General features: G+C 72.5%; 211 protein-coding genes and 6 tRNA genes (1 of these 217 cut by a window edge). 138 read left to right on the top strand and 79 right to left on the bottom strand.

Annotated elements, in window-relative coordinates; all coding sequences use genetic code 11:
* The 3 genes from treZ to AOM05_RS06930 form a co-directional block, all read right to left on the bottom strand.
* Nucleotides 1-193 carry the beginning of a malto-oligosyltrehalose trehalohydrolase gene (gene treZ / locus AOM05_RS06940; protein WP_062520633.1) on the bottom strand. It extends 1556 nt beyond the left edge of the window, so the window shows 193 of its 1749 coding nt (coding positions 1-193); its start codon is at nt 191-193; the stop codon falls past the left edge of the window.
* On the bottom strand, nt 190-2712 hold the full coding sequence (gene treY, locus AOM05_RS06935) for a malto-oligosyltrehalose synthase (RefSeq protein ID WP_062520631.1): 2523 nt from the start codon (nt 2710-2712) through the stop codon (nt 190-192). Before treY ends, treZ begins: the two co-directional genes overlap by 4 nt.
* 79 nt (nt 2713-2791) lie before the next feature.
* Complete coding sequence (locus AOM05_RS06930) at nt 2792-3292, bottom strand: organic hydroperoxide resistance protein (protein ID WP_082097339.1); 501 nt, start codon at nt 3290-3292, stop codon at nt 2792-2794.
* Nucleotides 3293-3432: 140 nt separating this feature from the next.
* On the opposite strand from AOM05_RS06930, the gene AOM05_RS06925 reads away from it, so the two are divergent.
* Both AOM05_RS06925 and AOM05_RS06920 read left to right on the top strand, forming a co-directional pair.
* The gene (locus AOM05_RS06925; protein ID WP_062520629.1) at nt 3433-4014 is read left to right on the top strand and encodes a TetR/AcrR family transcriptional regulator; all 582 of its coding nucleotides are present in this window, start codon (nt 3433-3435) and stop codon (nt 4012-4014) included.
* Nucleotides 4011-4607, top strand: coding sequence for a DUF1684 domain-containing protein (locus AOM05_RS06920; RefSeq protein WP_062520628.1), 597 nt, complete (start codon nt 4011-4013; stop codon nt 4605-4607). Before AOM05_RS06925 ends, AOM05_RS06920 begins: the two co-directional genes overlap by 4 nt.
* Here AOM05_RS06920 and AOM05_RS06915 read toward each other — a convergent pair whose 3' ends face one another.
* Nucleotides 4608-5153 (bottom strand): hypothetical protein, encoded by a 546-nt coding sequence (locus AOM05_RS06915; RefSeq protein ID WP_062520627.1) that lies wholly within the window; start codon nt 5151-5153, stop codon nt 4608-4610. It lies immediately after the preceding gene.
* Between the two features lie 102 nt (nt 5154-5255).
* Between AOM05_RS06915 and AOM05_RS06910 the strand changes: the two genes are divergently transcribed.
* Nucleotides 5256-9107 carry a Pls/PosA family non-ribosomal peptide synthetase gene (locus AOM05_RS06910; RefSeq protein WP_062520626.1) on the top strand — a complete coding sequence of 1284 codons (3852 nt, stop codon included), beginning with the start codon at nt 5256-5258 and terminating at the stop codon, nt 9105-9107.
* Nucleotides 9104-10450, top strand: a complete 1347-nt coding sequence (locus tag AOM05_RS06905) for a M1 family metallopeptidase (RefSeq protein ID WP_062520625.1) — start codon at nt 9104-9106, stop codon at nt 10448-10450. Before AOM05_RS06910 ends, AOM05_RS06905 begins: the two co-directional genes overlap by 4 nt.
* Here AOM05_RS06905 and AOM05_RS06900 read toward each other — a convergent pair.
* The 6 genes from AOM05_RS06900 to AOM05_RS06875 form a co-directional block, all read right to left on the bottom strand.
* Nucleotides 10365-11015 carry a 4'-phosphopantetheinyl transferase superfamily protein gene (locus AOM05_RS06900; RefSeq protein ID WP_062520624.1) on the bottom strand — a complete coding sequence of 217 codons (651 nt, stop codon included), beginning with the start codon at nt 11013-11015 and terminating at the stop codon, nt 10365-10367. The genes AOM05_RS06905 and AOM05_RS06900 overlap by 86 nt on opposite strands.
* A gap of 68 nt (nt 11016-11083) precedes the next feature.
* Nucleotides 11084-11158, bottom strand: a tRNA-Val gene (locus tag AOM05_RS06895).
* Nucleotides 11159-11211: 53 nt separating this feature from the next.
* Nucleotides 11212-11287: transfer RNA gene (locus tag AOM05_RS06890), tRNA-Gly, on the bottom strand.
* Between the two features lie 50 nt (nt 11288-11337).
* Nucleotides 11338-11412: transfer RNA gene (locus tag AOM05_RS06885), tRNA-Val, on the bottom strand.
* Between the two features lies 1 nt (nt 11413).
* A tRNA-Cys gene (locus AOM05_RS06880) sits at nt 11414-11484 on the bottom strand.
* Between the two features lie 32 nt (nt 11485-11516).
* Nucleotides 11517-11589, bottom strand: a tRNA-Gly gene (locus tag AOM05_RS06875).
* Nucleotides 11590-11727: 138 nt separating this feature from the next.
* Here AOM05_RS06875 and AOM05_RS06870 point away from each other — a divergent pair.
* The 3 genes from AOM05_RS06870 to AOM05_RS06860 all read left to right on the top strand — a co-directional run bounded on the left by AOM05_RS06870 (nt 11728) and on the right by AOM05_RS06860 (nt 14245).
* A complete protein-coding gene (locus AOM05_RS06870) occupies nt 11728-12837 on the top strand; it encodes a chorismate-binding protein (protein WP_062520623.1) in 1110 nt (369 codons plus the stop codon).
* A complete protein-coding gene (locus tag AOM05_RS06865) occupies nt 12834-13700 on the top strand; it encodes an aminotransferase class IV (protein WP_062520622.1) in 867 nt (288 codons plus the stop codon). The genes AOM05_RS06870 and AOM05_RS06865 overlap by 4 nt, the downstream gene beginning before the upstream one ends.
* Before the next feature lie 122 nt (nt 13701-13822).
* The gene (locus tag AOM05_RS06860) at nt 13823-14245 is read left to right on the top strand and encodes a hypothetical protein (RefSeq protein ID WP_062520621.1); all 423 of its coding nucleotides are present in this window, start codon (nt 13823-13825) and stop codon (nt 14243-14245) included.
* Nucleotides 14246-14248: 3 nt separating this feature from the next.
* On the opposite strand, the gene AOM05_RS06855 is transcribed toward AOM05_RS06860, so the two are convergent.
* Nucleotides 14249-14929, bottom strand: a complete 681-nt coding sequence (locus AOM05_RS06855; protein WP_062520619.1) for a response regulator transcription factor — start codon at nt 14927-14929, stop codon at nt 14249-14251.
* Nucleotides 14926-16452 (bottom strand): sensor histidine kinase, encoded by a 1527-nt coding sequence (locus AOM05_RS06850; RefSeq protein WP_156165082.1) that lies wholly within the window; start codon nt 16450-16452, stop codon nt 14926-14928. The genes AOM05_RS06855 and AOM05_RS06850 overlap by 4 nt, the downstream gene beginning before the upstream one ends.
* Nucleotides 16453-16591: 139 nt before the next feature.
* Between AOM05_RS06850 and AOM05_RS06845 the strand changes: the two genes are divergently transcribed.
* Both AOM05_RS06845 and AOM05_RS06840 read left to right on the top strand, forming a co-directional pair.
* Nucleotides 16592-16666, top strand: a tRNA-Val gene (locus AOM05_RS06845).
* Nucleotides 16667-16734: 68 nt separating this feature from the next.
* Nucleotides 16735-17940 (top strand): phosphotransferase, encoded by a 1206-nt coding sequence (locus AOM05_RS06840; protein WP_062520617.1) that lies wholly within the window; start codon nt 16735-16737, stop codon nt 17938-17940.
* A gap of 30 nt (nt 17941-17970) precedes the next feature.
* Here the strand turns inward: AOM05_RS06840 and AOM05_RS06835 are convergent, their stop codons facing one another.
* Genes AOM05_RS06835 through AOM05_RS06825 form a run of 3 tightly spaced genes read right to left on the bottom strand, consistent with a single transcriptional unit; the run spans nt 17971 to nt 19830 of the window.
* The gene (locus tag AOM05_RS06835) at nt 17971-18591 is read right to left on the bottom strand and encodes a hypothetical protein (RefSeq protein ID WP_062520616.1); all 621 of its coding nucleotides are present in this window, start codon (nt 18589-18591) and stop codon (nt 17971-17973) included.
* A gap of 10 nt (nt 18592-18601) precedes the next feature.
* Nucleotides 18602-19216 carry a WS/DGAT domain-containing protein gene (locus AOM05_RS06830; protein WP_169746730.1) on the bottom strand — a complete coding sequence of 205 codons (615 nt, stop codon included), beginning with the start codon at nt 19214-19216 and terminating at the stop codon, nt 18602-18604.
* Nucleotides 19213-19830, bottom strand: a complete 618-nt coding sequence (locus AOM05_RS06825) for a wax ester/triacylglycerol synthase domain-containing protein (protein WP_062520610.1) — start codon at nt 19828-19830, stop codon at nt 19213-19215. Before AOM05_RS06825 ends, AOM05_RS06830 begins: the two co-directional genes overlap by 4 nt.
* Before the next feature lie 51 nt (nt 19831-19881).
* On the opposite strand from AOM05_RS06825, the gene AOM05_RS06820 reads away from it, so the two are divergent.
* From AOM05_RS06820 to AOM05_RS06735, 18 genes are all read left to right on the top strand, one after another.
* A complete protein-coding gene (locus AOM05_RS06820; protein WP_062520608.1) occupies nt 19882-20418 on the top strand; it encodes a 2'-5' RNA ligase family protein in 537 nt (178 codons plus the stop codon).
* Between the two features lie 77 nt (nt 20419-20495).
* Nucleotides 20496-22070 (top strand): deoxyguanosinetriphosphate triphosphohydrolase family protein, encoded by a 1575-nt coding sequence (locus tag AOM05_RS06815; RefSeq protein WP_082097336.1) that lies wholly within the window; start codon nt 20496-20498, stop codon nt 22068-22070.
* Between the two features lie 92 nt (nt 22071-22162).
* On the top strand, nt 22163-24154 hold the full coding sequence (gene thrS, locus AOM05_RS06810; protein ID WP_062520606.1) for a threonine--tRNA ligase: 1992 nt from the start codon (nt 22163-22165) through the stop codon (nt 24152-24154).
* A 31-nt stretch (nt 24155-24185) separates the two neighbouring features.
* Nucleotides 24186-24701 (top strand): HIT family protein, encoded by a 516-nt coding sequence (locus tag AOM05_RS06805; protein WP_156165101.1) that lies wholly within the window; start codon nt 24186-24188, stop codon nt 24699-24701.
* A complete protein-coding gene (gene pgsA / locus AOM05_RS06800) occupies nt 24702-25361 on the top strand; it encodes a phosphatidylinositol phosphate synthase (protein WP_062520601.1) in 660 nt (219 codons plus the stop codon). It begins immediately after the preceding gene.
* 5 nt (nt 25362-25366) lie between these two features.
* Nucleotides 25367-26254, top strand: coding sequence for a phosphatidylinositol mannoside acyltransferase (locus tag AOM05_RS06795; protein ID WP_169746729.1), 888 nt, complete (start codon nt 25367-25369; stop codon nt 26252-26254).
* Entirely contained in the window at nt 26251-27405 is a 1155-nt protein-coding gene (locus AOM05_RS06790) for a glycosyltransferase family 4 protein (RefSeq protein ID WP_187327461.1), read from the top strand. Before AOM05_RS06795 ends, AOM05_RS06790 begins: the two co-directional genes overlap by 4 nt.
* Entirely contained in the window at nt 27402-28310 is a 909-nt protein-coding gene (pdxS, locus tag AOM05_RS06785) for a pyridoxal 5'-phosphate synthase lyase subunit PdxS (protein WP_062520595.1), read from the top strand. The genes AOM05_RS06790 and pdxS overlap by 4 nt, the downstream gene beginning before the upstream one ends.
* Nucleotides 28311-28330: 20 nt before the next feature.
* Nucleotides 28331-28852, top strand: a complete 522-nt coding sequence (locus tag AOM05_RS06780) for an NUDIX hydrolase (RefSeq protein WP_062520593.1) — start codon at nt 28331-28333, stop codon at nt 28850-28852.
* Nucleotides 28849-29451 (top strand): pyridoxal 5'-phosphate synthase glutaminase subunit PdxT, encoded by a 603-nt coding sequence (gene pdxT, locus AOM05_RS06775; RefSeq protein ID WP_062520591.1) that lies wholly within the window; start codon nt 28849-28851, stop codon nt 29449-29451. The genes AOM05_RS06780 and pdxT overlap by 4 nt, the downstream gene beginning before the upstream one ends.
* Before the next feature lie 43 nt (nt 29452-29494).
* Nucleotides 29495-29824, top strand: a complete 330-nt coding sequence (locus AOM05_RS06770) for a YnfA family protein (protein WP_062520589.1) — start codon at nt 29495-29497, stop codon at nt 29822-29824.
* Nucleotides 29825-29888: 64 nt separating this feature from the next.
* Nucleotides 29889-30644 (top strand): YebC/PmpR family DNA-binding transcriptional regulator, encoded by a 756-nt coding sequence (locus AOM05_RS06765; RefSeq protein WP_062520587.1) that lies wholly within the window; start codon nt 29889-29891, stop codon nt 30642-30644.
* Nucleotides 30645-30663: 19 nt separating this feature from the next.
* Nucleotides 30664-31218, top strand: a complete 555-nt coding sequence (gene ruvC / locus AOM05_RS06760) for a crossover junction endodeoxyribonuclease RuvC (RefSeq protein ID WP_062520586.1) — start codon at nt 30664-30666, stop codon at nt 31216-31218.
* A 60-nt stretch (nt 31219-31278) separates the two neighbouring features.
* Complete coding sequence (gene ruvA, locus AOM05_RS06755; RefSeq protein ID WP_062520584.1) at nt 31279-31869, top strand: Holliday junction branch migration protein RuvA; 591 nt, start codon at nt 31279-31281, stop codon at nt 31867-31869.
* A complete protein-coding gene (ruvB, locus tag AOM05_RS06750; protein WP_062520582.1) occupies nt 31862-32905 on the top strand; it encodes a Holliday junction branch migration DNA helicase RuvB in 1044 nt (347 codons plus the stop codon). Before ruvA ends, ruvB begins: the two co-directional genes overlap by 8 nt.
* Nucleotides 32906-32987: 82 nt before the next feature.
* Nucleotides 32988-34787 (top strand): protein translocase subunit SecD, encoded by a 1800-nt coding sequence (gene secD / locus AOM05_RS06745; protein WP_228373230.1) that lies wholly within the window; start codon nt 32988-32990, stop codon nt 34785-34787.
* Nucleotides 34784-35872, top strand: a complete 1089-nt coding sequence (secF, locus tag AOM05_RS06740) for a protein translocase subunit SecF (protein WP_062520579.1) — start codon at nt 34784-34786, stop codon at nt 35870-35872. The genes secD and secF overlap by 4 nt, the downstream gene beginning before the upstream one ends.
* Before the next feature lie 139 nt (nt 35873-36011).
* Complete coding sequence (locus AOM05_RS06735) at nt 36012-38261, top strand: RelA/SpoT family protein (RefSeq protein ID WP_228373229.1); 2250 nt, start codon at nt 36012-36014, stop codon at nt 38259-38261.
* Here AOM05_RS06735 and AOM05_RS06730 read toward each other — a convergent pair.
* The 3 genes from AOM05_RS06730 to AOM05_RS06720 all read right to left on the bottom strand — a co-directional run bounded on the left by AOM05_RS06730 (nt 38239) and on the right by AOM05_RS06720 (nt 41438).
* Nucleotides 38239-38778 carry a hypothetical protein gene (locus AOM05_RS06730; protein ID WP_062520575.1) on the bottom strand — a complete coding sequence of 180 codons (540 nt, stop codon included), beginning with the start codon at nt 38776-38778 and terminating at the stop codon, nt 38239-38241. The genes AOM05_RS06735 and AOM05_RS06730 overlap by 23 nt on opposite strands.
* A gap of 261 nt (nt 38779-39039) precedes the next feature.
* Entirely contained in the window at nt 39040-40650 is a 1611-nt protein-coding gene (locus AOM05_RS06725) for a DUF349 domain-containing protein (protein ID WP_062520573.1), read from the bottom strand.
* On the bottom strand, nt 40647-41438 hold the full coding sequence (locus tag AOM05_RS06720) for a peptidylprolyl isomerase (protein ID WP_062520571.1): 792 nt from the start codon (nt 41436-41438) through the stop codon (nt 40647-40649). Before AOM05_RS06720 ends, AOM05_RS06725 begins: the two co-directional genes overlap by 4 nt.
* A gap of 68 nt (nt 41439-41506) precedes the next feature.
* Here AOM05_RS06720 and hisS point away from each other — a divergent pair, with 68 nt between their 5' ends.
* The 3 genes from hisS to AOM05_RS06705 all read left to right on the top strand — a co-directional run bounded on the left by hisS (nt 41507) and on the right by AOM05_RS06705 (nt 45333).
* On the top strand, nt 41507-42868 hold the full coding sequence (gene hisS, locus AOM05_RS06715; RefSeq protein WP_062520570.1) for a histidine--tRNA ligase: 1362 nt from the start codon (nt 41507-41509) through the stop codon (nt 42866-42868).
* Nucleotides 42869-42925: 57 nt separating this feature from the next.
* Nucleotides 42926-44707, top strand: coding sequence for an aspartate--tRNA ligase (gene aspS, locus AOM05_RS06710; RefSeq protein WP_062520567.1), 1782 nt, complete (start codon nt 42926-42928; stop codon nt 44705-44707).
* Between the two features lie 155 nt (nt 44708-44862).
* Entirely contained in the window at nt 44863-45333 is a 471-nt protein-coding gene (locus tag AOM05_RS06705; protein WP_062520565.1) for a DUF4231 domain-containing protein, read from the top strand.
* Here the strand turns inward: AOM05_RS06705 and AOM05_RS06700 are convergent.
* The gene (locus AOM05_RS06700; protein ID WP_062520563.1) at nt 45256-46209 is read right to left on the bottom strand and encodes an EamA family transporter; all 954 of its coding nucleotides are present in this window, start codon (nt 46207-46209) and stop codon (nt 45256-45258) included. The genes AOM05_RS06705 and AOM05_RS06700 overlap by 78 nt on opposite strands.
* A 72-nt stretch (nt 46210-46281) precedes the next feature.
* On the opposite strand from AOM05_RS06700, the gene AOM05_RS06695 reads away from it, so the two are divergent.
* A complete protein-coding gene (locus AOM05_RS06695; protein WP_062520562.1) occupies nt 46282-47190 on the top strand; it encodes a LysR family transcriptional regulator in 909 nt (302 codons plus the stop codon).
* On the opposite strand, the gene AOM05_RS06690 is transcribed toward AOM05_RS06695, so the two are convergent.
* Both AOM05_RS06690 and AOM05_RS06685 read right to left on the bottom strand, forming a co-directional pair.
* A complete protein-coding gene (locus AOM05_RS06690; RefSeq protein WP_062520560.1) occupies nt 47168-48373 on the bottom strand; it encodes an MFS transporter in 1206 nt (401 codons plus the stop codon). The genes AOM05_RS06695 and AOM05_RS06690 overlap by 23 nt on opposite strands.
* Nucleotides 48374-48404: 31 nt before the next feature.
* Entirely contained in the window at nt 48405-50657 is a 2253-nt protein-coding gene (locus tag AOM05_RS06685) for an MMPL family transporter (protein ID WP_082097334.1), read from the bottom strand.
* A gap of 194 nt (nt 50658-50851) precedes the next feature.
* Here AOM05_RS06685 and AOM05_RS06680 point away from each other — a divergent pair, with 194 nt between their 5' ends.
* On the top strand, nt 50852-51862 hold the full coding sequence (locus AOM05_RS06680) for a CHAP domain-containing protein (RefSeq protein ID WP_062520557.1): 1011 nt from the start codon (nt 50852-50854) through the stop codon (nt 51860-51862).
* Nucleotides 51863-51985: 123 nt separating this feature from the next.
* Nucleotides 51986-53314: a replication-associated recombination protein A gene (locus AOM05_RS06675; RefSeq protein ID WP_062520556.1), complete on the top strand. Its 1329-nt coding sequence runs from the start codon at nt 51986-51988 to the stop codon at nt 53312-53314.
* On the opposite strand, the gene AOM05_RS06670 is transcribed toward AOM05_RS06675, so the two are convergent.
* Complete coding sequence (locus tag AOM05_RS06670; RefSeq protein WP_062520554.1) at nt 53308-53601, bottom strand: DUF4287 domain-containing protein; 294 nt, start codon at nt 53599-53601, stop codon at nt 53308-53310. The two genes, AOM05_RS06675 and AOM05_RS06670, sit on opposite strands and share 7 nt — an antisense overlap.
* A 208-nt stretch (nt 53602-53809) precedes the next feature.
* Here AOM05_RS06670 and rpsD point away from each other — a divergent pair, with 208 nt between their 5' ends.
* The 37 genes from rpsD to AOM05_RS06485 all read left to right on the top strand — a co-directional run bounded on the left by rpsD (nt 53810) and on the right by AOM05_RS06485 (nt 96128).
* Nucleotides 53810-54436: a 30S ribosomal protein S4 gene (rpsD, locus tag AOM05_RS06665; RefSeq protein WP_062293406.1), complete on the top strand. Its 627-nt coding sequence runs from the start codon at nt 53810-53812 to the stop codon at nt 54434-54436.
* A gap of 140 nt (nt 54437-54576) precedes the next feature.
* Nucleotides 54577-57249, top strand: a complete 2673-nt coding sequence (gene alaS / locus AOM05_RS06660; protein WP_062520552.1) for an alanine--tRNA ligase — start codon at nt 54577-54579, stop codon at nt 57247-57249.
* 43 nt (nt 57250-57292) lie between these two features.
* Nucleotides 57293-57709: a Holliday junction resolvase RuvX gene (gene ruvX / locus AOM05_RS06655; RefSeq protein WP_439644558.1), complete on the top strand. Its 417-nt coding sequence runs from the start codon at nt 57293-57295 to the stop codon at nt 57707-57709.
* A complete protein-coding gene (gene mltG / locus AOM05_RS06650; RefSeq protein WP_062520548.1) occupies nt 57702-58823 on the top strand; it encodes an endolytic transglycosylase MltG in 1122 nt (373 codons plus the stop codon). Before ruvX ends, mltG begins: the two co-directional genes overlap by 8 nt.
* Nucleotides 58823-59659, top strand: a complete 837-nt coding sequence (locus AOM05_RS06645) for a shikimate dehydrogenase (RefSeq protein ID WP_062520546.1) — start codon at nt 58823-58825, stop codon at nt 59657-59659. The genes mltG and AOM05_RS06645 overlap by 1 nt, the downstream gene beginning before the upstream one ends.
* Nucleotides 59660-59733: 74 nt before the next feature.
* Entirely contained in the window at nt 59734-61398 is a 1665-nt protein-coding gene (locus tag AOM05_RS06640) for a GspE/PulE family protein (RefSeq protein ID WP_062520544.1), read from the top strand.
* Between the two features lie 384 nt (nt 61399-61782).
* On the top strand, nt 61783-63162 hold the full coding sequence (locus tag AOM05_RS06635) for a type IV pilus twitching motility protein PilT (RefSeq protein ID WP_228373228.1): 1380 nt from the start codon (nt 61783-61785) through the stop codon (nt 63160-63162).
* 11 nt (nt 63163-63173) lie between these two features.
* The gene (locus AOM05_RS06630; RefSeq protein WP_062520542.1) at nt 63174-64415 is read left to right on the top strand and encodes a type II secretion system F family protein; all 1242 of its coding nucleotides are present in this window, start codon (nt 63174-63176) and stop codon (nt 64413-64415) included.
* Between the two features lie 103 nt (nt 64416-64518).
* Nucleotides 64519-64929, top strand: coding sequence for a prepilin-type N-terminal cleavage/methylation domain-containing protein (locus AOM05_RS14725; RefSeq protein ID WP_062520540.1), 411 nt, complete (start codon nt 64519-64521; stop codon nt 64927-64929).
* A gap of 93 nt (nt 64930-65022) precedes the next feature.
* Nucleotides 65023-65472 carry a type IV pilus modification PilV family protein gene (locus AOM05_RS06620; RefSeq protein ID WP_062520538.1) on the top strand — a complete coding sequence of 150 codons (450 nt, stop codon included), beginning with the start codon at nt 65023-65025 and terminating at the stop codon, nt 65470-65472.
* Nucleotides 65469-66074 (top strand): PulJ/GspJ family protein, encoded by a 606-nt coding sequence (locus tag AOM05_RS06615; protein WP_062520536.1) that lies wholly within the window; start codon nt 65469-65471, stop codon nt 66072-66074. The genes AOM05_RS06620 and AOM05_RS06615 overlap by 4 nt, the downstream gene beginning before the upstream one ends.
* Nucleotides 66075-66084: 10 nt before the next feature.
* Nucleotides 66085-67944, top strand: a complete 1860-nt coding sequence (locus AOM05_RS06610) for a hypothetical protein (protein ID WP_062520534.1) — start codon at nt 66085-66087, stop codon at nt 67942-67944.
* A 14-nt stretch (nt 67945-67958) separates the two neighbouring features.
* Nucleotides 67959-68744 carry a prepilin peptidase gene (locus AOM05_RS06605; RefSeq protein ID WP_062520532.1) on the top strand — a complete coding sequence of 262 codons (786 nt, stop codon included), beginning with the start codon at nt 67959-67961 and terminating at the stop codon, nt 68742-68744.
* A 58-nt stretch (nt 68745-68802) separates the two neighbouring features.
* Nucleotides 68803-69861, top strand: coding sequence for a type IV pilus assembly protein PilM (gene pilM / locus AOM05_RS06600; RefSeq protein ID WP_062520530.1), 1059 nt, complete (start codon nt 68803-68805; stop codon nt 69859-69861).
* Nucleotides 69858-70640, top strand: a complete 783-nt coding sequence (locus tag AOM05_RS06595) for a hypothetical protein (protein WP_062520527.1) — start codon at nt 69858-69860, stop codon at nt 70638-70640. The genes pilM and AOM05_RS06595 overlap by 4 nt, the downstream gene beginning before the upstream one ends.
* Nucleotide 70641: 1 nt before the next feature.
* Complete coding sequence (locus AOM05_RS06590; RefSeq protein ID WP_062520524.1) at nt 70642-71520, top strand: hypothetical protein; 879 nt, start codon at nt 70642-70644, stop codon at nt 71518-71520.
* A 108-nt stretch (nt 71521-71628) separates the two neighbouring features.
* Complete coding sequence (gene aroC, locus AOM05_RS06585) at nt 71629-72813, top strand: chorismate synthase (protein ID WP_062520522.1); 1185 nt, start codon at nt 71629-71631, stop codon at nt 72811-72813.
* Nucleotides 72813-73337: a shikimate kinase gene (locus tag AOM05_RS06580; RefSeq protein WP_062520520.1), complete on the top strand. Its 525-nt coding sequence runs from the start codon at nt 72813-72815 to the stop codon at nt 73335-73337. Before aroC ends, AOM05_RS06580 begins: the two co-directional genes overlap by 1 nt.
* On the top strand, nt 73334-74425 hold the full coding sequence (gene aroB, locus AOM05_RS06575; protein WP_062520518.1) for a 3-dehydroquinate synthase: 1092 nt from the start codon (nt 73334-73336) through the stop codon (nt 74423-74425). Before AOM05_RS06580 ends, aroB begins: the two co-directional genes overlap by 4 nt.
* A 66-nt stretch (nt 74426-74491) precedes the next feature.
* A complete protein-coding gene (gene aroQ / locus AOM05_RS06570) occupies nt 74492-74932 on the top strand; it encodes a type II 3-dehydroquinate dehydratase (RefSeq protein WP_062520517.1) in 441 nt (146 codons plus the stop codon).
* Between the two features lie 45 nt (nt 74933-74977).
* Nucleotides 74978-75541, top strand: coding sequence for an elongation factor P (efp, locus tag AOM05_RS06565; protein ID WP_062520515.1), 564 nt, complete (start codon nt 74978-74980; stop codon nt 75539-75541).
* 9 nt (nt 75542-75550) lie between these two features.
* Nucleotides 75551-75973 (top strand): transcription antitermination factor NusB, encoded by a 423-nt coding sequence (gene nusB / locus AOM05_RS06560; RefSeq protein ID WP_062520514.1) that lies wholly within the window; start codon nt 75551-75553, stop codon nt 75971-75973.
* Nucleotides 75974-76309: 336 nt separating this feature from the next.
* Nucleotides 76310-80095 carry a fibronectin type III domain-containing protein gene (locus tag AOM05_RS06555; protein ID WP_062520513.1) on the top strand — a complete coding sequence of 1262 codons (3786 nt, stop codon included), beginning with the start codon at nt 76310-76312 and terminating at the stop codon, nt 80093-80095.
* A 118-nt stretch (nt 80096-80213) separates the two neighbouring features.
* On the top strand, nt 80214-80741 hold the full coding sequence (gene pyrR, locus AOM05_RS06550; protein WP_062520866.1) for a bifunctional pyr operon transcriptional regulator/uracil phosphoribosyltransferase PyrR: 528 nt from the start codon (nt 80214-80216) through the stop codon (nt 80739-80741).
* A gap of 2 nt (nt 80742-80743) precedes the next feature.
* Complete coding sequence (locus AOM05_RS06545) at nt 80744-81688, top strand: aspartate carbamoyltransferase catalytic subunit (protein WP_062520511.1); 945 nt, start codon at nt 80744-80746, stop codon at nt 81686-81688.
* Nucleotides 81685-82992, top strand: a complete 1308-nt coding sequence (locus AOM05_RS06540; protein ID WP_062520509.1) for a dihydroorotase — start codon at nt 81685-81687, stop codon at nt 82990-82992. The genes AOM05_RS06545 and AOM05_RS06540 overlap by 4 nt, the downstream gene beginning before the upstream one ends.
* Entirely contained in the window at nt 82989-84113 is a 1125-nt protein-coding gene (gene carA / locus AOM05_RS06535) for a glutamine-hydrolyzing carbamoyl-phosphate synthase small subunit (protein WP_062520507.1), read from the top strand. Before AOM05_RS06540 ends, carA begins: the two co-directional genes overlap by 4 nt.
* Entirely contained in the window at nt 84106-87399 is a 3294-nt protein-coding gene (gene carB, locus AOM05_RS06530) for a carbamoyl-phosphate synthase large subunit (RefSeq protein WP_062520505.1), read from the top strand. The genes carA and carB overlap by 8 nt, the downstream gene beginning before the upstream one ends.
* A gap of 62 nt (nt 87400-87461) precedes the next feature.
* Nucleotides 87462-88301 carry an orotidine-5'-phosphate decarboxylase gene (pyrF, locus tag AOM05_RS06525; protein WP_062520504.1) on the top strand — a complete coding sequence of 280 codons (840 nt, stop codon included), beginning with the start codon at nt 87462-87464 and terminating at the stop codon, nt 88299-88301.
* A gap of 22 nt (nt 88302-88323) precedes the next feature.
* Nucleotides 88324-88638, top strand: a complete 315-nt coding sequence (mihF, locus tag AOM05_RS06520) for an integration host factor, actinobacterial type (protein WP_062293320.1) — start codon at nt 88324-88326, stop codon at nt 88636-88638.
* Nucleotides 88635-89183, top strand: coding sequence for a guanylate kinase (gene gmk, locus AOM05_RS06515; RefSeq protein ID WP_062520503.1), 549 nt, complete (start codon nt 88635-88637; stop codon nt 89181-89183). Before mihF ends, gmk begins: the two co-directional genes overlap by 4 nt.
* Before the next feature lie 38 nt (nt 89184-89221).
* Entirely contained in the window at nt 89222-89497 is a 276-nt protein-coding gene (rpoZ, locus tag AOM05_RS06510) for a DNA-directed RNA polymerase subunit omega (RefSeq protein ID WP_062293314.1), read from the top strand.
* A 5-nt stretch (nt 89498-89502) separates the two neighbouring features.
* Nucleotides 89503-90714 (top strand): bifunctional phosphopantothenoylcysteine decarboxylase/phosphopantothenate--cysteine ligase CoaBC, encoded by a 1212-nt coding sequence (gene coaBC / locus AOM05_RS06505; RefSeq protein WP_062520501.1) that lies wholly within the window; start codon nt 89503-89505, stop codon nt 90712-90714.
* 10 nt (nt 90715-90724) lie between these two features.
* Nucleotides 90725-91888 (top strand): methionine adenosyltransferase, encoded by a 1164-nt coding sequence (gene metK, locus AOM05_RS06500; protein WP_062520499.1) that lies wholly within the window; start codon nt 90725-90727, stop codon nt 91886-91888.
* 2 nt (nt 91889-91890) lie between these two features.
* Nucleotides 91891-93849: a primosomal protein N' family DNA-binding protein gene (locus AOM05_RS06495; RefSeq protein ID WP_062520497.1), complete on the top strand. Its 1959-nt coding sequence runs from the start codon at nt 91891-91893 to the stop codon at nt 93847-93849.
* A gap of 15 nt (nt 93850-93864) precedes the next feature.
* Complete coding sequence (fmt, locus tag AOM05_RS06490; RefSeq protein ID WP_062520495.1) at nt 93865-94800, top strand: methionyl-tRNA formyltransferase; 936 nt, start codon at nt 93865-93867, stop codon at nt 94798-94800.
* Complete coding sequence (locus tag AOM05_RS06485; RefSeq protein WP_062520493.1) at nt 94797-96128, top strand: RsmB/NOP family class I SAM-dependent RNA methyltransferase; 1332 nt, start codon at nt 94797-94799, stop codon at nt 96126-96128. Before fmt ends, AOM05_RS06485 begins: the two co-directional genes overlap by 4 nt.
* Nucleotides 96129-96143: 15 nt before the next feature.
* Here the strand turns inward: AOM05_RS06485 and AOM05_RS06480 are convergent, their stop codons facing one another.
* From AOM05_RS06480 to AOM05_RS06470, 3 genes are read right to left on the bottom strand one after another with little or no spacing between them, the layout of a single operon-like run.
* Entirely contained in the window at nt 96144-96572 is a 429-nt protein-coding gene (locus AOM05_RS06480) for a hypothetical protein (RefSeq protein ID WP_062520491.1), read from the bottom strand.
* The gene (locus tag AOM05_RS06475; RefSeq protein WP_062520489.1) at nt 96565-96981 is read right to left on the bottom strand and encodes a VOC family protein; all 417 of its coding nucleotides are present in this window, start codon (nt 96979-96981) and stop codon (nt 96565-96567) included. Before AOM05_RS06475 ends, AOM05_RS06480 begins: the two co-directional genes overlap by 8 nt.
* Nucleotides 96982-96991: 10 nt before the next feature.
* Entirely contained in the window at nt 96992-97387 is a 396-nt protein-coding gene (locus AOM05_RS06470) for a helix-turn-helix transcriptional regulator (protein ID WP_228373235.1), read from the bottom strand.
* Between the two features lie 98 nt (nt 97388-97485).
* Here AOM05_RS06470 and AOM05_RS06465 point away from each other — a divergent pair, with 98 nt between their 5' ends.
* The 20 genes from AOM05_RS06465 (at nt 97486) to AOM05_RS06370 (ending at nt 119193) form a co-directional block, all read left to right on the top strand.
* Entirely contained in the window at nt 97486-98463 is a 978-nt protein-coding gene (locus AOM05_RS06465; RefSeq protein WP_062520485.1) for an acetylxylan esterase, read from the top strand.
* Between the two features lies 1 nt (nt 98464).
* Nucleotides 98465-99697, top strand: coding sequence for an AGE family epimerase/isomerase (locus AOM05_RS06460; protein WP_062520482.1), 1233 nt, complete (start codon nt 98465-98467; stop codon nt 99695-99697).
* A 9-nt stretch (nt 99698-99706) separates the two neighbouring features.
* On the top strand, nt 99707-100372 hold the full coding sequence (gene rpe, locus AOM05_RS06455) for a ribulose-phosphate 3-epimerase (protein WP_062520480.1): 666 nt from the start codon (nt 99707-99709) through the stop codon (nt 100370-100372).
* A 4-nt stretch (nt 100373-100376) separates the two neighbouring features.
* Nucleotides 100377-101372 carry a bifunctional diaminohydroxyphosphoribosylaminopyrimidine deaminase/5-amino-6-(5-phosphoribosylamino)uracil reductase RibD gene (gene ribD, locus AOM05_RS06450; RefSeq protein WP_062520478.1) on the top strand — a complete coding sequence of 332 codons (996 nt, stop codon included), beginning with the start codon at nt 100377-100379 and terminating at the stop codon, nt 101370-101372.
* Entirely contained in the window at nt 101373-101963 is a 591-nt protein-coding gene (locus AOM05_RS06445; RefSeq protein ID WP_062520476.1) for a riboflavin synthase, read from the top strand.
* Nucleotides 101960-103201: a GTP cyclohydrolase II gene (gene ribA, locus AOM05_RS06440; RefSeq protein ID WP_174442358.1), complete on the top strand. Its 1242-nt coding sequence runs from the start codon at nt 101960-101962 to the stop codon at nt 103199-103201. Before AOM05_RS06445 ends, ribA begins: the two co-directional genes overlap by 4 nt.
* On the top strand, nt 103198-103662 hold the full coding sequence (gene ribH / locus AOM05_RS06435) for a 6,7-dimethyl-8-ribityllumazine synthase (RefSeq protein WP_062520474.1): 465 nt from the start codon (nt 103198-103200) through the stop codon (nt 103660-103662). The genes ribA and ribH overlap by 4 nt, the downstream gene beginning before the upstream one ends.
* A 19-nt stretch (nt 103663-103681) precedes the next feature.
* Nucleotides 103682-105832, top strand: a complete 2151-nt coding sequence (locus tag AOM05_RS06430) for an alpha-galactosidase (protein ID WP_062520472.1) — start codon at nt 103682-103684, stop codon at nt 105830-105832.
* A 23-nt stretch (nt 105833-105855) separates the two neighbouring features.
* Nucleotides 105856-106119, top strand: a complete 264-nt coding sequence (locus AOM05_RS06425) for a phosphoribosyl-ATP diphosphatase (protein WP_062293272.1) — start codon at nt 105856-105858, stop codon at nt 106117-106119.
* 9 nt (nt 106120-106128) lie between these two features.
* The gene (gene hisG / locus AOM05_RS06420; RefSeq protein WP_062520470.1) at nt 106129-106971 is read left to right on the top strand and encodes an ATP phosphoribosyltransferase; all 843 of its coding nucleotides are present in this window, start codon (nt 106129-106131) and stop codon (nt 106969-106971) included.
* Nucleotides 106971-107942: a helix-turn-helix transcriptional regulator gene (locus AOM05_RS06415; RefSeq protein WP_062520468.1), complete on the top strand. Its 972-nt coding sequence runs from the start codon at nt 106971-106973 to the stop codon at nt 107940-107942. The genes hisG and AOM05_RS06415 overlap by 1 nt, the downstream gene beginning before the upstream one ends.
* Nucleotides 107935-108843: a helix-turn-helix transcriptional regulator gene (locus tag AOM05_RS06410; protein WP_062520466.1), complete on the top strand. Its 909-nt coding sequence runs from the start codon at nt 107935-107937 to the stop codon at nt 108841-108843. The genes AOM05_RS06415 and AOM05_RS06410 overlap by 8 nt, the downstream gene beginning before the upstream one ends.
* 33 nt (nt 108844-108876) lie before the next feature.
* Complete coding sequence (gene tatA / locus AOM05_RS06405) at nt 108877-109080, top strand: twin-arginine translocase TatA/TatE family subunit (RefSeq protein WP_062520464.1); 204 nt, start codon at nt 108877-108879, stop codon at nt 109078-109080.
* On the top strand, nt 109064-109843 hold the full coding sequence (tatC, locus tag AOM05_RS06400; RefSeq protein ID WP_228373227.1) for a twin-arginine translocase subunit TatC: 780 nt from the start codon (nt 109064-109066) through the stop codon (nt 109841-109843). Before tatA ends, tatC begins: the two co-directional genes overlap by 17 nt.
* Nucleotides 109840-110772 carry a diacylglycerol/lipid kinase family protein gene (locus AOM05_RS06395; protein ID WP_062520459.1) on the top strand — a complete coding sequence of 311 codons (933 nt, stop codon included), beginning with the start codon at nt 109840-109842 and terminating at the stop codon, nt 110770-110772. The genes tatC and AOM05_RS06395 overlap by 4 nt, the downstream gene beginning before the upstream one ends.
* A gap of 9 nt (nt 110773-110781) precedes the next feature.
* Entirely contained in the window at nt 110782-113514 is a 2733-nt protein-coding gene (locus AOM05_RS06390; RefSeq protein ID WP_062520457.1) for a DEAD/DEAH box helicase, read from the top strand.
* A 220-nt stretch (nt 113515-113734) separates the two neighbouring features.
* Nucleotides 113735-114424 (top strand): TetR/AcrR family transcriptional regulator, encoded by a 690-nt coding sequence (locus AOM05_RS06385; protein ID WP_062520455.1) that lies wholly within the window; start codon nt 113735-113737, stop codon nt 114422-114424.
* A 32-nt stretch (nt 114425-114456) separates the two neighbouring features.
* Nucleotides 114457-116868: a glycoside hydrolase family 2 TIM barrel-domain containing protein gene (locus tag AOM05_RS06380; RefSeq protein ID WP_062520452.1), complete on the top strand. Its 2412-nt coding sequence runs from the start codon at nt 114457-114459 to the stop codon at nt 116866-116868.
* A 49-nt stretch (nt 116869-116917) separates the two neighbouring features.
* On the top strand, nt 116918-118450 hold the full coding sequence (gene lnt / locus AOM05_RS06375) for an apolipoprotein N-acyltransferase (protein ID WP_062520451.1): 1533 nt from the start codon (nt 116918-116920) through the stop codon (nt 118448-118450).
* Nucleotides 118447-119193 (top strand): polyprenol monophosphomannose synthase, encoded by a 747-nt coding sequence (locus tag AOM05_RS06370; RefSeq protein WP_439644557.1) that lies wholly within the window; start codon nt 118447-118449, stop codon nt 119191-119193. The genes lnt and AOM05_RS06370 overlap by 4 nt, the downstream gene beginning before the upstream one ends.
* A 46-nt stretch (nt 119194-119239) precedes the next feature.
* On the opposite strand, the gene AOM05_RS06365 is transcribed toward AOM05_RS06370, so the two are convergent.
* Nucleotides 119240-119572 carry an RNA polymerase-binding protein RbpA gene (locus AOM05_RS06365; RefSeq protein WP_062293240.1) on the bottom strand — a complete coding sequence of 111 codons (333 nt, stop codon included), beginning with the start codon at nt 119570-119572 and terminating at the stop codon, nt 119240-119242.
* 84 nt (nt 119573-119656) lie between these two features.
* Nucleotides 119657-120565: an EamA family transporter gene (locus tag AOM05_RS06360; RefSeq protein ID WP_082097356.1), complete on the bottom strand. Its 909-nt coding sequence runs from the start codon at nt 120563-120565 to the stop codon at nt 119657-119659.
* A gap of 78 nt (nt 120566-120643) precedes the next feature.
* On the opposite strand from AOM05_RS06360, the gene AOM05_RS06355 reads away from it, so the two are divergent.
* On the top strand, nt 120644-121141 hold the full coding sequence (locus tag AOM05_RS06355) for a MarR family winged helix-turn-helix transcriptional regulator (protein WP_062520449.1): 498 nt from the start codon (nt 120644-120646) through the stop codon (nt 121139-121141).
* Nucleotides 121142-121147: 6 nt separating this feature from the next.
* On the opposite strand, the gene AOM05_RS06350 is transcribed toward AOM05_RS06355, so the two are convergent.
* Nucleotides 121148-121474 carry a hypothetical protein gene (locus AOM05_RS06350; protein ID WP_062520447.1) on the bottom strand — a complete coding sequence of 109 codons (327 nt, stop codon included), beginning with the start codon at nt 121472-121474 and terminating at the stop codon, nt 121148-121150.
* A gap of 212 nt (nt 121475-121686) precedes the next feature.
* Between AOM05_RS06350 and AOM05_RS06345 the strand changes: the two genes are divergently transcribed.
* On the top strand, nt 121687-121920 hold the full coding sequence (locus AOM05_RS06345) for a type II toxin-antitoxin system prevent-host-death family antitoxin (protein WP_062520444.1): 234 nt from the start codon (nt 121687-121689) through the stop codon (nt 121918-121920).
* A gap of 12 nt (nt 121921-121932) precedes the next feature.
* On the opposite strand, the gene AOM05_RS14210 is transcribed toward AOM05_RS06345, so the two are convergent.
* The 3 genes from AOM05_RS14210 to AOM05_RS06330 form a co-directional block, all read right to left on the bottom strand.
* Complete coding sequence (locus AOM05_RS14210; protein ID WP_156165079.1) at nt 121933-122076, bottom strand: hypothetical protein; 144 nt, start codon at nt 122074-122076, stop codon at nt 121933-121935.
* Nucleotides 122077-122459: 383 nt separating this feature from the next.
* Complete coding sequence (locus tag AOM05_RS06335) at nt 122460-122789, bottom strand: type II toxin-antitoxin system PemK/MazF family toxin (protein WP_062520440.1); 330 nt, start codon at nt 122787-122789, stop codon at nt 122460-122462.
* Entirely contained in the window at nt 122786-123025 is a 240-nt protein-coding gene (locus AOM05_RS06330; RefSeq protein WP_062520438.1) for a hypothetical protein, read from the bottom strand. The genes AOM05_RS06335 and AOM05_RS06330 overlap by 4 nt, the downstream gene beginning before the upstream one ends.
* Before the next feature lie 128 nt (nt 123026-123153).
* On the opposite strand from AOM05_RS06330, the gene AOM05_RS06325 reads away from it, so the two are divergent.
* Nucleotides 123154-123531, top strand: a complete 378-nt coding sequence (locus AOM05_RS06325; RefSeq protein ID WP_062520436.1) for a DUF1304 family protein — start codon at nt 123154-123156, stop codon at nt 123529-123531.
* On the opposite strand, the gene AOM05_RS06320 is transcribed toward AOM05_RS06325, so the two are convergent.
* Nucleotides 123494-123745, bottom strand: coding sequence for a hypothetical protein (locus tag AOM05_RS06320; protein ID WP_062520434.1), 252 nt, complete (start codon nt 123743-123745; stop codon nt 123494-123496). The genes AOM05_RS06325 and AOM05_RS06320 overlap by 38 nt on opposite strands.
* Before the next feature lie 119 nt (nt 123746-123864).
* Here AOM05_RS06320 and AOM05_RS06315 point away from each other — a divergent pair, with 119 nt between their 5' ends.
* The 4 genes from AOM05_RS06315 to AOM05_RS06300 all read left to right on the top strand — a co-directional run bounded on the left by AOM05_RS06315 (nt 123865) and on the right by AOM05_RS06300 (nt 127008).
* Complete coding sequence (locus tag AOM05_RS06315) at nt 123865-124572, top strand: N-formylglutamate amidohydrolase (protein ID WP_062520432.1); 708 nt, start codon at nt 123865-123867, stop codon at nt 124570-124572.
* A 22-nt stretch (nt 124573-124594) separates the two neighbouring features.
* On the top strand, nt 124595-125248 hold the full coding sequence (locus tag AOM05_RS06310; protein ID WP_062520430.1) for an IMPACT family protein: 654 nt from the start codon (nt 124595-124597) through the stop codon (nt 125246-125248).
* Nucleotides 125249-125258: 10 nt separating this feature from the next.
* On the top strand, nt 125259-125834 hold the full coding sequence (locus AOM05_RS06305) for a hypothetical protein (protein ID WP_062520428.1): 576 nt from the start codon (nt 125259-125261) through the stop codon (nt 125832-125834).
* 79 nt (nt 125835-125913) lie between these two features.
* A complete protein-coding gene (locus AOM05_RS06300) occupies nt 125914-127008 on the top strand; it encodes a DUF8462 domain-containing protein (protein WP_062520426.1) in 1095 nt (364 codons plus the stop codon).
* A 25-nt stretch (nt 127009-127033) separates the two neighbouring features.
* On the opposite strand, the gene AOM05_RS06295 is transcribed toward AOM05_RS06300, so the two are convergent.
* Together AOM05_RS06295 and AOM05_RS06290 are read right to left on the bottom strand one after the other, a co-directional pair.
* Complete coding sequence (locus AOM05_RS06295) at nt 127034-127765, bottom strand: aquaporin (protein ID WP_062520424.1); 732 nt, start codon at nt 127763-127765, stop codon at nt 127034-127036.
* A complete protein-coding gene (locus tag AOM05_RS06290; protein WP_062520423.1) occupies nt 127762-128115 on the bottom strand; it encodes an ArsR/SmtB family transcription factor in 354 nt (117 codons plus the stop codon). The genes AOM05_RS06295 and AOM05_RS06290 overlap by 4 nt, the downstream gene beginning before the upstream one ends.
* 63 nt (nt 128116-128178) lie before the next feature.
* Between AOM05_RS06290 and AOM05_RS06285 the strand changes: the two genes are divergently transcribed.
* The gene (locus tag AOM05_RS06285; RefSeq protein ID WP_062520422.1) at nt 128179-129483 is read left to right on the top strand and encodes an FAD-dependent oxidoreductase; all 1305 of its coding nucleotides are present in this window, start codon (nt 128179-128181) and stop codon (nt 129481-129483) included.
* Here the strand turns inward: AOM05_RS06285 and AOM05_RS14205 are convergent, their stop codons facing one another.
* The 8 genes from AOM05_RS14205 to AOM05_RS14200 all read right to left on the bottom strand — a co-directional run bounded on the left by AOM05_RS14205 (nt 129484) and on the right by AOM05_RS14200 (nt 136764).
* Nucleotides 129484-129648, bottom strand: coding sequence for a hypothetical protein (locus tag AOM05_RS14205; protein ID WP_156165078.1), 165 nt, complete (start codon nt 129646-129648; stop codon nt 129484-129486). It lies immediately after the preceding gene.
* 145 nt (nt 129649-129793) lie between these two features.
* Nucleotides 129794-130369: a flavodoxin domain-containing protein gene (locus AOM05_RS06280; protein WP_082097329.1), complete on the bottom strand. Its 576-nt coding sequence runs from the start codon at nt 130367-130369 to the stop codon at nt 129794-129796.
* Between the two features lie 4 nt (nt 130370-130373).
* Nucleotides 130374-133781 (bottom strand): pyruvate carboxylase, encoded by a 3408-nt coding sequence (locus AOM05_RS06275; protein ID WP_062520418.1) that lies wholly within the window; start codon nt 133779-133781, stop codon nt 130374-130376.
* A 273-nt stretch (nt 133782-134054) separates the two neighbouring features.
* Nucleotides 134055-134624 (bottom strand): MerR family transcriptional regulator, encoded by a 570-nt coding sequence (locus AOM05_RS06270; RefSeq protein WP_062520416.1) that lies wholly within the window; start codon nt 134622-134624, stop codon nt 134055-134057.
* Between the two features lie 92 nt (nt 134625-134716).
* A complete protein-coding gene (gene ftsR, locus AOM05_RS06265; protein WP_062520413.1) occupies nt 134717-135463 on the bottom strand; it encodes a transcriptional regulator FtsR in 747 nt (248 codons plus the stop codon).
* A 3-nt stretch (nt 135464-135466) separates the two neighbouring features.
* Complete coding sequence (locus AOM05_RS06260) at nt 135467-135889, bottom strand: FHA domain-containing protein (RefSeq protein ID WP_062520411.1); 423 nt, start codon at nt 135887-135889, stop codon at nt 135467-135469.
* Nucleotides 135890-135919: 30 nt separating this feature from the next.
* Nucleotides 135920-136564: a CDP-alcohol phosphatidyltransferase family protein gene (locus tag AOM05_RS06255; RefSeq protein WP_062520409.1), complete on the bottom strand. Its 645-nt coding sequence runs from the start codon at nt 136562-136564 to the stop codon at nt 135920-135922.
* Nucleotides 136565-136614: 50 nt separating this feature from the next.
* A complete protein-coding gene (locus AOM05_RS14200) occupies nt 136615-136764 on the bottom strand; it encodes a hypothetical protein (protein ID WP_156165077.1) in 150 nt (49 codons plus the stop codon).
* Between the two features lie 116 nt (nt 136765-136880).
* On the opposite strand from AOM05_RS14200, the gene AOM05_RS06250 reads away from it, so the two are divergent.
* Nucleotides 136881-137411 (top strand): MarR family winged helix-turn-helix transcriptional regulator, encoded by a 531-nt coding sequence (locus tag AOM05_RS06250; RefSeq protein ID WP_062520407.1) that lies wholly within the window; start codon nt 136881-136883, stop codon nt 137409-137411.
* A 48-nt stretch (nt 137412-137459) separates the two neighbouring features.
* The gene (locus AOM05_RS06245; RefSeq protein WP_062520404.1) at nt 137460-138557 is read left to right on the top strand and encodes an FAD-dependent oxidoreductase; all 1098 of its coding nucleotides are present in this window, start codon (nt 137460-137462) and stop codon (nt 138555-138557) included.
* 6 nt (nt 138558-138563) lie between these two features.
* Here AOM05_RS06245 and AOM05_RS06240 read toward each other — a convergent pair whose 3' ends face one another.
* Nucleotides 138564-141929, bottom strand: coding sequence for a bifunctional proline dehydrogenase/L-glutamate gamma-semialdehyde dehydrogenase (locus AOM05_RS06240; RefSeq protein ID WP_062520402.1), 3366 nt, complete (start codon nt 141927-141929; stop codon nt 138564-138566).
* 100 nt (nt 141930-142029) lie between these two features.
* Between AOM05_RS06240 and AOM05_RS06235 the strand changes: the two genes are divergently transcribed.
* Entirely contained in the window at nt 142030-142923 is an 894-nt protein-coding gene (locus AOM05_RS06235) for a LysR family transcriptional regulator (protein ID WP_062520399.1), read from the top strand.
* A gap of 80 nt (nt 142924-143003) precedes the next feature.
* On the opposite strand, the gene AOM05_RS06230 is transcribed toward AOM05_RS06235, so the two are convergent.
* The gene (locus tag AOM05_RS06230) at nt 143004-143780 is read right to left on the bottom strand and encodes an EI24 domain-containing protein (RefSeq protein ID WP_062520397.1); all 777 of its coding nucleotides are present in this window, start codon (nt 143778-143780) and stop codon (nt 143004-143006) included.
* Between the two features lie 67 nt (nt 143781-143847).
* Between AOM05_RS06230 and AOM05_RS06225 the strand changes: the two genes are divergently transcribed.
* Nucleotides 143848-145254: an amidohydrolase gene (locus AOM05_RS06225; RefSeq protein WP_062520395.1), complete on the top strand. Its 1407-nt coding sequence runs from the start codon at nt 143848-143850 to the stop codon at nt 145252-145254.
* On the opposite strand, the gene AOM05_RS06220 is transcribed toward AOM05_RS06225, so the two are convergent.
* Nucleotides 145255-145683, bottom strand: a complete 429-nt coding sequence (locus AOM05_RS06220) for an OsmC family peroxiredoxin (protein ID WP_062520393.1) — start codon at nt 145681-145683, stop codon at nt 145255-145257.
* Nucleotides 145684-145835: 152 nt separating this feature from the next.
* Here AOM05_RS06220 and AOM05_RS06215 point away from each other — a divergent pair, with 152 nt between their 5' ends.
* From AOM05_RS06215 to AOM05_RS06200, 4 genes are read left to right on the top strand one after another with little or no spacing between them, the layout of a single operon-like run.
* Nucleotides 145836-146432, top strand: a complete 597-nt coding sequence (locus tag AOM05_RS06215; RefSeq protein WP_062520390.1) for a TetR/AcrR family transcriptional regulator — start codon at nt 145836-145838, stop codon at nt 146430-146432.
* On the top strand, nt 146432-147211 hold the full coding sequence (locus AOM05_RS06210) for a hypothetical protein (protein ID WP_062520387.1): 780 nt from the start codon (nt 146432-146434) through the stop codon (nt 147209-147211). Before AOM05_RS06215 ends, AOM05_RS06210 begins: the two co-directional genes overlap by 1 nt.
* Nucleotides 147208-148464: an aminotransferase class III-fold pyridoxal phosphate-dependent enzyme gene (locus tag AOM05_RS06205; protein WP_062520385.1), complete on the top strand. Its 1257-nt coding sequence runs from the start codon at nt 147208-147210 to the stop codon at nt 148462-148464. Before AOM05_RS06210 ends, AOM05_RS06205 begins: the two co-directional genes overlap by 4 nt.
* A gap of 7 nt (nt 148465-148471) precedes the next feature.
* On the top strand, nt 148472-149653 hold the full coding sequence (locus tag AOM05_RS06200; RefSeq protein ID WP_062520383.1) for an MFS transporter: 1182 nt from the start codon (nt 148472-148474) through the stop codon (nt 149651-149653).
* Here AOM05_RS06200 and AOM05_RS06195 read toward each other — a convergent pair.
* Nucleotides 149650-150501, bottom strand: coding sequence for an HAD family hydrolase (locus AOM05_RS06195; protein WP_062520381.1), 852 nt, complete (start codon nt 150499-150501; stop codon nt 149650-149652). The two genes, AOM05_RS06200 and AOM05_RS06195, sit on opposite strands and share 4 nt — an antisense overlap.
* A 167-nt stretch (nt 150502-150668) precedes the next feature.
* Between AOM05_RS06195 and AOM05_RS06190 the strand changes: the two genes are divergently transcribed.
* Complete coding sequence (locus AOM05_RS06190) at nt 150669-151379, top strand: gamma-glutamyl-gamma-aminobutyrate hydrolase family protein (protein WP_062520379.1); 711 nt, start codon at nt 150669-150671, stop codon at nt 151377-151379.
* Nucleotides 151380-151383: 4 nt separating this feature from the next.
* On the opposite strand, the gene deoD is transcribed toward AOM05_RS06190, so the two are convergent.
* From deoD to AOM05_RS14405, 3 genes are read right to left on the bottom strand one after another with little or no spacing between them, the layout of a single operon-like run.
* The gene (gene deoD / locus AOM05_RS06185) at nt 151384-152088 is read right to left on the bottom strand and encodes a purine-nucleoside phosphorylase (RefSeq protein ID WP_062520378.1); all 705 of its coding nucleotides are present in this window, start codon (nt 152086-152088) and stop codon (nt 151384-151386) included.
* 38 nt (nt 152089-152126) lie between these two features.
* Complete coding sequence (locus AOM05_RS06180; RefSeq protein WP_062520376.1) at nt 152127-153038, bottom strand: PfkB family carbohydrate kinase; 912 nt, start codon at nt 153036-153038, stop codon at nt 152127-152129.
* Between the two features lie 49 nt (nt 153039-153087).
* Complete coding sequence (locus AOM05_RS14405) at nt 153088-153300, bottom strand: hypothetical protein (RefSeq protein WP_062520374.1); 213 nt, start codon at nt 153298-153300, stop codon at nt 153088-153090.
* Between the two features lie 58 nt (nt 153301-153358).
* On the opposite strand from AOM05_RS14405, the gene AOM05_RS06170 reads away from it, so the two are divergent.
* Nucleotides 153359-153985 (top strand): alpha/beta hydrolase, encoded by a 627-nt coding sequence (locus AOM05_RS06170; protein ID WP_169746727.1) that lies wholly within the window; start codon nt 153359-153361, stop codon nt 153983-153985.
* 70 nt (nt 153986-154055) lie between these two features.
* Nucleotides 154056-155132, top strand: coding sequence for a class I SAM-dependent methyltransferase (locus tag AOM05_RS06165; protein ID WP_062520370.1), 1077 nt, complete (start codon nt 154056-154058; stop codon nt 155130-155132).
* On the opposite strand, the gene AOM05_RS06160 is transcribed toward AOM05_RS06165, so the two are convergent.
* Complete coding sequence (locus AOM05_RS06160; protein WP_156165076.1) at nt 155120-156019, bottom strand: NUDIX domain-containing protein; 900 nt, start codon at nt 156017-156019, stop codon at nt 155120-155122. The two genes, AOM05_RS06165 and AOM05_RS06160, sit on opposite strands and share 13 nt — an antisense overlap.
* A gap of 48 nt (nt 156020-156067) precedes the next feature.
* Between AOM05_RS06160 and AOM05_RS06155 the strand changes: the two genes are divergently transcribed.
* Nucleotides 156068-156568, top strand: coding sequence for a glutathione peroxidase (locus tag AOM05_RS06155; RefSeq protein ID WP_062520367.1), 501 nt, complete (start codon nt 156068-156070; stop codon nt 156566-156568).
* Here the strand turns inward: AOM05_RS06155 and AOM05_RS06150 are convergent.
* The 4 genes from AOM05_RS06150 to AOM05_RS06135 form a co-directional block, all read right to left on the bottom strand.
* Nucleotides 156556-157173 (bottom strand): YitT family protein, encoded by a 618-nt coding sequence (locus AOM05_RS06150; RefSeq protein ID WP_228373226.1) that lies wholly within the window; start codon nt 157171-157173, stop codon nt 156556-156558. The two genes, AOM05_RS06155 and AOM05_RS06150, sit on opposite strands and share 13 nt — an antisense overlap.
* A gap of 58 nt (nt 157174-157231) precedes the next feature.
* Nucleotides 157232-158491, bottom strand: a complete 1260-nt coding sequence (locus tag AOM05_RS06145) for an MFS transporter (protein WP_062520365.1) — start codon at nt 158489-158491, stop codon at nt 157232-157234.
* 109 nt (nt 158492-158600) lie between these two features.
* Nucleotides 158601-160550 carry an acyl-CoA dehydrogenase family protein gene (locus AOM05_RS06140; RefSeq protein WP_062520363.1) on the bottom strand — a complete coding sequence of 650 codons (1950 nt, stop codon included), beginning with the start codon at nt 160548-160550 and terminating at the stop codon, nt 158601-158603.
* Between the two features lie 25 nt (nt 160551-160575).
* On the bottom strand, nt 160576-161199 hold the full coding sequence (locus AOM05_RS06135) for a TetR family transcriptional regulator (RefSeq protein ID WP_062520361.1): 624 nt from the start codon (nt 161197-161199) through the stop codon (nt 160576-160578).
* A gap of 74 nt (nt 161200-161273) precedes the next feature.
* On the opposite strand from AOM05_RS06135, the gene AOM05_RS06130 reads away from it, so the two are divergent.
* The 5 genes from AOM05_RS06130 (at nt 161274) to AOM05_RS06110 (ending at nt 167500) form a co-directional block, all read left to right on the top strand.
* Nucleotides 161274-162542, top strand: coding sequence for an acetyl-CoA C-acetyltransferase (locus AOM05_RS06130; protein WP_062520358.1), 1269 nt, complete (start codon nt 161274-161276; stop codon nt 162540-162542).
* A complete protein-coding gene (locus AOM05_RS06125) occupies nt 162542-163891 on the top strand; it encodes a 3-oxoacyl-ACP reductase (RefSeq protein WP_062520356.1) in 1350 nt (449 codons plus the stop codon). Before AOM05_RS06130 ends, AOM05_RS06125 begins: the two co-directional genes overlap by 1 nt.
* Nucleotides 163891-164751, top strand: coding sequence for a MaoC/PaaZ C-terminal domain-containing protein (locus AOM05_RS06120; protein ID WP_062520355.1), 861 nt, complete (start codon nt 163891-163893; stop codon nt 164749-164751). Before AOM05_RS06125 ends, AOM05_RS06120 begins: the two co-directional genes overlap by 1 nt.
* A 72-nt stretch (nt 164752-164823) precedes the next feature.
* A complete protein-coding gene (locus AOM05_RS06115; protein ID WP_062520354.1) occupies nt 164824-166563 on the top strand; it encodes an AMP-binding protein in 1740 nt (579 codons plus the stop codon).
* A 28-nt stretch (nt 166564-166591) separates the two neighbouring features.
* Entirely contained in the window at nt 166592-167500 is a 909-nt protein-coding gene (locus AOM05_RS06110) for a glutaminase (RefSeq protein ID WP_169746726.1), read from the top strand.
* Here the strand turns inward: AOM05_RS06110 and AOM05_RS06105 are convergent.
* Nucleotides 167493-168071, bottom strand: a complete 579-nt coding sequence (locus tag AOM05_RS06105; protein WP_062520350.1) for a TetR/AcrR family transcriptional regulator — start codon at nt 168069-168071, stop codon at nt 167493-167495. The genes AOM05_RS06110 and AOM05_RS06105 overlap by 8 nt on opposite strands.
* A 71-nt stretch (nt 168072-168142) precedes the next feature.
* Here AOM05_RS06105 and AOM05_RS06100 point away from each other — a divergent pair, with 71 nt between their 5' ends.
* Both AOM05_RS06100 and AOM05_RS06095 read left to right on the top strand, forming a co-directional pair.
* The gene (locus AOM05_RS06100; RefSeq protein ID WP_062520348.1) at nt 168143-169867 is read left to right on the top strand and encodes an amidase; all 1725 of its coding nucleotides are present in this window, start codon (nt 168143-168145) and stop codon (nt 169865-169867) included.
* Complete coding sequence (locus AOM05_RS06095; RefSeq protein WP_062520347.1) at nt 169864-170880, top strand: agmatine deiminase family protein; 1017 nt, start codon at nt 169864-169866, stop codon at nt 170878-170880. The genes AOM05_RS06100 and AOM05_RS06095 overlap by 4 nt, the downstream gene beginning before the upstream one ends.
* A gap of 281 nt (nt 170881-171161) precedes the next feature.
* On the opposite strand, the gene nrdG is transcribed toward AOM05_RS06095, so the two are convergent.
* Both nrdG and nrdD read right to left on the bottom strand, forming a co-directional pair.
* Complete coding sequence (gene nrdG, locus AOM05_RS06090; RefSeq protein WP_062520345.1) at nt 171162-171710, bottom strand: anaerobic ribonucleoside-triphosphate reductase activating protein; 549 nt, start codon at nt 171708-171710, stop codon at nt 171162-171164.
* A 2-nt stretch (nt 171711-171712) separates the two neighbouring features.
* Nucleotides 171713-173944 (bottom strand): anaerobic ribonucleoside-triphosphate reductase, encoded by a 2232-nt coding sequence (nrdD, locus tag AOM05_RS06085; protein WP_062520342.1) that lies wholly within the window; start codon nt 173942-173944, stop codon nt 171713-171715.
* A 538-nt stretch (nt 173945-174482) separates the two neighbouring features.
* On the opposite strand from nrdD, the gene AOM05_RS06080 reads away from it, so the two are divergent.
* A complete protein-coding gene (locus tag AOM05_RS06080; protein ID WP_062520339.1) occupies nt 174483-176219 on the top strand; it encodes a M15 family metallopeptidase in 1737 nt (578 codons plus the stop codon).
* Here the strand turns inward: AOM05_RS06080 and AOM05_RS06075 are convergent.
* Nucleotides 176209-177285: a beta/alpha barrel domain-containing protein gene (locus AOM05_RS06075; RefSeq protein ID WP_062520337.1), complete on the bottom strand. Its 1077-nt coding sequence runs from the start codon at nt 177283-177285 to the stop codon at nt 176209-176211. The genes AOM05_RS06080 and AOM05_RS06075 overlap by 11 nt on opposite strands.
* A gap of 92 nt (nt 177286-177377) precedes the next feature.
* Between AOM05_RS06075 and AOM05_RS06070 the strand changes: the two genes are divergently transcribed.
* The 4 genes from AOM05_RS06070 (at nt 177378) to AOM05_RS06055 (ending at nt 182282) form a co-directional block, all read left to right on the top strand.
* Nucleotides 177378-178745: an NAD(P)-binding protein gene (locus tag AOM05_RS06070; RefSeq protein WP_062520335.1), complete on the top strand. Its 1368-nt coding sequence runs from the start codon at nt 177378-177380 to the stop codon at nt 178743-178745.
* A gap of 65 nt (nt 178746-178810) precedes the next feature.
* Complete coding sequence (locus AOM05_RS06065) at nt 178811-179725, top strand: phosphodiester glycosidase family protein (RefSeq protein WP_062520333.1); 915 nt, start codon at nt 178811-178813, stop codon at nt 179723-179725.
* A gap of 1 nt (nt 179726) precedes the next feature.
* Nucleotides 179727-180842 carry a glycosyltransferase gene (locus AOM05_RS06060; protein ID WP_062520331.1) on the top strand — a complete coding sequence of 372 codons (1116 nt, stop codon included), beginning with the start codon at nt 179727-179729 and terminating at the stop codon, nt 180840-180842.
* Nucleotides 180843-180923: 81 nt separating this feature from the next.
* On the top strand, nt 180924-182282 hold the full coding sequence (locus tag AOM05_RS06055; protein WP_062520855.1) for a pyridoxal phosphate-dependent decarboxylase family protein: 1359 nt from the start codon (nt 180924-180926) through the stop codon (nt 182280-182282).
* Between the two features lie 94 nt (nt 182283-182376).
* On the opposite strand, the gene AOM05_RS06050 is transcribed toward AOM05_RS06055, so the two are convergent.
* On the bottom strand, nt 182377-183594 hold the full coding sequence (locus AOM05_RS06050; protein WP_228373225.1) for a cobalamin-independent methionine synthase II family protein: 1218 nt from the start codon (nt 183592-183594) through the stop codon (nt 182377-182379).
* Nucleotides 183595-183754: 160 nt separating this feature from the next.
* Complete coding sequence (locus tag AOM05_RS06045; RefSeq protein WP_062520329.1) at nt 183755-184930, bottom strand: aminotransferase class I/II-fold pyridoxal phosphate-dependent enzyme; 1176 nt, start codon at nt 184928-184930, stop codon at nt 183755-183757.
* A 154-nt stretch (nt 184931-185084) separates the two neighbouring features.
* On the opposite strand from AOM05_RS06045, the gene AOM05_RS06040 reads away from it, so the two are divergent.
* Both AOM05_RS06040 and gad read left to right on the top strand, forming a co-directional pair.
* On the top strand, nt 185085-185723 hold the full coding sequence (locus AOM05_RS06040) for a Pr6Pr family membrane protein (RefSeq protein ID WP_156165075.1): 639 nt from the start codon (nt 185085-185087) through the stop codon (nt 185721-185723).
* A gap of 100 nt (nt 185724-185823) precedes the next feature.
* A complete protein-coding gene (gene gad / locus AOM05_RS06035; RefSeq protein ID WP_082097325.1) occupies nt 185824-187209 on the top strand; it encodes a glutamate decarboxylase in 1386 nt (461 codons plus the stop codon).
* On the opposite strand, the gene AOM05_RS06030 is transcribed toward gad, so the two are convergent.
* On the bottom strand, nt 187210-187887 hold the full coding sequence (locus AOM05_RS06030; RefSeq protein WP_062520324.1) for a hypothetical protein: 678 nt from the start codon (nt 187885-187887) through the stop codon (nt 187210-187212).
* Between the two features lie 165 nt (nt 187888-188052).
* On the opposite strand from AOM05_RS06030, the gene AOM05_RS06025 reads away from it, so the two are divergent.
* Nucleotides 188053-188940: a C40 family peptidase gene (locus AOM05_RS06025; protein WP_062520322.1), complete on the top strand. Its 888-nt coding sequence runs from the start codon at nt 188053-188055 to the stop codon at nt 188938-188940.
* Here AOM05_RS06025 and AOM05_RS06020 read toward each other — a convergent pair.
* A complete protein-coding gene (locus tag AOM05_RS06020) occupies nt 188937-189557 on the bottom strand; it encodes a GyrI-like domain-containing protein (protein ID WP_062520320.1) in 621 nt (206 codons plus the stop codon). The two genes, AOM05_RS06025 and AOM05_RS06020, sit on opposite strands and share 4 nt — an antisense overlap.
* A 61-nt stretch (nt 189558-189618) precedes the next feature.
* Between AOM05_RS06020 and AOM05_RS06015 the strand changes: the two genes are divergently transcribed.
* Nucleotides 189619-190521, top strand: coding sequence for an aldose 1-epimerase family protein (locus AOM05_RS06015; protein WP_062520318.1), 903 nt, complete (start codon nt 189619-189621; stop codon nt 190519-190521).
* Nucleotides 190522-190537: 16 nt separating this feature from the next.
* Here AOM05_RS06015 and AOM05_RS06010 read toward each other — a convergent pair whose 3' ends face one another.
* From AOM05_RS06010 to AOM05_RS05995, 4 genes are all read right to left on the bottom strand, one after another.
* The gene (locus tag AOM05_RS06010; protein WP_062520316.1) at nt 190538-192418 is read right to left on the bottom strand and encodes a hypothetical protein; all 1881 of its coding nucleotides are present in this window, start codon (nt 192416-192418) and stop codon (nt 190538-190540) included.
* Nucleotides 192415-195276: an MMPL family transporter gene (locus AOM05_RS06005; protein WP_228373233.1), complete on the bottom strand. Its 2862-nt coding sequence runs from the start codon at nt 195274-195276 to the stop codon at nt 192415-192417. The genes AOM05_RS06010 and AOM05_RS06005 overlap by 4 nt, the downstream gene beginning before the upstream one ends.
* A 143-nt stretch (nt 195277-195419) precedes the next feature.
* On the bottom strand, nt 195420-195701 hold the full coding sequence (locus AOM05_RS06000) for a hypothetical protein (protein WP_062520311.1): 282 nt from the start codon (nt 195699-195701) through the stop codon (nt 195420-195422).
* A gap of 3 nt (nt 195702-195704) precedes the next feature.
* Complete coding sequence (locus AOM05_RS05995) at nt 195705-196217, bottom strand: LURP-one-related/scramblase family protein (protein WP_062520309.1); 513 nt, start codon at nt 196215-196217, stop codon at nt 195705-195707.
* A 149-nt stretch (nt 196218-196366) separates the two neighbouring features.
* On the opposite strand from AOM05_RS05995, the gene helR reads away from it, so the two are divergent.
* Complete coding sequence (helR, locus tag AOM05_RS05990; RefSeq protein ID WP_082097323.1) at nt 196367-198550, top strand: RNA polymerase recycling motor ATPase HelR; 2184 nt, start codon at nt 196367-196369, stop codon at nt 198548-198550.
* Nucleotides 198551-198561: 11 nt separating this feature from the next.
* Here the strand turns inward: helR and AOM05_RS05985 are convergent, their stop codons facing one another.
* Nucleotides 198562-199230, bottom strand: coding sequence for an SDR family NAD(P)-dependent oxidoreductase (locus tag AOM05_RS05985; RefSeq protein WP_062520305.1), 669 nt, complete (start codon nt 199228-199230; stop codon nt 198562-198564).
* Nucleotides 199231-199270: 40 nt separating this feature from the next.
* A complete protein-coding gene (locus tag AOM05_RS05980; RefSeq protein ID WP_082097322.1) occupies nt 199271-200893 on the bottom strand; it encodes an alcohol dehydrogenase catalytic domain-containing protein in 1623 nt (540 codons plus the stop codon).
* A 160-nt stretch (nt 200894-201053) separates the two neighbouring features.
* Here AOM05_RS05980 and AOM05_RS05975 point away from each other — a divergent pair, with 160 nt between their 5' ends.
* Nucleotides 201054-202382 carry a flavin monoamine oxidase family protein gene (locus AOM05_RS05975; RefSeq protein WP_062520304.1) on the top strand — a complete coding sequence of 443 codons (1329 nt, stop codon included), beginning with the start codon at nt 201054-201056 and terminating at the stop codon, nt 202380-202382.
* A gap of 10 nt (nt 202383-202392) precedes the next feature.
* Here AOM05_RS05975 and AOM05_RS05970 read toward each other — a convergent pair whose 3' ends face one another.
* From AOM05_RS05970 to AOM05_RS05960, 3 genes are all read right to left on the bottom strand, one after another.
* Nucleotides 202393-203235: a phosphatase PAP2 family protein gene (locus tag AOM05_RS05970; RefSeq protein WP_062520303.1), complete on the bottom strand. Its 843-nt coding sequence runs from the start codon at nt 203233-203235 to the stop codon at nt 202393-202395.
* An 86-nt stretch (nt 203236-203321) separates the two neighbouring features.
* Complete coding sequence (locus AOM05_RS05965; protein WP_062520302.1) at nt 203322-203816, bottom strand: hypothetical protein; 495 nt, start codon at nt 203814-203816, stop codon at nt 203322-203324.
* A 130-nt stretch (nt 203817-203946) separates the two neighbouring features.
* Entirely contained in the window at nt 203947-205620 is a 1674-nt protein-coding gene (locus tag AOM05_RS05960; protein ID WP_062520300.1) for an alpha/beta-hydrolase family protein, read from the bottom strand.
* A 148-nt stretch (nt 205621-205768) separates the two neighbouring features.
* Here AOM05_RS05960 and AOM05_RS05955 point away from each other — a divergent pair, with 148 nt between their 5' ends.
* Nucleotides 205769-207343: an SDR family oxidoreductase gene (locus tag AOM05_RS05955; protein WP_082097321.1), complete on the top strand. Its 1575-nt coding sequence runs from the start codon at nt 205769-205771 to the stop codon at nt 207341-207343.
* On the opposite strand, the gene AOM05_RS05950 is transcribed toward AOM05_RS05955, so the two are convergent.
* Together AOM05_RS05950 and AOM05_RS05945 are read right to left on the bottom strand one after the other, a co-directional pair.
* The gene (locus AOM05_RS05950) at nt 207334-208161 is read right to left on the bottom strand and encodes a DUF6544 family protein (protein ID WP_062520299.1); all 828 of its coding nucleotides are present in this window, start codon (nt 208159-208161) and stop codon (nt 207334-207336) included. The two genes, AOM05_RS05955 and AOM05_RS05950, sit on opposite strands and share 10 nt — an antisense overlap.
* An 8-nt stretch (nt 208162-208169) precedes the next feature.
* Nucleotides 208170-209084: a CE1 family esterase gene (locus tag AOM05_RS05945; protein WP_062520297.1), complete on the bottom strand. Its 915-nt coding sequence runs from the start codon at nt 209082-209084 to the stop codon at nt 208170-208172.
* Between the two features lie 114 nt (nt 209085-209198).
* On the opposite strand from AOM05_RS05945, the gene AOM05_RS05940 reads away from it, so the two are divergent.
* The 4 genes from AOM05_RS05940 to AOM05_RS14195 all read left to right on the top strand — a co-directional run bounded on the left by AOM05_RS05940 (nt 209199) and on the right by AOM05_RS14195 (nt 214271).
* On the top strand, nt 209199-211064 hold the full coding sequence (locus AOM05_RS05940; protein ID WP_062520294.1) for a DEAD/DEAH box helicase: 1866 nt from the start codon (nt 209199-209201) through the stop codon (nt 211062-211064).
* Nucleotides 211065-211495: 431 nt separating this feature from the next.
* Nucleotides 211496-212113 carry a hypothetical protein gene (locus tag AOM05_RS05935; RefSeq protein WP_156165073.1) on the top strand — a complete coding sequence of 206 codons (618 nt, stop codon included), beginning with the start codon at nt 211496-211498 and terminating at the stop codon, nt 212111-212113.
* 414 nt (nt 212114-212527) lie between these two features.
* The gene (locus tag AOM05_RS05930) at nt 212528-214060 is read left to right on the top strand and encodes an SDR family NAD(P)-dependent oxidoreductase (RefSeq protein WP_062520290.1); all 1533 of its coding nucleotides are present in this window, start codon (nt 212528-212530) and stop codon (nt 214058-214060) included.
* 4 nt (nt 214061-214064) lie between these two features.
* Nucleotides 214065-214271, top strand: coding sequence for a putative acetyltransferase (locus AOM05_RS14195; RefSeq protein WP_156165072.1), 207 nt, complete (start codon nt 214065-214067; stop codon nt 214269-214271).
* A 9-nt stretch (nt 214272-214280) separates the two neighbouring features.
* Here AOM05_RS14195 and AOM05_RS05925 read toward each other — a convergent pair whose 3' ends face one another.
* The gene (locus tag AOM05_RS05925; RefSeq protein WP_082097319.1) at nt 214281-214706 is read right to left on the bottom strand and encodes an SRPBCC family protein; all 426 of its coding nucleotides are present in this window, start codon (nt 214704-214706) and stop codon (nt 214281-214283) included.
* Between the two features lie 53 nt (nt 214707-214759).
* Nucleotides 214760-215197 carry a hypothetical protein gene (locus tag AOM05_RS13945; RefSeq protein ID WP_082097318.1) on the bottom strand — a complete coding sequence of 146 codons (438 nt, stop codon included), beginning with the start codon at nt 215195-215197 and terminating at the stop codon, nt 214760-214762.
* Between the two features lie 150 nt (nt 215198-215347).
* Between AOM05_RS13945 and AOM05_RS05920 the strand changes: the two genes are divergently transcribed.
* Nucleotides 215348-217741 carry an ATP-binding protein gene (locus tag AOM05_RS05920; RefSeq protein ID WP_062520288.1) on the top strand — a complete coding sequence of 798 codons (2394 nt, stop codon included), beginning with the start codon at nt 215348-215350 and terminating at the stop codon, nt 217739-217741.
* Here the strand turns inward: AOM05_RS05920 and AOM05_RS05915 are convergent.
* From AOM05_RS05915 to AOM05_RS05905, 3 genes are all read right to left on the bottom strand, one after another.
* Nucleotides 217707-218372: a hemerythrin domain-containing protein gene (locus AOM05_RS05915; protein ID WP_062520286.1), complete on the bottom strand. Its 666-nt coding sequence runs from the start codon at nt 218370-218372 to the stop codon at nt 217707-217709. The two genes, AOM05_RS05920 and AOM05_RS05915, sit on opposite strands and share 35 nt — an antisense overlap.
* Nucleotides 218373-218490: 118 nt before the next feature.
* On the bottom strand, nt 218491-219015 hold the full coding sequence (locus AOM05_RS05910) for a hypothetical protein (protein ID WP_156165071.1): 525 nt from the start codon (nt 219013-219015) through the stop codon (nt 218491-218493).
* A 121-nt stretch (nt 219016-219136) separates the two neighbouring features.
* The gene (locus AOM05_RS05905) at nt 219137-220006 is read right to left on the bottom strand and encodes a helix-turn-helix transcriptional regulator (protein ID WP_062520282.1); all 870 of its coding nucleotides are present in this window, start codon (nt 220004-220006) and stop codon (nt 219137-219139) included.
* A 131-nt stretch (nt 220007-220137) separates the two neighbouring features.
* On the opposite strand from AOM05_RS05905, the gene AOM05_RS05900 reads away from it, so the two are divergent.
* From AOM05_RS05900 to AOM05_RS05890, 3 genes are all read left to right on the top strand, one after another.
* The gene (locus AOM05_RS05900) at nt 220138-220980 is read left to right on the top strand and encodes an aldo/keto reductase (RefSeq protein WP_062520281.1); all 843 of its coding nucleotides are present in this window, start codon (nt 220138-220140) and stop codon (nt 220978-220980) included.
* A 137-nt stretch (nt 220981-221117) separates the two neighbouring features.
* On the top strand, nt 221118-221990 hold the full coding sequence (locus tag AOM05_RS05895) for a Sir2 family NAD-dependent protein deacetylase (RefSeq protein ID WP_082097317.1): 873 nt from the start codon (nt 221118-221120) through the stop codon (nt 221988-221990).
* A gap of 144 nt (nt 221991-222134) precedes the next feature.
* A complete protein-coding gene (locus AOM05_RS05890) occupies nt 222135-223253 on the top strand; it encodes a class I SAM-dependent methyltransferase (RefSeq protein WP_062520277.1) in 1119 nt (372 codons plus the stop codon).
* Between the two features lie 65 nt (nt 223254-223318).
* Here the strand turns inward: AOM05_RS05890 and AOM05_RS05885 are convergent, their stop codons facing one another.
* Entirely contained in the window at nt 223319-224218 is a 900-nt protein-coding gene (locus AOM05_RS05885) for a dihydrodipicolinate synthase family protein (RefSeq protein ID WP_062520847.1), read from the bottom strand.
* Between the two features lie 33 nt (nt 224219-224251).
* On the opposite strand from AOM05_RS05885, the gene AOM05_RS05875 reads away from it, so the two are divergent.
* Nucleotides 224252-225537, top strand: a protein-coding gene (locus tag AOM05_RS05875) for an IS3 family transposase (protein WP_156165070.1) whose coding sequence is annotated in 2 segments (ribosomal slippage) — nt 224252-224525 and nt 224525-225537 — 1287 coding nt in all. Because the reading frame shifts where the segments join, the coding sequence is not laid out codon by codon here.
* Nucleotides 225538-225565 lie beyond the last annotated feature (28 nt).

Raw genomic sequence — 225565 nt, 5'->3', positions numbered from 1 at the left:
GGCTGCGGGGGTCGGGGAACGGACCCTCGCCGTCGATCATGAATGCGTAGTCGGTGCGCGCGGGCAGCCGCGGTCCCTCCCACCACCCGTCCTGGGTGGGCCGCATCGCGGCAGTGACCGGCGCATCGGCCGGGCCTATCCGGCACTCGACCTTGGCCGCGTCGGGCGCCCACACCCGCACCGCGGCGCTCACGCCCGCTCCAGCAGCGCGACGGGGTGGGAGCGCAGCAGCTGCGCTAGCGGCACGGGGCCGCCCTCGACCGTGTGGCGGCCGATCACGTCGCGCCACCGCCCGGCGGGCAGCTGCACGGTGTGCTCCGCCCACCCGCCCAGGTGCTCGAGCTCGAGCGCCGCGCGGGTCGCCACCGTGATCGCGACCGGACGGTCGCCCACGGTGCGGGCGAACACCACGGCATGTCCCGAGGACGATGCGAGGGGCACGTAGCCTGCGTCCTCGCCGATGAACGCGTCCGGGTGGGCGCGGCGGAGCCTGAGCGCGGCGGAGGTCACCAGCAGCTTCTCCTCGGCGAGGCCTCGCGGCTTGGCGCGCCGGTCGAGGCGGCGCAGGGTGTCGAGCCGGAGGTCGAAGTCCACGGGGCGGCGGTTGTCGGGGTCCACGAGGCTAGGGGCGAGCAGCTCGGTGCCCTGGTAGACGTCGGGCACGCCGGGGACGGTCAGCTGGAGAAGCTTCTGACCTAGGATCGCGGCGCGGACGCCGGTGTGGGTCGTGCGGTGCCACCCCGCGACCGCGTCCTTGACGGCCGGGTCGGCGTGGGTGGTCTGCGCGAACCACAGGACCTGGGACTCGTAGGTCTCGTTGACCGAGGTCCACGTGGTGTGGGACTTCGCCTCACGCATCGCCTTGACGAGGTAGCCCTCGAGACGGTCCCACTCCATGAGCCCGTCCTCGTCCGACGTGCCCACCAGGGTCTGCCACCACAGGTTCTCCGTGCGACCGTCGAGCTCGGCGGGGCGCAGCTCCTCGGTGATGGCGCGCAGATGCTGCGCCAGCTGGTCCCACTCGTCGGCGGACTCGGACAGCACGCCCAGGCGGGCGCGCACGTCCTCGGAGCGCTTGGTGTCGTGGGTGGACAGGCACGTCATGGCGTGCGGGTAGAGCTGCTGCTGCTCATGCGCCCAGGCGTGGAAGGCGGCGGGCGGCATCGCGAAGCGACCGGCGGGGGAGCCGACCTCGCACAGCGGGAGCAGGTGCGTCCACCGGTAGTACGCGGTGTCCTCGACACCCTTCGCCATGACGGCCCCGCACGCCTGCTGGAAGCGCGTGATGAGCTCGCGGCGGTTGGTGTCGGTGGTGCGGCCCGCGGATCCGACCTCCGCGCCCTTGAGCAGGTCGACCACCACCTCGAGGGTCTCATGGCGCTCGGGATCGAGCAGGCGTCGCGCGCGCTCGGCCGCATGGTCGATGGTCTCGAGCGAGCTGGGCCGGGGCTTCTCGTCCGCGACGATGTAGGCGCGGTAGCGGTCGAACGTCACCAGCATGGTCCGCAGGCAGTCGTACAGCGCCCGCCACGTGTGGTCCCGCAGTCGCACGTCGGTGGTGCAGATGGTGTGGGCGATGGTCGCGAGGCGATGGACCTCGCTCGACAGGGACTCCCGCACGATCTCCCACTTGGCCGCGTCGATCATGTCCGGCAGCTCGCCCATAGCGTCGCCCGCCACCCGGTGAAGGGTTCCGGCGAGCGGGGCCGCTCCGGCGGGATCGCGCAGCAGCGCGCCCACGCGCCACGACGCGTCGTAGCCGGTGGTGCCGGCGCATCGCCACGACGTGGGCAGCCGCTCCTCGTCCTCGAGGATCTTCTCGACCACCACCCAGGCGCCGTCGGTCGCCTCGGACAGCCGTGCGATGTACCCCTCCGGATCCGCCAGGCCGTCGGGGTGGTCGATGCGCAGGCCCTGCAGGGTGCCGTCCTTCACGAGCGAAACGATGCGCTCGTGGGTGGCGTCGAAGACGTCCTCGTCCTCGACCCGCACCGCTACCAGCGACCCGACGTCGAAGAACCGCCGGTAGTTGAGCTCCTCGTTGGCGACCCGCCAGTACGCGAGGCGGTAGTGCTGCTGCTCCACGAGGGACGCGAGGGGGAGGTTCTCGGTGCCCGCGCGGATGGGGAACACGTGGTCCCAATAGCGCAGGACCGGCACCTCGCCGGCCTCCTCGCGGCCCGGCACCACCATGTGGTCCACGGCGAGCTCGCCGGCCGCCAGCACCGTGCCGATCCGCTGGCCGAGCACCGGCATGAGCACCGGCTCGCCCGACTCCCAGTCGACGTCGAACCAATGCGAGAAGGGGGAGTCGTGCCCGTGCTCGAGCACGGACCACAGCGCGCTGTTGTGATAGACGGGCGTGGGGACGGCCATGTGGTTGGGCACCACGTCCGCGATCAGCCCGATGCCGCGCTCGCCCGCCTGCCACGACAGGTTGCGCAGGCCCTGCTCGCCGCCGAGCACCTCGGCGATCCGCGCGTGGTCCACCACGTCGTAGAAATGCGTCGATCCGGGAGCGGCCGTCAGGATGGGGGACAGGTAGAGGTGCGTCACGCCAAGAGAGGCGAAGTAGTCGAGCCGGGAGGCGGCGTCCGCGAACGTGAAGCCCGCGCTCAGCTGCAGCCGGTATGTCGACACCGGGACGGGCGCGTCGGCGCGGTGCCCCAGCCTCTTCGTGCTCCTCGAACGGTCGTGCGTGACGTCGGTCATGTAGAGAACCAGCCTCCTCGAGTCGTGTCCATCATGGCAGAAGCGACCCGAGGGGGCTGGTATTCCCTTTGGCGAGGCTTTACTTGACCCTGACCTCGATCTCGACGGGGATGTTGCCGCGGGTGGCGTTGGAGTACGGGCACATCAGCTCGGCCTTCTCGGCGACCCGGTCCGCCGTCTCCTGGTCGATCCCGACCGCGGTCACGGTGAGCCGCACGCCGAGCCCGAAGCGGTTGAGCGCCACCGGGCCGATCCCGACGCGGGCCGTGACCTCCGACTCCGCCAGCTTGACCTTGAGCAGCTTTGCGGCGCCCTGGAACGCGGAGTTGAAGCACGCGGCGAAGCCCGACGCGAAGAGCTGCTCGGGGTTGGTCTTCTTGGGCTTGGTGATGGGGTTCGGGATCACCAGGTCGAGGTCCAGCAGGCCGTCGCTGGTCGCGACCCTTCCGTTGCGGCCGTCGCCCGTGGCGCGCGCCTCGGCGGTGTAGAAGGCCTTCGGGTGCTTGGGCGCGCCGCTGTGCTCGGCGCCCTCGCCCGGGGTGATGTCGACGTCGGTCGCGGTCTGGGTCTGCTCGCTCATGCTCTCTCCTGGAATCGCGGGTGGGGTTGTAGAGTTACTAGTACGTCTACTTGAGCGAGAACGCAAGTCGGGCAGGATGGATTCCCGACGCACCAGCCACGCGCCAGCCACGCAGGAAGCCACCCAGGAGAGGAGCCGCCATGACCGTCACCCACGACCACCCGCGGCCGGCCCGCGGCCCCGCGGTGCGCGACGCGATCGTCGACGCCGCCGCCGCACAGTTCGCCGAGCACGGCATCCGCGCCGTCAGCGCGGACCGGATCCTCGCCGAGGCCGGGTTCTCCAAGGTCACCTTCTACCGCCACTTCCCGACCAAGGACGATGTGGTGGTCGCCTACCTCAGCCGTGAGCTCGACCGCGTGCGGGCCGCGATCGGAACGGCAGCGGGGGAGGAGTGGGACCGCGACGCGCTCGCGGCGGCCCTCACCCAGGAGATGTGCCGCCCCCACTACCGCGGCTGCCCGTTCATCAACGCGGCCGCCGAGTACCCCGACCCCGACCACCCGGTGCGGCACGTGGTCGCGGACTTCCGGACGCTGATGCTCACGGCCATCTCGGCCTGGCTCGAGCGGCGCGGGGTGGATCGCCGGCACGAGATCGCGGAGCAGATCATGATGCTGCGCGACGGCGCGCTGGTCGCCGGTTACCTCGACCACGACGTCGACGGCGTCGCCCGCGCACTCGCGGACGCGATCGGCACGCTGGTGGGGGAGCCGGCGTGACGGCCGCGTGGGAGATCCGCGACTGGCGCATCCGTGTGGCGGACCTCTACTCCGAGGTCCGTGCCGAACCCGACCCCGAGGTGGCCCACCGCATCTGGGCACACGGGCGCGCCGCCCTGCTGCGCGAGCACCCGGCGACGCCCGTGCCCGGCCCGGCCCGCGCATCGTTCACCCCCGAGGTGGTGCCCTACCGTCCCGAGATGAGGTTCGTGGTGCCCGTCGCGCCGGCGGAGCCGGAGCGGCGCGAGGTGCCCACCGCCACGGACGGCGTGGTGCCGTTCGAGCGGGTCGGTCGCGTGGAGCTGTCCGGCGTCGGGTCGCTCGACGTGTGGTGGCTCGACAGCTACGGCGGCGGGATCTTCGTGCCGCTGCGCGACGCCTCCCCGCGCACCTACGGGGGTGGGAGGTACGTGCTCGACACCGTCAAGGGCGCGGACCTGGGCGGCACCAGTGACGCCCTCGTGGTGGACCTCAACTTCGCGTACCAGCCTTCGTGCGCGTACTCGTCGGACTGGGTGTGCCCGCTGCCCGGGCCCGGCAACACGCTCGACGCGGCCGTCGAGGCGGGCGAGCTCTACGTCCCGACGGCGTAGCTAGTCCTGCGGCTGGTCCGCCGCCGGATCGTCCGCGACGTCGCGCGCGCCGCCGCGGTGCGCGGCGGTGAGGCGCAGCAGCTCGATCACGGTCCGCGGGTGATATGCGGACAGGCGGTCCGCCACCAGGGTCATCTGGGCGCCCGAGCCCGTGTCGGTGAGCCGCATCACGATGTCGGTGAGGCGTCCCGTGACCGCGACCTCGAGGGCGTCCCGGCGGAAGGACCCCATGAGGTACGCCTGCTCCAGGTGGGCGCCGAAGAACCCGTGCGGCAGCCCGAGCACGTGCACCTGCGCGGGCGTGACCGCGAGGCACACGTGGGGCGGCAGCGCGGCGCGGTGGGCCGCGAGGTCCTCGCCCAGGTGGGCGCCCGCGGCGACGGTCTCGAGGTGGCCCGCCTCGTCCCGGGCCACGCGGCTGTCGGCCCTGCCGTTCCAGATCGGGTCGTCGAGCGCCGCCTGCGGCATGAACTCCGCGACGTCCGTGACGGACTCGTCGCCCGTGACCGCACGGGCAGCCGCCCTGAGACGTTCCTCCCGCGACATGGCGCCCTCCTCCGGGGCGCCCAGGCCACGTCGCCCTGGTGTTAACCGTACGCTTACCTGAACGGCCCGGCCACGGCGACGGCGCCGTGGAAGGATGGCGCCGTGATCGCCACCGACGCTTTCGTGCGGTCCGGCCGCGCGACCCCTCCCCGCACGCTCGTCGACATCCTCGACGCGACCGTCGCGGCCCACCCCGACAGCCCCGCGCTCGACGACGGCCGTGCCGTCCTCACCTACGCCGAGCTGGCCGAGGCGGTGCGCGCGGGCGCCGCCGGGCTCGCGCGCGCCGGGATCCGCCCGGGCGACCGCGTGGGCGTCCGCATCCCCTCCGGGACCAACGAGCTCTACACCGCGATCCTCGCCGTGCTCGCGGCCGGCGCCGCGTACGTCCCCGTGGACGTCGACGATCCGGACGAGCGCGCGCGCACCGTCTTCGAGGAGGCCGGCGTGCGGCTCATCCTCACCGAGAACGACCTCGAGTCCGCGCCCGCCCCGGCCACCGGCCAGGCGCGTCCCGCCGGGGACCACGACGCCTGGATCATCTTCACGTCGGGCTCCACCGGCACCCCCAAGGGGGTCGCGGTCACCCATCGCAACGCGGCCGCGTTCGTCGACGCCGAGGCCAGGCTGTTCCTCCAGGACGCGCCGCTCGGCCCCGGGGACCGCGTCCTCGCCGGGCTCTCGGTCGCGTTCGACGCCAGCTGCGAGGAGATGTGGCTCGCGTGGCGCCACGGCGCCTGCCTGGTGCCCGCACCGCGCGCGCTGGTCCGCACCGGCATGGACCTGGGCCCGTGGCTGGTCGCGCAGGGGATCACGGTGATCTCGACCGTGCCGACACTGGCCGGCCTGTGGGCCGCCGAGACCCTCGCGGGCGTGCGCATGCTGATCTTCGGCGGCGAGGCCTGCCCGCCCGAGCTCGCCGCGCGCCTCGCCACGGACGGACGTGAGGTGTGGAACACCTACGGCCCCACGGAGGCCACAGTGGTCGCGTGCGCCGCGATCCTCGACGGCAGCGACCCCGTGCGGATCGGGCTGCCGCTCGACGGCTGGGACCTCGCCGTCGTCGGGCCGGACGGCGAGCACGTGGCCGAGGGCGAGCAGGGCGAGCTCATCATCGGCGGCGTCGGGCTGGCCCGCTACCTCGACCCCGCCAAGGACGCCGAGAAGTACGCGGCCGCCCCCGCGCTGGGCTGGGACCGCGCGTACCGCACCGGCGACATCGTCCGCTACGAGACCGAGGGGCTCGTGTTCATCGGGCGCGCCGACGACCAGGTGAAGATCGGCGGCCGTCGCATCGAGCTGGGCGAGATCGACTCGGCGCTCGCCGCGCTGCCCGGCGTCGCATCGTCCGCCGCGGCCGTGCGCAGGAGCGCCGGCGGCGCGACCGTCCTGGTCGGCTACCTGGCCCCGCACCCCGGCGGCGAGATCGACGTCGCGGCCGCGCGCGGGATCCTCGCCGGGCAGCTGCCCGCCGCCCTTGTGCCGCTGCTCGCGATGGTCGAGGAGATCCCCACGCGCGGCTCGGGCAAGGCCGACCGCGACGCGCTACCGTGGCCGCTTCCCAGCGCCGGGGGCGGGGACGATGCGCCTGGCGGGCTCTCCCCGACGGAGGAGTGGGTCGCGCAGCGGTGGACGCAGGTGCTCGGCTCGAAGGTGGCGGGACCGGACGAGGACTTCTTCGCCGCAGGCGGAGGCAGCCTGCTCGCCGCCCAGCTGGTCGCCGCCTTCCGCGAGCGCTACCCGACCGTCACCGTCGCGGACGTCTACGACGCCCCTCGCCTGGGCGACCTCGCGGCGCGCCTCGACGAGCTCGAGCCCGCCGCCGCGCGCACCGACGACCAGGCCGAGCCCGTGCCGCTGCGCTCGCGCGCGATCCAGCTCGCGCTCCAGGTGCCGCTCGCGGCGCTCGTGGGTCTGCGCTGGCTCACGTGGCTGCTGCTCGCCGGCGCCGCCTCGGACGCCCTGGGCCTCGCGCCGTGGCTGCCCGCGCTCGACGGCGCGTGGGGGTGGGGCCTGCTCGGGTGGGCCGTGCTCATCAGCCCGTGGGGCCGCATGGCGACCACGGTCGCGGTCGCCCGCACGCTGCTGCGCGGCATCAGGCCGGGCCGCTACCCGCGCGGGGGCCGCGTGCATCTGCGCCTGTGGTTCGCGGAGAGCTGGGCCGACGCCGCCGGCGCGGGCAACCTCTCGTGCGCGCCGTGGAACGCCACCTTCGCGCGGGCGCTGGGCGCCAAGGTCAGCGGCAAGGTGGACCTGCAGACCATGCCGCCGCTCACCGGCCTCCTCACGCTCGGCACGGGCTGCGCGATCGAGCCCGAGGTGGACCTCGCGGGCCACTGGCTCGAGCGGGACACGCTCGTGGTGGGCCGCGTGCGCGTCGACAAGTGGGCGTCCGTGGGCACCCGCAGCACGCTCGGTCCCGGCAGCCGCGTGGGCGAGGGCGCGGAGGTCGCGCCCGGCTCGGTGGTCGCGGGCGACGTGCCGCCGGGCGAGCTGTGGGCCGGATCGCCCGCATCCTTCGAGGGTCCGGCGCGCGAGCGCTGGCCCAAGCGCAAGGCCGTCCGCGGGCGCCGCTGGGTGGGGGTCTACTGGATCAGCGCCTCCGCGATCGCCGCGCTCCGCCCCGTGACCATCGCCGCCGGGCTCGCGGTGACCCTCGCCGCGGTCCGCGACGCGACCTCCGAGGCCGCCGGGGCGTGGGGCGCGCTCGCCTGGTCGACGGTGGGTGCGCTAGTCGCGTACCTGTCCCTCATGGCGCTCATCTGGGTCGCGGTGCGGTTGTGCTCGATCGGGATCGTCGAGGGCTTCCACCCGGTGCGCTCGCGCCAGGGCTGGCAGGCGTGGGCCGTGACGCGCCTCATGGACGAGGCCCGCGCGCATCTGTTCCCGCTCTACGCGTCGACCCTCACGCCCGCGTGGCTGCGCTCGCTCGGCGCGGAGGTGGGCCGCGACGTCGAGGCCTCCACGGTGCTGATGATGCCCGCGCTCGCCACCATCGAGGACGGCGCGTTCCTCGCCGACGACACCCTGGTGGGCCCGTACGAACTGGGTCGCGGTTGGATGCGCGTGGACCGCGCCAAGGTGGGCAAGCGCGCGTTCCTGGGCAACTCCGGCATGATCGCCCCGGGCCGCGAGGTCCCCAAGCGCGGCCTGGTGGCCGTGCTCTCCGCGACGCCGCGCAAGGCCAAGAAGGGGCAGTCGTTCCTCGGGTCGCCGCCGCAGAAGCTGCGGCGCACGGAGACGGAGGCCGATGCGGCGGTCACCTTCGCGCCGCCGTTCCGCCTGCGGGCCGCGAGGGCCGCCATCGAGGCGCTGCGGCTGCTCGCCGTCATCGCCGCCTTCACGCTCGGCGTGGGCGTGGTGCTGGCGCTCCAGGAGGTGGGGGAGGCGGCGGGTGTCGCGGCGGCCGCGCTGGTCTCGCCGCTCGTGGTGATCGCCGCCGGCGTGGCGGCGGCGTTGCTCGCGGTGGCCGCCAAGTGGGTCCTGGTGGGCCGGTTCCGCGCGGACGAGCATCCGCTGTGGAGCTCCTTCGTGTGGCGGGCCGAGCTGGCCGACGCGTTCGTCGAGGTGCTCGCGGTGCCCTGGCTGGTCCCCGGCTCCGCCGGTTCTCCCGCGCTCCCGGCGTGGCTGCGTGCCATGGGTGCCCGCATCGGCGAGGGTGCCTGGGTGGAGACCTACTGGCTGCCCGAGTCCGACCTGGTGACCATCGGCACGGGGGCCTCGGTGGGGCGCGGCTGCGTGCTCCAGACCCACCTGTTCCACGACCGCATCATGAGCACCGACACCGTCGAGATCGGCGCCGGCGCGTCGATCGGGCCGCACGGCGTGGTGCTGCCCGCCGCGAGCCTCGGATCCGGGTCGAGCGTGGGCGCCGGCTCGCTGGTGCTGCGGGGCGACGCGATCCCCGCGGGCACCCGGTGGACGGGCAACCCCGTGGAGCCGGTGGGCGCATGAGCGTGATCCCCGGACGCGAGCCCGATCTGGACCCTTACCTGCGGGGACGGCCCGACCCGGGCTTCGCCGTTCGGCTGTACGACCTCGAGCTCGACTACAGGGTGGCGCGCAACCGCCTCGACGCCCGCGCGACGCTCACGCTGCTGCCCGAGCGTGACCTCGACCGCATCCAGCTGCGCCTCGAGGGGCTGCGCGTCTCGCAGGTCGCGATCGCGGGGCAGCGCGGCGCCAAGTGGGTCCAGCGCGCGGGCGCCCTGGTGATCCGGCCTCGCGGCACGCTGCCCGCTGGCGCGCACGTCGACGTCGAGATCCGCTACGCGGGCAACCCGCGCCCCCACCGGGGCACGTGGGGCGAGGTGGGCTGGGAGGAGCTCGAGGACGGCGTGATCGTCGCCGGCCAGCCCGACGGCGCCCCGTCGTGGTTCCCGTGCCACGATTCCCCGGCGGACAAGACGCCGTACCGCATCGCCGTCACGGCGGAGGCGCCGTACACGGTGGTGTGCAACGGCGTGCTGACCGCGCGCAGCGAGCGCTCGGGACGCTCCACCTGGGTGTACGAGCAGCGCGAGCCCATGGCGGCGTACCTCGCCACGGTGCAGGTGGGCCGCTATGAGCGGCGCGAGGTCGCGGACGCGCCCGTGCCCATGACCGTGTACGCGCCGCCCCGCCTCCGCGGCGCCGTCGCGCACGACCTCGAGCGTCAGCCGCGCATGATGGAGACGTTCCAGCGGTTGTTCGGCCCGTACCCGTTCACCGAGTACTCCGTGGTGGTCACGCACGACGACCTGGAGATCCCGCTCGAGGCCCAGGGACTCGCGACCTTCGGCGCCAACCACATGGACGGCGAGCGGGGGAGCGAGCGCCTGGTCGCTCACGAGCTCGCCCACCAGTGGTTCGGCAACGCGCTCACCGTGGGCCGCTGGCGTGACATCTGGCTGCACGAGGGCTTCGCCTGCTACGCCGAGTGGCTGTGGTCGGACGCGTCGGGCGGCCCGTCCGCCGACGCCCTCGCGCGCGCGGCGCATGCCCGGCTCGCGGACCTGCCGCAGGACCTGGTGATCGGGGATCCCGGGCCCGACCTCATGTTCGACGACCGCCTCTACAAGCGCGGGGCGCTCACCCTCCACGCCCTCCGGCTCACGCTCGGCGACGAGGTGTTCTTCGACGGCATCCGCGCGTGGGTCGCCGCGCACCGGTACGGCACCGTCGAGACCGAGGACCTGCTGGCCTCCCTCGAGGACCACGCGGTCGCGGACGTCAGGTCGCTCGTCTCGGCGTGGCTGGATGAGCCTGGGCTGCCGCCGCTGCCGCCGCTGCCGCCGCCGCCTCCGTCGCGTCCCTGAGCTCCACCCGCGCGCCCGAGGAACCGCGGACCGCCACCGCCGCGACCCAGGCCGCGCCGAGCCCGACGTCCGCGAGGAACCACGGACCCGCCGGGCCCGCAGCCACGTGGCACGCCTCGAGCCGCACCGTGCGCGGGTCCGTCGCCAGGCCCGTGCCGGCGGCCTTGAGCACCGCCTCCTTGCGGACCCACGTGCGCAACAGCCCGTCCCGCCCCGGGTCGGGCGACTCGCCGGGCGCCAGCGCCACATCCGCGAGCCCGGCCGCGAGGACGGTGCCCGACGCCTCGACATCGACGCCCACCCCGGCGACGCCGCGCGCGGCAGCCGCGACCACCAGTCCGTCCGTGCGCGACAGCGACACCGCCACGTCGAGGACGGGGGAGCGCACCACCGGCGCGCCGTGGTCGACGGAACCGCAGCGCGGGCAGCGCCTCCCGAGCACCACCGACGAGCCGACCACCCGGGCGGCCCGCCCCACGCACAGCCGCGCGACCGTGTCCGACGCGACCCGCGCATCGTCCCCCTGCGACACGGACGCCCACGCGAGGTGCACGGTCACGGTCATGGGGACCAGTGTGCCGGGCCTGCCTGGGAAAGCGGAACGGCCCCGGGGATCCCCGGGGCCGTGCGTGATGGTGGGCGATACTGGGATCGAACCAGTGACCTCTTCCGTGTCAGGGAAGCGCGCTACCGCTGCGCCAATCGCCCGTCTCTCCAGACGGAGAGACCGCCGGCTCCCTCGAGGGGAGACCGGCGGTCCTTGGAGCGGACGACGGGACTCGAACCCGCGACCCTCACCTTGGCAAGGTGATGCTCTACCAACTGAGCCACGTCCGCGTTGCCGGGGCAGAAGCCTCGGACTTCATGAGGATCCCGAAGGAACCTCGTGGTGGGCGATACTGGGATCGAACCAGTGACCTCTTCCGTGTCAGGGAAGCGCGCTACCGCTGCGCCAATCGCCCGAGGTGGAGATGGGATTCGAACCCACGTATACGGCTTTGCAGGCCGCTGCCTCGCCTCTCGGCCACTCCACCGTAGTGCCGTAGCCTAGGGCTACGACGCTCCGAGCGGACGACGGGACTCGAACCCGCGACCCTCACCTTGGCAAGGTGATGCTCTACCAACTGAGCCACGTCCGCATGTCTGGGCTGTTGCCCTGACGAGAGATAGACCTTAGCGGATTTCCGGCCGCGAAACCAAATCGGCCCTTGGTCCCGCGTGTCGCCCCGTTCAGCGCCGCACGGCTCCCGTCCACCGGCGCCACTACCGTGGTGGCCATGACGTGGCAGGAGGACCCGCGACGCGCCGGGAGCGCGGCTTTCCGGGGCGTACGCGCGTCGCGACCGGTCGAGTGCGTGGACCTGGTGCGCGACGGCGCCCGCGTCGCCGAGGGCGGCTTCTGGGTGGTGGTCGCGACCTTCGAGGGCGCGCTGCGGGCGTGGCGCATGGCGGACGCCCAGCGGGACGATGCGGGGGCCGGGTTCGCGCGCGAGGAGCCGCCGGGACGGGCGTGGGAGGGCCCGTCGCCGGACGCGTGGAGCACGTCGCTGGATCGCGACGCCTACATGGCCGGGGTGGAGGCGATCCGCGCGGACATCGGCGAGGGCGACGTCTACCAGGTCAACCTCTGCCGCATGCTCGAGGCGCCCCTGCCCGCGCCTGAGCCGGGGCCGGACGCGGTGGCCCTCGCGCATCGTCTCGCGACGGGCAACCCGGCTCGCTTCGCGTCGCGGATCGTGATCCCACGCACCGACGCGTGGCCCGGGGTGTGGGTGGTCTCCGCGTCCCCGGAGCTGTACCTGCGTCTCGACGGGGACCGCGTGGCCTCGAGCCCCATCAAGGGCACCGCGGCGCCGGGGGAGGCGATGCTGCCCAAGGACGAGGCGGAGAACGTGATGATCACGGACCTCATCCGCAACGACGTCTCGCACGTGGCCGCGCCCGGGTCCGTCGCGGTGCCCGAGCTGCTGGGGCTGCACGAGCTGCCTGGGCTCGTGCACCTGCAGTCCACGGTCGAGGCGCGGCTGGCGCCCGCCTACGACTGGACGCCGGAGCTGTGGCTGGCGCTGCTCGACGGGACGTTCCCGCCCGGCTCCGTGTCGGGCGCGCCCAAGTCCTCGGCGCTGCGGATCATCGAGCGCGAGGAGCCCACGCCGCGAGGCGCGTACTGCGGCGGGATCGGGTGGATCGACGCGGACTCGCGCACCGCCGAGCTGGCGGTCGGTATCCGCACCTTCGAGTGGGTCCCGGACCAGGGGGGACGGCTCAGGTTCGGTACCGGGGCGGGTATTACGTGGGGGTCTGACCCTTATGGGGAGTGGGAGGAGACCGAGCTCAAGGCGCGTCGGTTGATCGCCCTGGCATCGGGCGCCACAATGACGCCATGACAACGCTGGTGTGGGCTGGGGGGCTCCTGCGTGCCGAGGACGAGCCGATCGTCCGGGCCGGGGACCATGGGTGGACCGTCGGTGATGGCGTGTTCGAGACCATCGAGGTGGTGGACGGGCGCGCGTTCGCGCTGCGGCGCCACCTGCGGCGCCTGGCGTACTCCGCGGCGCGCATGGGCATGCCGGAGATCGACCAGGAGACCGTCCGCGAGGCCGTGGGCGAGGTGCTGGGCGCCGCGACCGGGCTTACGCGGCTGCGGATCACCGTGTCCTCCGGGCTAGGGCCGATGTCCTCCGCGCGGGGCGGCGGGCCGCACACCATCGTGGTGACCGCCAACGACGCGCCGCCGCTCACCGAGTGCCGCGCCGTGCGCGTGCCGTGGCGACGCAACGAGCGCTCGCCGCTCGCCGGCGTCAAGAGCACGTCGTACGCGGAGAACGCCGTGATGATGGACTTCGCGCGCTCCCGCGGGGCGGACGAGGCGCTCCTCGCCAACACCCACGGCCACCTGTGCGAGGGCACCGCGAGCAACGTGCTCATCGAGCGCGGCGGCGAGATCGTCACCCCGCCGCTCGCGTCGGGCTGCCTGCCGGGCATCATCCGCGGGCTCGCGCTCGAATGGGGCGCGGAGGCGGGCATCCCGATCCGTGCCGCCGCCGCCGGCGAGCTCGAGATGAGCGTGCTCGACGAGGTGGTGCGCGGCGAGGCGTTCGCCGCGGTGACCTCCTCGACGCGCCGCGTGCAGCCGCTCGCGACGCTCGACGGGACGGCGGTCGAGACGGGCCCCCTGCTCGCGGAGCTGCGGCGCGTGTTCGAGTCCTGCGCCGCGCTGGACCTGGATCCGGCGCCCCGCCGCGCCTGACGGATCCCGGCGGGCATCAACGCGCCTGATGAGAATTCTCTCATCCACGTCTCCCCGACGTCTCACCGCGTCGCACCAGGCTCGGCGAGAGGCGGCCATCGTGGTCGCCCGAGGGGAGCGTCATGGCGCGGCAGTCGAGGTGGATCGTGACCGGGGCGCTCGGCATCGTCGGCGTCGGTGCCGGGGTCGCGCTGGCGGCTTCGGGTGCGTCCGAGGCCTCCTCGCCCGGCGTGGTGATGCAGGTGTCGGGTGACGCCGTGAGCACCGCCGTCCAGCCCGCCTCGGGGCCGGTCGCGGTCACCCCGATCACCGCCATCTCCGCCGCCTCGCATCTGTCCCCGCCGAGCGCGGCCACGCCACCCGCGGTGGTGTCCGCCCCGACGCCGAGCGCACCCACGCCTGCCGCGCCGGCGCGCACCACGGCGCCCGCGAGCGCCGTCTCCGCGCCGTCCGCCGCGTCGCCCGTGGCACCTGCGGCGCCCGCCGCCCCGCAGGGGAGCGCGGCAAGCGCCGCCTCGGCGCCGTCCGCCGCGTCGGGCGACTGAACCTCAGGCTCCCGACGCGGGTCCGCGGTCGGTGAGGCGGTAGCCCACCCCGCGCACGGTCTCGATGCGCTCCGCGCCCAGCTTGCCGCGGAGGTACCGGACGTACACGTCGACCACGTTGGAGCCGGGGTCGAAGTCGTAGCCCCACACTCGCGACAGCAGCTGCTCCCGGCTCAGCGCCTGACCGGGGTTGCGGAGGAACGTCTCCGCCAGCGCGAACTCCCGCGCGGAGAGCTCCACCTCGCGTCCGCCCACGGTGGCCCTGCGCGTGCGCAGGTCGAGCGAGAGCGAGCCGTGGGACACCGCGGTGGATTCGCCCTGCGGCTCGGCGCGCAGCCTCAGCCGGATGCGGGCGAGGAGCTCGTCGAAGCCGAAAGGCTTGCCCATGTAGTCGTCGGCGCCGCCCTCGAGGCCCGCGACCGTCGCGTCGAGCGAGCGGCGCGCCGTGAGGATGATCACCGGCACGGTCACCCCCGACGCGCGCATGCGTGCGAGCAGGTCCAGCCCGTCCGCATCAGGCAGGCCCAGGTCCAGCACGATCAGGTCGGGGTCGCCCGTGATCGCCGTGTCGAAGCCCTCCGCCGCCGTGGCGGCGCGGGTGGTGGCGAACCCCGCGGCCTTGAGCCCCTTGGCCACGAACGTCGCGATGCGGTCCTCGTCCTCGATCACCAGGATGTGGGTCACGGTGCTGCCTCCTCGGGCGCGTCTGTGGGGGCCGGGGCGTGGTGCCCGGCGGGGAGCTCGATGGTGAAGCGGGAGCCGGTGGCGTGCGGGGCGTCGCAGCGGGCCTCGCCGCCGTGCGCCCGCGCGATGGCGCTGACGATCGCGAGGCCCAGGCCCGAGCCGGGCGCGGAGCGGTCGCCCGCGCGGACGAACCGCTCGAAGATGCGCTCCCGGTCCTCGGGCGGTACGCCGATGCCCTCGTCCTCGACCCAGACCGCGGCGGCGCCGTGCGCGACGCGGCTGCCGATCGCGATCGCGCTGCCCGGCGCCGAGTACTTCACCGCGTTCGCGGCGAGCTGGAGCCAGGCCTGGGTCATGCGGTGCCGGTCGGCGTCCACGGTCGCCTCGGCCCGCGCGTCGATGCGCCAGCGGCGGTCGCCCAGCGCCACCGCCTTGTCGAACACCTCGTCCGTGAGCGTGCCGAGGTCGAGCGGCTCGAGCCGCACGAAGTCGGGGCGGTCCGCCGTCGCGAGCGTGGTGAGGTCGTCGATGACGCGGTTCATGCGGTCGACCTCGTCGAGAGCGAGGGCGCGCACCTCGCGCGCCTCCTCGCCGTCGTCGGGGTCCATGAGCTCCAGGTGGCCTCGCACCACGGTGAGGGGGGTCCTCAGCTCGTGGCTGACGTCGTCGATGAGGCGGCGCTGCGCGGCGAAAGACTCGTCGAGGCGCTCGAGCATCTCGTTCACCGATCGGGTCATGTCCGCGAGGTCGTCGTTGCCGACCACGGGGATGCGCTCCGACAGGTCCTCGCGGCCGATCCGCCGCGCGGAGGCGGCGAGCACCCGCACCGGCCGCAGCAGCCTGCCGGCGACGATCCATCCGACCACCGCGACCACCGCCAGGGAGGCGATCGCGACCAGGGCGTAGGTGCGGAACACCTCGCGGAAGGCGGCCCGTTCGGCCTCGAGGTCGTAGGCGAGGACCAGGGCCGCGACGTCGTCGCCGGGAGGGAACGCGTCGTCCGGTTCCTCGGTGAGGCTCCCGTCCGTGGCCGTGCGCACGGGCACCACGGCGACGCGGTATGTCGTGGCGGGAGTGCTCAGCGTGGTGAAGGTGGCGCGCGAGTCGGTGACCAGCGGCGCGAGCGCGTCGACCAGGTCCTGGTCCTCCTCGAGCGCGACCGGCGCTCCGCGTGACGTGTAGGAGACCTCGCTCCCCACCACGCCGAGCACGCCCTCGTTGCGCGCCGGGATGATGCGCTCCATCGCGGTCCGCACCAGGTCCTGCGGCGAGGTGAACGGCTCGCCCGTCTCGGGGTCGACGCCCACGGAGGCCAGCACCCGGAACTCCTCGGCGGACGCGCGCAGGTCCTCGTCGATGCGGATCTCGACGCCGGCCTCCTGGAGGCGCATCGCGGTCAGGCCGGCGCTGCCGAGCGCGAGGGCGCTGAGCCCGACCACCGCGGCGAGGATCCAGGTGCGCACCGACAGGCCGCGGCGCGCGGCGACGGCATCGTCGCTGGCAGGGCCGGGGTCGGAGGTCACTCCGTCAGTCTTCCATCGCGTGCGCGCCGCACGGGGGCCTGCGCCATGAGAGTTCTCTCATCGACGGCGTCTCACGAGACGCGGCGTCCGAGTGGTCATCCGACCCCTCCCGGAGGCGCTACTATGGTGTCCGCTCGAGGGGCGATTGGCGCAGGGGTAGCGCGCTTCCTTCACACGGAAGAGGTCACTGGTTCGATCCCAGTATCGCCCACCAACGGGATCCCCCGGTCGGAGACGACCGGGGGATTTCTGCGTTCCGGGGCGGCGTGATGGGATGGCGCCATGACCCTCGGCAGGGAGCAGGAGCTCGCGCAGGCCATGCGCGACCAGGCGGGCGAGATCCTCGACGGCGTGATGAGCGCGTCCGGCGCGCGGCTCGAGCGCTGGGCGGTGGACGCGGTTCACGCGCGCCCCGGCGCGGAGGTGAGCGTCGCGTACGACGTCCAGGCGTCGGGGGAGCGCCTCTACCTGGTGGCGACCACCGCGCGGATCGACGATGCGGTGCGCGCCCGGATCGGCGCCGTCACCGCCGCGTCGGGTGCGGGCACTCTCACGCTGTGGCGCCATCCGGCGGACCCGCGGCTGCCGGGCCTCGCGACTTCGTGCGTGCCGGCGCTGCTGGGCGAGCGCATGGCTGCCGCGCTCGGCCGGCCCGTCGAGGTCGGCGATCTCGAGATGCTGGTGCTCAGGCCCATGCGGCGCGCGGTGCTGCGCGCCCGCGTCACGGGTTCCGCGCACGACGAACCGTCGCCCTGGTACGTCAAGGTGGTGCGCCCGTCGCGCGTCGGGGCGCTGCTGGCGAGGCACCGCTCCTTCCCGCTCGCGCCGGAGGCGTGGGACCTGGGCGACGGGATCGTGCTCATCGCCGCCGCGGACGGGATGCCGATGACCGAGCACCTCTACCGTCCCACCGCGCCCGCCGGTCGCACCCCTCTGGCGCCGCATGCGCTGGTCGAGGTCCTCGACGCGCTTCCCGAAGCCGCCCTGACGTTCGAGCGCCGCGCGACGCCGACGGAGCAGGCGGCCCGCTACGGTCGCGGCGCCGTCGCCGCGGGCCTCGACCGGCGCCGCGTCGAGGCGCTCGTCGCGCGCATCGAGAATGGCACGGCGGACCAGCCGGGCCCGCTGGTGCCCACCCACGGGGACTTCCATGCGGCGAACCTCTTCGTGACCGCGGAGGCGGTGCCGGAGGTGACGGCGCTCATCGACGTCGACACGCTGGGCCCCGGCTACCGGGTCGACGACCTCGCGTGCATGCTCGCGCACCTCGCCACGCTGCCGGACTTCGGCGCCGACGAGTACGCCGACGTGCCGGCATGGGCGGCGCGGGTGCGCGAGCGCTTCGCGCACGATGTGCCCGCGGAGGAGCTGGGGCTCCGGACCGCCGCGGTGCTGCTGTCGCTCGCCGCGGGGATCGAGGACCCCCGGCTCGCGGAGAGCTGGCTCGCGCGCGCCGAGCGGGAGGCCGGTATCCCCACCGCCGCATGAGACCACTCTCACCGTGCTCTCCCAGGAGGCTCATGCGCCGTCGCGAGCCTTGAGGCATCGAGGACGGCCACCGGGGCGGTCCCGAGAGCGGGAGGAGCACATCATGTCCATCGGTCGCAGGGGTGCGTGGATCATCGCCGGGTCGCTCGGCGTCATCGGGCTGGGCGTGGGAAGCGCCACTGCCCTCGGCGGGGACGACGGGCCCCGCACGGTGCCTACCGAGGGCACCATCACCGAGCAGCCGCGCACCGCGCAGTCGAGCATCGTGCCGCTGCCGCTGAGCACGGCGTCGGTCCCGTCGGTGGTGTCCGTGAGGTCTCCGGTGTCGGTGAAGAGCGTGGCGTCCCCGGTGTCGGCCAAGTCGCCCGTGTCGGCGAAGTCGCCCGTCTCCGTGAAGTCTCCGGTGTCGGTGAAGAGCGTGGCGTCCCCGGTCTCCGCGAAGTCTCCGGTGTCGCCGGTGTCGCCGCGCAGCGTGGCCTCACCGGTCTCGCCCGTCTCGGCCAAGTCGCCGGTGTCGGTGCAGTCGCCCGCCTCGCCGCGGTCGGCGGCCTCGGGCGGATCGGCGCCGAGCGCCGCGTCGTCGTGAGCCGGTTCGCGACTCGCGAGGCCGCCCGGGACGACCGGGCGGCCTCGCCGTCTCTCGGCGCGCACGTGCCCGCGGTCAGGCGTGCGCGAGGAGCGAGGCGAACGCCGCCTCGGCCGTGTCAGCCATGCGCTCCCCGGCCTCGGCGAGCTCGTCCGCCCACAGCAGGCACACGTTCAGCGCGCCCGCATATGACACCGCCGCCACCCCCACCCGCACGGTGCCCGCGAGCACGGGTAGCGCCCACACCCTCTCCACGGGGGCGCCGCAGAGAAGCCGGGATTCGGCGGGCCCGCGCACGTTGGTCGAGAGCAGGCCGATCACGCGCTGCCGCGCCACGTACCGGCGCATGAGGCGCGCGCCCGCGGGCGTGCGCACGAACCAAGGGAGCGGCCGGCCGCGCGCGTCGGCGGCACGGACCCGGGTCATGGGCGCGAGCATCCGGGCGCGGCGCGCGGGTCCCACATCCGCCAGCGGGATGCGGGCCGTGAAGGCGGCGACCTGGTTGGTGCGCCCGTCGCCTGCGGGCAGGAGCACCGGCACCGAGGCGGGCAGCACTGCGGGCACCGCCGCGCCCAGCGCGGCGAAGGCCGCCCGCGCGCCCTCGCCGACCGAGGCCAGCACCACGTCGTTGATGCTCACGCCGAGCGCGTGCGCGGCGCGGGAGGCCGCCGCCAGCTCCAGCTCGATCACCCGGAGCCGCCGTCCCGGCCCGCTCCGGCCCACGAAGGCCGTGCGGCGCATCGGCCGCACGAGCGTGGCGAGCTGGCGCCACGCGGGCCCTCGCCGGCGACGCGCCGGGCTCGGGGCGGGACGGGGCGCGCCGCCTTTGCCGGGACGCGGGTCGAACAGCCCGTCGAGCAGGCGCGCGGCGGCCCGGCCGTCCGCGATCGCGTGATGGATGCGGACACCCACGCGATGCCGTCGGGGTTGGCGCCCGGAACGACGAGCAGCTCCCACAGCGGCTTGTCGCGGGGCAGCGGTGTCGACGCCAGCGTGCCGCACAGCGCGTCGAGCCCGGCCATGCCGTCGACCCGGTCGACCACCCGCACGTGGTCCTCGATGCGCAGCGCGGCGTCGACCAGCCGGTAGCCGCCCTCCGTGCCCGCCACCGTGCGGCGCAGGCGAGGCTCCCGCGCCGACCGCTGGTCGATGGTCGCGCGCAGCGAGTCGAGGTCCACCCGATCGGGGCCCGCCACCGCGCCGCCGACGCCCGCGAGCCCCACGACGGTGAGGACGTACACCCCGACGCCCTCGAGCATGAGGTTGACCTGGTCCGACGGCGAGAGCGCGTCAGGATCGCCCATGCCGCCAGCCTACGAGCCGCGATGCCCGTGGCGCGGTGCCACAGTGGGGGGATGAGGCTGTTCCTCGGCGTGATGACGCCGGACGCGGTGGACGACGCGCTCGACGCGGTCCTCGACGCCGCGGTGCAGTTCCGGGCGCGCGAGGCGGGCGCCGACCGCTGGACGCCGCGCTCCGAGCGTCACGTCACCGTGCGCTTCCTCGGCGAGACGCAGGACCGCGCCGCCGTCGAGCGTGGCGCCGCACTCGCGGCGGCCCGCTCCCGTGCTCCGCGGCTGCTCATCGGGCCTCACGCGGTCGCGCTGACCGCGCGGGTGGTCGCGCTGCCCGTCGACGGCGCGCAGCACCTCGCGGACGCCGTCGACGAGTCTCTCGCCGAGGAGGGCCTGCCCGCGCGCGACCGGCCGTTCACCGGGCACCTCACCATCGCCCGCTCCCGGCACCGTCTCCACGGCGCCGCCGCGCACGAGGCCCTCGCGCACGGACCACTCGCCGTCCCGTGGCAGCCGGACGCGCTCCACGTCATCGCGAGCGATCCGGACTCCGCCGCGCGCTACCGGGTGCTGTCGACCCACCCGTTCGCGGCGTAGGCGACGTCCCGCGCGGGGCCTTGCCCGCATCGTGCCTCATCGCTACCGTCCCGGTAGGGGCGGACGGGGAGGCACGCATGGCGGGGACGGACGAGGCCGCGGACACCGAGGCCACGCCCGTGGCGACGGACCCGCGGGTCGCCCGCACGGTCCAGGAGACGCTCGACGAGTTCCAGCTGGTCGAGTACCGGCCCGAGTACCGCGTCGACCTCGAGCGGATCCGCTTCTCGCCGTACTTCTCGCGGCTGTCCGCCGTCACGCAGGTGATCTCCCAGTCGGGCGCCGGGCTGGCGGTCCACAACCGGCTCACGCACTCGGTCAAGGTGACGGCCGTCGCGCGCGCGATCGCCGTGTCGCTCGCGGGCGACTGGGGCGAGCGCGGCGCGCTGGTGCGCGACCTGGGCGGCTGCGACGCCGTGGTGGTGCAGGCGGCGGCGAGCGCGCATGACCTGGGCCACCCGCCGTTCGGCCACCTGGGGGAGCAGACGCTCGACCGGCTCGCGCGAGAGCGGTTCGGGCTCGAGGAGGGCTTCGAGGGCAACGCGCAGACGTTCCGCATCCTCACCCGCCTCGACGAGTACGACCGCGCCGGCTCCGGCCTCAACCTGACCGCCGCCGTCCGCGCGGCCGTCCTCAAGTACCCGTGGGCCCGCGCCCAGGGCGAGGGCTGGACGCCCGGCGCCGGCTCCCCGCGCGGCATCGCGCCACGCCGGCCGGGGGAGGGCTCGCGCAAGTTCTCGGTCTACACGCTCGACCTCGACCACATGCAGGCCGCGCGCGCCGCGTTCCCCGCGATCGCGGAGCTCCAGCAGACCGTCGAGTGCTCCGTCATGGACATCGCCGACGACATCGCCTACTCGCTGCACGACCTCGACGACTTCTACCGCGCCGACCTCCTGAACCAGGCCGCCGTGTCCGCGGAGTTCCGCACGTGGATCCGCGACCGCGCCGCGCTCGCGGCCATCCCGCGCGAGGACCTGCTGCGCGCTCGCCGGACGCCCGGCCACGGCCTCGAGCTGCTGCGCCGGCGGCTGGTGAGCCACGACCCGTGGATCGCGGGGGACGATGCGTTCGGCGAGTCGGTCGCCCGGGTCGCCGATGAGGTGGTGGACGGCCTGCTGTCGGTGCCGTACGACGGCTCGCTGGCGGCGGACCGCACCCTCGCGGTCTTCATGGCCGGCTGGATCGCGCGCCTGCAGCACTCGATCACCGTGGCGCGCGACCCGCACATACGCTCGGGCCACGTGAGCCTCGACGCGGCGGCCTTCCACGACGTGGCGGTGCTGAAGTTCCTGCAGGAGAGGTTCGTGCTGCACCGCCCGGACCTCGCGCTGTACCAGCGCGGCCAGGCGAGCGTGATCGAGCGGCTGGTGACCAGCTTCGCCGCGTGGCTCGACGACGACGACGAGGTGCGCCGCGCGCCGCGCCGCCTGCTCGACCTGGTGGAGCTCGCCGCGGAGGACTACCTCAAGGTCCGCGACCGCCGGCCCGAGTCGCTGCCCACCACAGACGCGGGCGCGCTGCGCCGCTACGCGACCGGCCGCGGCATCATCGACTACGTCGCGTCGCTCACCGACGCGCAGGCGATGTCCGTCGCGAACCTCGTCTCCGGCGCCTCGGAGCGTCTGTGGGACGGGGGACAGGGGCTGTAGGCCCCCACCCTCGCGACGCCGCCCGTGACGATGCGGGGCGCCCGGGCTCGGTAGCATCGTCCCGTACCACCGAACCTTCTAGGGAGTGACCTGTGCCCAGCGTGAATGCGACCATCGACGGCGTCGAGCGAGAGCTCGAAGCGGGCACCACGGGCACCGACCTGTTCGCGGACCGCAGGGACGTGGTGGTGATGCGCGTCGACGGCGCCCTGTGGGACCTCGCGCGTGAGGTTCCGGCCGGCGCGACCGTCGAGGCCGTGACCGTCGCCGACCCGGACGGGCTCATGGTGCTGCGTCACTCGACCGCGCACGTGCTCGCGCAGGCCGTGCAGCAGGTCAACCCCGACGCGAAGCTCGGCGTGGGCCCGCCCATCGAGAACGGCTTCTACTACGACTTCGACGTCGAGACCCCCTTCACCCCCGAGGACCTCAAGGCGCTCGAGAAGGCGATGCAGCGCATCGTCAAGGATGGCCAGGCGTTCGTGCGCCGCGAGGTGACCCGCGAGGAGGCCCTGGCCGAGCTCGCCCACGAGCCCTTCAAGTGCGAGCTGCTCACGCACGACGCTGACGGCGCCGAGGGCGCCTCCGTCGAGATCGGCGAGGGCGACATCACCATCTACGACAACGTCCGCCGCGGCGGCGAGGTCGCCTGGAAGGACCTGTGCCGCGGCCCCCACGTGCCGTCCACCCGGGTGCTGCAGAACGGCTGGTCGCTCATGCGCTCCGCCGCCGCGTACTGGAAGGGCTCCGAGAAGAACCCGCAGCTCCAGCGCGTGTACGGCACCGCGTGGCCGTCCAAGGAGGAGCTGGTCGCGTACAAGGAGCGCCTGGCCGAGGCCGAGCGCCGCGACCACCGCAAGCTCGGCGCGGAGATGGACCTCTTCAGCTTCCCCGACGAGATCGGCTCCGGCCTCGCGGTCTTCCACCCCAAGGGCGGCGTGATCCGCATGGAGATGGAGGAGTACTCGCGCAAGCGTCACGTGGAGGAGGGCTACGAGTTCGTCTACACGCCCCACGCGACCAAGGGCCTCCTGTTCGAGGTCTCGGGTCACCTCGACTGGTACAAGGACGGCATGTACCCGGCGATGCACCTCGACGAGGAGCGCGACGCCGAGGGCAACGTCACCAAGCAGGGCCAGGACTACTACCTCAAGCCCATGAACTGCCCCATGCACAACCTGGTGTTCGACTCGCGCGGCCGCTCGTACCGCGAGCTGCCGCTCCGCCTGTTCGAGTTCGGCACCGTGTACCGCTACGAGAAGTCCGGCGTGGTCCACGGCATGACCCGCGCCCGCGGCTTCACGCAGGACGACGCCCACATCTACTGCACCCGCGAGCAGATGAAGGACGAGCTCACCAAGACCCTCGAGTTCGTGCTCGGGCTGCTCAAGGACTACGGCCTCGAGGACTTCTACCTCGAGCTCTCCACCAAGAACCCCGAGAAGTTCGTGGGCTCCGACGAGGTGTGGGAGGAGGCCACCGAGACGCTGCGCGAGGTCGCCGTCGCCTCCGGCCTCGAGCTGGTCCCGGACCCGGGCGGCGCCGCGTTCTACGGCCCCAAGATCTCGGTGCAGACCCGCGACGCGATCGGGCGCACCTGGCAGATGTCGACCATCCAGCTCGACTTCAACCTGCCCGAGCGCTTCGAGCTCGAGTACACGGCCTCGGACGGCTCGCGCCAGCGTCCCGTCATGATCCACCGCGCGCTGTTCGGCTCGATCGAGCGGTTCTTCGCGATCCTCACCGAGCACTACGCGGGCGCGTTCCCGGTGTGGCTCGCGCCGGTCCAGGTGCGCGCCATCCCCGTCGCCGAGCCGTTCAACGACTACCTGGGCGAGGTGGTCGCGCAGCTGCGCGCGGCGGGCATCCGTGCGGAGCTCGACGCGTCCGACGAGCGCTTCCCCAAGAAGATCCGCACCGCGTCCAAGGAGAAGATCCCCTTCACGCTCATCGCCGGCGGCGACGACGCGGACGCGAACGCGGTGTCCTTCCGCTACCGCGACGGCAGCCAGGACAACCAGGTGCCGGTCGAGGAGGCCGTCCGGCGCATCGTCGAGGCCGTGCGCTCGAAGGCGCAGGTCTGACGACGTGACGGAGGCCTTCGACGCGGAGACGATGGGAGGGGTCCCGGACGGTTTCGAGCGCCTGTGGACCCCCCACCGTCTCGCGTACGTCGAGGGCGAGCGGCCCGACGACGGCCCCACCGGCTGCCCGCTGTGCCGCAAGGCCGAGGAGGGCGACCGCGAGTCGCTCGTGGTGCACCGCGGCGAGCACTGCTACGTGGTGCTCAACCTCTACCCGTACAACCCGGGGCACCTCATGGTGTGCCCGTACCGCCATATCGCCTGGTACACGGACTGCACCGAGTCCGAGCGGGACGAGATGAGCGCCCTCACGCAGGACGCCATGCGCGTCCTGCGCCACGTGAGCGGCCCGCAGGGCTTCAACATCGGCATGAACCAGGGCAGCGTGGGCGGCGCCGGCATCTCGGGCCACCTGCACCAGCACGTGGTGCCGCGCTGGGAGGGGGACACCAACTTCCTGCCGATCATCGCGCAGACCAAGGCCGTGCCCCAGCTGCTGGACGACACGTGGCGTCGCGTGAGCGACGCGTGGAGAGAGGACCACTAGATGCTCGGCAGGCTCCGGCCCTACATGGCCGCCCTGTGGCAGGCCCCCGCGCGCTTCCTGCTCGCCCGGGGCATCCACCCGAACGTCATGACCGTGATCGGCACGGTCGGCGTGGTGCTGGGCGCCGTGCTGTTCTTCCCGCACGGCGGCATCTGGCTCTTCTGGGGCACGCTGTTCATCACGTTCTTCGTGGTGACCGACATGCTCGACGGGACCATGGCGCGCCTGGGCGGCAAGAGCTCGCGGCTGGGGGCGTTCCTCGACTCCACGCTCGACCGGGTCGCGGACGCCGCCATCTTCGGCACCCTCACCTGGGTGTTCATCGACATCTCCCGGATCACGGCGCTCGGCGCGCTGCTGTGCCTCGCGATCGGCTCGCTGGTGCCGTACGCGCGCGCCAAGGCGGAGGGCATGGGCGTCGCGGCGAACTTCGGGCTCGCGGAGCGCTCCGACCGCCTGGTGATCTCGCTGGTCGCGGTGGGCTTCTACGGCCTCGGGCTGTTCCCCCTGTGGGTGCTCACCGGAGCGCTGTGGATCCTCACCATCCTCGCCGCCATCACGGTGGGCCAGCGCATCTGGGCGGTGGTGCGACAGGCGCGGCTCCACCCCGAGTGGAACGCCCGCCTCGACGGACAGCCGCAGCCGTACCCGCACGAATGAACGGCATGCTCCTCGCGTTCCGCGCCTCGCGGTACGCGCCCCGTTCGCTCACGCGCGTCCTGCTGTGGGCGGGCTTCGACGCGCAGTGGCGCCGCCGCGCGAAGCCTGCGCGCCGCCTCGAGGACAACCTCCACCGGGTCACCGGCCTCGAGGGCGCGGAGCTGCGCGCGCTGAGCCGCGCCGGCATGGCGTCCGCCGCGCGCTACTACGCCGAGACGTTCGAGCTGGGCCGCATGACGGACCGCGTGGTCGACGCCCGCGTCCGCGTCGAGGACCCGCACGGCGCCCGCGCCCGGGTCGCCGCGGACGGCACCGCGGTGCTCGCGCTGTCGCACTCCGGCAACTGGGACCTGGTGGGCGCGTACGCGTGCCGCCACATCGCGCCCGTCACCTCGGTCGCGGAGATCCTCAAGCCCCGCGAGGTGTTCGACGAGTTCGTCGCGCTGCGCGAGAAGGTCGGCATGACCATCCTGGGCCACGAGGGCGGCTCGACGTTCCGTGAACTCATTCGTCTAGGCAAGCGCCAGGGCGGTCTCATGTGCCTCCTCGCCGACCGCGACCTGTCCGGCTCGGGCATCGAGGTGGACATGTGGGGCCACGGCGTCAAGGTCGCCCCCGGCCCCGCCGCGCTCGCCGTCGCGATCGGCGCGCCGCTCATCCCCGTGCACGTCTACTACGAGCGTCTCCACGGCCGCCGCCGGCTCGCGGCCCGGTCGCGGTGGGGGGTGGTCCTTCACTTCGGGCCGGCCTCGCTGCCGGACGATGCGCCGGCCGAGGACCGCGTGGGGCACCTCACCCGGGCGTGGGTACAGTTCCTGGCAGCGGAGATCGCGCGGCATCCTCAGGACTGGCACATGCTGCAGCGGTTCGGATGGACGGGGTCGGAGCGATGAGGATCGGGATCGTGTGCCCGTACTCGCTCGACAGGCCGGGCGGCGTCCAGCTGCACGTGCTCGACCTGGCGAAGGCGCTGATGGAGCGCGGCCACGACGTGTCCGTGCTCGCCCCCGCCGCCGAGGACACCCCGGTGCCGGCCTACGTGTCGAGCGCGGGACGGTCGCTGCCCATCCGCTACAACGGGTCGACCGCGCGCCTCACCTTCGGGCTGGTCGCCGCGAGCCGCGTGCGGGAATGGCTGAAGCTGGGCCACTTCGACGTGGTGCACCTGCACGAGCCGGGCGCGCCCTCGCTGAGCCTCATCGCGATGTGGGCGCGCATCGGGCCCACGGTGGCCACGTTCCATTCGTCGCAGTCCGAGTCGGTCGCGATGCGCCTCGCGAAGCCGTGGATCAAGCCCGGCTACGAGGAGCTCGACGCGCGCATCGCGGTGTCGCCCTCCGCGGCCGCGACCATCCGCGACCACCTGCGCGTCCAGGCCACGCACATCATCCCCAACGGCGTGGACACGTCGCGCTACGTGCGCGCCCGCGCGGACCGGCGCTGGGAGGGCACGCGCGAGGCTCCCACGATCGGGATCCTCGGCCGCCTCGACGAGCCCCGCAAGGGACTCGAGGACCTGCTCGCCGCGATCCCCGCCGTGCGCGCGCGCCACCCGCACGCGCGCTTCCTGGTCGCGGGCCGGTTCTCCGACCGCATCGCCGCGAAGGCCGCCCGCGCGGGCGCCGAGGTGATCGGCGAGCTCGACGAGGACCAGAAGGCCCGCTTCATGGCCTCGGTGGACATCTACTGCGCCCCCAACACGGGCGGCGAGAGCTTCGGGATCGTCCTGGTGGAGGCGATGGCGGCGGGCGCCGCCGTGGTCGCCTCCGACCTCACGGCCTTCATGGACGTGTCGACGATCGCCGACGGCGGCCACGCGGCCGCGCATCACGCGGTGGGCGACCCGGCGTCGCTCGCCGCGATCATCAACGAGCTGCTCGACGACCCGGCGGGTCGCGAGGAGCTGGCCGAGCGCGGGCGCGAGTGCGCCGCGGCGTTCGACTGGTCAAACGTCGCGCCACGTGTCGAGGAGACGTACCGCGACGCCATTAGGATGGACGCCGAGTTCCATCCCCATCCGACGAAGGACGTCAGCACCCCATGAGCACCATCGACGAGACCACGAAGCCCCAGGTAGGGACCGACCTTGTGAAGCGCGGCATGGCCGAGATGCTCAAGGGCGGCGTCATCATGGACGTGGTCACCCCGGACCAGGCGAAGATCGCGGAGGACGCCGGCGCCGTCGCCGTCATGGCCCTCGAGCGCGTCCCCGCCGACATCCGCGCGCAGGGCGGCGTGTCGCGCATGAGCGACCCCGACATGATCCAGGGCATCATCGACGCCGTCTCGATCCCCGTGATGGCGAAGGCCCGCATCGGCCACTTCGTCGAGGCGCAGGTGCTCGAGAGCCTGGGCGTCGACTACATCGACGAGTCCGAGGTGCTCACCCCGGCCGACTACACGCACCACATCGACAAGTGGAACTTCACCGTTCCCTTCGTCTGCGGCGCGACCAACCTGGGCGAGGCGCTGCGCCGCATCTCCGAGGGCGCGGCCATGATCCGCTCGAAGGGCGAGGCCGGCACCGGCGACGTCTCCAACGCGACCACCCACATGCGCAAGATCCGCGCCGAGATCCAGGCGCTCACCTCGCTGCCCAAGGACGAGCTCTACGTGGCCGCCAAGGAGCTCCAGGCGCCGCTGCCGCTGGTCCAGGAGATCGCCGAGACCGGCAAGCTCCCCGTGGTGCTCTTCACCGCGGGCGGCATCGCCACCCCCGCGGACGCCGCGATGATGATGCAGCTGGGCGCCGAGGGCGTGTTCGTCGGCTCCGGCATCTTCAAGTCGGGCGACCCGGCCACGCGCGCCAAGGCGATCGTCAAGGCCACCACGTTCTACGACGACCCTTCGGTCATCGCGGACGTGTCGCGCGGCCTGGGCGAGGCGATGGTCGGCATCAACGTGGACGAGATCCCCGAGCCGCACCGCCTCGCCGAGCGCGGCTGGTAAGCACCGAGGTACATGCACGCATGGGCGCCGCGTCGGGGGATCGCATCCACCGTCGCGGCGCCCGCGTGCTCCTGGTGTCGCGCGCGGCGGGGGAGACCCGCCTCCTCATGGTGCGGGGGCATGATCCCCACGACGTCGAGCGCTACTTCTGGTTCACCCCGGGCGGGGGCCTCGAGGACGGGGAGACGATGCGCGCGGCAGCGGTCCGCGAGCTCGCCGAGGAGACAGGCCTGGTCCTCGAGACCGACGAGCTGGTGGGCCCGGTCTGGCGGCGCACCGCGATCTTCGACTTCGCCTCCAAGCCGTACACGCAGTTCGAGGAGATCTACGTGGGCCGGCTCGAGGACGCGGAGCGGCGCGACCGCACCGCGGCCGAGTGGACCGCGATCGAGCTGGAGACCATCGACGAGGTGGCCTGGCTCACCGAGCAGGACCTGCGCGAGTCGCCCATCGAGGTGTTCCCCGCGCAGCTGAGAGAGACGTGGGCGTGGTTCCTCGACTGGGACGGCGTCACCAGGGACCTGGGAGAGGTGGACGAATGAGCACCGTGGGCGTGCTGGCCCTGCAGGGAGACGTGCGCGAGCACCTGGCGGCGGCGACGCGCGTGGGCGCGACCGCGGTGGGCGTGCGCCGCCTCGCCGAGCTCGAGGCCGTCGACGCGCTCATCATCCCCGGCGGCGAGTCCACCACCATCGACAAGCTGCTGCGCGCGTTCGACCTGTTCGAGCCGCTGCGCGCGCGGATCCACGCCGGCATGCCCGTGATGGGCTCCTGCGCCGGCATGATCATGCTCGCGACCGACCTGGTGGGCGCCATCGACGGCCAGCGCAGCCTGGGCGCGATCCCGATGACGGTGCGCCGCAACGCGTTCGGCCGCCAGGTGGACTCCGCGGAGACCGAGCTGGTGTGGGAGCCCGACGGCTCGACCATGCACGCCACCTTCATCCGCGCGCCCTGGGTCGAGGCCTGGGACCCCGCCGTCGAGGTCCTCGCGACCGCCGCGGGCCCCGACGGCTCGCGCCACCCCGTCGCGGTGCGCCATGGCAACGCCCTCGCGACGTCCTTCCATCCCGAGATCGCCGAGCCGGGCGCCGTCCACGACGACCGCGTCCACCGCCTGCTCCTCGACCTGGTGGGCTGACCGCGCGACCCGGCCCGCGCATCGTCCCCGCTAGGGTCGGCGCATGACAGTCGCGCGCATCGTCCTCGTCTTCGTGGCCGCGGCGCTCGCCGAGATCGGCGGCGCGTGGCTGGTGTGGCAGGGCGTGCGGGAGCACCGCGGCGCGCTGTTCGTGGGCCTGGGCATGGTGTCGCTCGCCGCGTACGGCCTCATCGCCACGCTGCAGCCCGACCCGAACTTCGGGCGCGTGCTCGCGGCGTACGGCGGGATCTTCGTGGCGGGGTCGCTCGCGTGGGGGATCGTGGTGGACCGCTTCCGGCCCGACGTGTGGGACTGGACGGGCGCCGCGCTGTGCCTGGTGGGCGCGGGCGTCATCATGCTCGCGCCGCGCTGAGCGCGGGACCCCCCACGCACTACACTGGACGGGATTCCAGACCGACATTCGACGAGGAGCACACGTGTCCGGGCATTCCAAGTGGGCGACGACCAAGCACAAGAAGGCCGCCATCGACGCCAAGCGCGGCAAGCTGTTCGCCAAGCTCATCAAGAACATCGAGGTCGCGGCGCGTACCGGCGGCGGTGACCTCGCGGGCAACCCGACCCTGTTCGACGCGGTGCAGAAGGCGAAGAAGTCGTCCGTCCCGAACGACAACATCGACCGCGCCGTCAAGCGCGGGTCGGGCCTCGAGGCCGGCGGCGCCGACTACGAGACCATCATGTACGAGGGCTACGGCCCCAACGGCGTCGCGGTGCTCATCGAGTGCCTCACCGACAACCGCAACCGCGCGGCCACCGAGGTGCGCGTCGCGCTCACCCGCAACAACGGCACGCTCGCTGACCCCGGTTCGGTGTCCTACCTGTTCTCGCGCAAGGGCCAGGTGATCGTGTCCAAGGAGGGCGGCGCCACCGAGGACTCGCTCATGGAGGCGACGCTCGAGGCGGGCGCGGAGGAGATCACGGACCTCGGCGAGGTGTACGAGATCATCTCCGAGGCCACCGACTTCGTGTCCGTGCGCTCCGCGCTGCAGGAGGCCGGCATCGACTACGAGAGCGCCGAGGCGACGTTCATGCCCTCGATGAAGATCGAGCTCGACGTCGACGGCGCGCGCAAGATGCTGCGCCTCATCGACGCCCTCGAGGACTCGGACGACGTCCAGAACGTGTGGGCGAACTTCGATGCGTCCGACGAGGTGCTCGAGGCCGCGCAGGCCTGACGGCCGACGGCGAGGGACGATGCGCATCCTGGGGGTCGACCCCGGCCTCACCAGGTGCGGCCTGGGTGTGGTCGAGTCGGGTTCCGCGCGTCGCGTCGCCATGCTCGACGTCCGGGTCGCGACGTCCCCCTCCACCCACGAGACGCCCGCGCGTCTCGCCCAGATCGCGACGGTCCTCGAGGCCGTGCTCGACGAGCACCGGCCCGAGGCCGTCGCGATGGAGCGCATCTTCGCGCGCTCCGACGTCTCCACCATCATGGGCACCGCCCAGGTGTCGGGCGTCATCATGCTCGCCGCGGAGCGCCGCGGCCTGCCCATCACGCTCTACACGCCGTCCGAGGTGAAGGCCGCCGTCACCGGCAACGGCCGCGCCGACAAGGCGCAGGTGACGTTCATGGTGACGCGCCTCCTCGGGCTGGCGGAGGCGCCGCGCCCGGCCGATGCGGCGGACGCCCTCGCGATCGCCATCGCCCACGCGTGGCGCGGGGGAGCGGCCCCGGTGGGCTCCGGCGCGAGCACCGCCGCGCAGCGGCAGTGGGCCGCCGCGGAGAAGGCGGCGCGCCGCCGCGGGTAGGGGCCCGTTGTCGCACGCGTCCGCTAGCCTGTTCGCACAGGTGTTCGAAAGGGGATCGGCGTGATCGCACAGCTCAGGGGGACCGTGGCGCATGCGGGCACGACGGCGCTGGTGCTGGACGTCGCCGGGGTGGGCTACCGCGTCCTCGCGACGCCGGCCGCGCTCGCCGAGCTGCGCACCGGCCAGGACGCCACGCTGCACACCCACCTGGTGGTGCGCGAGGACTCGATGACGCTGTTCGGCTTCCTCAGCGCGGGGGAGCGCGACACGTTCGAGCAGCTCCAGAGCGTGCAGGGCGTGGGCGCCAAGCTCGCCCTCGCGATGCTCGCCGTCCACTCGCCCGAGGCACTCGCGGGCGCCGTCGCCGCGGGTGACCAGAAGGCGCTCACCAAGGTCCCCGGGATCGGCCCCAAGGTCGCGTCACGGCTGCTGCTCGAGCTGGGCGGCAAGCTGGTGCTGCCCGAGGACGCGCCGGGCGCGCCCGCGGCGGACGCGCGCGGAGAGGTGGTCGAGGCCCTGGTGGGCCTGGGCTATCCCGTCAAGCAAGCGCAGGCGGCCGTCGACGCGGTCGCCCCCGATCCGCTCGCGGCGGACGGGACCGGCACCGCGCTGAGGGCCGCGCTCAAGCACCTGGGAGGCACGCGTGGATGACGAGGCCCGCGTGGTGAGCCCCGACGCGGACGCGATCGAGCGCTCGAACGAGGCCGCGCTACGGCCGTCCAACCTCGACGAGTTCGTGGGCCAGCGCGTGGTGCGCGAGCAGCTCTCGCTGGTGCTCAGCGCCGCGACCGGGCGCGGCACCCCGCCGGACCACGTGCTGCTGTCGGGCCCGCCGGGACTAGGCAAGACCACGCTCGCGATGATCATCGCGGCGGAGCTGGGCGCGACGCTGCGGCTGACCTCCGGCCCCGCGATCCAGCACGCCGGGGACCTCGCCGCGATCCTCAGCTCGCTCGACGAGGGCGACGTGCTGTTCCTCGACGAGATCCACCGCCTCGCGCGTCCCGCCGAGGAGATGCTCTACCTCGCGATGGAGGACTTCCGCGTCGACGTGGTGGTGGGCAAGGGCGCGGGCGCGACCTCGATCCCGCTGAGCCTGCCCGCGTTCACGGTGGTGGGCGCGACCACGCGCGCCGGGCTGCTGCCCGCGCCGCTGCGCGACCGCTTCGGGTTCACCGGCCACCTCGACTTCTACGAGACGCAAGAGCTGATGGCCATCGTGGTCCGCTCCGCCGGACGGCTGGGGGTCTCGATCACCCACGACGCCGCGCACGAGATCGCATCCCGCTCCCGTGGCACGCCCCGCATCGCGAACCGGCTGCTGCGGCGCGTGCGCGACTGGGCCGAGGTGCACGGCACCGGGCGCGCGAACCTCGAGGCGGCACGCGAAGCGCTCGCCGTGTACGAGGTCGACGAGCGCGGCCTCGACCGCCTGGACCGCGCCGTGCTCAAGGCCCTGTGCACGCGCTTCGCCGGCGGTCCCGTGGGGCTGTCGACGCTCGCCGTGACGGTGGGCGAGGAGATGGAGACCGTCGAGACCGTCGCGGAGCCGTTCCTGGTGCGCGAGGGGCTGATGAGCCGCACGCCGCGGGGCCGCATCGCGACCGCGGACGCGTGGCTCCACCTGGGCCTCAGGCCACCCGCGGACGCGATCAGCGGCGAATCCGGCGGCCGCCTCTTCGACTGACACGCCCCAGGGTCACCGGGTGCCGCCCGAGCCTGGCTAGAATCACTCGGGGCTCAAGCGAGCCGAGACCGTGAGGATTCCTGTGGCACGTGTGAAGAACGAGGCGCGTCGTGCGCTGACCTGGCTGGGCGCGATCATCGTCGTGCTCTACGGCACCCTGGCGCTGGGGGTGGTGTTCGGCAACGCGTCCTGGACGCCCAACCTGGCGCTCGACCTGGCCGGCGGCCGCGAGATCGTGCTGTCCCCGGCCTTCGCCGAGGGCAGCGAGGAGACCATCGACCAGGCGGACCTCGATCAGGCCGTCGACATCATCCGCCGTCGCATCGACGCCTCCGGCGTCGCCGAGGCGGAGATCAGCACGCAGGGCCAGAACATCGTGGTCGCGCTGCCGGGCAACCCGTCCGAGGAGACGGTGGACCTGGTGCGCCAGAGCGCGCAGCTCCAGTTCCGTCCCGTGCTGGTCTCGGGTTCGCCGCTCCCGACCACCACCACGGACGCGTCCGCCACTCCTGAGCCGAGCGCGTCGGCCTCCGCGGACGAGACCGCCGAGCCGGCCGAGTCCGCCACCCCGGAGCCCAGCGCGAGCGCGTCCGCCGAGCCCAGCGCGTCCGCCTCCGCGTCCGCCGAGGCCGAGGCCCCGGCCGAGGGCACCGACCCGTCCTCGCTCGAGTGGATCACCGCCGACGTGCAGGAGCGCTACGACGCGCTCGACTGCACCGACCCGGCCAACCTCTCCGGCGTCACGCCCGGCGACCCGACCCAGGCCGACGTCGCCTGCGACCAGGACGGCCTCGCGAAGTACATCATGGGTCCCGTCGAGATGGACGGCACCGACGTCGCCACCGCGACCTCCGGCCCCGAGTACAACTCGGCCGGCACCCTGACCGGCCGCTTCGAGGTCCGCCTCGAGCTCACCAACGAGGGCGGCGACAAGTTCGCCGAGACCACCGGCCGCATCAAGGAGCTCGAGTCGCCCCGCGACCAGTTCGCCATGGTGCTCGACGGCGTCGTGATCTCCGCTCCGGCCGTGTCGCAGACCATCACCGGCGGCGAGGCGTCCATCACCGGATCCTTCACCCAGGAGTCCGCCGAGCAGCTGGCCAACCAGCTCAAGTTCGGCGCGCTGCCCATGACGCTCGAGGTGCAGTCGGAGCAGCAGATCTCCGCGACGCTCGGCGCCGACCAGCTCCAGAAGGGTCTGATCGCCGGCGCGATCGGCCTCCTCCTGGTGGTCATCTACTCGCTCATCCAGTACCGCGCGCTCGGCCTCGTCACGGTAGGCTCGCTCGTCATCGCGGGCGCGATCACCTACGTGCTCATCGCGCTGCTGTCCTGGCTGATCGGCTACCGCCTGTCCCTCGCCGGCGTCGCCGGCCTGATCGTCGCGATCGGTGTGACGGCGGACTCGTTCATCGTCTACTTCGAACGCGTGAGGGACGAGCTGCGCGAGGGCCGCACCCTGCAGGCCGCGATCAACCACGGCTGGCGCCGTGCGCGCCGCACCATCCTCGCGTCCGACGCGATCAACGTGCTCGCGGCCGTGGTGCTCTACCTGCTTGCCGTCGGCGGCGTGCGAGGCTTCGCGTTCACGCTCGGTCTCACCACCCTCGTCGACGTGCTCGTCGTGATGCTCTTCACCCACCCGATCCTCATGCTGCTGGGCAAGCGGCCGTTCTTCTCGCACGGCCACAAGTGGTCGGGGCTCGACCCGCGCCAGCTGGGTCGGGACACCATGTACAAGGGCCGCGGACGCATCGTCACCGGCCAGCCCACGCTCGCCGAGCGCAAGGCCGCGGCCGCCGGGATCGGCGTCGCCGCCGCTCCCGCCACCGCGACCTCCGACGCCGACGACGCCCGCCCCGAGGGGGAGGAGACCCGATGAAGCTCAGCCTGGCCGAATGGGGCAACAAGCTCCACTCCGGGGAGAAGACCTACCCGATCGTCGCGCAGCGCAAGCGCTGGTTCATCGTGTCCGGCATCCTGGTCGCGCTGTCCCTGGTGGCGCTGTTCACCAAGGGCCTCAACGCCGGCATCGACTTCGAGGGCGGCACGGAGTTCCGCGTCACCGAGACCTCGATCACCGAGCCCGCCGAGGCGCAGGCCGTGATCGAGGAGCTCGCGCCCGACGCCACCGCGCGCGTCACCGTGCTCGGCGACAGCGACGTCCGCATCCAGATCGGCGTGGTCGACACCGAGACCGGCCGCGAGATCACCTCGGCGCTCGCCGAGGCCTACGACGTCCCCGAGGACCAGGTCAGCTTCACGCAGATCGGCCCCACCTGGGGCGCGTCCGTGGGCAAGGCCGCGGTCCAGTCGCTCGTGGTGTTCCTCATCCTCGTCGGCATCGTGATGTCGCTGTACTTCCGCGCGTGGCGGATGGCGGCGGCGGCGCTCATCGCCCTCGCGCACGACCTCATCATCACCGTGGGCGTCTACGCGCTCGTCGGGTTCGAGGTCACGCCCGCGTCGGTGATCGGCTTCCTCACCATCCTCGGCTACTCGCTGTACGACACGGTGGTGGTGTTCGACAAGATCCGCGAGAACACGCAGAACCTCACGTCGCAGCACCGCTACACGTACGACGAGCTCGCGAACCTGGGCCTCAACCAGACCCTGGTGCGCTCGATCAACACCTCCGTGGTGGCGCTGCTGCCGGTGTCCGCGATCCTCTTCATCGGCTCGTTCATCCTGGGCGCCGGCACGCTGAAGGACATCTCGCTCGCGCTGTTCGTCGGCATGGCGGTCGGCACGTACTCGTCGATCTTCGTCGCGACGCCGGTCGAGGTCGCGCTGCGCGACTACGAGCCCAAGATCGTCGAGCACACCAGGAAGGTCCTCGAGCTGCGCGCCTCCGGCGACACCGACGTTGCGGTCTCCGACGACGGCGACGTGCGCGTCGGGGCGGTCAACCGCGGCCGCCACCAGGGCACGGCGGCACAGCCCAAGCGCAAGAAGCGGAAGGCCTGACACCAGGCGTCGGGTGACGGGGGACGATGCGGTGACCGCCGCATCGTCCCCCGTCCGTCGTCTTTGGTACAGACGGAGGGCGTGTCGGGCTGTCGGGCGGCGCGGATAGACTGTCGGTCTACCAGCCTCGGAGGTGCGCGTGACAGAGACCCGTCCCTCGACCGGCACGCTCGGGCTCGGATTCCTGCGCCGGGGGAGCCGGGAGGCCAGCGCGATCGACGGCGTGCTCGACACGTATCGCCGCATGTACCCGCGCGGACGGACGGGGCTGATCGAGCGCGCGTACAAGGTCGCCGAGGAGGCGCACCGCGGCCAGAAGCGCAAGAGCGGCGAGCCGTACATCACGCACCCCATCGCGGTCGCGCAGATCATCGCGGACCTGGGCATGACGGACTCGGTGATCGCGGCGGCGCTGCTGCATGACGTGGTCGAGGACACGGAGTTCTCGCTCGAGCGCATGCAGCAGGAGTTCGGCGACGAGGTCGCGATGATCGTCGACGGCGTCACCAAGCTCGACAAGGTCAAGTACGGGGACGCGGCGCAGGCGGAGACCGTGCGCAAGATGGTCGTGGCGATGGCCAAGGACATCCGCGTGCTGCTGCTCAAGCTGTGCGACCGCCTGCACAACGCCCGGACGTGGAAGTACGTGGCGCCGGAGTCCGCGCGCAAGAAGGCGCAGGAGACGCTCGAGATCTACGCACCGCTCGCGCACCGCATGGGCCTCAACGCGATCAAGTGGGAGCTCGAGGACCTCAGCTTCCAGACGCTGTACCCGAAGATCTACCAGGAGATCGTCGACGTCGTCACGGAGCGGGCGCCCGAGCGCGAGAAGTACCTGGCGCAGGTCCGCGCGGAGATCGAGAAGGACCTCCGCGGCATGAAGATCAAGGGCGAGATCACCGGCCGCCCCAAGCACTACTACTCGGTGTACCAGAAGATGATCGTGCGGGGCCGCGACCTCAACGACATCTACGACCTGGTGGGCATCCGCATCCTGGTCGAGACGGTCCGCGACTGCTACGCGGTGCTGGGCGCGATGCACGCGAGGTACCAGCCCGTCCCGGGCCGGTTCAAGGACTACATCGCGATGCCCAAGTTCAACCTCTACCAGTCGCTGCACACCACGGTGATCGGTCCCACCGGCAAGCCCGTCGAGCTGCAGATCCGCACCTACGACATGCACCGTCGTGCCGAGTACGGCCTCGCCGCGCACTGGCGCTACAAGGAGACCGCCAAGACCGGCACCTCCACGCGCGGCGGCGGGGAGATGGGCTGGCTGCGCCAGATCGCGGACTGGCAGCAGGAGACCGCGGACCCCACCGAATTCCTCGACAGCCTGCGCGGCGAGATCTCCAAGGCGGAGGTCTACGTCTTCACTCCGCGAGGCAAGCTCCTGTCGCTCCCGCAGGGCGCCACGCCCATCGACTTCGCGTACGCGGTCCACACCGAGGTGGGTCACAAGACCATCGGCGCGAAGGTCAACGGCCGGCTGGTGCCGCTCGACTCCACGCTCGAGAACGGCGACACCGTCGAGGTGCTCACCACCTCCGACGAGAACGCGCACCCCAAGCGCGACTGGCTCGAGTTCGTGCAGTCGACGCGCGCACGCAACAAGATCCGCCAGTGGTTCACGCGCGAGCGGCGCGAGGAGTCCATCGAGACCGGGCGCGACATGCTCGCCCGCGCGATCCGCCGCCAGCAGCTGCCCATGCAGCGCCTCATGAGCCGTCCCACGCTCCTCGCCCTGGCGAAGGAGATGCACTACGAGGACGTCGACTCGCTCTACGCCGCCATCGGCGAGCACAAGGAGCAGGCGGCGGACGTGGTCGCCCGCATGACCGACGCCGTGGGCGGCCAGGAGGGCGCGGACGAGGACCTCACCGAGATCACCCGCCCCGGGCTGCCGCCGGCGCGCGCCGCGCGGCGCGGGGACCCGGGCGTGTCCGTCCACGGGCTCACCGACGTGGTGGTCAAGCTCGCGCGCTGCTGCACGCCGGTGCCGGGCGACCCGATCCAGGGCTTCATCACCCGCGGCTCCGGCGTCTCGGTGCACCGCGCGGACTGCGACAACCTCGCGCAGCTCAACAACCAGAGCGAGCGGCTCATCGACGTCGAATGGACCGGGCACTCCGCGGGCACGTTCCTGGTGCAGATCGAGGTCGAGGCGCTCGACCGCAACCGGCTGCTGTCCGACGTCACCCAGGTGTTGTCCGACCACCACGTCAACATCCTGTCCGCGAACGTATCGACCACCCGCGACCGCGTCGCCATGTCGAGCTTCCAGTTCGAGATGGCGGACCCGTCGCACCTGGGCGCGATCCTGTCCGCGGTGCGCCGCATCGACGGCGTCTACGACGCCCGCCGCATCACCGGGACCAAGCGACCCTGATCGCCTCGACCAGGCTGGCGACCCGCGCGTAGCCGGCGGTGTTCCTGGCGTCCCAGCGCTGGGCGCCCTCGAGCTCGCCTGGCGTGAGGCGCCCGCGCGCGACGGCGCCGCCCACCGTGGCGAGCGCCGCCTCGGGCGGCTCCCAGCGCAGCGCGTCGATGCAGGCGCGGGCCGGGGGAGCGAGCCGCAGGCCGCCCTCGACCGTCCGGCCGAGCCGCGCCGTGGGCCCCGAATGCAGCAGCACCTCCGTGCCCGCCGGTCGGTAGAGCCCCCGGATGCCTACGGCGTGCCACGCGGCCGGCGCATCGTCCCGCCATCCGTGCGCCCACAGAGCCGCGAGGCCCGTGAGGACCACGTGCGTCGGGACGCGGTCCGCGGCGGCGAGTGCGCGCAGGCCGGGGGAGTCGGGGATGTCCGCGGGGCGCGCCACCCCGGGCAGGACGCGCATCAGCGCGCGGTCGCGCAGCAGGCGGGCGTAGGCGGCCGGGCCCACGTCGCTCGGCGGCACCAGGATCATCCGTCCAGGGTCGCGTGCCTCGGGCGGGAGGGCGAGCCCCTGTGGACGGCGCCCTTCTCACACCGTGCGGACACCCCTCCACACGGGATGTGCACTCCTCCACCGGTGACCTGTGATCTGCGACTGAAACTGCCGGGGTGACCGTTCACATTCCCGGTGCGGTGTGGAGCAGTGCTCGGGTCCGGCAGCCGGGCGGGAAGCGGCGAGGCCCCGCCACCTTCGCGGTGACGGGGCCTCGGAGCCTGGACGGGAGGGCGCGCGCTACGCGAGCCCCTCGATCTGCGTGAGCCACTGCTGGCGGGCCGCCAGCGACTCCTCGAGCTTCTTGGTGTCCTTGCCCTTGGCCTTCGCCTCGGCGATCTCGGCCTCGAGCGCCGCGATCGCGGAGCCCAGCTGCGCGGCCGCACCCGAGGCGCGCGCCTCGAGCTCGGGGTTGCGCGAGTTCCACTCGGCGTCCTCGGCGTCGCGGACCGCCTTCTCGACGGCGCCCATGCGCTTGGACAGACGGGCGATGTCGGCGCGCGGGACGCGGCCCGCGGCCTCGAAGCGGTCCTGGATGGGACGCAGCGCCTGCTTGGTGGCGTTGAGGTCCTTGATGGGCAGGAGCGCCTCGGCCTCGGCCACGGCGGCCTCCTTCGCCTCGACGTTGCCCGACAGGGCCTCGTCCTCGGCGTCGGCGGCACCGCGGCGCGCCTCGAAGAAGGAGTCCTGCGCCGCCTGGAACCTCTTCCACAGCGCGTCGTCCACGGAACGGCGTCCGCGGCCGGCGGTGCGCCATTCGTTCATGAGGTCGCGGAAGCCGCGCGCGCCGGTGTCCCAGTCGGTGGACTGGGCGAGGCGCTCGGCCTGCGCGACCAGGTCCTCCTTGCGGCCGGCGACGTCCGCGTTGGAGCGGTCGAGCTCCGCGAAGTGGTGCTTGCGGGCCTTCTCGAACGCGGAGCGGGCGTGCGTGAACCGGGTCCACAGCGCGCGCTCGACGTCCTTGGGGATGCGGGCGCCGGAGCGCTGCGCCTCCTTCCAGGCGTCGAGCAGGCCGCGCAGGGTCGCGGTGTCGTTCTTCCAGTGGACCTGCGTCTCGGGCTTCGCGGCGAGCGCCTCGGCGGTCGACACGATCTCCTCGCGCGCGGCCACCGCGGCCTCGCGGGCCACGCGGCGCTCCTCCTGGATGCGGGTGCGCGTCTCCTCGGCCTCGGCCTTGACGGCGGCGTAGCGCTCGCCCAGGGTGTCGAGGTCGCCCACCACGCTCGGCGGCGTGAGGATCGCCTCGATGCTCGCGATCGAGTCGTCGATGTCCTTGGGGGAGAGTTCCGCGGAGGACAGGCGGGCGTGGAAGCGCTCCACCGAGGCCTCGAGCTCGAAGTAGGCGTGAGCGTAGGGCTTGAGCGCCTCGTCGTCCTCGGCCGGGCCCACCTCGACGCGCTCCTCGGCGACGATCACGTACGCCTTGCCGTCCTCCACCAGGCCGTGCGCGAGCGCCTCCTCGAAGCGCTCCTCGGGCACCTCGGCGGCGACCGGCACCACCACCACGGTGTGCGTCGCCTGCTTGGCGACGGCCGCGGGGGAGGGCGCCTTGAACGCGCCCGGCTTGGGTGCGCGCGGACGCGGGGCCTTCTTGGGAGCGGACGATGCGGCGGGCGCCTCCTCCTCGGCGGTCGCCTCCGCGGTGGCCGGCTCTGCGGCGGGCGCCTCCTCCTCGGCGGGTGCCTCGGCAGGCGCGTCGGCAGGCGCGTCGGCAGCCACCTCCTCCACGGGGGTCACCTCGGCGGCGACCGCCACGGTCTCGGTCACCTCCGCCACGGTCTCGGGGGTGGGCTGGGACGCGGCCTCGGGGGCCTCGGTCTTCGGCGCCGGAGCGTCGGACGACTCGGTCATGAGACGGATACCTCGTTCACGATGACGGACATTGCGGGGGCACCGTCGGTGTCCCCGGTGATGGTGCCTGCGTCGGCAACACGCTCAACATTAGCGTTTCCGGCGACCACCTGGCCGAGCACGGTGTAGCCGCCCGCCGCGTCGGACGGGATGGTGGAGTCCTGGTAGACGATGAAGAACTGGCTTCCCATCGACTCGCCGTCGCCCCCGACGCGGGCCATCGCGATGGTGCCGGCCGGGTAGACGTCGTCCTCCGGGGCGTTCTCCACGGGGCCGTAGCGGTAGCCCGGGCCGCCCGTGCCGGTGCCCGTCGGGTCGCCGCACTGGAGCACGTAGATGCCCGCGGTGGTGAGGCGGTGGCAGCCGGTGCCGTCGAAGTAGCCCTCCTCGGCGAGCTTGACGAAGCTCGCGACCGCCTGCGGCGCGGCCGCGCCGTCGAGCTCGATCTCGATGTCGCCCTGGTTGGTCGCGAGCGTCGCGGTCCAGGTGCGGTCCTCCGCGTAGGACGGGTCCGGCGGCTCGGGGGAGACGGCCCAGCCGGACTCGAGCTCGACCTGGGCATCCTCGGACGCGGCGGCGGACGCCTCGGCGGCCGCCCGCTCCTCCCGGTTGGCGTTGATCGCGGTGAGGATCACCGCGAGCCCGCCTCCGAGCACCAGCGCCACGATCAGGATGATCGCGGTCATACGGATGGTGCGGTCGCGCTTGCGCTGCTTCGCGGCCATGCGCGCCTCGTACGCGTGCTGCCTCTTGGCCGCCTGCGCCTTGGTCTGCTTGTTGTGGGTCATCGAGTCTTCCTCATCCCGGTGATGTGCCAGGTCAGTCTAGGGCGGGCGCATGCGGAACAATGGCGGGCATGGCACGCGTGCAACCCCTCTCCGGATTCCCCGAATGGTCCCCGCAGGAGCGCCTGGTCGAGGCGCATGTCCTCGCGACGCTGCGCGAGGTGTTCGCGCTGCACGGGTTCGGCGAGATCGAGACCCGCGCCGTGGAGCCCGTCGAGCGCCTCGCCGGCGACTCGGACGCGTCGAAGGAGATCTACGCGATCGGCCGCCTCAACGCGGACGAGCAGGCCGGTCGCGAGGCCAAGCTCGGCCTCCACTTCGACCTCACGGTCCCCTTCGCGAGGTACGTCGAGGAGAACCAGGGCCGCCTCAACTTCCCGTTCCGCCGTTTCCAGATCCAGAAGGTGTGGCGCGGCGAGCGGCCGCAGGAGGGCCGCTTCCGCGAGTTCTACCAGGCGGACATCGACGTGGTCGGACGTGACTCCCTGCCCGAGCACCTCGAGGCCGAGGTCGCGATCGTCATGGCGCGCGCCCTGCGCGCCCTCCCGCTCCCGCCCGCGCGCATGCACCTCAACAACCGCGCTCTCGTGGAGGGCTTCTACCGCGGCGTCGGGATCGCCGACGTCGCCGGCGCGCTGCGCAGCGTCGACAAGCTCGACAAGATCGGCCCCGACGGCGTGCGCGAGGAGCTCCACGGCAAGGGCGTGAGCGCCGAGGCCGTCGACGCGATCCTCGAGCTCGCCGCGATCCAGACGCCCGACGGCTCCTTCCTGGACCTGGTCGAGGCGCTCTGGGATCACAGCCCCATCGTCGAGGAGGCGGACGATGCGCGGGCCCAGTTCGATCGCGGCGCCCGGTCCCTCGCGGCGCTGGTGGACGCGGTCAACGCCGCCGTCCCGGAGACCGCGATCGCGGACCTACGGATCGCGCGCGGCCTCGACTACTACACGGGCGCGGTCTACGAGACCGTCCTGGACGGCCACGAGGACCTCGGCTCGATCTGCTCGGGCGGCCGCTACGACTCGCTTGTCGCGGGCGGCGGCTTCCCCGGGGTGGGCATGTCGATCGGCGTGAGCCGGCTGGTGAGCCGCATGCTGGGTGCGGGCCTCGCGACCGCGAGCCGCTCCGTGCCGCAGGCCGTGCTGGTCGCCGTCACCGACGAGGAGCACCGCGCCGCATCCACCGCGATCGCGGACCGCCTGCGCGCCCGCGGAATCGCGTGCGAGGTGTCGCCCAACGCCGCCAAGTTCGGCAAGCAGATCCAGTACGCGGACCGTCGCGGCATCCCGTTCGTGTGGTTCCCCGCGGCGGGTGACGGCACCAGCCCCGACGGCGAGGTCAAGGACATCCGTTCGGGCGACCAGGTCCCCGCCGACGCCGACGCCTGGGCGCCCCCGACCGAGGACCTGAACCCGCGCATCGTCCGCGGCTAGACTGAGGTCCGCTCTTCACAACCCCGCGCAACCCCGCGCGTAAGAAAGGCAAGCAACTTGCTCCGCACGCATCTCGCTGGAAACCTGCGCGCCGCCGACGCCGGCGCCACCGTCACCCTCGCCGGCTGGGTGGGCCGTCGCCGCGATCACGGCGGCGTCGCGTTCATCGACCTGCGTGACGCGTCGGGCCTCGCGCAGCTGGTGATCCGCGAGGAGGTCGCGCACGCGCTGCGCACCGAGTACGTCATCCAGGTCACCGGTGAGGTGCGCCTGCGCCCCGAGGGATCGTCGAACCCGAACATGCCGTCGGGCGAGATCGAGGTCGACGTCAAGGACGTCACCATCCTCAACGAGTCCGCCCCCACGCCGTTCCCCATCGACGAGCACGTCACCGTGGGCGAGGAGGCGCGACTCAAGCACCGCTACCTGGACCTGCGCCGCCCGCAGCCGCGCGACAACATCGTGCTGCGCTCGAAGGTGAACCAGGCCGCGCGTCGCGTGCTCGAGCGCCACGACTTCCTGGAGATCGAGACCCCCACGCTCACGCGCTCGACGCCCGAGGGTGCGCGCGACTTCCTGGTGCCCGCGCGCCTGTCGCCCGGCTCCTGGTACGCGCTGCCCCAGTCGCCGCAGCTGTTCAAGCAGCTGCTCATGGTCGCCGGCATGGAGCGGTACTACCAGATCGCGCGCTGCTACCGCGACGAGGACTTCCGTGCGGACCGCCAGCCCGAGTTCACCCAGCTCGACATCGAGATGAGCTTCGTGGACCAGGACGACGTGATCGCGCTGGGCGAGGAGCTGGTCCGCGAGCTGTGGTCGCTCATCGGCTACGAGGTGTCGCTGCCGATCCCGCGCCTCACCTACAACGACGCGATGGCGCGCTTCGGCTCCGACAAGCCCGACCTGCGCTTCGGGCTCGAGCTCACCGAGCTCACGTCCTACTTCGCCGAGACCCCGTTCCGCGTGTTCCAGGCCGAGTACGTCGGCGCGGTCGTCATGCCCGGCGGCGCCTCGCAGCCGCGCAAGACGCTCGACGCGTGGCAGGAGTGGGCCAAGCAGCGCGGCGCGCGCGGCCTCGCCTACGTGCTGGTGCAGGAGGACGGGACGCTCGGCGGCCCCGTCGCCAAGAACCTCTCCGAGACGGAGCTCGCCGGCCTCGCGGAGGCCGTGGGTGCGAACCCCGGCGACTGCATCTTCTTCGCCGCCGGCGCCACGGGCCCCTCGCGCGCGCTGCTCGGCGCCGCGCGCAACGAGATCGCTCGCCGCGTGGGTCTCATCGACGAGGACCGCTTCGAGTTCTGCTGGGTGGTCGACGCCCCGCTGTTCAAGCCGGTCGACGTCTCGGACGACGACGTCGCGCTCGGCCACTCCGCCTGGACCGCCGTCCACCACGCGTTCACCAGCCCCAAGCCCGAGTTCATGGACACGTTCGACACCGACCCGGGCCCCGCACTCGCCTACGCGTACGACATCGTGTGCAACGGCAACGAGATCGGCGGCGGCTCCATCCGTATCCACCGCCAGGACGTGCAGCAGCGCGTGTTCTCCGTGATGGGGATCGGCGAGGAGGAGGCGCAGGAGAAGTTCGGCTTCCTGCTCGACGCGTTCCAGTTCGGCGCCCCGCCGCACGGCGGCATCGCGCTCGGTTGGGACCGCGTGACGGCGCTGCTCGCCAAGGCGGACTCGATCCGCGACGTCATCGCGTTCCCCAAGTCCGGCGGCGGCTACGACCCGCTCACCGCGGCCCCGGCGCCCATCACGCCGGAGCAGCGCAAGGAGGCCGGCGTGGACGCCAAGCCCGAGGTCAAGGGCGAGAAGGCGGAGGCCGTCGAGGCCTGACCTCATCCGTGAGTCGCTACGAGGGCGGGATCCCGATCGGGGTCCCGCCTTCGTCGCGTCTGCACGGCGTAGCCCGGGGGACGATGCGCGGGCCGGGTCCGCGCGGGATGATGGCAGGGCATGGGCGCGCCGCGCCCCGGCGCGGGAGGTGGGCGATGACGCCGCCGGAGCACCAGGCCAAAGGCCACAGGGGCGCGGGGCCGGACGGTGCCGCGTGGTCCTACCTCGAGGAGAAGCACCGTTGGTACGAGCGGGCGGCGACCGTCGCGCGCCTGCGTTATCAGGTCACCAAGGTCGCCCAGCTGGTGCTGGGCGCGGCCGTGCCGGTGCTCGTGCTGCTCGGTGACCAGGAGGTCCTCACCGCGGCGATCGCGGCCTGCGTGGTGGTCGCCGAGGGCATGCAGCAGCTGTTCCAGTGGCACGCCTCGTGGATGCGCTACCGCGTCGCGGCGCAGGCGCTGGACCGCGAGCGGATGCTGTTCCTGTCCGCCGCAGCCCCCTACGACGGGGCCGACCGGGAGAGAGTCCTAGTCGTGCGCCTCGACGCGCTACTGGCCGAGGAGAACGCCGGATGGGCCGAGGTCACGAGGCGGGGACCCGGCGGCAGGGACGGCGCCGCGCCGTGATGAGCGCTCGGACCGCGCGGTCCGCGACGCCCACAGCACGCCGCCGATGACGAGCGCGCCGCCGGCCAGCTCGCCGAGGCCCGGGCGCTCGCCGAGCGCCACCCACGCGGTCGCGATGCCGACCACCGGCACGAGCATCGAGAACGGCGCCACGGTGCCCGCCGGGTAGCGGGCCATGAGCCACACCCAGATCCCGGAGCCCGCGAGCGTCCCGAGCAGCACCGTGTAGGCGAGTCCCAGCCACGCGGGCACGGCCGCGGCGGTGAGGGAGGTCGCGAGCGAGTCCCCGATCGCGGCGGGTCCCTCGAAGGCGAGGGACAGCGCGAGCATCGGCATCGGCGGGACCACCGACATCCACAGGACCAGGTGCAGCGGCTGCGGGGCGCGCGCCTGGCGGGAGGCGAGGTTGCCGAACGCCCAACCCAGCGCGCCCAGCAGCACCAGCAGGAAGGGCCCGACCGGAGCGGCGGTGCCGTAGCTGAGGCCCACGGTGATCAGTCCGAGCGTGGCGACCGCGACGCCCACCACGCGCCGCCGGCCCAGGCGTTCGCGCAGCAGCAGCGCGCCGAGCACCACCGTGAACGGCGCCGAGGCCTGCAGCACCAGCGACGCGAGCCCGGTGGGGAAGCCCGCCTCCATGCCGAGGTAGAGGAACAGGAACTGGAGCGTCCCGAAGCCCAGGCCGTAGAGCAGCAGCCATCGGACCGGGACCCGCGGCCGGGGGACCAGGAGCACCGTGGGGATCGCGATGATCGCGAAGCGGAGCGCGACCAGGAACATGGGTGGGAACTGGGTGAGCGACGCGTGGATCGCGAGGAAGTTGAGGCCCCAGAGCACGGCGACGAGCACGGCGAGGGCGAGGTGGCGGGCGGGCATGGCCTCAGTCTGCTGACGGTCGTGGGTGAAGGACAAGCAAGCATTGACGTGCATGAGTTTTAGGATTCCTACATGGAAGTCCGTCACCTGGAGCTGCTGCGCGAGCTCAAGCAGCGCGGCACCCTGCTCGCGGTCGCCGAGGCGACCTACCGCACGCCGTCCGCGCTGTCCCAGCAGCTGCGCACCGCCGAGCGCGAGCTCGGGGTGGCGCTGGTGGAGCCCGCGTCCCGGGGGCTGCGGCTCACCTGGGCGGGGGAGATCCTCGCCGCGGGCGCCGACGACGTGCTGGCGTCGTTGGCCCGGGTCCAGGCCCTGCTCGACGCGGGTCGGGGCGAGCCGAGCGGCGTGGTGCGCATCGGCACGCTGCCGAGCGCCGGCGCCGCGCTGCTGCCGCGCGCGATGGCCCGGCTCGCGGGAACGGCGCTGCGGGTCGAGGTGGAGGACTTCGACCTCGCCGAGGCCGACTACGCCCCGCGCACGCTCGACCACGACCTGGTGATCGCGCACAGCCTCGCCGCGGACGTGCCCCAGGGTGCCGAGGGGCTGTTCGCGCGGGTGGTCGCGCGCGAGCCCATCGACGTCGCGGTTCCCGCCGCGCACGCCCTCGCGGGACGCACCATCGTCGCGCCCGCCGACGTCGCGGGGGAGCGGTGGATCGCGGTGCCCCGCGGGTTCCCGTTCGCCACGGTGCTCGAGGGCATCGAGGCCGCGACCGGCGCGACGCTCGACCGCATGGTCGAGGTCCGCGACAACCGCCTGGTGGAGTCGCTGGTGGGCGAGGGTCTGGGGATCGCCCTGCTGCCGCGCTTCTCCACGCCGGCCTCGGATGCCTACCGCCTCATCCCGCTCGAGGGAGTGCGGGCGACCCGCGCGATCGTGGCGATCGGGAGGCCCGACCGCGTGGAGCGGCGCGCGGTGGGCGCGGTGCTGGACCTGCTCGCGGAGGTGGGAGAGTCGCTCAGCGCTCCGGCCAGCGCGTGAGCGCGAGCGCCCCGGCCGCGAGCAGGGCCGCGGGCACCAGCAGCGACGCACCGCTCGACGTGGCGTCCGCCAGGGCGCCTAGGCCCGTGGTCGCGAGGATCGCGGCGCCCTGGAGCGCCATCGAGTTGAGCGACAGCACGGTCGCGCGCGCGCCCGAGGAGGCCGCGTGGTGCGTGAGCTCGTCGACCAGGGGCATCGCGACGCCGAGCGGCACGTAGAACGCCACGAACGCCACCGCGGCGACGCCGAACAGCGGCACGGCCACGCCCGCGAGCAGCAGGCCCGCCGTCAGCACTCCCGCGGCCGCGGCGCGCGACGGCGCGCGCAGCCACCCCGCCGCCGCAGGCGCGAGCGCAGCCCCGAGCGCGGACCCGCCGAACGCCGCCGCGACCAGCACCGCATACGGCCCGGCGGCCGCGTCCTCCCCGCCCAGCAGGGCCGCGAAGTGCGGGGGAGCGAGCAGCTCGAGCCCGCTCAGGCCCACCCCGGCGGCGGCCATGACCAGCAGGATGCGGCGGATCGCCGGATGCGACCGGGCCACCCGCAACCCGGACGTGACGGTGGAGGCGAGCCCGCGCATCGTCCCCCCGGACGGTGCGGGGCCGCGGCCGGACTCGTCGACCCACGCGAGCACCAGCGCGCCGTGGATGCAGGACAGCCCGGCGGCGACCAGGAACGGCGCGGCGAGCGGGCCCACCGCGACAAGCGCGGCCGCGCCGAGCGACCCGGCGGCGAGCCCGAGGGACTCGGCGACGCCGGCCCGGGACAGGCCGGAGCGGATCGAGGCACCCGGGTCGACCGCGTGCGTGCTGTCCACGTACCAGGCCTGCAGCGGTCCGGAGTCGAGCGCGCGGGCGATGCCGCCGATGACGTACGCGCCCGCGAGCACCCAGGCGACCGTGCCGAAGGCGAGGATCAGCGAGCCCACCGCGCTCAGCAGCGCCGCCGCCACCAGGACCGGGCGCCGCCCGATGGTGTCGGCGAGCCCGCCGGTCGGGAGCTCGAGCAGCAGCGTCGCGGCGCTGTACGCCGCGACGATCACGCCGATGGTCGCGAGCCCGATCCCGCGCTCCTGGAGCAGCAGGACCAGCACCGGCACCGCGAAGCCCGTGGGCAGCCAGCGCAGCGCGGTCAGCGCGACGAACCGCCGACGGATGCGGGCCAGCTGCGCGTCGGGGGTCACGCCGACGACGCTACCGACTGCGGGCCCGGAGTCAGTGCCGCACGCCGATGCGCGCGTGCAGCCGTCGCAGCGGTCCGGGTGCCCACCAGTTCCAGTCGCCCAGCAGCGTCATGGTCGCGGGCACCAGGAACATGCGCACCACCGTCGCGTCGAGCAGCACCGCGAAGGCGAGCCCGACGCCCACCTCCTTGATCATCAGCAGGTCCCCAAGCGCGAAGCCGAGGAACACCAGCACGATCACCGCGGCGGCCGACGTGATGATCCGCCCCGAGCGTTGGAGGCCCTTGCGTACTGCGGCGTCGTTGTTCTCGCCCGCATCCACGTACTCCTTGACGCGGGCGAGCAGGAACACCTCATAGTCCATGGCGAGCCCGAAGCCGAAGGCCGCGATGATCACCGCGACGTACGTCTCGATGCCGCCGGTGGAGGTGAACCCCAGGGTGCCCTCGAGGTGGCCCTCCCCGAAGATCCACGTCACCACGCCCAGCGTCGCGGCGAGCGAGAGGGTGTTGATGAGGAGCGTCTTGACGGGTACCAGGAGCGACCCCGTCATGAGGAACAGCAGCACCAGCGTCGCGATCACCACCAGCCCGCCCGCGAGCAGCGCCCCCTCGATGATGGCGTCGAGGAAGTCGATCTGGGTGGCCGCGACGCCGCCCACGTGCACCTCGACGGGTGCCTCGAGGGCGCGGATGTCCTCGACGGCGTCCACCGCCTCCGGGCCGGACGGGTCGGTCGATTCGAGCCGCACGCCGATGAAAGTTTCGCCTTCCTGGACCAGCGGCTCGTCGATCGCGCGGACCCCGTCGACGGCGGCGACCTCCTCCAGGTAGCCGTCGAGGTCCCCGGCGTCGGACAGCGTGTGGATCCAAATGGCCGGCTCGCCCAGGTCGGGGAAGCCCTCGCGGAACGCGATGACGAACTCGCGGCGCTCGTTGTCCGCCGGCAGCGCCTCGATGTCGGAGTTGCGCAGCGCGATCCCCAGAACGGGGCTCGCGAGCACCAGCAGCAGTCCCACGGACCCGATCACCACCAGCCACGGCCGCCGCTGCCCCCAGGCGGCGAGCCGCGAGAACGCGCCCTCCTCGCGGTCGACGTTCGAGGTGGTGGCGAGGATCCGGCGCAGGCCGGGCACCCGCGAGAGCGCGCCCGGCTTCGCGATCCGCGGCGCGAGCAGGAACAGCACCGCGGGCACGATGGTGAGCGCGGCGATCATCGCGGTGGTGACCACGCCCACCGCCGCGCCGCCGATCCCCTCCATGATCACCGGGTCGAACAGCAGCATCCCGCCCACCGAGATCGCGACCACCACGCCCGAGAACGCGACGGTGCGGCCCGCGGTGGCCATGGTGAGCTCGATCGCCTCCGCGCGCGCCTCGCGTGGGTCCCCGCCGATCCGGTGCAGCTCCTCCCGGAACCGCGACACGATCAGCAGCCCGTAGTCGATCGACAGGCCGATCCCGAGCACCGTGACCACGTTCACCGCGCTCTGGTCGAGGTCGAGCAGGTAGGAGAAGCCGTAGAGCACCGCGAGTCCGCCCGCGATGGAGGCGATCGCGCCGGTGAGCGGCGTCGCGGCCGCGAGGAAGCCGCCGAACACGAACACCATCACCACCAGCGCGGCCGGCAGCGCGATCATCTCCCCGGTGAGCAGGTCCTCCTCGAGCTGACCGGTGAAGTCCTCGAACACCAGGGGGTTCGAGGAGGTCGCGACGGAGACGTCGGGGTTGGTCGCGCGCATCTCATCCACGGCCTCGGCGACGATCGCGGCGACCTCATCATGCGTCGCGAGCGGGTCCTCGTCCCCGAACGAGGCGAAGCCCACGTCGATGAGGAAGCCCGTGCCGTCCACGTCGACCAGGGCGGCCGCCTGGGCGGCCGGGTCGGCGTCGGGGGACGATGCGGTGGCCGGGTCGAACTCCGGCCCCGGCACCGCGCCGAACGGGGAGGCGACCACCGTCAACCGAGCGATCTGGGCGATCCGCGCGGAGGCGTCCTCGACGGCGGAGGCCACCGCCGCATCGTCCACAGTCACGTCCATCACGTACGAGGTGACCCCGGGCCCCACGGTCGGGTCCGCGGTGCGCTCGAAGGCCTCGATCACCTCCCACGAGTCGGAGCCGTCCACCAGCGGCGGCCCCGTGGTGACGCGCTGGAACAGGCCCTCCCCGTTGACGCCGATGGTCGCGAGCGCGTAGAAGCCGAGCGTGCCGAGCACGGCGAGCAGCACCACCAGGCGTGGTGCGCGAGCGATCAGGCGCCCGATCCGAGCGAATCCCCCCATGCGCACCAGGCTAGGCGCGGCCCCCGACAGCCGCGCGGGGCGGGCCCGATCCGGCGTGAGATACGTCGCACTCCGCGCGCGCCGCTGGACTCGTCCGATTTGTCAGGCTACGTTTTCGAAACCAAGGGCCGAAGAGGGCGGCCCCCGCGAGACGCCAGGGGAGGGCTCCGGCGTCACAACGGAAGGAATCGATGTTGACCACCACCTCTACGCGCCGTCGCGCGGCGGGACTCGTCGCCGGCCTGCTGGTAGTCGCCAGCGTGGCCGCCGGCACCGGCGCCGCGGCGGCCCCCGCGGCCACGAACCTCAGCACCGCCCCGCTGGCGGCGGCTCCCGCCGCGGGCAAGGCGCTCTTCGTCGACAAGTACAAGCTCGCGTTCCGCTGGAAGGCGACCTACAACAGCAACACGCGCCTCTCGGGCTTCAAGAACGCCCGCGTGGTCGCGACCGGCAACGCCAAGAACGGCTTCATCGAGGTCAACGCCGCGGGCCTCAAGGCCTGGGCGCCCGCCGAGTACCTCACGGCGGAGAAGCCGAGCTGGAAGGCGACCAAGATCGGCACCAAGCCCACCAGCATCAAGCTGCGGGCGAAGCCGAGCGTCGACGCGAACGTGGTCGCGACCGCGCCGCGCGGCACCGTCGGCACGTACCAGAAGTTCCAGTCGCAGGGCTGGTGGCGCGTGAAGATCGACGGCAAGGCCTCGTGGGCCAAGTCGAACCTGCTGTGGGTGGGCGGCCACTTCGACGTGGACCGCATCCTCGAGGTCGCGCACTCGCAGGTGGGCTACCGCGAGCCCGCGTTCGAGGTGAACAAGTACAACACCTGGATCAACGGCAGCAACCCGTGGTGCGAGGTGTTCGTGGCGTGGGTGTTCGACAAGTCGGGCTACAAGGCCGGCGTGCCCAAGCACGACACGTTCCGCGAGTACTACGCCGAGCTCGAGGATCTGGGCATCCTCGACAAGACGCCCACCAAGGCGGAGATGAAGAAGGGCACCGTGGTGCTCCTCGACTGGGGCCTCAACGAGGGCCCCAAGCACACCGCGATCGTCGACCACGTGTCCGGCGACTACGTGTACCTGGTCGAGGGCAACACCACCGACGGCACCGGCGACAACACGCGCGGCGTGTTCTACCGCGCCCGCCCCATGTCCTACATCTGGGCCTGGTACAGCCCGCCGGAGTACGCGCGCGTCACCATGTGACGTCGCCCCACCGGACCTGACGGCCCCGCCGTGCTCGCGAGAGCGCGGCGGGGCCGTTCCGCGTTCCGGGCGCCGCCGTCCCGGCGTTCCGGCGCTGTCGGTGGCACCGCCTACGCTGGGTGCATGGATCTGTTCGACGCGGCGCGCACGGACGCCTCGGGCGTGCCGGAGACGCTCGGCAACGCGCCGCTCGCCGTGCGGATGCGCCCGCGCAGCCTCGACGAGGTGGTGGGTCAGACCCACCTGCTCTCCGACGGCTCGCCGCTGCGGCGTCTCATCGGGGAGTCCGCCCCCGCGACGTCGGTGGTGCTGTGGGGCCCGCCCGGCACCGGCAAGACCACGCTGGCGTACCTCGTGGCGGGCAACCGGCGGTTCGTCGAGCTGTCCGCCGTCACCGCGGGCGTCAAGGATGTCCGCGCGGTCGTGGAGGACTCGAAGCGCCGCATCGCCACCGGCGAGCGCGAGACGGTCCTCTTCATCGACGAGATCCACCGCTTCACCCGCTCCCAGCAGGACGCGCTGCTTCCCGCCGTCGAGAACCGCTGGGTGACGCTCATCGGGGCGACCACCGAGAACCCGTCGTTCTCCGTGGTGGGCCCGCTGCTGTCGCGCTCCCTGCTGCTGGTGCTCCAGCCGCTCGCCGCGCCGGACATCGCCGCGCTGCTGGCGCGGGCCGTGGAGGACCCGCGCGGCCTGGATGGCTCGGTGACGGTGGACGATGCGGCGGTTCAGCACATCCTGCGGGTCGCCGGGGCGGACGCCCGGAAGGCGCTCACGCTGCTCGAGTCGATCGCCGGCGCGGCCGGCGCCGACGGGGTGGTGACCGCGGAGCTCGCCGAGGCGACCATGGACGCGGCGCTGGTGGCCTACGACAAGTCGGGCGACCAGCACTACGACGTCATCAGCGCGTTCATCAAGTCCGTCCGCGGCTCCGACGTCGACGCCGCGCTGCACTACCTCGCGCGCATGGTGGTGGCGGGGGAGGACCCACGCTTCATCGCCCGCCGGCTGGTGATCCTCGCCGCGGAGGACATCGGCATGGCGGACCCCCAGGGGCTGGTGATCGCCCAGGCCGCCGCAGACGCGGTGAGCTTCATCGGGATGCCCGAGGGGCGCATCGTCCTCGCGGAGGCCACCACGTACCTGGCCAGCGCGCCCAAGTCGAACCGCTCGTACCGCGCCATCGACGCCGCGATCGCGGACGTGCGCGCGGGCAAGGCGGGCGTGGTGCCCGAGCACCTCCGCGACGCCCACTACGCGGGCGCCGAGCGGCTGGGTCACGGGCAGACGTACGTGTATGCGCACGACGCTCCGCACGGGGTGGCTTCGCAGGAGTACCTACCCGAGTCGTTGCGCGGGTCGCGGTACTACGAGCCCACCGAGCACGGCTACGAGCGCGCGCTGGGGGAGCGGCTCGGCACCATCAGGCGGCTGCTCGGGCGGGGTCAGTAGCCCTCGGGCTTGGAGTCCTTGCCGTCGAGCCAGAGGTGGTCCTTGGGGTCGGCGTGCGTGCCGCCCGAGCCCACGTGCTTGTCCGAGATCTGCGGGCCCTTGGTGATGACGTGGACCATGGCCATCGCGTGGCCGCGGCCCAGGCCGTAGTCGTCCTTGAGCCACTCCACGATCGGGGTGGCCTTGGTGCCGGGCCCGAAGCCCTTCTCGGTGGCGAGGTCCACCAGCTGGCGGGGCGTGAGGCCGGTCTTGGTCTCGACCGCGTCGAGGTACGCCTGGAATGACATAGCCTCGACTGTACGACCGACGATCAGCCACCACCAGGGCGCGCGACACGCCGAGAAGCGACCAAGGTCTACCAATTCCCGTCGAGGAGCCGCCCTGGTATAGTTGTGGAGCCCTCGCGGACGGTTGGCTGCTGTCGCCGCGAACTCAGCAAAGCAACGATCATTTCTCCGGTCGCATCCGCGCGCCCGGGGAGCTGTGAAGGAAATCATGACCTCTGTTCAGAAGGCACGTCGCCAGGTCCGCCTGTCGCGCAGCCTCGGGATCGCCCTGACCCCGAAGGCCGTCAAGCACTTCGAGAAGCGCCCGTACCCCCCGGGTGAGCACGGCCGCACCGCCCGCCGCAAGGAGAGCGACTACGCCGTGCGTCTGCGCGAGAAGCAGCGTCTTCGCGCGCAGTACGGCCTTCGCGAGAAGCAGATGACCTCGACCTACGCCGAGGCGAAGAAGGAGTCCGGTCTGACCGGTGAGGCCTTCGTCGAGCTTCTCGAGATGCGCCTTGACGCCCTCGTGCTCCGTGCGGGCTTCGCTCGCACGATCCTTCAGGCGCGTCAGTCGGTCCTGCACCGCCACATCCTCGTGGACGGCAAGATCGTCGACCGCCCGTCGTTCCGCGTGAAGCCCGGCCAGACCATCCAGGTCAAGCCCAAGGCTGTCACGCTGGAGCCGTACATGGCCGCCGCCGCCGGCGCGCACCGTGACGTGCTCCCGCAGGTGCCCGAGTACCTCGACGTCACGCTCGAGAAGCTCACGGCCCGCCTGGTCCGTCGCCCGAAGCGCGCCGAGGTCCCCGTGACCTGCGACGTGCAGCTGGTCGTCGAGTACTACGCTCGCTAAGGCGCACCCGTGAGGCCCTGACGGGCCCCACCAGCAGTGGCCGCGGTGCGCTGCCCCTCGGGGCGGTGCACCGCGGCTTTTCTGCACCACGCAGGCGTGGGGCGCCGTCGCCCCCGGACAACGAAGGACACAGGACAGGCATGCAGACTGCTGAGATCGCGAAGCGGTGGGTCGACTACTTCGCCAAGAACGACCACCACATCCAGCCGAGCGCCTCGCTCGTGTCGCCCGACCCCTCCCTGCTGTTCACCGTCGCCGGCATGGTGCCGTTCATCCCGTACATCATCGGGACGGACACCTCGCCGCACCCGCGCATCGCCTCGGTCCAGAAGTGCATCCGCACCAAGGACATCGAGGAGGTCGGCAAGACCACCCGCCACGGCACGTTCTTCCAGATGCTGGGCAACTTCTCCTTCGGCGACTACTTCAAGGAAGGCGCCATCAACCTCGCCCACGAGTTCCTCACGGGACCCGAGAGCGAGGGGAACCTCGGCTTCGACCTCGACCGCTTCTGGGTGACCATCTGGAACGAGGATCAGGAGTCCTACAGCCACCTGGTCAACGTGGGCGTCGACCCGTCGCACATCGTGAAGCTCACCCGCGAGGAGAACTTCTGGGACACCGGCCAGCCCGGCCCCGCCGGTCCGTGCGCCGAGTGGCACTACGACCGCGGCCCCGAGTTCGGCCCCGAGGCCGTGGGCGGCACCGTCGACCCCGGCGGCGACCGCTACCTCGAGATCTGGAACCTGGTGTTCGACCAGTTCCTGCGCGGCGAGGGCGCCGGCAAGGACTACCCGCTGATCCGCGAGCTCGACCAGAAGGCCATCGACACGGGAGCCGGCCTCGAGCGCATTGCGTACCTCAAGCAGGGCGTCGCGAACATGTACGAGATCGACGAGGTCTACCCCGTCATCGCGCGCGCCCAGGAGCTGTCCGGCAAGACCTACGGCGCGGACCAGACGGACGACGTCCGCATGCGCGTGGTCGCCGACCACGTCCGCTCCGCGCTGATGCTCATCGGCGACGGGGTCACCCCCGGCAACGAGGGCCGCGGCTACGTGCTGCGCCGCCTCATCCGCCGCTCCGTGCGCGCGATGAAGCTGCTGGGCGTCGACGACCGCACCATGCCCGAGCTGCTGCCGCTCTCGCTCGACGCGATGAGCGCCACCTATCCCGAGCTCACCGCGAACCGCGACAAGATCGAGGCCGTCGCGTACACCGAGGAGGACGCGTTCCGTCGCACCCTCGCGCAGGGCACCACCATCTTCGACGTCGCCGTCGACAAGGCGAAGAAGGCCGGCACGCCCGCGCTGTCGGGCTCCGACGCCTTCACGCTGCACGACACGTACGGCTTCCCGATCGACATCACCCTCGAGATGGCCGCCGAGCAGGGCGTCCAGGTGGACGAGGCGAAGTTCCGTGAGCTCATGAAGGAGCAGAAGGAGCGTGCCCGGGCCGATGCGAAGGCCAAGAAGGGCGGCCACGCGGACGTGGGCGTCTACCAGGGCCTCAAGGAGGACCAGGGCGCCACCGAGTTCCGCGCGTACCAGGAGCTGGTCACCGCCACGGAGATCACGGCGCTCATCAAGGACGGCGTGACCGTGCCGGTCGCGTCCGAGGGCGAGACCGTCGAGGTGATCCTCCCGCAGACGCCGTTCTACGCGGAGTCCGGCGGCCAGGAGGCGGACTCCGGCGTGATCCGGTCCGCGCACGGCTCGCTCGAGGTGATCGACGTGCAGCGGCCCATCAAGGGGCTCATCGTGCACACCTGCAAGGTGGTCGAGGGCCAGGTCGCCCAGGGCGACCAGGTCTCGGCCGAGGTGGACCCGGAGTGGCGCATCGGCGCCCGCCAGGCGCACTCGGGCACGCACATCCTGCACGCCGCGCTGCGCGAGGTGCTCGGTCCCGACGCGCTCCAGTCCGGCTCCTACAACAAGCCCGGCTACCTGCGCCTCGACTTCTCGTGGCCGTCCGCGCTGACCGCGGAGACCCGCTCGGAGATCGAGGAGGTCACCAACCGGGCCATCCGCGCCGACCACGGCGTGAGCGCGCACTACATGAGCCTGCCCGAGGCCAAGGACTGGGGCGCCGTCGCGCTGTTCGGCGAGACGTACGACGAGACGGTCCGCGTGATCGAGATCGGCGGCCGCTGGTCGCGCGAGCTCTGCGGCGGCACGCACGTCGAGCACTCCAGCCAGGTGGGCATGGTCGCGCTGTCCGGCGAGTCCTCCGTGGGCTCCGGCTCGCGCCGCATCGAGGCGTTCGTGGGCATCGAGGCGTTCCAGAAGCTCGCCGCCGAGCGCGCGCTGGTCTCCGAGCTCACCACCACCCTCAAGGTGCAGCCGGGCGAGCTGCGCGGCCGCGTCGAGAAGCTCCTCGAGCGCCTCGCGGAGGCGGAGGGCCAGCTCAAGGGCTACCGCCAGCAGGCCATGGCGCAGGTCGCCGAGCAGCTGGTGGGCAAGGCCGCGGACGTCAACGGCGTCCGCGTGGTCACCCACGTGTCCACCAACGCCGCCGACGCGGACGACCTGCGCACGCTGGTCGCCGACGTCCGCGCCCGCCTGGGCGAGTCCGCCCCCGCGGTGGTCGCCATCGCGGCGGAGATCGGCGGCCGCCCGCAGATCGTGATCGCCACGAACGCCCCGGCGCGCGACGCGGGACTGAAGGCCGGAGACCTGGTGAAGGGCGCATCGTCCCTCCTGGGCGGCGGTGGCGGCGGCAAGCCGGACCTCGCGCAGGGCGGCGGCCAGGACGTCACGCAGATCCCCGCGGCGCTCGAGGGCGTCACCGCGACCGTGGCGGCGCGTGGTTAGGGGCGCACGCCTCGGGGTCGACGTCGGCACCGTCCGCATCGGCGTGGCGGCGTCCGACCCCGACGGCCTCATGGCGTTCCCCGTCGATACCGTGCAGCGAGGCGACGGGGACGCCGCGGCCATCGCGGCGATCGCCGAGGAGCGCGGGGTCATCCGCATCTTCGTCGGGCTGCCGCGCAAGCTGTCCGGGCAGGAGGGCACCAGCGCGGATGACGCGCGCGCCTTCGCCGCCCGGCTCGCGGAACTCACCACCGCGAACGTTCGTTTGATCGACGAGCGATTCTCGACCGCGACCGCATCCCAGGCGATGCGCAGCGCGGGCCGCAATGCCAAGAAGCAGCGGCAGGTGATCGACCAGGCCGCGGCCGTGGTGATCCTGGAGAACGCACTGGACGTTGACAAGAACGGTAATCTCGATGCGGTGACCATCGAGATTCCGCGCAAGGGGAATGATGACTGACCTTTTCGAGGCCGAGGCGACCACCACGACGTCGCTTGATCTGCGCCGCCTGCAGCGCCAGAAGCGCCGCGCCGCGCGCCGGCGCATGACGCTCCTGGTGACCGCCGTCGCGGTGGTGCTGCTCGCGATCGGAGGGTCGATCGCGCTGAACTTCGTGCAAGGCTTCGAGTCCTCCGACACCACCGTCGCGGACTACGAGGGCGCCGGCCAGGGCAACGTCCAGGTGGTCATCGAGAGCGGCGCCACGGGCGCCGACATGGCGACCACGCTGTACGACGCGGGCGTCATCGCCTCGGAGCAGGCGTTCCTCACCGCGTGGAACGACAACCCGGACTCGGCGTCGATCATCCCCGGCTACTACTTCATGCATAAGGAGATGAAGGCCGAGTACGCGCTCGCCGCGCTGCTCGACCCGACCAACCGCGACGTGCGGTCGATCACCATCCCCGAGGGCAAGACGCTGGACTACTACTACCAGCAGATCGCGAACCTCACCGGCTCCACCAAGGCCGAGGTCAAGGCCGCCGCGAAGGACACCGACGCGCTGGGCCTGCCGGCCGAGGCGGAGGGCAACCTCGAGGGCTGGCTGTTCCCGTCGACCTACGAGTTCACCCCCGGCGTCACCCCGCAGGAGGTGATGACCAAGATGATCCAGCAGACCATCACGGTGCTCGACAACAACGACGTGGCCGTCGAGGACCGCGAGCGGGTGCTCACCGTCGCGTCGCTGGTCGAGCGCGAGGCCAAGCTGGACGTGGACCGTCCGCAGATCGCCTCCGTCATCTACAACCGCCTGGACCAGGACATGAAGCTCGAGCTCGACTCGACCGTCAAGTACCTCACCCAGACCGAGGGCGTGTGGACCTCCGACGACGAGCGCGAGACCGACTCGCCGTACAACACCTACATGTACGCGGGCCTGCCCCCGGGCCCCATCGCGGGTCCCGGTGAGGCGTCGATCAAGGCCGCGGTCAGCCCGGCCGACACCGACTACCTGTTCTTCGTGACCGTCAACCTCGACACGGGCGAGACCAAGTACGCGACGGACTTCCCGACGCACCAGGAGAACGTGGCGGAGCTGCAGAACTGGTACGCCGAGAACTCCGACTCCTAGTGGGCGGGGTCCGCCGGGCCGGCGTGCTCGGCCACCCCATCGCGCATTCGCTGTCCCCTGTGCTGCACAGGGCGGCGTACGCGGAGCTTGGGCTCGAGTGGGAGTACGCGGCATACGACGTCTCCTCGGGAGGTCTCGCCGACTTCCTGGCGGGGATGGACGATGCGTGGGCCGGGTTGTCGCTGACCATGCCTTTGAAGGTGGAGGCGCTGCCGCTCATGGACTTCACCGAGTCCATGGCGAAGCTGGTGGGCGCCATCAACACCGTGCTGGTGCAGTCCGTGGGCGGGGGCCGCCAGCTGGTCGGGGCCAACACCGACGTGTGGGGGATCCAGGCGGCGTTTCGCGAGGCGGGCGTGGCCCGCGCCGAGTCCGGGTTGATCATCGGCGGGGGAGCGACGGCGACGTCCGCGCTCGCCGCGTTCGGTGCCCTGGGCGTGACGGCGCCGTATGTCGCGGTGCGGTCGCGGGGCCGCGCCGGAGGATTGCTGCGGGCGGCGACCAAGATGGGCGTGACGCCGCGGTTCGTCTCCCTGGAGGAGATCCCCGCGGTGATGCCGCTCGCGGACGTCGTCATGTCCACGGTGCCGGCGGAGGCTGGGGCGACCGTCGCATCGTCCCTCACCGAGGTTCGGGAGGGCGGCGCCTTCCTCGACGCGATCTACAGCCCGCTGGTGACGCCGCTGGGGGAGCGGTACGCGGCGCTGGGCGGGACGCGCGTGGGCGGGGAGCGGATGCTGCTCCATCAGGCCGCTGAGCAGGTGCGACTCATGACGGGGCGCGCCGCGCCGGTCGAGGCGATGGATCACGCTCTCGCAACAATCTTGCGGAGTTGATCACTTCAGTCCGTGGCGTCGGATGCCGATGGTAGTTTCGGCATCACTTTCCGTCGTCGCGTGAGGGAGCATCGATGAAGCAGCTGGGGACCATCCTGCTCGAGGATGGTGCGCTCACCGAGGACCAGCTGGTCGACGCGATCGACGAGCAGAAGGCGCGGGGGCAGTCCCTGGGACGCACGCTCGTCGAGATGGGCTACATCTCCGAGGGTCAGCTGGTGCGGGCGCTCGCCTCGCAGGTGGGCATGGAGTTCGTCGAGCTCGCCGACTACCCGGTGGACCGCGCGGCCGTCGCGCTGGTGCCGGGAGCGGTGTGCCGCCGTCACATGGCGCTGCCGATCGCGATGCGCGACGGGCTCATCCATGTCGCGATGGCCAACCCCGGCAACGTGGTCGCGGTGGACGACATCAGCACCATCACGCGCATGCGCGTCATCCCCGTGGTGGCGGCGCACGACGACGTCGCGGCGGCGATCGCCCGCTACGTGCGCTCCGACGCGGAGATGGAGGATCTGCAGGAGTCGATCGAGACGGAGGCGTCCTCGCTCGACAACGAGGACCTCAGCTCTGCGGCTGACGACGACGCACCGATCGTGAGGTTCGTCAACCTGCTCATCACGCAGGCTGTGCAGGACCGCGCCTCGGACATCCACATCGAGCCGGCGGAGCACGACCTTCGCGTCCGGTACCGCATCGACGGCGTGCTGCACGAGATGCAGCGGGCGCCCAAGGCGATCACCGGCGGCGTGATCTCGCGCCTCAAGATCATGTCCGACATCGACATCGCCGAGCGCCGCAAGCCGCAGGACGGCCGCCTGTCCGTGAACCACGAGGGTCGCAAGATCGACCTGCGCGTGGCCACCCTTCCCACGGTGTGGGGCGAGAAGGTGGTCATGCGTATTTTGGACAATTCGACCGCGCGGCTGGCGCTCGAGGACCTGGGAATTCGCGAGAACAACCAGAGGATCTACGCGGGCGCGTATCAGAAGCCTTACGGCATGATCCTGGTGACCGGGCCCACGGGTTCGGGCAAGTCGACCACGCTGTACGCGACGCTCAACCAGATCTCCAAGCCCGAGGTCAACGTCATCACGGTCGAGGACCCGGTCGAGTACCGCATCCCGGGCATCAACCAGGTGCAGGTGAATCCCAAGGCGGGCCTGACGTTCGCGGCCGCGCTGCGGTCCATCCTGCGTGCCGACCCGGACGTGGTACTGGTGGGTGAGGTGCGTGACGGCGAGACCGCGCAGATCGCGATCGAGGCGGCGCTCACCGGTCACCTGGTGCTGTCGACGCTGCACACCAACGACGCGCCCTCGGCGATGACACGCCTGATAGAGATGGACATCGAGCCGTTCCTGGTGGGCTCCGCGATCGACTGCGTGGTCGCCCAGCGACTCGCGCGGCGTCTGTGCGATCACTGCGCAGTGGAGCACCGGATCGACCCGCATGACCTGCCGCCGGCGATCCGGTGGAACCCGAACCAGTCGATCCCGCCGATCCTGCGTCCGGAGGGCTGCCAGCGGTGCTCGAACACGGGTTACCGCGGGCGCGTGGCGCTCCACGAGATCATGCCGATCAACGAGGAGATCGAGCGGCTCACGGTGGCTCGTGCGAGCTCCGCCGAGATCGCCAATGCAGCTGTGGACGCGGGTATGGAGACGCTCATCCAGGACGGCTGGGCGAAGGTGATGGACGGCACGACGTCCCTGGAGGAATTGCTCCGAGTCGTGAAATAAGTCACATCACTACAGACACGCGGGGATTGTGCCGATATTTCTATGCGAAGGAAGCGCTAGATTTTGCTTCCAGCTGAGGGAGGAAAAGTGAACGAGTTCACGCCTGGGGAGCCGTGGCGGCCCACGCCGCCGCCCGCCGCGCAGCCTGCTGTCCCGCCGGCCGCGGCGTCCGTTCCTCCTGTCGTGTCTGCTCCTTCCAACGGACAGGGCGCGCCGGGTGTTCCCGCCGCTGCTCCCGGTTCTGCTGCTTCTGGTTCGGCGGCCCCCGCGCTCTCGCCGCAGGCGGCGCCCGCGGCGCCGGTGCTGCCCACCGGCCCCGCTCTCCACTCCGACTCCCGCGGCACCGCGACCCGTCGCGCGCCGTTCCTCGAGGAGCGCCGGCCCATGGCTGCTGGTGCTTCGGGAGCGACCCCCGCCGCGCCGCAGGCGATGCAGCAGGCGCCCGCTCCGCAGACTCCGCCGATCCCGGCTCCCGCCCCGGTGGGCGCGCCCGCCGGCGGCTCCGTCGACGCGGCCGCCGCCTTCGCCGCCGCCGCGCAGGAGCACCTCGGTGGCCCGCGTTCCTTCATGCCAGCAGACGAGACGGTGAAGGAGCCGGAGCCCCAGAAGCCCGAGCCCGCCCAGCCCAAGGCCGCGGCGCCCGTGACGCCCGGCCGTGCGCGCATCGGAGCGAACAACGAGCGCCAGGAGGGCGACCTCGACATCAACGCCGCGCTGCGGGCGATGATCGCGGCCAAGGCCTCCGACCTCCACCTCACCACGGGCGTGCCGCCCATGATCCGCCTCGACGGCGGCCTGACGCCGCTCGAGGGCTTCGGCCGGCTCACGCCTGAGAGCCTGCACCGCTCGCTGTTCGGGATCCTGACCCAGGCGCAGCGCGAAAAGTTCGAGGAGGAGCTGGAGCTCGACTTCTCGTACTCGGTGGTGGGGGAGTCGCGCTTCCGCGTGAACCTGTACCGCCAGCGCGACTCGCTCGGTGCCGCGTTCCGTGTGATCCCCTACGAGATCAAGCCGCTCGAGGCTCTGGGCATCCCCGAGGTGGTCTCGAACTTCGCTCAGCTGCCGCGTGGCCTGGTGCTCGTCACCGGGCCCACGGGCTCGGGCAAGTCCACGACGCTCGCGTCGCTGGTGGACCTCGCTAACCGCTCGCGCGCCGCACACATCATGACGGTTGAGGACCCGATCGAGTTCCTCCACCGCCACAAGAAGTCGATCGTGAACCAGCGCGAGGTGGGCGCGGACACGCGGTCCTTCGGCAAGGCGCTCAAGCACGTGCTGCGCCAGGACCCCGACATCATCCTCATCGGCGAGATGCGTGACCTCGAGACCATCTCGGTGGCGCTGACCGCCGCGGAGACCGGTCACCTGGTGTTCGCGACGCTGCACACGCAGTCCGCGCCGCAGACCATGGACCGCATCATCGACGTGTTCCCGCCGGAGCAGCAAGGCCAGGTGCGGACGCAGCTGGCCGCCGCGATTCAGGGGGTGCTCTGCCAGACGCTCCTCAAGCGCGCGGACGGCCCCGGCCGTGCCGTCGCGGTCGAGATCATGGTCGCGACGCCGGGCATCCGGAACCTCATCCGTGAGGGCAAGACGCACCAGATCTTCACCTCGATGCAGGGTGGCGCGTCGCAGGGCATGCAGACCATGGACTACCACCTGGCCGAGCTGGTGAAGTCGGGCAAGGTCGACTACGAGAACGCGGTCGAGATGGCCCAGTCCTTCGAAGAGTTCAACCGCCTCTGCGGCCGGCACGGACGGTAGGGGAGCGAGCCATGGCAACCGCGACCAAGTCCGCGACGCAGAAGTTCACGTACACCATCCGTGACGCGCAGGGGAAGACGCGCACCGACGAGATGGAGGCGCCGTCCTCGCAGGCGGTGGCGTCGCGCCTGCGCGAGCGCGGGTTCACGGTGCTGCATGTTGAGGAGGCCGCGGGCAAGGGCCTGAACGCCGAGATCAAGATCCCCGGGCTTGGGGAGAAGATCGGTCTCAAAGACATTGCGATCATGTCGCGGCAGCTGGCGACCATGATCTCGGCTGGCCTGTCGCTGTTGCGCGCGATGCAGATTCTCGCGGAGCAGACCGAGAACAAGGCGTTGCAGAAGGTCCTCAATGAAGTCCGTTCGGATGTCGAGACTGGCAAGTCGTTCTCGGTGGCGCTTGGGCGTCACCCCGAGACGTTCCCGCCGATCATGATCAATATGGTCAAGGCCGGCGAGCTCGGAGGCTTCCTCGACCAGGTGCTCGTGTCGATCGCGGAGAATTTTGAGAAGGAAGTCGCGCTTCGCGGAAAGATCAAGTCCGCAATGACTTATCCAGTCGTGGTCTTTTTCATCGCGATCCTTGCAACTGCTGCAATGCTTCTATTCATCGTGCCCGTGTTCGCAAACATGTTTGCCGACCTAGGCGGCGAATTACCACTGCCCACGCAGATTCTGGTTTGGATGTCTGCGATTCTCAAAGTCGCCACGGTGCCGTTTGTCATCGCCGTCGTTATTTTCAGCATGTGGTGGCGCAAGAACAAGCACCGCCGTGAAATCCGAGTCAAGGTCGAGCCGGTGTATCTGAAGCTCCCGGTATTCGGTCCTCTCATGCAGAAGATCGCAGTCGCGCGCTTCACTCGCAATTTCGGCTCCATGATCCGGTCGGGTGTGCCGATCCTGCAGGCTCTCGACATCGTCGGCCAGGCATCGGGAAACATCGTGATCGAAGACGCGACCAAGGCAGTTCAGGACTCCGTGCGTCGCGGCGACTCGCTCGCTGGTCCGCTCGCGAACCATCCCGTCTTCCCTCCCATGGTGGTGCAGATGATTGCGGTGGGCGAAGATACCGGTGCTCTCGATGTGATGCTCGATAAGGTCGCGGATTTCTACGACCAGGAGGTCGAGTCGACTACGGAGCAACTCACGAGCCTCATTGAGCCCATCATGATCGCCGTACTCGGCGGAATGATCGGGGGCATGGTGATCGCGCTCTACATGCCCATATTCAAGGTTTTCGACTTGATCGGATGACAATCAGGCTTCCGCTCGGCTCGCCGCGCGGTAGATGAGGTGGCTCTGAGGGGTCATCTCGCATCAACAACTAGAGAAGACAATCAGAAAGGGAGGGAGCACCATGCTCGCTCGCATTCGCAAGGCCCTCGAGGAGAAGAAGGGCGACCAGGGCTTTACCCTCGTCGAGCTCCTCGTCGTCATCATCATCATCGGCATCCTCGCCGCGATCGCCATCCCCCTCTACCTCGACCAGCAGAAGAAGGCCGCCGATTCGGCTGCGCAGTCTGACCTCAAGAACGCGCAGATCGCGGTCGCCAACGAGCTCGTCGACGAGCCGGACGGCTCGACGCTCGGCACCATGACGTTCCAGAACTCGCCCGATGTCACGGTCGAGATGGGCACGGTTGCGCTCGCCGCGGACCCGCCGACGTTCTGCATCAACGCTGTCGCCGCGAACGGCAAGGTCAGCACCTGGAGCATTGACCAGGATGGCAACCTCTTCGAGGCTGCCGACTGCCCCGCCGCGCCGTAAGCGGAGCGCAGTAGAAGTATTCAGCCACCGTGTGGGAGGCGAACACTCGTTTCCCACACGGTGGTCCCTTCGTAGCCATGAGAGGAGCTGGCGATGACTACGCGTAGGCGAGACGACGGCCTCGGATTGGCGGAGGTCATGGTGGCCATGCTCATCCTCATGATCATCATGCTTGCCATCCTCTCGTTGCTGATCAGTGCGTTCCGTACCGTGGCTGAGAACTCCACACACGCCACCGCCGCAGAACTTGCGCAGCAAAGGTTGGAGCTTGCGCGGACCCAGGCAGTGGCTGGATCCTGCGCCAACCTTGAGACTGTCGTCGAGCCGGCCGTGACGACGGAAGACGGTCGAGGTGTCCCGCTCACGGTAACTGCGACAGTCAAAGATGCTTCAAACCCCGCCGATGACTGTGTCCAAGTTGGCGATGTGAAGCTCGACCCGCAGTTGACACTCGTCACGGTGACGGTCACCACGACGGACCCGAACTTCACCAACCCCGTGGTCGAGACCTCGTCCAACATCTACGTCAGGTTCGAGGAATGATGCGCCCGGCGCCCCGCGCGGACGCGGGTTTCACCCTTGCCGAACTCATCATCTACATGATGCTGCTGATCCTGATGCTCGGAATCGGCGCGACGCTCCTGATCCGGACCATCACTGTCCAGCGCGACACGATGGATGCAGCCGATGCCAATGAGGTGGGACAACTCGCCTTCAAAGAGATTGAGACGGATATCCGCAATGCGGAGTGGGCAACCATCGGCCACGCCGGATCCCTTCTCGTTCTCCAAACTGTGGTCGCGGACAGCGCCACTAGCGTGGTGCCGCGATGCGTGGGCTATTACGTGTCGCCCGGTACGGGTGAATTGCGTCGCACTGTCTTGTCGACCAACACGCAGACGCATGAAGCCCTGATTTCGTCGACGAGCGCGCTCGACACCGTCACCGCCGATTGGTCACCTACGCGCGACGGCTTCGCGAAGTCGGGCTCTCGCGCCTTCGGCACCGTAGACGGCGTTGTCGCGGTGTCGAAGCTCGTCTCGATTTCCATGGAGATCGAGACCGGCAACGACCACAAGCCCGTCAAGTTCAACAAGAGCGTCGCGCTCAGGCCCAAGGCCGGCACGTCGATCTTCTGCGGATAGGAACACGGAGATGCTGAGGAAACTGCGAGCCCTGGGTGCTGGCGAGGGCACCGAGAGCGGCATGGCGATGGTCATGGTGCTCGGCATCATGCTCGTCGGTGCCATCATCACCACCACGCTCGCGTTCGTCATCATGTTCAACTCGCAGCGCACGGTCATCAACCGTGCCGAGGAGCGCGCACTCGCCAGCGCTGACTCGGCAATCGACCTGGTGCACTCCATGGTGGCGTCCTCGACCTACGCAGAGCTCCACAACGTCTGCGACCTCCCGGACCTCACCATCAACGGCGACACGGTCGCCATCGACCTCGAGTACGTGGTGACGCGCGGCAGCTCCACCTACACGCTCGATTGCCCGCTCGCGACTGACATCACCAGTTACCTGACTGTGACAGCCGACGCGGTCACGGACCCGCAGGGGCTCGAGGAGGACCCGATCACCCGCACGGTGGTCGCGCGCTTCACCCCGACGCCGCCCGAGGTCACGCTCGACAAGGCGATCTTTTCGGAGTCGACCACCACTCTCCGCAACGGCAGCATGCTGATCGAGTCCTCGCCCGACAAGGCAGACGCGCACATCTACTCGAACGGCGGCATCACCTGCTCGACCAACGAGGAGATCGAGGGCTCCGTGATCGCTGCCCACGGCGACGTCAATCTCGACAACACCTGCAAGATCTACTCGAACGTGTGGGCCTCGGGCAAGGTCAAGCTCGCCTCCTCGTCCGCGTGGATCGACGGCGACGTCTACTCTGCGGACACTACGGCGGAGTGGGCCGTCGAGATCCGAAACTCCGGCGCGTACATCTCAGGGTCGGTGCTCGCCAACGGCGGCATCTACCTCACCAACAGCTCTGTGACGAACGGCGGAGCCATCTGGGGCAACGCCTACTCCTACCAGGGGGGCATCACCCTCAACAACGGCTCGGAGATTCGTGGCAGCGCTCTCGCCTACACGAACCTCAACCTCGAGAACGGGTCGAAGGTGGGCGTCTACGGTTGGGTGCGGAACGGCACCATCACGGGCCAGAACAATGGCAACACCATCGGCACGAGCGCCATCGCGTCGGGCACCATTTCCAACAAGGTGACCTCCCCGATACTCAAGCCGAACACCACCACGTCGGTGCCGAACCCGATCTACCCGGCCGCCGTCTATCCCGACTCGGTCGGCTACCCCGGCAAGATCCAGGTTCCCCCGCGCGAGGCGATGGCACGTGTGACGATGACGAGCGCGGACATCGCGCTGTGGGTCGCGGCCGGCTACCAGTACGAGCCTTACACCAACGCCTCGGACTGCACCGGGTCGCGTCCCGCGACCATCATCAACGGCGCGGCACCCTCGGGCACCACTGGCCCGCGGCTGATCTCCTTCGAGGGGTGCACGGGTGCGGTGCAGTTCAACAACGCCGATCTGGTGCTCAAGTCCGACGTGGTGCTCGTGTCGAACCAGGGCTTCAACTCCTCGAACCTCATGACGGTGCGCAGCTCCGTCGCCGACGAGGAGCGCATGCTCTACCTGATCGTCCCGGCCGATTCGCCGAACGTCACCTGGTCGACCACCTCGACCTCGCAGGGTCAGCTGGTCCCCACCTGTGTGTCGGGCAAGTCCAACATCAGCGTCGATAAGCTCAAGTTCTTCGACATCGCGAGCTTCTTCTACACCCCGTGCACCTTCGACTCGAAGAATGGCACCGACAGCGGCTCGGACGACCTGAAGGGTCAGATCTACGCCGGATTCGTCGACATGAAGGTCGGCCTCAATCTGCAGATGGATCCGATGCCGGTGCCGTCGCTCAAGACCAAGGACCCCGAGCCAACCGACGAGACCGACATGCGTGTCGCCGCCCGGTTCGACGTACACAACTGAATCAGCGATAGGGAATGACGGGAATCCTGACGGCGATCGCCGTCCTGTTCGGCCTGCTGCTCGGCTCGTTCGCGAATGTGCTCATCTACCGTGTGCCGCTCGGGCTGTCGATCGTCTCACCGCCCAGCGCGTGTCCGCGTTGCGGCACCCGCATCAAGGCGCGTCACAACGTGCCGGTGGTGGGGTGGCTGTGGTTGAGGGGACGATGCGCGGCGTGCGGGGCGCCGATCAGCGGGCGCTACCCCTTGGTCGAGTTGGGTACGGGCGTGGCGTTCGGTCTCGTGACGTGGCTCTCCGGACCTGGCGCGACCACGATGGCGCTGCTCGCGCTCGTGTACTTCGGGATCGTGCTGTCGGCGATCGACCTCGAGACACGGCGACTGCCGAACCCGTTGACCGCGGCGTTCGCCATCGTGGCGGCCGTCGCGATTCTGGTGCCGGTGGTGGTGACGGGGGACTGGAACGCCGCGCTGAGGGCAGTGATCGGCGCGGTGGCCCTCGGACTGCTCTACGGCATCGCCTTCCTGGTGTACCCGAAGGGGATGGGTTTCGGCGACGTCAAGCTCGCCCCGACCATCGGGGCGGTTCTCGCGTTCCTGGGATGGCCGCAGCTGGTGGTCGGAGCTTTCGCCGCGTTCGTCTGGGGCGCGGCCGTCGGACTTGCGGTGATGGCGCGGAGCAGGCGGGGGCGCGGAGTCGCGATCCCATTCGGGCCGTGGATGTTCGTCGGGGCGCTGACAGGCGTGGTGGTCGGGCCGCCTATCGCGGAGTGGTATCTCGAGACCGTTCTCGGGATCTGAGTTTGAGTAAGGCCGCGCACCTGCCGATAGGCAGGGCGGTGGGAGAGGAAGGTGCAACATGGGGGCGAGAAACGTAGCGATCGACATCGGTACGTCGTCCGTGCGCGTGGTGGAGGTCGAGCTCGGCTCGGGCAAGGACCCGCGCGAGGGCGCGACGCTTCATGCGTTCGGCGAGGCGGCGGTGCCGGCGGGCGTGGTCCGTGACCGCACCATCCACGAGCCGTCCGCCCTTGCTGACGTGGTGCGGGAGGCGTTCGGCAAGGCGAAGCCGTCGAGCAAGTCCGTCACGATCGGCCTGGGTCACCCCAGCATCGTGGTCCGCGAGGTCGACATTCCCGCCCAGCCGATGCCCGAGGTGCGGCAGTCGCTGGCCTTCCAGGTGCAGGATCAACTACCCATGGCGGCGGACGAGGCCATCCTCGACTTCTATCCGACGCAGGAGTTCGACAGCCAGGCGGGCCCGACGCTTCGGGGCCTCCTGATCGCAGCCCCCAAGGCGCTCGTGCGCGATGCGATCGAGGTCACGGAGAAGGCCGGCCTCTCGGTCGCCGTCGTCGACCACTCGGCGTTCGGTCTGTGCCGCGACCTGGTGCGTGGACCGTTCCTGGGGACCAACGTGGCGATCGTCGACATCGGCGCAGAGACCACCACGGTCATGGTGGCCCAGTCCGGCGTGCCGCGCCTGGTGCGCGCGATCCCTCAGGCCGCGGGCGACGCCACCAAGGCGATCGCGCTGGCGCTGAAGGGCGCGGGCGCGGACGCGGAGATGGTCAAGCGCGAGGTCGGCATGGACATGAACGCTCACCCTGAGCGGCGGGGCCTCGCCGAGGCAGCGGCGCACTCGCTCAATCCGCTGATCGAGGCCGTCCGCAACACGCTGGTGTACTTCGCGAGCTCGAACCCCGGTGGCGCTGTGGAGCGTGTGGTGCTCACGGGCGGCGGCAGCCAGCTGCGCGGCCTGGGTCAGTCATTGGCCAGTGCCACGCGGCTGCCGGTGATGCTCGGTGAGCCGCTCGCCGGTATGCACCTGGGCAAGAAGGTCGACACCGCCGCGCTGCAGGGTCGTGAGATGTCCCTTGCGGTGGCCGTCGGCCTCGGCATGAGGAGCGCGAAGTGAACGAGACCGCAGTCAAGTACGGCGCCCCGGGGCTCCCGGGCGTCAACCTGATCCCGGCGGAGATCGCCGAGCGCAAGAAGATGAACACCGTGCGCGGCCTCGCGATCCTCGCGATCGTCGGCGCGATCGCGCTGGCGATCCTGGGCTACCTGGGCGCGCTCGCCGCCGCGGGCCTCGCCCAGAACGAGCTCGACGACGCCGCCGCGACGGAGGCTGCGGCGGTGGCAACGCGCGATGGCAAGGCATCGGTCTACACCGACGTGCTCGCGCGTGAGCAGCAGGAGTACGCGCTCGCTCAGGTCGGCTACGGCGAGATGAGCTACTCCGCCCTCACCAACGCGTTCCAGTGGGCGACCAACGACTCCACGAGCTTCGATGAGATCACCGTCCTCGGCCCGAACGCCACCGCCCTCGGCACCGTCGATGACGAGCTCTTCGGCGGTGGTGTGGGCGGCGTGACCTTCTCCGCACGCGCAGAGAGCCTCGACGAGGCGAGCCAGCTTCTCGAGCGTCTCGAGTCGCTGCCAGGCATCGCGAACGTGCGAGGCGTGTCGGAGGCCTACGAAGAGGACGGCGCGACCACCTACTACCGCGTGAGCGGGAGTGCCGTCATCACCGACCTCAGGCTGACCGGGCGCCTCACTCCGGAGGGTTCGCTCTCGGGCATCGACGCGGTGTCCATCGTCGCAGCGAATGGCGACCAGGCGACCGCAGCCGCTGAGGCGGAGCCGAGTGCGGAGCCCAGCCCCGCCGCCAGCACCGAGACCACGGAGGAGTGACATGCTGAACTCTCGTTACGCACCCATCGTGATGCTCACAGTGCTGGGCATCATCGCGATCGGACTGCTCGCGTGGTTCCTCGCTATCAAGCCGCAGTTCGACAAGGCGTCGGACCTCCGCGCCCAGACTGACGCGGTGGTCGCGAACACTTCGCAGATCGACGCACAGTCGGCCAAGCTCGACGAGTACGCCGCGCTGCTCGCCGAGGACTCGGAGATCGAGACCTCAATCGCGCTCAACGCGCCGTCGGCGGTCGACGTCAACGGCCTTCGGGACCGCGTGTGGTCGGCTCTCAAGACGTCGAAGGCGGAGCTCGTGAGCATCGAGCAGCAGCAGTCGAGCACCGTCGACGGCTGGCTCGCGGATCCGAGCGGGTTGGTCTCTACCCAGGTGGCGGCGCTCTTCAGCACCGGTCCGGTCGGCGCGACGGCGACCGAGGCTGCCAGCACCACCGAGGCGCCAGACCCGACCGCCACGCAGGAGGCCACCACGACCACGACCACCACCGGCTGGACGCCGGCGGTCACCGCAGTTGTTACCGATGGCCCGTTCGCTGGTGACATCCGGATGGTGCCCTTCACCATCGATCTGGTCGGCAACCCCGAGCAGATCCGCAAGTTCATCGACAGCGTTCAGGATCCCAAGGACCCCCTCTTCCAGATCTACGAGTACACGCTGCTCGCCCGCCCGGCGGGTGACGCTCCGATCCCCGGCGTGCATGACCCGGATGACGGTGACGTGCACGCGACCATCACGGGTGCGCTCTACGTGCTCAACCCCGACCTGACGGTGGTCGACGAGGAGAAGCTGACCAATTCCGCTCCCAAGGAGCAGGCGTTCTCGGAGAAGTCCGAGGCCAAGGAGCAGCCCGCGTCGTAACTCGAGCGCCATGCATGAAGGAGGGCCACCCACCCGGATGGCCCTCCTTCGCGTTCCTGCTCATCTCACCATCCGGACCGGCCGTCCACTCGTGGAAGAATGACGCCCATGCTTCGATGGCTCACCGCAGGCGAATCCCACGGCCCCGCGCTGGTCGGCACCCTCGAGGGTCTGCCCGCCGGCGTCAACATCACCAGCGGCGAGATCCAGTCCGCGCTGACCCGCCGGCGGCTCGGCGCCGGTCGCGGCGCGCGCATGCAGTTCGAGCAGGACCAGGTCACGATCCTCGGCGGCGTCCGCCACGGCATCTCCCAGGGCGGCCCCGTGGCCGTGATGGTGGGCAACACCGAGTGGCCCAAGTGGGAGACCGTGATGAACGCGGATCCCGTGGACTCCGAGGAGCTCACCGGCGCCCGCGCCGCCGCCCTCACGCGTCCCCGGCCCGGCCACGCCGACCTGGTCGGCATGACGAAGTACGGCTTCGACGACGCACGCCCGGTGCTCGAGCGCGCCTCCGCCCGCGAGACCGCCGCGCGAGTGGCGCTCGGCCAGGTCGCCGAGAACTTCCTCGAACAGGCCGCCGGCATCCGCCTGGTCGCGCACACCGTCCAGGTGGGCCCCGTCGCCGTGCCCGAGGACGCGCCGCTGCCTCCCGCGGACGCCACGCCAGCCCTCGACGCGGACCCCATCCGCTGCTTCCACGCCGAGACCTCGCGCGCCATGCTCGCCGAGATCGACGATTGCCAGAAGGCGGGCGACACGCTGGGCGGCGTGGTCGAGGTGGTCGCCTACGGCGTGCCCGTGGGCCTCGGCAGCCACGTGCACTGGGACCGCCGCCTCGACGCGCGCCTCGCGGCCGCGCTCATGGGCATCCAGGCGATCAAGGGCGTCGAGGTGGGAGACGGGTTCCGCACCGCGGCCCGCCGCGGTTCCCAGGCCCACGACGAGATCGAGTACGGCGAGGACGGCGTCCAGCGCCGCACCAACCGCGCGGGCGGCGTCGAGGGTGGCATGACCAACGGCGAGCCCATGCGCGTGCGCGCCGCGATGAAGCCCATCAGCACGGTTCCGCGCGCGCTCGACACCATCGACACGGCCACCGGCGAGGCCGCCAAGGCCATCCACCAGCGCTCCGACGTGTGCGCCGTGGCGCCAGCCGCCGTGGTCGCGCAGGCGATGGTCGCGCTCACGCTCGCCGACTCGCTCCTGGAGAAGTTCGGCGGCGACTCTGTCGCCGAGGTCCGCCGCAACATCGACGCCTACGTCGCCCAGATCCCGGAGCACCTGCGCTGATGGCGCCCCGCGCCGTCCTGATCGGCCCGCCCGGCTCGGGCAAGTCCACCGTGGCGAAGGCGCTCGCACGTCTCTGGGGCGTGTCGCGTCGCGACACCGACGCCGACATCGAGCAGCGCGCCGGCAAATCCATCGCCGACGTCTTCCTCGAGGACGGCGAGGCCGCGTTCCGCGCCATCGAGCGGGAGGCGGTGGACGATGCGCTGCGCACCCACGACGGCGTCCTCGCCTTGGGCGGTGGCGCGGTCCTCGCACCCGAGACTCAGGCGCTGCTCAAGGCCTACGCGGCAGACGGGGGAGCGGTCGTGTTCCTCGACGTGTCGCTCGCGGCCGCGGCGCCACGCGTGGGCCTCAACGCGTCGCGGCCTCTCCTGGTCGGCAACCCGCGCGCCCGCTGGGTGGCCTTGATGGACGAGCGGCGTCCCATCTACGAACGCCTCGCCACCGTGACCGTCCTCACTGACAAGACCAGCCCGGCCGATGTCGCCGCCCGCATCGACGCGGAGCTGAAGGAGCGCGCATGAGCGTCCACCGCATCATCCCCGTGCCGACGTCCGTGCCTTACGACGTCACGGTGGGGGAGAACCTGCTGCCCGACGTGGTCGCTGCGGTTCCGGATGCGGCCGCCCGCGTGCTCGTGGTGACGGCTGCCCCGCTCCGCCGACACGTCGACAACCTCAAGGCGCTGCTCGACGCGCGCGGGCTCACCGTCGTCATCGCTGAGGTGCCGGACGCGGAGGAGGGCAAGTCCGCCGAGGTTCTCGCGTTCTGCTGGGGCGTGCTGGGCAAGTCGGACTTCACCCGCAGCGATGTTGTCATCGGGTTCGGTGGGGGAGCGGTGACTGACCTCGCCGGGTTCGTGGCCGCGACCTGGCTGCGAGGCGTGGGCGTCATCCAGGTGCCCACCACGCTGCTGGCGATGGTCGACGCCGCGGTGGGCGGCAAGACCGGCATCAACACCACCGAGGGAAAGAACCTCGTGGGCGCGTTCCACGAGCCGCTCGCGGTGTTCTGCGACGTCCGCGCGCTCGACACGCTGCCCCGCAACGACCTACTGGCGGGGCTCGCCGAGGTGGTGAAGTGCGGCTTCATCCGCGACCAGGAGATCCTCACCCTGGTCGAGCAGAACCTCGCGACGCTGCGCGACGCTGAGCTCGACGTCGTGCGGCCCGTGCTGGTGGAGCTCATCGCTCGCGCGATCCAGGTGAAGTCTGACGTGGTCGCGGCGGACCTCAAGGAGTCGTTCCTCCGCGAGATCCTCAACTACGGTCACACGTTCGGCCACGCGATCGAGTACACCGAGCGGTACCAGTGGCGCCACGGCGCGGCCGTCTCGGTGGGCATGGTGTTCGCGGCGGAGCTCGCGCACCTGGCCGGGCGGCTGTCCGAAGACGAGGTGGAGCGCCACCGCGCGATCCTGTCCGGGCTGGGCCTGCCGATCAGCTACCCGGGCCACCGCTGGGACGCGTTGCTCACGGCGATGAAGCGCGACAAGAAGACCCGCGGCGACCTGCTGCGGTTCGTCATCCTCGCAGGCATCGGCAACCCCATCCGTCTCGAGGGGCCGGATCCCGCCCTCGTGCAGGGGGCGTACGCGGCAATCGCGGACTGAACCCCCGCATCATCCCGCCGCGCGCCCAACCCGACCGCCGCATCGTCCCGAAGTACGCTACCCAGCATGAACGTCCTGGTGGTCAACGGTCCCAACCTGCGTAGGCTCGGCACGCGCGAGCCCGAGAAGTACGGCACCACCACCCACGACGAGCTCGCGGTGCTGGTGAGCCAGTGGGGCGCGGACCTCGCGCTGGACGTCGAGGTGCGCCAGTCCGACGACGAGGCCGACCTGGTCCACTGGATGCACGAGGCCGTCGACGCCGGCTGGCACGTGGTCGTCAATCCGGCGGCGTTCACGCACTACTCGTACGCGCTGCGCGACGCGTGCGCGCTGGTGAGCGCGGCGGGCCTCGCGCTGGTCGAGGTGCACCTCACCAACCCGCACACGCGCGAGGAATTCCGGCACACGTCCGTCATCTCCGGGGTGGCTACCGGGACGATCGCGGGTTTCGGGGTGGAGGGCTACCGACTCGCGCTCGAGGCTGTGGCGCGGCGCGTCGGCTAGAATCGTCTGCGGACTAATCCCAGAAACTTCTGTAAGGACACCCCTGTGGCGACTTCGAACGACATCAAGAACGGCTCCGTGCTCAACCTCGACGGCAACCTCTGGTCCGTCATCGAGTTCCAGCACGTGAAGCCCGGCAAGGGCGGCGCGTTCGTGCGCACCAAGCTGAAGAACGTGCTGACCGGCAAGGTGGTCGACAAGACGTTCAACGCCGGCGCCAAGGTCGAGTTCGAGACCGTCGACCGCCGCGACATGCAGTACCTGTACTTCGACGGCACGTCCTACATCTTCATGGACCCGCAGTCGTTCGACCAGATCCCCGTCTCCGCGGCGGTCATGGGCGACGCGACGGACTTCCTGCTCGAGAACGAGTCCGCGGTCATCGGCTCCAACAACGGCAACCCGATCTTCCTCGAGCTGCCCGCCTCCGTGGTGCTCGAGGTGACATACACCGAGCCGGGCCTCCAGGGCGACCGCTCGTCTGGCGGTACCAAGCCCGCCACGCTCGAGACCGGCAAGGAGATCCAGGTGCCGCTGTTCCTCGAGCAGGGCACCAAGGTCAAGGTCAACACGTCGACCGGGGACTACCTCGGTCGCGTCAACGACTAAGGGCCGCCGATGGCTGCCCGGACCAAGGCGCGCAAGCGCGCGCTCGACGTCCTGTTCGAGGCGGACCAGCGTGGCGAGAACGTCCTCGCCGCGCTCGACCGTCGTGTGCTCGACTCTGGCCGTGAGACGCCGCTGCCTTCTTATTCCATTGAGATTGTTCGCGGCGTAGTGGCCTGGTGGCCCGAGCTGAACTCGATCATCCAGTCCGCGTCGCCCGAGTGGCAGCTGTCGCGTATGCCCGCGGTGGACCGCGCTCTGCTGAGGATCGCGGCGTGGGAGGTCCTGTGCAACGACTCCGTTGATACGGCTGTGGCCATTGATGAGGCCGTGTCGCTTGCCGCCGATCTGTCGACGGATGAGTCGCCTTCGTTCGTGAACGGTGTGCTCGGCACTATCGCGCGCGAAGCGCCCGTGCTGAGGCACGACGCGTAGCTCGGTTCTGTTGGGGGAGGGTCCGCACTTCGGTGCGGGCCCTTCTCTGTTTCTGTCGCGGCCCGGCGGCGGCTGGGCAAGTCCGTCGACACGCTGCGGAACGTTGTCATGCGACGCAAAGTACCTGCACTAGTGTGTGGCACAGCGTGCCCGATGGAGTGGCGCGGCGACTCATTTCTGAGGGGAACAGGCGTGCGTATGAGTCTTCGCGGAGTGCTCTCCGCTGTGCTTTCGGTAACACTGGTGGGCGGCGGCCTTGTCGCGATCCCAGCTGCGGCGGCGGTAGAGCCGCCAGCTGTGACAGGAATGAGTGCGGAGGCGTCCCCGAACGGAGTCGTGCACTTCGAGTGGCCCGCCGCGACGGGTGCGAGCGCCTATCGGCTCGAGTGGTCCGCTGACCCCGCGTTCTCATCCGGAACGGTCACCGCGATCGACACGTATGCGTTGGACTACGTGACGCGCTATCAGCCCGCTGTCGCGGCCGGAACCGAGCTCTACTGGCGGGTCGCCGCATTCAGCACCGGCGTCACGGCTGCGACCCTAGGGGATCCGTCCGAGGCGATGCTTGTGGAGACCGGAATCGAGGCATCGGCGCCCGATTCAGTCGGCCCCGGCACAGTGGTGGGGGAGAGCCCCGTTGCCGTGGTGGAGTACCCGGACTCGACCGTCTTCACCTGGGCGCCGGTGGTCGGCGCGGTCGCGTACCAGCTGGAGTACACGTCGGACACCCTGGGCGGCGGTGCCGGCATCACCACCGAGCAGGTGACGGGGACGCAGTTCGCGCCCAAGGCCCCGCTCGCCCGTGTGGACAGCGAGGGCAATGCGCTCACCTGGAAGTGGCGAGTGCGAGCGGTGCTCTACGACGGCACAACGTCCGCCGGCACCACGTACGGCGACTGGTCGATCGAGCGTGACTTCCAGATCAGCTGGAATCAGGCACCCACCAACCTCACGCCGTCGGCGAGCGTCGACGTGGCGGCATACTCCGACCTTGTGTTCAGCTGGGACGCCGTCGCAGGCGCCGCCAAGTACCGCGTCACTTTCGGCACGGAGAAGGAGGGCGAGGGAGCGGCTCTGCGGATCCTGAACCCGCAGACGGTCGACGTCTATACGACCACCTACATTCCGACGTCGCAGGCAGAGGACATCACCCGCTTCTGGCAGGTCACGCCGCTCGACTACGCGGGCAACCTTGGGAAGCCCTCCGCGGTGCAGGAGCACCGCAAGAAGTGGGGCGCGCAGAATGGCCCTGAGACCACTCCTACCGCACTGGCCGTCGCACCCGAGGGTGTAACCGGTAGCCTGAGCTCGGCGACCGCACCCTCCATTCCACTCTCCGAGTTCGAGCTCGAGTGGGAGCCGTTGGCACGCGCGACGTACTACCAGGTTGAGGTCCAGGACGGGATAGGCGGCGTCTACACGTGCAACACGGCGAGCACGTCCGCGACGATCATCGCCTTCAGCAGTGTGGGTAACGACGTCCTCAAGGGCTCGGGCACTTGCCTGTGGAAGTCCAACACCGACAAGATCCACGCTGGCGCCACCTACACCTACAAGGTTCGTGCGGTGGATGTCGCCGGCTCGTCGACGGCGAGCTATCAGTCGGGTGCGGGATCCCAGGTGTCCGGGTGGTCGCCCGCGCGCTACGTAGAGGTCGTCGCTGAGCCCGTTGCTGCACCGCAGTCGATCGTGGTCGACCTCGACACCCTGGGCTTCGCTTCGGGAGTTGCGGCCGAGGGCGGCGGCCAACCGGCGCCGCTCATGGACTGGAACGCGTCCGGCGATCCACTCGAAGACGGCACCTGGGCGTACCCCGCTGGATACATCGTCACGCTCTACAAGAACCCCGAGCGTACGGTCGTCATCGGCACGGTCCGCACGCCGAGCACGCGCCTGCGCCTCAACGGGGTGTTCGCGGACAACACGACCGCGAACCCGTATTACGCCGCGATCAAGCCGGTCGTCTCGACGGCGAACTTGGCTGCGACTTCGGTGCTGACCGTGGGGGTCGACAATGAGAGCCCCGAGGCATTCTCATGGCAGAAGTCGAGCCACGGACTCACGGGACTTACCGCGACTACAAACCCCGTAGATGGTTCGGTGCTGCTGTCGTGGAACCCGCAGAGCGTGACAGGACTCGCGGACGGCGGGAGTCGCGGATACCAGGTCCGGGTCTACAACGGAGACGTGCAGCAGGGCACCACCAAGAAGGTGGAGTTCCCGTTCTACGTCGCGCAGAAGCCCGCGTCGTCCAATGACGCAACCTTCCCGTCGACGATGACCGACGTGCCGCTCGCCCCGGGCAACAATTACTCATTCGACGTCGCGCCGCTCGATGCCAACGGCAACCCTGGCAAGGCCACGCTGTCCTCCACATTCACCGTCGGCATCGCGACGCCCGCGCCGGAGGCAGCTGCCATTTCGGGTGGATCCGCCAAGCTTGCCTGGGCGCCCGTGCTGGGGGCGCTCAACTACTCGGTCCAGTACCGCGTCGTGGGCAACTCGACCTGGACCACCCTCACGTCCATCGCGCAGACCTCAGCGACCATCAACGGGCTCGGGCAAGGCAACTACGAGTGGCAGGTCCGAGCGCACGACGCGTCCGGCCTTTCCGCCAACGTCAGCGCTTGGAGCACCCCGGTTGAGACGTTCACTGTGGGCAACCCGTCGACCGCGATCCTGATGACCGACGCCATCACTCTCTCCCTCGGGGACCGGATGCTTCACTGGTCGTCCTCGGTCGACGGCGCCACCCGCTACCAGGTGCAGATCGCCGAGGACTCGGCTTTCACCACCGGGCTCAAGTCCTACGAGACCGTCGCGACGTCGCTCGCACTGCCTGACGCAATGAGTTCCGCGAAGCAGTATTACTGGCGCGTCAAGGCTCTCGCGGAACCCGTGGGATCCAACGCGGCGCTCAAGGTGCTCGCGACCTCCATGACGGATCCGTTCACCGTGCTCACCGCCCCGGCGAAGGTCTCGCTCTCGTCGGTTACCAAGGCAGGTACGGGCCTCACCGCCACGTGGGCACAGCTCACGGGCGCGAACGCCGGAACGAGCGACGCCCTTGCGTACGTGGTCTCCTACCGCGAGACGTCGACCGACGCCGACTGGTCCGCCGCGACCGAGGTGGAGACCACCCCCGGTGCTACCAGTCTCACCATCGGCCCGCTCACGACGGGCACCGCTTACCAGTTCCGCGTCGCAGCGACGAACAGCGAGGCGATCGGCCCCTGGTCCGACGTCAAGGAGGCCGCGACCGCGACCGCTCCGACGGCGGCGCCCACGCTGACGATCACGCCGAAGGTGGGTGAACTGTCGTTGCGAATCGGCTCGATCTCATCTTCCAACAACGGTGGGAGTGCCATCACTGGCTACGAGGTCAAGTACCAGCGGGCCGGCGCTACCGAGTGGGAGACGGTTCCGATCGGAGTGACCTCCACCTACGCGCTGACCAGCCTCGGGAGTGCCACGGACTACGTGGTCTCCGTCGCCGCGATCAACGCCGTCGGCGTGGGACCCGCGACCGTGGTCTCGTCCCTCACGCTTGGCCTCTCCTCGGCACCGACCAGTGTCAAGGCCGTCCGTGGAGACAAGTCCGCCACGGCCTCCTGGGCAGCGCCGACGGCGCCCAACGGGACGGTGACCTCCTACGTGGTCGAGAAGCGCATCGGCACCACGGGTATGTGGGCGAGCGCGGGCACCGTGAGCGCTAGCACCACCAAGCTCACCCTCACCGGGCTGGTGAACGGCAAGACCTATCAGGTGCGCGTCGCGGCGAAGACCAGCGTCGGCGTAGGCGCCTACTCGACGCCGGTGAAGGTGGTGCCTGCGGGCAAGCCGTTCGCCCCGACCACGGTGAAGGCGACGTCGAGCACCAAGGGCCTGCTGACGGTGACCTGGAACAAGGGGGTCGGGAACGGCTCTCCCATCACCGGCTACACGGTCCAGTTCTCCACCGATGGCAAGCGGTTCACCACCATCAAGAAGGTGGGAGCGAGCACGCTCAAGCTCACCAACACCAAGGGCACCCGTGGCAAGACGGTGTACTTCCGGGTGTTCTCCCACAACGCGCTCGGCAAGTCCGTCGCCAGCAAGACCGTGAGCGTGGTGCGCAAGTAGCCCCGTCACCGGCGACCTCCTTCCTCCGGGTCCGGTAGTCTGACTTCCGCAACCCAGACATCCTTTAAGGACCGTCCAGAGAGGCGGGGAAGGAGGTCGCCAGGTGACTGGCACCATCATGGGCGCGGCGGACATCTCGCGCGCGCTGACCCGGATCGCCCACGAGATCGTGGAGCGCAACGACGGCGCCGCCGACGTGGTCCTCATGGGGATCCCGACCAGGGGACTGCCCCTCGCGCACCGCCTCGCTGCCCGCATCGCGGAGATCGAGCCCGCCTTCGACGCGGACGTCGCGACCGGCGCGCTCGACATCACCATGTACAGGGACGACCTGTTCAAGAACCCCACCCGCACCATCGGCACCACGTCCGTCCCGGACACCGGTATCGACGATGCGGTGGTGGTCCTGGTGGACGATGTCTTCCACACCGGCCGCACCATCCGCGCCGCCCTCGACGCCATCCGCGACCTGGGGCGCCCGCGCGCCGTCCAGCTCGCCGCGCTCGTCGACCGCGGCCACCGCGAGCTGCCCATCCGCGCCGACTTCGTGGGCAAGAACATCCCCACCGCCCGCTCCGAGCGCGTCGACGTGCGCCTCGAGGAGATCGATGGCGAGGACGCCGTGATCCTCCGGAAGGGGGAGTGACCATGCGTCACCTCCTCACCACCAAGGACCTCTCCAAGAGCGACGCCCTGCGCATCCTCGACACGGCCACCCAGATGGCCGCCACCCAGGAGCGCGAGGTGCGCAAGCTCCCCACGCTGCGCGGCAAGACCGTGGTCAACCTCTTCTTCGAGGACTCGACCCGCACCCGCATCTCCTTCGAGGCGGCCGCCAAGCGCCTCAGCGCGGACGTGATCAACTTCTCCGCCAAGGGCTCCAGCGTGTCCAAGGGCGAGTCCCTCAAGGACACCGCCCTCACGCTCCAGGCCATGGGCGCCGATGCTGTGGTGGTCCGTCACTGGGCCTCCGGCGCCGCCTACCAGCTCGCCCACGGCGGCTGGCTCCACGGCAGCGTGCTCAACGCGGGCGACGGCACGCACCAGCACCCGACCCAGTCGCTGCTGGACGCCTTCACCATCCGCAAGCACCTCGCGCCCGGCGGTGACCTCAGCGGCTTCACGGTCGCGATCGTCGGCGATGTGCTCCACAGCCGCGTCGCCCGCTCCAATGTGTACCTGCTCACCACGCTCGGCGCGAAGGTGGTCCTGGTGGCCCCGCCCACGTTGGTCCCGGTGGGCATCGAGCCCTGGCCCTGCGACGTGGTCCACACGCTCGACCAGGCGCTCGACACCTACGAGATCGACGCGCTCATGATGCTCCGCGTCCAGCGCGAGCGGATGACCGGGGGCGGGTTCTTCCCCAGCCCCAACGAGTACTCGCGCATCTTCGGGCTCGACGGCGACCGCCTGCGCCGCCTGCCCGACCACGCCCTCGTCATGCACCCTGGCCCCATGAACCGGGGCCTCGAGATCTCGGCCGAGGCCGCCGACTCGCCCCGCTCCGTCATCGTGGAGCAGGTCGCGAACGGAGTCGCCGTCCGCATGGCCGCCCTGTACCTGCTGCTCGCCGGAGAGGAGGCCGCTCAGTGAGCCGCCCCATCGTCATCAACAACGCCCACCTCTACGGCGACACCGTCGCCAGCCTCCTCATCGAGGACGGCCTCATCACCCAGGTCGCCGACACCGTCGAGACCCCGGACGGCGCGGTCGTGATCGACGCGCAGGGCCTCGTGGCCCTCCCGGGCCTGGTGGACCTCCACACCCACCTGCGCGAGCCCGGCCGCGAGGACGCCGAGACCATCGAGACCGGCTCCCGCGCCGCCGCCCGCGGCGGCTGGACCGCCGTCCACGCCATGGCCAACACCAACCCCGTCGCGGACACCGCCGGCGTGGTCGAGCAGGTCTACAGCCGCGGCCAGGAGATCGGCCTGGTGGATGTCTACCCCGTGGGCGCCGTCACCATCGGTCTCAAGGGCGAGCACCTGTCCGAGATGGGCGCCATGGCGAGCTCCAAGGCCCGCGTCCGCCTGTTCTCCGACGACGGCGTGTGCGTCTACGACCCCGTCATCATGCGCCGGGCCCTCGAGTACGTGAAGACCTTCGACGGCGCCGTGGTGCAGCACGCGCAGGACCTGCGCCTGACCGAGGGCGCCCAGATGCACGAGGGCGAGGTCAGCGCCGAGCTCGGCCTCGCCGGTTGGCCCGCCGTCGCCGAGGAGTCCATCGTCGCCCGCGACGCCCTCCTCGCCGAGCACGTCGGCTCCCGCGTCCACGTCCAGCACCTCAGCACCGCCGGCTCCGTGGAGATCATCCGCTGGGCCAAGGAGCGCGGCATCAAGGTCACCGCCGAGGCGACCCCGCACCACCTCCTGCTCACGGACGAGAGCGCCCGCACCTACGACCCGCTGTTCAAGGTCAACCCGCCCCTGCGCACCCAGGCGGACGTCGACGCCCTCCGTGCGGCGGTCGCGGACGGCACCATCGACATCATCGCCACCGACCACGCCCCGCACGCGAGCGAGGACAAGGACTGCGAGTGGGCCGCCGCATCGTTCGGCATGCTCGGCCTCGAGACCGCGCTCGGCGTCATCCAGAAGGTCCTGGTCGACACCGGCGCCGCCACCTGGCGCGACGTCGCCCGCCTCATGTCGGAGGCGCCCGCGCGCATCGGCCAGGTGGACCACCTCCACGGCCGCCCCATCGCGGAGGGCGAGCCCGCCAACCTCACCCTGGTGGACCCGAAGGCCGCCTGGACCGTGACGCCCGAGGCGCTGGCCTCGCGCGCCTCGAATACCCCGTACGGTGGCATCGAGCTGCCGGGCCGCGCGGTGGCCACCTTCCTGCGCGGCGTCCCCACCCATCTCGACGCGCAGCTGGAAGGAGCGTTCGCATGAGCGACCGCGCAGTGTTGGTCCTGGAAGACGGCCGGACGTTCGAGGGCCGTGCGTACGGCGCGACCGGCGAGACGCTCGGCGAGATCGTCTTCAACACCGGCATGACCGGCTACCAGGAGACCCTCACCGACCCGAGCTATCACAAGCAGATCGTCGTGATGACGGCGCCGCACATCGGCAACACCGGCGTGAACGACGAGGACGACGAGTCCCGCCGGTACTGGGTCGCCGGCTACGTGGTCCGCGACCCCGCACGTCGCCCCAGCAACTGGCGCGCGCAGCGCACCCTCGACGAGGACCTGGTCGCCCAGGGCGTGGTGGGCATCTCCGGCATCGACACCCGCCAGCTCACCCGCATCCTCCGCACGGCCGGCGTGATGCGCGCCGGGATCTTCTCCGGCGAGGGCCTGCCGGGGGACGATGCGCTGGTCGCCCGGGTGCGGGAGGCGGCGCCCATGAAGGGCGCGCACCTGGCAGACGAGGTCTCGGTCTCCGAGCCCTACGTGGTCGAGGCCGAGGGGGAGCAGGTCGCCCACGTCGTGGCCGTGGACCTCGGCATCAAGGCGATGACGCCCCAGCAGATGGCCCAGCGCGGGATCAAGGTGACCGTGGTCCCCTCGGTGACCCCCGCATCGTCCATCCTGGCCATGAACCCCGACGGCGTGTTCTTCTCGAACGGGCCCGGCGACCCGGGCGCGGCCGACGCGACCGTCGCTACGCTGCGCGAGATCCTCGACGCCAAGGTGCCGTTCTTCGGGATCTGCTTCGGCAACCAGATCCTGGGCCGCGCGCTGGGCTACGGGACGTACAAGCTGGCGTTCGGCCACCGCGGCATCAACCAGCCCGTCATGGACCGCACCACCGGCAAGGTGGAGGTCACCGCGCACAACCACGGCTTCGCCGTCGACGCGCCGCTGGAGGGGGAGTCCGACTCCCCGCACGGCTACGGCAAGGTGCTGGTGAGCCACGTGTGCCTCAACGACAACGTGGTCGAGGGCCTCGAGTGCCGGGACATCCCCGCGTTCTCGGTCCAGTACCACCCCGAGGCGGCGGCCGGTCCGCACGACGCCTCGTACCTCTTCGACCGCTTCCTCGACCTCATGAAGGGCCGCAATGCCTAAGCGCGACGACATCAAGTCCGTCCTGGTGATCGGGTCCGGCCCGATCGTCATCGGCCAGGCCTGCGAGTTCGACTACTCGGGCACCCAGGCGTGCCGCGTTCTCAAGTCCGAGGGCATCCGCGTGATCCTCATCAACTCCAACCCGGCCACCATCATGACCGACCCGGAGTTCGCGGACGCGACGTACGTCGAGCCCATCACCACCGAGGTGATCGCGCGCGTCATCGAGAAGGAGCGCCCCGACGCGCTGCTCCCGACGCTGGGCGGCCAGACCGCCCTCAACGCGGCCATCGCGGCCGCGGAGGCGGGCATCCTCGACAAGTTCGACGTCGAGCTGATCGGCGCGAACCTCGAGGCCATCCACCTGGGCGAGAACCGCGAGCTGTTCAAGGGCGTGGTCGAGCGCTGCGGCGCGGACTCCGCCCGCTCGCACATCTGCCACACCATGGAGGAGTGCCTCGCCGCCGCCGAGGACCTCAACTACCCCGTGGTGGTGCGCCCGTCCTTCACCATGGGAGGACTGGGCTCCGGCTTCGCGTACAACGAGGAGGATCTGCGCCGCATCGCCGGTGCTGGTCTGCATTATTCGCCGACCACCGAGGTGCTCCTGGAGGAATCCATCCTCGGCTGGAAGGAGTACGAGCTCGAGCTCATGCGCGACAAGCACGACAACGTGGTGGTCGTGTGCTCGATCGAGAACGTCGACCCCGTGGGCGTGCACACCGGCGACTCCGTCACAGTGGCGCCCGCGCTCACCCTCACGGACCGCGAGTACCAGCGCATGCGCGACGTCGGCATCGCGATCATCCGCGAGGTGGGCGTCGACACCGGCGGCTGCAACGTGCAGTTCGCGGTGGAGCCCGACACCGGGCGTCTGATCGTGATCGAGATGAACCCCCGCGTGTCGCGCTCCTCGGCGCTGGCGTCGAAGGCGACCGGCTTCCCGATCGCGAAGATCGCCGCGCGCCTCGCGATCGGCTACTCGCTCGACGAGATCCCCAACGACATCACCGGCTCCACGCCCGCGTCCTTCGAGCCCACGCTCGACTACATCGTGGTGAAGGTGCCCCGCTTCGCGTTCGAGAAGTTCCCCGCCGCGGACCCGGTCCTCACCACCACCATGAAGTCTGTGGGCGAGGCCATGAGCCTGGGCCGCTCCTTCACCGAGGCGCTCGGCAAGGCGCTGCGCTCGATCGACAAGAAGGGCGCGAACTTCCACTGGGACGGCCCGGTGCCGACGGGTGACGCGCTGGACGAGCTGCTCGCGGCGATCGTGGTGCCCACCGAGAAGCGCTTCATCCAGGTCCAGCAGGTGCTGCGCGCCGTCGAGGCGGGCGTGATCCCGCTGGAGACCGTGTTCGATGCCTGCAAGATCGACCCGTGGTTCCTCGACCAGATCCTGCTGATGAACGAGGTCGCCACCTCGGTGCGCGAGGCCGCCACCCTCGACGCGGACCTGCTGCGCGACGCCAAGCGCCACGGCCTGTCCGACCAGCAGATCGCGGACCTTCGCGGCCTCCAGGTCAACGAGGTCTTCCAGATCCGCAAGGCCATGGGCGTGCTGCCGGTCTTCAAGACCGTCGACACCTGCGCCGCCGAGTTCGAGGCCCGCACGCCGTACCACTACAGCTCCTACGACGCGGAGACGGAGATCCAGCCGCGCGAGCGCGAGGCGGTGATCATCCTCGGCTCGGGTCCCAACCGCATCGGCCAGGGCATCGAGTTCGACTACTCGTGCGTGCACGCGGCGCTCACGCTCAAGGACCGCTACGAGACCATCATGGTCAACTGCAACCCCGAGACCGTGTCCACCGACTACGACACCGCCAACCGGCTCTACTTCGAGCCGCTGACGTTCGAGGACGTCATGGCCGTCTACGAGGCGGAGAAGGCCGTGGGCCCGGTCAAGGGCATGTTCGTGCAGCTGGGCGGCCAGACCCCGCTGTCGCTCGCGCAGCGCCTCGCCGACGCCGGCGTGCCGATCCTGGGCACCAGCCCCGAGGCGATCGACAACGCCGAGGACCGCGCCGCGTTCGGCCGCGTGCTCGACGCAGCGAAGCTCCCGGCGCCCGCCTACGGCACCGCGCGCGGCATCGAGCAGGCCATCGAGATCGCCGAGTCCATCGGCTACCCGGTGCTGGTCCGCCCGTCGTACGTGCTGGGCGGCCGCGGCATGGAGATCGTCTACGACCGCGCCCAGCTCGAGGACTACGGCACCCGCATGGACTCGGTGGGTGACCACGCCACCGACGCGCCGCTGCTGGTGGACCGCTTCCTCGACGACGCGATCGAGATCGACGTCGACGCCCTGTACGACGGCGAGGAGATGTTCCTCGGCGGCGTGATGGAGCACATCGAGGAGGCCGGCATCCACTCCGGCGACTCGGCGTGCGTGCTGCCGCCGTTCTCGCTGTCCGCCGCCGAGCTCGAGCGGATCCGCGTCTCCACCGAGGCGCTCGCCAAGGGCATCGGCGTGCGCGGCCTCATGAACGTCCAGTACGCCCTGGTCTCCGACGTGCTCTACGTGCTCGAGGCGAACCCGCGCGCGAGCCGTACCGTGCCGTTCGTGGCCAAAGCGACGGGCATCCCGCTCGCGAAGGCCGCCTCCGAGGTGATGGCCGGCGCCACCATCGCGGAGCTGCGCGCCTCCGGCATGCTGCCCGAGCACGACGCCGCCACGGTGGACCCGCACCAGCGCATCGCAGTCAAGGAGGCGGTGCTGCCGTTCAAGCGCTTCCGCACCCACGAGGGCATCGCGGTGGACTCGGTGCTCGGCCCCGAGATGCGCTCGACGGGCGAGGTGATGGGCTTCGACGAGACGTTCCCGCTCGCGTTCGCCAAGTCGCAGTCCGCGGCGTTCGGTGGGCTGCCCACCGGCGGCAAGGTGTTCGTCTCGATCTCCGACCGCGACAAGCGCTCGATCACGTTCCCCGTGGCGCGCCTGCGCCAGCTCGGCTTCGAGGTCCTCGCGACCGCCGGCACCGCCGTGGTGCTGCAGCGCATGGGCATCCCGTCCACGGTGGTGCGCAAGCACTCCGAGGGGCGCGGCCCGGCGGGGGAGCCGACCATCGTGGACCTCATCCACGAGGGCGCGGTGGATCTCATCGTCAACACCCCGTCCGGCCAGGGCGCGCGTGCGGACGGCTACGAGATCCGCGCGGCGGCCACCGCGGCCGACATCGCGATCGTCACCACCACGCAGCAGCTGTCCGCGGCGGTGCTCGCGATCGAGGCGCTGCAGGCCGGGCCGTTCGACGTGCTCAGCCTCCAGGACGCCGCGCGCTGAACCAACATCGCAGGTAGAGTGACTACGGCGGCCCGATCAGGGTCGCACTGAGGGAGGTAGGGATGGCGTTCGGCGCCCGTCTCGCGGCCGCGATGGACCAGTACGGTCCGCTCTGCGTGGGGATCGACCCCCACCCGGGGCTGCTCGCGGCGTGGGGCCTGGAGGACTCGGCGGGCTCGCTCGTCGCGTTCGGTGACGCGGTGCTCGAGGCGAGCGCCGGGAACGCGGCGGCGGTCAAGCCGAACGCGGCGTTCTTCGAGCGTCACGGCTCCGCCGGCGTCGCCGCGCTCGAGCACGTGCTGGGCCGGGCGCGGGAGCTCGGCATCCTCACGGTGCTCGACGCCAAGCGTGGCGACATCGGGTCGACCATGCAGGGCTACGCCGACTCCTACCTGCGCCCCGGCGCGCCCCTCGAGTGCGACTCGCTCACCGTGTCGCCCTACCTGGGCTTCGGTTCGCTCAACCCCGCGCTCGAGCTCGCCAAGGAGCACGGCAAGGGCATCTTCGTGCTGGCCCTCACCTCGAACCCCGAGGGGCCCGAGGTCCAGCACGCCATCGCGCCGGACGGCCGAGCCGTCGCGGCCGTGGTCGCCGACGCGGCGGCCGCGCTCAACAGCGGTGCCAGCCCGATGGGCGACGTCGGCCTCGTGGTCGGCGCCACCGTGGGTGACGCGGTGAAGCGTCTCGGCATCGATCTCGACCGGGTCAATGGTCCCCTTCTGAGCCCCGGAGTGGGTGCTCAAGGGGCGGGACCAGCGGAATTGTCCCTGGTCTTCGGGAACGCGCGGGGCCGCGTGCTCGTCAATCAGTCGAGGGGCGTGCTCCAGGCCGGCCCCACTGTCGAGAAGCTGCGCGAGGCCGTCATCGAGGCCTCGACCGCCGCCAGGACCATCCTGCGCTAGCCGCAGGGGAAAGGGAGAGGCCATGGCCACCCCGGAACTTACCGATGAGCAGCGCGCCGCAGCGCTCGTGAAGGCCACCGCCGTGCGCTCCGCGCGTCGCGTCTTCAAGGAGGAGCTGACCCGTGGAGAGATGAGCCTCGCGGAGGCCATCAAGCGGGCCAAGGCGGACGACGCCCTCGCGGGCATCCGCGTCCGCGACCTCCTGCAGTGCCTGCCCGGCATCGGGCCCAAGCGCGCGCAGATCGTCATGGAGGAGATCGGCATCTCCCTCGCCCGCCGCATCCGCGGGCTCGGCCAGCACCAGGTGGAGGCCCTCATCGAGCGCGAGCGTCGATGAGCCGACTCGTCGTCCTTGCCGGCCCCACCGCGGTCGGCAAGGGCACGGTGGTGCGCGCCCTGCGTGACATGGCACCCGAGGTGTACGTCTCGGTCTCGGCCACCACGCGCTCTCCTCGCCCCGGCGAGGTGGACGGCGTGCACTACCACTTCATCACCCGCGAGGACTTCGACCGCCGGATCGCGGCGGGGGAGTTCCTCGAGCACGCCACCGTGCACGGGCAGAACAGCTACGGGACCCTCCGCGGTCCCGTCGACGAGCGTCTGGCCCAGGGCGAGCCCGTCCTGCTCGAGATCGACCTCCAGGGCGCCCGCCAGGTCAAGCAGGCCATGCCCGACGCGCACTTCGTGTTCCTCGCGCCGCCGTCGTGGGAGGAGCTGGTGGACCGGCTCGTCGGGCGCGGTACCGAGGGCGAGGAGGAGCGCGAGCGCCGCCTCGCCACCGCCCGCGAGGAGCTCGCCGCGGTCGACGAGTTCGACCAGGTGATCGTCAACGACACCGTCGAGCGCGCGGCGCGCGAGCTGCTGTCCATCGTCACCCGGTAGAATGCCGGAAGTCTTTTCGATTCTTTGAAGGAGCAACCGTGGCCGGAACCGTCGCGAACCCCATCGGCATCACCAACCCCCCGATCGACGAGCTGCTCGACAAGGTCGACTCGAAGTACGCCCTGGTGATCTACGCGTCCAAGCGTGCGCGCCAGATCAACTCGTACTACGAGGCGCTCGGCGAGGGCCACTTCGAGAACGTGGGCCCGCTGGTCGAGGCCGACACCACCGACAAGCCGCTGTCCGTGGCGCTGCGCGAGCTCAACCAGGGCGACCTGCTCGAGCTCGGCGACTCGGCAGAAGAGCAGCAGTAGCACCGGTGCGCGTCCTCCTGGGCGTCACCGGCGGCGTGGCGGCCTACAAGGCCGCCATCGTGCTGAGACGGCTCAAGGAGGACGGCCACACCGTCCGCGTGATCCCCACGGCTGCCGCGCTGCAGTTCGTGGGGCGCGCGACGTGGGAGGCCCTGTCCGGCCTCCCCGCCACGTCGGACACGTTCGACAACGTCCCCGCGGTCGAGCACGTCAAGCTCGGCCAGCAGGCGGACCTGGTGCTGGTCGCCCCCGCGACCGCCGACTTCCTCGCGCAGCTCGCCCACGGCGAGGCCCGCGACCTCCTGGGCAACGCCCTGCTCGCGACCCGCGCCCCCGTGGTGGTGGCGCCCGCGATGCACACCGAGATGTGGGAGAAGGCCTCCACCCGCGCCAACGTCGCCACCCTGCGCGAGCGCGGCATCACCGTGATCGAGCCCGCCGTCGGCCGCCTCACCGGCCCCGACTCCGGCCCCGGCCGCCTGCCCGAGCCCGACGAGATCGTCGCCGCCGCCTACGCCGCCCTGGACGGGAAGTCGCCCGGGACCCGCGCATCGTCCATCCCCTGGGGCGACCTGGTGGGGACGCGCGTCCTCATCACCGCGGGCGGCACCCGCGAGCCCATCGACGCGGTGCGCTACCTGGGCAACATCTCCACCGGCCACCAGGGCTTCGCGCTGGCCGAGGCGGCGCGCGAGCGCGGCGCCGACGTCACCGTGGTCGCCGCCAACGTGGTGCTGCCGGTCTCCGAGGGCGTCACCCGGATCGACGTCGAGACCTCGCGCGAGCTGGCCGAGGCCGTCCGAGCGACGGCCTCCGACGTGGTCATCATGGCGGCCGCCGTCGCCGACTTCCGGCCGCGCGAGACCGCCGCCACCAAGATCAAGAAGGACGGCTCCGGCACCCTCACGCTCGAGCTGGTCGAGACCGAGGACATCCTGCGCGGGCTGGTCGAGGCCGGCGGCAGGTTCGTGGTGGGCTTCGCCGCGGAGACGGGGGACGATGCGGCGTCCGCCCTGGACCACGCCCGCACCAAGGCGCGGCGCAAGGGGGCGGACCTGCTGGTCTTCAACCCCGTGGGCGGCGGGCGCGGCTTCGGGGACGTCCCCAACGAGGTGACGATCCTCGACGCCCAGGGCGAGGAGGTCGCGCGGGCCGCGGGCTCCAAGCTGGCCGTCGCGCACGCGGTGCTCGACGCCGTTGTCAGCCGTCGCCACTAGGCTGGCGGCCATGAACAGGCTCTTCACGTCCGAGTCCGTCACCGAAGGTCACCCCGACAAGATCTGCGATCAGGTGTCGGACGCCATCCTCGACGCGATGCTCTCCGAGGACCCGCTGTCGCGGGTCGCCGTCGAGACCATGGTGACCACCGGGCTGGTCCACGTGGCCGGCGAGGTCACCACGGAGGCGTACGTCGACATCCCCGGCATCATCCGCGGCGTGGTCAACGACATCGGCTACACGTCCTCGCACGTGGGCTTCGACGGGGACTCGTGCGGCGTGTCCGTGTCGATCGGCGAGCAGAGCGCGGACATCTGGATGGGCGTGGGCCACGCCACGGACTCCGACTCCGATGAGCTCGGGGCGGGCGACCAGGGCCTCATGTTCGGCTACGCGTGCCATGACACCCCCGAGCTGATGCCGCTGCCCATCCACATGGCGCACGCGCTCACGTCGCGCCTCGCGGAGGTACGGCGCACCGGCGAGGTCGAGGGGCTGCGGCCCGACGGCAAGGCGCAGGTCACCATCGGGTACGACGGCGACACCGCGGTGACCGTCGACACCGTGGTGGTGTCGAGCCAGCACGCCGAGTCCATCGAGACCGCGGACCTGCGCGCCGCGATCGAGACCCACGTCATCGCGCCGGTGCTCGCGCGCTACGACCTCGACGCGTCCGCGCACCGCTCGCTCATCAACCCCACGGGCCGCTTCGAGATCGGCGGGCCCAAGGGCGACGCGGGCCTCACGGGCCGCAAGATCATCGTCGACACGTACGGCGGCATGGCCCGCCACGGCGGCGGCGCGTTCTCGGGCAAGGACCCGTCGAAGGTGGACCGCTCCGCCGCGTACGCGATGCGCTGGGTGGCCAAGAACGTGGTGGCCGCGGGTCTCGCGGACCGCTGCGAGGTGCAGGTCGCGTACGCGATCGGCACGGCGCACCCGGTGGGCCTGTACGTCGAGACGTTCGGCACCGGCGCGCTGCCCGACGAGCGGATCGCGGCGGCCATCCGCGACGTCTTCGACCTGCGCCCCGGCGCGATCATCGACGCGCTCGACCTGCGCCGCCCCATCTACCGCCAGACGGCGGCGTACGGCCACTTCGGGCGCGAGCTCGCCGACTTCACGTGGGAGCGCACGGACCGCGCCGCGGACCTGCAGAGCGCGGCCAGGTAGCGGTGGCTGTCGCGCGCGTCTGCGTCGACAGCGAGCTGCCCCACCTCGACCGCCCGTTCGACTACGAGGTCCCGGACAAGCTCGCGGGCACCGTCGCGCCCGGGTCGCGGGTGCGCGTGCGCTTCGCGGGACGGCTCATCAACGGCGTGGTGACCGCGCTCGAGCAGGAGTCGGAGTTCGGGGGCGCGCTCGCGCCGCTGCAGTCGGCGTCCGCGGTGCCCTCCTACACGCCCGAGGCCATCCGCTTCGCGGAGCTGGTGGCGCGCCGCTACGGCGGCAGCCTGTGGGACGTGCTGCGCCTCATGGCGCCGCCGCGCGTGGCCGCGGTCGAGAAACGTGACTGGGGCACCGTCGAGCACGACGAGCAGGCGTTCGCCGAGGCCCACGCCACCCTCGCGCCGTTCGCGGAGGCGGTGTCGCTGCCCGCGGACGCGCTCGCCGGCGGCGCGCGGCTGGTGTGGGAGGCGGTGCCCGACCCGTCGCGCCGCCACGGGCTGCCCGTCGAGGCGCTGCTCGCGCCCGCGGCGCAGGTCGCGGCGTCCGGCCAGACCGCGATCGTGATCCTGCCCGACGCGCGCGCGGTCGCCGCCGCGACGGAGGCGCTGACCCGCGCGGGGCTGTCGCGCTGGACCGCCCGCTCCGGCGGTCACTTCACCGTCCTCCACGCCGACGACGGCGCGGCCGTGCGCTTCGGGTCCTACCTGGCGGCCATGCACGGCCACGCCCGGATCGTGCTCGGGACGCGGCCGGCCGCGATGCAGCCCGTGCCGCGCCTGGGCCTGCTGGTGATGTGGGACGAGGCCTCGACAGTCTACGACGAGCCTCACGCGCCGTACCCGCACGCGCGCACCGTGGCCGCGATGCGCGCGGACGAGGCGGGCGCCGGCGTGCTGTTCGCCGGCTACTCGCCCAGCGTCGAGGCGATGGCGCTGGTGGCGCACGGCTGGGCCGAGCGGGCCTCCGTGCCGCGCGGCGACGTCCGCGTCGCGACGCCGCTGGTCACCGTCATGGACGACCAGCGCCGCGAGGCCGAGGGCGCAGCGGGCTGGCATTGGATGCCGGGCCAGGTGTGGCGTCGCGCGCGGGCCGCGCTGGCCGCCGGCCCGGTCGGGATCGTGACGCCCCGGGCCGGGTACGTGCGCGCCACGGCGTGTGCACGATGCGGCGAGTGGGCCGCGTGCCCCACGTGCGGCGGGGCGCTGCGCCGGGACGGCGCGACCTCGCCGCTCCACTGCGCCGACTGCGGCGCCGACCACCCGCACTGGCACTGCGCCGAGTGCGGATCGGCCGCCACCAAGCAGCTGCGCCAGGGCGTCGAGCGGATCGCGGAGCAGGTCCGCGCCATGGCGGGCGAGGTCCCCGTGACGCTGTCCGCCGGGGCGGTCGGCACCGTCGCGGACGGGGTGGTGAGCGAGGGGATCGTGGTCGCGACCCCCGCCGCCCTGCCGGCCGTCGACGGCGGCTATGCGTGCATCGTCATCGTGGGCGCCGAGGTGCCCGCGGGCGGCGCTCTGGGCGCGGAGCTCCAGGCCATGCGGTGGTGGCTCTCGGTCGCTGCGCTCGCGCGGCCCCGCGGCGACGGGGGAGAGGTGATCGCCGTGGGCGAGCTGCCGCCCGCGGTGCGCGAGGCGATGGTGTCCTGGGGTGCCGCGGAGGCCGCTTGGGACGCCTACGGCGAGCGGGCCGACCTCGCCCTTCCGCCGTTCCGCCGCGCGATCCGGCTGTGGGGCGACACCCCCGTCCTCACCCTGGCGCTGTCCGAGACCGTCGAGGGGGAGAGGCTCGAGCGCCACCGCGACGTCGCCGTGGTCGACGCGAAGGGCGGCGTCATCCTGCTCGCCACCAGGCGCGCCGCGCAGGGCGTGGTGGACACGCTGCGCAGGCGGCAGCAGGAGTTCTCCAAGTCCGGCGACGGCGACCTGCGCATGCGGGTCGACGCGCCGCTCGACCCCGTGTCCTGACAGTAAAATGGCCGGATGCGCCTGATCTTCGCCGGAACGCCCGAGATCGCCGTCCCGACGTTGGCCGCCCTCGAGGGTGCGGGCCATGAGATCGTGGCGGTCCTCACCCAGCCCGACGCCCCCGGCAAGCGGGGACGCACCCTGCACCCGTCGCCCGTCAAGCAGTACGCGCTCGAGCGCGGGCTGGACGTGTGGACGCCCGAGAAGGCCTCCGCCCCCGAGGTGGTGGCCCGCGTCAAGGAGCTCGAGGTCGACGCCGCCGCCGTGGTGGCGTACGGCCAGATCCTGCGGCCCGCGCTGCTGGCCGCCGTGCGCCTCGCCTGGGTCAACCTGCACTTCTCCGTGCTGCCTACGTGGCGCGGCGCGGCCCCGGTACAGCGCGCGATCATGGGCGGCGACGAGATCACCGGCGCGAGCACGTTCGTGATCGAGAAGGGCCTGGACACGGGCCCGGTGATCGGGACGCTCACGGAGCGCATCCGCATCACCGACACCGCCGGCGACCTGCTCGAGCGGCTCGCCACGCTGGGCGCGCCGCTCATGGTGCAGTCGCTCGAGCTGCTCGACTCCGGCGAGGCGCGCCCGCAGCCGCAGAGCGCGGAGGACGTCAGCTACGCGGAGAAGCTCACCCGCGAGGACGCCTACGTCCGCTGGGACCTCGCCGCGCACGTGGTGGACCGCCGCATCCGCGGCTGCACCCCCGCGCCGGGCGCGTGGACCACGCTGCCCGATGGCTCGGTGGCCAAGCTGGGCCCTGTCTCGCCGCGACCGCAGCGACGCGGCACCGCCCCGGGCCAGCTGCGCCTCGAGGAGGGCGAGGTCCTGGTGGGCACCGGCAGCGAGCCGGTCGCGCTCGGCTGGATCGCGCCGGCGGGAAAGAAGCCGATGGACGCCGCCGCCTGGTGGCGCGGCGCACGCCTGGGCGAGGGCGCCCAGCTGGGGGAGGCATGAGCCGCGCACGGGACGTCGCCTACGACTGCGTGATGGCGGTCTCCACCGAGGGCGCGTACGCCAACCTGCTCATGCCGTCGCTGCTCGAGCGCATGCGCCTCGAGGGTCGCGACGCGGGCTTCGCCACCGAGCTCGCGTACGGCACCCTGCGCATGCGCGGGCTGTACGACGCGATCATCGAGCGTGCCTCCGGCCGCGACCCCCGCGACCTCGACGCCGAGGTCCGCGTGTCGCTGTGGCTGGGCGCGCACCAGCACCTCGCGATGCGCGTCCCCCCGCACGCCGCTGTCAACGAGACCGTCTCCCAGGTGCGCCGCGAGCGCAACGAGGGCGCCTCGCGCCTCGCCAACGCCGTGATGCGCCGGATCACCGAGCGCGACGCGGAGGAGTGGCTCGACCTGGTGGGCACGGACCTCGCCACGCGCCATTCGCACCCCGGCTGGGTGGTGAAGGAGCTCGAGGAGGCCCTCGCCGCGGACGGCCACGAGGGCGAGGTGGCCGCGCTGCTCGAGTCCGACAACTCCCCGGCCCGCGTCACGCTGGTGGCCCGGCCCGGGCTGATCGACCCCGAGGAGCTCATCCAGCAGGCGGGCGGGGAGGCGGGGGAGTACTCGCCCTACGCCGTGGTGCTGCCGGGCGGACGTCCGGGAGACCTCGAGGCCGTCGCGGAGGGCACCGCGGCCGTGCAGGACGAGGGCAGCCAGGTGGTCGCCGCCGCCCTCGCAGCCGCACAGCCCGTCGAGCCGGGCGAGCGCTGGCTCGACCTGTGTTCCGGGCCCGGCGGCAAGGCTGCCCTGCTCGGCGCGCTCGCCGCGGACGGCGCCGCCACGCTCGACGCGGTCGAGCTGCACCCGCACCGCGCGGACCTGGTGCGCCGCTCCGTCCGCGCCGTGCCCGACGAGGTGGTCACCGTCCATACCGGGGACGGGACCACGTGGGGCGAGAGCGGGACGTACGACCGCATCGTCCTCGACGCCCCCTGCTCGGGTCTCGGCGCCCTGCGCCGCCGTCCCGAGTCCCGGTGGCGCCGCCAGCCCGAGGACCTGCCCGAGCTGGTCGCGCTGCAGAAGGCGCTGCTGGCCAACGCCGAGCGGCTGCTCGCGCCCGGCGGGCTGCTCGCCTACATCACGTGCTCGCCGGTGCTGGCCGAGACCAGGGCGATCGTCGCCGGGACCACGCTGCGTCAGCTCGACGCGCGCGAGGCCGTGGCGGCCGTGACGGACACGACCCCGCGCATGTGGGGCGCCGGCCCGCACGTCCAGCTGTGGACGCACGTGCACGGCACCGACTCGATGTTCCTCGCCCTGCTGGAGAAGCCGGGCGCGTAGCTCCCAGCCGGCCGGCTACCCGGCGGCCTTGCGCACCAGGGTGCGCAGCGCATCGTCCACCTGGTCGTTCATCTCGATGATCGCGAAGGCGGTGGCCCACATGGGGCCGTCGTCGAGCCGCGCGTCCTCGTTGAAGCCCACGTGGCCGTAGCGCGTCGCGAACTTGGAGGCTGGCTGGTAGAACACCATCACCTTGCCGTCGCGGGCATAGGAGGGGAAGCCGTACCAGGTCTTGGGCGCGAGCTCGGGCGCCTCCTCGGCGACGATCATGTGGAGGCGCGACGCGACGTCGCGGTCGACGCCGTCCAGCGCCTCGATGGCCTCGACGCACGCCTCGAGCTCCTTGGCGAGGCGCGCGGCGCCCTTGAGGCCCTTCGAGGCGCGCAGCTCGTCGGCGCGCTGCTTCATGGCGGCGCGCTCGGCGTCGGAGAAACCGCTAGACATGAGGGACCTCCTGGATGCGGATGAGGTTGCCCGCGGGGTCGCGGAAGGCGGCGTCGCGGACGCCGTACTCCTGGGCGATCGGCTCCTGGACCACGTCCACGCCCGCCGCCTCGAGGCGCGCGAACTCCGCGTCGAGGTCCTCGGTCGCGAGGTTGATGCCGAAGTAGCTGCCCTTCGCGATGACCTCGAGCAGGGTGTCGCGCTCGGCGTCGCTGAACTCGTGGCCTACGGCGGGCGGGTGGAGCACCACTGCGGTGTCGGGCTGGCCGGCGGGCCCGACGGTGATCCACCGCATGGCGCCGTGGCCCACGTCGAGGCGGACCTCGAAGCCGAGCACATCGCGGTAGAAGGCCAGCGAGGCCTCGGGGTCGAGGTGTGGCAGGAAGCTCGAATGGATGCTGATGGTCATGACTGCCAGGCTACGGAGCGGGCGCCGGTTCCGCTTCTCGATTCCTGACGGGTCGCGTGATGCGGCGCGCGATGCACGGCGCCATGCCGGGCAGCACCTGCGCGCCCTCGGCGCGGTAGACGCTCGGCGGGACGCCCACGAGCTCGGTGAAGCGCGTGCTGAAGGTGCCGAGCGACTGGCAGCCGACCGCGAAGCAGACCTCCGTGACGGACAGGTCGCCGCGCCTCAGCAGCGTCATCGCGCGTTCGATGCGGCGCGTCATGAGGTACTGATACGGCGTCTCGCCGTACGCCGCCCTGAACTGCCGGCTGAGGTGGCCGCTGGAGACGTGGACGCCGCGCGCGAGGTCCTCGAGATCCAGGGGGCGCGCGTACTCGCGGTCGATGCGGTCACGCACGCGCCGCATGAGCACCAGGGTGTCGAGGTCCACGCCTCCGATCCTGCCACCGGCCACTAGGCTCGCGTTGCGCGGCGTCGCCGCCGTGCGCGGAACAGGAGCATGCATTGCCGTACTTCGACCTGAGCCTGCAGGAGCTCGCCTCGTACCGGTCCGTGGCACCCGAGCCGGCCGACTTCGACGCCCGCTGGGCCACCACGCTCGCCGAGACCCGGCGGCACGACCTCGCGCTCACCGTCACGCCGGTCGACTCGGTGCTCGCCACGGTCGACGTTGCGGACGTCACCTTCGCGGGCTTCGGCGGCGACCCCATCCGGGCGTGGCTCCTCCGTCCCCGCGGCATCTCCGGCGACCTGCCCGTGGTGGTGCAGTTCAACGGCTACGGCGGCGGGCGCGGCCTCCCGCACGAGCGGCTGTCCTGGTCCGCAGCCGGGTACGCGCACCTCATCATGGACACCCGGGGGCAGGGCTCGGCGTGGGGTTCGGGCGGGCACACGGACGATGCGTCGGGCGGGGGAGCGGCGGGCGGTCCGGCCCACCCCGGGTACATGACGCGCGGCATCCTCGACTTCGACAGCTACTACTACCGGCGCGTCATCACCGACGCCGTGCGCGCGGTCGAGGCCGCGCGCGCCCTGGACGGGATCGACGCCGATCGCGTGGTGGTGGCCGGGACCAGCCAGGGAGGCGGGCTCGCGGTCGCGGCCGCGGGCCTGACGGACGTGGCAGCGGTGCTCGCCGACGTACCCTTTCTTTGCGACATCGAGCGCGGCATGGACGTCGCCGACAGCGACCCCTACCAGGAGATCTGCCGCTACCTCGCGGTCCACCGCGACCACGAGGAGCGTGCGCTGGCGACTCTGCGCTACGTCGACGGCGTCCACCACGCCGCCCGTGCGACGGCGCCCGCGCTGTTCTCGGCGGCGCTGCGCGACCCGATCACCCCGCCCTCGACCGTTTTCGCCGCCTTCCACGCCTGGGGCGGGCCCAAGGAGATGGTCACCTACCGCTTCAACGGCCACGAGGGCGGCGACCAGTACCAGTGGGAGCGTCAGGCGCGCTTCCTTCAGAACCTGTGGAGCTGACATGACCCATCCGGGAGACGCTACCTACCTCGCGGCCCAGCGCGCGGACCTGCTGCGCTTCATGACGGGCGCGACGCGTCCCGACGGCTTCGGCTGGCTCGACGAGGATGGCCGCGTCGACGCCTCCCACCCGGTGGAGCTGTGGATCACGTGCCGCATGACGCACGTGGCGGCGCTCGGCGCGCTCGCCGACGAGCCGCCTGCCGAGGGCGGACCGGACCGGGCAGCGCTGCTCGCGCTGGCGACCCACGGGGTGCGCGCGCTCGCCGCCGGCGCCCTCCGCGACAGCGTGGACGGCGGCTGGTTCGCCGCGGTCGAGGACGGGGTGCCGACGGTCACCGCGAAGCAGGCGTACGGCCACGCGTTCGTGGTCCTCGCCGCCTCGTCGGCCGTCGCGGCCGGGGTCGAGGGCGCGGACGCTCTGCTCGCGGACGCCCTCGGGGTGTCGCTCGACCGCTTCTGGGACGAGGACGAGGGCCTGTCCGTCGAGGAGTGGGACGCCTCCTGGACCACGCTCGACACCTACCGCGGCGTCAACGCCAACATGCACACCGTCGAGGCGTACCTGGCCGCGGGCGACGTCACGGGCGACCGCGAGTGGCACGTGCGCGCCGCTCGCATCGCCGGCCGCGTCGCCGAGTGGGCCCGCGCAAACGACTGGCGCATCCCCGAGCACTTCGACGCTGACTGGACGCCGTTGCTCGAGCACAACCGCGCTGAGCCCGCCCACCCGTTCCGCCCCTACGGCGCCACCGTGGGCCACGGCCTCGAGTGGGCGCGCCTCATGCTCTCCGTCGACGCCTCGCTGGGAACGGATGGCCTGCGCGAGCCCGCCGCCGCCCTCTACGACCGCGCTGTCGCCGACGGCTGGGACGCGGACGGCGCGCCCGGCTTCGTCTACACCACCGACTGGAACGGCGCGCCCGTGGTCCGCGAGCGCATGCACTGGGTGCTCGCGGAGGCCGTCAACGCCGCCGAGGCGCTGCGCCAGGTCACCGGCGACGCCCGCTACGCCGCGGACGCGCGCTCCTGGTGGGAGTACGCGGACGCCCACCTCATCGACCACGAGCGTGGCTCCTGGCACCACGAGCTCGACACGGCGAACCGGCCCGCCGGCACGGTGTGGCCAGGCAAGCCCGACGTCTACCACGCGTACCAGGCCGTGGTCCTGCCCGAGCTGCCGATCGCGCCCTCCTTCGCCACCGCGCTGAGGGACGTCCGAGACCGCCACTAGGCTCGACGTATGGGCATCCAGATCGCGCCGAGCATCCTGTCCGCCGACTTCGCGAACCTCGAGCGGGACATCCTCGCGGTCAGCGACGCCGACTGGCTCCACGTCGACGTGATGGACGGGCACTTCGTGCCCAACCTCACGCTCGGGCTGCCCGTGGTCGAGCGCATCGCGCAGGTTTCGCCGCTGCCCATCGACGCGCACCTCATGATCGAGGACCCCGACCGGTGGGCGCCGCGCTACGCGGAGATCGGCGCCGCGTCGGTGACGTTCCACCTCGAGGCGGCCCGCGACCCGCGCACCATCGCCAAGGACCTGCGCTCCCTGGGCGCCCGCGCGTCGTGCGCGATCAAGCCCGGCACCCCCGTCGAGGACGTGCTGCCGCTGCTCGACACGCTCGACATGGTGCTGGTGATGACCGTCGAGCCCGGGTTCGGCGGCCAGGCCTTCATGGCCGACATGATGCCCAAGCTCACGCGCCTGCGCGAGGCCGCCGAGGCCGCCGGACGCGACCTGTGGCTCCAGGCCGACGGCGGAGTCGCGCGCGACACCATCGCGACCGTGGTGGAGGCGGGCGGCGACGTCCTGGTCGCGGGGTCCGCGGTGTACGGCGCGAAGGACCGCGGCGCGGAGATCGGCGCGCTGCGCGCCCTGGCGCAGGCGGTGCACCATCGCTGAGCCCATGGACCGCGCCGTCGAGCTCGCCCTGCGCGGCCCGGCGCACGGCCCCAACCCTCGCGTCGGCTGCGTGATCGTCGCCCAGGACGGCCGCGTGCTCGGGGAGGGCTGGCACCACGGCGCCGGCACCCCGCACGCCGAGCCCACCGCGCTGGACGATGCGCGGGCCAGGGGCCATGCCGACGTCGCCGGGGCGACGGCGTACGTCACGCTCGAGCCGTGCTCCCACACCGGCCGCACCGGCCCCTGCACGGACGCGCTCACGCGCGCCGGGATCGCGCGGGTCCGCTACGCCGTGGAGGACCCCAACCCCGTGGCGTCGCGCGGGGGAGAGGTGCTGCGCTCGCGCGGCATCGACGCGGTCCACGTGCCGCACCACGGCGCGTGGGAGGTCAACCGCCGCTGGCTGGGCGCGGTCGCGCATGGCAGGCCGTGGGTGATCGCCAAGTGGGCGCAGACGCTCGACGGCCGCACCGCAGCGGCGGACGGCACCAGCTTCTGGATCACCGGCGAGGAGGCGCGCGCCCACGCCCACACCGTCCGCGCCGAGGTCGGCGCGATCCTGGTGGGCACCGGCACCGTCACGGCGGACGACCCGGCGCTGTCCGCCCGCCCCGCCGGCGTCGCCGATCCGCACCAGCCGCTGCGCGCGGTCATGGGGCTGTCGGACACGTTCGGCGCGAAGGTGTGGCGCGACCAGAACGCGATCGCGATCCGCAGCCGTGACCCCCACGCCGCCCTCGCCGCGCTCGAGGCCCGCGAGGTGCGTACGGTGGTGGTCGAGGGCGGCGGCACCATCACCACCGCGTTCCTGCGCGCGGGGCTGGTCGACGAGGTCCACGCCTACATCGCGCCCGCGCTGCTGGGCGCGGGCACGTCCGCGGTGGGAGACCTGGGAATCGCCACGATGGGGGGCGCGTTGAGAGGCCAGGATGTGACGGCGACCGCCCTGGGCGTCGATACGCTGGTCACCGCCTTCTTCCAGAGAGGACAGCAGTAGATGTTCACCGGCATCGTCGAGTCCCTCGGCACGGTCACCGAGGTGGCCCGTTCCGAGGCGAGCGCTCGGCTCACCATCGAGGCCCCCGGCTTCACCGACCTTGTCCACGGCGAGTCCATCGCGGTCAACGGCGTCTGCCTGACCGTCGCCTCGCACGAGGGCTCCACCTGGGTGGCGGACGTCATGCGCGTCTCGCTCGAGACCACCGCGCTGGGCGACCTCGACCAGGGCGCGCGCGTCAACCTCGAGCGCGCGACCCCCGCGGGCGGACGCCTGGGCGGGCACATCATGCAGGGCCACGTCGACGGCGTCGCCACGTTGGTGGCGCGCGACTCGCAGCCCGAGTGGACCGACCTCACCTTCGAGATCCCCGAGGCGCTCACGCGCTACGTGGTGCGCAAGGGATCCATCGCGCTGGGCGGCGTCTCGCTCACCGTCGCGGAGATCGACGAGGCGCGGGTCACGGTGTCGCTCATCCCTACCACCCTCGCGGAGACCACGTTCGGCGCGATCGCCGTGGGCGAGCGCGTCAACGTCGAGGTCGACGTGGTCGCCAAGTACGTCGAGAAGCTGGTGGGGGCCCACGCATGAGCGTCGACGTGATCGCGCTGGTCGAGCAGGCGCTCGAGGACCTTCGCCAGGGTAAGCCGGTGCTGGTGTCGGACTCGCGGGATCGCGAGGACGAGGCCGACTTCATCATGGCCGCACAGACCACCACCGCCGACTGGGTGGCGTGGGGCATCCGCCACTCGAGCGGCTACCTGTGCGCCCCCATGCCCACCGAGCGTGCCGACGCGCTCAACCTGCCGCTCATGGTTCCCTCGAGCCAGGACCCGCGCCGCACCGCGTACACCGTCTCGGTCGACGCGGCCGTGGGCGTGTCCACCGGCATCTCCGCCGCGGACCGCACCGCCACGCTCAAGGTGCTCGCGAACCCGGACGCGACCGCGGAGGACCTGATCCGACCCGGCCACGTGCTTCCCCTGCGGGCCGTGCCCGGGGGAGTGCTGCATCGTCCCGGCCACACCGAGGCCTGCGTGGACCTGTGCCGCCTCGCGGGCCTCGAGCCCGTGGGCGTGATCGGCGAGATGGTCAACGACGACGGCACCATGATGCGTCAGGGCGACACCTCCGAGATCGCCGAGCGCGACGGCCTGACGTTCCTCACCATCCAGGACCTCATCGAGTACCGGCGCGCCGTGGGCGACCAGCCGCCGCCGGTCGCGGCGCGCCCCGAGCGGGTGCTGCACCGCGGCGAGGCCCGCCTGCCCACCGCGCACGGCGAGGTCACCGTCCACGGCTACCGCGACGCGCGCACCGGCGACGAGCACGTCGCGCTGGTGGTGCCGCCCAAGGACGGGATCGTGCCCGTGGTCCGGGTGCACTCCGAGTGCCTCACGGGCGACGCGTTCGGGTCGCTGCGCTGCGACTGCGGCCCGCAGCTCGACGCCGCCATCGCGCGGATCGTCGAGGACGGCGGCGCCGTGATCTACCTGCGCGGCCACGAGGGTCGCGGCATCGGCATCGCCGCGAAGATCCAGGCCTACGCGCTGCAGGACCAGGGCCTCGACACCGTCGACGCCAACACCCACCTGGGGCTGCCGGTGGACCGCCGCGAGTACGGTGCCGCCGCCGCGATCCTGCATGACCTGGGGCTGACGCAGATCCGTCTGCTCACCAACAACCCCGCCAAGGTCGAGGGCCTGCGCGCGTCGGGCGTCGAGTGCATCGAGCGCATCCCGCACCGCGTCGGCGCCCACCCCGAGAACGAGCACTACATCCGCACCAAGGTCGAGCGGATGGGACACCTGTTGGGAGACAACGCATGAGCGGAGCCGGAGCACCGGCCGTCGAGGTCGACGCGAGCGGATTGACGGTCGAGATCGTCGCGAGCCAGTGGCACACCGAGGTCATGGACGGGCTGGTCGCGGGCGCGATCCGTGCCGCCGAGGCCGCCGGCGCGGGCTACCGCGTCACCCGCGTGCCCGGCGCGTTCGAGCTGCCCGTGGTCGCGGAGGCCCTCGCCCGGCGTGGCGCGGACGCCATCGCGTGCCTCGGCGTGGTCATCCGCGGCGGCACCCCGCACTTCGAGTACGTGTGCGACGCCGTCACGCGCGGCCTCACCGACGTCGCCCGGGTCCACGCCATTCCCGTGGGCTTCGGCATCCTCACCACCGACGACGACGCCCAGGCGCTCGACCGTGCCGGCCTGCCCGGCTCCAAGGAGGACAAGGGCGCCGAGGCAGTCGAGGCGGCGCTCGCCACCGCGGTGGTGATCCGCTCGCTGTAGCGGCCCTAGGCTCGTCGGTATGGCCGACGACGTCTTCCACCTCCGCGCCTCCGGCGTGTCCCTCCTGCTCTCCGCCGGTGACGGGCGGCTGCCGCGGATCGCCCACTGGGGCGCCGACCTGGGCGACCTTCCGGACGATGCGCTGGTCGCCCTGGTCCGCACGGGCCAGGGGGGTTTCGCGTTCGGCGGCGCCGACGAGGGCCACGCCCTCGCGGTGGTGCCCGAGCACACGTGGGGCTGGCTCGGCACGCCCGGGCTCGAGGGCTCGCGTGAGGGCGCGCACCCGTCTACGAGGTTCGTGACGCGGTCCGTCGAGGCCTCCGCGGAGGGCGAGGGCGACGCCCGCATCCAGTCCGTGGTGACCACCGCGGTCGACCACGACGCCGCGCTCGAGCTCACGGTCACCGTCCAGCTGCTGGGGACCGGCCTGGTGCGCGCCCGCGCGCGGCTCGCCTCGCTGGGCGGCGAGGCGCCGTTCCAGGTGGGCGCGCTGTCGCTCATGCTCCCGGTCCCGCGCGAGGCGCAGGAGCTGCTCGACTTCACCGGCCGCTGGATCCGCGAGCGCACCCCGCAGCGCACCGACTTCACCGTCGGAACCCGCCTGCGCGAGTCGCGCGGCGGTAAGCCCGACCACGACAGCGCGTTCGTGCTCGCCGCCGGCACGCGGGGTTTCGGTTTCCGCTCGGGCGAGGTGTGGGCCACCCACGTCGCGTGGTCGGGCAACGTGCGCACGCTTGCGGAGCGCGGCCGGATGGGCGACTCGGTCATCGGCGGCGGCGAGCTCCTCGCGCACGGCGAGGTCTCCCTCGCGGCAGGCGAGTCCTACGAGTCCCCGTGGGTCTACGGGGCGTACTCGGCAGCGGGACTCGACGCCGCATCGTCCCGCTTCCACCGCCACCTGCGCGCCACCCGCGCGCTGGGCCCGCGCCCCGTCACCGTGAACACGTGGGAGGCCGTGTACTTCGACCACGACCACGGCAAGCTGCTCGCCCTCGCGGACGCCGCGGCGGCCGTGGGTGCCGAGCGGTTCGTGCTCGACGACGGCTGGTTCCGCCACCGCCGCGCCGACAACGCCGGCCTGGGCGACTGGTACGTCGACGAGGGCGTCTACCCCGACGGCCTGGGCTTCCTCGCGGACCACGTGCGGTCGCTGGGCCTCGAGTTCGGGCTGTGGGTCGAGCCGGAGATGATCAACCCCGACTCCGACCTCGCGCGAGCCCACCCGGAGTGGATCGCGCGGCCCGCCGGCCACCTGCCGGTGTCCGCGCGCCACCAGCAGGTGCTGGACCTCACGCACCCCGAGGCGTACGCGTACATCGAGGAGCGCCTCCACGCGCTCGTGGGCGAGCTGCGCCCCGGCTACCTCAAGTGGGACCACAACCGCGTGCTGGTCGAGGCGCAGTCCACGGCGACGGGCCGGGGGATCGTGCACGAGCAGACGCTCGCGTTCTACCGCCTGGTCGACGGGTTGAAGGCGGCGTTCCCGGGCCTCGAGATCGAGTCCTGCTCGGGCGGCGGCGCGCGCGTGGACCTCGAGGTGCTGTCCCGCACCGACCGCGTCTGGGCCTCCGACTGCAACGACCCTCTCGAGCGCCAGTCCATCCATCGGTGGACGCAGCTGCTGGTCCCGCCGGAGATGATGGGCGCCCACATGGGGCCGCCCACCGCGCACACCACGCACCGCACCGCGCGGCTCACGTTCCGCGCGGCGACCGCGCTCTTCGGTCACCTGGGTATCGAATGGGACGTGACGTCGGATGATGCGGTGGTCGCCCGGGAGGAGATCGCCGGGTGGGTGGCGCTGCACAAGACGTTCCGGCCTCTGCTGCACTCGGGCACGGTGGTGAACTCCGACCTGCCCGAGGACGCGTACGCGATCCACGGCGTGGTGGGGCTCGACGGCGCGGAGGCGCTGTACTCGGTGGCGTCGCTCGCGCTGCCGCTGGTGGGGGAGGTGGGCCTGGTCCGGCTCGAGGGCCTCGACCCGGACGCGACGTACTCGGTGGCACCCGTCGCCCCGCCCGGATCCGGTGACGCTCCCGGTCGCGCGCTGCCCGCGTGGTGGCCCGGACCGGTGCGACTCACCGGCCGCGCGCTGGCGGTGCGCGGCGTGCAGGTTCCTGTGCTGGCGCCGGAGGACGCGGTGCTGCTCCACGCAGTCCGGGTCTGACGTTTCCCACTAGGCTGGCGGGCGTGAAGACGTTCGAGAGCCTGTTCGAGGAGCTGCAGCGCCGCGCCGTGGAGCGGCCCGAGGGATCGAGCACCGTGGTGATGCTCGACAAGGGCGTCCATGCCATCGGCAAGAAGCTGGTCGAGGAGGCCGCGGAGTCCTGGATGGCCTGCGAGTTCCAGTCCGGCGAGGAGGCTGCCGAGGAGATCTCGCAGCTGCTCTACTGGGCCCAGGTGATGATGGTCGCCAAGGGGCTCACGCTCGACGACGTCTACAAGAACCTCTAGGGGAGAGAAGTGCTCCGCATCGCCGTGCCCAACAAGGGCTCCCTGTCCGACCCCGCCGTGCAGCTCCTCAAGGAGGCCGGCTACAAGCAGCGCCGCGACCCGCGCGAGCTGGTGCTGGTCGACGAGCGCAACAACGTCGAGTTCTTCTTCCTGCGCCCGCGCGACGTCGCGGTGTACGTGGGCGCCGGCACCGTGCACGCGGGCATCACCGGTCGCGACCTGCTCATCGACTCGGGCGCCGACGCGGTCGAGCACCTCGAGTTGGGCTTCGGCGGCTCGACGTTCCGGTTCGCGGCCGCCCCCGGCGTCGCCGCGTCCGTGGCGGACATCCAGGACAAGCGCGTCGCCACGTCCTACCCGCTGCTGGTCCAGGAGCACCTCGCGACGCACGGCGTGACCGCGAGCGTGGTGCGCCTCGACGGCGCCGTGGAGTCCTCGGTGCGCCTGGGCGTCGCGGACGTGGTCGCGGACGTGGTCTCCACCGGCACCACGCTCAAGGCCGCCGGCCTCGAGATCTTCGGTGACCCGATCCTCACGTCCGAGGCGATCCTCATCCGCGCGCAGGACGCCCCGGTGGAGGACATCGCGATCCTCACCGGCCGCCTGCGCGGCGTGCTGACGGCACGTCGCTTCGTGCTGGTCGACTACGACGTCCCCTCGGACCGCCTCGACGCGGCCATCGCGGTGAGCCCCGGCTTCGAGGCGCCCACCGTGACCCCGCTGCACGGCTCCGACTGGCACGCGGTGCGCGTCATGGTGCCGCGTGCGGAGATGAACCAGGTGATGGACGCTCTCTACGCCGTGGGCGCCCGCGCGATCCTCACCACCGAGCTGCTCGCGGTCAGGGTCTGATGCCGGTCGAGAAGTCGCAGCGGCTGCTCAACCTCATCATCGGGCTGTCCTCCACCCGTCATCGCCTCACGCGCGACCAGATCCGCGACACCATCGAGGGCTACGAGCCCCTGCCGCACGGCGCCTCCGAGGAGGAGGTCCGCAAGGCCGAGGCCAGCTTCGAGCGCATGTTCGAGCGCGACAAGAAGGAGCTGCGCGACCTGGGCGTCCCCGTCGAGACGGTCGAGGACCCGGTGCACGGCGACGAGATCGGCTACCGGATCCGCCCCGCCGAGGCGGCCATGCCGGCGCTGGACCTCACCGCCGCCGAGCTGGCGGTGCTGGGCATCGCCACCGACTACTGGCGCGGCGCCGTGCTGGGCTCCGACGCCACGCAGGCCGTCATGAAGCTCGCCTCCTCCGCCGAGCACGGGCCGCGGGTCGAGCTGCCGTTCGCCGCGCTTCCCGCGGTCGCGACGGACGCATTCGCGACCCTGGTGGAGGCCGTGGCCGATCGCCAGGCCGTGCGCTTCGAGTACTCCTCGGTGAGCTCCGGCGCCGGCACCCGCACCGTCGAGCCGTGGCGCGTGGTGCTCCGCGCGGGCGTCGCGTACGTCATCGGGTTCGACCGCGACCGCGAGGCGCCGCGCACGTTCCGCGTGCAGCGCATCGGCGGGCCCGTCACGCCCGTGGGCCCCGCGGTGGAGGAGGTGCCCGAGGAGATCCCCCTGGGCGCCCTCGCCGCGAGCGCGGACGTCCGCACGGCACGTGTCGCGCTGCGACCCGAGTCCGGTCACGCCCTGCGCCGGCGCGGCAGCGCGGCCGGCGTCGACGGCGGCTGGGACCTCTACGACGTCGAGTACGCCCACGGCGACGCCGTGGTGGCGGAGGTGCTCGCGCTCGCCGGCGGGGCGCGCATCGTCGCCCCCGCGGAGCTCGCCCAGTCCGTCGCGAAGGCCGCCACGGCGGCGCTGGAGGTGGAGCGTGGCTGAGCAGGCGACGGACCGGCTGGTGCGGATGCTCGGCATCCTCACATACGTCGAGCGGAACGGCGACACGCCGTTCGCGGAGCTCGCCGAGCACTTCGGCGTGAGCGTCGACCAGGTCCGCAAGGACATCGACGCGCTGTGGGTCGCCTCGGAGCCGGGCGACTCGTGGTCGCCCATCGACTTCTCCGCGGACGACTTCGACGCGGACGTCGCGGCGCTGGTGCGCAACGACGGCGTCTCCCAGGTGCGGCTCTCGCCGCGCGAGGCCGTCGCTCTCGTGGGCGCGCTGTCCACCATGGGCGCCGCGGGCGCCCTGCCCGAGGCGGGCACCCAGGTGCTCGCGAAGCTGCGTGACGCGCTCGCCGAGCCCGTCACGGTGCTGGGGGACGACCAGGTCGCACCCGAGATCCGCGAGGCCCTGCTCGAGGCGATCGCCCGCTACCGGCTCGCCGAGGTCGAGTACGTCGACGCGCAGGACCGCCGCACCACCCGCACCGTGGACCCCCACCGCCTGGTGGTGATCGACGGTCACGGCTATCTCGAGTGCTTCTGCCGTCGCGCGCAGGACTACCGCGTGCTGCGCCTCGACCGCATCGCGTCCGTCACGGTGCTCGACGGGGCCGTGGAGCACCCGCCCACGGACACGGCGGGCTTCACGCTCACGCCCGCGTTCCGCGCCACCGTCCGCATCGCGCGCACCGGCCGCTACGCGCTCGAGGACATCCCCGGCGTGGAGATCGAGGACGCCGACGAGGACGTGATCGCGACGTTCGACGTCGCCGACGCGGCGTTCGTGGCCGGACGGCTGCTCGCGGTCGCGCCGCACCTGCGGTCCGTGACGCCGCCGCGACTCGTCGCCGAGCTGCACCGCCAGGCGCAGTCCGTGCTGGACGTCCAGCGCTAGACTGTGCGCCAGCCTTCCTAAGGAGCACTTCTCATGGGACCCCGCGAGATCCTCATCATCCTGGTCATCGTGCTGCTGCTGTTCGGCGCGCCCAAGCTGCCGCAGCTCGCCCGCTCGCTCGGCCAGTCGCTCCGCATCCTCAAGGACGAGACCAGCTCGCTGACGGACGACAAGAAGCCGGACACCGACACCACCGCGACGTCGTCCTCGGACGAGCCGCGTGACGGCCAGAAGTAGCGCGCGCGGGAGCAATCCCGACGCTCAGATGCCGCTGGCCGAGCATCTGAGGGAGTTCCGCAAGCGGCTGGTCCTCGCCGCCGCCGGCATCGCCGTCGGCATGGTCGTGGGCTGGTTCCTCTACACCCCGGTGTTCGAGGCCATCCAGCGCCCTGTGCTCGAGGCCGCCGAGCGCGACGACGCGATGGTGACGGTGAACTTCGCCGGCGTCGCGACCGCGCTCGACATGCAGATCAAGATGTCGCTGCTGATCGGGCTGATCGTGAGCGCGCCGTGGTGGCTCTATCAGCTGTGGGCCTTCATCGCCCCCGGCCTGCACCGGCGCGAGCGGCGCTACACGTTCGGCTTCCTGGGCGCCGCGATCCCGCTGTTCGCCGCGGGGGTGGCGTTCGGCGCGTGGGTGTTCCCGCGCGCCATCACCATCCTCACCGGCTTCACCCCGGAGGGGGCCGCGAACTTCCTCGACGCGCAGACGTTCATGACGTTCGCCATGCGGCTGATCCTCGCGTTCGGCATCGCGTTCGTGTTCCCCGTGGTGATGGTCGCGCTCACCTGGACGGGCCTGGTGCCAGCGCGCACGTGGCTGCGCGGCTGGCGGTGGGCGGTGTTCATCATCTTCGTGGCCGCCGCCGTGCTCACGCCCACGCCTGACGCGGTGACCATGCTGTTCATGGCCGGCCCCATGGTGCTGCTGTACTTCCTCGCCGTCGGCGTGGGGGTGCTGCGCGAGCGCGTGGCCCGAAGGCGCGTTCCCGCGGAATGAGGACCATCGGCATCATCACCAATCCGACATCGGGGTCGGGTCGGGGAGCGCGCAGGGGCGCGGAGGCGAAGGCGACGCTCGCCGCCGGAGGTCACCACCTCATCGACCTGTCCCGAGGATCCTGGGCGGCCTCGTACGAGGCCGCCGTCGCGCATCGTCCCTCCCTCGACGCGCTCGTGGTGGTCGGCGGCGACGGCATGGCGCACCTGGGGATCCAGGTGTGCGCGGAGACGGCACTGCCCCTCGGAATCGTCGCCGCGGGCTCGGGCGACGACATCGCGTCCTCGCTGGGCCTGCCGCGCCACGACATCCCCGCCGCCGTCGCGCGGATCGAGGCGGGCCTTCGCGGCGACACCGTGCGCGTCGACCTCGGCAGGGTCACCGGCGGCGCGGTCGAGGAGCCCGCGAGCCCGCGCTACTTCGGCGCGGTGCTGTCCGCCGGCCTCGACGCCGCGGTCGCGTCCTACGCGCGCGCGATCACCTTCCCGCGCGGGCCCCTCAAGTACAAGGTCGCGACCATGCGCGAGGTCCCGCGGTTCCGCCCTTACGGCGTGCGGCTGACGGCCGACGGCCGTGAACGGACGATGCGCTGCACCCTGGTCGCGGTGGCGAACGGCCCGGTCTTCGGCGGGGGTCTGGTGGTCTCGCCGGACTCGCGCATGACCGACGGGCGCCTCGAGCTGGTCACCGCGGACGGCATGTCGAGGCGCGACATCCTGGGCCTGTTCCCGAAGCTCAAGGACGGCGGCCACACCGCGGATCCGCGGGTGCGGATCGAGCAGGTCGAGTCCGTCACGATCGTGCCCGAGGCCTCCGAGGGGGCGCCGCTGCCGCCGGCCTTCGCGGACGGCGAGCTGGTCGGGGCCACCCCGCTCACGGTCACGGTGGCGCCAGGGGCGCTCACCGTCCTCGGGGGTCGCGCACAGTAGCCTGGCGGCATGACCAGCCCTGCCGAGAGGTACGCCGCGGCACGCGCGCGTGCCCACCACGCCGACCTCGCCGAGTTCGAGGGCGAGCTGTCCTTCCCGCTCGACCCGTTCCAGCGCGAGGCGTGCGAGGCGGTGGCCGAGGGGCGCAGCGTCCTGGTCGCCGCCCCGACCGGCGCCGGCAAGACCCTGGTGGGCGAGTACGCGGTACGCCATGCCTACCGGCGCGGCGAGAAGGCGTTCTACACGACGCCCATCAAGGCGCTGTCGAACCAGAAGTTCCACGACCTCGCGAAGGTGTACGGGCCCGAGAACGTCGGCCTGCTCACGGGCGACACCACGCTCAACCACGAGGCGGACATCATCGTGATGACCACCGAGGTGCTCCGCAACATGATCTACGCGGACTCCGAGAGCCTCGAGAGCCTCGGCGTGGTGATCCTCGACGAGGTGCACTACCTCGCGGACCGCTTCCGCGGCTCGGTGTGGGAGGAGGTCATCATCCATCTGCCCGAGCGCACGTCGATCGTGTCGCTGTCCGCGACCGTGTCCAACGCGGAGGAGTTCGGCGCATGGCTGGCGGAGGTGCGGGGCGACACGCGCGTGGTGGTGTCCGAGCACCGTCCCGTGCCGCTGTGGCCGCACGTGCTGCTCCGCGAGGGGATCTTCGACCTCTACGCGCCCGGCGTCGACCCGCAGGACCCGGGCATCACGCCCCGCCTCAACCCCGAGCTCGAGGCCATCACCAAGCGCTCCCGCTACGAGGACCCGCGCGGCGGCCGTCCCACCCGCGGCGGTCGCCGGCCTCAGGGCCGCCGCGCGCCGCCGCGCTTCGCGGTGGTGGACGTCCTCGACCAGCAGGGGCTGCTGCCCGCGATCGTGTTCGTGTTCTCGCGGGCCGGCTGCGAGGACGCGGTCGACCAGGTGCGCGCGGCCGGGATGGTGCTCACCACCGAGGCGGAGCGCCGCGAGATCGCGGCGATCATCGAGGAACGATGCGCGGGCGTGCCCACCGAGGACCTCTCGGCTTTGGGTTACCACCGGTGGCGCGACCACCTCGAGGCGGGTCTCGCGGCGCACCACGCGGGCATGATCCCGCTGTTCAAGGAGGTGGTCGAGCAGCTGTTCGCGGCCGGCCTCATCAAGGTGGTCTACGCGACCGAGACGCTCGCGCTCGGCATCAACATGCCCGCGCGCTCCGTGGTGCTCGAGAAGCTCGTGAAGTGGGACGGGCAGGGCCACAAGGACCTCACCGCGGGGGAGTACACGCAGCTCACCGGCCGGGCCGGACGGCGGGGGATCGACATCGAGGGCCACGCGGTGGTGGTCGAGCACCCCGGCTTCGACGCCCCGCAGCTGGGGCGCCTCGCGTCGCGGCGTACATACCCCCTCATCAGCTCCTTCCAGCCCTCCTACAACATGGCCGTGAACCTGGTCTCGCAGCTCGGCCTCGAGCGGGCGCGCGAGGTGCTCGAGATGTCCTTCGCGCAGTACCAGGCCGACCAGTCCGTGGTGGGTAAGGCGCGCAAGGCGCGCGAGTTCGACTCGACGCTGCGCGGCTACGCCGAGGCCGCCCGGTGCGACAAGGGCGACTTCATGGAGTACGCGGCGCTGCGCGAGAAGCTCGCGCGCCTGCAGAAGCAGGCCGCGCGCGACACGTCGCGGGCGCGCCAGGAGGCCACCGCGTCGACGCTGGCGGCGCTCCGCCGCGGGGACGTGGTGCGCGTGGGCGGCGGCAGGCGCGCCGGGCTCGCGGCCGTGGTCGAGTCCGACGACAACCCCGTGGCGCCCCGACCCCTCGTGGTCACCGAGCATGCGCGCGTCCACCGGCTCGCGATCTCCGAGCTGCACCACGGGCTCGAGACCGTGGGCGTGGTGAAGGTGCCGCGCCGGTTCGACTCCCGCAACGCCCGCAGCCGGCGGGAGCTCGCGCAGCTGATCGCCGACGGCCGGGGCTCCTACGAGGCCACGCGGGCCAGGCGTCGCGGTCCGGCGGCGGACACCAACGCCGCGGAGGAGCTCGACGTGCGGCGTCTCATGCGCGAGCACCCTTGCCACCAGTGCCCGGACCGCGAGGCGCACGCCCGCTGGGCCGAGCGCTACCACCGCACCCTGCGCGACAAGGACCGCATCGTCGGCGAGATCCAGCGCGCCACCGGATCGATCGCGCGGGTGTTCGACAAGCGGCTGCAGATCCTCGACGCGCTCGGCTACCTCGACATGGTCGACGGCCGGCCCGAGCTCACCGCGGCGGGACGGATGATGCGGCGGCTCTTCGCGGAGAACGACATCGTGATCGCCGAGGCGCTGCGCACCGGCGCGTGGGAGGGGCTGCACGCGCCGGCGCTCGCCGCCGCCGTTTCCACACTCCTCTACCAGGGGCGACGCGACGACGAGTCACGCACCCCCCGCCTTCCTGGCGGGCCGGGAGGCGTGCTCGGGACCGCGCTCAAGGAGACGGTGCGCCTGTGGTCCAAAGTCGACGACATGCAGCGCGAGCGCGGGCTGCCGGACCTGCCCGCGCCCCACTGGGGGATCGTCGCGCCCATCCACGGCTGGGCGCAGGGCAAGAGCCTCGACACCGTGCTCAAGGGCGCGGAGCTGGCTCCGGGCGACATGGTGCGCTGGTGCAAGCAGGTGATCGACTCGCTCGACCAGATCGCCGAGGTGGCACCGTCCGCCTCGGTGCGGGCCGCCGCTGTGCAGGCGATCACGTCCATGCGCAGGGGAGTGGTCGCGTACTAGGCGGCCGCTTGGAGATTCCCCATGGCACATGTTGCTGGTGTGTCCGATGGGGCGCGTGGGGCTGTCACATCCTCCACGTGAGAACGCTCCCGTCACAGTCGTCATTGGGACTTCACGCCGCGTTGCCTTGCCCGCGCAGTCATTTGACATGTGCCTAGACAGCCCACACCATTGAATCTCCATCACCTGATGGATGTTCAATGGCGAGAGGGAGCATGCGATGGTCGACGAGGACTCGCGTGACGCATCGTTGGGCGCGTCCGCCCTGGCGAGTTTCCCCCTCGCGGGGAGCACGGAGACGGCTGCTGATCCCGCGCGCGTCGCCGGCGTCCGCGGTCCGTACAAGCGGTCCGAGACCACCCGCGCGGCCATCCTGGCCGCCGCCATGGACGTCTTCGTGGAGCAGGGGTCCCGGGCCGCGTCGATGCGCGAGATCGCGCGACGTTCCGGCGTGGACCAGTCGACGGTGCTCCACCACTTCCCGCACAAGTCCTCGCTGCTGCTCGCGCTCATGCGCGAGCGCGACACCCGCGCCGACGCGCTGATCGCCGCGGAGCATCCCGCGACCGCCGCCGATGTCCCCGCGGCGATGCTCGCGCTCGCGCGGAGCAACGCCGGCCAGCCCGACGTGATCGCTCTGTACACGCTCCTCGCCGCCGAGTCCGTGACCGCGGACCACCCGCTGGAGGAGTTCTTCCACGAGCGCGTGGTGCGCGTCCGCGCCGGCTTCCAGGACTGGTTCGCCGCGCTCGGGGAGGCCGGCATGCTCCGTGACGGCGTCACGCCCGCGTTCGCGGCGGCCTCGTTCTTCGCGCTGTGGGAGGGTGCCCAGCTCCACTGGCTGCTCGACCGCGACGGCGTCGACGTGGTCGCCCTCCTCGAGGACCACCTCCGCCTCATCCTGCGCTGACGCGCACCCGCTCCAACCAGAAGGATCCGCTCATGACCATCGTTCCTCTCAACGACGCGTGGACCTACCGCCGCCCCTCCGGCCCGTTCGCCGCGGTGTCCGGCGGGCCCGAGGTGCTCGGCACCGTGCGCCTGCCGCACGACGCCCTGCGCGACGAGCAGCGCCGCCCCGACGTCCCCGCCAAGGGCGCCGCGGCCTACTACCCGAACGGCGCCTACACCTACGAGCGCGCCCTCGACGTGCCCGAGGAGTGGCACGGCCGGTCGGTGCGGCTCGAGGTGCAGGGCGCGTTCCGCCGCGCGCAGATCTTCCTCAACGACGAGCTCGCGGGAGTGCGCGCGGACGGCTACGCCCGATTCTTCGCGGACCTCACGCCCTACCTGCGGCACGGCGAGCCGAACCGCCTCCGCATCGAGGTGCGCTCCGGCGAGGACTCGCGGTGGTACTCCGGCGCGGGCCTCCACCGGCCGGTGCTGCTCCACGTGGACGAGCCCGTCCGGATCCTCGAGGACGGCATCCGCATTCGCACGGAGCGCATCGAGGAGGACCAGGCCGTCGTGGAGGTGGTCACCACCGTCCGCAACGACGAGCGCGTCACACGCACCGTCCGCGTCGGAACTGTGATCAGGGACGATGCGGGGGTCACCGTCGAGTCCGACGTCACCCGGGTGACGCTCGCCCCGGGCGAGCAGGCCGACGCCCGCCAGCTGTTCTACATCGCGGACCCCGCGCTGTGGGGCCCCGACAGCCCGCGCCTGCACACCGCATCGGTCGAGCTCGATGAGTCCGAGCCCGTCGTCACGACGTTCGGCATCCGCACCGTCACGGTCGACCCGCGCAAGGGCCTGCGGATCAACGGGGAGCCGGTGAAGCTCCGGGGCGCCTGCATCCACCACGACAACGGCCCCCTGGGTGCCGCCGCGGTCGGCCGCGCCGAGGAGCGCCGCATCGAGCTGCTCAAGGACGCGGGCTTCAACGCGATCCGCGCCGCGCACAACCCGCTGTCCCCGGCGATGCTCGACGCGTGCGACCGGCTCGGCATGCTCGTCATGGACGAGGCCTTCGACATGTGGACCCGCTTCAAGACGCCCTACGACTACGCGGCAGACTTCCCCGTGTGGTGGGAGGCCGACCTCGAGGCGCTCGTCGCCAAGGACCGCAACCACCCGAGCGTGATCATGTACTCGATCGGCAACGAGATCGTCGAGGTCGGCACTCCCCACGGCGCACGCTGGGCGCGGCGCCTCGCGGACAAGGTCCGCTCGCTCGACCCGACGCGGCCGGTCACCAACGGCGTGAACGCGCTCCTCGCGGTCATCGACGAGATGCCGCGGATCGTCGAGCAGCTCGGCGGACTCAACGCCCTGATGGCGGACAGGAACGCCATGGCGACCGTGGGCGCCACCGACACCGCGACCGCCCGCATCGAGGAGTCTTCGGCCGTGCTCGACGTGCTGGGCCTCAACTACGCCGAGTCCCGCTACGCCGCGGATCGCGATGCCTATCCGCACCGCGTGGTGGTGGGGTCGGAGACCTTCGGGCCCGAGATCGGGCGCCTCTGGCCGCTCGTGCTCGACAGCCCCAACGTCATCGGCGACTTCACGTGGACGGGCTGGGACTACCTGGGCGAGGTCGGCATCGGCTCCACCATGTACGCGGGCGACGATCAGGCCTCGGGCAAGCTCGAGCGCGAGTTCCCCTACCTCACCGCCTGGTGCGCGGACCTCGACATCACGGGCGCGCGCCGGCCGCTGTCCTACTACCGCGAGATCGTGTTCGGGCTGCGCAGCGAGCCGTACATCGCGGTGCGCCGCCCCGACCGCCACGGAGTCGAGATCGTCAATCCGTCCATGTGGGCGTGGAGCGACTCGGTCGCCTCGTGGACGTGGCACGGCTTCGAGGGCCGGCCCGCCACGGTGGAGGTGTACGCCGACGCCGACGAGGTCGCACTCATGCTCGACGGCGACGAGGTCGCCCGCGCGACGGTGGGGGAGGAGCGTCCGATGCTCGCGGTGCTGGAGACCACCTACCGGCCCGGCACGCTCGTCGCGATCGCGTACCGAGGCGGCGTCGAGACCGGTCGCGCCAGCCTCGCGACGGCCGGCGAGGCGACCCTGACCGCGACGGCCGACCGGACCGCGCTGGTGGACACCGACGCCGACCTCGCGTACGTCGCGATCGAGCTGCGCGACGCTGCGGGCGTCCTGGTGACGGACGCCGACCGTGACGTCACCGTCTCCATCGACGGCGCCGCGGCCCTGGCGGGCATGTGCAGCGCGAACCCTCGCACCGAGGAGCGCTTCGCCGCCCCCACGTGGCGGACGTTCGACGGCCGCGCGCTCGCCGTGGTCCGTCCCGCCGGCACGGGCCCCGCGACCGTCACCGTGACCTCCGAGGGGCTCGCGCCCGTCACCATCGCGCTGGAGGTGACGGCACGCCCGTAGCGCGGAGCGCCTGCACGGCGGGCCCCCGCGGCTCGCATACAGTTGCGGGGTGCTGACCGGACTGAGGAACCTCGCGATCGCGATCCTCGGCGGGGTCGGGCTCAACCTCGCGTTCCCCGACACCGGCTGGTGGTTCCTCGCCCCGGTCTCCGTGGCGCTGCTGTGGTGGTCGCTCGAGGTGGCCACCGCGCGCGCGGCCTTCCTCACCGGCTGGGCATACGGCGTCGCGTTCATGCTCCCGCACCTGTGGTGGGCGGACGTGGCCGTGGGGCCCATCCCCTGGGTGGCGCTCAGCGTCGCGGAGGGCCTCGCGTGGGCCCTGATCGCGGTCGCGTGGGCGCACGTGCGCCGCTCCGGGATCCTCGACGCCCACCGCTGGGCCGAGACGGTCGTGTTCGCCGGCCTCTGGGTCGCGGCGGAGCAGCTGCGCGGCATGGTGCCGTTCGGAGGCTTCCCGTGGGGGCGCGTGGGCTACGCGCTGGTCGACGCGCCCGTCGCGCGTCTCGCGTGGCTGGGCGGCGTGCCGCTCGTGTCCTTCGCCGTGGTGCTCGCGGGAGCGCTGCTGGGTCTCGCGTGGGAGTGCGCACGCACGCGCCGCGCCCTCACGGCAGCCTTCGCGCCCGTCCTGGCGATCGCGGTCCTGGGCGCCGGCTACCTCATCCCGATCGACAACGAGGCCCAGGAGGGCACCATGCGCGTGGGTGCGGTCCAGGGCAACGTCCCGGACCTGGGCCTCGAGGCGTTTTCCCAGGCACGTCTGGTGACGGAGAACCACCTCGCCGAGACCCTCCGCATGGCGGAGGAGACGGCGGACAACCCCGTCGACCTGGTCGTGTGGCCCGAGAACGCGGCCGACATCGACCCGCGTGTCGACTCCCAGACGCTCGCCGCCGTCGAGGAGGCGCAGGCCGCGACCGGCGCGCCGCTGCTCCTCGGCACGGTCGACTACACGCCGCCCGAGGGCCGCTACAACACGATGCTGCTGTTCGGCGGCAACGGCGCCATCCTCGACACCTACTCCAAGCAGCGGCCGGCGCCGTTCGCGGAGTACGTCCCGCTGCGCAGCCTCGCGCGCGAGGTGGCGCCCATCGTCGACGACGTCACGGACATGCTCCCCGGCACCGGCGCGGCGGTGATGAACGTGCCGGTCGCCTCGCTCGACCGCACCGTCCCCGTCGCGACGCCCATCTGCTTCGAGGTCGCCTACGACTCGATCGTGCGCGAGGCCGTCGCCAAGGGCGCCGAGCTCATCATCGTCCCCACCAACAACGCCTCGTTCGGTCACACCGCCGAGAGCACGCAGCAGCTCCAGATGACCCGCATGCGCGCGATCGAGTCGGGCCGCTGGGCCATCCAGATCTCCACCGTGGGCGTGAGCGCGGTCATCGACCCCGCCGGCCGCGTGATCGACGGCGCCGAGCTGTTCACCGCCGACCACCTGGTCGAGCGCGTCGGCCTCCGCAGCGACATCACCCCCGCGGTGCGCCTGGGCTGGTTCATCGGCTGGGCGTTCCTCATCGTCCCCACCGTGGTGGCGCTGCTCGCGGTGCGCCGCCGGGTCGCCGAGAGGTACGACTGGTGACCCGGACGCTCGTCATCATCCCGACCTACAACGAGCGGGAGTCGCTGCCGCGCCAGCTCGACGCCGTGCACGCCGCCGCTCCCGACGTCGACGTCCTGGTGGTCGACGACGGCTCGCCCGACGGCACCGGCGACTGGGCGCAGGCCCGCACGGAGCGGGACCCGCGGGTCCACCTGCTGCGCCGCACCGCCAAGAACGGCCTGGGAGCCGCGTACCTCGCGGGCTTCGCATGGGGCCTCGAACGCGGCTACGACCTCCTGTGCGAGATGGACGCGGACGGTTCCCACCGCGGAGCCGACCTTCCCGCCCTGCTCGCCCGCGCATCGTCCGCCGACCTGGTGATCGGGTCGCGCTGGGTGCCCGGGGGAGAGGTGGTCAACTGGCCACGCCACCGGCTGGTGCTGTCGACCGGGGCGAACACGTACGTGAGGCTCGCGCTGGGGATCGGGGTGCACGATGCGACGGCCGGGTTCCGCGTCTACCGCGCCTCGATGCTGCGGCGCCTCGCGCTGGCCGACGTCGAGTCGCAGGGCTACTGCTTCCAGGTCGACATGGCGTGGCGCGTGATCCGTGCGGGAGGGACGGTGGTCGAGGTGCCCATCACGTTCGTCGAGCGCGAGGCCGGCACCTCGAAGATGAGCGGCGCGATCATCCGTGAGGCCCTGGTCAAGGTGACGGCCTGGGGCGTCGCGCACCGGCTGCGTCAGGTCGCTCAGCTGCTCCCCGGACGCACGCGGGCATGAGAAAGGCACCCCCGCCGTCGTGGCGAGGGTGCCTTCCGTTCGAGCTCTAGCGGCGGCTGGCGCGGAGCAGCTCGAGACGCTCCTCCAGCAGCTCCTCCAGCTCGGGGATGGTCCGACGCTCGAGCAGCATGTCCCAGTGGGTGCGCTGCGGCTTGACGTCCTTGGGCTCGGGGCGGTCGCCGTCCCGCAGGAGCGCGAGGGCTCCGCAGTGGCATTCCCACGAGAGGGGGACGTCGGCCTCGACCGAGAACGGCATCGCGAGCACGTGACCGTTGGGGCAGTCGTAGTGCACCTCGACGCGCTCGGCGAGCTCGGCGTTGTGGATCGATTCCATCGACTGGGTCCCCAGTCGCATTCCTCGAAGCGCGCGATCGGCCATGGGCGTCCTCCTTCCGGCAGGCGGGCGCCTGCACTGGGACATAACGAGCGTAGCGCCTGAGTTGTTCCTGGTTCCTGCCGGAAATCAGGCGTTCACCAGCTCCCGTGCGGAGGTGTCCGCGGGTACCGGTGCGGGGGGACGATGCGCGGGCCGGCCCGCGTACGCGCCCGCGCCTACGGCGACGAGGATGAGGGCGCCCCCGGCGAGCTGAAGCGGCGCGAGGGACTGGCCGAGGACCGCCCATCCGAGCGCGCCCGCGGTGAGCGGGGTGAGGAAGCTGAGCAGGCTCACGCGGCTGGCCGGAAGCCGCAGGACGCCGGAGAACCAGGCGAGATAGGCGAGCGCGGTGCCGGGGACGGCGAGCCAGGCGTAGCCGAGGACGTTCGCGGTGGTGAGGTGCGGCGGGGCGCCCTCGATGAGGAGCATCGGGACCAGCAGCACCAGGCCTCCCGCGAGCAGCTGCCAGCCGGTGAACGCGAGGATCGGGACAGGGCGGCCCCACCGCTTGGTGAGGAGCACCCCCGCGGCGGTCGCGGCGGCGGAACCGAGGCCTGCAACGACGCCCCACGCGTCGAGGCGTGCGCCGGGCGTGAGCACCAGGAGAGCGACGCCCACCACTCCCGCGCCCGCGGCGGCGCGCGCCAGGGGAGCGACGCGCTCGCCGAGCGTGCGCGAGGCGAGCATGGTGACGAGCAACGGGTGGACGGCGGCGAGCGTCGCGGCCACCCCGCCCGGGAGGCGGTAGGCGGCGACGAACATCAGCGCGAAGAACGCGCCGATGTTGAGCGTGCCGAGGATCGCGGCCTTCCACCACCATGCACCGCGGGGGAGGACCCGGGTGATGGCGAGCAGGATGAGCCCGGCGGGCAGGGCGCGCAGCGTCGCGGTGAGCAGCGGTCGATCTGCGGGGAGCAGCTCCGTGGTGACCAGGTAGGAGGTTCCCCAGGTGATCGGGGCGAGCGCCGTGAGGGCGAGGGTACGGGTGGGATTCATGAGCACGGTCCAAACATCTTGATATCAAGATATCAGACAAATCTCGACGTCAAGATATTCCGCTGGCAAGATGGGCGCATGGACACGCTGGATCGGATCCTCGGCGAGTGGGAGAGGGAGCGTCCCGACCTGGACGTGAGCGCGCTGGCGGTGATCGGTCGGTTGTCGCGGTACGCGGACCTGGTGCAGGCGAGGCTGGACGCGGTGTTCGCGGAGCACGGGCTGCAGAGCTGGGAGTTCGATGTGCTGTCGGCGCTGAGACGCGCCGGCGATCCGTACGAGCTGACGCCCGGCGAGCTGGACCGCGCGCTGCTCATCACGTCGGGCACCACCACGCACCGCGTGCAGCGGCTCGAGTCGCGAGGGTTCGTCACACGTCGACGCGATGAGGACGACCGCCGGGTGGTGCGCGTGCGGCTCACCGTGACGGGCCGCGCGGCCCACGAGGCCGCACACGCCGCGCACGCGGATAACGAGACGCGGATCCTCGCGGGGCTGAGCGAGGGCGAGCGCGCCGAGCTGCTCGGCGGTCTCAAGGCGCTCGGCCGCGTCCTGGGCGACACGCTGCCGGACTGAGGGGCGCTATGCGGCGTTCTCGGCCGCGTAGCGGTCGAGCGCGGAGACCCAGAGCCTGCGGATGAGCGGCCGCATGGGCGCGTGCCGGTAGAGCCACAGCAGCGCCTTCTGACGGGTCGGGTCGTCGAGAGTCCACTCGACGTGCATGCGGCTCCCGCCATTTTTACCAGGGGAGATGTGCGCGAAGCCGGCGCCGCCGCCACCGTAGCTGCACTCGGTCACCACCCACCGGACGGTGGTGGGATCCGACCAGTCGTAGCGGGAGACTATCCAGAAAGGGGAGCCGGGAGTGCTCTCGAGCGCCTCGGCCCAGTGCGCGCCCTGGCCGCGCACCTCGAACGTCTTGGGGCTGAGCGAGCTCGACCAGATCTCCGGACTTCACGGCGCGCCGTGAAGTCCGTGAGGGCGCCGAGCGCCTGCGCGGGCGTCGCGGTGGTCTCCAGGTCGAAACGCACCTTTCCCATGGAAGCACCGAACGCCTGGGCGCGCTCAGCCACGCGGTGACGTAGCGTGGAGGCGGCCAGAGCTCGCGGAGGGAGGGGCCTGTGACGCCGATCGACGCGCGCGACTTCCGACGGGATCCGTCGGCGGCTCTGCGTGCCGCCGACGTCGCCGGTCCCGTGGTCATCACAGACCGAGGCCGACCCGCGTATGTGCTGTCGAGGTACGAGCACTTCGTGGCACGCGGCCGCTCGCTGGCGCGCCAATTGACCGCCGATGACGACATCGAGTTCGCGCCGGACCGCACGATGCGAGTTGAGCGCGGACGGGCTTCCTAGCGGCCAGGTCGGTCAGCCACCGGCGTCGACGATGACGCGGTTGCCGAGGACGTCCTCGAGCTCGACCCGCACCGCGTCACTGCACGCCAGTCGATCGCCCCATCCGCCGTGCCAGGCGGCAACTGCGAGCTCGACCGTGGTGTCCGTCTCGTGCACGGTGACCTCGGGTCCGCCACCACATGTCTGGGTGGAGATCCACAAGGTGGCGCTGTCGGAGGATTCATCTGACACCACGAAATCGACGTGCCCGCGATGCGGATTCGCGGCCCACCACGTGGCGGACGCGCCCGCTCCAAGCGTGAAGACGCCGGCTGCGATCAAGACCCACGTAAGACGGCTTGCCACGTGGTGCACCGCCTTCCGATAGCGAGACGCGCCTTACTGCGTGGTCGCGTCCTCAGCGAGGGATGGTTGAAACCTACTGAGGCGCCGGCCGACAGCCATCCCGACACGCGCATCGTCCACGGTTGATAGAGCGCCGATAATGCGCATTATGACATTACAGGTGCGGAGCGACCGGGAAGGGGCCTCCCTGCCGCTCAGAACCCGATGAGGCGCGCGACCACGCGCGCGACCTCGTCGGCGACCTCCGGCGGCGCTGCACCCGCCTCCACCTTGCGGATCCGTGCGAATGACAGCGTCCGCGGCTGCTCGCAGATCGCGAACGAGCGCTCCGTCACGCGGACGCGAGTTGGCCACGGCCGCATCGCCGTCGTGAGAGGCACTGCGATCACCATCTCCGTCGCGTCGTGCAGGGCAGGCACGGACAGCACCAGGTGCGGACGGTCCTTCGCCTGCTCCCGACCCTTGGTGGGATCCATCGATGCCCAGACGATGTCTCCGCGCGCGATCGACAGCTCACCGGTCATCGCGTCGGCGAATCCTCGAGTCCGAATCCCATGTCCACGTGGTCGTCGTCCTCGGCGAGAGCCGCCCTGTATGCCTCGGGCGTCAACCTCGAAAGGCCCACCCAGAACTCACGCTCGGCCTCATGGTCGAGCAGCTGGTCGAGGAGCTCCGATTGCGTGACTCCGCGCTCCCCCGCCAACTCGCTGACACGCGCCCGTGTCGAGCGACGGACCTTGATGGTCGTCATATCAGTCATATGAATGATGGTATGACGCACGGTCGTCCTCGACCAGTCCCCGCGACGCGATCGCGCACGCGAATCGGCTGCATCGGCGTAGCCTCGAAGGGCGACCCACCCACCTGGTGCATCGGACGGGAGGCGGCATGAGCGTGCTCAGCCAGGTCTTCGCCGGCGCCACGGCGCTGGCTCTCATCGTCGTCGGGCTCATCGAGATCCTCCGCCACGGCGACCAGCGCTTCCATCGCATCCTGCTCATCGCACTCGAGGACGTCCCCGCGGTGCGGATGTGGGCCATGAACATCGGCGCCTACAACATCACCACCGCCATCGGCATCGTCGTGGGCCTCTGCATGGTGCACCTCTCGGGCAACGTCGCGGGCGGCACGGCGATCGTGATCGCGTTGTGCGCCGCGCAGGTGTTCCTCGGGTTCTGGCTGTGGGTCACGGAACGTCGCCTGCTCACCAGCGCGATCGGTCAGGCGCTCACGCCTGCCCTTGCGATCGCGTTCGCGCTGGCCTGATCCCCCGCCGCACCGCCCACGCCACACCGCCCAGCGTCGCGATCGCGATCACCGCCGTCTGCACGACGTCGACCACCGATCCACCGGAGCAAGAGCCGCCGGACGCGCAGCTCTGAACGGACGCGAACCCGAACACCACGGCGCCGAGCGCTGCGATCCCGAGCGCGACCAGCATCCAACCCCACCGCACGGTGACAGTGTTCTGCCTGGTCATGCGCCCATGGTGGCACCCTCTCCCCCGGCGCGCCCGCAGCCGCGCCGCGCGAGCACCCGGTAGTCTCGTCCCACCGGCGCACCGCGCACACCACCCTGAGAAGGCTGGAGGACCCTGCGATGACCCCTGGACTCGACACCGAGAAAGAGCCGACCGCGGCCGACGTGATCGACCTGTCCACCCGCTGGCGCGAGCTCGACGCGCGGTTCGGCAAGGCCCGCAAGCGCGCACGCAAGCGTGTCGAGCAGGGCGACCCTGCCCTGGTCACGGATCGCGGCAGCGCCGTGGTGCTGACCGCACCGCACGGCACGCGGCACTACCGCGCCGGAGCGATGAAGGCCGCGGACCTCCACACGGGCTCACTCACGCTGCTCGCAGGCGAGGTCGCGAACGTCTCCACCGTCGTGTCCGCGGGCGCCCGCGCCGAGTGGGACACCTGGGACGAGCGTGACGACGAGTTCGCCCGCCACCTGCGCGACCTCCGCGAGCCCGCCCGCATGCTCATCGACATCCACGGCATGGGCGACCACCACGGCCCGGACTTCTGCCTGGGTACCGGTCCGCGCCCCGGGCCGCTCGAGGCGCTCGCCGTCGAGATCCTGCGCGCCGAGCTCGAGCCCTTCGACGTCGCCGTCAACGCGCCGTTCAACGCGCGCCCCCACTACACAGTGACCAGCCTGGCGCAGCGCCAGCTGGGCCTTGCGGGTCTCCAGATCGAGGTCGCCGCGCGGTGGCGCAGCCCTCACGATGACACAGCGACCCCCGCGGCCGCGGCCCTGTCCGCGGCGCTGACCGTGGTCGAGGAGCGGCTGCGCGACGCTGCGTGAGGGGCCGCGCTACCCTGCCCCCGTGACCGCCAGCGACCTCCCGAGCACCATCGCGGAGCCCGTCGAGCACACGCTCGAGATCAAGCGGTCGATCTTCCTCACCCACCTCGCGCCGGTCGCGACCATGGAGGAGGCGGACGCCGTCATCGCGCGGATCCGCAAGCAGCGCTGGGATGCGCGCCACCACTGCACGGCGCTTGTCGTAGGCGCCCACGCGGACCGTCAGCGCTCGAACGACGACGGCGAGCCCGCCGGTACCGCGGGTGTCCCGATGCTCGAGGTGCTGCGCCGCCGCGACGTCACCGACGTGGTCGCCGTGGTGAGCCGCTGGTTCGGCGGCGTCAAGCTCGGCGCCGGCGGCCTGGTGCGCGCGTACGGGAGCGCGGTCGCCGATACTCTCGATCGGGCGCCGATGGTGCGCCGCACCGTCCGCACCCAGGTCCTGCTGGACGTCCCGCACGCCGACGCGGGCCGCGTGCTCGCGTTCCTCCACCAGTGGGTCGAGGGGCACGATGCGGTGCTGGACTCCCCCGCCTACGGCGCCTTCGCGACGCTCACCGTCTGGGTGGCACCGGCGGATGTCGCGGCCCTGGACGCGGACGTCGCCGCCCTCACGGCCGGCGCCGTCGTCCCACGGACCGGGGATGGCCGCGTGGTCGACGTGCCCGCTCGGTAGGGTGAGGCCCATGCGACGAGCCCTGCTGGCGATCCCCCTGCTGGCCCTCGCCGCATGCTCCCCCGCCGCCTCCACGGACATGCCGCCCGAGGTGGCCGAGCGCTTCGATCAGCTCGAGACCGCGCTCGCCGGATGGGAGGACGCCGCCTCGATCGAGGAGGCCCACGCCAACGCCGAGGCCGCCCGGAACCTCATCACCGGCGTCGACGGCCCGCTCTACGGGGACGGCGACGGCGACGGCGAGATCGCGGGATCCTCACCGGTCGGCCTGCTCCCCGGATACGGCGGCGAGCCGGGACTGGTGCACGACCCGGCGGTGAACCCGTGCGTGGAGGCCGATGTGCTCGGCGGCAGCTGGGAGACGCCCGCGGAGCGGTGGGACCAGGTCACGGCCGCGATCGACGCCTGGGAGGTGACGGCGAACACGTTCCCGTCGCTCGAGTCGCACCCGCAGCGCATCGTGGGGTGGGCGACGCTGACGCTCGCCTCCGACAGCCTCGACACCGCGCTCGAGTACGCCGGCCACGCGCGCCTTCACCTCGACGCCTCCACCTACGCCTACGACAGCTGCGTCCTCGGCGCCTGACCCGCGCGGCGCATCGTCCCGCTGTCGCACCCCCGTGCGAAAGTACCAAGATGTACCAAAGCGTCCCAAGGAGGCACTGATGACGGTCAACCCGTTCAAGCCCACGGCGGGCGCGGTCCCTCCCCTGCTGGTGGGCCGCGACGCGCTCCTCGCCGAGGTCGACGAGGGCATCCAGTCGGGACCGGGCCACCCCGCGCGCATCACGATCTTCACCGGCGCGCGCGGCACCGGTAAGACCGTCATGCTGACCGAGTCGGGCGACCGCGCGATGTCCCACGGGTGGCTCGTCATCGACGAGTCCGCCTCCCCTGGGATGCTCGCGCGCATCGGCGAGGCGGTCGACCGCCTGCTGGAGGGCGTCAGCCCACGAGCCAGACGCCGCGTCACGGGCGTGTCGATCGGCGCGCTCGGGAGCATCGACACCGAGCTCACGCCGCAGCTCGCGGAGGGGGTGCGCCACCGGATCGGCCGCCTGCTGGACACGCTGGAGGCTGACGGGACCGGGCTGCTGATCACGGTGGACGAGGTCCACGCCCGGTCCGACGACCTGCGCGAGCTCGCCCTCATCACGCAGCACCTGGTGCGCGAGAACCGCGAGTTCGCGATCGTCATGGCGGGGCTGCCGTCCGCGGTCTCCGACCTGCTGCGCTCCGACGCGCAGGGCCGCGTCCTGACCTTCCTGCGGCGCGCCGATAAGCACGTGCTCGCCGACGTCTCCGTCGACGAGGTCCACGACGCCCTGGTCCAGACCGTCACCGACAACGGACGCACCATCGCCCCCGACGCCGCCCGCGCCGCGGCGGAGGCGACCCACGGCTACCCGTTCCTCATCCAGCTGGTGGGCTTCCACGTGTGGCGCGCTGCCACGGGCGACGCGATCACCCTCGCGGATGTGACGGCCGGCGTCGAGGCGGCGCGCGAACGGCTCGGCACGCTCGTGACGGAGACGGCCCTCGCGGACCTGTCGCCGCGCGACCTCGAGATGCTGCGCGCCATGGCCCGCGACGACGGCCCGTCGCGCATGGTCGACCTGGGCGCCCGGACCGGCATGTCGCGTCAGAACGCGGACACCTACCGCCGGCGCCTCCTCGACGCGGGCGTGATCGAGCAGGTGGGACGCGGGCAGGTGGACTTCGCGCTGCCCTACCTGCGCGAGCACCTGCGAGGGCGGTAGCGCGCGGGACGATGCGCGGGCCGGGTCAGCGCGCGCCGGCGGCCTCCCCGTGGGGCACCACCACGGCGTCGGCGGACTCGCCCGCGCGCGGGTAGAACGCGAGCACCAGGGATACGCCGACGACGAGCCCCACCAGCTGCGCCCCGACGAACGGCGCGACCGAGGACGGCGCGATGCCGGCGAACGTGTCGGAGAACACGCGGCCGATGGTGACAGCCGGGTTCGCGAAGGACGTCGAGCTGGTGAACCAGTACGCGGCGCCGATGTACGCGCCCACGGCGGGCGCGGCGAGCGCGCCGCGGCCCGAGCGGGCGAGCGCGAAGATGATGAGCACCAGGCCCGACGTCGCCACCACCTCCGCGAGCAGGTGGGGGCCCGTGGCCCTGTCGGTGGTCGACAGCGCGGTGGGCACGTCGAACATGAGGTTCGCGAGGATCGCGCCCGCGATGCCGCCCGCAACCTGCGCCGCGGAGTACGCGCCCGCCTCCCCGAGCGACAGCCCGTGACCGGTGCGGCGCCCCAGGAACCAGTCGGCCAGCGACACCACCGGGTTGAAGTGCGCGCCCGACACCGGGCCGAACATGAGGATGAGCACCGTGAGACCGAGCGCCGTCGCGATCGCGTTCTCCAGGAGCTGGAGGCCCACGTCCTCTGGCGAGAGCGCCGCGGCGGCGATGCCGGAGCCCACCACGACGGTGACCAGCAGGGCGGTGCCGAGCAGCTCGGCGCCGAGCGCCCGGGCGCGCGCGGCGTTCACGCGGCGCCCAGCGCGCGCGACACTCGGTCGAGGGCGCCGGGGATCAATGCGTAGTAGGCCCACGTCCCGCGCTTGGTGCGGCTGAGGAAGCCCGCCTCGGTGAGCACCTTGAGGTGGTGCGACACGGTCGGCTGGCTGAGCCCGACCGGCTCGGTGAGGTCGCACACGCACGCCTCTCCCCCAGCGGACGCGGCGACGATCGACAGCAACCGCAGCCGCGCCGGGTCCGCGAGGGCCTTCATGGTGTGCGCGAGCTCCTCGGCGTCCTCCGCCGTCAGCGGCTCGCCCACCAGCGAGGTCGCGCAGGACGCGCTGATGTCCGTGAGCTCGAGGCCGGTGATCTCCGTCATGACATTGACAATAGTCGATATAGACGAGTATCGATAGAGGCAGGCACAACCCAGGAGCTCCCCATGACACTGATCGACCTGACGGCGGCCCCCGTCGCCCGTCCCGTGAACGCCCACCTCCCCGTCGCCATCATCGGCGCGGGCCCGGTGGGGCTCGCCGCCGCCGCCCACCTGCTGGGGCGGGGCATCGACTTCGTGGTGCTCGAGTCCGGCTCCCAGGTGGCCGCGAGCGTGCGGTCGTGGGGGCACACGCGGCTGTTCTCTCCGTGGAAGCACCTGGTCGACCCCGCCGCGCAGGCGCTCCTCGAGGCGACCGGCTGGACGCTCCCGAGCCCCGACCGCGCGCCCACCGGCGCCGAGCTGGTCGAGCTCTACCTCGAGCCTCTTGCCGCGCTCGACGGGATCGCCTCGCGGATCCGCTTCGGCCTCGCGGTGACCGACGTCACGCGGGAGGGCATGGACCGCACCCGGACCGCCGGCCGCAACGCCGCGCCCCTGGTGGTCCGTACGCGGTCCGCGTCCGGCGAGGTCGAGGATCGCGCCTTCCGCGCGGTGATCGACGCCTCGGGCACCTACCTCTCCTCCAACTCGCTCGCGAGCAACGGCCTCACCCTCCCGGGCCTGGCCGAGGTCACGGACCGGGTCCTTCCCGCGCTGCCCGACGTGCTGGGCCGCGACCGTGCGGTGTTCGCGGGGCGTCACACCACGGTGGTGGGCGCCGGCCACTCGGCCGCGAACACCGTGCTCGCGCTGGCGTCTCTCGCACGCGACGTGCCGGGCACGCGGGTCACCTGGGCGATCCGCTCGGCGTCCCCCGACCGCGTGACCGACGCGGAGACGGACGGCCTGCCCGGGCGCGCATCGCTGGGAGTGCGGGCGCGCCGCGCGGTGGCCGACGGTCGCGTCACGCTGCTCGACGGCTTCGAGACGGTGGGGGCCCGGTGGGATGGCGCCGCGATCGCGCTCACCGGCCGCCGCGGCGGCGGGCTCACCACCCACCGCACCGACGTCCTGGTGAACGCGACCGGCTTCCGCCCCGACCTCAGCCTCTACCGCGAGATCCGCCTGGACCTCGACGACGTGGTGGAGGCGCCGCGACGGCTCGCCCCGCTGATCGACCCGAACCTGCACTCGTGCGGCACGGTCGAGCCCCACGGGTACCGCGAGCTGGCGCACCCCGACCAGGGCGTGTTCCTGGTCGGCATGAAGTCCTACGGCCGCGCGCCCACGTTCCTGCTCAAGACCGGCTACGAGCAGGTCCGCTCCGTGGTCGCGTGGATCGCCGGCGACATCGCGTCCGCTCAGGCGATCGAGCTGGTGCTGCCCGCGACGGGCGTGTGCTCGACCGACGGCGGCGGCTGCTGCTGATCAGCGGTGACGCTGGCGGTAGTTCTGCCAGCCCACCGTGACGGTCCCCACCACGCCGCCCAGCAGCACGAGGATCATGAAGAAGAAGCCGGGCCCGAGGCCGTCGGCGGAGGTGGAGCTGGAGGCGGCGCTGAGGGTGACGGCCGCCGCGGTTGCGGTGAACATGAACTCTCCATCGAGTCGTTCTGCGAGGACCGACGGATCGCGCCGGCCTCGCTGCCAGGCGGGGACCTGATCCCAACCTACCCCCGGGCGAGGGGGACGATGCGCGCCACGCCCGGCCGCCGCATCGTCCCTCCGTACGGGGCGGCTATGCCGCCGCGATCGACTCCAGCTCGTTGGCGACGCCCTCCGCCCATTCGCGCACGGCCGCGAAGTCGCGGAAGTCGCCCTTGGGCGGGTTGAGGACGCGGATGAGGGCCTTCTCGCCCACGTTGAGCTTGTCCCAGTCGAGGGCGCCGGGGAACCGCGCGTGGTCGCGGGCCTCGATCTCGGCCGCGAAGCCGTCCGCCTCGTCGAGCGGCTGGCCGGGCTGGACCACGGTCTCCATGCCCACGGAGAACATCCACACGTCCTTGCCGCGGAGCTCGTCGCGGTGCTCGCGCACCAGCTCGGAGGCATCGCGGCGCCACAGGCCGCCATACACCGCGGAGCCGATCACCACGGCCTCGTAGTAGTGGATGCCGTGCACGTCGCACGCATCCTCGAGGTCCACCTCGAAGCCGTGGGAGCGGATCTGCTCCGCCACATGCTGCGCGACCTCACGCGTCGCACCGTACTTCGAACCGACCGCTACCAGCACCTTCATGGTGACCTCCTCCGGGGTGAACGGCACCATCGTCCCGTGGCGCGGGGTCGCACCGACGGGACGATGGTCCCCGGCCATGCGTCTATTCGACCACGAGCACCAGGTCGCCGCCCGCGAGGGACTGCGATCCGCCGATGACCACGCGCGCGACCGTGCCGGCCACCGGAGTGGTGATGGAGGACTCCATCTTCATCGCCTCGATCACGGCGACCGTCTGGCCGGCCTCGACCTGGTCGCCCTCCGCGACGCGCGGCGTCACGAGCCCGGTGAAGGGCGAGGCGATGTGGCCCGGCCGGCCCGTGTCCGCCCGCTCGCGCTCGACCACGTCGACCTTCGCGGACAGGTCGCGCACCTGGATCGGGCGGATCGAGCCGTTGTAGTTGAAGATGACGGTGCGCTCGCCGTGCGAGTCGGGCTCGCCGATCGCCTCGATCGTCGCGATGATCTTGACGCCACGGTGCAGCTCGATCACCGCCTCCTCGCCCGAGCCCTCGGTGAGGCCGTAGAGATAGTGGAACGTGTCGATGACGGAGATGTCGCCGTACTTGTCGATCGCCTGGTCGAACTCCTTGGCAGGCCCCGGGAACAGCAGGTGGTTGAGGCGGCGGCGACGCGGCTGCCCCTCCTGCGCGAGGACCGTGCGGTCGTCGTCGGTGAGCTCCGCGATCTTGCGCTCCACGGTGCGGCCCTGGAGGGCCTTGGTGCGGAACGGCTCGGGCCAGCCGCCGGGCGGATCGCCCAGCTCGCCGGCGAGGAAGCCGATCACGGAGTCGGGGAGGTCGTACTTGTCGGGGTTCTCCTCGAAGTCGACCGGGTCCGCGTCGTTCGCCACCAGGTGCAGGGCGAGGTCGCCCACCACCTTGGAGGACGGCGTCACCTTGACCAGGTTGCCGAGGATGCGGTTCGCGGCCGCGTACATGTCCTCGATCGCCTCGAACTTGTCCGCGAGCCCCAGCGAGATCGCCTGCTGGCGCAGGTTGGACAGCTGGCCGCCCGGGATCTCGTGGTGGTAGACGCGGCCCGTGGGGCCCGGCAGGCCGGACTCGAAGGGCGCGTAGAGGCGGCGGACCGACTCCCAGTAGGGCTCGAGGTCCTGCGCCGCGGCGAGGGACATGCCCGTGTCGCGCGTGGTGTGCTCGAGCGCCGCGATGAGCGCGGACATGGGCGGCTGCGACGTGGTGCCTGCCATCGAGGCGCTGGCGACGTCGACGGCGTCCACCCCGGCCTCCGCGGCGGCGAGCAGCGTGCCGATCTGTCCGCCGGCCGTGTCGTGCGTGTGGAGGTGCACGGGCAGGTCGAACTTCGCGCGCAGCTGCGACACCAGGATCGCGGCGGCCGCGGGACGCAGCAGGCCCGCCATGTCCTTGATCGCGAGCATGTGGGCACCCGCCTCGACCAGCTGCTCCGCGAGGCGCAGGTAGTAGTCGAGCGTGTAGAGCTTCTCCCCCGGCGAGATCATGTTGCCCGTGTAGCACAGCGTCGCCTCCGCGATCGCGGTGCCGGTGCCGCGGACGGCCTCGATGGCGGGGCGCATCTGCTCGACGTCGTTGAGCGCGTCGAAGATGCGGAAGATGTCGATGCCGGTGGCGGCCGCCTCCTCCACGAACGCGACGGCGACCTCGTCGGGGTACGGCGTGTAGCCCACGGTGTTGCGGCCGCGCAGGAGCATCTGCAGCGCGACGTTCGGCATCTTGCGGCGCAGGTCCTCGAGCCGGATCCACGGGTCCTCGGAGAGGAAGCGCATCGCGACGTCGTAGGTCGCGCCGCCCCAGCACTCGACCGAGAGCAGCTCGGGGGTCATGCGGGAGACGTGGCCGGCCGCGGCCAGCAGGTCGTAGGTGCGCACGCGGGTCGCGAGCAGCGACTGGTGCGCGTCGCGCATGGTGGTCTCGGTGATCGCCAGGGCGTTCTGCTCGCGCAGCGCCTTCGCGAAGCCCTCCGGGCCCAGCTCGAGCAGCCGCTGGCGCGAGCCGGCCGGCGGCTCGACGGTCAGGTCGATCGCCGGCAGCTTGTCCGCGGGGCGCACGAACACCTCGGCGTGCTCGCCGTACGGCCGGTTCACCGTGGTGTGGCCCAGGAACGCGAGCAGCTTGGTCGAGCGGTCGGGTGTGGTGGCCACCTCGAGCAGCTCCGGGTGGCGCTCGATGAACGCCGTGGTGACGCCGCCCGACTGGAACTCGGGGTTCGAGAGCACGGCGCGCAGGAACTGGATGTTGGACGTGACGCCGCGGATGCGGAACTCCGCCAGCGCGCGCAGCGCGCGGCGGTTCGCGGTCGCGAAGTCGTGGCCGCGGCAGGTCAGCTTGACCAGCATCGAGTCGAAGTGACCGGTGATGACGTTGCCGGCCATGCCGGTCGCGCCGTCGAGGCGGATGCCGGCGCCGCCCGGCGACCGGTACGCGACGATGCGGCCCGTGTCGGGCAGGAAGCCGTTGGCCGGGTCCTCGGTGGTGATGCGGGTCTGGATCGCGAAGCCGGAGACGCGGATGTCCTCCTGGCGGATCCCCATGTCCGCGAGCGTCTCGCCCGAGGCGATGCGCAGCTGCGAGCTCACCAGGTCGATCCCGGTGACCTCCTCGGTGACCGTGTGCTCGACCTGGATGCGCGGGTTCATCTCGATGAACACGTGCTGCCCGGCGCGCTCGCCCTCGGTCGCGAGCAGGAACTCGACGGTACCGGCGTTGACGTAGCCCAGGCTGCGCGCGAACTTGACGGCGTCCGCGCAGAGCGCGTCGCGGATGGCGGGGTCGAGCGCCGGCGCGGGCGCGATCTCCACCACCTTCTGGTGGCGGCGCTGCAGCGAGCAGTCGCGCTCGAACAGGTGGACCACGTCGCCCGACGCGTCCGCGAGGATCTGCACCTCGATGTGGCGCGGGCCCAGCACGGCCTGCTCGAGGAACACCGTCGGGTCGCCGAACGCGTTCTCCGCCTCGCGCATCGCGGCCTCGAGCAGCTCGACCAGGTCCTCGCGACGCTCGACGCGGCGCATGCCGCGACCGCCGCCGCCGGCGACGGCCTTGACGAACACCGGGTAGCCGATCCGGTCCGCCTCGGCGACCAGGAACTCGACGTCGCGCGACGGCTCCGAGGAGTCGAGCACGGGGACGCCGGCCTCGCGGGCCGCCTTGAGCGCCGCGACCTTGTCGCCCGCCTTCGCGAGCACCTCCGGCGGCGGGCCCACGAACGTCACGCCCTCCTCGGCGCAGCGTCGCGCGAAGTCCACGTTCTCCGACAGGAAGCCGTAGCCCGGGTAGACGGCGTCGGCACCGGCCTGCTTGGCGACGTCGAGGATCGCCTCGATGTCGAGGTACGCCTTGACCGGGTGGCCCTCCTCGCCGATCTGGTAGGACTCGTCGGCCTTGACGCGATGCTCGGACATGCGGTCCTCGTAGGGGAACACCGCGACCGTCTCGGCGCCGTTCTCGACGGCGGCCCTGAAGGCTCGGACGGCGATCTCTGCGCGGTTTGCCACGAGGACTTTGGCGAACATCTGCTTCCCTTCGTCGTTGGGGACATCCTGCCAGGTTTCGGGACGGCAGTCAGCCGCCGTCCACCAGGTGAGACGTGAGGCGTTGCGGCACGTCGTGCCCCTGCCGGATTCCACACGCAGGCGTCGATGAATCGTTCAAATGGCGCCACACGGCGCGCGTCTCACTAGACGCGGGACGCGACCTGCAGATTCCGTGTGGAGCGCGGTCGCGACTGGGACGCCAGGGGCCGGGAAGGCGACGCGGAGGGACGATGCGTGGGCCGGCCCGCGCGCTCAGCCCGCCTGGCTGCGGCGCGCGCGACGCTCGGCGAGGTCGTCGACGCTCGTGACGGCGACGTCGTCAGCGCGGTCGGCGGGCAGCGAGGACAGCGAGCCCTCGAGCTCGCGCCACACCTTGCCCAGCGCGATGCCGAACACGCCCTGGCCGCCCTGCACCAGGTCGATCACCTGGTCGTCGGACGTGCACTCGTACACGGACGCGCCGTCGGACATGAGCGTGATGTTCGCGAGGTCCTCGACGCCGCGCTCGCGCAGATGCTCCACCGCGGTGCGGATCTGCTGGAGCGACACGCCCGAGTCGAGCAGGCGCTTCACCACGCGCAGGACCAGGATGTCGCGGAAGCCGTAGAGGCGCTGCGTGCCGGAGCCGGTGGCGGAGCGCACGGTGGGCTCCACCAGGCCGGTGCGGGCCCAGTAGTCGAGCTGACGGTAGGTGATGCCGGCGGCCTTGCACGCGGTGGGACCGCGATAGCCCGCGTTCTCGTCGAGCGGCGGAAGGCCGTCATCGAACAGCACGCCCTGATCGAGCCGGGGAGGCATGCGGTGGCCGGGTCCGTCGGTCATCAAACTCCTCCTAGGTTCAACCTTCACTCAAACGTTAGGGATGCTGAGGGGCCGGGTCAACGACCGCGCGCACGTGTCGCGCGACGCCGTCCCTATCCTCCCACCTGATGGCGCACCACGGCGGAGAACGCGGCGATCGCGGCCTCGCCGAAGTCGCCCGCGGCGGCCTCCGCCTCTCCCCCGCCCTTGCGGCGCAGCGGCGCCGCGGCCGCCTGGGCGCGGTCCGCCTCGCGGCGCGCCGCGAGGACCAGGGTGCGCAGCCCGCGCACGTCGCCGCCGGCGTCCAGGTAGGCCCCGGCCGCGACCACGGTCGGCAGCACCGCGGGCTCGAAGCCATCGGGCACGGTGCGCGCGACGATTCCGGCCTCCTCGAGCGCGCCGAGCACCTCGGGCGTCACTCCCCCGCGCTCCGCCACGGCGGTCGCGGTGAGGTAGTCGTCGGGCGCCTCGCCGATCTCGGTCAGCGTGACCGGCTCGTGCAGGCGCCCCGAGTCGAGCGCGTCGAGCTGCTCACGGATCACCGTGAGCGGTCGGTAGTGGTCGCGCTGCTGACGCAGCACGAACCTCAGGCGCTCCACGTCGGCTGGCGAGTACTGCCGGTAGCCCGAGGCTGTGCGCTCGGGCGTCACCAGCCCGTGGGAGTCGAGGAACCTCAGCTTGGACGGCGTCAGCGTGGGGAACTGCGGCTGCACCAGCTGCAGCACGTCGCTGACGCGCAGCATCGGCTCGTGCGAGAGCGCGTGCGGCCAGGTGCCGGAGAGCGGCTCGACGGGACGGGCGTCACCGCCCGCGCCCGCAGCAGAGGGGGACGCCGCCGTGCGACGCGCGGCCTGCGGCATGCGTCAGGCCTGCGTGCCGGGGTGGAACGTGAGACGGTACTTGCCGATCTGGACCTCGTCGCCGGCGGCGAGCTTGCGCTCGGAGACGTTCTCGCGGTTGACGTAGGTGCCGTTGAGCGAGCCCTGGTCGCGCACGAAGAAGTCGTGCCCGTCGCGGACGAACTGGGCGTGCTCGCGGCTCACCGTGACGTCGTCGAGGAAGATGTCGGACTTCACGGAACGGCCCGCCGTGGTGACGTCGACGTCGAGCAGGAAACGCGCGCCCAGGTTGGGTCCGTGGTGCACGATCAGCAGCGCGTGGTCGGGGCCGAGGGCCTGGATGGCGGCCTCGTCCTGCCCGCTCGGTGCGGCGGGGGCGGACTCGGCGAGGGGTACCGCGGAGTCGAGCGACATGGTCCGCTCGACGGGGCTCTCGTCATACGTCATGACGCCTCCTTCGGGTCGATCGGTCGCTGTTCATCCTAGGCCCGCCGGGCCCTCATCCGACACCTCGCCACGCCCGCGAACCGCGGCCGTACGGGCACGGATGTCCCTCACGTACCCGATCCCTGCGTACCAGTAGAGGACCGCGGCGCACGCGGCGCCGATGATCGCGAGCCCGTGCAGCGAGCCCCACTCGGGGAACGCGACGCGCACCAGGTAGGCCATGGGCAGGAACACGTAGAGCAGCGCGGTGGCGACCTTGCCGACGTACGTCACCTGCGGGGACTCGAGGTGATGGTGGTGCGCGATCAGCAGGAACGCTCCCACCATGAGGTCGCGCGCGAGCAGCACCGCGACCAGCCACCACGGGATGATGTCGCGGAACGCGAGCCCCAGCACCACCGCGATGGTGAGCAGCCGGTCCGCGGCGGGGTCGAGCAGGCGGCCCAGCCGGGTCACCTGGCCCCAGCGACGCGCGAGGAAGCCGTCGAGGAAGTCGCTGATGCCCGCCGCGGCGAGCGCCACGATGGCCCAGCCGTCCTTCTCCGCGCCGAGGAGGGCGCCGAACACGGCGATCAGGATCAGGCGAACGGCGCTGATGGCGTTCGGGATCGTCCAGACCGCGGTCGACGGGACCGGGTGCACGTGCCCGTGCCGGGGGTGTTCGGCGGCTTCCACGCGGCTCAGTCTAGGGGGATGCGCGGACGGTGGATCCTGCTAGACCCGGGTCAGGACGACGACTCCTGCTCCATCACCTTGTCCACGGTCTCCGCGGCGATCCGCGTGGCCTCGTCCTCGCTCGCGCCCCGCGCGAGCTCCTTGGCCTTGATCTGCTCGAACTTGTAGTGGCGAGTGTCGAGGACGCTCTCGTCGTTCATCATCCACCTCCGTCGCTGGTCCAGGGGACGCTTCCAGCCTAGGCGGGGACGCGCGCGGTGGCGAGCGCACCGCGGGCCTCCGTGACACCGTCTGCACCCGCCTCTACCATGGGGGCGTGAGCAGCACCGCCCCGGAACCCCGCGACCTCGCGCTGTGGCGCGCCCTCGCTCTCATGGGGCGCCGGCTCGTCATGGGCCTCGAGCAGCGGCTGCAGTCCGCCGTCGGCATCTCGGTGCCCGACCTCGACATCCTCATGGCGCTGGACGCGTCCCCCGAGGGACGCCTGCGGGCCGGCGAGCTGGGCGAGATGCTCGGCTGGGAGAAGTCCCGCATCTCGCACCACGTGTCGCGCATGGAGTCGCGTGCCCTGGTGCGCAGGGTGACCTGCGCCGAGGACCACCGCGGCACGTGGGTCGAGATGGGCGACCAAGGGCGCGGCGCCCTCGACGCCGCCCTCCCCGTCTTCGCCGACCACCTCAAGACCAGCCTGGTCGACGTGGTGCCCGGCGAGGAGGCGGAGGCGTTCGGCCGCGTCGCCCTGCGGGTCCTGGACGCCTCCCCCGCGACCAGCTGCCAGGCGGAGATCGACCGTCTGGGCGTCGAGCTGGGCCTGCGCGCCGGCACCCCCGCGACCACCGCATCGTGACCCTGCGCGCCTCACCGGACCGGTCGCGCGAACCCGTACTGTGAACCCATGCCCGACCCGTCGAACCTGTCCACCGACGTCGTCGTGATCGGGGCCGGCCAGGCCGGTCTCGCCGTGGCGTACCACCTGGGGCGGCGAGGCCTGCAGAGCGGCCGCGACGTGGTGGTGCTCGACCGGGGTCCCGGTCCGGGCGGCGCCTGGCAGCACCGCTGGAGCTCGCTGACCCTCGGCGGCACGCACCACCTCCACGACCTCCCCGGCATGTCGGACACCGGGCTGTCCTTCTCGACGGCGCCGGGCGACCGGCCGGCCCGCGAGGTGGTCTCCGAGTACTACGGCAGCTACGAGGAGCGCCACCGCATCGAGGTGCTGCGGCCCGTCACCGTGACCCGCGTCTCGCGCTGGGGCGACCGCTACCGGATCGACACCGCCACCGGATCCGCCGTCGCGTCCGTCACCGCCCGCGTGGTGGTGTCCGCCGCCGGCACCTGGACCAGCCCGCGGGTGCCGTTCATGCCGGGGCGCGAGCTGTTCCGGGGGCTGCAGACCACCACCGCCGACTACCCGGGCGCGGCGGCCTTCGCCGGCAAGCGCGTCGCCGTGGTCGGCGGTGGCACCTCCGCGCTCACCTTCCTCGACGAGGTGGGCGAGGTCGCCGCCGACGTGCTGTGGTTCACCCGCCGCAACCCCACCTTCCACGACGAGGAGGACGAGCTGTCGCCCGAGCGTGGCCGCGTTGCGGTGGCGATCCAGGACGAGGCGGCGCGCGCCGGTCGGCCCCTGCCGTCGATCGTCTCGGTCACCGGGCTGCCCCGCTCGGCGCTGGTGCGGCGGCTCGAGTCCGCCGGACGCCTCGAGAGGCTGCCCATGTTCGCGGAGATGACCCCCACCGGCGTCATCACCCGCGAGGACGTCGCGATCGAGCTCGACGCGGTCATCTGGGCCACGGGCTTCCGCCCCGAGGTCGCGCACCTGCGGCCGCTGGGCGTGGTGAACGATGCGGGGGGCATCGCGGTCGAGGACGGCCAGGTCCGCGGCGAGCCGGGCCTGTTCCTCGCCGGCTACGGCCCGCAGGCCTCGACCATCTCCTCCAACCGCGCCGCCCGCGTCACAGCGAAGGCGATCACGGAGCTGCTCGGCCGCTAGGACCGCCTACAGGCCGGCGACCACCGACTCGGCGACGGGCCACGCGGTCCCGAACCGGTGCATCGTCACCGCGACCGCCTGCTCGCGCACGAAAGGCAGGAGCTCGACCTCGGGGGCGCCCGTCACCGGGGCGTCGTAGACCGCGAGGTCCGGGCGCTGCTCGGGTGCCGCCCCGACGGCGCGCACGCGGGCGCCGTCGCCGGCGACCCGGGCGACCAGCTGCTCCTCGGTCTCGACGCGCCAGGGCACGCCCGCCTCGTCGAGGCGGCGGCTGAACGCGGGCGTGAGCTCGACGGCGCTCGACACGCCGCCCGTCCCTCCGGCGCGGACGCGCGCGGCGACGGTGCGCACCAGGGCCCACTTGTCCACGCCGTCCCAGCGGATCTCCGTCGCGGCGGGCGCGTACCGGAGCGCGTTGCGCTCGGCGCGCAGCCCGCTGCGGTCCGTCGCGACGCCGAACATCTCGCGCCACGCGCGAGCGTCCGCGGCCGCGGCGGTACGCACCCACGCAGGTGCGTCGCGCACGATCGCGAGCACGGGCGCCTCGTCCCGCTCGACATGCGTCCGCTCCCAGCCGGTGAGGCCCACCAGGTAGGACGGGCCGCCCGCCTTCGCGGTCGGACCCACCACCGAGCGCTTCCAACCGCCGAAGGGCTGGCGCTGCACGATCGCCCCGGTGATGCCGCGGTTGACGTAGAGGTTGCCCGCCTCGACGGCGTCGAGCCAGCGCCCCACCTCCGCGCCGTCGAGGGAGTGGATGCCGGCGGTGAGGCCGTACGCGACGCCGTTCTGCAGCGCGATCGCGTCCTCGAGCGTGTCCGCGGTCATCACGCCCAGCACGGGACCGAAGCACTCGGTGAGGTGGAACCACGACCCGGGCGCGACGCCCGTGCGGACGCCCGGCGTCCACGCGCGGCCGTCACGGTCGAGGCGGCGCGGCTCCACGAGCCACTGCTCCCCCGGCTCCAGCGTGGTGAGCGCGCGCAGCAGCTTGCCGCCGGCGGGCTCGATGACGGGGCCCATCTGCGTGTCCTCGTCGAGGGCCGGCCCCACGGTGAGGGAGCGGACGGCGTCCTCGAGTTGCGTGAGGAACCGGCGCGACGTGCCCGCGGATCCCACGAGGATGACGAGCGACGCCGCCGAGCACTTCTGGCCCGCGTGCCCGAACGCCGACTGCGCCACGTCCCGCGCCGCGAGGTCCAGGTCCGCGCTGGGCGTCACCACGATCGCGTTCTTGCCCGAAGTCTCCGCGAACAGCCGCAGCCCGGGGCGCACGCGGTGGAACAGCTCCCCCGTCTCGTACGCGCCGGTGAGGATCACCTGGTCGACGGCGGGGTGGCGCAGCAGCGTGTCGCCGAGCCCCGCGGCGAGCCCGGTCTCGTCGATGTCGACCAGGCGCAGCGCGTCGCGCGGCACGCCGGCGTCCCAAAGGATCTCGGCGAGCAGGGCGCCGCACCGGGCGGACTGCTCGGCCGGCTTGAGCACCACGGACGATGCGGCGGCCAGGGCGGCGAGGACGGAACCGGCGGGGATGGCGACCGGGAAGTTCCATGGCGGGGTCACCACGGTGACGTCGCGCGGGACGGGCCGCGCGCCCTCGTATCGCTGCAGGTCCAGCGACCGCTCGGCGTAGTAGTGGGCGAAGTCGACGGCCTCGGAGACCTCGGGGTCGGCCTGGTCGATGGTCTTGCCCGCCTCGGCCATCATGACGGCGACGAGGTCCGCGCGCCGGGCCTCGAGCGCCCGTCCCGCGGCGTGGAGGATCCGGGCGCGTGAGTCGGGGTGCAGCGACTGCCAGGACCTCGCCCCAGTCTTGGCGGCTTCGACGTGGGAGGCGACCGCCGCATCGTCCCCCGCACGTGCCGCGCGCAGCGTCGCGAGGCCTGCGTCCGAGGTGAACGCCCGCAGGCGCACGTCGCGCGCCCAGGCGCGGCTGGCGGGAAGGGACGGGTCCGTGTCGGCGGCGTTGACGAAGCCGTCGGCGGGGACGGGACGCGGCGTGGAGCGGTGGGACGCCGGGACGTCGTGGGGGACCCGAGCGAGCGAGGCGCGGAAGCGGCCCTCCTCGCGGGCGAAGGTCGCGGCGTCGTCCAGGTCGAACAGCGCGGACATGAAGTTCGCGGGGCTGGCGACCTCCTCGAGGCGTCGCACCAGGTAGGCGAGCGCGACGTCGAACTCGCCGGGGTGGACCACGGGCGTGTAGAGGCGGAGCGGGCCGGTGTCCTGGGCGACGGCCGCGGCGACGTGCTCGCCCATGCCCAGCAGCATCTCGAAGTCGAGACCGTGGTCGACGCCGCGGTCGCGCGCGGTCAGCAGCGCGTGCGCGATGTCGAACAGGTTATGGCCGGCGACACCGAGCCGCACGTGCGCGACGCGCTCCGGCGTGAGGGCGTAGTCGAGGATGCGCTTGTAGTGCGCGTCGGACTCCTCCTTGGAGCCCCACGTGGCGAGCGGCCAGCCGTGCAGCTCCGCGTCCACGCGCTCCATCGACAGGTTCGCGCCCTTGACCAGGCGCACCTTGATGGGAGCCCCGCCACGGGCCACGCGCGCGGCCGCCCACTCCTGCAGGCGGTGCATCGCGCCCAGCGAGTCGGGCAGGTACGCCTGCAGCACGATCCCAGCGGTGAGCCGCTCGAGACCCGGGCGCTCGAGCAGCCGGGTGAAGACCGCGACGGTGAGGTCGAGGTCGCGGAACTCCTCCATGTCGAGGTTCACGAACGCGCCGTCCTTGACGGCCGCGAGCTCGTAGAGCGGCGCGAGGCGCTCGACCACCGCGTCGACGGTGGTGTCGAAGGCCCACGGGCTGTGCGGGGCGACGGCGGCGGAGACCTTCAGCGAGACGTAGTCCACGTCCTCGCGTCGCAGCAGCGCGTGCGTGCGCTCGAGGCGCCTGTCGGCCTCCGCGGCGCCGAGCACGGCCTCGCCCAGCAGGTTGAGGTTGAGCCTGCTCCCCCGGCTCCGCAGGCGGGCCAGCGCCGCGCCCAGGCGCTCCTCGGACGCGTCCACCACCAGGTGGCCCACCATGCCGCGCACCACGCGGCGGCAGGTCGCGACCACCAGGCCGGGCGCGACGTGCGAGGCCAGCGCTCCGGCCCGCAGCGCGACCCGCTGGTACGCGGGCAGGAAGCCGTGACCCCTGCGCACCATGCGTCGCAGGCTCGCGGCGGCGACGTCCGTGTCCTCGGGCCGCACGATCCCGTCGACGAAGTCGGTGAGGAACGGCAGCCCCTCGGGGTCGCGCAGCATGCGCGCGAGCAGGCGTGCCGAGCCGTCGATCCGGTGATGGCGGGCGGCCTCGAGCCAGGCGCGGACCTGCGCGACGGTGTCGTCGGCGGTGTGCGTGCGCTCAGGAGCGACGGGGGACGTTGTCATGGGCCTCCTTACGGTGACGAGACAGTGTGGACCCCCGCGACCCCACAGCACCATCGCGGTGGACTTACGCATATTCGTAAGCGCTGCTTATGCTTGTGAGGTGCTCGACCTCACCCGCCTGGTAGCGCTCCGCGAGCTCGCGCTGCGCGGCACCATCGCAGCCGCCGCGGACGCGCTCGGCTACACCGCGTCTGCCGTGTCCCAGCAGCTCGCCGCCCTGGAACGCGAGGCCGGCGTGCCGCTCACCATCCGCGCGGGGCGCGGAGTGGTCCTCACGCCCGCCGGCGAGCGCCTGGTGGCCCGCACCCACGAGCTGCTCGACACCATGGAGGTCGCCGAGGCCGAGCTCCACGCGGACTCCGCCCGGCTCACCGGCACCGTGCGGCTCGCGGTGTTCCAGTCCGCCGCCCTCACGCTGGTCACGGGCGCGCTGCTGCGGCTGCGCGAGAGCCACCCCGGAGTGCGGGTGGTGGTGACCCAGACCGAGCCCGAGGAGGCGTTCGCGGACACGTGGGCCCGCGAGTACGACCTGGTGGTCGCCGAGGAGTACCCGCAGCACTCCGCGCCCCACTACCCCGGCGTGGTGCGGCGCCCGCTGGTGCGCGACGAGCTGCTGCTGGCCGTGGGCGGGGACTGGGCCGGCGCATCGTCCGTCCGCGACCTGGCCGGCGCCGCCTGGGTGATGGAGCCGCACGGCACCGCCACCCGCCACTTCGCGGAGCAGACGTGCCGCCTCGCGGGCTTCGAGCCCGACGTGCGCTTCGCGAGCTCGGACCTCCAGGCGCACGTGCAGCTGGTCGAGAAGGGCCTCGCTGTCGCGATCCTGCCCGGCCTCATGGTCGCCTACTCCGGGATCGACGCGCGCCTCATGCCGCTGGAGGGCGGGCCGCGCCGGACCGTGTTCGCGGCGATGCGCGCGACCTCGCGCCTGGACCCCGCGGTCGAGGCCGTGCGGCTCGCGCTCGAGGCGGAGGGCACCCCCGCCGGGGCCTGACCCGTTCGCTGGGCACGGTCCGGCGGGCGACACGCCGCGTGGGCCGGAAGCGGAGGCCGGCCGCCGCCGCGCGTCGGGGCTCAGACCGTGCGCAGCGAATCGTCGGGGAGGCGGCGGACCAGCAGGGTCGCCCCCACCACGGCGGCGGGCATCGCGAGCACCGCGCCCAGCGGCAGCAGGAACAGCAGGAAGATCAGCGCGCCGAACGCGATCACCCGCAGCCGGTACGGCTTGAGCGCGCGCACGCGGTCACGGCGGGCGACCACGCCGCGCCGGGCCATCGGGTAGGCCGTCAGCTCGATCGCGAGCAGGCGCCCGCCCACGAGCGCGCCGACCGTGAAGGCCGTCGCGGACCCGACCACCGGCAGGAGGCCCACGAGCAGCAGCACCAGCGACACCCCGAGCGAGATCGCGACCGTGACGAGCGCCTCGGCCAGGCCGCGGCGCAGCGCGGGCCACCACGGCTCCTCGGGCGCGGCCTCGAGGTCCCCGTCGACCCGGCGCGACATCGCCTCGAAGAACGGGCCGCCGATCGCGAGGGTGAGCGTAGCGAACAACGCGACGGCCACCAGGGACGATGCGGCGAGGACGGCCACGGATGCCGTCACCGAGACGAGGGACGCCAGCCAGCCGTCCCTGGCGCCGAGCGCCTCCGCCACCGCCTCCCCGATCGCACCGAGATTCACCACCAGCACCGTGAGCGCGGCGCCGAACAGCACCGCGACGATCGCGCCGGGGATCACGCCGAGCAGCATGAGGCGCGGCGCGCGGGCCCACCCGCGCAGCCCGTCGATGGCGGTGCGGATGCCCTCGATCACCTCGGCGGCGGGGCGGGACACGGCGCGGGCGGCGGGCATGGCGCCGATGCTATCGGCGGCCCCGGCGCGCGGGTACAGTGACGCGCGGCCCACCCGAGGAGATCTGATGCATGACCTGATCCTGCGCGCCGCGCGGCTTCCCGGGCGCGACGCGCCCGTCGACCTCGCGATCGACGCGGGCCGCCTCACGGGGAAGCCGTCCCGCGCGGGCCGCGAGGAGATCGCGCTCGACGGCCGCCTGGTGATCCCCGGGCTGTGGGACGCGCACGTGCACTTCGGGCAGTGGGCGCGCACGCGCGGACGCCTCGACGTCTCCCGCGCCGGATCCGTCGCGGAGGCATGCACCACCGTGCGCGAGGCCCACGCCGACGGGCTGCTGATCGGGTTCGGCTTCCGGTGGGCGACCTGGGCGGACACCCCGACCGCGGAGGCCCTGGACGCCGCGCGGACCGCACCCACCGTGCTGCTCTCGGGCGACCTGCACACCGCATGGGTCAACACCGCCGCGGCGGCGGAGCTCGGTTGCCGCACCGGGGTTCTGCGCGAGGACGAGGCCTTCGCGGCCGAGCGGGCGCTCGACGCCGCGCCCCTGCCGCTGGCGGCGGTCGCGGACGCCGCGCGCGCCGCCGCGTCCCGCGGGATCGTCGGCATCGTGGACCTCGAGTTCGCCGACACCGTCGAGCAGTGGTCCGCGCGCATCGCCGCGGGCGTCGACGCGCTCCGGGTATCCGCGGGCTTCTACCCGGACCTGCTCGACGCGCGGATCGCCGCCGGTGCGCGCACCGGGCTGGCCGTCGCCGGCACGCGCGGGCTCCTCACCCACGGCCCGCTCAAGGTCATCACCGACGGGTCGCTCAACACGCGCACGGCGCACTGCGTCGACCCCTACCCCGACGGCGGCGTCGGCATGCAGAACGTGGACGCCGCCGCGCTCACCGCGCTCATGAGCAGCGCGACCGCGGCGGGCATCGACTGCGCCATCCACGCGATCGGCGACGCCGCCAACACCATCGCGCTCGACGCGTTCGCGGCCAGCGGCGCACGCGGCACCGTCGAGCACGCCCAGCTGCTCGCCGACAGCGACGCCGCGCGGTTCGCGGTGCTCGGCGTGGTCGCGAGCGTCCAGCCCGAGCACGCGCTCGACGACCGCGACGTGGCGGACGAGCTGTGGGCGGGACGCACCGGCCGCGCCTTCCCGCTGCGCGCGCTGCTCGACGCCGGTGCCCGGGTGGTGCTCGGGTCGGACGCCCCGGTCGCGCCCCTGGATCCGTGGATCGCGATCGGCGCCGCCGTGCACCGCACCCGCGAGCACCGGCCGGCCTGGCACGGCGAGCACGCGCTCACGGTCGACGAGGCGATCGCGTCGAGCACGCGGACCAAGGTAGCGCCCGGAGAGGTCGCGGACCTTGCCGTGCTCGACGACGACCCCTGGACCGCGGGCCCGGACGCGCTGCGCGCCCTCCCCGTCGCGCTCACGCTCGTGGGAGGGCGCGTCACGCACGCCTCGCTGTAGCTACTCGACGAGCGTCGCGCTCTCGAGCGAGATGTCGACGCCCGCGAGGGCCTTCGACACGGGGCAGTTCGCCTTCGCGTCCTCCGCGAAGCGGCCGAACTCGAGCTGGTCGATCCCGGACACCTTGCCGTGGACCGTGAGCATGCTCGACTTCACGCCCACGCCCGCCTCGAACTTCACCTCCGCGTCGACCTTCACCCAGGTGGGCGGCGTGCCGTTCTGCTCGAGCGCGAAGGACAGCGCCATCGAGAAGCACGAGGCGTGCGCCGCCGCGAGCAGCTCCTCCGGGGTGGTCGCACCCTGGCGGCCCGCGGAGCGCGCGTTCCAGTCGACCTCGAACTCGCCGTTGCCCGACCCGAGCGTCGCCTTGCCCTGACCCGTGGTGAGCCCGCTGTACCAGTCGGCATGCGCCTTGCTTGAGACCTCCATGGCCACTCCCTTGCTTGTTCACGTCGTCGACGGCGGCCGCCGCCTCCCCCCACGTTACGTCCCTGTTAAACCTTCGTGCAGACCCTTGCGGGCGCGTCCGCCCGGGTGGGAGCGTCTCCTCGGTTGGACGAACGTCCAAGAAGGGAGCCGCCATGCGGATGCCGATCGAGGAGCGCCGCGCCGCGCTGGTCGAGGCCACCCTCGCCGTGGTGGAGCGCGACGGCCTCTCGGGGACCTCGGCGCGCACCATCGTGCGGCAGGCGGGCATGCCGCTCGGGGCGTTGCACTATGCGTTCGACTCGCTCGACGGCCTGCTCGCCGCAGCCGTCGACGCGGTCACCGAGCAGGAGCGCCTCGCCGTCGAGCACCTCATGCCCGCCGCCGACACCGTCGAGGACCGGCTCGAGGCGGGCCTCGCGGCCTACGTCGACCTCCTGACCTCCAGGCCCGCGCGCGAGCTCGCGTTCCTCGAGCTCATGCTCCACGCCTCCCGCGCGCGCCTGGCGGAACCGCCGGCACCCGGACGCTACGCCCCCTCCTACGCGGTGGTCGAGGCGCTGCTCGCGGATGCCGCGGACCGGGCCGGGGCGACCTGGACCACGGCGCCCGCCACGCTCGCGCGCCACACCGTCGCGATGCTCGACGGCATCACCACCACCTGGCTCGCTGACCACGACACCGCCGCGGCGCATGCGAACGCCCGATTCCTCGCCGCCTCGCTCGCGGCCCACGCCCACCAGGAGGGGTGATGCTCACCGACACCGACCCGCGCGTCCTCGCGCACATCAACCTGTTCGCCGTGCTCGGCGCGCTGCCGAGCCTCGCGGAGCACGCCCCGGAGGCTCGACCTCTCCTCGCAGCGGTCGACCGTCCCACCACCGTGCGCTTCCGCGTGCGCGGGCTTCCCGACCGCGCGCTCACCTTCGATCGCGACGGGATCGCCGAGGGCGCCCATGGCGAGCGCACGGTCACGCTGGTGCTGCGCTCCCCCGCGCACCTCAACGCGATGATCGACGGCGCGGCGCAGCCGGTCCCCCTCGCCCGACCCGCGGGGCTGCGCTTCCTCACCCAGGTGTTCGCGCCGCTCGCGGACCTGCTGGGCCGCTACCTCCGTCCGTCCGAGGAGGACCTCGCGGACGCCGCCTTCTCCGAGGCGAGCGCCGTCATCACGCTGCACGTGGCGGTGGCTGCGATCGCGCAGGTCGCCAACACGGACCGCTCGGGGCGCTTCTCCGCGGGGCTCATCCCCGACGGCCAGATCGCCCTCGAGGTGGGCGACTCGCTGGACCTGCGTCTCCACGCGCGGGACCACGCGCTCACGTTCGACCCGGCCCCCGCATCGTCCCCCGCGAGGGCCGCCCTGACCTTCCGCGACCTCGACGTCGCCGGCGACGTGCTCGCCGGGCGCGCCAGCGCGCTCGCCTGCCTGGGGGACGGCTCGATGGCGATGCGAGGCTTCATCCCCATGATCGACAACGTGAGCCGGATCCTCGACCGCGTGGGCCACTACCTCGGAGAGCAGCCATGACCGCCACCGCCACCACCCCGTACACGTACACCAGGAGCCGCGAGGCGTTCGCCCGCGCCCAGCGCGTGATCCCCGCCGGTATCCCCGGCCACCAGGGGCCCTCCGAGGGGTGCTACATCCCGCAGTCCGCCTACCCGCTGTTCAGCGAGCGCGCCGAGGGCTCGCGGTTCTGGGACGTCGACGGCAACGAGTACCTCGACTACATGTGCGGCTACGGGCCCAACGTGCTCGGCTACGGCGACCCGGTGGTCGACGCCGCCGCGCGCCGGCAGGCCGCGCTGGAGGACGTGGTGACCATCCCGTCGACCACCATGGTCGACCTGGCCGAGCTGCTGGTGGACACCGTCGCCAGCGCCGACTGGGCGTTCTTCGCGAAGAACGGCGGCGACACCACCACCCTCGCGGTCATGACCGCGCGCGCCGCGACCCGCCGCAAGAAGGTCGTCTTCGTGAAGGGGTACTACCACGGCGTCGCGCCGTGGACCCAGAAGCTCGACTACCCCGGCGTGCTCGAGGAGGACGTCGCGCACAACCTGTACGTCCCGTGGAACGACGTCGCGGCGCTCGAGGCGATGTTCCGGGAGCACCGCGGCGAGATCGCGGCGTTCATCTCGACGCCGTACATGCACGGCAACTTCGTGGACAACGAGCTCCCCGCGGAGGGCTATTGGCAGGGCGTGCGGCGCCTGTGCGACGAGCACGGGGTGGTCCTCATCATGGACGATGTGCGGGCCGGGTGGCGTCTGGACCTCGCCGGGTCGGACCACCACTACGGCATCGAGGCGGACCTGGTCTGCTTCTGCAAGGCGATCGGCAACGGCTACAACCTGGCGGCGCTCACCGGCCGGGAGGCGCTCCGGGAGACGGTGGCGTCGCTCACCTACACGGGCTCGTACTGGATGAGCGCGGTGCCCTTCGCCGCGTCGATCGCGACCATCACACGGCTCAAGGAGCTGGACGCGCCCGCGCTGTTCCGGCGTCGCGGCACCGAGCTCACCACGGGGCTGGTCGAGGCGGCCGCGGGCCACGGCCTCACCCTGGTCGCCTCCGGCGAGCCCGCGCTGTTCTACCTGCGGCTCGCCGATGACGACTCGCTCATGCTCCACCAGCGGTGGGTCGCCGAGTGCGTGCGCCGCGGCGTGTGGTTCACGTCCCACCACAACCACTTCCTCAACGCCTCCCTCACCTCGTACGACATCGCCCGTACGCTCGAGATCGCCGACGAGGCCTTCGCCGCCGTCGCCGCCGGATAGGAGAGCCGTGAGCGCGTCCCCCGCCACCGCATCGTCCCTGCCCGTCCGTACCGCGCGTCTGGGCGTGTACGCGGCGTACGCCGCGCAGGGCCTCGGCTACGCGACGGTGGTGACCGCCCTGCCGCAGCTCAAGGACCGGTACGCGATCGACGACGACACGGTGTCGCTCATCACGCTCACCGTGGTGATCGGCGCGGCCGCGGGCTCCATGGTGGCGGACCGCGTCGCCGTGCGGCTCGGCTCGCGCGCGGCCGTGATCCTGGGGCTCGCGCTCCAGGCCGCCGCGCTGCTCGCGGTCGCCACGCCGGTCCCGCTGCCCGTGTTCTGGGCGCTGTTCGGGGTCTACGGCGTCGGGCTGGGATGCGTGGACGCCTCGGCCGCGATGCAGGGCGTGATCGTGCAGCGGCGGATCGGGCTGGCCGTGATGGCGTCGTTCTTCGCGGCCAACACGGCCGCGTCGATCGTGGGCGCGCTGGTGATGTCCGCCGGGGCCGGCACGGCGCTCGGGGCGAGCCTCGGCCTCACGGTGGCCGGGCTGGGCGCGGCGGCCGTCGCGGTGGCCGGGCGGCGCGTGCTCGATCCCGCGCGCGAGAGGGCGGCCGAGGCGGGCGGCGAGCGGCCCGCGCTACCGCTGCGCGGGCTGTTCGTGGTCGGCATGGTGGTCTTCGCCGCGTTCACGGCGGACTCGACCGTGTCGACGTGGTCCACCGTGCACATGACCGACGGCGTGGGGGCGACGGCCACGGTCGCGCCGCTGGGATACGCCGTGTACGCCGGCTTCACGCTGATCACGCGGCTCACCTCGGACCTGGTGGTGCGCCGCTACGGGCGCGCGCACCTCGCGGTGGCGACGGTCGCCGTCGCGATCGCCGGCCTGGTGCTCGCGGGGCTGGTGCCCGCGGTGTGGGCGGCGCTGCTCGGCTTCGCCCTGGCGGGGCTCGGGGTGGGGGCGCTGGTGCCGCTCGCGTACGCCGCCGCGGGCGACCTGGACCCGCGCCGCTCCGACGAGATCGTGGCGCGCGTCAACCTCTTCACGTACCCCGGATCCCTGATCGGCGCCGTCCTGCCCGGCCTCCTCGCGGCCGGCACCGGCATGGGCGCGTCGTTCCTGCTCGCGGCCGTGCTGCTGCTGCCCGCGCTCGGAGCGGTGCGGCACTTCCGGGCGCGCGGCGAGGCCAGGGCGGCCTAGCCGACGGGGTGGTCCAGCAACCGCCGCAGCGTGGTGACCACACCCGCCTCGGTATTCGCGGGTGCCATGAACCGCGCGCGCTCCGCGACCTGGGGGTGCGCGTTCGCCATCGCGAACGACAGCTCGGACGCGTCCATCATCTCGAGGTCGTTGAGGTAGTCGCCGAACACCACCGTCTGCGCGGGCGTGACCCCGAGCGCCTCCTGCAGCGCCCGCACCGCGACGCCCTTGTCCACGCCGATCGCCATGATGTCGATCCAGTGGCGGTCCGAGACCACCACGCGCAGCGCGTCGCCGTCGAAGCCCGCGAGGGCCGGCGCCGTGTCGTGGGCCGCGTCGCCGAAGTCGTAGACGGCGACCTTGAGGATGTCGTCCTCGACCGCCGTGACGTCCTCGACCACCTCGAGCGCGGCGTAGTACGGGCGCGCCTTCGCGAGGAACGCCTCGTCGGCGCGCTCGACGTACGCCGACCGCTTGCCGCACACCACCGCGCCCACGTCGTAGCCCGCCGCCGCGTGCGCGCGCAGCACGCCCACGATCTCGGGCATCGCGTCGCGCGGCAGCGGCGAGGCGGACACCTCGACCTGGCCGCGACGCACGTAAGCGCCGTTCTCCGCGATCACCACGAGGTCCTCGCCGAGCCGCTCGAACTGCCGCGCGAGGGTCGCGTACTGGCGGCCCGAGGCGGGCGCGAACAGCGCCCCGCGCTCGTGCATGCGCTCGACCAGCGGCCAGATCGCGTCCGGGATGCGCTTCGCGGCGTCCAGCAGCGTGCCGTCCATGTCGCACACCACCAGCCGGATGTCGTGCGGTCCCTCCGGCACGTGGAACGCGTCGGGCTGGGTCATCGATCCTCCTGGGGTCGGGGCGTGTCCAGCCTAGTGGGGGGACGATGCGGCGCCCGCCCGGGCGTCCCAGCCGGGCGGGCGCGGGGTCGCCGTGGTCAACCGGTCCGTGCGGGGGGCGCTAGATTCCTCGACCAAGGGGCGGACGCGTCCCGGGATTCGGGGGAACCATGGCCGCACCGGTGATCGGCGCCACGTCCTACGTCGAGGATGCGAGCACGGGCATCTGGCACGAGCGTGCAGTCTGGCTCCCCGACGCCTACGTGGCGCCGCTGCGCGACGCGGGCGCAGTGATCGCGGTGCTCCCCGAGCAGGACCCGGCGCTCGCCGAGGACGTGCTCGCCCGCGTCGACGCCTTGTACCTCACGGGCGGCTACGACGTGGACCCCGCCGCCTACGGCGCCGAGCCGCACGCGGCGTGCGACGAGCCGCGCGCGGGACGCGACGCGTGGGAGCTCGCGCTGGTCCGGGCCGCGCTCGCCGCGGGCAAGCCGATCCTGGGCGTCTGCCGAGGCGCGCAGGTGCTCAACGTGGCCCGCGGCGGCACGCTGCACCAGCACGTGCCCGACGTGGTGGGTCACGACGACTACCAGAAGGGCGACGCGATCTTCCGCGAGCTCGGCGTGTCGGTGCTGCCGGACACGCTGCTCGCGCGCCTGCACCCGCTCGAGCGGGACGTGCCCATGTACCACCACCAGGCGATCGACCGGGTGGGCGAGGGCCTGGTGGTCTCCGCCCGCAGCGTCCACGGGCTCGTGGAGGCGGTCGAGGACCCCGCGCAGGTGTTCTGCCTCGCGCTGCAGTGGCATCCCGAGCACGACGAGCTCACCGCCGTGTGGGACGCCTTCGTGGCGGCCGCGCGGGAGCGCGCGAGGCGCTGACGCCCTACAGCGCCAGCGCGATCCGCGCTGCGGCGTCGAACTGCGTCTCGCGCTCCTCGGACGTCATGCTCTCCCCCGTGACCAGGTGATCGGAGACCGTGACGATCGCGAGGGTACGGACCCCCTCCGCGGCGCCGACCGCGTAGAGCGCGGCGGCCTCCATCTCGACCGCAAGCGTGCCGTGCGCGGTGAGCGCCTCCGTGAGCGCGGGGCGCTCGAGGTAGAAGTGGTCCGAGGTGAACACCACGCCGGCGTGCACCCGCGCGTCCAGCCCGGCCGCCTCGGCCCGCTCGGCCGCGGCACGCGCGAGCGAGAAGTCCGCGACGTGGCTGAACTGCACGCCGGGGATCCGGCTGGCGGTCATGGCGGAGTCGCTGTGCGCGCCCGTCGCGATGATGACGTCACGCACCGCGACGTCGGTGCTCATGCCGCCGCACGTGCCGACCCTGACGATCTGCTTCACGCCGTACTCGCGCGCCAGCTCGGTCGCGTAGATGGTGATGGAGGGCGCGCCCATGCCCGACGCCATCGCGGTGACCCGGCGCCCCTCCCAAGAGCCCGTGAAGCCCAGGATGCCGCGCACGTCGGTCACGAGCTCGGCGTCCTCGAGGTAGTCGGTGGCGATGCGCTCGGCGCGGCGCGGGTCGCCCGGCATGATGACGCGCTCGGCGATCTGGCCGCGCTCGGCGCGGATGTGAGGGGTAGGCATGGCGCCACCCTATCGACGCGGCGGGGCCGGCGGGTCCCTCAGCCGGCGTGCGGCAGCGCGCGGTAGTCGTCGACGTCGGAGCGCGTGGGGATCGAGTCCGCGGAGCCGGGCCGCTGCACCGCGAGCGCCGCGGCCGCCACGGCGACCTCCGCCGCCGCCCGGACCGGCGCACCGACCGACACGCCCGCGGCGAGCGCCCCGCAGAACGTGTCGGTCACGGCGGACGAGTCGAGCGCGTGCGCGACGTAGCGCGGGAGCTCGAGGACGCCGTCGGAGTCGGCGAGCAGCGATCCGCGCAGGCCGCCGAACACGATCGCGGTGGGCACGCGTGCCGCGAGGGCGCGAGCGGCCTGCTGCGGTGCCGCGCCCGGCATCCCCGCGGCGTCTCCCGCCTCCTCGAGGTCGACCACGAGCACGTCGACCTCGTCGAGCATCGCGTCCATCTCCCCCAGCTGGGGTCCAGCGTCGAGGATCACCGTCGCGCCGGCCGCGCGGGCGAGCGCGGCGGCGGCGCGTGAACCGGTGACCGGGGTCTCGAGCTGCAGCAGGAGCACGGCCGACCCGCGGATCGCGTGGGCGGCGCGGTCGGAGACCGTGTCGAGTGTCGCGTTCGCGCCGGGCAGCTCGATCACCGTGATCTCGCCGTGCTCGTCGACCGCGATCATGGCGGCGCCGGTGGCGCGCCCGTCGACCTCGTCGACGCAGGCCTCGACGCCGGACTCGGCGAGGCAGCGCAGCAGCATGGTGCCGTGGTCGTCGGAGCCGACCGCGCCGACGAAGGCCGTCCGCGCCCCCATGCGTGCCGCGGCGACGGCCTGGTTGAGGCCCCGGCCGCCCGGCCCCATCTCGAGGTCGTGCCCCAGCGTCACCTGCCCGCGCCGCGGGAGCTCGTCGACCAGGACCCTGAGGTCCGCGTTCGCGCTGCCGAACACCGTGACGTCGCGCTGCACGGGGCCTCCTGTCGTCGTGGCGCGCGCCGTTGCGCGCCCTGAGGGGAGTCTAGAGGTCGGCCTTCCAGTGGAAGCCGCCGTCGATCGCCTCGCGCATCGCCTGCATCGCGTTCGCGATGGTGGTCTGGTAGATCCGCGACTCGTCGCTCGTGGCGGCGGTCGCCTTGGTCCGGGCGCTGCGCTCGTGGAACGCCAGGTACGCGACGATGCGGGCGCGCTCGGCCGCTCCGCCGTCGCCGGTGTCGGGCGTGGGATCGCTCATGCCTCCGCATCGTACGCGCGGACCCGCCCGCGCCGGCGGACCCGCGATACTGGGGAGCGTGACCGTCCTGCGCTCCGTCCTCTCCCCCGTCCCGCCCGGCTCCGACTCCGACACCGTCGCGCTGCTGCTGCACGGCTTCGGCTCGCACGAGCAGGACCTGGTGTCGCTCGCGCACTGGCTGCCCGCCGGGCTCCCCTGGGCGTCGCTGCGCGCGCCGCTCGACACGGGGTACGGGGGTGCCGCCTGGTTCCCGCTGTCCCCCGACGGCGCGATGGACCAGGACGCGATCGACGCGGCCACCGCCGCCGTGTGGGACTGGGTGGACGCGACGCTGGGACCCGACCCGCGCATCGTCCCCCTCGGGTTCTCCCAGGGCGGGCTCATGGCCCTGCAACTGCTGCGCACCCGCCCGGAGCGCGTGGTCGCGCCCGTGGTGCTCGCCGGGTTCGTGCCCGAGGGCGCCCAGGCGGCCGACCCGACCCTCGCCGCCATCCGGCCCGCCGTGTTCTGGGGTCGCGGCGGGTCCGACCCGGTGATCTGGCCGCGCGCGATCGACCGCACCCGAGCGTTCCTGCGCGACCACGCCGACGTGGAGACGCGGATCTACCCCGGACTGGGCCACTCCATCACCGAGGAGGAGATGGAGGACGTCCGCGCCTTCCTCGCGACGCGCCTCTCCGTTTGACGGGACGCCGCGCGCGCGGTGCCATGGAGGGTGGCGGTCGCCCGCCCGGGGGCGACGGGGAGGAGCCGGCATGTCCCCGCATGCGCAGGCCGACGCGGATGCCTGGGCGGAGCACGTCCTGGTGTCCGCGATGGGCGCGATGGACACCCTCGCGATCCACCTGGGCGACCGGCTCGGCTGGTATCGCGAGCTCGCCACGGGCGGGCCGCACACCCCCGAGTCGTTGGCCCAGGCCACGGGCACGCACGCCCGGTACGCGCGCGAGTGGCTCGAGCATCAGGCCGCGGCGGGCATGGTGACCGCGTCGGAGGTCGACTGCGTGCGGACCTACGCGCTCCCGCCGGGCGCCGCCGAGGCCCTCACCGACGGCTCGTCGCTCGCGTACGTCGCGCCGCTGGCCCGCATGGTCGCCGCGGCGGGCGTCCAGATCCCCGCGCTGCTCGAGGCGTACCGCTCGGGCGGCGGGGTGAGCTGGGCTGACCTCGGCGACGACGCCCGCTGGGCGCAGGCGGACGTCAACCGCCCCTGGTTCGAGACCATGCTCGCTCCGGCGCTGGCGGCAGTGCCCGAGCTCGACGCGATCCTGTCGCGCCCCGGCGCGCGCATCGCGGACATCGCGTGCGGCGCCGGCTGGTCGGCCCTCGCGCTCGCCCGCGCCTACCCGACGGCGCGAGTGACCGGCGTGGACGTCGACGAGCCCTCGGTGCTGCGGGCGCGCGCGAACGCGATCGAGGCGGGCCTCGCGGACCGCGTCGAGTTCCTGCACGCCGACGCGGGCGCGCTCGAGGGCGACTACGACGCGGCGTTCGTGCTCGAGGCGCTGCACGACATGCCGCAGCCCGTCGAGGTGCTCGACGCGATCCGCCGCGCGGTGCGGCCCGACGGCGCCGTCATCATCATGGACGAGGCCGTCGCGGAGCGGTACGCGGAGCCGGGCGACATGGTGGAGCGGCTCATGTACGGCTACAGCATCCTGGTGTGCCTGCCGGACAGCATGTCCGCGTCGCCGAGCGTCGCGACCGGCACGGTCATGCGGCCCGGCGTGCTGCGCGGCTACGCGGAGAGCGCCGGCTTCGCCGACGTCAGCGTGCTGCCCATCGAGGACTTCGCGTTCTTCCGGTTCTACCGGCTGCATCACCCGGGCTGAGCGCGCTCCGCGGCGTCGAGGGCGTCGAGCAGCCAGCCGGCGCCGCGCGTGCGGGCCACGTCCGCGACGCGCCGCTGGAGGCCGCGGTCGGAGGAGGCGACGGTCACCCGATGCCCCGCGGCGGCGAGGGCGTGCGCCTGGGCGACGATCGCATCGTCCCCCTCCCCCGGCGCGTGAACCACCTCCACCCCGGGCGGCGCGGCCGTGCCGCGCGCGCGGCCCTCGACCACCGCGACGATGCGCGGGTACCAGGCGTGCAGCGGCAGGCCCCAGTCGGGGGCGGGCATGCCGGCCGCCGCGAGGGTCGCGAGCCGGTCCATCAGCCGCGTCGCGGCGCCCGCACGGTCGCGCCACCATCCGTCGGGGACCGAGCCCACCACGTTGGCGGCGTCGACCACCAGCGCGGGACGATGCGCGAGGGCCTCGCGCAGCACGGGCCAGGACGCGGCGAACCCGGGGTGCAGCGCGAGCTCGTCGACGCGGTCGACCGCGACCCAGGCCAGCTCGAGGCTCTCCTGGTCGGCGGCGACGGGCTCGAAGGCCGCGGTGACCCGGGCCACCACGGTGGTGTAGGTCCAGATCTCGCGGTCGAGGACGTGGACGGCCTCCGGATGGACCGACCCGGCGGGCACCCCCGCCTCCTCGGCGGCCTCGCGCAGCGCGGCGTCGAGCGCCGCCTCGCCGTGGTGCCGCGCCCCGCCGGGGATGCCCCACGTCCCGCCGTGATGGCTCCACGCGGCCCGATGCTGGAGCAGGATGCCGCGCTCCGCGTGGTGCGCGAGCAGCCCGGCGGCGCCGAACGCGCCCCAGTAGCGGGTGCCGTCGGGGGCGACCGCCCAGTTGTCGCCCGGGTCGCGGTCGGCGGGCAGCGGGGGCGGCGTGGTCACGTCGCCAGGCTCCCACAGGCCGCGCCGCGATGGTGCGAGGATGGTGACATGTCCACTCTTCACGACTTCACGGCCATCGCGCTCGACGGCACCGAGCGCTCGCTCGCGGACTACGCCGGATCGGTGGTGCTCGTGGTGAACACGGCGTCCAAGTGCGGTCTGACCCCTCAGTTCGAGGGCCTCGAGGCGCTGCACCGCGAGCTCGGCGACCATGGCCTGGCGGTGCTGGGGTTCCCCTGCAATCAGTTCGCGGGCCAGGAGCCGGGCACGTCCAAGGAGATCGGAGAGTTCTGCCAGGCGAACTACGGCGTGACGTTCCCCATGTTCGCGAGGATCGACGTCAACGGCCGCGACGCGCACCCGCTGTACACGTGGCTGAAGTCGCAGACCCGCGGCCTCGCCGGCGGCGCGATCAAGTGGAACTTCACCAAGTTCCTGGTGGGACGCGACGGCCACGTCATCCGCCGCTACGCGCCCACCACCGAGCCCGCTGCGATAGCCGAGGACATCCGCGAGGCGCTCGCCGTGGGGGCGGCTCAGCCGAAGTAGCGGCCCGGGCGGTGGTTGATCGCGACCACCAGGTTGAGCAGCACGCCGCCCACGATCGAGCACAGCAGGATCCATGGGTTCACCAGCGCCACCGAGGCGGCGATCACGCACAGGTCGAGCGCGAGCTGCACATAGCCGGCGCGCCAGCCCCGGGTCTTCTGCAGGTACTGCGCGAGGATCCCGAAGCCGCCGGCGCTCGCGCCGTGACGGAACAGCACGATCATGCCGGTGCCCACCGCGAGCCCCGCGAAGATCGCCGCGTACATCGGGCTGAGCGACGCCACGTCGATGAAGTGCGGATGCAGGCCCACGCCCACAGAGATGAGGCCCACCGCCGCCAGCGTCTTCACCGTGAACTGCCATCCCATGCGGCGTAGCGCGAGCCAGTAGAACGGCACGTTGATGAGGAAGTACACGAGCCCCAGCTCCCAGCCGCTCACGTAGCTGGTGAGGAACGCCACGCCCGCGAGCCCTCCGGTGACGCCGTCGATCGCGCTGAGCAGGTACATGCCCCACGACATGAGGAACGCGCCGATCAGCACCGCGAGCACGTCCTCCCACAGCGCGTGCCTCTTCACGTCGACGGGCGGCTCGATCACGGTCACGGCGGGTCCTCCAGGCTGCGGGTGGCGCGCCGTCCGGAGGGACGATGCGCGGGCCGGGTCAGCGTCCCGGGCTCGCGGCGACCCGGTCGCCTTCGGCCGCCAAGGAGGCTACCGCATCGTCCACCGGGACCCGCGTGACCGCCCATCCGGCGACCGCGGCGAGGACGCCGGGCACGCACAGCGCGAGGCCCACCCACGTGGGCGCGAGGTAGCCCCAGCCGGCCGCGATCACGGCGCCGCCCAGGAAGGCTCCCAGGCTGTTGCCCATGTTGAGCGCGGAGTGGTTGACCGCGGCGGCGATGGTCTGGCTGTCGCCCGCGACGTCCATGAGGCGGGTCTGGATCGCGGGAGAGATCGCGGCGGCGGTCGCGCCCACCAGGAACAGGCCCAGCAGCAGGCCGGGGACGGTGCCCGCGGCGAGCCCGAGGAGCAGCAGGGAGGCCGCGAAGGCGCCGAACAGCTGGAACACCGCGCGCATCGCGCCGCCGTCGGCCATGCGGCCGCCCACGATGTTGCCCGCGGTCATGCCCAGGCCGAGCACGATCAGCGCGAGCGGAACGAACGCCTCGGTGGTGCCGGTGACCTCGGTCGCGAGGGGCGACACGTACGAGTAGACGGCGAAGAAGCCGCCGAAGCCGAGCGCTCCGGTCGCAAGCGCGAACCAGACGGCGGGGCGCGTGAACGCGGAGAGCTCGCGGCGCACGGTGGCGTGCGGGTCGCCCGGCGCCTTGGGGACGAGCAGCGCGATGGCGAGGGTGGTGAGCGCGAAGATCGCGGCGACACCCAGGTAGGCGATCCGCCAGCCCGACTGCTGGCCCACCCACGTGACCACCGGCACGCCGATGACGTTGGCGATGGTGAGCCCCGACAGCACGAACGCGACCGCGCGGCCCCGCTTGCCCGCGCCCATGAGGTCGGCGGCCGCCAGGGCGGCGACGCCGAAGTACGCGCCGTGCGGCAGGCCCGCGAGCACGCGCGCGGCCACCACGGTCTCGAACGTGGGGGCGAGCGCGGACGCGATGGTGCCGAGGGTGAAGCCGGCGGCGAGCACCATGAGCAGCCCCTTGCGCGGGAAGCGCGCCGCCACCGCCGCGATGGTCGGGGCGCCGATCACCACGCCGATCGCGTAGGCGGAGATGACGATCCCCGCCTTGGCGATCGCGGCGTCGGGGTCCTGCGCGTACAGCGTGGGGAGCAGGTCGCGCGCGATGTCGGGCAGCAGGCCCATCGCGACGAACTCGGTGGTGCCGATGCCGAAGCCGCCGAGCGCGAGCGCGAAGAGCGCCCAGCGCGTGCGGGCGGGGCTCAGTGAGGACATGGGGCGCCGATCTGTGATGAGGGGAGGGTCCGCTCATCGTCGAGCGCGCGGATGACCAGTCAACCACGCCGGCGCCCCAGGGATTCCGGGAAGCGCTCTCCCGTACGGGTCAGTCCGCGAGCACCGCCGCGGTCAGCCAGCCGCGCGGGATGCCCAGGCCCTCGACCAGGGCGAGCGCATGGGGACGCAGCTCGCGGCACAGCGCGTCGATCTGGTCGCCGATCGCCTTGGACCGCCCCGCGGTCACCCGGTTGTGCTCGAGGTACCAGGCGCGGTCGCCGGCGATGCTCGACAGCGCGTACAGGCTGCACACGCGCTCGAGCACGTCCCTGGCCTCGCGGTCGGCGCAGGTGTCGATGGCCTTGACGAACGCGGCGAGGGTGACGCGCTCCATGTGGGCGCGGGCCACGAACTGCACGTGCGGGCCGAGCCGGTTGAACGCCTCGAACGTGTCCCCGCCGGACTTGGCGGCGGCGCGCATGCGGCGCGCGAGCGATTCGAGCGAGTGCCGCTCGCGGTCCTCGAACATGAGCGCGTGCCAGCCGCGGTCCACCAGGGTGGTCTCCTCGGGGCGGCGCCGGGCGGTGCTCGCCAGCCGGTCGAGCATGAGCCCCGCGGCGGTGCGCTCCATCACCATCTCCCCGACCGCCCGGGTGGTCGCCTGCACCACCCCGGAGCGGTCGAGAGCGCTCCACGCGTGGCGGAAGTCGCCCAGCAGCGCCTTGGTCACCAGCTGCATGAGGACGGTGTTGTCGCCCTCGAAGGTGGCGAAGATGTCGACGTCGCCGCGCAGGGCGGTGAGCTCGTTCTCGCTGATGTAGCCCGCGCCGCCGCAGGCCTCGCGCGCCTCATGCACCGCCCGGTTCGCGAACCATGTCTGCATGGCCTTCATGCCCGCGGCGAAGGTCTCGAGCTCGCGCTGATCGCGCTCGGTGCTCGCGTCATCGCCCTGGACGTGCACCAGGGCGGCGATGAGCTCGTTCTGGGCGGCGCCGAGGGCGTAGGCCTGGGCGATGAGCGGAAGCAGCCGCCGCTGGTGCACCACGTAGTCGAGCAGCAGCACACCGTCCGGTCGCCCCGGGGCGGGGAACTGGCGCCGGCGCAGCGCGTGACGGGTCGCGATCGACAGCGCGCGGCGCGCGGCCATCGCCCCGCCGCCGCCGACGCAGACGCGCCCGCGGACCAAGGTGCCCAGCATGGTGAAGAACCGGCGGGTCGGGTCCTCGATCGGGGAGCCGTAGGTGCCGTCGGCGTCCACGCCGCCGTAGCGGTCGAGCAGCATGCGGCGCGGCACGCGCACGTGGTCGAAGGTGAGCGTGCCGTTGTCGATGCCCAGCAGGCCGCCCTTGTGGCCGTGGTCGCCTGCGGTCACGCCGGGCAGGGTGCGGCCGGACTCGTCGCGGATCGGCACCAGGATGGTGTGGACGCCGTGGCGCTCCCCCGCCACCACCAGCTGGCCGAACACCGCGGCCATGCGGCCGTCGCGGGCGGCGTTGCCGATGTACGCCTTGGTCGCGGCCAGCGTGGGCGAGTGCACCTCGAACTCGTCGGTCTCGGGCAGGTAGGTGATCGTGGTCTCGAGGCTCGCGACATCCGAGCCGTGCCCCAGCTCCGTCATGGCGAAGCAGCCCAGCAGCTCCATCGACGTGACGCCGGGCAGGAAGGCGTCGTGGTGCCACGCCGTTCCGAGGTTGGCGATGGCGCCGCCGAACAGCCCGAACTGGACCCCCGACTTGATGGTGACGGACAGGTCCGCCTTGGCGAGGGTCTCGAACGTGAGCACCGCCTCGAGCGGGTCGGCGTGGCCGCCGGCGCGCTCGGGGACCCCCGCCGAGCCGAAGCCCGCCGCGTCCAGGGCGCGCAGCCGCGCGAGGCACCAGTCCCGAGACTGCTCGACGTCGTACGCGACCGGACGCAGCGCATCGTCCGCCGGGAAGGTCGCGAGGGCGACCGCCCTCTCCCGCGCGTACGGCCCGTCGAGGGCGGTGCGCAGCGCGGCGCCGAGCGTGGTGAGGCGCTCGTCCGTGGCGGGGGCGGTGGGCTCGTCGGTCAACGTCATCGTTGCTCCTTCGATGAGGGTGGGCTCAGTGCGCGAGGGCGCCCTTGAACCCGGGGGTGAACAGGGCGGTGATGTGCGCGACCACCTCGGCGCGCGGCGGCCGGGGGTCGGCCTCCATCCATTGGTCCGCGGCGGCGCGGATGAAACCCACCAGGCCGTGTCCCCAGATCGGGGCCGACGAGGCGTCGAGCCCCGACAGCTCGAGGCGCTCGCCGATCGCGGCGGACACGTGGCGGCCCATGATGCCGGGCAGCGGTCCCGCCGGGTCCGAGTCGGGCTGACCCTGGACGGCCGGAGCGGCGAGCACGAAGCGGTAGATGTGGGGGTCCCGCTCGACCAGCCCGAGGTACGCGTCCGCGAGGTCCCCCGCCATGCGCCCGAGGTCCGCGGGGTCGGTGAGCTCGAGCGCGTTGGTGAGGCCCGCGTGGATGTAGTCGTGGACCGCGTCCACGATCGCGCCGTAGAGGCCCGCGCGGTCACCGAAGTGCCGGTAGATCACGGTCTTCGAGGTGCCGGCGCGCGCGGCGATGTCCTCCATAGCCACACCCGGGCCGTGGGCGCGGATGGCGCGCAGCGCGTGGGAGACCAGCTCGCGGCGCCTGTCGACGCGGTGCTGCTCCCAGCGGGTGTCCCGGCCATCGGATGACATAGCCCCACCATACCCAGTACCGGCGGTATCTGCTACCGTCGGTATCGGTTAATCACCGATCCAACGGAGGAGCTATGAGCCACACGGTCGTGGTCGTCGGCGGGAATCGCATCCCCTTCGCCAAGGCGGGAGGCCCCTACGCACGGGCCTCCAACCATGACATGCTGACCGCCGCCATCGACGGTCTGGTGGCCCGCGCGGGGCTCGCTGGCGAGCGTCTCGGGGAGGTCGCCGGCGGCGCCGTCCTCAAGCACCCGGGAGACTTCAACCTCACGCGCGAGGCGGTGCTGAGCTCGGCGCTCGCGCCCGAGACCCCGGCGTGCGACCTCCAGCAGGCCTGCGCCACGGGCCTCGAGACCACCATGTACCTCGCGAACAAGATCGCGCTGGGTCAGCTCACCAACGGCATCGCCGCCGGCGTCGACTCGACCTCCGACGCCCCCATCTCCGTGAGCGACCCGCTGCGCCGGATCCTCCTCAAGGCGTCCCGCGCCCGCTCGGCTCAGGAGCGCATCGCGGCCTTCGCGAAGATCCGCCCCGGCCACCTGGCCCCCCAGGCGCCTAGCGTCGCGGAGCCCCGCACCGGCCTGTCGATGGGCGAGCACCAGGCGCTCACCACCGTCCGCTGGGAGATCGACCGCACGTCGCAGGACGAGCTCGCGGCCGCCAGCCACCACCGGCTCGCCGCGGCGTGGGACCGCGGGTTCTTCGACGACCTGGTCACGCCGTACCTGGGCGTGACTCGCGACGCCGTGCTGCGACCCGACACGTCGGTGGAGAGGCTCGCGACGCTCAGGCCCGCGTTCGGCGGCCCCGACGGCACCATGACCGCGGGCAACTCGACGCCGCTGTCCGACGGCGCCGCCGCCGTGCTGCTCGCCAGCGAGGAGTGGGCCGCCGCGCACCACCTCACCCCGTGGGCCAAGGTGGTCGACGCCGAGGTCGCCGCCGTGGACCACCCCGGCGGCGCGGACCTGCTGCTCGCCCCGGTGGGCGCGACCGGCCGGCTGCTCGCCCGCCAGGGCCTCACCGTCGAGGACATCGACCTGTTCGAGATTCACGAGGCGTTCGCCTCCACCGTGCTCGCGACGCTCAAGGCCTGGCAGGACCCCGAGTACTGCGCGAGCCTCGACCTCGACGGGCCCATCGGCGAGTGCCCGCCCGAGAAGCTGAACGTCACCGGCTCGTCCCTCGCCGCCGGCCACCCGTTCGCCGCCACCGGCGCCCGCATCGTCCCCACCCTCGCCAAGCTGCTGCACGAGAGAGGCCCCGGCACCCGCGGCCTGATCTCCGTGTGCGCCGCCGGCGGGCAGGGCGTGGTCGCGATCCTCGAGGCCGTGTGATGAGCGCGCTCGAGAAGGCCTTCTACTCACCCGTCGGCCGCAAGGTGGCCGCCAAGGCCGGTCTCCACGAGCCGCCGCGCCTGCGCCGGGGCCGCGAGTTTCCCGCCGGAGCGATCGTGCTCGCGCCGCTCGGCACGTCGACGCTGGTCGCGGACACGCTCGCGCTCCTGGGCCGCGCCCACGAGGCGCCCGTGGTCGACTCCGGCGAGGACGCGCCCGGCTACGGCGACCGGATCGGCGCGCTCGTGGTCGACGCGACCGATGTGCGCACCGTCGCCGAGCTCGAGGCACTGCGCGCCGTGCTGCGACCGGCCGTGCGCGGCATCGAGCGGTCGGGGCGCATCGTGGTGGTCGCCCGCCCCGCGACCGGCTCGGATTGGGAGGCGGACGCCGTCGCGCGCGCCCTCGACGGCATCAACCGCACCGTCGGCAAGGAGCTGCGCGGCGGTGCGACCGCCAACCTCGTGTACGCGGGGCCCGGCGTCGCGCCCGGCGACCTGGTCTCGACGCTCGGCTTCCTGCTCCAGGGCCGGTCCGCGTTCGTGGACGGCCAGACGTGGCGCGTGGCCCCCGGCGGCGCGCCCGCGTCCCGCCTCGAGGAGCGACCGCTCGAGGGCCGCATCTGCGTGGTGACGGGCGCCGCACGCGGCATCGGCGCCGCGATCGCCCGGACGCTCGCGCGCGACGGGGCGACCATCGTCGCCGTCGACATCCCGGCCGCCGGCGAGGCGCTCGCCGCGGTGGCCAACGAGGTGGGCGGCACCGCGCTGCAGCTCGACATCACGGGGGACGATGCGGGGGCCAGGATCGCGGAGCACGTCGCCGCGCGCGGGGCCAGGATCCACGCGATGGTGCACAACGCAGGGATCACGCGGGACAAGATGCTGGTCAACACCGACGCGGCGCGCTGGGCCTCGGTGCTCGACGTGAACCTCGCGGCGGAGATGCGCATCAACGCCGTGCTGCTCGACCCGGCGACCGAGGGCGGCATGGCGGCCGACGGCAGGATCGTGGGCGTCGCCTCCACCTCGGGCCTCGCAGGCAACAAGGGCCAGACCAACTACGCGGCGTCGAAGGCGGGCGTGGCCGGGCTGGTCGCCGCGATGGCGCCCGACCTCGCGTCCCGCGGCATCACCGCCAACGCGGTCGCGCCCGGCTTCATCGAGACGGAGATGACGGCGAAGATCCCGTTCGTGCAGCGCGAGATCTTCCGCCGCGCCAACAGCCTGAGCCAGGGCGGCAACCCCATCGATGTCGCCGAGACCATCGGCTACCTGTGCGACCCCGCCTCCCAGGGGGTCACCGGCCAGGTGATCCGCGTGTGCGGCCAGAACATGGTGGGCGCCTGATGGGACGCGACGTCGAGACGCTCGAGGCGCTGCCTCCCATGGGCGCCGCCTTCGCCCGCGCGCTGGTGCCCAGCCGCGCCCGCGAGGCGCGCATCCCGGCGCACGCCGTCCGGGTCGACGGCGTGGTGCAGGACCTGGACCGCCTCGCGGACTACTCGCGGGTGTGCGGCTACACGCTGCGCGACACGGTGCCGGCGACCTGGATCCACGTCCTCACGTTCCCCCTGCACGTGGCACTGCTCGGCGACCGCCGCTCCTCCGTGCGGCTGGTGGGAGCGGTACACGCGACCAACACCATGACGCTGCTCCGCCCCGTCCGCGCGACGGAGCGGCTCGCGCTCCAGGTGCATGTCGAGAACCTGAGGCCGCACGCGCGCGGCGCGATGCTCGACCTGGTCGGGCGCGCGGAGGTCGACGGCGAGGCGGTGTGGGACGGCGTGAGCACGTACCTGGCGACGGGCATGGAGGCGCCCGGCGCCGCGGCAGCCGGGGTCGAGCGCGAGCCGTGGGAGCCCGTCCAGCCGATCGCGCGCTGGCGCCTCCCCGCCCACCTGGGCCGCGACTACCGACGCGTGTCGCAGGACCCGAACCTCATCCACACCAGCCGCGTCGCGGCACGGGCGTTCGGCTTCGCGCGGCCCATCATCCACGGCATGTGGACGCATGCGCGCGCCCTCGCCGCCGTCGAGGGGCGGATCCCCGCGGCGCACCGCGCCGACGCGGCCTTCCTCAAGCCAGTTCTGCTGCCCGGTACCGTGGGCCTTGCGGTATCCCCCAACGCTGAGGGACTCCGTTTGGCGGTGACCACCAAGGACGGTGTGAAACCGCACGTATTGCTGGGTGTCCACCCCGCGCGTTGATTGGCGTGGCGGCCTCCCAGGCACCAGAATGCTGCGCACCGTGTCCGACCATCGATGAGGATGACCTTCCCCATGCCATCTGACCTTCCCCCGGCATACGACCCCGTCAACGGCGACGAGCGTCCCTGGTACCGCTACTACGGTCCGGGCGTGCCGCACGCGATCGAGCCGGCCCACGAGTCCTCGCTCGGCGCGATGGTCGCCGAGGCCGCCCGCAACCACGGCGACAAGGTCGCGTTCTCCAACCTCGGCGGGACGCTGACGTTCCGCGAGGTGGACGCCCACGCGAGCCGCTTCGCCGCGTTCCTCCAGCACGAGCTCGGCCTGGTCAAGGGAGACCGGATCGTCCTCCAGATGCCCAACCTGCTGCAGTACCCCGTCGCGCTGTACGGCGCGCTGCGGGCGGGCCTCATCGTGGTGAACGCCAACCCGCTGTACACGGCGCGAGAGATGGAGGGCGTGTTCCGCGATGCTGCCCCCAAGGCGATCGTGGTGCTCGCGAACTTCGCCGACAAGGTCGAGCAGGTGCTGCCGCAGACCACCATCGAGCACGTGATCGTCACCCAGGTGGCGGACATGCTGCCCCAGCCCAAGCGCGCGATCGTCAACTTCCTCGCCGCGAACGTGAAGAAGATGGTGCCGGCGTACTCGCTGCCCGGCGCGATCCCCTTCACCAAGGCGCTCGCCTCGGGCGACCCGGCGCGCCTCACCGACCCGGGACTCACGCACGAGGACGTCGCGTTCCTCCAGTACACGGGCGGCACCACGGGCGGCGCGAAGGCGGCGGTGCTCACGCACGGCAACCTGCTGGCCAACCAGGACCAGTTCATGGCCCAGATCCGCAACACGCTGGGCGAGGAGCGCCAGTCGGTCATCATCGCTGCGCTGCCGCTCTATCACGTGTTCTCCCTCACGGTGAACTGCATCGGCTTCTTCCGGTTCGGCGCGCACAACGTGCTCATCACCAACCCGCGCGACCTGCCCGGCTTCATCAAGACGCTCGGCGCGTCCAAGCCGGACGGCCTCATCCTGGTGAGCACGCTCGCCGGCGCGCTGCTCGACGCGGACGGATTCAAGGACATCGACTTCACGCGCCTGCGCCTCACCGTGGGCGGCGGCATGGCCGTGCGCTCGGCCGTCTCGGACCGCTGGAAGGCCGTCACCGGCCACGACATCACCGAGGGCTACGGCCTCACCGAGGCGTCGCCCGTGGTGAGCGTCAACCCCACGCACATGCCGCCGCGGATCGGCACCATCGGCGTGCCGCTGCCGTCCACCGACGTGCGCATCGTCGACGACGAGGCCAACCCGCTGCCCCTCGGGGAGCGCGGCGAGCTCGCCGTCCGCGGCCCGCAGGTGATGCAGGGCTACTGGAACCAGCCCGAGGAGAGCGCGCGCGTCATCACGGCGGACGGCTGGCTCCTCACGGGCGACATCGCCATCGAGTCCGAGGACGGCTTCTTCACCATCGTCGACCGCAAGAAGGAGATCATCGTCTGCGGCGGCTTCAACGTGTACCCGGGCGAGATCGAGGACGCCGCCATGCTCCACCCGAAGGTGGTCGAGGCCGGCGCCATCCCCATCCCCAACGAGCACTCGGGCGAGGTGCCCAAGCTGTTCGTGGTGCGCCGCGACAGCTCCCTCACCGAGCACGAGCTCCGCGTCTACCTCAAGGAGCGCCTGACCGGCTACAAGCGCCCCCGCGAGATCGAGTTCATCGACGCCCTGCCCAAGAACAACGTGGGCAAGGTGCTGCGCCGCGAGCTGCGCGAGCTCGAGGCGTCGCGACAGGCGGACCAGCCCGCGTCCTGACGCCCGCGGGCGTGGGAGCATCGTTGGCGTGACCTCCGTACCCACGCCCGCCCTCGCCGCGGCGGTGGACGATGCGCGGGCCGGCTCCCCCGGCCGCGTCACCGACGTCTACCCCGCCCTGGCGGCGGTGGACCCCGGCCTGCTGGCCGCCGCGTGGCATCCCCTCGACGGGGACCGCGCGGCGGCCGGCGCCGCGTCCGCGCCGTTCATCCTTATGTCGGTGGCCAAGCCGTTCGTGCTGGCGCTCGCCGTCGACGCCGTCGGCGCAGAGGCGGTGATCGCCCGTACCGGGATGACGGCGACCGGGCTCGCCTTCAACGATCCCGAGGCGATCCGGCTGAGCCCCGACGGCCGCACCAACCCGATGGTCAACCCGGGCGCGATCACGGCGGCGAGCCTGCTCACGGGCGCCGGCGCGATCACGGACGGCCTGTCGGCGTTCGCGGGCAGGGAGCTGCGCGCCGACCCGGTCATGGTGGACGCGATCCACGCCTCCAACCAGCGCAACAGGCTGCTCGCGACCCTGCTCGAGGAGCGGCGCCTGCTCGGGTGCCCGCTGGAGCAGGCGCTTCACCTGTACACGCTGCAGTCCTGCGTGGAACTCACCGTCGCGGATCTCGCGCGCATGGGCGCGGTGCTCGCCGGCGGCGGACGTGACCCCGTCACGGGCGCACGGGTGGTGAGCGCGGAGGCCGCGGACGTCGCGCTGCGCGCGATGGCGCTCGCCGGCCTCTACGAGGCCAGCCACACCTGGATGGCCGCGGTGGGCGTGCCCGCGAAGAGCGGCATCGCGGGCGGGCTCGTCATGGTGGCGCCTGGCGCCGGCGCGCTCGCCGCCTACTCCCCCGGGCTGGATGCCGCGGGCAACCCGGTGCGCGCGCAGGCCGTGGCCCGCGCGATCGCCCCGCTGGTCGCCGACACGCGCGGGGTCAGCTGAGCGCGTCGACCTCCACGCCGAGCATCGCGGCGAGCGAGCGCAGCAGCAGGTCCGCGTGCTCGCGGCGCTCCCGCCAGCCGGCGAGCGCGTGCGCGTTGACGCCGTCGATCATGCCCAGCAGCGTCCGGGCGATCGGCGCGGGATCCGCCGCACCCGCCGCGACCAGGCACTCCTCGAGCAGCGCCTGCCACGCGTCCATCTCCGCGCGGACCGCGGCGGCAAGCGCGGCGTTGCCCGGGGCCGCGGCCCACGCCTGCACCCACACGAGGGTCACCGCATCCCGCGAGCCGTCGGTGAGCGTCCGCACCAGCGGGGCCAGGCGGTCGATCGCCGCGACCTCGGCGCGCTCCCCCGCGGAGATGCCCGTGAACACCTCCGCGACCAGCGCGTCCATGCCGTCGACATAGTGCGCCACGAGGCCGGACGCCACCCCGGCGCGCTCCCCCACTCGCCGCAGGGTGAGCGCGGCGAGCCCATCGGCGCGGGCGAGGGCGGTCGCGGCCTCGAGGATCGCGGCGCGGCGCGCCTCGCCCGGGAGGCGGGACTGCGCGGGGGCGGGCGTTGACGGCATGCCCCCGATTCTGTAGCGTCGAGCCGAATTGATCAACCGATCAACTGCCGCTCGTGCCACCGGGAGCTCGCGTGTTCGACGTCGTCGAGGCCACCATCGCGGAGCTCCGCGCCGCCCTCGAGGCGGGCCGCACGACCGCGGTCGAGCTCGTCCACGCCTACCGGGACCGCGCGGCCGCCTACGACGCCCCCGGCACCGCCACCGCCCTCAACGCGATCGTGGTGACCAACCCCGCCGCGCTCGCCGAGGCGGCGGCCTCGGACGTCCGCCGCGCCGCCAGCGCGACGCTCGGCCCGCTCGACGGCATCCCGTACACCGCCAAGGACTCGTACCTGGTGCGTGGGCTCACGGCCGCGGCCGGGAGCCCGGCGTTCGCGGACCTGGTCGCGCAGCACGACGCGTTCACCATCGAACGGCTGCGCGCCGCAGGCGCGATCTGCCTGGGTCTCACCAACATGCCCCCGATGGCGAACGGCGGCATGCAGCGCGGGCTCTACGGCCGCGCCGAGAGCCCCTACAACCCCGATCACCTGGCCGCACCCTTCGCGTCCGGCTCCTCCAACGGCTCGGGGGTAGCGACCGCGGCGAGCCTGGCCGCGTTCGGGCTGGGCGAGGAGACCTGGTCCAGCGGCCGCGGCCCGGCCTCCCACAACGCGCTGTGCGCGTACACGCCGTCGCGCGGCGTCATCTCGGTGCGGGGCAACTGGCCGCTGGTGCCCACCATGGACGTGGTGGTGCCGCACACGCGCACCATGGCGGACCTGCTCGAGATCCTCGACACGATCGTCGCCGACGACCCCGAGACCCGCGGCGACCTCTGGCGTGCCCAGCCCTGGGTCCCTCTGCCGCTCGCCTCCGAGGTGCGACCCGCGAGCTATCCCGCCCTCGCGGTCGGCGCCTCGCTCACGGGCGTCACGCTCGGCGTCCCGCGCATGTACGTCAACGCCGACCCCGACGCCGGCACGGCGGACCAGTCCGGCATCGGCGGCCCCACCGGCGCCCGCATCGACACCCACCCGGACGTCATCGCCCTCTGGGAGCGCGCCCGCGCCGACCTCGAAGCCGCCGGCGCCACCGTGGTCCACGTCGACCTGCCCATGATCACGCGCTACGAGGGCGACCGTCCCGGCGCCCCCACCATCCGCACCCGCACCGAACTCCCCCCGGGCTACCTCGCGCGCGAGATCCTTGACCTGTCCGCGTGGGCGTGGGAGGACTTCCTCGCCGCGAACGGCGACCCCACCCTTCGCACGCTGGCCGACGTCGACGGCGCCACCATCTTCCCCGCCCCGCCCGGCGCGCTGCCCGACCGCTACGACGGCTTCGACGACGACATCGCCGACTACCCCGCCTGGGTCCGCTCCCATCCCGGGATGCGCCTTGAGGACATCCCGACGCTCGCCGAGGGCCTCGCCGGCCTCGAGGCGATCCGCCGCGCCGATCTCGAGGACTGGATGGACGGCCGGGGCCTCGACGCCCTCGTGTTCCCCGCGGTCGCCGACGTCGCCCGCGCCGACATGGACGTGAACCACGCCTCCGCGGACGCGGGCTGGCGCAACGGCGTCTGGATCGCCAACGGCAACCTCGCGATCCGTCACCTGGGCGTGCCCACGGTCACGGTTCCCATGGGGACGATGCGCTCGTCGGGGATGCCGGTCGGCCTCACCTTCGCGGGGCGTGCGTACACCGACAACGCCCTGCTGTCGCTGGGCGCGGCCTACGAGGTGGCCGCGCCTCGCCGCGTCCCGCCGCCGCTCGCCCCCGCGCTCGCCGCCACCCCCGAGGAGGACCGATGACCCGCCGCATGCCCGCCGAATGGGAGACCCACGCCGCCTCGTGGATGGCGTGGCCCAGCACCGGCTACACGTTGGGCGACACGGAGGACGAGGCCGACGACGCGCGCCGCACCTGGGCGGCCGTCGCCAACGCGATCGTCGCCCGCGAGCCGCTCACCATGCTCGTCGCTCCCGACGCGGTGCCGGCGGCCCGCGCGTGGCTGGACCCGCGCATCGTCCTGCTGGAGGCGCCGCTCGACGACGCCTGGTTCCGCGACATCGGCCCCACCTTCGTGGAGGACTCCGGCGCGCTCGCCGGGGTCGACTGGGTGTTCAACGGCTGGGGCGCGCAGGACTGGGCCCGTTGGGACCACGACGCGCTGGCGGCGCAGGCCGCGCTCGAGCACGCTGACGTGCCGCGAATCGCCTCGCCCCTGGTCAACGAGGGCGGCGGGATCCACACGGACGGCCGCGGCACGTTCCTGGTGACGGAGACCGTGCAGCGCGACCCGGGACGCAACCCCGGCTGGTCGCGCGCGCAGGTCGAGGACGAGCTCGCGCGCACCGTGGGCGCGCGCGCCGTCATCTGGTTGCCGCGCGGTTTGACGCGCGACTCGGAGCGCTACGGGACACGGGGCCACGTGGACATCGTGGCGTGCTTCACCCCCGGCGGCGCGGTGCTGGTGCACGACCAGCGCGACCCCGCTCACCCCGATCACGAGGTGTCGGCGGAGGTGCGCGAGGTGCTGTCCGCCGCGGTCGACGCCGACGGGCGCGCGCTCTCGGTCCTCGCGCTGCCCGCACCCGCGACGCTGCGCGACTCCGAGGGCTGGGTCGACTGGTCCTACGTCAACCACTACGTGCTCAACGGTGCGGTGATCGCGTGCGCGTTCGACGACCCTCACGACGACGAGGCGCTCGAGGTGCTCGCCGGCGCGTACCCGGACCGCGAGATCGTGCGCGTGGACGCGCGCCCGCTGTTCGACCGCGGCGGCGGCATCCACTGCATCACGCAGCAGCAGCCGGCGCTTTAGCGGGCCGTCGCCAGGCGCCTCGCGGGCGCTCCCGCGCCGCCTCGCGCCCCCTCGCGCCCCTGCCGGCGCGCCGTCGACCACCTCGGTGCGCGGTCCTCGCGGATTTTATGCGTTTTGACGCGCGTGCTGAGCGTGAAGCCTGGCCCCACGCACCAGGCGCCGGGCCGTCTCGGGCGTGACTCTCGCCGCCGCGTGCGCGAAAGTGCGTAAATTCCGCGAGCGGGGCGACACGACCCTCGGCCTCCCGCGCCGCGGTGGCGTCGGAGCGGATCCGGCGGCGCCTACACCCGCTCGATCGCGCGTCCCGCGGCGAGCGACGCGGCCACAACGATGACGCGCTGGTTGCGGCTCCCGCGGAACGGCAGCGTGAGGTCGCGCGACGCGAGGTCGAAGGGCCCGTCGACCAGGACGTCCACCAGCGCCAGCAGGGCGCGCTTGTCCTCGGACTCCTCCGCCAGCTCCTCGAACGTGTAGCCGGACCAGCACCACACGTCCTTCCCGGGGAGCTCGGCCCGCAGGCGTCGCACCAGCGAGAGGCACGTCCCGGTGTTGAGGAACGGCTCGCCGCCCAGCAGCGACACCCCCTGGATCGCCGGGTGCGCGAGGTCCTCGAGGATCCGCGACTCGAGCTCGAGCGTGTACGGCTCGCCGCAGCGGAAGCTCCACGCATCCTCGTTGAAGCACCCCTCGCACGCGAACAGGCAGCCGGCCACGTAGAGCGAGCAGCGCACGCCCTCGCCGTCCACGAACGTGAACGGCTTGTAGTCCGCGACGTAGCCCTGGCTGACCCGAGCGGACAGCCAGGCGTCGCGCACGGGCGACCGGTGCATCGTCACTCCTGGGGAGGCCGCGCGGACAGCGGCACCCGCACGTCCGCCTGCAGATGCTTGACCCGCGACGCGATCTCCTGGTGGCGGCCGTGGACCATGGGCCGCTGCTGCGGGTTGCCCAGGTAGCCGCAGGTGCGCTTGACCACGTCGCACGAGCGGGGGTCGTCGTTGCCGCACGCCGGGCACGCGAAGCCGCGCGCCGTCGGGGTGAAGTCGCCCTCGAAGCCGCACGCGTAGCAGCGGTCGATCGGGGTGTTGGTGCCGAGGTAGCCCACGCGGTCGTAGGCGTAGTCCCAGACCGCCTCGAGCGCCTTGGGGTTCTGCTGGAGCACCGGGTACTCGCAGTAGTGGATGAAGCCGCCGGACGTGAGGGGCGCGTACTCGGCTTCGAAGTCGAGCTTCTGGAACGGCGTGGGGTTCTTGCGCACGTCGTAGTGGAAGGAGTTGGTGTAGTAGTCCTTGTCCGTGATGTCCGCCACGGACCCGAAGCGCTCCTTGTCCAGCCGGCAGAAGCGGTCCGTGAGGCTCTCGGACGGCGTCGAGTACACCGAGAAGTGGTAGCCGGACGCGGCCTTCCACGCCGCCGCGCGGTCCCGGAGGGTGCGCAGGACCTGCACGGTCATCTCCTTCGCGTCCGGGTCGGACTCCCACGAGCCCCCGTAGAACGCGGTCGCGACCTCGTAGAGCCCGATGTAGCCCAACGACACCGTGGCGCGGCCGTTGCGGAACAGGGTGTCGACGTCCTCGGCGGGACCCAGCCGCTTCCCGAACGCGCCGTGCACGTAGAGGATGGGCGCGTTGCCGGGCACGGCCTCCTTGCACCGCTCGATCCGGTAGGTGAGCGCGTCGCGCATGGTGTCGAGGCGCTCGTCGAGGATCCGCCAGAACGTGTCCTGGTCGCCCTCCGCCTCGAGCGCGATGCGCGGCAGGTTGAGCGTCACCACGCCCAGGTTCATGCGTCCCTCGACGGCGTCCTCTCCGTTCTCGTCGGTCCAGCCCTGGAGGAAGGACCGGCATCCCATGGGCGCCTTGAACGAGCCGGTGATCTCGACGATCTTGTCGTAGCTGAGCACGTCCGGGTACATGCGCTTGGTCGCGCACTCGACCGCGAGCTGCTTGATGTCGTAGTTGGGCTCGCCCTCGGAGAGGTTGAGCCCGCGCTTCACGGTGAACAGCAGCTTGGGGAAGATCGCGGTGCGACCCTCGCGCCCGAGCCCCCGGATGCGGATCTGCAGGATCGCCTTCTGGATCTCGCGCTCGTACCAGCCGGTGCCCAGCCCGAAGCCGATCGACGTGAACGGCGTCTGGCCGTTCGACGTGAAGAGCGTGTTGATCTCGTACTCGAGCGACTGCATCGCGTCGTAGATGTCCTTGCGCGTCTTGTCCTGGACGTACGCCTCGCGACGCGCCGGGTCGTCGATCCAGGCGGCGGCGTCGGCGGCGTGCTTGGCGCGGTTGAGGGCCGCGTAGGGCGCGAGGAGCTCGTCGATGCGGTTGACGGTGCAGCCGCCGTACTGGCTCGAGGACACGTTGGCGATGATCTGGGAGATCTGCGCGGTGGCGGTCTGGATCGACCGCGGCGGCTCGACCTGCGCGTTGCCGATCCGGAACCCCGCGGACAGCATGGTCTTGAAGTCGATGAGGCAGCAGTTGGTCATCGGCGCATACGGGTGGTAGTCGAGGTCGTGGTAGTGGAGGTCGCCCTTCTGGTGGGCGTTGGCGACGTGCGCGGGCAGCATCCTGAGGCCGATCGCCTTGCCCACCATCCCCGCGGTGAGGTCCCGCTGGGTGTTGTAGACCTCGGCGTCCTTGTTGGCGTTCTCGTGGACCACGCTGGAGTCCTTCGACATCAGCCGCGTGATCGAGTGGTTGAGGTCCATCGCCTTCGACCGCGAGAAGTCGCGATCGACCCGGTAGTCGATGTAGGCCCGCGCGACGTCGTACTCCCCCGCCTCGAGCAGCTCGTGCTCGACCACGGACTGGATCTCGTAGATCTTGACCGTGTCGTGGAAGCGCGCCGCCAGCTCGCCGTCGACCCGCGCAACGATCGCGTCGAGCGCCGCCTCCTGGCCCGGCGTGAGCGCGCCGTGCACCGCGGTGAACGCCTTGGCGAGGGCGGTGGCGATCCGGCGGTCGTCGAAGATCAGGGTGCGACCGTCGCGCTTCACCACGCGGAGCACGGGGCGATCCTCGTCCCCGTCGGCCTGCGTGCGGTCGATCTCGGTGATGCTCATCTCTGCTCCCCTTCGCGCCTGCGGACCCCACGAACCACAACATCTGGGGGTCCAACCGTCACCAGAACACTAGATCTAGCGATGATTCGCGCCTGGGCCCTTGGTCCCTGGCGGAGCACGCGGAGGGACGATGCGCGGGTCGCCTGTGCGGCGAGACGTCGCGAAGTCGCGGCGAAGGGAGCGGCGAGCCCCCGGCGTGTCGCGCGGCGCCGCGCGCGCCGGGAGGCCTCTCGCCGGCAGGCCGAGCACTCTAGTGGTGCGCGGCGCACGCTCGCGCCAGATCCGGCCCGATGAGACGCAGATCACACTCGCGCGGGCGAGCATGCCCCCTGGAGGATGTCGTGCCTGCATACGTCCCCGAAAGGCGACGCGTCTCCCGTGCTCCGATGTGAACGCATCACAGCCCTCCGCCGTCGCCGCGCCCCGCAGGCGCCATAGCGCGGTTATGGTCTTTCGAGCCCTCACACCAGATCGCGCCGCAGGCCGAGCCGCGGCAGCACGGTGGGAGGGCAGTCCTTGTACCCCACCCTGGAGACCTGTGCGCAAGCTTCACCTCCCCTTCCGATGGCAGACGGCGACCGTGTTCGCCGTTTCTTGCTTCCTGGGCGGCATCGCCGTGTCGCTCGGCCTGCACGAGCAGCGCGTGGACAGCGCCGTCTCGGAGGCACGCGCCCAGGCGCGGCTGCTGGACGAGGAGCGGACGCAGCTCGAGGAGACCCTCGCGAAGGCACGCGAGGTTTCCGAGGTGTCCGAGACCGTCTCCGACGAGGCGTCCGTCGCCTCGGCGGCCGCGGAGCTCACGCAGGCCGCGACCTCGGCCGCGTACGCCGCCGAGCACCACCACGTCACCGTCACCGCGACGGCCGTGGTGCCGCCGGCGTGGGCCAGCGCGCCGCTGGGCGTGGAGACCGCGCGCGGCCCGTTCGCGTCGACCCCCTCCCTCGAGATCGACCCGTCCGCCGTGCTCGGGCAGGTCGAGCAGCAGCTGGCGGCTCAGGAGCAGGAGGCGGACGCCTCGCTCGACGCGGACGCGATCGTGCCCGCCGAGCCCAAGACCTCGGTGTTCGCCGAGCCCTCGGCCAGCGCCTCCCCGTCCGTGACCGCCTCGGCCGAGCCCACGGCGTCCGCGGAGCCGAGCGCCTCGCCGTCGGCCACGCCCACCCCGGAGGTGGACGAGCCGTCCGCGGAGCCCACCGCCGACCAGGAGGCCGCGGCGCTCGCCGAGATCGTCGCCGACACCGAGGTCGCCAAGGTGCTGCGGGGCGAGGTCGACGACCTGGACGCCGTCACCGCCGCGACCGCGCAGCTGGAGAAGGCCGCCGCGCAGCTCGACGCCGCCACGCGCCGCATCGAGGGCACCACCGCGGTGCTCGAGGCCGCGACCGCGGACGCCGCGCTCGAGCGCTCGAACCTCACGCTCGAGGAGAAGCGCGCGGCCATCGTGGCGCTCGCGGACTCCTCGGCCGGGATCATCGACGCCGTGGACGGCAAGGTCGCCGAGAAGGCGACCCTCAAGGAGCTCAAGGCGGCCAGGAAGGCGCTGCTCGGCCTGCAGGACGTCGAGGTGGATCGCGACGACGCGGAGGCCGTGGACGCGGTCCTCGCCGACGTCCAGCTCGCGACGCTCGACCTCGAGGACGCCGAGACGGCCGTCTACGACTCGCACGCCGCGTGGGTGAAGGCCGAGAACAAGCGCCGCACCGCGATCAACGAGAAGCGCATGGCGACCTACGAGCGCCAGGTCGACAAGGCGACCGCGAGCACGTGGGCCGCCTACGAGGCCGCCTCGGCGGCCCGGGTCGCCGGCTGGGAGGGCACCCCGACCGGCATCACGTACTCGAACGGCGCCGTGCCGTCGACGGAGCTGTGCTCGCTGTCCTTCTCGCCGGGCAACATGCTCCAGTGCGACGCCGCCGAGGCCCTCGAGCGCGCCGACGACGACTACTACGCGCAGACCGGCAGCCACCTGTCGCTCAGCTCGTCCTACCGTTCGTACACCGCGCAGGTGGCCACCCAGGCCGCCAAGGGCTACCTCGCGGCGACCCCCGGCACGTCGAACCACGGCTGGGGCATGGCCGCGGACTTCGACCCCGCCTCCGCCGCGTGGATCGCCGCGAACGGCTCGCGCTACGGCTGGATCCACCCGCTGTGGGCCCGTGTGGGCGGGTCGAAGCCCGAGTCGTGGCACATGGAGTTCGTGGCCCCCGGCATCAGCGCGAACCTGCCCAGCGAGCCGCAGCTGTTCGGCATGGTGAAGAACAAGCTCAAGGGCTGACCGGGAGCGCCCGCACCGCCGCTCCCAGCCCGGGGTCGATCATCGCCCCGGTCGCGCTCATCACGGCGTCCGCGCCCGCGGCGCGGTAGGCGGCGTGATGCTCAGCCGTGAGCACCCCACCCACGCCCACGATGGCGTACGGACGCCCGGCGTCCTCGCGCAGCCGCGCGAGGCGGCCGACCATCTCGAGCCCGGCCCACCGGATCGCGTCGCCGCACACGCCCGCGACCTCCCGACCGGCGCCCGGCAGCGCCGGGGCGCCGTCCGCGCCGACCAGCCGCGCGGGCAGCGTGTTGACGGCCGCGTACCCGTCCACGATGCCCGCCGTCGCGTCGACCATCCGGGCGAGCGCCGCATCGTCCCTGAAATGGGCGAGCTTGAGCAGCAGCGGCAGGTCGCCGACCCGCTCCTTCACGGCCGCAACGATGCACGCCACGAGCGGGACGTCGAAGCACAGCAACGCGCCGGTGCCCTCGTTGGGGCAGCTGAGGTTCAGCTCGAGGACGGGCACACCCGCCTCCGCGACCAGCGCCGCGGCGGCCACGTGGTCTGCGACGTAGGCGGCCTCGCGGTCGGGGGCGTCAGGCGCGGGATGCGTGCCCTGGAAGGATCCGACCAGCAGCTGCCCCTCTCCCGCCGCGGCGACGGCAGCGGCCATGTCCGGCTGCCACGCGTCCGGGTCCCGCGACGGCACGCCGAACGAGTTGGAGATGCTCGTCGCGCCCTCGAGCGCCGCGTCGGCGAGCACGGGGTCGACCCGGCCCGCGGCGAGGCGTCCGTCCACGTGCACGGCGAGGGCGTTCGGCAACGGGTGCGCGGCGCGCGCTCCGGTGCGCACGGTCTTGTACACGTTGACGTCGAAGCCGTGACGGAAGGCCGCCGCGCAGAACGCGGCGTTCACCAGCGGCCCCGCCGGGATCCCGAACGGGCTCGCCACGTCATGGCCGAGGAACGATGCGCGGGCGGTGGGCGCCGGGAGCGCGGGCGGCGGCGCGGCGAACGCACCGAACGGACCGTGGGCGTAGTTGTCCTCGTAGGAGCGGCGCGGGTCGTAGAACCAGGTCATGGTGGCACCGAGGCTAGCCCCGCGGGAAGCGCCGCGTGCGGGACCTCGGTCGCCGCCGCGCCCGCGTGCCGTCGTCGTGATTCGCTGGGGAGATGATCGAGGACTGGGACGTCGACCACCTCGTGGTCGGGGCGGGCGCGACCGGGCTGGCGTTCGCGGATGCGCTGGTCGACCACGGCGACGCCAGCGTGGCGCTGATCGACACCCGACCCGGGCCGGGCGGTCACTGGCGCGACGCCTACCCCTTCGTGCGCCTGCACCAGGCCTCACTGTTCTACGGCGTCGCGTCCACGCGGCTGGGCGGCGGCATCCAACAGTCGGGGCCCGAGCGGGGCCTTCACGAGCGCGCGACCGGCGCCGAGGTGCGCGCCTACTTCGAGGCCGCGCTCGCACGGCTCGAGGGCACGGGACGCGTGATCTTTCGGGGCGGTGTGACCCACCGCGGCGGCGGCGTCGTCGACGCCGAAGGCACCGTGGTCGCGCGCACGCGACGCGGCACGCGCATCGTCGACGCTCACCACCTGGCCCCGACCGTGCCGGCGGTGACGCCGCCTCCGTTCACGGTCGAAGGAGGCGCGGCCGTGGTGCCGGTCGGCAAGCTCGACGAGCATCTGGACGCCCGCCGGATCGTGGTGGTCGGCTCGGGCAAGACCGCGACGGACGCCGTGGTCCACGCGCTCGAGGCCGGTGTGCCTCCCGACCGTCTCACGTGGGTGCGACCGCGGGATCCGTGGATGCTCGACCGCGCGCGCATCCAGCCCGAGCCGGCGGTGTTCCAGACCATGGCGGCGGACGTGTGGGAGGCGGCCGCGGGCGCCGGGTCGCTCACCGCGCTGTTCGCGAGGCTCGAGGAGGCCGGCGTGATGCTCCGGATCGACCGGTCCGTCACGCCGACGATGGCGAAGGCGCCCACGTTGGCGCGGTGGGAGCTCGAGCTGCTGCGCAGCGTCGAGGACGTGGTCCGGCTCGGTCACGTCCACGCCGCCGCGCCGGGACGCCTGGTCCTCGAGCGCGGCGAGGTCGCGCTTCCGGCGCGCACCGTGATCCTGCACTGCGCCGCGGACGGGCTGCCGCATCCCCCGGCCGTGCCGGTGTGGTCACCGGAGGCGATCACGCTGCAGCCCATCCGCGCCGGCTTCCCATGCTTCGGCGCGGCGCTGATCGGCTACGTGGAGGCGACCCGTTCCGGCGACGACGCCAAGAACGCGCTGTGCCCGCCGACGCAGTACGGGAACACCCGCGCCCAGTGGGCCGAGATGACGCTGCGCGGCGCCGCCTCCGCCGCGGCCTTCATGGGGGCCGAGGACGTCCGCGAATGGGCGCGCGGCGTCGCGCTCAACCCGGCGCGGGTGCCGCGCGGCTACGCCTCGCCCGCGCTCGACGAGGCGCGCGAGCGGATCGCGCGCTCCAGCCCGGCGGCCCTGTCGGCGCTGGCGCGGCTGGCGGTCGCGACCGCCTGACTCTCCGAGCGAACCCCCAGGACGCTCGTGGGGGAACGGCCAGGAGCGCTCCGTAGTTTCGCCGCATGACCACCGACGCCCCCGCCCGTCCCCGCCGCCTCCGCCGGCGCATCGTCGCCGCTCTCGCCACGCTGCTGCTGGTGCTGTCGGCCATCGCCGCGTGGGCCCTCGACCGCTACGTGATCGACCACGTGGAGGTCGCGAACGCCTCCGCCCTCGAGGCCGAGGTCGCGGGCACCGCGACGGAGGACGCCGCCGCGGATGCGCCGCAGATCACGCTCACCGAGTCGACCTACGGCACGGGCTCCGACCAGGCGACCTACTACGTGGCGGACGTGGTCCTGAGCGACATCACGCAGCTGAGGTCCGCGTTCGCGGAGGACGCGTTCGGCGAGAACATCACGGCCGACCCGTCCGACATCGCCGCGCAGGTGGGCGCCGCGCTCGCGGTCAACGGCGACTACTACGGCTTCCGCACCACCGGCATCGAGATCCGCAACGGCGTCAACTATCGCGACGAGCCCGCGCGCACCGGCGCCGTCATCTACGCGGACGGCACCATGGAGGTCTACGACGAGACCACCACCAGCGCCCAGGAGCTGCTCGACGCCGGCGCCTGGCAGACCCTCTCCTTCGGGCCGGCGCTGGTGGACGACGGCGCGATCGTCGACGGGATCGACCAGGTCGAGGTCGACACGAACGTGGGCAACCACTCCATCCAGGGCGACCAGCCGCGCACCGCGATCGGGATGATCGACGCGAATCACTACGTGCTCGTGGTGGTGGACGGGCGGTCGAGCGAGAGCGCGGGCGTCACGCTCGACGAGCTCGCGCAGATCATGATCGACCTGGGCGCGACGGAGGCGTACAACCTCGACGGCGGCGGCTCGTCGACCATGGTGAGCGACGGCGCCGTGGTGAACGTGCCCGGCGGCAGCGGCGAGGAGCGCGGCACCTCGGACATCCTGTGGGTGGGCTGACATGTGGATCCTGGTCCCCGCCTACGAACCCGACGCACGCATGGTCGCGCTGGTCGCGGCGCTGCGCGAGACCCGGCACCGCGTGCTGGTGGTCGACGACGGCTCCGGTGCCGCCTACGAGGGGCTGTTCGCCGAGGCGTCCGCGCTGGGCGCGGCGGTGCTGCGCCACCCCGTCAACCGCGGCAAGGCCGCCGCGCTGCGGACCGGCTTCGCGTGGCTGACCGTCCACGCCCCCGGCGGCGGCGTGGTCTGCGCGGACAGCGACGGCCAGCACACCCCCGCCGACGTCGCACGGGTGGCGGAGGTCCTCGACGCGCGCGCCGAGGCGGGGATGGACGATGCGGTGGTGCTGGGCGTCCGGGCGTTCACCGGCGACGTCCCGTGGCGGTCGCGCCTGGGCAACCGTGCGACCACGGCGCTGCTCGCCGCCGTGACCGGCCGGCGCATCTCCGACACGCAGACCGGCCTGCGCGGCTACCCGAGCGGCCTCCTGCCCTGGGCGCTCGCGGTGCCCGGCGAACGCTTCGCGTACGAGCTGGCGCTACTGCTCGACGCGACACGGCGCGGGATCCCGCTGATGGAGACGCGCATCGACACCGTCTACCTGGACTCGAACCGCTCCTCGCACTTCCGGCCGCTCGCGGACTCGGCGCGGGTGCTCGCCCCGCTGGCGCTGTTCGCGGCGTCCTCGCTGGTCGCGTTCGGGATCGACACCGCGGCGCTGCTCGGCCTGGAGGCGTGGACGGGATCGCTGGTCGCCGCCGTGCTGGGTGCGCGGGTGCTGAGCGCCGGCGCGAACTTCACGCTCAACCGGCGCCTGGTCTTCCGCGCACGGGGGCCTGCGCTGCCGCAGGCCCGGCGCTACCTCGCGCTCGCGGTCGCGCTCCTGGCCGCGAGCTACGTGTCGCTGCTGCTGCTCACCACGCTCGGGCTGCCGCTTCTGGCAGCGAAGGTGAGCACGGACCTCGGTCTGTGGCTGCTGTCCTTCGGGGTGCAGCGCGCCGCGGTGTTCGGGCACCGAGGAGGCGGAAAGGCGTCACGGCCGGGCGACGCGACGCAGGTTTCTTGCGCAACGGCTTCAACGACGCAGGGAAGCATCGCTCAGACGCACGTGTGACACGCGACTCGTGCGCGGCTGCGCCCATAGTCTGTCCCGGTGATCCCCAACCCCGGCCCCGAGGACATCCACCCGCAGCGGATGCACGCCGTCTCCCCCGAGAGCCACGCGATCGTCGAGGCGGTGCTCGACTACTCGCGGCGCCGCGTCCTGTGGGAGGACATCCCTCTCGACGTGCCCGCGACGCCCGCCGAGCTGGCCGCGCAGGCCCCCGCGTCGATCACGGCCGAGGGGATCGGCGCGACGCGCGCGCTCGCGCTCTTCGGCGACGTGCTCGCCCCCACGTGCCTGTCCACCGACCACCCGGGCTACCTCGCGTTCATCCCGTCCGCGCCGAGCAAGGCGGCCTCCGCGTTCGACCTGGTGGTCTCCGCCTCGTCCATCTACGCCGGATCGTCGCTCGAGGGCGCCGGTGCGGTGCATGCGGAGAACGAGGTGCTCGCGTGGCTCGCGAGCGAGTTCGGGCTGCCGGAGTCCGCCGGCGGCGTGTTCGTCCAGGGCGGCACCATCGGCAACCTCTCCGCGCTGGTCGCGGCGCGGGACGCCGCGCGCCGGCGCAACCGCGAGGCCGGCCGGCCCGACCCCGCGCGCTGGGCCGTGGTGTGCAGCGGCGAGTCGCACTCCTCCGTCGAGTCCGCGGCCGCGGTCATGGACATCGACGTGGTGGGGATCCTGCCCGACGCCGACGGGCGGCTCCACGGCCATGCGGTGGCCGAGGCCATCGCCGAGCACGGGGACGCGGTGTTCGCCGTGGTCGCCACCGCGGGCACCACCAACTTCGGGATCGTCGACGACATCGCGGGCATCGCGGAGGTGACGCGCCGCCACGGCGTGTGGCTGCACGTCGACGGCGCCTACGGCCTCGCCGGGATGCTGGTGCCGCGGATGCGCGCCGCGTACGCGGGCGTGGAGCACGCCGACTCGTTGATCGTCGACCCGCACAAGTGGCTGTTCGCGCCGTTCGACGCGTGCGCGCTCATCTACCGGGAGCCGGAGGTCGCCCGCCGCGCGCACACGCAGCACGCCTCCTACCTCGACACGCTGACCGAGGCCCCCGAGACCAACCCCTCGGACCTGTCCGTCCAACTCACCCGCCGCGCGCGCGGGCTGCCGCTGTGGTTCTCGCTCGCGACGTACGGCACGGACGAGTACCGGTCCGCGATCGAGCACGGGATCACGCTCGCGTCCCGCGTCGCCGACGAGATCGCGCGCCGCGACGGGCTGTCGCTGGTGCGGCGGCCGCAGCTCTCGGTGGTGGTGTTCCGCAAGGACGGATGGACGCGGGCCGACTACGACGCGTGGTGCGCGGGCCTCCTCGCGGACCAGCGGGCGTTCGTGGTGCCCAGCTCGCACCACGGCGAGCCGGTGCTGCGCTTCGCGATCGTCAACCCGCTCACCACCTTCGCGCTGCTGTGCGAGGTCCTCGACACGCTCGCCTGACCCGCGAAGCCGGCCGGCGCATCGTCCCCGGGGAAGCCCGGAGACGCCGCGACCCCGCGCCTCACCAGGGAGGACGCGGGGCCGCGGGAACGGGTCAGCCGTCGAGCAGCGCGGCGGCGCGGCGGGCGCCCTCGCCGAGCGACTCGAGCTTCGCCCAGGCGATCTGCGGGTGGATGCGGCCGCCCAGGCCGCAGTCGGTCGAGGCGATCACGCGCTCGGGGCCCACGATCTCCGCGAAGCGCACGATCCGGTCGGCGACCAGGTCCGGGTGCTCGACCACGTTGGTGGCGTGGCTCACCACGCCGGGCAGCAGCACGGTGTGCTCGGGCAGCTCGACGTCGCGCCAGACCTTCCACTCGTGCTCGTGGCGGACGTTGCCCGCCTCGAAGGAGATGACGCCGGCGTTGATCTCCGCGACCAGGTCGACGATGTGGCGCAGCTCGAGGTCCGTGGTGTGCGGGCCGTGCCAGGAGCCCCAGCACAGGTGGATGCGGACCTGCTCGCGCGGGAGCCCCTCGATCGCGTGGTTGATCGCGTCGATGCGGGTGCGCAGGAACGCGCGGTAGTCGGCCACGGACGGCTCGGGGTTGATCTGGTCCCAGGACTCCGCGAGCGACGGGTCGTCGAGCTGCACCGTGAGGCCCGCGTCGGTGATCGCCTTGTACTCCTCGCGCATGACGTCGGCCCATGCCCAGATGTGCTCCTCCTCGGTCGGGAAGAAGGAGTTGCCGATCCGTGCCGCCGAGCCGGGCGCGAGCGACGTGATGAAGCCGTCGGTGAGGCCGTGGGCGTCGAGGCCCGCACGGAGGCTCGCGATGTCGGACGCGATCGCGTCCTGACCGCGGTAGGACAGCGGGCCGACGGCCTCGGGCCAGAACGGCGGGTCGCCGAAGAGCACGCCGGAGGTCGGGTCGAAGTACGCCTCGGCGAAGCGGACCCAGTCGCGGCGGTCCGTCATCGAGGTGAGCCGGATGTTGCCGGGGGTCGAGCGGACGGGCGCGGGCGGCGGGGTGTCCTGCGAGGGCAGCGCGAGTCCGGCGGTGCGCTGGAACGAGTACGACCACCAGGCGCCGAAGTCGTGGGCCGCGGTCATGGCCTTGCCGTACTCGCCGTCGCCGACGATGGTGATGCCCGCGTCGACCTGCTTCTTGACCAGGTCCGAGACCGCCTGCGCGGCGCGCTCGCGGTACTCGGGCGTCTGGACCAGCGTGAAGCCGTCCTCGGCGACCTCGAGGGCCTTGGTGGCCTCCACGAGCTCGGGCGATCGCGGCAGCGAACCCGCGGTGGTGGTCTGGATGGTCAGGTCTGACATCGAGGCTCCTCTGTGCGCGGGCGTGCGACCCGCGTGGTGTGCAGGGACGGCCCGCCGGCAATGCCCACCCGTGGTGGATCCGAGGCCTCGTTTGATGCGCGGCGGCGCGGCCATTGTGCCCGGTCCCAGCGACGGGCGGCAAACCGGGGCGACGCTCCCGTCACGGGCGCGGCGGCGCCTCGGCGAGCAGGGCGGGCAGCGCGCGCTCGATGGTCGCCATGGTCGCGGTGAGGCTGAGCCGGAAGTAGCCGGGCCGGTCGAACAGGCTGCCCGGCATCACCAGCACGTCGCGCTCCGCGAGCCGTGCCGCGAGGGCGTCGCCGTCGCCGTCCGGCGCCTCGGCCCAGAGGTAGAAGGTCCCCTCGGTGCGCGCGACGCGGAAGCCCGACTCGACGAGCGGCCCGCGCAGCCGGTCGCGCCTGCGCGCGAGCTCGTCCACGTCGATGCCCACGTGCTCGAGGTCCGGCACCGCGTACTGCATCACCGCATCGGGGAAGCCCCACCCGACGGCGAGCTGCGAGGGCACCAGCGCCTCGCGGAGCCCCTCACGGTCCGCGGCGGGGACGCCGGGGCCGATCGCGAGGTATCCGAGGCGCTGGCCGGGCGCGAGCAGGACCTTGCCGTAGCTGTAGTCGATCAGGGTCCACGGGTACACGGCCGCGGGGCTGGTGAAGCCGATGCCGTCGAAGCGGATGCGGCGGTAGGGCTCGTCGGACAGGATCCAGATGCGGCGGCCGATCGCGGCGGAGCGCTCCTCCAGCACCGCCGCGAGCCGCTCGAGCTGGGCGCGCGGATAGACGCGCCCGGTCGGGTTGGCCGGCGAGTTCACCACCACCACCCTGGTCCGCGCGGTGACCGCGGCGCCGATCGCGTCGACGTCGAGGTCGAAGTCGGCGCCGTCGAGCGCGACGGGCACGGGCTCCATGCCGTGCATGCGCAGCATGGGCGCGTAGCAGAACCAGCCAGGGACGGGGATGATCGCCTGGTCCCCCGCGTCGGCGACCAGATGGAGCGCCAACGCGATCGCGCCGAAGGCGCCCTGCGTGAGAGCGATGTCGGCGGCCTCGCACGCCAGCCCCACGTCGTCCCGCAGCCCGGTGGCGATCGCCTCGGCGGCGCCGAGCTCGTTGGTCTTGTACGCGAACCATTGGTCGGACCGCGGCTCGAGATGGGTCCGCATCGCGTCGACCAACCCCGGCAGCGGTGGCTCGTGGGGGTTGCCGAACGTGAGGTCGGCGATGCCGGGCTCGTCGGCCCGTGCCCCCACGGACGCGAAGAACCGCGTCACGGCCTCGATCTCGCCGCGCGCGGCGAGCGCGCGCTCCGACAGCTCCACGCCGACCCCCTCGCCCGGCTCCGCGCCGGGCCCCCGACCATCGTCGCCGCGACGGCGCGGCCCGGCAACCGGATCCGCCGTCGCGCCATGTGTGAGCGAAGACACGCGCGGAGGTTCTTCAAGCCGGGATAAAGATTTGGTAACGTCCGGTGGCGTGAGCAAAGACGCCACCATCCGGACGTTGCGCCTCATCGGCGCGTCCATCATCCTGTCCGCCCTGGGATTCCAGGCCTGGGCGGACCTCACGTTCGGCACGTTCACGTGGGGCCAGCTGCCGGGCTACTTCACCCCGCTGGCCAACCTCGCGGGCATCATCGCGCTGCTGGCCGCCGCGCGGGTCGGCAGACCCGAGCCGCGCTGGGTGACGGTGCTGCGCGTCAACTCGGCGACCTACCTGGTGGTGGTGGGCGCGGTGTACTGGCTGCTGCTCGCGCCGTTCACCACCCCGTACTTCCCGTGGGCCAACGCGATCCTGCACGGCGGCGCGGGGCTCATCCTGGTCGCGGACTGGGTGCTGATCGGCGGCCGCCGCCGGCTCCCGCTCGGCACGCTGTGGAGCGTGCTGGCGCTGCCCGCCCTGTGGGTGTCCTACCTGCTGTTCCGTGCGTTCCTCGACGGCTGGGTGCCGTACCCGTTCCTCGACCCCGCGCGCGGGCTCGCGGCGATCCTCGCGACCATGGGCGCGATCGCCGCCGTGGGCCTCGCGGTGTCCGGCCTGCTCCGGGTCCTCGCCGTCCTGCGGCCCGCGAGCTTCTGGCCCGCCCGCGTGCCCGCGCGCGCCCGGCGCGACTGACGCGCCCCCCCAGCCCGCGCATCGTCCCCCGCCCTGCGGCCCGAGCGCCACGGGGCTAGCGTGGTCGGGGAACCCAGCCACGAGGCCGAGGGGGGCCATCATGACGACCGCATCCGGCAGCCGCGACGGCGAGGTCACCTCGCCCCCGGGCTTCACCAACGACTACGACGACTTCGCCGAGCCGTGGTTCACGCTGCCGCCGGGTAGCATGGCGCCCGAGCTCGCGTACCAGATCGTGCACGACGAGGCGATGCTCGACGGCAATGCGCGGCTCAACCTCGCGACCTTCGTGGGCACGTGGATGGACGAGCACGCCAACCGCCTGTACGCGCAGACGTTCGACAAGAACATGATCGACAAGGACGAGTACCCCAAGACCGCGGAGATCGAGACGCGGTGCTGGCGCATCCTCGGCGACCTGTGGCACGCGCCGGACCCCGAGCGGACCATCGGCACGTCGACCATCGGGTCCTCCGAGGCGGCGATGCTCGCGGGGCTCGCGCTCATGCGGCGGTGGCGCGCCCGCCGCCGCGCCGCCGGGCAGCCCACCGACCGGCCCAACCTCATCATGAGCGCCGCGGTTCAGGTGTGCTGGGAGAAGTTCTGCAACTACTGGGACGTCGAGGCGCGCCTGGTGCCGGTGTCGCTCGCGCACCCGACGCTCGACGGCCACGACCTCGAGGGGTACGTCGACGAGAACACCATCGGGGTGGTGGCGATCATGGGCGTCACCTACACGGGCGCGTACGAGCCGGTCGAGGCGATCGCCGCCGCGCTCGACCGCATCCAGGCGGACACCGGGCTCGACGTCCCGATCCACGTGGACGGCGCCTCCGGGGCGATGGTCGCCCCGTTCATCCAGCCCGACATCTCGTGGGACTTCCGCGTCGACAGGGTGGTGTCGATCAACACGTCCGGGCACAAGTACGGCCTGGTGTACCCGGGTCTCGGGTGGGTGGTGTGGCGCACCGAGGAGCACCTGCCCGAGGACATGGTCTTCTCCGTCAGCTACCTCGGCGGGGACATGCCGACCCTCGCGCTCAACTTCTCGCGCCCCGGCGCGCAGGTGTTGCTCCAGTACTACCTGTTCCTCCGGCTCGGTTTCGAGGGCTACCGCGCGGTCCACTCGCACACCAGGGACGTGGCGCTCTACGTCTCGGGCGAGATCGGGCGCATGGGCCCGTTCGAGCTGGTGAGCGACGGCAGCGACATCCCCGTGTTCGCGTGGCGGCTCAAGGAGGGTCACACGGACAACTGGACGCTCTACCACCTGTCCGACAGGCTGCGGGCCCGCGGCTGGCAGGTGCCGGCCTACCCGATGCCCGAGGACCTGCAGGACGTCACGGTCCAGCGGATCGTGGTGAGGCGCGGCCGCCGCTCCGCCGCGCGCGACTTCCTCGAGGACTTCCGGGCCTGCGTCGAGTACCTCGACAGCCTCGACGGCCCGATCCCCGTCGAGCGCACCGGATCCGCGTTCCACCACTGATCACGCGGTCGACGTCCCCGGCACGACCTCCGCGGTGGCGCCCGGGCGCACCAGCACCGCGGCGGCCAGGAAGCACAGCGCGCCCACGAACGTGCCCAGGTTCGCCCACATCAGGCTGACGAAGGACCCTGTCTCGGGCACCACGTAGGCGCCGATCGCGGACGCGCCGAACGCCACCGAGCCCGCCATCCCCAGCCACGCCGCCTCCGGCGTGCGCGCCCGGAGGTGCCACAGCTCGTCACGTCGCCGCGCCGCGCCCAGCGCGAGCGCGCCCGAGATCAGGAACGCGAGCGAACCCCAGGCGTTGGACCGCCAGCCGATGCCCACCGCGTCCGGCGCGCGCAGCGCGGCGACCATCGCCGCGAAGGTGCTGAGGTTGAACATCACGGTGCCGGCCGACTGGATCGCGGCGGCCCACCAGTCGAGCCGGTCCGCTCGCGTGGCCGCGCCGCGCGGCAGGTGGCGTCCGCTCAGCAGGAGCTGGATGGCGCCCGCGAGCGTGAACAGCACGGACCCCGTGAAGAACGTCACACTCGTCGCGACCGCGCAGACGGCGTCGGCGTACCAGGGCAGGGCGCCGACCGCGAAGCACAGCGACCCGAGCGCGAACCCCCATGCCTCCGCCCGCAGGCGGACGTACCTGCGACGAGACACTCGCGCGCGGGCGTCGCGGTCCATGCCTCGACCGTAGCGGCGGCGCGTCGGCATGGCGCGGGGACGATGCGCGGGCCGGGTCTGCGACACGCGTCGCCGGGGCGGCCGACACGCCGCGGACGGCGTCACGGGCGGGCGCTCCGTTACCAATTTGTTATCGTCGTGCGAGCCGTACCAAGGAGTCACCCGTTGTTCACGTTCCACTCGCCGTTCCACCGGCCCGGCCACCGCCGGGCCTCCGCCGCAGTCGCCGGAGGTGCCCTGAGCATCGGGTACGCCACCGCCGCGTTCGCCGCTCCCGCGGCAGGCACGCCGGCGGAGCAGCCCGTTCAGGAGCAGGTCCGGGCCTCGCACACGACCGTCGCCCCCGTCGAGGCGGCCGAGGACGCCCGCTGGGGCGCCCACCAGATCTCCGACGTCGAGGTGACGCCGCTGTGGGAGCAGCCGGCGCAGATCCGCAAGGCGCGCGCCCGCGCTGACGAGCCCGAGGCGGTGGCCGCCGCCGCGGTCAACCTGCGCTCGGACGCCTCGCTCAAGGCCGAGCCCCTCACCGTGGTGCCCGAGGGCACCGAGCTGGGGACGGATGACGACGCGGTGACGGACGGCGAGTTCACGCTCGTGTACACGGCGGACGGGCTCACCGGCTACGTGGCCACGCGCCTGCTCGACGACTACGTCTCGGACGCCGTGGGGACGTCCTCCGACGCGTCGACCGCCTCCGGCGGGTCCGCGGCGGACGTGTCCGCCTACACCAGCTCGATCACGGCCGCCGCGCTGTCGCGCGTGGGCTCGGTGTACGCGTACGGCGGCTCCGGCCCGACGGTGTTCGACTGCTCGGGACTGGTCGCGTGGGCCTACGCCCAGGTGGGCAAGAGCCTTCCGCACTCCTCGAGCGCGATCCGCGCCGTGGGCACCGTGATCCCGTCCTCGGAGGCGCGCCCCGGAGACGTCATCTGGTCCCCCGGCCACGTCTCCATCTACCTCGGCAACGGCCAGCAGGTCGAGGCGCTGAACCCCGGCAGCGGCGTCCAGCAGACCAGCATCTGGCAGTCGAGCCCGGTGTACCTGCGCTTCTAGGAAGTCCGCTCGACGGGCTGCCGCAGGATGGTCCGCTGCCGCGCGGGCGGCGTGCGACGCAGGTCGCTGAGGTAGATCTCGTGATGCCGGCCCGTGGGCCGCAGGCCGTGCTCGGGCAGGAACTCCTGGTGGAGCCTGGCCAGCGTGGGGCCTTCGTCGTCGAAGGACCCGACGTGCAGCGTCTGAGCGCAGGTGCCCTCCTCGAGGGTCTCGAACCGCACCTCGTGGAGCCGTTCCGGCGGGCCCTTCGCCTCGAGCCCGGCGCGGCAGAGCTCGACCAGGTCCGCGCCGACCCACTCGGGGATCATCACCATGAGGGTCCACGACCACGCGGCCTTGTCCCGAGCCGCGAAGGCGGCATGGTCATCCGCCCACCACAGTCCCTCGAGCGGCATCACCACGTGGTCGCGTCCCAGCTCCCGGCTGCTCGCGAACTTGAGCGCGTACGCGAGGGGGAACAGCGCCGCGATGCCGGCGCCGAACGCGGGCGTGACATTGGGATCGCCAGAGCCGTCGATCATGAGGTACGTCGCCGACGGGACGTCGACCAGCCGGAAGCGGTCCCGCCTCGCCTGGTAGGCGTCGAGCGTGCGCTTGAGGTCGACCTTGGGCTCCACGCGTCCAGTCAAGCACCGCCCCGGTCGAGGGTCCCGGTGACGACGCGGTAGTTTTTCCGGCATGAGCCACCTGTCCGGAAGCCAGATCACCATCGCCCACGGCGACGCCGTCGCCACCATCGCCACCGTCGGTGCGGCCCTGCGCGAGCACGCGGTGGGCGGCCGCGACGTCGTGATCCCGTTCGGTGCGGACCAGATCGCGCCGGCGTTCCACGGCATGGTGCTCGCGCCGTGGCCCAACCGGATGCGCGACGGACGGTACGCGTTCGGGGGACGGGACCTCCAGGTGCCCGTGTCCGAGCCCGACCGTGCGGTCGCGCTGCACGGGCTGGTCTGCTGGGAGAGGTGGGAGGTCGCGGAGTCGACCTCGAGCTCCGTGACCCTCGCGCTGGACCTGCCCGCGAGCCCCGGCTACCCGTTCCAGCTCTCGCTCGCCACCACGTACGCGCTCGCCGACGACGGCCTCACCATCACCACGACGGCCCGGAACGCGGGGGCCGAGGCGCTCCCCTACGGCGTGGGCTTCCACCCGTGGTTCGCGCCCGGCGGCACGCCGCTCGACGAGTGCACCCTGCAGCTCGACGCGGCCTCACGTGTCACGGTCGACGACCGCCTCCTGCCCGCCTCGGAGGTCCCCGTCGACGGCGACTTCGACCTCCGCGCGGCCCGCTCGCTGCGCGGCATCGCGTTCGACGACGCCTGGGTGGACCCGATCCTCGACCCGGCCGGGAGGTCGTGGGCCCGGCTGGGCTGGGCCGACGGCGCCTCCGTCGACATCTGGGCGGACGCGGAGGCCACCGCGTGGCAGGTGTGCACCGGCGACCAGGTCCCCGGCGTACGCCGCGCGGGCATCGCGATCGAGCCGATGTCCTGCATCGCCGACGCGTTCCGCACCGGCGACCGGCTCATCACGCTGGAGCCGGGTGAGACGCACGCGCTGGCGTGGGGGTTCTCGCTGAGCTGATCCGCGCCGCCTCCGGTCAGTCGACCGGCTCCGCAAGGCCGCGGGTGCGCCGTCGCGCGACGCCCACCATGACCAGCAGGGCCGAGGTGACGGCGACGAGCCCGAGCGCCACCAGCGGGCCCGTCGCGCTCCCGACCCCCAGGCTCGCTCCGAGCGCACGCCTGACCATCCGGACCGGGAGGAGCGCGTCGACGGTCGCGAGGGCCGGTGGCACGGTCGAGGACGTGCCGACCGCCAGCGCGATCACGCCGATGACCACCGCGAGCCACCGGCCCGCTCCCCCGAAGGCCGCGGCCAGGGCCTGGTTGGCGAGCGCCAGCACCGCGCCGGCGCCCCCGCACATCGCGACGAAGCCGACCCGTGATGTCGCACCCGCGTCGACGAAGCCGGCGACCGCGAGGCCCACCAGCAGGCCCTGCACCAGCCCCAGTCCCACCGTCGCGCCGCCCGCACGGGCGGCCACCGCGGGCGTCGAGGCGGCGGTCGCGAGGCGACGCCGCGGCACCGCGCGCCTGCCGAGCGCGATCGCGATCCCGCCGACCCACAGCGCGACGGCCGCGAACAGCGGCACGGACACGATGCCGTCGGGAGCCGCGTCGAGATCCGTCACCACGGGCCGCGCGGCCACGCTCGACAGCGTGGTGATGCCCGCCTGACCGTAGGTGGGGATCTGGTCGGCGGCGTCGTCGAGCCCGTCGGCGAGCTGCTGGGCGCCGTCGTCCAGGTCGGCGGCGCCGGACTCGGCCCCGCTCGCGCCGTCCTCGACCTGCCCGCCGGCCTGTGCCGCGTCGGACGCCCCGCCCGCGACCTGCTCCGCGCCCGCATCCGACTCGTCGACGCCGGTCACCAGCGCGGGCATCGCGGCCGCCAGCTCCGCGTTGCCCACCGCCACCGCGTCGGCGCCCCGGGCGAGCGTGGCCACCGCCCCGGCGGCGGCCGTCGCGCGCTCGGCCAGTCCGGTTGCGCTCGCGCATCCCGGCTGCCGGGGCCGGCCGCAGAGGTCCGTCGCGAAGGCCTGCACCGCGGCGGCGCTGGACGCGAGGAGCGCCGCCTCGGCATCGAGGGCGGCCGCGACCTCCGCGGATCCCTCCGCGAGCTGCGACGTCTCCCCCGGCAGCCCGCTCACCGAGGTCGCGAGGGTGCCGAGGCCGCGCGCGAGGGAGGCCGCGCCCGTGTCGAGCGAGTCCAGGCCTCGGCTCAGCTCCGCCGCACCCTGCGCGAGCTCCGCCGTGCCGTCCGCGAGCGAGTCTGCTCCGTTGGCCAGCTGGGCCGCCCGGTCCGCCGCCTGCGCCACTGACGCCTGAATGGAGTTGAAGCCCTCGTAGAGCTGGGTGAGGTAACGCTGGGTCAGCTGCGCGTCGAGGCTCGCGACGGCGGCCTGGACCACGACGGCGGTGAGGGCGGGGTCGAGGAAGGCGGTGGCGGGCGTGGTGGTGACGTGGATGGTCGCGGTGACGGCGTCGCGCGCGGGGCCGGACAGCGAGGTCGCGTCGGCGGAGAAGGACGGCGGGATGCGCACGATGGCCGCATAGCGGCCGGCGTCGAGGCCTGCGTTCGCGTCGTCGGCGTTCGTGAGGACCCAGGTGAAGCCCTGCTCGGCGGGCGCGGGCGATGCCGACGCATCCGGCCCGGGGTCGCGCGGCGCGCCCGCGCCGGCCTCGCCGCCGATGAGCTCGGCGGCGAATTCCCGCCCGAGCGGCACCGTCTGCCCGTCGAGCTGCACCGGCTGGTCCCCGTTCACCACCGCGGCGGTGATCCGCTGCAGGTCGCGCCCCGGCGCGGCGAGCGCCCAGGACAGCAGGAGCGCGACGGCCACCGGCACCAGGACCACGCCGGTCGCCGTGCGCCAGGACCACCGCTCCGCTCCCGCGGAGGCGTCGAACGGCCGCCCGCTCACGCCGTCGCTCCGGCGGTCGCGGGCGTCGCGGCCTCTCCCGACGCGAGGCGCACATCCGGCAGCCCCTCCACCAGGTCCGCGATCGCCTCGTGGGCGGGGCACGAGACGACCAGGGTGACCGGGACGCTCGCGTTCCCGTCCGTGCCGCCACGGGCGGAGCGCAGCACCCCCGCGAGCTCCTCGCGACGCGGCCCGGCGGGCACCGCGTCCGCGCCATCGACCGCGATCACGCGCACCCGGGCGTGCGCGAGGGCGTCGAGCAGGCGGGCCACGGGATCGCCGCGGGCCCCCAGGCGCACGTACGCGGAGCGGCGGCGCACGCTCGCGGCGCGCACCGGCAGCACCAGGCCGTCGACCTTGGCGAGGCCGTCGGTCACGGCCGCGCGGCCGGTCAGCGCGAGCAGCACGGCCGTGCGGTCCTCGGCAGACCCGCCCTCGACCACCAGCACGTGGCCGCCCGGCACGGCGACCGTGACCTCGAGCTCGGGTGCGTCCCGCACCCGCATCCGCTCGACTGCGATGGCGGGCGCGCTGCCGCCGGGCGGCCACGGGGCGAGCGAGTCCTCGACGGCGAGGTCCGCGCCCTCGATGTCGACGCGAGGGAGCAGGCGGTCGAGCGTCCGCGGGAACCACCAGGCCGCGTGCCCGAACAGCGCGAGCACCGCGGGGATGAGCGTCATCCTCACCAGGAACGCGTCGCACGCGACGCCGACGGCGAGACCCAGCGCGATGGGCTGGATCGACGCCTCGCCGCCGCGCACGAATCCGCCGAAGACGGCGGTCATGATGATCGCCGCCGCGGTGACCACGCGGGCCGATCCGACGAACCCGGTGTGGATGGCGCGCCGCGGGTCGGGCCGCTCGAGGTAGTGCTCCCGCATCCGGGACACCAGGAAGACCTCGTAATCCATCGCGAGCCCGAACAGCACCCCCATCACGATGATGGGCATGAAGCTGATGATCGAGCCGACGTGCGCGACCGAGACCGGTTCGGCGAGGTGCCCGTCGACGAACACGAGCGTCGCGGCGCCGAACGCCACCCCGATCGACAGGAGGTAGCCCAGGGCGGCGGTGATGGGCACCACGATCGACCGGAACACCATCGCCAGCAGCACCAGCGACACCCCCACCACCAGCAGCGCGAAGGGCGCGAGCGCCGCGCCCAGCTGGTCGGAGATGTCGATCCCCACGGCGGTGTAGCCCGTCACCGACAGCTCGACGGCGTACTCGTCGAGCCACCGCGGCTCGAGGGCGCGCAGCCGGTGGACCAGGCGCTCGGTCTGCTCCGAGTCGGGCGCGCCCGACGGCACGGCCTGGATGATCGCGGTGTCGCCGGTCTGGTTCGGGGTCGCGAGCACCACCTCGGCCACGCCCGGCACCGCGGCGACGTCATCCCCGAGGCGGTCCACCAGCGTGACCGGGTCCGTGCTCTGGATGACGGAGCCGGTGAGCAGCAGCGGGCCGTTGAAGCCGGGCCCGAAGTGCTCCGCGATGAGGTCGTAGGTGACGCGGCCCGGGCTGCCCTCGGGCAGGGATCCGGAGTCGGGCAGCGCGAGCCGGATCCCGGTGGCCGGGATCGCGGCGGCGGCGAGCAGCGCGACCAGCAGCACCACGGTGACCGCCGGCCACCGGGTGGCGGCGCGCACCCAGCGTCCGAACACGCCCGCGACCGGCGCCTCGGGCGGCGGCTCCTCCGGCTCGGGCGGCGGATCGGGAGGCTCCTCCACCGGCTCGCCCGCCGCCTCGGGCGGCGGCTCCTCCCCACCCTCCCCCGGCGGACCGGTGGCGGGCGCGGACCCGGCCGCCGCATCGTCCCCCTGCCCGCCCGCGCCCGGACGGTCCCGCCGTCGCAGCACGCGCCACCCCGCGAAGCCCAGCAGCGCGGGCGTGAGGGTGAGCCCGATCAGGGCCGCGGAGGCGACACCGAGCGCGGCCGCCGCGCCCGTCACGGTGAGGAACGGGATGCCGGCCACCGCGAGCCCGACCAGCGCGATGATCACGGTGGTCGCGGCGAACACCACGGCGGAGCCGGCGGTCGCGATGGCGCGCGGCGCGGACTCCTCGGGCGTCATTCCCCGGCGCAGCTGGTCCTGATGGCGGCTGATGACGAACAGCGCGTAGTCGACCCCGACCGCGAGGCCCAGCATCACGGCCAGCAGGGGCGCCGTGGACGTGATGGTGACCCAGCGGGTGACGGCGAACACGAGCGCGACCGCGATGCCCACGCCGAGCGTCGCGGTCGCCAGCGGCATGCCCGCCGCCACCAGGGACAGGAACGTGACGGCCAGCACCGCGTACGCGATGCCCAGGCTGGTGACCTCGCTGATCCCGATGCTCGCGTCGGTCTGCGAGTACAGCGCGCCGCCCACCGCGACCTGCGAGCCGGCGGGCAGCTCGCGCTGCAGGCGGGCGCCCTCGCGCTGGAGCCGCTCGGAGGTGGACGGCAGCACCTCGGGCGCCTGCACGGTCAGCTGGATGGGCACCAGCGCCGCGGAGCCGTCGGGGGCGACGTTGCCCGTCGCGGCGCCCGAGTACGGAGAGCTCGCCCCCGCGACCTGGTCGACGCCCTGGATCCGCGTCACGGCGTCCTCGACGGCGTCGCGGAACGCGGCGTGGCGCACGTCCCCGCCGGGCGGCGCGACCGCGACCAGCTGCGCCGAGGTGCCGGAGAACTGGGGGAACGTGCGGGCGAGCGAGTCGAGCGCGTCCTGCGACTCCGTGCCGGGGAACGTGTAGCTGTTGGTGGTCCCCGTCCCGACGGCGGCGGACGCGCCCAGCACCGCCACGAGCGCGACGATCCACCCGGCGAGGACCAGGCGGCGGGCGCGGAAGGCCCAGCGTCCCAGGGCGAAGAGCATCGCTGACACCGGCTCACCTCGCTCCGCTCGCACCGGCGGAAGGGCGTTCCAGTGTGAGGACTCGTCACGAATGCTGCGCGTTCGTCAGGATACGACCGGCCCGGAGGCGCGGCAACGCGAACGGCCCGCGGCCGGCGCCCCCGTCAGACCTCGGTGAGCGCGAGCCCGTCGATCGGGACGCTCTCCCACCGCTCGAACGGGTCCTCGGCCACGGCGGCGCGCGCGAGCGGCGCGAGGCGACGGAAGTCCTCCTCCGAGTCGAAGATCGCGAGCCCGACCAGGCGGTCGGAGTCCGCGTCTGCGAGCGTGTGGATCGACACCAGGCCGCGCTCGCCGCGTATGGCGGCGCCGTAGCGATGCATCGAGCCGATCAGCGCCTCCCGATGCTCGGGGTGCGGGTGGTGGATCGACATGAGCACGAACACGGCTCAGTCCCTCTCGACCCACCTGTCGATCGCCCACACGATCGCGAAGGCGAGCCCCGGCTCGACGCCCTGCCACACGTCGAGCGTGTACTTGTCGCGCACGGTCAGCCACTTCTGGGTGATCTGCAGCACCACGCCGCCCTGCGCGTTGCGGACCGTGTAGTCCTTCTCGATCACGTTGCCCTCGAGCAGCCACTGCTCGCCGGACTCGAGCGTCACGTCGATCTTGTCCTTGATGAACTTGAAGGCCTGCGAGTGCAGATGGGCGACCGGCGCGCCGGACGCGTCGGCCACGTCCATGCGCTTGGGGATGCCGAGCATCTTGCCCGTGACGGTGAACAGGGTCGCGCCGTCGGGACCCTGCACCTCGGCCTTGGGCCGCGCGCCCACCTTGCCGTCGACGAAGAAGAGGTCGGCCTCCGTCGCGGGGTCCAGGATGCGGAAGTCCCGTCCCATGCCGAACTTGCTCTTCATCAGGTAGCGCGTGTAGCCCTCGGGCACGTCCGGCACGGTCATGGTCTCCCCTTCCACGGTTGCGCCCACCCTAGCGGCGCCCCCGGGTCGGGACCAGGGACGATGCGGCGGCGCGGTTCCCTCTCACCGTCACCATATCGCGGGGCCGGGGGCTTGCGGCAAGGCCCCCGTGCGGGGCGATGATCGACGTCATGTTCGCCCTGCCCGCCCGCCTGTCCGCCAAGTCCTCCCCCGCGCTGATCGAGGCGGATGCGCGTCATCTCGCTCGCGTCGAGCGGGCCGTCGCGGGCCAGCTCGACGTGCTGCGCGCGCGCCTCGAGGCCGAGCGCCTCAAGCCCGGCGGCGGCGGCCAGGCGACGGTCGAGCGGGATCTCGAGGTGCACCGGCTGGGCGCCCGGGTGCGCGCGCTGGAACGCTACGGCCGCGATCTGTGCCTCGGGCGCATCGTCCACGGGGACGGCGCGATCACCTACATCGGCCGGCTGGGCCTGACCGACGGCGACGGGGACCGCCTGCTGGTCGACTGGCGCTCCCCCGCCGCCGAGCCGTTCTTCGGTGCGACCGCCGCGCGGCCCATGGGGATGGCGAGCAGGCGGCGCTACCGGTGGACCGGCGGGCGGATAGTCGACTACTGGGACGAGCCCTTCGGGGACGACGGCGCACCCGGGGCGGACGTCGCGCTCGACGAGGACGCCGCGCTCATGGCGAGCCTCGCCGCGAGCCGGTCCACGCGCATGCGGGACGTGCTCGCCACCATCCAGGCGGACCAGGACGCGATCATCCGGGCCGGATCGGCGGGCGCTCTCGTGGTGGACGGCGGGCCCGGCACGGGCAAGACGGTGGTCGCGCTGCACCGCGCCGCGTACCTCACGTACGCGGACGCGCGCCTCGCGGCCCAGGGCGGCGGGGTGCTGGTGGTGGGGCCGCACCGTCCCTATCTCGCGTACATCGCCGACGTCCTGCCGAGCCTCGGCGAGGACTCCGTGCGCACGTGCACCGTGACCGACCTGGTGCCGGAGGGCGCCGCCGCGGTGCCGGAGCGCGACCCCGCCGTCGCGCGGCTGAAGGCCACGCTCGACCTCGCGATCGACGCCGCGGTGGCGCTGTACGAGGAGCCGCCGGGCGACGGCCCCGTCATCGTGCTGGGCGAGGACGAGCTACGCGTGACCGCCGCCGACTGGGCGGAGGCGTTCGCGGCGCCCGAGCCGGGCACGCCGCACAACGACGCCCGCGACCAGGTCTGGGAGGCGCTGCTCGCGATCCTGCTCGACCGCCTGCGCGGCGCGGGGGACGATGCGGGGGCGGGCTCCCCCGACCTCGACCAGTTCGACGCGTACGGGCTGGGCGTCGACGACCCGGACGCGGCGTTCCGCATGGCGCTGACGCGCGACCGCGGCCTGCTCGAGGCGATCGGCGCCTCGTGGCCCATCCTCGAGCCCACCGACATCGTGGGCGACCTGCTGACGGTGCCTGCATACCTGCGCAGGTGCGCGCCGTGGCTGTCCGCCGCGGAGACGGCCGCGCTGCGCCGCGACGTGCCGGACGCGTGGACGGTCGCCGACCTGCCGCTCATCGACGCGGCGCGCGACCGGCTGGGCGATCCCGAGCGGGCGCGCCGGGTCCGCGGCGACCGGCTGCGACGCGAGGCGCACCGGGCCCGCATGCGCGAGGTGGCCGAGGATCTCATCGCGGCGGACGACACGGAGCTGCGGGTCATGTCGATGCTGCGCGGCCAGGACCTTGGCGCCACGTGGGAGGGCAACGTCGTGGGCGACGAGGACGGCGGCGACCGGCTCGCGGGGCCGTTCGCGCACGTGGTGATCGACGAGGCGCAGGAGCTCTCCGACGCCGAGTGGAGGGCGGTGCTGCGCCGCTGCCCGTCGGGCAGCCTCACGGTGGTCGGGGATCGCGCGCAGGCGCGGCACGGGTTCGCGGAGCCGTGGGAGGAGCGGCTCACCCGCGTGGGGATGCGGCAGGTCCGCGTCTCCCGGCTCACGGTCAACTACCGCACGCCCGCGGAGATCATGGCGCACGCGGCACCCGTGATCCGCGCCGCGCTGCCGGATGCCAACGTGCCCGAGTCGATCCGCTCAGGCGGCGAGCCGGTGCGGCGCCTCCCGCGAGCGGCGCTGCCCGCACTGCTCGACGGGTGGCTCGCCCGTCACGGCGAGGGGGTGGCATGCGTGATCGGCGATCCGGGCGTCGCGGAGCGGCCGCGGGTCCGCTCGCTGTCCCCCTCCGAGTCGAAGGGCCTGGAGTTCGACCTGGTGGTGCTGGTGGAGCCCGAGGCGTTCGGCGACGGGCTCACGGGCGCCGTGGACCGCTACGTCGCCATGACGCGAGCGACGCGCGAGCTGGTGATCGTCGAGGGCTGACCGGGGAGCCGCTACTCCCGGCCCTCGTCCAGCGGGATGAGCATGGTGCGGAAGTCGCCGTCCTCGCGGTGGAGGCCCCAGATGCGGTCGGCGACCTCGTCGAGCGTGTACCGCAGTTTCGGGATGGAGCCCGGGATCACCAGCTGGGCGACCCGGACGCCCGAGCCGGCCAGCGCATCGTGCAGCATCTCGCCGTAGGCGCTCTCCGCGGGGAAGGCGACGGACGTGCCGGCGAAGCCGTGCCGGGCCTGCACCGAGGTGCCGCCGTTGATGAGGACCACGCTCCCCTCGCCGGCCGCGCGCATGGCGGGCAGGACGGCGCGCGCGGCGTGGATGAGGCCCAGCGCGGAGAAGCGCAGCGCCTCGAGCGCGAGCTCGGGCGTGAGGTCCAGGACCGGCTCGAGGTAGGTGCGCGACGGCAGCGGGCTGTACTGGAGCACCGTCACGGGTCCGAGCTCCGCGGCGGCGTCCGCCAGCGCGGCCTCCACCGAGGCGCCGTCGCGCACGTCGGCGGCGTAGCCGCGGGCCGTGATCCCGCCCTCGGCGAGGTCCGCGGCGAGCGCGTCGAGCTTGGCCTGGTCCCGCGAGATCAGCGCGACGGAGAACCCCTCGCGGCCGAACCTGCGGGCGACCGCCGCACCCAGTCCCGGGCCGGCGCCGATGATCGCGATCGTGGGCATGACTGTCTCCTTCGACGGGAAGCGGGGCTCGTCTCCGACCCTAGCGCGCGCGTCCGGCGGCGCGCTCCGGCAGCGGGCCCGGCGGGTCGCCCGGCTCGCGCTCGAGGAGGAAGTAGTAGTCGACGTCGCCGTCCCGCGCCCCACGCCCGGCCATGACGCCCAGCAGCGTGTCCGCGTCGACGCGCACGAAGTGGTCGTGGACGGGCCGCGAGTCGTAGGTCATGGTCGCGGTCACCCGGCCGCGGTGCACGGAGTCGCTCAGCCACGCGCCGCCGCCCGCGAGGGCCGCGTCCGCCACGAGCGCGCCGTCCGGGTCGCGGCACACGATCGGCTGGACCGCCCGGTCCGACGCGAAGTTCTTGCCGAACCACGCCGCGCCGGCAAGCGTCGCGTGGATGCGATGGCCGGTGTCGATCCCGGTGCCGCGCCACAGCCCGCGCAGGTCGTCGGCGCGCGCCGGCGGCAGGACGTCCCACAGCGCGGCGAGCACGGCGCTGTCACCCCGTCCCGCGGCGGCGATCCCGCGCACGCGCTCGCCCGCGGTCGGCGCGCCGGCCGCAGCGCTCGCCGACGGCTCCGCCCCGTCCATCACCAGCACCGCCTTCACCGCTCCGCCGGAGCGCGCGGCGACCACCGCATCGTCCACCCGGGCGAACGGGAACGTGGTGACCAGCCGCTCGAGCGGCAACACCCCGGCCCGCCACAGCCCCACCAGCAGGGGGATCGCGTGCGACGGCACCGCGTCGCCCTCGATCACGCCGGTGAGCGTGCGGCCCCACAGGAGCGCGGTCTGGCTCACGGTCACCGGGTTCACGCCCGGGCGCAGCGCCACCGTCGCGCAGATCCCGGGCGAGGCAAGCGCGCGGAGCCCGAGGTCGGTGGTCTGCTGCGTCCCCACCGTGTCGAGGACGGCCGCGAAGCCGGGGCCCGCGTCCGCCGCCTGGTCGGGCGGCACCGCGAGGTCCGCCCCCAGCTCGAGCGCGAGCGCGCGCCTGCCCGGATCCGGCTCGACCACCGTGATGCCCGCCACCCCGATCGCGTGGGCGGCCATCACCGCCGCGAGGCCCACCGTGCCCGCGCCGATCACCAGCAGCCGGTCCTGGTGCCCGGGACGCAGCACCGTGAGCACGGTGCCCGCGCCGGTGAGCACGCCGCAGCCCAACGGCGCGGCGAGCGCGAACGGGATGTCGTCGCCGACCTTGACCACGTTGGTCGCCCGCGCGATCGCCCGCGTCGCCCACGAGGACTGGCCCATCCATGCGGCGGCGACCGGCGCATCGTCCCCCGTGCGGACCGTCGCCGTGCCGTCCGTGCGGCCGCCGCGGTAGTTGCGCGCCGCGAACTCCTCGCAGTACGCGGGGTGGGCGTCGCGGCAGCGCGGGCACCTGCCGCACGAATCGAAGGTGAGCACCACGCGGTCGCCCGGCGCGAGGTCCTCGACCGCGGCGCCCGCCTCGAGGACGGTGCCGGCGCCCTCGTGCCCCAGCACCGCCGGGAAGGCGAAGGGCGCTCCCCCGTCGATCGCCGTGAGATCCGTGTGGCAGATGCCGGAGGCGGCGACGTCCACCAGGACCTCGTCCTCGCGGAGGGCGTCGAGCCGCACCTCGCGCGGCCGCGGCACCGCCCCCGTCGCCTCCACCACGGCCGCCATCGCCATCCGCATGGGAACCCCCTCCGTACGTCGCTGTACGCGCGGGTCCAGTGTGCCGGTCCCACCAGGGATTGTCACGCATCTTGTTAATGGCGGTTCACATGTGTTCCCGGTCCCGCGCACTGGCGCGGTAGTGTCCGTCCCACCGGCACGCGCGAGGGAGCCTGAGGCGATGGAACGCTACGACACGATCGTGGTCGGGGCCGGCGTGTCCGGCCTCGCGGCCGCACGCCTGCTGCACCGCGAGGGCCGCCACGTGATGGTGCTCGAGGCGCGCGACCGGATCGGCGGGCGCGTGTGGACGCAGCGCGAGGGCGGCACGGTCACCGACCTGGGCGCCTCGTGGATCCACGGCGTCGCGGGCTGCACGGTCGCCGCCGCGGCGGGCGCGTTCGGCATGCGCATGCACGAGTTCACGGTCGGCAGCTACCAGGTCGACGGCCGGCCCATCGCATACTTCTCGACCCAGGGCGAGAGGCTGGGGGACGATGCGGCGGCCGCCTTCGCCGCGGACGTGCGGGCGGTCGACGCGGCGCTGGCGGAGGCGATCGCGGACTCGGGGGCGCTGGATTCTTACCGGGACGTGACGGAGCGCGCGCTCGCCGCGCAGGGGTGGGACTGTGAGCGCGTCTCGCGGGTGCGGGAGTTCCTCGAGCACCGCACCGAGGAGCAGTACGGCGCGTGGATCGAGGACCTCGCGGCTCACGGCCTCGACGACGACGCGGTCGAGGGCGACGAGGTGGTGTTCCCTGACGGCTACGACCGCCTGCCCGCGGCGCTGGCCGCGGGGCTCGACGTGCGGCTCGGGCACGTGGTGACGCGGGTGGAATGGGCGTCCGACGGCGTGCGCGTGCACGTCGGGGACGGCTCGTTGCTGGTCGCGGCTACCGCGGTGGTGACCGTTCCCGTGGGCGTGCTGCGCTCCGGGGACCTCGAGTTCTCGCCGACGCTGCCCGAGCCGGTCGCCGGCGCGCTGAGCCGGCTGGAGATGAACGCCTTCGAGAAGGTGGTCCTGCGCTTCCCCACGCGGTTCTGGGGCGAAGGCGCCTACGCGATCCGACAGCAGGGCCCGGAGGGGCGCTGGTGGCATTCCTGGTACGACCTCACGGACCTCCACGGCACCCCGACGCTGCTGACGTTCGCGGCGGGTCCGGCGGCGCGCGAGATCTCCGGGTGGAGGCCTGACCGGGTGGCCGCGTCCGTGATGGCGCAGCTGCGCCGGCTGTACGGCGCGGACGTCCCCGAGCCCTCGCGCGTCGACGTCACCGATTGGCAGTCCGACCCGTTCGCGCGCGGGGCGTACGCCTACATGGTGCCGGGCTCCACCACCGGCGACCACGACGCGCTCGCCACGCCGGTGGGCGGCGTGCTGCACCTCGCGGGCGAGGCGACCTGGACCGACGACCCGGCGACGGTGCCGGCCGCGCTGCTGTCCGGACATCGCGCGGCCTCGCGTGTCCTGGGCCGCGAGGTCGCGATCGAGCGGCTCTGGACGGCGTGAACGAGGCCCCCTAGAGGGGCCACCGCAGCGGCGCCAGACGCCTGATCAGGATCCGCATGGTCCACCAGGCCGCGGCGACCACCGCAGCGCCGGCGAGCACGTCGAGCGTCCAGTGGTTGCCGGTGCCGATCACCACTACGGAGGTGGCCGCCGGGTAGAGCCATGCCACGATGCGCACCAACAGGTGCCGCGTCGCCGCCGCCACCGCGACGGCGCACCACACCGCCCAGCCGACGTGCATGGACGGCATCGCCGCGAGCTCGTTGGTCATGCCGCCGAGCCCCTTGGGCGACGAGGCGTCGTGACCCCACCAGCCGACGTCGGACGTGTACGCGAGCACGTCGACGTAGCCGCCGTACAGCCGCGGCGGGGCCGTGGGCACCAGCAGGTACATCGCGAGCGCCACGATGGTCGCGCCGGCGAGCGCGGTGCGCGCGAGGCCGTACAGGGGCCGGCGCGTCCGCCAGAGCCAGATGAGCACGCCCGCCGTCACCAGGAAGTGCGCGGAGGCGTAGTAGAAGCTCGACGCGACGGCGAGCGCGTGATGGTCGACGAAGAACGCGTTCCATGCCTGCTCGACGTCGAGGCGGAGCACCCGTTCGACCGCGAGGATGTCCCGAGCGTTGCCCGTGGCGATGGCCATGCTGTCCGAGGCCAGGCTGCGGACCAGCGAGTAGAGCACGTAGAGGCCCGCGAGCAGCGCGAGCTCCCTCGCGGCGGGCGAGAAGCCGCCGCGGGTCGCGGGAGCGCTCTCCGCCGCGGGCGGGCTCGCGGGCGCGGGTGCCGGCGCGGCGGCGGGCGCGGGCGCGTCGGGCGCCTCCGCCTTGACGGACGTGTCGGCAGGCTCGGTCACACCCCGGACAGTAGTCCCTCGTTCACCCGATATTCATCCCCCTTGCGGACGAGGGGATGTCTCCGCCGCTGCGCGGTAGCGGCTTCTCAGGCCCGTACCGGGGCGAAGCCCAGCGAGATGCCGCCGTGCGACTCGGTGCAGATCACCTCGACGCCGCCGTTCCGCGCCGTGCCGGTGGCAAGGCCCGTGGCGACGTCGACGGGCGCGCCGCCCGCCGCCGCGATGGCGTCCTCGACCACGGCCGGGTCGATCGCGAGCGAGGCCGCCAGGTCCTCGGCGAGCTGCCGCAAGCCGGTGGTGGCCGCGGAGCCGCGCGCGTCGAGGATCACCGTGCCGTCCGCGGACCGGTCGAGCGCGCCGCCCAGGTCGATGAAGTACTTGACCTCCGCGATGTTCGCGTCGATCGCGCGGTCGAGGGCACGCGCGTCCGTGGCCGCGGCGGTGACGGGCTCGGCCGCCCGGGCCTGCGTCGCCGCCACGGGCCCGGGGATGAGCAGCGCCCCGGCCGTCATCATCACCGCGGCCGCGACGCCGAGTCCGGCGCCGGCACGGAGCGAGGCGGTGTCGTGGGTGGCGGTCATGGCGGGGCTCCCTCCTGCCGGCGGGACGTCCGCCGGAGGCCTCCAGCGTCCCGCGACGGCGCGCGCGGGTCATCGTGCGCGCGCAGACACCTGCGGGTACCGCGATCGCGGTACCCGCGTCGGGGGTGCGTCAGTTGGAGACCGGCGAGAACGTGTCGTACTGCTCGATCACGAACCGCACGCGCTCGACGGCCTCGTCCGAGAGCCCGGCGTCTCCGGTGACCTGGTGCAGGCCGTCGACCGCGAGGTTGCCGTACTTGTGGCCCGCGTCCTCGGGCACCGCCGTGGACAGGATGAGGTCGATCACGCCCTGGAAGGCGGTCACGACGGGGATCCACACCATGTCCTCGCTCACCTGCTCCGAGCGCTGGCCGTCCTCGAGCCACTCGGGCTTGGACCAGATCACCCGCGGCCCGATCCATACGATCGGGTCGTTGCCGTGCTGCAGGTACGCGACCCGGGTGGGCTCCCACGGGCCGGTGAGCGTCTCGAGGCCGCCCCACGCGTCGGACCAGCGGACCTCGAGCCCCTCGTCGAGCACGGGCAGCGGGTACGGGCTGCCGGCGTCGCGGGCGTCCTGCGCGGCGCTCCACACCGGGGTGAAGGAGGGCGTGCCCGCGAGCACCGCGCCCTGCGTGGAGGCGCGCAGGTCGTCGATGTCGTCGTAGGCGGACTGGATGCCGAAGCTGCCGAGGCTCAGGCCGTAGACCACCAGCTGGGGGCGGTCGTCGGCGGGCAGCTCGTTCCACCAGGCGGTGACGGCGTCCACCAGCGCGGTGGTGCCGTCCTGGGAGAGCTCGGGGGTGAGCAGCGCGGAGACGGGGCTGCCGGTCGCGCCGTACTGCAGGCTCACGATCGCGGTGTCGCCCGCGTGAAGGTACTCGAATCCGTCGATCGCGGCGGGGTCCAGCCAGCCGGAGCCGGTGGTGCCGGCGATCATGAGGATCGACCGGTCGGCGGCGCCCGTGCGCTCGAGCTCGTCGACAGCGAGCTGCGCCTTCTCCTCGAAGCTGCCGGGGACGTCCACGCCCACGTAGACGCGGATGGGCTCCTGCGCCTCGACGCCGGTGACCAGCTCGATCTCGTCGGCGGTCGGGCCTCCGGCGACGATCTTCACGCCGGCCTGGCCGATCTGCTCCCACGGCACCAGGCTGTCGGGGCTGCCGGAGCGCAGCGCGCTGGTGGGCTGCACGTACTCCGGGTCGTACTGGCGGTTGGCGTGCTCGGACGCGAGGGTGAGCAGCCACGAGAGCACGGACAGGCCCACGGAGAACACCACGAGCATCGCGACCACGGTGGCGGCGCCGCTGCCGGCCCGCGCGAGCCGGGGCCGGGTCTCCTGGCCGGGCATGCGGGGTGAGATCAGCGCCCACAGGCGGCGGTACCCCGCCGCGACGCCGCGCCCGATCGCGAAGGCGAGCCAGGACCCGGCGGCGAACGCGAGCGCCGCGACCAGCCAGTCGAAGCCGTCGGTGGCGGGCATGCCGACGGCCTCGCGCACCGAGTTCTGCCAGTCGACCGCGAACGGCATGATGACGGCGGCGCCGGCGACGCCGATCAGCGCGACGATCCAGGCGCGCGCCTCGGCGGCCTGCGGGAGGCGGCCGCGGGACAGCCGGGCGATGCCGCGCCACGCGAGCACGCCGATGCCGTAGCCCACGCCGAACGCGAGGCCAGACACGAGCCCCTGGCCCCACGCCGGACGCGGCAGCAGGGACGGCGTCAGCGAGACTGCGACCGCCGCGAGACCGACCGCCGCTCCAGCGATGTCGAGCCGCGACCCGATGCGCACCACCTTGACCATGTACCTCCCCCTTCGTCGCGCTCACAGTAGCGGTCCCGCATGTCCGGAACGTGTCGCAACGCCCGTCCGGGAATACCTCGACGTGCGCGCCGGGTTGCCCGTCACAGGCGAGCTCCGGCGCGGCGGCCGGACGGACGGGAGCGATGCGATGAGCGAGATGCCCGAGGTGCCACTCGAGGAGGCTGCGCTCAGCGGCCCGCTCGGGGCGGAACCGGCGCTGCGCGCGCAGCCGCGCGAGGACGGCAGCTCGCCGCTGGTCCTGGTGCTCGGCGCCACCGGGTACATCGGCGGCCGGCTGGTGCCGCGCCTGCTCGCCGGCGGCTACCGGGTCCGGGTGCTCACGCGCTCCGGCGCGCGCCTGGCCGCACTGCCGTGGGCGGGGGACGTCGAGGTCGTCGAGGGCGACGCCGCAGACGCGGACGCGATGGGCCGCGCCATGGACGGCGTCGACGTCGTTTACTACCTCATCCACTCGATGCACGCCGGCCGCGACTACGGCCGCCTCGACCGGGCGATCGCGCTGACCGTCGCCAAGGCCGCGGCCGCGCATCGCGTGGGGCGCATCGTCTACCTCAGCGGCCTGCACCCGGACGGCGTGGATCTGTCGCCGCACCTGGCCTCCCGCAAGGAGGTGGGCGACATCCTGGTCGCGTCCGCGACGCCGACGTTGGTGCTGCAGGCCGGCGTGGTGATCGGCTCCGGCTCCGCGTCCTTCGAGATGATCCGCCACCTCACCGAGGTGCTGCCGTACATGCCCGCGCCCCGCTGGGTGCGCAACCGCATCCAGCCCATCGCCGTCCGAGACGTCATCTGGTACCTCCTCGCGGCGGCACACGTCGAGGGCGACGTGAACCGCGAGGTCGACATCGGCGGGCCGGACGTCATGCGCTACTCCGAGATGATGAACGGCTACGCCGATGTCGCAGGGCTCCCCCGCCGCGGCATCACGGCGCTGCCCGTGCTCACGCCGAGCCTCGCGTCCCACTGGGTGGGGCTCGTCACGCCGGTCCCGCGGCAGATCGCGCGGCCCCTGGTGGAGTCGCTCCTTCATTCGTGCGTGGTGAAGGACGATGCGGTGGCCGGGTTGATCCCCCCGCCTCCCGAGGGTCTGACGGGGTATCGCGAGGCGGTGCGGCTGGCGCTGGGACGCATCGAGATCGACCAGGTGGAGACCAGCTGGGTGGACGCGCGCGTGCCCGGCGCACCCAGCGACCCGATGCCGAGCGACCCGGACTGGGCCGGGCGCACGGTGTTCCAGGACCGGCGCAGCAAGGTCACCTCGGCGCAGCCCGGTCCGGTATGGGACGTGATCACGACGGTCGGCGGCGCGACGGGCTGGTACTCGGCGTCGGTCCTGTGGGCGGCACGGGGGCTGATGGACCGCGTGGCGGGAGGCGTGGGCCAGCGCCGGGGTCGTCGCACGCGCGGCGACCTCCGGGTGGGCGACGCCGTGGACGTGTGGCGCGTCGAGGTGCTCGAGCCCGAGCGGCTGCTGCGCCTGCGCGCGGAGATGCGGGTGCCTGGCAAGGCGTGGCTCGAGCTCGGCGTCGAGCCGACCTCGTCCGGGTCCGTCTACCGCCAGCGCGCGGTGTTCTTCCCGCGCGGGCTCACGGGGCGGCTGTACTGGCTGTCGATGCTCCCGTTCCACGGGCTGATCTTCAGCGGCATGGTCAACAGGATCGTGGCGGAGGCGGAGGGCGCCGAGCCGGCCGGTCAGCGGTAGCCGATCGAGTCCATGGTGAGCTCGAGGTAGGTCCAGGCGGCGCCGGGCTCGTGCCACCGGGCCTCGCCGCGGGCGCACACGGAAGTGCCATCCCACTCGGCTCGTTCGAGTATCGGGGTGGACCACGGCAAGAGCCGCGCCCGGCCGGTGCCCGCCTCGATCATGCGGTCCTCGGACACGAAGTCGACGAGCATCCCGTCCTTGTCGAACACCAGCGTCGCGTCGACGCGCTCCCCCGTGCCGTCGTAGATCCCGCGTGCGGTCGCCGCATCGCTCTCCAGCCAGGTCACGGGCGCGCCGACAAGCGCCCCCGGCGCGAAGAGGCAGATGTCGTTGAGCATGGTCACCGCCTCCGAGCGGTCCATCTGGGCCCCGCCGGCACGCACCACCGGCACCACGGAGAAGGCGTCGACGCGCATGGTGGCGTGCCCGTCCTCGAGCACGTGCAGCACCTCGGCCGGCAGCCCACGCATGCGCGCATCGAGGTGGAACCACCGCGTCGGCGACGTGCCGAACCGGTTGACCTGGCGGCCCCGCACACCCATCCAGGGCGCGTCGGGCGCGGACCGGATGCGACCGTGGAAGGTCGCACGGAGACCTGTCGGGACGGGCCTGCCGACCACGCCCGCCCCGTGGAGCCAGCGGCCCACGGGGTCCGGGAGCGCGTCGAGATCCGCGGCCGTCACCGTCCGCGCGGAGGGCTCGAGCGGGATCGCCGTCTCGCGCCGGAAACGCGCCCGCGGCGACGTGGGCCCGGCCGCGCGCCAGGCCGCCGCCGCGCCCAGGGCGACGCCCGCCGCGAGAGCCGGCCCGCGCATCGTCCCCCTCACGGCGCCACCCGCGGATGCGCGAGCAGGAAGTCGACGATCGCCGGCACCGCGTCCGGCCCGAAGTCCATGGTGTGATCCGCGCCCGTCACGGTCCACAGCTCGGCGTCCACGCCGGCGGGGCATCGCGGCGCGGCCGCGACGGTGGTCTCCGCACCGTCCAGGGTCGCCTCCAGGTCGAGCATGGCGCCCGTCGGGTCCAGGGTGGGCTCGCAGCCGTCGCGCTCGGCCCACGCGGTCACGCTGTCGGGCGCGGAGGGATACGTCGCCGCTCCGATCGCTGCGCCGTCGTAGGCGATGGTGTCGTCGGCGGTGCCGTGCACCTCGAGGACGCTCACCGGGGTGGACGCATCGCACCCCGACGGAGGGGCGCTGGAGCCCGCGATGCTCGCGATGGCCGCGAGGAGGTCGGCGTGCTCGCACGCGAGGCGGTAGGCCATGAAGCCGCCGTTGGACACGCCGAGCACCGCGACGCGGTCGGGGTCGGCGCCGTACTCCTTCAGCACCGCGGCGATGAGGTCCGCGAGGTAGCGCGAGTCGTCGACGGCCGTGCCCGTGAAGTTGCAGCACGCGTCGCTCGCATCCCAGAAGCGGCGTCCGGCCTCGTCAGGGGTGCCATCCGGCGCGACGTAGAGGAAGCCGCGCTCCTCGGACAGGGCCGCGATGTCGTAGATGTCGACCAGCTGCTCGCCGGTCATCCCGTAGCCGTGGAGCAGCAGAAGCAGCGGTGGCGCCTCGCCGGCCGATTCGGGAACGTGCACCTCGTACGGACGGTTCGCCTGCGCGCCGCCGGACGTGGTGGCGCCCCCGGCCGGCGCATCGTCCCCTCCGCCACCGCAGGCGGCCACAGCGACCAGCACCGCGGCGACCGTGCCGATCCACCGGCGCGGCCGCCCGGAGGTGGATCCGCTCACGCGGCCATCGTAGGCACCGCGATGCTCGCCGTGCCGGGCGCGCGGCACCGATCGATTCCGCCCAAAACGCCCGGTTGGTCCCCGTACGGGACCGCGGACGCCTACGGTTGTCACATGACTTCCGACAGCCCCGAGACCGACGCCGCTGACGCGCCCACGCAGACCTTCGCCGACCTCGGCCTCGACGGGCCGATCCTCAAGTCCCTCAAGGCGGTCGGCTACGAGACCCCGTCTGCGATCCAGGCGGAGACAATCCCGCTGCTGCTCGAGGGCGGCGACGTGGTGGGCCTCGCCCAGACCGGCACCGGCAAGACCGCCGCCTTCGCGCTGCCGATCCTCGCGCGCCTCGACAAGGCGCAGAAGGCGCCGCAGGCGCTCGTGCTCGCCCCCACGCGCGAGCTCGCGCTCCAGGTCTGCGAGGCGTTCGAGCGCTACGCCGCGGAGATCAAGGGCGTCCACGTGCTGCCCGTGTACGGCGGCCAGGGCTACGGCGTGCAGCTGTCGGCGCTGCGGCGCGGCGTGCACATCGTGGTCGGCACGCCGGGCCGCATCATGGACCACCTGGACAAGGGCACGCTCGACCTGTCGGAGCTCAAGTACCTGGTGCTCGACGAGGCCGACGAGATGCTGAAGATGGGCTTCGCCGAGGACGTCGAGACCATCCTCGCGTCCACGCCCGACGACAAGCAGGTCGCACTGTTCTCCGCGACCATGCCCGCGTCGATCCGCCGCCTGTCGCAGCGCTACCTCACGGACCCGACCGAGATCACGGTCAAGCGCAAGACCACCACGTCCTCCACCATCACGCAGCGCTACCTGGTGGTGTCCTACCAGCAGAAGATGGACGCGCTCACCCGCATCCTCGAGGTCGAGAACTTCGAGGCGATGATCGTGTTCACGCGCACCAAGAACGACACCGAGCAAGTGGCCGAGCGCCTGCGCGCGCGCGGCCTCGCGGCGGCGGCGATCAGCGGCGACGTCGCGCAGGCCCAGCGCGAGCGCACCATCAAGCAGCTCAAGGACGGCAAGCTCGACATCCTGGTCGCGACCGACGTCGCGGCGCGCGGACTTGACGTGGAGCGCATCAGCCACGTCGTCAACTTCGACATCCCGATCGACACCGAGTCCTACGTCCACCGCGTGGGCCGCACCGGCCGCGCGGGCCGCACCGGCGACGCGATCAGCTTCATCACCCCGCGCGAGCGCCGCCTCCTCACCGCGATCGAGAAGGCGACCCGCCAGCCGCTCACCGAGATGCACTGGCCCAGCGCCGACGAGGTCAACGCGACCCGTCTGGCCCGCTTCGACGAGTCCATCACCGCGGCACTCGCGCAGGCCGACCGCATCAGCCGTTTCCGCGACATCATCGGCCATTACGTCGAGCACCACGACGTCCCCGAGACGGACGTCGCCGCGGCGCTCGCGGTCGTCGCGCAGGGCGACACGCCGCTGCTGCTCGACCCCGCCGACGAGCCCAAGCGTCAGCAGTTCGCGCCCGACCGCGGCTCTCGAGACCGGCCCCGGGACGATGCGCGGGGTGCGGGCCGCGACGACGATCGCCGGGGTCGTGGGCCCAGCGAGGGATTCAGCACCTACCGGATCGAGGTGGGCAAGCGGCACAAGGTCGAGCCCCGTCAGATCGTCGGCGCGCTCGCGAACGAGGGCGGCCTCGCGCGCGGCGACTTCGGCAAGATCACCATCAAGCCCGAGTTCTCGCTGGTCGAGCTGCCGTCGACCCTCCCGCCTTCGGCGCTGAACCGTCTGAGTGGGACGCGCATCTCCGGGCGCCTGATCGAGATCAAGCCCGATGGCGGGCCGGGTGCACGCGGAGGATCGCGTGGCGGTCGCTACGGCGACCGGAACGACTCTCGCGGTGACTCGCGGGGCGGACGCTACGGCGACCGCGGCGACTCGCGTGGCGACTTCCGTGGGGACTCGCGCGGCGACGACCGTCGCCCGCGCAAGCCCCGCTGGGACTGACGCACGTTTCCGTCGTAGAGGCGGGTTCGACGCGCCCTTGAGACGTGCGATGGCTGTCAGCATCGCCACCGCGGTGTCGATGGCCGTCATCTCGGGCTCCCATCCCGAGCGGGTTAGTCACTCGGCTCGTGGCCAGCATGGGCGTCGCGACCGCCATGTCGATCCAGCCATGGCTCGTGGGCAGGAAACGCGCAAGCCCACAACCGAGACCACGGCGCGCGTGCGCCGACCTTCGCGAGCACGCGCGGCAGCGCCGTACCCACGTCGCCGCTCGCTCCCACGACCACGACTCTCACCGCGTCACCTCGCGTTGCTGCTGCGGCCCCGAGCGTCGACCGGCGGGCACCGCGGGCGACTCCAGGTGGCGTTCGATGCGGACCGCGCTTACGCTCGGTTCCAGCAGTCCGTTCGCGTCGCTCAGGGGGGTCCGCGTGATTGCTGCGATCGCACCGGTGAAGGGTGCGCCGCCGGGCTGCCAACGGGGACGGCGTGCCAAGGCGGTCGGGATCGTCTCCGCCATCATCGTCGGCGTGGCCGCCATGGTTGGGGTGGGAGGATCCGCGGACGCTACACAAAGCGCGGGTGACGGACGCCCTGGGCCCACCCGCGTATTCAAGCCGATGATCACCGCGTTCGAGGAGCAGAACCTCATCGAGCTCAACGTCATCGCGACGTATCGCGTCTTCGGGACTATGGGCCTTCAGTCGGTGAAGCGGAGCCCGGCGACGGCCTCACGGCAGCGCGTCGCGATCCGATATCTGCTCCAGCAGTGGGATGGCACCCGTTGGGTCACGGATCGGCTCAGTCCGGTGTACCGCGGATGGCTGACGGCGGCCCAACCCAGCCTGAGTTCGCCCGCGTGGGCCACGTATCCGAGCCGGCAGCCCACGTTGCCTCGTTCGTACCGCTTCGCGTTTGTGGTGCGGTGGTACACCCCTGGGGGTAAGCACCTGGGATCACGCATCATCGTGCCCGCCCACAGCGGCGAGACTGCGTGCAGCGTGGTGCACATGAAGTGTACGGCGGCGCCGGGCTTCGTCACGTTGTGAAGGGTCGGCCCCATGCCCATGGCCTACCGCTAGCTCTCAATGGCCCACACCGCAGCACGCTGCGTCGCGCTCACCTCTCCCCTTGCCCCGTGGTCGGGCGGCTTCGGCCGTCGCCGACGCCGCGGGTCACGAGGCCGTTGCAGTCTCGGCGGCCGTTGGCAAGCTCCGCATGCGAATACCCGACGCGCTACGACGACTCGACGACACCCGGATCTCCACGCGCCTCATCGAGGTCATACCCGACGGCGGGCCGGGCGCGCGCGATGGATCGCGTGGCGGTCACCACGGGGACCGGCACGACTCGCAAGGTGACGCACGGGCGGACGCTACGGCGACCGCGGCGACGACCGTCGCCCGCGCAAGCCGCGCTGGGACTGACGTCGCGCCGTGGGGGGCGCCGGTAGAATCGAGCGAGTGCCCGAGACCCCTGCCGACGCTCCCCCGAGCCACGTCATCGACCCCGACGACCTTGCCACCACGCTGCGCGTGCTGGCGTCGCTGAGCGACGTCGACGAGGACCACCCGGACTTCACCACGGTGCGCAACGCGACCGCGGCGATGATCAAGGCTGTCAAGCAGAGCCGGCGCCGCGAGCGCCGCGCGGCCATCGCCGAGGCGGACTCGGCCGTGGTCGCCGCCACCGCGACCGGCGCTTCCGACAGGATCGACGACGAGACCCGCGGGCTGACGCTCGAGGCGCGGGCCTCGGCGCCCACGGCGGGCACCTATCTCAAGGCGCGTCCCTGCTACATCTGCAAGCAGAAGTACACGACGGTCGACGCGTTCTACCACCAGCTCTGCCCCGCGTGCGCGGCCACGGGTCACGCGAAGCGCCACGCGCGCACCGACCTCCGCGGCCGGCGCGCGCTGCTCACGGGCGGGCGGGCGAAGATCGGCATGCACATCGCGCTGCTGCTGCTCCGTGACGGTGCCGACCTCACGGTGACCACCCGCTTCCCTCGCGACGCCGTGCGCCGGTTCGCGGCGATGCCCGACGCCGCCGCGTGGCTCCACCGGCTCACCGTGGTGGGGATCGACCTGCGCGATCCCGCCCAGGTGGTCGCACTCGCGGACTCGGTCGCGGCGCATGGACCGCTCGACATCCTCATCAACAACGCGGCCCAGACGGTGCGCCGCTCCCCCGGCGCGTACGCGCCGCTGGTCGACGCCGAGTCCGTGCCCATCCCGCACGGCCTGTGGGAGGACGGCCGCGGCCCGCAGCTGCTCACCCTGGGCCGCACCAACGACGCGCACCCGCTCAGCATCGAGTCCTCTGTGGCGACGCATCCGCTGCTCGCCTCCGCGCATCTCGAGGAGATGGGCGCCGGCACCGCAGCCGCCGAGGCGCAGCGCCTCACGGACCTGGCGCTCGCGCCCGGGTCCTCGTCGCTGGAAAGGCTCGCGGACGGCACCGCCATCGACGCGGGCGGGCTGGTGCCCGACCTCCACGACACCAACTCGTGGATCCAGGCGGTCGGCGAGGTCACACCGCTCGAGCTGCTCGAGGTGCAGCTGTGCAACTCGACCGCCCCGTTCATCCTCATCAACCGCCTGCGTGCGTCGCTCGCTCAGGCGGCCACCGCATCGTCCACCGGTCGCTCCTACGTGGTGAACGTCTCCGCGATGGAGGGCGTGTTCGAGCGCGGCTACAAGGGCCCCGGCCACCCGCACACCAACATGGCGAAGGCGGCGCTCAACATGCTCACGCGGACGAGCGCGCGGGAGATGTTCGAGACGGACCGCATCCTCATGACGAGCGTCGACACGGGCTGGATCACCGACGAGCGCCCGCATCCCACCAAGGTGCGGCTGGCCGAGGAGGGCTTCCACGCGCCGCTCGACCTGGTCGACGGCGCCGCCCGGGTGTACGACCCGGTGGTGCGCGGCGAGGGCGGCGAGGACCTCTTCGGGGTGTTCCTCAAGGACTACGCGCCCTCGAAGTGGTGATGGCGTGATCCGGCTTCCTGCGCCCGGGAATCGTGTGGTGGTGCGCTACCTGCTGCCGGACGGTCAGGCGACCGATGCGCTGGGCACCCTCGTCAGCGTGTCCGCGGCGGAGGTGGTGGTCGAGACCCGGCGCGGGACCGTGCGCATCGTGGGCGACACGATCATCGCTGCGAAGGAGGTGCCACCGGCGCCTCCGCGCCGCGCGGGCTGAGCCGCTCGCTCAGGCCGCCGCCTCGCACCTGGCCTTCAGGCCGTTCGCCTCGTTGTGGAGGTACCGGTCCGTGAGGCCCCGGTAGACGCGGCCCATGAGCGGGCCGAGCAGCCCGCTCTGCGTGATGGACAGCGTCACGTGCGTGCCGCCGTCGGGCAGCGGGTCGACCTCGTGGCGGGCCGTGGTGGCGAGGCCGGGGTGCGTGGCGACCCAGGTGAAGGAGTGGCCGGGATCGAGCTCGGTGACGGCGTAGTCGGCATCGGCAAGCCTGGGCTGGGCGACCTTCGCGTGGGTGCCGACGTGGAGCGGGGCGTCGTCGGACCGGATCACCGACGTCACGGTCGGCGTCCACTCCGGCCAATGGTCGACGTCGCTCAGCACCGCCCACACCCTGTCGGGCGGGGCCGCGATGTCGATCGCGACGCTCTGGGTCACCAGTTGATTGTCGCGCTCCGCGGGGCGGCGCGCGAGCGCTGGCGGTCCCGACGTCAGGCCCCCCGGAGGGTGACGCCGCGCAGCCGCTGCACCCCGAGGTAGGCGGCGGTGAGGAGGAGGCCCACGTAGACGTCGTTCTCGAACCAGCCGAAGGTGGTCTGCTGCGCGGGACCGAAGTTGGTCGGGTAGTAGAAGATCGAGATCCCGAGCAGCACCGTGAGGTAGCCGAGGACGGTCACCTGAGCCCAGCGAGCCGGGCGTCCGGCGAGCCACGCGACACCGAACGCGACCGCATAGAAGGCCCAGGTGAGCGGCGTGGTCACCGTGAAGGTCGGGTCCTCGATGCCCGCGAGCCAGGCGTAGACGGTGTGGCCGGCGGACAGCGTGAACGCGACCAGCAGGATGCCGCGCAGGTGGCGGCCGTAGGACGTGGTGCGGGTGGCGGCGGATGCTTGCCGGGCCGTGGTGGACGGGATGGAGGCGGCGGACATGGTGGTTCCCTTTCTCGATGGACGGCCCCGTGCCGCCCGCGTCCCAGCCTTCTCGTCAGCGGCCGGCCATCACACCCACAGCGGACCCACACCGCCGCCACACGGGTCGGAACCGTCGCGGCCCGCCGTCCGCCCTGTTAGCGTGCCGACGTGGGGCACGAAAACACGCCCGAGGGGGTCGGCGCCGTCCTGCGGCGCCTGCGGGAGTCGCGCGCCCTCACCCAGGAGGAGCTGGCCGAACGCTCCGGCATCACCGCGAAGGCGATCGGCGCGCTCGAGCGGGGCGAACGCCGTCGCCCGTACCCGCACACTGTGCGTGCCCTCGCGGAGGGCCTCGGGCTGACCGCGGACGAGCGGGCCGCGCTCGTCGCCGCCGTCCCGGCGAGGGCTGCGGGGGCGCCCGAGCCAACGCCCCACTCCGCTGGAGAGAGCACCGACCCGTCCACCGCTCCCGCCGCCGTCGCCACCACGCCGCTCGTGGCCGCCGGTGACCTGATCGGGCGTGAGTCCGAGAGTGCGGAGCTGCGCGCGCTCGTGTCCGACGGCCACCACCGGCTCGTCACCCTCACCGGCCCGGGAGGGATCGGCAAGACTCGGCTCGCGCTCGACGTCCTCGCGAGCGAGACGCCCCGGTTCCCCGGTGGCGCGGTCGCCGTCGATCTCGCGCCCGTCCGCCAGGCCGTGCACGCGCTCCCCCGCATCGCGGCGGCGCTGGGCCGGCCAGATCTGGTGGACGAGGACCCGCTGGGCGAGCTGGCGCGCCACCTCAGCGGGGCGCCGGTGCTGCTGGTCCTGGACAACCTCGAGCAGGTCGCTGGCATCGCGGCCGTGCTCGCGGACCTCGTGGCACGGTGCCGTGGCCTGGTGGTGGTCGCGACCAGCCGCGCGGCCCTGAGGATCCGCGTCGAGTTCGAGTACGCGGTGCCGCCACTGGCCCTCCCCGCCACGGCGTCCGTCGACGCGGTCGCGTCCGCGCCCGCCGTGCGGCTGCTCGTGGACCGTGCGGGCGCCGCGGGCCGCGGCCTGCCCCGCAGCATTGAGGACGCTGCCGCGCTCGCCGCCATCGCCCGACGGCTCGACGGGATCCCGCTCGCGCTCGAGCTCGCGGCGGCGGGATTGCGGCTGCTCTCCCCGGCGGCCCTGTCCGGCATGCTCGGGCGGGTCGAGCTCGGCGGCGCGCCTCAGGATCTCCCCGCCCGGCACCGGACGATGGAGCGCGTGCTCGAGTGGAGCATGGACCTGCTCGAGCCCGAGGAGATCGCGCTGTTCGAGCGGCTCTCGGTCTTCATCGGCGGCTTCTCCCTCGACGCGATGCAGGCAGTCGCGACGCCCGCGGACGGCGGCCCGTGGGGCACGGCGACGTGGCAGGCCCTCGGCGCCCTCGTCGAGCAATCGCTGGCGATGCGGGTGGACGCGCCCGACGGTGAGCCCCGCTACCGGATGCTCGAGCCGGTACGCCAGTACGGGATGGCGCGGCTGCACGCGTCGGGGAGCGCGCACGTCGCCGCGGAGGAGCACTGCGCCTATTACCTCACGCTCGGGGTCACCGCCGCGAGCGGCCTCGAGGGCGCCGACCTCGTCGCGACGCTCGATCGGCTCGACGCGGACCACGGCAACCTGCGCGCCGCATTCCTGCGGCTGATCGAGGTCGATCGCGACAACGAGGCCGGCGAGCTGGCGGCGCGCCTGTGGCCGTACCTGGCGCTCCGGGGTCATGCCCGGGAGGGCCTCGAGTGGCTCGATCGGATCGGCGGGGGCGTGCCGGACGCCACGCGCTGCCGGGTCCTCACTGCGCGTTTGGGATTGCTGCTGCTCACCGGCGAACGCGCCGCGATGGCGCGGGAGTCCGACCGTGCCGCCGCCGCGTGCCGTCGCGTCTCGGATCCGGCGATCACGTGCGCGACCCTCACACTGCTCGCTCAGGCGGCCGTGTTCGCGGGGCGTCTCGACGAGGCCGCGACCGCGTTGGACGATGCTGAGGACCGCGCGCGGGAGGCCGGGAACGTGTGGGTCCAGGCGCATGGTCGGATCGCCCGGGCGCAACTGGCGCTCGCGTCGGGGGATCTCGCGTCCGCGGGGGCGGCAGCGACGGACGCGGTCGCGCGCGCACGGGACCTCGGCAACCCGTTCACCCTCGCGACCGCCCTCAACGTGCAGGCGACGCTCACCGAGATGACCGGTGACGACGGCACCACGGCCGCCCTCCTCGGCGAGTCCGTGGCCGTCTCCTTGGCCGGTCGGTTGAGCTGGACTCTCGGCTACGCACTCCCCGCGCTCGCCGCTGTCGCGGCGCGCGCCGGCGATCCCGGGTCCGCCGCCTGGCTGTTCGGCGCGGGCGCGGCGGTCTCGGTCGCCGATGCCGTGGATCCGACGTTCCCCGCCGCGCGCACGCTCGCCGACCGCGGGCTCGAACGGACCCGGGCCGCACTCGACCCCGCCACCTTCGCCCGGGAGTGGGCCGGGGGACGCGCCGCGGACGCGGCGGCGATCGCGGCACGATGCGCGGCCGTCACCTCCCACGCAGGCGACGCACGTACCGGCTGAACTGCCACGCGCCGACGGTCCGCAGCACCAGCCGAACGGGCACGGGCAGGGTGGCGAGCATGCGGGCGCGCTCGTCAGGCTCGGCATCCTCCAGAACCAGGCCGAACATGATCGGCAGCTCGCTCGTCGACATCACCTCGGTGCCGTGCTGACCCATCTGGCGCCACTCCGCATCGGTGACGTGGCGGTAGGCGAGCGGAAGGATCTCCCGCTCCTCCAGGTCGAGGTGCTCGAACAGCGCGGCACTGAATCCCTCGACGAGCGTGGCGAGCTGATCGCCGGCGGCTGCAGTGGGGTGCTCCTGCCACGCGGCGAGCGCGGGCTCGACCGCCTCGATGTGCGCATCCACCCGGTGGTGCTGCGCCTGCATGGTCTCGACGAGCCCCGTCGACGGTGCGGCACGCTCGAGCAGCAGGGGCCACAGCACGATGTCCTCGCCCGTGTGGTGCATCTCGAGCCCGGCCATGCAGAGGCGCAGGTGCCGGGCGACGACGGTGGCGCGGGCGGTGTCGCCGTCGGCGGTGGCGCGGATGTAGGTGGGGACGATGCCGAACTCGCGCCGGAAGGCGCGGTGGATCACCACCATCTCCTGGATGTCGGGGCGCTGGTCGTGGGGGACGGTCGCGGTCATGGCGGCTTCTCCTTGCGTGGGTTGCTGGTGCCACCAGGCTCACGCGCGGCCTCGCGCGACCCCACCCACAGCGCCCCCACGGATGGTCCACACCGGGGCGCATCCGCGGTCGCCGCGATCAGCCGGCGAGGAGGCCGTCCGGGTCGAGGACCTCCGTGGTCGCGGTGAGGGTCTGCTCCCCGCCATCCCACGTCACCTTGAGGACCACCTCGCCGGCGAGGTCCACGACCTCGGCCAGGTAGTCGCCCGAGCCGTCCAGGTGCCGCATGTCCTCCACCTCGATCCCGCGGGCGCCGTCGGACGGCACGTCCGCGCTCGGAGTGTCGGCCGGATAGATCTTGTCGACGCCGTCGACCGGGAGCGTCGCCGCCCCCGCCGGGATGTAGGCATCGAGGCCCTCGTCGAGCACCACGGCGACGGCGACGTCGTCGAGCACCTCGTCTGACACGTTGGTCACCGTGCCGGAGATACGGAGGGCGGTGCCGCCGTCCGAGGTGACGATGGCGACCGTGGGGTCGGTGAGCTCGAACGCGTGCGCGTCGTCGTCGGCGCCGGTGCATCCCGCCAGGGTGGCGAGCGCGACCCCAACGAGCGCGAGCCGCGTGTGCTGTCGCGTTGACGCCTGCATCTCCGTCTGCCTCATCGCGTTCTCCCCCGTGTTGCGTCGTCGCAGGTATACGGACGCTATAGCCCTCGTGGCGCGACGAGCAACGGCCCGGCCGCCTCAGCAATCCGGCAGCGCCTCGTCGCACTGCGCGCGTGCGTCACTGGTGGGTCGCGCGGGAAGGTCGGTCGCTGACGGCGAGGCTGCCCAGCAGCGCGATGCGCTCCTCGGTGGGCGATCCGGGCTCGGTGGTGTAGGCGTAGAGCATCCAGCCGGGAGTGCCGGGCAGCTCCATCCCCTCGAACGTGAACTCGAGGTCGCCGACCTGCGGATGGTGCAGGCGCTTGGTGCCCGCCCGGTGGGGGCGCACCTCGTGGGCGGACCAGCGGTCGCGGAACTCATCCGAGCGGGTGATCAGCTCGCCGACCAGGTCGGTGAGGTCCTTGTCGTGGGGGTTCTTGCCCGCGGCGTTGCGCATGCCCGCGACCAGGCTGTTCGCGCCCTGCTCCCATTCGACGTAGAAGTCGCGGGAGGCGGGGCTGAGGAAGGTGAAGCGGGCGTTGTTGCGCGCGTTCGCCGGATCGCTCAGCAGCGGTGACATCAGAGCCTCGCCGATCGCGTTGGCCGCCAGCAGGTCGGCCCGCGTGTTCTGGATGAACGTCGGCGTGGCGGTGTTCGTGTCCAGGAATCGCTGCAGGCTCGGACGGATCACGGTGGACGATGCGGGGGTGCGCTTGCGCTGGCGCCCCGGCCCCGCGGCGCGCGCCAGGTCGTGCAGGTGCTCGGTCTCCGCCTCGTTCAACTGGAGGGCGAGAGCGAGGGCGTTCAGCACCTCGGGTGAGACGCCGGATAGGTTTCCGCGTTCCATACGTGCGTAGTAGTCGGTGCTCATCCCTGCGAGCATCGCGACCTCCTCCCGACGCAGACCTGTCACGCGACGGCGGGCACCGCCGATGATGCCGGCCTGGTCGGGGGTCAGGCGCGCGCGACGGGTGGTGAGGAAGTCGCGCACCTCGCTCGTGTGGTCCATCCCGCCACCGTACGACGGCTCGCCCGCCTGAACGACTGACTGTCAGTACACGGATAAGGGGTCACTGTTGCGCGCCCGTGACGGGCGATGAACTGGGTCACGTGCCAGCCACCCCTCGAAAGGAACACCCCATGATCAACGTGACCCTGAATAACGGCGTCGAGATGCCCATCCTGGGCTTCGGCGTCTTCCAGGTCGGCGCGGAGGAGACCGAGCAGGCCGTCTCCGACGCCCTCGCCGCCGGATACCGCTCGATCGACACCGCCGCCGCCTACGAGAACGAGGAGGCCGTCGGCGCCGCGATCGCCAAGAGCGGCATTCCGCGCGAGGAGCTGTTCATCACCACCAAGCTGTGGGTCCAGGACCCCGGCGAGGACAACACCCACAAGGCCTTCGACGCGTCGCTCGCGAAGCTCGGCTTGGACTACGTCGACCTGTACCTGATCCACCAGCCCTTCGGCGACTACTACGCCGAATGGCGTGCCATGGAGAAGATCTACGCCGACGGGCGTGCCCGCGCGATCGGTGTGTCGAACTTCGCCGCCGACCGCCTCCTGGACCTCATCATCAACAACAAGGTGGTCCCCGCGGTCAACCAGATCGAGACCCACCCGTTCAAGCAGAACGCCGAGTACCAGGAGATCCTTACGGCCGAGGGCGTGCAGATCGAGGCCTGGGGCCCGTTCGCCGAGGGCAAGAACGGCCTGTTCACCAACCCCATCCTCGCCGAGATCGGCGCCGCGCACGGGAAGTCCGTCGCCCAGGTGGTGCTGCGTGCAGCCATCGAGCGCGGCGTCGTGGTGATCCCCAAGTCCGTCAACCCCGACCGCATGGCGCAGAACATCGACGTGTTCGACTTCGAGCTCACCGAGGACGAGATGGCCCGCGTCGCGGCGCTCGACACCGGCGAGACCCAGTTCTTCGAGCACACCAACCCCGACATGGTCCGCTGGCTCAGCGGCCGCCGGGTCTGACCTTGGCCCACGGGGAGGCATGCCGCGGCGTGTCTCCCCACGGTCGGGCGACGAGGGACGCGGCCCCAGCTACCGCATCGTCCACCGCAGGTGGCATCACGCCGCTACGGGCGTGCGACCATCGTGTTCACAGGAAGATGCGATGGACCGCGAGGAGGAGCCGCGTGACGACGGTTGAGCCTGGTATTCCCGCGCTCGCGGCACCCGAGGTGTCGCGTGCTGTCGAGGTGCTCGCGGGCCGGACCATCGCCGCGCTTACCGGCGCAGGCCTGTCGACGGATTCCGGCATCCCCGACTATCGCGGCGACGGCGCTCCTCGACGCACGCCCATGACATTCCAGGACTTCGTGGGCGACGAGGCGAAGCGGCGGCGCTACTGGGTGGGTTCGCACCTCGGGTGGAAGGCCTTCTCCGCCACGCGGCCGAACGCGGGACACCGCGCGCTCGCCGGGCTCGAAGCTGCCGGTGTCATCACGGGCCTCGTGACGCAGAACGTCGACGGGCTCCACCTGCGAGCCGGTTCGCGCGAGGTGGTCGAGCTGCACGGCAACATGAGAGGCGCGACGTGCCTCGCCTGCGGCACACGGTTCGCTCGCGAGGAGGTCGCAGGGCGCCTCGAACGCGACAACCCCGCCCTCGCGCTTCCCGACGGAGTACAGCTCGGGCCCGACGGCGACGTGCTGCCGGAGTCCTGGGAGCACGTCGAGGTTCCGGATTGCACGGCCTGCGGCGGGATCCTCAAGCCCGATGTCGTCTTCTTCGGGGAGCTGGTGCCCGCCGAACGGACCCGGGCGGCGGAACGCATCGTCGACGAAGCCGAGGCGCTGCTCGTCGCCGGATCGTCGCTTGCCGTGAACTCGGGGTTGCGATTGGTGGAGCGCGCGCGTCGCCGCGGAGCTCCGATCGTGATCATCAACCGGGGCGCCACCAAGGGCGACCGGCGCGCGGACGTCAAAGTCGACGCGGGCACCACCGAGACGCTCGAGGCCCTCGCGTCCGCGTTGACGTAGCCCCGTGGTGCGGGCTCGGTGAGGGGCTCCCCTGACCACCCGCGGCTAGGCTCGCCTCGTGAACGGCCCCCGCCCGCGCATCGTCCGCAGCCGCCCTCTCCCCCGGGCCGATGCGGCTCGGCGCGACGACGGCGATGTGATGCGGTGAACGAGATCTTCGACGCGCTGCGGCGCTGGCCCGATATCGAGGCGCCCGGGCTTGTCGCCGCGGACGCGGCCGATCGATTGATCCTGGACGAATCCGCGGAGTTCCGCGCGTCCGCGCTGCCAGGCGGCATCGTGGTGATCAACGACGCCTACGGCGCGCTCACACTCGGGACGGCGCATGCCGGTGCGAGCGGGATACGCACGCACATCGACGCCATCACCGGTGAACGCGCGCTCGAGGCGAACGCGTCTCGCGTGGGCCTCACCGGCAGCTTTCGCTCCGTCGCCCTCGACGCGGGCCTGGTGAGCGGGGCGCGGGTGGTGCTGTTGCGCCTGCCCCGCTCCCTGGACGCGCTGCGCGACATCGCCGGCCTGATCGCCGCGCACGCCGACCCCGGCGTGGTCGTGGTCGCGGGCGGGCGGCTCAAGCACATGTCGGTGTCGATGAACGCGGTGCTGAGCGAGCACTTCGGGCAGCTGGACGTCAGCCATGCCCGCCAGAAGTCGCGGGTGCTCGTCGCCCGTGCGCCTCGGGATGGTCGTGATCCCATCCCGGCCGCCGCCCGGGTCGCCGGTGTTGAGGTGCGAGCGTATGGCGGCGCCTTCGCGGGCGCTCGGCTCGACATCGGCACCCGCCTTCTCCTCGAGAACCTTCCCGACGCACCGGCGGGCGGGACGCCAGATGATCCCCTGATCGATCTGGCCTGCGGCACGGGGATCATCGGCGCGTGGATGGCCTTCCGCTATCCCGGCGTGCATGTCTACTCGTGCGACCAGTCTGCGATCGCGGTCGCGTCGGCGCGGGCGACGATGCGCGCCAACGGCGTTGCGGACCGAGTCACCGTGGCGCGGGACGACATGCTGGGCGCCAGGCCGCCCGCCAGCGCGTCCTTCATCACGCTGAACCCGCCATTCCACTCGGCAGCCGCGGTGACCGACCTCATCGCGCCGCGAATGTTCGCCGACGTGGCCAGGGTCCTGCGGCCCGGCGGTCAACTGTGGTGCGTGTGGAACTCCGGGCTCAGGTATCGGCCGTTGCTCGAGCGTGCGATCGGGCCCACCGAGCAGGTGGCGCGCAACGCAAAGTTCACCGTCACGGTGTCGACGCGTCGCTGAGGTCGCAACGCGGACGGGCGCGACAGACCGAGGACCTGTTCGCCCTTGTGGGCCGTGAGATGCGGTCAGGCGAGGCCGAGCTCGTCAACGACCTGAGTGACGCGGGAGCGCTGCTCGACAGTCAGCCCTTGGATCGGCAGCGGGAGGCTTCGCGGCCGGACGAGCCCGAGATGCTCGGCGATCGCAGAGATGACACGGAGGCTGCCCCCGAACTCGGCGAAGAGCCTCCACAAGGGTGTCAGGCGCTCCGACTTTGCCGTTGCCGCCGTGGCGTGCCCTGCTTGCGCGGCATGGGTGATCGCGAGCGCGGGTGCGGGCAGCGTGCCTGCGATGACGGAGTACCACGCGTCGCATCCAGCGTTGAGACCTGTCGCGCCGAACGCGTCACCTGAGACCCCGATCGTGACGTGCTCGGGCACCGCAGCGCGGATCGTTGCGACGTGCGCGGCCGCCCGCGTCGGGTCGGTGGGCACGCCCGGGATCTTGATCGAAGCGATCCCAGGCAGCCGCGCGATGCGGGCGTACAGGTCGGCGGTGAAGGTGAAGTGCGTGGTGCCGGGGTTGTCGTAAACGATGACCGGGAGGCTCGTGTGCTCGGTGACGGTGCGGTACAGCTCGAAGACGTCGTCGGCGGTGAGGGCCTGGTACGTCATTGGAGCGAGCAGGAGTCCTGCTGCTCCTGCCTGCTCCGCTGACTCGACGTGGGCGAGAACACGCGAGGTGCGCAGGTCTCCGACACCGATGATGACGGGCGTCTCCCCCGCGTGCCGCACAGCGAGCAGGGCGACACGGGCCCGCTCGTCCGGGGCGAGGTAGGCGTACGAACCGGTGGACCCGAGCGCGGTGATCGAATCCACACCCGACGCGGCCAAGCGCTCAACCAGACCGATGAATGCCCCCTCGTCGACCTGATCGTCGTGGAGCGGAGTGAGGGGGAAGGCAGACTGAAGGGCCCCAGGTTTGATGCCGCATCCTTTTGAGTTGGAAGGATGTACGTCATGCCGAAGAAGATCGATCCTGCCCTGCGCGACCGGGCGGTGCGGCTGGTGCGTGAGCACCGGTCGGAGTATCCGTCGCTGACGGCCGCGTCGGGAGCCGTGGCCCGCCAGCTCGGTGTGAGCCACGAGTCCGTGCGCCGGTGGGTGGTGCAGGCCGATATCGACGACGGCACCCGCGATGGTGTCTCGTCGGTCGAGCATGCCGAAATCAAGCGACTCAAGGCTGAGAACAAGCGCCTACGCGAAGACGTCGCGATCTTGAAGGCAGCGACGACTTTCTTCGTGGGGGAGCTCGACCCCCGCAACCACTGATCCTGGGCTTCATCGACACGATGAGGGCCGAGGGGCACGCGGTCGAGTCGATCTGCCGGGTCCTGCGCGAGCAGGGCTGCCAGATCGCCGCGCGCACCTACCGCGCCCAGCGTCAAGGGCGCGTCGCGGCCCGCACCGTCACCGACGCGCAGGTCCTCGACGCGGTCCGCAGCCTCGCCTGGAAGGACGTCGAGCGTGACGGCGTCGTGCGGCGGGTGCTGACCCCGGAAGGCCTGTACGGGCGACGCAAGATGACCGCGCTGATCCGCCGTCGGGCGATCCCCGACGCATCGCGGGGCGCGGTTGACCGTGCGATGCGTGCGCTGGGGCTGACGGGTATCCGACGTGACAAGAAGATTCGCACCACGATCCCAGCCAAGGACGGCACCCGTGCAGGCGACCTGCTGAACCGGGACTTCACCGCGCCGCGGCCGGACCACACGTGGGTGATGGACTTCACCTACGTCCGCACCTGGGCCGGCTGGGTCTACGTCGCATTCATCGTCGACGTGTACGCCCAACGCATCGTGGCCTGGCATGCGCAAACCACCAAGCACGTCGACCTGGTCATGATCCCGCTGCGGATGGGCCTGTGGGAGCGCGACCGTCAGGGCCACCCGATCCAGCCCGCGCAGCTGCGCGCGCACTCGGACGCCGGGTCTCAATACGTCTCGGTGGCGTACACGGACAAGCTCGAGCTGGACGGCATCGCGCCCTCGATCGGGTCGGTGGGCGACGCCTACGACAATGCGCTGATGGAGACGATCAACGGCCTGTACAAAGCCGAGTGCATCCGCACCACGGTCTTCCACGACGGCCCCTACAAGGCCATCGCGGACGTCGAGTTCGCCACCGCCGGTTGGGTCGACTGGTACAACACCCGTAGGCTCCACTCGAGCCTGGGCTACGTCCCACCAGCCGAATACGAGCAGGCTCACTACGCGGCCCTCACCCGAGAGCCGCAACCCGCATAGGAGCGGCATCAAACCTGGGGCGCTTCAG

It is taken from the genome of Demequina silvatica, from assembly GCF_000971215.1.
GTDB classification, from domain to species: Bacteria; Actinomycetota; Actinomycetes; order Actinomycetales; family Demequinaceae; genus Demequina; species Demequina silvatica.
This window is presented reverse-complemented; position numbering and strand designations above follow the sequence as displayed.

Excerpts from the sequence above, each read along its gene's own strand:
- treY (WP_062520631.1), bottom strand. The coding sequence starts at position 2,712 with ATGACCGACGTCACGCACGACCGTTCGAGGAGCACGAAGAGGCTGGGG.
- AOM05_RS06930 (WP_082097339.1), bottom strand. The coding sequence starts at position 3,292 with ATGAGCGAGCAGACCCAGACCGCGACCGACGTCGACATCACCCCGGGC.
- AOM05_RS06925 (WP_062520629.1), top strand. The coding sequence starts at position 3,433 with ATGACCGTCACCCACGACCACCCGCGGCCGGCCCGCGGCCCCGCGGTG.
- AOM05_RS06915 (WP_062520627.1), bottom strand. The coding sequence starts at position 5,153 with ATGTCGCGGGAGGAACGTCTCAGGGCGGCTGCCCGTGCGGTCACGGGC.
- AOM05_RS06905 (WP_062520625.1), top strand. The coding sequence starts at position 9,104 with ATGAGCGTGATCCCCGGACGCGAGCCCGATCTGGACCCTTACCTGCGG.
- AOM05_RS06900 (WP_062520624.1), bottom strand. The coding sequence starts at position 11,015 with ATGACCGTGACCGTGCACCTCGCGTGGGCGTCCGTGTCGCAGGGGGAC.
- AOM05_RS06870 (WP_062520623.1), top strand. The coding sequence starts at position 11,728 with ATGACGTGGCAGGAGGACCCGCGACGCGCCGGGAGCGCGGCTTTCCGG.
- AOM05_RS06865 (WP_062520622.1), top strand. The coding sequence starts at position 12,834 with ATGACAACGCTGGTGTGGGCTGGGGGGCTCCTGCGTGCCGAGGACGAG.
- AOM05_RS06860 (WP_062520621.1), top strand. The coding sequence starts at position 13,823 with ATGGCGCGGCAGTCGAGGTGGATCGTGACCGGGGCGCTCGGCATCGTC.
- AOM05_RS06840 (WP_062520617.1), top strand. The coding sequence starts at position 16,735 with ATGACCCTCGGCAGGGAGCAGGAGCTCGCGCAGGCCATGCGCGACCAG.
- AOM05_RS06825 (WP_062520610.1), bottom strand. The coding sequence starts at position 19,830 with ATGGGCGATCCTGACGCGCTCTCGCCGTCGGACCAGGTCAACCTCATG.
- AOM05_RS06820 (WP_062520608.1), top strand. The coding sequence starts at position 19,882 with ATGAGGCTGTTCCTCGGCGTGATGACGCCGGACGCGGTGGACGACGCG.
- AOM05_RS06815 (WP_082097336.1), top strand. The coding sequence starts at position 20,496 with ATGGCGGGGACGGACGAGGCCGCGGACACCGAGGCCACGCCCGTGGCG.
- AOM05_RS06805 (WP_156165101.1), top strand. The coding sequence starts at position 24,186 with ATGGGAGGGGTCCCGGACGGTTTCGAGCGCCTGTGGACCCCCCACCGT.
- pgsA (WP_062520601.1), top strand. The coding sequence starts at position 24,702 with ATGCTCGGCAGGCTCCGGCCCTACATGGCCGCCCTGTGGCAGGCCCCC.
- AOM05_RS06795 (WP_169746729.1), top strand. The coding sequence starts at position 25,367 with ATGCTCCTCGCGTTCCGCGCCTCGCGGTACGCGCCCCGTTCGCTCACG.
- AOM05_RS06790 (WP_187327461.1), top strand. The coding sequence starts at position 26,251 with ATGAGGATCGGGATCGTGTGCCCGTACTCGCTCGACAGGCCGGGCGGC.
- pdxS (WP_062520595.1), top strand. The coding sequence starts at position 27,402 with ATGAGCACCATCGACGAGACCACGAAGCCCCAGGTAGGGACCGACCTT.
- AOM05_RS06780 (WP_062520593.1), top strand. The coding sequence starts at position 28,331 with ATGGGCGCCGCGTCGGGGGATCGCATCCACCGTCGCGGCGCCCGCGTG.
- pdxT (WP_062520591.1), top strand. The coding sequence starts at position 28,849 with ATGAGCACCGTGGGCGTGCTGGCCCTGCAGGGAGACGTGCGCGAGCAC.
- AOM05_RS06770 (WP_062520589.1), top strand. The coding sequence starts at position 29,495 with ATGACAGTCGCGCGCATCGTCCTCGTCTTCGTGGCCGCGGCGCTCGCC.
- ruvC (WP_062520586.1), top strand. The coding sequence starts at position 30,664 with ATGCGCATCCTGGGGGTCGACCCCGGCCTCACCAGGTGCGGCCTGGGT.
- secF (WP_062520579.1), top strand. The coding sequence starts at position 34,784 with ATGAAGCTCAGCCTGGCCGAATGGGGCAACAAGCTCCACTCCGGGGAG.
- AOM05_RS06730 (WP_062520575.1), bottom strand. The coding sequence starts at position 38,778 with ATGATCCTGGTGCCGCCGAGCGACGTGGGCCCGGCCGCCTACGCCCGC.
- AOM05_RS06725 (WP_062520573.1), bottom strand. The coding sequence starts at position 40,650 with ATGACCGAGTCGTCCGACGCTCCGGCGCCGAAGACCGAGGCCCCCGAG.
- AOM05_RS06720 (WP_062520571.1), bottom strand. The coding sequence starts at position 41,438 with ATGACCCACAACAAGCAGACCAAGGCGCAGGCGGCCAAGAGGCAGCAC.
- hisS (WP_062520570.1), top strand. The coding sequence starts at position 41,507 with ATGGCACGCGTGCAACCCCTCTCCGGATTCCCCGAATGGTCCCCGCAG.
- AOM05_RS06705 (WP_062520565.1), top strand. The coding sequence starts at position 44,863 with ATGACGCCGCCGGAGCACCAGGCCAAAGGCCACAGGGGCGCGGGGCCG.
- AOM05_RS06700 (WP_062520563.1), bottom strand. The coding sequence starts at position 46,209 with ATGCCCGCCCGCCACCTCGCCCTCGCCGTGCTCGTCGCCGTGCTCTGG.
- AOM05_RS06695 (WP_062520562.1), top strand. The coding sequence starts at position 46,282 with ATGGAAGTCCGTCACCTGGAGCTGCTGCGCGAGCTCAAGCAGCGCGGC.
- AOM05_RS06685 (WP_082097334.1), bottom strand. The coding sequence starts at position 50,657 with ATGGGGGGATTCGCTCGGATCGGGCGCCTGATCGCTCGCGCACCACGC.
- AOM05_RS06675 (WP_062520556.1), top strand. The coding sequence starts at position 51,986 with ATGGATCTGTTCGACGCGGCGCGCACGGACGCCTCGGGCGTGCCGGAG.
- AOM05_RS06670 (WP_062520554.1), bottom strand. The coding sequence starts at position 53,601 with ATGTCATTCCAGGCGTACCTCGACGCGGTCGAGACCAAGACCGGCCTC.
- rpsD (WP_062293406.1), top strand. The coding sequence starts at position 53,810 with ATGACCTCTGTTCAGAAGGCACGTCGCCAGGTCCGCCTGTCGCGCAGC.
- alaS (WP_062520552.1), top strand. The coding sequence starts at position 54,577 with ATGCAGACTGCTGAGATCGCGAAGCGGTGGGTCGACTACTTCGCCAAG.
- mltG (WP_062520548.1), top strand. The coding sequence starts at position 57,702 with ATGACTGACCTTTTCGAGGCCGAGGCGACCACCACGACGTCGCTTGAT.
- AOM05_RS06640 (WP_062520544.1), top strand. The coding sequence starts at position 59,734 with ATGAAGCAGCTGGGGACCATCCTGCTCGAGGATGGTGCGCTCACCGAG.
- AOM05_RS06635 (WP_228373228.1), top strand. The coding sequence starts at position 61,783 with ATGGCTGCTGGTGCTTCGGGAGCGACCCCCGCCGCGCCGCAGGCGATG.
- AOM05_RS06630 (WP_062520542.1), top strand. The coding sequence starts at position 63,174 with ATGGCAACCGCGACCAAGTCCGCGACGCAGAAGTTCACGTACACCATC.
- AOM05_RS14725 (WP_062520540.1), top strand. The coding sequence starts at position 64,519 with ATGCTCGCTCGCATTCGCAAGGCCCTCGAGGAGAAGAAGGGCGACCAG.
- AOM05_RS06620 (WP_062520538.1), top strand. The coding sequence starts at position 65,023 with ATGACTACGCGTAGGCGAGACGACGGCCTCGGATTGGCGGAGGTCATG.
- AOM05_RS06615 (WP_062520536.1), top strand. The coding sequence starts at position 65,469 with ATGATGCGCCCGGCGCCCCGCGCGGACGCGGGTTTCACCCTTGCCGAA.
- AOM05_RS06610 (WP_062520534.1), top strand. The coding sequence starts at position 66,085 with ATGCTGAGGAAACTGCGAGCCCTGGGTGCTGGCGAGGGCACCGAGAGC.
- AOM05_RS06605 (WP_062520532.1), top strand. The coding sequence starts at position 67,959 with ATGACGGGAATCCTGACGGCGATCGCCGTCCTGTTCGGCCTGCTGCTC.
- pilM (WP_062520530.1), top strand. The coding sequence starts at position 68,803 with ATGGGGGCGAGAAACGTAGCGATCGACATCGGTACGTCGTCCGTGCGC.
- AOM05_RS06590 (WP_062520524.1), top strand. The coding sequence starts at position 70,642 with ATGCTGAACTCTCGTTACGCACCCATCGTGATGCTCACAGTGCTGGGC.
- aroC (WP_062520522.1), top strand. The coding sequence starts at position 71,629 with ATGCTTCGATGGCTCACCGCAGGCGAATCCCACGGCCCCGCGCTGGTC.
- AOM05_RS06580 (WP_062520520.1), top strand. The coding sequence starts at position 72,813 with ATGGCGCCCCGCGCCGTCCTGATCGGCCCGCCCGGCTCGGGCAAGTCC.
- aroB (WP_062520518.1), top strand. The coding sequence starts at position 73,334 with ATGAGCGTCCACCGCATCATCCCCGTGCCGACGTCCGTGCCTTACGAC.
- aroQ (WP_062520517.1), top strand. The coding sequence starts at position 74,492 with ATGAACGTCCTGGTGGTCAACGGTCCCAACCTGCGTAGGCTCGGCACG.
- nusB (WP_062520514.1), top strand. The coding sequence starts at position 75,551 with ATGGCTGCCCGGACCAAGGCGCGCAAGCGCGCGCTCGACGTCCTGTTC.
- pyrR (WP_062520866.1), top strand. The coding sequence starts at position 80,214 with ATGGGCGCGGCGGACATCTCGCGCGCGCTGACCCGGATCGCCCACGAG.
- AOM05_RS06545 (WP_062520511.1), top strand. The coding sequence starts at position 80,744 with ATGCGTCACCTCCTCACCACCAAGGACCTCTCCAAGAGCGACGCCCTG.
- carA (WP_062520507.1), top strand. The coding sequence starts at position 82,989 with ATGAGCGACCGCGCAGTGTTGGTCCTGGAAGACGGCCGGACGTTCGAG.
- carB (WP_062520505.1), top strand. The coding sequence starts at position 84,106 with ATGCCTAAGCGCGACGACATCAAGTCCGTCCTGGTGATCGGGTCCGGC.
- pyrF (WP_062520504.1), top strand. The coding sequence starts at position 87,462 with ATGGCGTTCGGCGCCCGTCTCGCGGCCGCGATGGACCAGTACGGTCCG.
- mihF (WP_062293320.1), top strand. The coding sequence starts at position 88,324 with ATGGCCACCCCGGAACTTACCGATGAGCAGCGCGCCGCAGCGCTCGTG.
- gmk (WP_062520503.1), top strand. The coding sequence starts at position 88,635 with ATGAGCCGACTCGTCGTCCTTGCCGGCCCCACCGCGGTCGGCAAGGGC.
- metK (WP_062520499.1), top strand. The coding sequence starts at position 90,725 with ATGAACAGGCTCTTCACGTCCGAGTCCGTCACCGAAGGTCACCCCGAC.
- fmt (WP_062520495.1), top strand. The coding sequence starts at position 93,865 with ATGCGCCTGATCTTCGCCGGAACGCCCGAGATCGCCGTCCCGACGTTG.
- AOM05_RS06485 (WP_062520493.1), top strand. The coding sequence starts at position 94,797 with ATGAGCCGCGCACGGGACGTCGCCTACGACTGCGTGATGGCGGTCTCC.
- AOM05_RS06480 (WP_062520491.1), bottom strand. The coding sequence starts at position 96,572 with ATGTCTAGCGGTTTCTCCGACGCCGAGCGCGCCGCCATGAAGCAGCGC.
- AOM05_RS06475 (WP_062520489.1), bottom strand. The coding sequence starts at position 96,981 with ATGACCATCAGCATCCATTCGAGCTTCCTGCCACACCTCGACCCCGAG.
- AOM05_RS06470 (WP_228373235.1), bottom strand. The coding sequence starts at position 97,387 with ATGCGGCGCGTGCGTGACCGCATCGACCGCGAGTACGCGCGCCCCCTG.
- AOM05_RS06460 (WP_062520482.1), top strand. The coding sequence starts at position 98,465 with ATGACCCATCCGGGAGACGCTACCTACCTCGCGGCCCAGCGCGCGGAC.
- rpe (WP_062520480.1), top strand. The coding sequence starts at position 99,707 with ATGGGCATCCAGATCGCGCCGAGCATCCTGTCCGCCGACTTCGCGAAC.
- ribD (WP_062520478.1), top strand. The coding sequence starts at position 100,377 with ATGGACCGCGCCGTCGAGCTCGCCCTGCGCGGCCCGGCGCACGGCCCC.
- AOM05_RS06445 (WP_062520476.1), top strand. The coding sequence starts at position 101,373 with ATGTTCACCGGCATCGTCGAGTCCCTCGGCACGGTCACCGAGGTGGCC.
- ribA (WP_174442358.1), top strand. The coding sequence starts at position 101,960 with ATGAGCGTCGACGTGATCGCGCTGGTCGAGCAGGCGCTCGAGGACCTT.
- ribH (WP_062520474.1), top strand. The coding sequence starts at position 103,198 with ATGAGCGGAGCCGGAGCACCGGCCGTCGAGGTCGACGCGAGCGGATTG.
- AOM05_RS06430 (WP_062520472.1), top strand. The coding sequence starts at position 103,682 with ATGGCCGACGACGTCTTCCACCTCCGCGCCTCCGGCGTGTCCCTCCTG.
- AOM05_RS06415 (WP_062520468.1), top strand. The coding sequence starts at position 106,971 with ATGCCGGTCGAGAAGTCGCAGCGGCTGCTCAACCTCATCATCGGGCTG.
- tatA (WP_062520464.1), top strand. The coding sequence starts at position 108,877 with ATGGGACCCCGCGAGATCCTCATCATCCTGGTCATCGTGCTGCTGCTG.
- AOM05_RS06395 (WP_062520459.1), top strand. The coding sequence starts at position 109,840 with ATGAGGACCATCGGCATCATCACCAATCCGACATCGGGGTCGGGTCGG.
- AOM05_RS06390 (WP_062520457.1), top strand. The coding sequence starts at position 110,782 with ATGACCAGCCCTGCCGAGAGGTACGCCGCGGCACGCGCGCGTGCCCAC.
- AOM05_RS06385 (WP_062520455.1), top strand. The coding sequence starts at position 113,735 with ATGGTCGACGAGGACTCGCGTGACGCATCGTTGGGCGCGTCCGCCCTG.
- AOM05_RS06380 (WP_062520452.1), top strand. The coding sequence starts at position 114,457 with ATGACCATCGTTCCTCTCAACGACGCGTGGACCTACCGCCGCCCCTCC.
- AOM05_RS06365 (WP_062293240.1), bottom strand. The coding sequence starts at position 119,572 with ATGGCCGATCGCGCGCTTCGAGGAATGCGACTGGGGACCCAGTCGATG.
- AOM05_RS06360 (WP_082097356.1), bottom strand. The coding sequence starts at position 120,565 with ATGAATCCCACCCGTACCCTCGCCCTCACGGCGCTCGCCCCGATCACC.
- AOM05_RS06355 (WP_062520449.1), top strand. The coding sequence starts at position 120,644 with ATGGACACGCTGGATCGGATCCTCGGCGAGTGGGAGAGGGAGCGTCCC.
- AOM05_RS06335 (WP_062520440.1), bottom strand. The coding sequence starts at position 122,789 with ATGACCGGTGAGCTGTCGATCGCGCGCGGAGACATCGTCTGGGCATCG.
- AOM05_RS06330 (WP_062520438.1), bottom strand. The coding sequence starts at position 123,025 with ATGACTGATATGACGACCATCAAGGTCCGTCGCTCGACACGGGCGCGT.
- AOM05_RS06325 (WP_062520436.1), top strand. The coding sequence starts at position 123,154 with ATGAGCGTGCTCAGCCAGGTCTTCGCCGGCGCCACGGCGCTGGCTCTC.
- AOM05_RS06320 (WP_062520434.1), bottom strand. The coding sequence starts at position 123,745 with ATGACCAGGCAGAACACTGTCACCGTGCGGTGGGGTTGGATGCTGGTC.
- AOM05_RS06315 (WP_062520432.1), top strand. The coding sequence starts at position 123,865 with ATGACCCCTGGACTCGACACCGAGAAAGAGCCGACCGCGGCCGACGTG.
- AOM05_RS06305 (WP_062520428.1), top strand. The coding sequence starts at position 125,259 with ATGCGACGAGCCCTGCTGGCGATCCCCCTGCTGGCCCTCGCCGCATGC.
- AOM05_RS06300 (WP_062520426.1), top strand. The coding sequence starts at position 125,914 with ATGACGGTCAACCCGTTCAAGCCCACGGCGGGCGCGGTCCCTCCCCTG.
- AOM05_RS06290 (WP_062520423.1), bottom strand. The coding sequence starts at position 128,115 with ATGACGGAGATCACCGGCCTCGAGCTCACGGACATCAGCGCGTCCTGC.
- AOM05_RS06285 (WP_062520422.1), top strand. The coding sequence starts at position 128,179 with ATGACACTGATCGACCTGACGGCGGCCCCCGTCGCCCGTCCCGTGAAC.
- AOM05_RS14205 (WP_156165078.1), bottom strand. The coding sequence starts at position 129,648 with ATGTTCACCGCAACCGCGGCGGCCGTCACCCTCAGCGCCGCCTCCAGC.
- AOM05_RS06280 (WP_082097329.1), bottom strand. The coding sequence starts at position 130,369 with ATGGCCGGGGACCATCGTCCCGTCGGTGCGACCCCGCGCCACGGGACG.
- AOM05_RS06275 (WP_062520418.1), bottom strand. The coding sequence starts at position 133,781 with ATGTTCGCCAAAGTCCTCGTGGCAAACCGCGCAGAGATCGCCGTCCGA.
- AOM05_RS06270 (WP_062520416.1), bottom strand. The coding sequence starts at position 134,624 with ATGACCGACGGACCCGGCCACCGCATGCCTCCCCGGCTCGATCAGGGC.
- ftsR (WP_062520413.1), bottom strand. The coding sequence starts at position 135,463 with ATGCCGCAGGCCGCGCGTCGCACGGCGGCGTCCCCCTCTGCTGCGGGC.
- AOM05_RS06260 (WP_062520411.1), bottom strand. The coding sequence starts at position 135,889 with ATGACGTATGACGAGAGCCCCGTCGAGCGGACCATGTCGCTCGACTCC.
- AOM05_RS14200 (WP_156165077.1), bottom strand. The coding sequence starts at position 136,764 with ATGAACGACGAGAGCGTCCTCGACACTCGCCACTACAAGTTCGAGCAG.
- AOM05_RS06245 (WP_062520404.1), top strand. The coding sequence starts at position 137,460 with ATGCCCGACCCGTCGAACCTGTCCACCGACGTCGTCGTGATCGGGGCC.
- AOM05_RS06240 (WP_062520402.1), bottom strand. The coding sequence starts at position 141,929 with ATGACAACGTCCCCCGTCGCTCCTGAGCGCACGCACACCGCCGACGAC.
- AOM05_RS06230 (WP_062520397.1), bottom strand. The coding sequence starts at position 143,780 with ATGCCCGCCGCCCGCGCCGTGTCCCGCCCCGCCGCCGAGGTGATCGAG.
- AOM05_RS06225 (WP_062520395.1), top strand. The coding sequence starts at position 143,848 with ATGCATGACCTGATCCTGCGCGCCGCGCGGCTTCCCGGGCGCGACGCG.
- AOM05_RS06220 (WP_062520393.1), bottom strand. The coding sequence starts at position 145,683 with ATGGAGGTCTCAAGCAAGGCGCATGCCGACTGGTACAGCGGGCTCACC.
- AOM05_RS06215 (WP_062520390.1), top strand. The coding sequence starts at position 145,836 with ATGCGGATGCCGATCGAGGAGCGCCGCGCCGCGCTGGTCGAGGCCACC.
- AOM05_RS06210 (WP_062520387.1), top strand. The coding sequence starts at position 146,432 with ATGCTCACCGACACCGACCCGCGCGTCCTCGCGCACATCAACCTGTTC.
- AOM05_RS06205 (WP_062520385.1), top strand. The coding sequence starts at position 147,208 with ATGACCGCCACCGCCACCACCCCGTACACGTACACCAGGAGCCGCGAG.
- AOM05_RS06195 (WP_062520381.1), bottom strand. The coding sequence starts at position 150,501 with ATGACCCAGCCCGACGCGTTCCACGTGCCGGAGGGACCGCACGACATC.
- AOM05_RS06190 (WP_062520379.1), top strand. The coding sequence starts at position 150,669 with ATGGCCGCACCGGTGATCGGCGCCACGTCCTACGTCGAGGATGCGAGC.
- deoD (WP_062520378.1), bottom strand. The coding sequence starts at position 152,088 with ATGCCTACCCCTCACATCCGCGCCGAGCGCGGCCAGATCGCCGAGCGC.
- AOM05_RS14405 (WP_062520374.1), bottom strand. The coding sequence starts at position 153,300 with ATGAGCGATCCCACGCCCGACACCGGCGACGGCGGAGCGGCCGAGCGC.
- AOM05_RS06165 (WP_062520370.1), top strand. The coding sequence starts at position 154,056 with ATGTCCCCGCATGCGCAGGCCGACGCGGATGCCTGGGCGGAGCACGTC.
- AOM05_RS06155 (WP_062520367.1), top strand. The coding sequence starts at position 156,068 with ATGTCCACTCTTCACGACTTCACGGCCATCGCGCTCGACGGCACCGAG.
- AOM05_RS06145 (WP_062520365.1), bottom strand. The coding sequence starts at position 158,491 with ATGTCCTCACTGAGCCCCGCCCGCACGCGCTGGGCGCTCTTCGCGCTC.
- AOM05_RS06140 (WP_062520363.1), bottom strand. The coding sequence starts at position 160,550 with ATGACGTTGACCGACGAGCCCACCGCCCCCGCCACGGACGAGCGCCTC.
- AOM05_RS06135 (WP_062520361.1), bottom strand. The coding sequence starts at position 161,199 with ATGTCATCCGATGGCCGGGACACCCGCTGGGAGCAGCACCGCGTCGAC.
- AOM05_RS06130 (WP_062520358.1), top strand. The coding sequence starts at position 161,274 with ATGAGCCACACGGTCGTGGTCGTCGGCGGGAATCGCATCCCCTTCGCC.
- AOM05_RS06125 (WP_062520356.1), top strand. The coding sequence starts at position 162,542 with ATGAGCGCGCTCGAGAAGGCCTTCTACTCACCCGTCGGCCGCAAGGTG.
- AOM05_RS06120 (WP_062520355.1), top strand. The coding sequence starts at position 163,891 with ATGGGACGCGACGTCGAGACGCTCGAGGCGCTGCCTCCCATGGGCGCC.
- AOM05_RS06115 (WP_062520354.1), top strand. The coding sequence starts at position 164,824 with ATGCCATCTGACCTTCCCCCGGCATACGACCCCGTCAACGGCGACGAG.
- AOM05_RS06105 (WP_062520350.1), bottom strand. The coding sequence starts at position 168,071 with ATGCCGTCAACGCCCGCCCCCGCGCAGTCCCGCCTCCCGGGCGAGGCG.
- AOM05_RS06095 (WP_062520347.1), top strand. The coding sequence starts at position 169,864 with ATGACCCGCCGCATGCCCGCCGAATGGGAGACCCACGCCGCCTCGTGG.
- nrdG (WP_062520345.1), bottom strand. The coding sequence starts at position 171,710 with ATGCACCGGTCGCCCGTGCGCGACGCCTGGCTGTCCGCTCGGGTCAGC.
- nrdD (WP_062520342.1), bottom strand. The coding sequence starts at position 173,944 with ATGAGCATCACCGAGATCGACCGCACGCAGGCCGACGGGGACGAGGAT.
- AOM05_RS06075 (WP_062520337.1), bottom strand. The coding sequence starts at position 177,285 with ATGACCTGGTTCTACGACCCGCGCCGCTCCTACGAGGACAACTACGCC.
- AOM05_RS06070 (WP_062520335.1), top strand. The coding sequence starts at position 177,378 with ATGATCGAGGACTGGGACGTCGACCACCTCGTGGTCGGGGCGGGCGCG.
- AOM05_RS06065 (WP_062520333.1), top strand. The coding sequence starts at position 178,811 with ATGACCACCGACGCCCCCGCCCGTCCCCGCCGCCTCCGCCGGCGCATC.
- AOM05_RS06060 (WP_062520331.1), top strand. The coding sequence starts at position 179,727 with ATGTGGATCCTGGTCCCCGCCTACGAACCCGACGCACGCATGGTCGCG.
- AOM05_RS06055 (WP_062520855.1), top strand. The coding sequence starts at position 180,924 with ATGCACGCCGTCTCCCCCGAGAGCCACGCGATCGTCGAGGCGGTGCTC.
- AOM05_RS06050 (WP_228373225.1), bottom strand. The coding sequence starts at position 183,594 with ATGTCAGACCTGACCATCCAGACCACCACCGCGGGTTCGCTGCCGCGA.
- gad (WP_082097325.1), top strand. The coding sequence starts at position 185,824 with ATGACGACCGCATCCGGCAGCCGCGACGGCGAGGTCACCTCGCCCCCG.
- AOM05_RS06030 (WP_062520324.1), bottom strand. The coding sequence starts at position 187,887 with ATGGACCGCGACGCCCGCGCGCGAGTGTCTCGTCGCAGGTACGTCCGC.
- AOM05_RS06015 (WP_062520318.1), top strand. The coding sequence starts at position 189,619 with ATGAGCCACCTGTCCGGAAGCCAGATCACCATCGCCCACGGCGACGCC.
- AOM05_RS06005 (WP_228373233.1), bottom strand. The coding sequence starts at position 195,276 with ATGCTCTTCGCCCTGGGACGCTGGGCCTTCCGCGCCCGCCGCCTGGTC.
- AOM05_RS05995 (WP_062520309.1), bottom strand. The coding sequence starts at position 196,217 with ATGACCGTGCCGGACGTGCCCGAGGGCTACACGCGCTACCTGATGAAG.
- helR (WP_082097323.1), top strand. The coding sequence starts at position 196,367 with ATGTTCGCCCTGCCCGCCCGCCTGTCCGCCAAGTCCTCCCCCGCGCTG.
- AOM05_RS05985 (WP_062520305.1), bottom strand. The coding sequence starts at position 199,230 with ATGCCCACGATCGCGATCATCGGCGCCGGCCCGGGACTGGGTGCGGCG.
- AOM05_RS05980 (WP_082097322.1), bottom strand. The coding sequence starts at position 200,893 with ATGCGGATGGCGATGGCGGCCGTGGTGGAGGCGACGGGGGCGGTGCCG.
- AOM05_RS05975 (WP_062520304.1), top strand. The coding sequence starts at position 201,054 with ATGGAACGCTACGACACGATCGTGGTCGGGGCCGGCGTGTCCGGCCTC.
- AOM05_RS05965 (WP_062520302.1), bottom strand. The coding sequence starts at position 203,816 with ATGACCGCCACCCACGACACCGCCTCGCTCCGTGCCGGCGCCGGACTC.
- AOM05_RS05960 (WP_062520300.1), bottom strand. The coding sequence starts at position 205,620 with ATGGTCAAGGTGGTGCGCATCGGGTCGCGGCTCGACATCGCTGGAGCG.
- AOM05_RS05955 (WP_082097321.1), top strand. The coding sequence starts at position 205,769 with ATGAGCGAGATGCCCGAGGTGCCACTCGAGGAGGCTGCGCTCAGCGGC.
- AOM05_RS05950 (WP_062520299.1), bottom strand. The coding sequence starts at position 208,161 with ATGCGCGGGCCGGCTCTCGCGGCGGGCGTCGCCCTGGGCGCGGCGGCG.
- AOM05_RS05940 (WP_062520294.1), top strand. The coding sequence starts at position 209,199 with ATGACTTCCGACAGCCCCGAGACCGACGCCGCTGACGCGCCCACGCAG.
- AOM05_RS13945 (WP_082097318.1), bottom strand. The coding sequence starts at position 215,197 with ATGTCCGCCGCCTCCATCCCGTCCACCACGGCCCGGCAAGCATCCGCC.
- AOM05_RS05915 (WP_062520286.1), bottom strand. The coding sequence starts at position 218,372 with ATGACCGCGACCGTCCCCCACGACCAGCGCCCCGACATCCAGGAGATG.
- AOM05_RS05910 (WP_156165071.1), bottom strand. The coding sequence starts at position 219,015 with ATGAGGCAGACGGAGATGCAGGCGTCAACGCGACAGCACACGCGGCTC.
- AOM05_RS05905 (WP_062520282.1), bottom strand. The coding sequence starts at position 220,006 with ATGGACCACACGAGCGAGGTGCGCGACTTCCTCACCACCCGTCGCGCG.
- AOM05_RS05900 (WP_062520281.1), top strand. The coding sequence starts at position 220,138 with ATGATCAACGTGACCCTGAATAACGGCGTCGAGATGCCCATCCTGGGC.
- AOM05_RS05895 (WP_082097317.1), top strand. The coding sequence starts at position 221,118 with ATGCGATGGACCGCGAGGAGGAGCCGCGTGACGACGGTTGAGCCTGGT.